Source organism: Geodermatophilus telluris (assembly GCF_900102745.1).
Classification (GTDB): Bacteria; Actinomycetota; Actinomycetes; order Mycobacteriales; family Geodermatophilaceae; genus Geodermatophilus; species Geodermatophilus telluris.
Genome location: NZ_FMZF01000002.1, coordinates 397,415 through 622,605 on the forward strand (window position 1 = coordinate 397,415; position 225,191 = coordinate 622,605).

At 76.3% G+C, this 225,191-nt stretch carries 220 protein-coding genes, 5 tRNA genes and 2 riboswitches (2 of these 227 running past the window's edge); of the genes, 134 read left to right on the top strand and 91 right to left on the bottom strand.

Annotation, left to right across the window (positions count from 1 at the left end; all coding sequences use genetic code 11):
* Together topA and BLQ97_RS07085 are read left to right on the top strand one after the other, a co-directional pair.
* Positions 1-1,725: the 3' portion of a type I DNA topoisomerase gene (gene topA / locus BLQ97_RS07080; protein WP_091364686.1), read on the top strand. The gene continues 1,152 nt to the left of window position 1, outside the view; the window shows 1,725 of its 2,877 coding nt (coding positions 1,153-2,877); its start codon lies beyond the left edge, outside the window; its stop codon occupies positions 1,723-1,725.
* Positions 1,726-1,733: 8 nt separating this feature from the next.
* The gene (locus BLQ97_RS07085; RefSeq protein ID WP_175471629.1) at positions 1,734-2,495 is read left to right on the top strand and encodes a class I SAM-dependent methyltransferase; all 762 of its coding nucleotides are present in this window, start codon (positions 1,734-1,736) and stop codon (positions 2,493-2,495) included.
* Here BLQ97_RS07085 and BLQ97_RS07090 read toward each other — a convergent pair.
* On the bottom strand, positions 2,482-3,276 hold the full coding sequence (locus tag BLQ97_RS07090) for a trans-aconitate 2-methyltransferase (protein ID WP_091364688.1): 795 nt from the start codon (positions 3,274-3,276) through the stop codon (positions 2,482-2,484). The genes BLQ97_RS07085 and BLQ97_RS07090 overlap by 14 nt on opposite strands.
* A 131-nt stretch (positions 3,277-3,407) precedes the next feature.
* Between BLQ97_RS07090 and tmk the strand changes: the two genes are divergently transcribed.
* The 7 genes from tmk to BLQ97_RS07125 all read left to right on the top strand — a co-directional run bounded on the left by tmk (position 3,408) and on the right by BLQ97_RS07125 (position 10,237).
* Positions 3,408-4,031 (top strand): dTMP kinase, encoded by a 624-nt coding sequence (gene tmk / locus BLQ97_RS07095; RefSeq protein ID WP_281181392.1) that lies wholly within the window; start codon positions 3,408-3,410, stop codon positions 4,029-4,031.
* Positions 4,028-5,203 (top strand): DNA polymerase III subunit delta', encoded by a 1,176-nt coding sequence (locus BLQ97_RS07100; RefSeq protein WP_091364690.1) that lies wholly within the window; start codon positions 4,028-4,030, stop codon positions 5,201-5,203. Before tmk ends, BLQ97_RS07100 begins: the two co-directional genes overlap by 4 nt.
* 46 nt (positions 5,204-5,249) lie before the next feature.
* A tRNA-Thr gene (locus BLQ97_RS07105) sits at positions 5,250-5,322 on the top strand.
* A gap of 95 nt (positions 5,323-5,417) precedes the next feature.
* Entirely contained in the window at positions 5,418-7,811 is a 2,394-nt protein-coding gene (locus BLQ97_RS07110) for an ATP-binding cassette domain-containing protein (RefSeq protein WP_091364692.1), read from the top strand.
* Positions 7,812-7,937: 126 nt separating this feature from the next.
* On the top strand, positions 7,938-8,585 hold the full coding sequence (locus tag BLQ97_RS07115) for a PilZ domain-containing protein (protein WP_091364694.1): 648 nt from the start codon (positions 7,938-7,940) through the stop codon (positions 8,583-8,585).
* 91 nt (positions 8,586-8,676) lie between these two features.
* Positions 8,677-9,441 carry a response regulator gene (locus BLQ97_RS07120; protein ID WP_091364696.1) on the top strand — a complete coding sequence of 255 codons (765 nt, stop codon included), beginning with the start codon at positions 8,677-8,679 and terminating at the stop codon, positions 9,439-9,441.
* A gap of 22 nt (positions 9,442-9,463) precedes the next feature.
* On the top strand, positions 9,464-10,237 hold the full coding sequence (locus BLQ97_RS07125) for an SAM-dependent methyltransferase (protein WP_091364698.1): 774 nt from the start codon (positions 9,464-9,466) through the stop codon (positions 10,235-10,237).
* A 96-nt stretch (positions 10,238-10,333) separates the two neighbouring features.
* Here BLQ97_RS07125 and BLQ97_RS07130 read toward each other — a convergent pair whose 3' ends face one another.
* A complete protein-coding gene (locus BLQ97_RS07130; protein ID WP_091364700.1) occupies positions 10,334-10,825 on the bottom strand; it encodes an inorganic diphosphatase in 492 nt (163 codons plus the stop codon).
* A 68-nt stretch (positions 10,826-10,893) separates the two neighbouring features.
* Between BLQ97_RS07130 and dacB the strand changes: the two genes are divergently transcribed.
* From dacB to BLQ97_RS07180, 10 genes are all read left to right on the top strand, one after another.
* Positions 10,894-12,312, top strand: a complete 1,419-nt coding sequence (gene dacB, locus BLQ97_RS07135; protein WP_091364702.1) for a D-alanyl-D-alanine carboxypeptidase/D-alanyl-D-alanine endopeptidase — start codon at positions 10,894-10,896, stop codon at positions 12,310-12,312.
* Positions 12,313-12,350: 38 nt separating this feature from the next.
* On the top strand, positions 12,351-13,436 hold the full coding sequence (locus tag BLQ97_RS07140) for a zinc-dependent metalloprotease (RefSeq protein WP_217637084.1): 1,086 nt from the start codon (positions 12,351-12,353) through the stop codon (positions 13,434-13,436).
* A gap of 13 nt (positions 13,437-13,449) precedes the next feature.
* Positions 13,450-14,478 (top strand): tRNA lysidine(34) synthetase TilS, encoded by a 1,029-nt coding sequence (gene tilS / locus BLQ97_RS07145; RefSeq protein WP_091364704.1) that lies wholly within the window; start codon positions 13,450-13,452, stop codon positions 14,476-14,478.
* The gene (hpt, locus tag BLQ97_RS07150) at positions 14,475-15,062 is read left to right on the top strand and encodes a hypoxanthine phosphoribosyltransferase (protein WP_175471630.1); all 588 of its coding nucleotides are present in this window, start codon (positions 14,475-14,477) and stop codon (positions 15,060-15,062) included. Before tilS ends, hpt begins: the two co-directional genes overlap by 4 nt.
* A 419-nt stretch (positions 15,063-15,481) precedes the next feature.
* On the top strand, positions 15,482-17,512 hold the full coding sequence (gene ftsH, locus BLQ97_RS07155) for an ATP-dependent zinc metalloprotease FtsH (RefSeq protein WP_091364706.1): 2,031 nt from the start codon (positions 15,482-15,484) through the stop codon (positions 17,510-17,512).
* Positions 17,509-18,126, top strand: a complete 618-nt coding sequence (gene folE / locus BLQ97_RS07160) for a GTP cyclohydrolase I FolE (RefSeq protein WP_091364708.1) — start codon at positions 17,509-17,511, stop codon at positions 18,124-18,126. The genes ftsH and folE overlap by 4 nt, the downstream gene beginning before the upstream one ends.
* On the top strand, positions 18,123-18,977 hold the full coding sequence (folP, locus tag BLQ97_RS07165; protein WP_217637085.1) for a dihydropteroate synthase: 855 nt from the start codon (positions 18,123-18,125) through the stop codon (positions 18,975-18,977). Before folE ends, folP begins: the two co-directional genes overlap by 4 nt.
* A complete protein-coding gene (gene folB / locus BLQ97_RS07170) occupies positions 18,970-19,356 on the top strand; it encodes a dihydroneopterin aldolase (protein ID WP_091364710.1) in 387 nt (128 codons plus the stop codon). Before folP ends, folB begins: the two co-directional genes overlap by 8 nt.
* Positions 19,353-19,856 carry a 2-amino-4-hydroxy-6-hydroxymethyldihydropteridine diphosphokinase gene (folK, locus tag BLQ97_RS07175; RefSeq protein ID WP_091364712.1) on the top strand — a complete coding sequence of 168 codons (504 nt, stop codon included), beginning with the start codon at positions 19,353-19,355 and terminating at the stop codon, positions 19,854-19,856. Before folB ends, folK begins: the two co-directional genes overlap by 4 nt.
* Positions 19,857-19,861: 5 nt before the next feature.
* Complete coding sequence (locus tag BLQ97_RS07180; protein ID WP_245691941.1) at positions 19,862-20,386, top strand: DUF3180 domain-containing protein; 525 nt, start codon at positions 19,862-19,864, stop codon at positions 20,384-20,386.
* Positions 20,387-20,408: 22 nt separating this feature from the next.
* Here the strand turns inward: BLQ97_RS07180 and BLQ97_RS07185 are convergent, their stop codons facing one another.
* The gene (locus BLQ97_RS07185) at positions 20,409-21,593 is read right to left on the bottom strand and encodes an ABC transporter ATP-binding protein (protein WP_217637086.1); all 1,185 of its coding nucleotides are present in this window, start codon (positions 21,591-21,593) and stop codon (positions 20,409-20,411) included.
* Positions 21,594-21,632: 39 nt separating this feature from the next.
* Here BLQ97_RS07185 and BLQ97_RS07190 point away from each other — a divergent pair, with 39 nt between their 5' ends.
* From BLQ97_RS07190 to BLQ97_RS07205, 4 genes are all read left to right on the top strand, one after another.
* Positions 21,633-22,328 carry an ABC transporter permease gene (locus BLQ97_RS07190; protein ID WP_217637087.1) on the top strand — a complete coding sequence of 232 codons (696 nt, stop codon included), beginning with the start codon at positions 21,633-21,635 and terminating at the stop codon, positions 22,326-22,328.
* Positions 22,325-23,062: an ABC transporter permease gene (locus BLQ97_RS07195; RefSeq protein WP_091364715.1), complete on the top strand. Its 738-nt coding sequence runs from the start codon at positions 22,325-22,327 to the stop codon at positions 23,060-23,062. Before BLQ97_RS07190 ends, BLQ97_RS07195 begins: the two co-directional genes overlap by 4 nt.
* Positions 23,063-23,221: 159 nt before the next feature.
* Positions 23,222-24,235 (top strand): glycine betaine ABC transporter substrate-binding protein, encoded by a 1,014-nt coding sequence (locus BLQ97_RS07200; protein WP_091364717.1) that lies wholly within the window; start codon positions 23,222-23,224, stop codon positions 24,233-24,235.
* A gap of 92 nt (positions 24,236-24,327) precedes the next feature.
* Entirely contained in the window at positions 24,328-25,404 is a 1,077-nt protein-coding gene (locus BLQ97_RS07205) for a DUF6779 domain-containing protein (RefSeq protein ID WP_175471631.1), read from the top strand.
* An 8-nt stretch (positions 25,405-25,412) separates the two neighbouring features.
* Here BLQ97_RS07205 and BLQ97_RS07210 read toward each other — a convergent pair whose 3' ends face one another.
* A complete protein-coding gene (locus tag BLQ97_RS07210; protein ID WP_091364721.1) occupies positions 25,413-26,159 on the bottom strand; it encodes an SDR family oxidoreductase in 747 nt (248 codons plus the stop codon).
* A gap of 294 nt (positions 26,160-26,453) precedes the next feature.
* Here BLQ97_RS07210 and BLQ97_RS07215 point away from each other — a divergent pair, with 294 nt between their 5' ends.
* The 10 genes from BLQ97_RS07215 to BLQ97_RS07260 all read left to right on the top strand — a co-directional run bounded on the left by BLQ97_RS07215 (position 26,454) and on the right by BLQ97_RS07260 (position 37,497).
* On the top strand, positions 26,454-27,398 hold the full coding sequence (locus tag BLQ97_RS07215; protein ID WP_091364723.1) for a Rossmann-like and DUF2520 domain-containing protein: 945 nt from the start codon (positions 26,454-26,456) through the stop codon (positions 27,396-27,398).
* Positions 27,395-28,249, top strand: a complete 855-nt coding sequence (panC, locus tag BLQ97_RS07220; RefSeq protein ID WP_091364725.1) for a pantoate--beta-alanine ligase — start codon at positions 27,395-27,397, stop codon at positions 28,247-28,249. The genes BLQ97_RS07215 and panC overlap by 4 nt, the downstream gene beginning before the upstream one ends.
* The gene (gene panD / locus BLQ97_RS07225; RefSeq protein ID WP_091364727.1) at positions 28,246-28,671 is read left to right on the top strand and encodes an aspartate 1-decarboxylase; all 426 of its coding nucleotides are present in this window, start codon (positions 28,246-28,248) and stop codon (positions 28,669-28,671) included. Before panC ends, panD begins: the two co-directional genes overlap by 4 nt.
* On the top strand, positions 28,668-30,344 hold the full coding sequence (locus BLQ97_RS07230) for an L-aspartate oxidase (RefSeq protein WP_091364729.1): 1,677 nt from the start codon (positions 28,668-28,670) through the stop codon (positions 30,342-30,344). Before panD ends, BLQ97_RS07230 begins: the two co-directional genes overlap by 4 nt.
* Positions 30,341-31,246 carry a carboxylating nicotinate-nucleotide diphosphorylase gene (gene nadC / locus BLQ97_RS07235; RefSeq protein WP_245691942.1) on the top strand — a complete coding sequence of 302 codons (906 nt, stop codon included), beginning with the start codon at positions 30,341-30,343 and terminating at the stop codon, positions 31,244-31,246. Before BLQ97_RS07230 ends, nadC begins: the two co-directional genes overlap by 4 nt.
* A gap of 3 nt (positions 31,247-31,249) precedes the next feature.
* A complete protein-coding gene (locus BLQ97_RS07240) occupies positions 31,250-32,044 on the top strand; it encodes a type III pantothenate kinase (RefSeq protein ID WP_091364731.1) in 795 nt (264 codons plus the stop codon).
* 49 nt (positions 32,045-32,093) lie between these two features.
* Positions 32,094-33,596: a lysine--tRNA ligase gene (gene lysS / locus BLQ97_RS07245; RefSeq protein WP_091364733.1), complete on the top strand. Its 1,503-nt coding sequence runs from the start codon at positions 32,094-32,096 to the stop codon at positions 33,594-33,596.
* A gap of 166 nt (positions 33,597-33,762) precedes the next feature.
* Positions 33,763-34,116: a histone-like nucleoid-structuring protein Lsr2 gene (locus BLQ97_RS07250; protein WP_091364735.1), complete on the top strand. Its 354-nt coding sequence runs from the start codon at positions 33,763-33,765 to the stop codon at positions 34,114-34,116.
* A 388-nt stretch (positions 34,117-34,504) separates the two neighbouring features.
* Entirely contained in the window at positions 34,505-37,051 is a 2,547-nt protein-coding gene (locus BLQ97_RS07255) for an ATP-dependent Clp protease ATP-binding subunit (protein ID WP_091364737.1), read from the top strand.
* Positions 37,052-37,296: 245 nt separating this feature from the next.
* Positions 37,297-37,497, top strand: coding sequence for a hypothetical protein (locus BLQ97_RS07260; RefSeq protein WP_091364739.1), 201 nt, complete (start codon positions 37,297-37,299; stop codon positions 37,495-37,497).
* Between the two features lie 13 nt (positions 37,498-37,510).
* On the opposite strand, the gene BLQ97_RS07265 is transcribed toward BLQ97_RS07260, so the two are convergent.
* On the bottom strand, positions 37,511-38,398 hold the full coding sequence (locus BLQ97_RS07265; RefSeq protein ID WP_091364741.1) for an HhH-GPD family protein: 888 nt from the start codon (positions 38,396-38,398) through the stop codon (positions 37,511-37,513).
* 77 nt (positions 38,399-38,475) lie between these two features.
* Between BLQ97_RS07265 and BLQ97_RS07270 the strand changes: the two genes are divergently transcribed.
* The gene (locus BLQ97_RS07270) at positions 38,476-39,153 is read left to right on the top strand and encodes a MucR family transcriptional regulator (protein ID WP_091364742.1); all 678 of its coding nucleotides are present in this window, start codon (positions 38,476-38,478) and stop codon (positions 39,151-39,153) included.
* A 64-nt stretch (positions 39,154-39,217) separates the two neighbouring features.
* Here the strand turns inward: BLQ97_RS07270 and disA are convergent, their stop codons facing one another.
* The 3 genes from disA to BLQ97_RS07285 form a co-directional block, all read right to left on the bottom strand.
* Positions 39,218-40,306 (bottom strand): DNA integrity scanning diadenylate cyclase DisA, encoded by a 1,089-nt coding sequence (gene disA / locus BLQ97_RS07275; RefSeq protein WP_091364744.1) that lies wholly within the window; start codon positions 40,304-40,306, stop codon positions 39,218-39,220.
* Between the two features lie 90 nt (positions 40,307-40,396).
* A complete protein-coding gene (gene radA, locus BLQ97_RS07280; protein WP_091364746.1) occupies positions 40,397-41,770 on the bottom strand; it encodes a DNA repair protein RadA in 1,374 nt (457 codons plus the stop codon).
* A gap of 57 nt (positions 41,771-41,827) precedes the next feature.
* Positions 41,828-42,520: a copper chaperone PCu(A)C domain-containing protein gene (locus BLQ97_RS07285; RefSeq protein WP_091364747.1), complete on the bottom strand. Its 693-nt coding sequence runs from the start codon at positions 42,518-42,520 to the stop codon at positions 41,828-41,830.
* A gap of 109 nt (positions 42,521-42,629) precedes the next feature.
* Here BLQ97_RS07285 and BLQ97_RS07290 point away from each other — a divergent pair, with 109 nt between their 5' ends.
* The 3 genes from BLQ97_RS07290 (at position 42,630) to BLQ97_RS07300 (ending at position 45,881) form a co-directional block, all read left to right on the top strand.
* A complete protein-coding gene (locus tag BLQ97_RS07290) occupies positions 42,630-44,198 on the top strand; it encodes a cryptochrome/photolyase family protein (protein WP_175471632.1) in 1,569 nt (522 codons plus the stop codon).
* 88 nt (positions 44,199-44,286) lie between these two features.
* Entirely contained in the window at positions 44,287-44,910 is a 624-nt protein-coding gene (locus BLQ97_RS07295; protein ID WP_091364751.1) for an RNA polymerase sigma factor, read from the top strand.
* Complete coding sequence (locus tag BLQ97_RS07300) at positions 44,907-45,881, top strand: hypothetical protein (RefSeq protein ID WP_091364752.1); 975 nt, start codon at positions 44,907-44,909, stop codon at positions 45,879-45,881. Before BLQ97_RS07295 ends, BLQ97_RS07300 begins: the two co-directional genes overlap by 4 nt.
* An 18-nt stretch (positions 45,882-45,899) precedes the next feature.
* On the opposite strand, the gene BLQ97_RS07305 is transcribed toward BLQ97_RS07300, so the two are convergent.
* Positions 45,900-46,745, bottom strand: coding sequence for a UbiA family prenyltransferase (locus BLQ97_RS07305; protein WP_091365748.1), 846 nt, complete (start codon positions 46,743-46,745; stop codon positions 45,900-45,902).
* A gap of 131 nt (positions 46,746-46,876) precedes the next feature.
* Here BLQ97_RS07305 and BLQ97_RS07310 point away from each other — a divergent pair, with 131 nt between their 5' ends.
* From BLQ97_RS07310 to rlmB, 5 genes are read left to right on the top strand one after another with little or no spacing between them, the layout of a single operon-like run.
* Positions 46,877-47,359: a CarD family transcriptional regulator gene (locus tag BLQ97_RS07310; protein WP_073418385.1), complete on the top strand. Its 483-nt coding sequence runs from the start codon at positions 46,877-46,879 to the stop codon at positions 47,357-47,359.
* 35 nt (positions 47,360-47,394) lie between these two features.
* Positions 47,395-48,057, top strand: a complete 663-nt coding sequence (gene ispD / locus BLQ97_RS07315; RefSeq protein ID WP_091364754.1) for a 2-C-methyl-D-erythritol 4-phosphate cytidylyltransferase — start codon at positions 47,395-47,397, stop codon at positions 48,055-48,057.
* On the top strand, positions 48,054-48,554 hold the full coding sequence (gene ispF / locus BLQ97_RS07320) for a 2-C-methyl-D-erythritol 2,4-cyclodiphosphate synthase (protein WP_091364757.1): 501 nt from the start codon (positions 48,054-48,056) through the stop codon (positions 48,552-48,554). Before ispD ends, ispF begins: the two co-directional genes overlap by 4 nt.
* Before the next feature lie 25 nt (positions 48,555-48,579).
* Entirely contained in the window at positions 48,580-49,980 is a 1,401-nt protein-coding gene (gene cysS / locus BLQ97_RS07325) for a cysteine--tRNA ligase (protein ID WP_091364758.1), read from the top strand.
* Positions 49,962-50,936 carry a 23S rRNA (guanosine(2251)-2'-O)-methyltransferase RlmB gene (gene rlmB, locus BLQ97_RS07330; RefSeq protein ID WP_245691943.1) on the top strand — a complete coding sequence of 325 codons (975 nt, stop codon included), beginning with the start codon at positions 49,962-49,964 and terminating at the stop codon, positions 50,934-50,936. The genes cysS and rlmB overlap by 19 nt, the downstream gene beginning before the upstream one ends.
* A gap of 14 nt (positions 50,937-50,950) precedes the next feature.
* Here rlmB and BLQ97_RS07335 read toward each other — a convergent pair whose 3' ends face one another.
* From BLQ97_RS07335 to BLQ97_RS07345, 3 genes are all read right to left on the bottom strand, one after another.
* Positions 50,951-52,228 carry a DUF445 domain-containing protein gene (locus BLQ97_RS07335; RefSeq protein WP_091364762.1) on the bottom strand — a complete coding sequence of 426 codons (1,278 nt, stop codon included), beginning with the start codon at positions 52,226-52,228 and terminating at the stop codon, positions 50,951-50,953.
* A 47-nt stretch (positions 52,229-52,275) separates the two neighbouring features.
* On the bottom strand, positions 52,276-53,535 hold the full coding sequence (locus BLQ97_RS07340; protein ID WP_091364764.1) for a S1C family serine protease: 1,260 nt from the start codon (positions 53,533-53,535) through the stop codon (positions 52,276-52,278).
* Positions 53,536-53,641: 106 nt separating this feature from the next.
* The gene (locus tag BLQ97_RS07345; protein ID WP_091364766.1) at positions 53,642-54,418 is read right to left on the bottom strand and encodes an ABC transporter permease; all 777 of its coding nucleotides are present in this window, start codon (positions 54,416-54,418) and stop codon (positions 53,642-53,644) included.
* Positions 54,419-54,570: 152 nt separating this feature from the next.
* Between BLQ97_RS07345 and BLQ97_RS07350 the strand changes: the two genes are divergently transcribed.
* The 3 genes from BLQ97_RS07350 (at position 54,571) to BLQ97_RS07360 (ending at position 56,803) form a co-directional block, all read left to right on the top strand.
* The gene (locus BLQ97_RS07350; protein ID WP_091364767.1) at positions 54,571-55,278 is read left to right on the top strand and encodes a hypothetical protein; all 708 of its coding nucleotides are present in this window, start codon (positions 54,571-54,573) and stop codon (positions 55,276-55,278) included.
* Between the two features lie 78 nt (positions 55,279-55,356).
* The gene (locus BLQ97_RS07355; protein WP_091364769.1) at positions 55,357-55,959 is read left to right on the top strand and encodes a DUF1326 domain-containing protein; all 603 of its coding nucleotides are present in this window, start codon (positions 55,357-55,359) and stop codon (positions 55,957-55,959) included.
* A gap of 4 nt (positions 55,960-55,963) precedes the next feature.
* A complete protein-coding gene (locus BLQ97_RS07360) occupies positions 55,964-56,803 on the top strand; it encodes a DUF2182 domain-containing protein (protein ID WP_091364771.1) in 840 nt (279 codons plus the stop codon).
* A 214-nt stretch (positions 56,804-57,017) separates the two neighbouring features.
* Here BLQ97_RS07360 and BLQ97_RS07365 read toward each other — a convergent pair whose 3' ends face one another.
* The 7 genes from BLQ97_RS07365 to BLQ97_RS07395 form a co-directional block, all read right to left on the bottom strand.
* A complete protein-coding gene (locus tag BLQ97_RS07365) occupies positions 57,018-57,299 on the bottom strand; it encodes a hypothetical protein (protein WP_139173502.1) in 282 nt (93 codons plus the stop codon).
* A gap of 263 nt (positions 57,300-57,562) precedes the next feature.
* Positions 57,563-58,687, bottom strand: a complete 1,125-nt coding sequence (locus BLQ97_RS07370; protein ID WP_091364774.1) for a hypothetical protein — start codon at positions 58,685-58,687, stop codon at positions 57,563-57,565.
* A 75-nt stretch (positions 58,688-58,762) separates the two neighbouring features.
* A complete protein-coding gene (locus BLQ97_RS07375) occupies positions 58,763-60,529 on the bottom strand; it encodes a hypothetical protein (RefSeq protein WP_091364775.1) in 1,767 nt (588 codons plus the stop codon).
* Between the two features lie 148 nt (positions 60,530-60,677).
* On the bottom strand, positions 60,678-60,989 hold the full coding sequence (locus BLQ97_RS07380; RefSeq protein ID WP_091364777.1) for a hypothetical protein: 312 nt from the start codon (positions 60,987-60,989) through the stop codon (positions 60,678-60,680).
* Between the two features lie 107 nt (positions 60,990-61,096).
* The gene (locus tag BLQ97_RS07385; RefSeq protein ID WP_091364778.1) at positions 61,097-61,462 is read right to left on the bottom strand and encodes a hypothetical protein; all 366 of its coding nucleotides are present in this window, start codon (positions 61,460-61,462) and stop codon (positions 61,097-61,099) included.
* 39 nt (positions 61,463-61,501) lie between these two features.
* A complete protein-coding gene (locus BLQ97_RS07390) occupies positions 61,502-62,971 on the bottom strand; it encodes a hypothetical protein (RefSeq protein ID WP_139173504.1) in 1,470 nt (489 codons plus the stop codon).
* On the bottom strand, positions 62,968-63,915 hold the full coding sequence (locus BLQ97_RS07395; RefSeq protein WP_175471633.1) for a tyrosine-type recombinase/integrase: 948 nt from the start codon (positions 63,913-63,915) through the stop codon (positions 62,968-62,970). The genes BLQ97_RS07390 and BLQ97_RS07395 overlap by 4 nt, the downstream gene beginning before the upstream one ends.
* A 149-nt stretch (positions 63,916-64,064) precedes the next feature.
* On the opposite strand from BLQ97_RS07395, the gene BLQ97_RS07400 reads away from it, so the two are divergent.
* Positions 64,065-64,637, top strand: a complete 573-nt coding sequence (locus tag BLQ97_RS07400) for a DUF6218 family protein (protein ID WP_139173506.1) — start codon at positions 64,065-64,067, stop codon at positions 64,635-64,637.
* Positions 64,634-65,647, top strand: a complete 1,014-nt coding sequence (locus BLQ97_RS07405; RefSeq protein WP_217637089.1) for an exonuclease domain-containing protein — start codon at positions 64,634-64,636, stop codon at positions 65,645-65,647. Before BLQ97_RS07400 ends, BLQ97_RS07405 begins: the two co-directional genes overlap by 4 nt.
* 61 nt (positions 65,648-65,708) lie before the next feature.
* Here the strand turns inward: BLQ97_RS07405 and BLQ97_RS07410 are convergent, their stop codons facing one another.
* Positions 65,709-66,671, bottom strand: a complete 963-nt coding sequence (locus BLQ97_RS07410) for a hypothetical protein (protein WP_091364784.1) — start codon at positions 66,669-66,671, stop codon at positions 65,709-65,711.
* Positions 66,668-66,910, bottom strand: a complete 243-nt coding sequence (locus BLQ97_RS07415; protein ID WP_091364785.1) for a hypothetical protein — start codon at positions 66,908-66,910, stop codon at positions 66,668-66,670. Before BLQ97_RS07415 ends, BLQ97_RS07410 begins: the two co-directional genes overlap by 4 nt.
* A 499-nt stretch (positions 66,911-67,409) precedes the next feature.
* Between BLQ97_RS07415 and BLQ97_RS07420 the strand changes: the two genes are divergently transcribed.
* Together BLQ97_RS07420 and BLQ97_RS07425 are read left to right on the top strand one after the other, a co-directional pair.
* Positions 67,410-68,138, top strand: a complete 729-nt coding sequence (locus tag BLQ97_RS07420) for a hypothetical protein (protein WP_139173508.1) — start codon at positions 67,410-67,412, stop codon at positions 68,136-68,138.
* 87 nt (positions 68,139-68,225) lie between these two features.
* A tRNA-Thr gene (locus BLQ97_RS07425) sits at positions 68,226-68,298 on the top strand.
* Between the two features lie 29 nt (positions 68,299-68,327).
* Here BLQ97_RS07425 and BLQ97_RS07430 read toward each other — a convergent pair.
* Entirely contained in the window at positions 68,328-68,756 is a 429-nt protein-coding gene (locus BLQ97_RS07430; RefSeq protein ID WP_091364788.1) for a DUF5313 family protein, read from the bottom strand.
* 110 nt (positions 68,757-68,866) lie between these two features.
* Here BLQ97_RS07430 and BLQ97_RS07435 point away from each other — a divergent pair, with 110 nt between their 5' ends.
* The 6 genes from BLQ97_RS07435 to BLQ97_RS07460 all read left to right on the top strand — a co-directional run bounded on the left by BLQ97_RS07435 (position 68,867) and on the right by BLQ97_RS07460 (position 76,291).
* The gene (locus BLQ97_RS07435; RefSeq protein WP_091364790.1) at positions 68,867-69,298 is read left to right on the top strand and encodes a CBS domain-containing protein; all 432 of its coding nucleotides are present in this window, start codon (positions 68,867-68,869) and stop codon (positions 69,296-69,298) included.
* 57 nt (positions 69,299-69,355) lie between these two features.
* Complete coding sequence (rarD, locus tag BLQ97_RS07440) at positions 69,356-70,270, top strand: EamA family transporter RarD (RefSeq protein WP_091364792.1); 915 nt, start codon at positions 69,356-69,358, stop codon at positions 70,268-70,270.
* 117 nt (positions 70,271-70,387) lie between these two features.
* Positions 70,388-70,714 carry a DUF3263 domain-containing protein gene (locus BLQ97_RS07445; protein ID WP_091364794.1) on the top strand — a complete coding sequence of 109 codons (327 nt, stop codon included), beginning with the start codon at positions 70,388-70,390 and terminating at the stop codon, positions 70,712-70,714.
* 11 nt (positions 70,715-70,725) lie between these two features.
* Entirely contained in the window at positions 70,726-72,381 is a 1,656-nt protein-coding gene (locus tag BLQ97_RS24170; RefSeq protein ID WP_139173510.1) for a LytR C-terminal domain-containing protein, read from the top strand.
* A gap of 68 nt (positions 72,382-72,449) precedes the next feature.
* A complete protein-coding gene (locus BLQ97_RS07455; protein WP_245691944.1) occupies positions 72,450-75,419 on the top strand; it encodes an alpha/beta fold hydrolase in 2,970 nt (989 codons plus the stop codon).
* A complete protein-coding gene (locus BLQ97_RS07460) occupies positions 75,419-76,291 on the top strand; it encodes an ABC transporter permease (protein WP_091364799.1) in 873 nt (290 codons plus the stop codon). Before BLQ97_RS07455 ends, BLQ97_RS07460 begins: the two co-directional genes overlap by 1 nt.
* On the opposite strand, the gene BLQ97_RS07465 is transcribed toward BLQ97_RS07460, so the two are convergent.
* Both BLQ97_RS07465 and BLQ97_RS07470 read right to left on the bottom strand, forming a co-directional pair.
* Positions 76,281-77,498, bottom strand: coding sequence for an FAD-dependent monooxygenase (locus BLQ97_RS07465; protein WP_091364801.1), 1,218 nt, complete (start codon positions 77,496-77,498; stop codon positions 76,281-76,283). The genes BLQ97_RS07460 and BLQ97_RS07465 overlap by 11 nt on opposite strands.
* Positions 77,499-77,570: 72 nt before the next feature.
* Positions 77,571-78,392 carry an HAD family hydrolase gene (locus tag BLQ97_RS07470; protein WP_091365750.1) on the bottom strand — a complete coding sequence of 274 codons (822 nt, stop codon included), beginning with the start codon at positions 78,390-78,392 and terminating at the stop codon, positions 77,571-77,573.
* Positions 78,393-78,466: 74 nt separating this feature from the next.
* Positions 78,467-78,591, top strand: a riboswitch (SAM riboswitch).
* A gap of 12 nt (positions 78,592-78,603) precedes the next feature.
* On the opposite strand from BLQ97_RS07470, the gene thrC reads away from it, so the two are divergent.
* From thrC to groL, 3 genes are all read left to right on the top strand, one after another.
* Entirely contained in the window at positions 78,604-79,920 is a 1,317-nt protein-coding gene (gene thrC / locus BLQ97_RS07475; protein ID WP_217637090.1) for a threonine synthase, read from the top strand.
* 212 nt (positions 79,921-80,132) lie between these two features.
* Positions 80,133-80,333, top strand: a complete 201-nt coding sequence (locus BLQ97_RS07480; protein ID WP_091364804.1) for a cold-shock protein — start codon at positions 80,133-80,135, stop codon at positions 80,331-80,333.
* A 301-nt stretch (positions 80,334-80,634) separates the two neighbouring features.
* The gene (groL, locus tag BLQ97_RS07485) at positions 80,635-82,263 is read left to right on the top strand and encodes a chaperonin GroEL (RefSeq protein WP_091364805.1); all 1,629 of its coding nucleotides are present in this window, start codon (positions 80,635-80,637) and stop codon (positions 82,261-82,263) included.
* Between the two features lie 234 nt (positions 82,264-82,497).
* Here groL and BLQ97_RS07490 read toward each other — a convergent pair whose 3' ends face one another.
* Complete coding sequence (locus BLQ97_RS07490; RefSeq protein ID WP_091364807.1) at positions 82,498-82,911, bottom strand: VOC family protein; 414 nt, start codon at positions 82,909-82,911, stop codon at positions 82,498-82,500.
* Between the two features lie 24 nt (positions 82,912-82,935).
* Here BLQ97_RS07490 and BLQ97_RS07495 point away from each other — a divergent pair, with 24 nt between their 5' ends.
* Positions 82,936-83,721, top strand: a complete 786-nt coding sequence (locus BLQ97_RS07495) for a DUF72 domain-containing protein (protein WP_091364809.1) — start codon at positions 82,936-82,938, stop codon at positions 83,719-83,721.
* A 2-nt stretch (positions 83,722-83,723) separates the two neighbouring features.
* On the opposite strand, the gene BLQ97_RS07500 is transcribed toward BLQ97_RS07495, so the two are convergent.
* Positions 83,724-84,482, bottom strand: a complete 759-nt coding sequence (locus BLQ97_RS07500; protein WP_091364810.1) for a hypothetical protein — start codon at positions 84,480-84,482, stop codon at positions 83,724-83,726.
* A 38-nt stretch (positions 84,483-84,520) separates the two neighbouring features.
* Positions 84,521-85,522 (bottom strand): Gfo/Idh/MocA family protein, encoded by a 1,002-nt coding sequence (locus tag BLQ97_RS07505; protein ID WP_091364812.1) that lies wholly within the window; start codon positions 85,520-85,522, stop codon positions 84,521-84,523.
* Positions 85,523-85,559: 37 nt separating this feature from the next.
* Here BLQ97_RS07505 and BLQ97_RS07510 point away from each other — a divergent pair, with 37 nt between their 5' ends.
* Positions 85,560-85,847: a DUF4031 domain-containing protein gene (locus BLQ97_RS07510; protein ID WP_091364814.1), complete on the top strand. Its 288-nt coding sequence runs from the start codon at positions 85,560-85,562 to the stop codon at positions 85,845-85,847.
* Here BLQ97_RS07510 and BLQ97_RS07515 read toward each other — a convergent pair.
* The 3 genes from BLQ97_RS07515 to BLQ97_RS07525 all read right to left on the bottom strand — a co-directional run bounded on the left by BLQ97_RS07515 (position 85,777) and on the right by BLQ97_RS07525 (position 89,285).
* Entirely contained in the window at positions 85,777-86,427 is a 651-nt protein-coding gene (locus BLQ97_RS07515; RefSeq protein ID WP_091364815.1) for an HD domain-containing protein, read from the bottom strand. The two genes, BLQ97_RS07510 and BLQ97_RS07515, sit on opposite strands and share 71 nt — an antisense overlap.
* Positions 86,424-87,695 carry an ArgE/DapE family deacylase gene (locus BLQ97_RS07520; RefSeq protein ID WP_091364817.1) on the bottom strand — a complete coding sequence of 424 codons (1,272 nt, stop codon included), beginning with the start codon at positions 87,693-87,695 and terminating at the stop codon, positions 86,424-86,426. The genes BLQ97_RS07515 and BLQ97_RS07520 overlap by 4 nt, the downstream gene beginning before the upstream one ends.
* 201 nt (positions 87,696-87,896) lie before the next feature.
* Positions 87,897-89,285, bottom strand: a complete 1,389-nt coding sequence (locus BLQ97_RS07525) for a glucose-6-phosphate dehydrogenase (protein ID WP_245691945.1) — start codon at positions 89,283-89,285, stop codon at positions 87,897-87,899.
* A gap of 92 nt (positions 89,286-89,377) precedes the next feature.
* Between BLQ97_RS07525 and BLQ97_RS07530 the strand changes: the two genes are divergently transcribed.
* The 3 genes from BLQ97_RS07530 to BLQ97_RS07535 all read left to right on the top strand — a co-directional run bounded on the left by BLQ97_RS07530 (position 89,378) and on the right by BLQ97_RS07535 (position 93,906).
* Positions 89,378-90,673 carry an MFS transporter gene (locus BLQ97_RS07530; protein WP_091364819.1) on the top strand — a complete coding sequence of 432 codons (1,296 nt, stop codon included), beginning with the start codon at positions 89,378-89,380 and terminating at the stop codon, positions 90,671-90,673.
* 129 nt (positions 90,674-90,802) lie between these two features.
* Positions 90,803-90,931 carry a hypothetical protein gene (locus tag BLQ97_RS24175; RefSeq protein WP_281181382.1) on the top strand — a complete coding sequence of 43 codons (129 nt, stop codon included), beginning with the start codon at positions 90,803-90,805 and terminating at the stop codon, positions 90,929-90,931.
* A gap of 44 nt (positions 90,932-90,975) precedes the next feature.
* Entirely contained in the window at positions 90,976-93,906 is a 2,931-nt protein-coding gene (locus BLQ97_RS07535; protein WP_091365752.1) for an ATP-binding protein, read from the top strand.
* 10 nt (positions 93,907-93,916) lie between these two features.
* Here the strand turns inward: BLQ97_RS07535 and BLQ97_RS07540 are convergent, their stop codons facing one another.
* The 5 genes from BLQ97_RS07540 to BLQ97_RS07565 form a co-directional block, all read right to left on the bottom strand.
* The gene (locus tag BLQ97_RS07540; RefSeq protein ID WP_139173512.1) at positions 93,917-94,162 is read right to left on the bottom strand and encodes a DUF6458 family protein; all 246 of its coding nucleotides are present in this window, start codon (positions 94,160-94,162) and stop codon (positions 93,917-93,919) included.
* A gap of 159 nt (positions 94,163-94,321) precedes the next feature.
* Positions 94,322-96,106: a DEAD/DEAH box helicase gene (locus tag BLQ97_RS07545; RefSeq protein WP_091365753.1), complete on the bottom strand. Its 1,785-nt coding sequence runs from the start codon at positions 96,104-96,106 to the stop codon at positions 94,322-94,324.
* A 602-nt stretch (positions 96,107-96,708) separates the two neighbouring features.
* Entirely contained in the window at positions 96,709-97,002 is a 294-nt protein-coding gene (locus BLQ97_RS07555) for a hypothetical protein (RefSeq protein WP_091364826.1), read from the bottom strand.
* A 100-nt stretch (positions 97,003-97,102) separates the two neighbouring features.
* Positions 97,103-97,912 carry a CPBP family glutamic-type intramembrane protease gene (locus tag BLQ97_RS07560; RefSeq protein WP_245691946.1) on the bottom strand — a complete coding sequence of 270 codons (810 nt, stop codon included), beginning with the start codon at positions 97,910-97,912 and terminating at the stop codon, positions 97,103-97,105.
* A gap of 91 nt (positions 97,913-98,003) precedes the next feature.
* Positions 98,004-98,345 (bottom strand): hypothetical protein, encoded by a 342-nt coding sequence (locus BLQ97_RS07565; protein WP_091364831.1) that lies wholly within the window; start codon positions 98,343-98,345, stop codon positions 98,004-98,006.
* A 103-nt stretch (positions 98,346-98,448) separates the two neighbouring features.
* Here BLQ97_RS07565 and BLQ97_RS24180 point away from each other — a divergent pair, with 103 nt between their 5' ends.
* Both BLQ97_RS24180 and BLQ97_RS07575 read left to right on the top strand, forming a co-directional pair.
* Entirely contained in the window at positions 98,449-100,737 is a 2,289-nt protein-coding gene (locus tag BLQ97_RS24180; protein ID WP_091364834.1) for an ATP-binding protein, read from the top strand.
* 155 nt (positions 100,738-100,892) lie between these two features.
* Positions 100,893-102,902, top strand: coding sequence for an HNH endonuclease signature motif containing protein (locus BLQ97_RS07575; protein ID WP_245691947.1), 2,010 nt, complete (start codon positions 100,893-100,895; stop codon positions 102,900-102,902).
* 24 nt (positions 102,903-102,926) lie between these two features.
* Here BLQ97_RS07575 and BLQ97_RS07580 read toward each other — a convergent pair whose 3' ends face one another.
* The 4 genes from BLQ97_RS07580 to BLQ97_RS07595 form a co-directional block, all read right to left on the bottom strand.
* Positions 102,927-103,241, bottom strand: coding sequence for a DMT family transporter (locus BLQ97_RS07580; RefSeq protein ID WP_091364839.1), 315 nt, complete (start codon positions 103,239-103,241; stop codon positions 102,927-102,929).
* Between the two features lie 11 nt (positions 103,242-103,252).
* A riboswitch (guanidine-III (ykkC-III) riboswitch) is annotated at positions 103,253-103,320 on the bottom strand.
* A 55-nt stretch (positions 103,321-103,375) separates the two neighbouring features.
* Positions 103,376-104,581, bottom strand: coding sequence for a DUF3592 domain-containing protein (locus BLQ97_RS07585; RefSeq protein WP_091364841.1), 1,206 nt, complete (start codon positions 104,579-104,581; stop codon positions 103,376-103,378).
* A 47-nt stretch (positions 104,582-104,628) separates the two neighbouring features.
* Entirely contained in the window at positions 104,629-106,314 is a 1,686-nt protein-coding gene (locus tag BLQ97_RS07590; protein WP_091364843.1) for a DNA repair helicase XPB, read from the bottom strand.
* A gap of 247 nt (positions 106,315-106,561) precedes the next feature.
* Positions 106,562-108,814: a helicase C-terminal domain-containing protein gene (locus BLQ97_RS07595; RefSeq protein ID WP_091364845.1), complete on the bottom strand. Its 2,253-nt coding sequence runs from the start codon at positions 108,812-108,814 to the stop codon at positions 106,562-106,564.
* Positions 108,815-108,885: 71 nt separating this feature from the next.
* On the opposite strand from BLQ97_RS07595, the gene BLQ97_RS07600 reads away from it, so the two are divergent.
* Both BLQ97_RS07600 and BLQ97_RS07605 read left to right on the top strand, forming a co-directional pair.
* On the top strand, positions 108,886-109,416 hold the full coding sequence (locus BLQ97_RS07600) for a hypothetical protein (RefSeq protein WP_091364847.1): 531 nt from the start codon (positions 108,886-108,888) through the stop codon (positions 109,414-109,416).
* A gap of 95 nt (positions 109,417-109,511) precedes the next feature.
* Positions 109,512-109,739 (top strand): hypothetical protein, encoded by a 228-nt coding sequence (locus tag BLQ97_RS07605; protein WP_091364849.1) that lies wholly within the window; start codon positions 109,512-109,514, stop codon positions 109,737-109,739.
* Positions 109,740-109,791: 52 nt separating this feature from the next.
* On the opposite strand, the gene BLQ97_RS07610 is transcribed toward BLQ97_RS07605, so the two are convergent.
* Positions 109,792-110,571, bottom strand: coding sequence for an endonuclease/exonuclease/phosphatase family protein (locus BLQ97_RS07610; RefSeq protein WP_245691949.1), 780 nt, complete (start codon positions 110,569-110,571; stop codon positions 109,792-109,794).
* A 29-nt stretch (positions 110,572-110,600) separates the two neighbouring features.
* On the opposite strand from BLQ97_RS07610, the gene BLQ97_RS07615 reads away from it, so the two are divergent.
* Together BLQ97_RS07615 and BLQ97_RS24395 are read left to right on the top strand one after the other, a co-directional pair.
* Complete coding sequence (locus tag BLQ97_RS07615; protein WP_091365755.1) at positions 110,601-111,164, top strand: nucleotidyltransferase family protein; 564 nt, start codon at positions 110,601-110,603, stop codon at positions 111,162-111,164.
* A gap of 160 nt (positions 111,165-111,324) precedes the next feature.
* Complete coding sequence (locus tag BLQ97_RS24395; RefSeq protein ID WP_091364851.1) at positions 111,325-111,720, top strand: cold-shock protein; 396 nt, start codon at positions 111,325-111,327, stop codon at positions 111,718-111,720.
* Positions 111,721-111,724: 4 nt separating this feature from the next.
* Here BLQ97_RS24395 and BLQ97_RS07625 read toward each other — a convergent pair whose 3' ends face one another.
* Both BLQ97_RS07625 and BLQ97_RS07630 read right to left on the bottom strand, forming a co-directional pair.
* Positions 111,725-112,231 carry a DUF2771 family protein gene (locus BLQ97_RS07625; RefSeq protein ID WP_091364853.1) on the bottom strand — a complete coding sequence of 169 codons (507 nt, stop codon included), beginning with the start codon at positions 112,229-112,231 and terminating at the stop codon, positions 111,725-111,727.
* A complete protein-coding gene (locus tag BLQ97_RS07630; protein WP_245691950.1) occupies positions 112,228-113,682 on the bottom strand; it encodes an MFS transporter in 1,455 nt (484 codons plus the stop codon). The genes BLQ97_RS07625 and BLQ97_RS07630 overlap by 4 nt, the downstream gene beginning before the upstream one ends.
* 170 nt (positions 113,683-113,852) lie before the next feature.
* Between BLQ97_RS07630 and BLQ97_RS07635 the strand changes: the two genes are divergently transcribed.
* Positions 113,853-114,653 (top strand): DUF3027 domain-containing protein, encoded by an 801-nt coding sequence (locus BLQ97_RS07635; RefSeq protein ID WP_091365756.1) that lies wholly within the window; start codon positions 113,853-113,855, stop codon positions 114,651-114,653.
* Here the strand turns inward: BLQ97_RS07635 and BLQ97_RS07640 are convergent, their stop codons facing one another.
* The gene (locus tag BLQ97_RS07640) at positions 114,654-114,875 is read right to left on the bottom strand and encodes a DUF2530 domain-containing protein (RefSeq protein ID WP_091364857.1); all 222 of its coding nucleotides are present in this window, start codon (positions 114,873-114,875) and stop codon (positions 114,654-114,656) included.
* Positions 114,876-114,982: 107 nt separating this feature from the next.
* Between BLQ97_RS07640 and BLQ97_RS07645 the strand changes: the two genes are divergently transcribed.
* From BLQ97_RS07645 to thpR, 5 genes are all read left to right on the top strand, one after another.
* On the top strand, positions 114,983-116,503 hold the full coding sequence (locus BLQ97_RS07645) for an NCS2 family permease (RefSeq protein WP_091364859.1): 1,521 nt from the start codon (positions 114,983-114,985) through the stop codon (positions 116,501-116,503).
* 32 nt (positions 116,504-116,535) lie between these two features.
* Complete coding sequence (locus tag BLQ97_RS07650; RefSeq protein ID WP_175471635.1) at positions 116,536-116,970, top strand: MarR family winged helix-turn-helix transcriptional regulator; 435 nt, start codon at positions 116,536-116,538, stop codon at positions 116,968-116,970.
* Complete coding sequence (locus tag BLQ97_RS07655; protein ID WP_091364861.1) at positions 116,967-118,241, top strand: MFS transporter; 1,275 nt, start codon at positions 116,967-116,969, stop codon at positions 118,239-118,241. Before BLQ97_RS07650 ends, BLQ97_RS07655 begins: the two co-directional genes overlap by 4 nt.
* A gap of 73 nt (positions 118,242-118,314) precedes the next feature.
* Positions 118,315-118,734, top strand: a complete 420-nt coding sequence (locus tag BLQ97_RS07660; RefSeq protein WP_091364863.1) for a hypothetical protein — start codon at positions 118,315-118,317, stop codon at positions 118,732-118,734.
* Between the two features lie 26 nt (positions 118,735-118,760).
* Positions 118,761-119,291: an RNA 2',3'-cyclic phosphodiesterase gene (gene thpR / locus BLQ97_RS07665; RefSeq protein WP_281181383.1), complete on the top strand. Its 531-nt coding sequence runs from the start codon at positions 118,761-118,763 to the stop codon at positions 119,289-119,291.
* A gap of 115 nt (positions 119,292-119,406) precedes the next feature.
* Here the strand turns inward: thpR and BLQ97_RS07670 are convergent, their stop codons facing one another.
* Positions 119,407-120,375, bottom strand: a complete 969-nt coding sequence (locus BLQ97_RS07670) for an aldo/keto reductase (RefSeq protein WP_091365758.1) — start codon at positions 120,373-120,375, stop codon at positions 119,407-119,409.
* Between the two features lie 28 nt (positions 120,376-120,403).
* On the opposite strand from BLQ97_RS07670, the gene BLQ97_RS07675 reads away from it, so the two are divergent.
* Complete coding sequence (locus tag BLQ97_RS07675; RefSeq protein ID WP_091364867.1) at positions 120,404-121,216, top strand: thioesterase family protein; 813 nt, start codon at positions 120,404-120,406, stop codon at positions 121,214-121,216.
* On the opposite strand, the gene BLQ97_RS07680 is transcribed toward BLQ97_RS07675, so the two are convergent.
* The 5 genes from BLQ97_RS07680 to BLQ97_RS07700 form a co-directional block, all read right to left on the bottom strand.
* Positions 121,213-121,764, bottom strand: a complete 552-nt coding sequence (locus tag BLQ97_RS07680) for a TetR/AcrR family transcriptional regulator (RefSeq protein ID WP_091364869.1) — start codon at positions 121,762-121,764, stop codon at positions 121,213-121,215. The two genes, BLQ97_RS07675 and BLQ97_RS07680, sit on opposite strands and share 4 nt — an antisense overlap.
* A gap of 53 nt (positions 121,765-121,817) precedes the next feature.
* The gene (locus BLQ97_RS07685; RefSeq protein WP_245691952.1) at positions 121,818-122,594 is read right to left on the bottom strand and encodes an ABC transporter permease; all 777 of its coding nucleotides are present in this window, start codon (positions 122,592-122,594) and stop codon (positions 121,818-121,820) included.
* A complete protein-coding gene (locus tag BLQ97_RS07690) occupies positions 122,591-123,316 on the bottom strand; it encodes an ABC transporter ATP-binding protein (protein WP_091364871.1) in 726 nt (241 codons plus the stop codon). The genes BLQ97_RS07685 and BLQ97_RS07690 overlap by 4 nt, the downstream gene beginning before the upstream one ends.
* Before the next feature lie 86 nt (positions 123,317-123,402).
* Positions 123,403-124,434, bottom strand: a complete 1,032-nt coding sequence (locus tag BLQ97_RS07695; RefSeq protein WP_091364873.1) for an ABC-2 transporter permease — start codon at positions 124,432-124,434, stop codon at positions 123,403-123,405.
* A complete protein-coding gene (locus BLQ97_RS07700; RefSeq protein ID WP_245691953.1) occupies positions 124,434-125,387 on the bottom strand; it encodes an NAD(P)/FAD-dependent oxidoreductase in 954 nt (317 codons plus the stop codon). Before BLQ97_RS07700 ends, BLQ97_RS07695 begins: the two co-directional genes overlap by 1 nt.
* A 284-nt stretch (positions 125,388-125,671) precedes the next feature.
* Here BLQ97_RS07700 and BLQ97_RS07705 point away from each other — a divergent pair, with 284 nt between their 5' ends.
* Complete coding sequence (locus tag BLQ97_RS07705; RefSeq protein ID WP_425402612.1) at positions 125,672-126,244, top strand: TrmH family RNA methyltransferase; 573 nt, start codon at positions 125,672-125,674, stop codon at positions 126,242-126,244.
* A gap of 19 nt (positions 126,245-126,263) precedes the next feature.
* On the opposite strand, the gene BLQ97_RS07710 is transcribed toward BLQ97_RS07705, so the two are convergent.
* Both BLQ97_RS07710 and sepH read right to left on the bottom strand, forming a co-directional pair.
* Positions 126,264-126,737, bottom strand: coding sequence for a YflT domain-containing protein (locus BLQ97_RS07710; RefSeq protein WP_091364879.1), 474 nt, complete (start codon positions 126,735-126,737; stop codon positions 126,264-126,266).
* A 107-nt stretch (positions 126,738-126,844) separates the two neighbouring features.
* On the bottom strand, positions 126,845-127,723 hold the full coding sequence (sepH, locus tag BLQ97_RS07715; protein WP_091364881.1) for a septation protein SepH: 879 nt from the start codon (positions 127,721-127,723) through the stop codon (positions 126,845-126,847).
* A gap of 192 nt (positions 127,724-127,915) precedes the next feature.
* Between sepH and BLQ97_RS07720 the strand changes: the two genes are divergently transcribed.
* Positions 127,916-129,166 (top strand): osmoprotectant NAGGN system M42 family peptidase, encoded by a 1,251-nt coding sequence (locus tag BLQ97_RS07720; protein WP_091364882.1) that lies wholly within the window; start codon positions 127,916-127,918, stop codon positions 129,164-129,166.
* A gap of 18 nt (positions 129,167-129,184) precedes the next feature.
* On the opposite strand, the gene serC is transcribed toward BLQ97_RS07720, so the two are convergent.
* Positions 129,185-130,300 (bottom strand): phosphoserine transaminase, encoded by a 1,116-nt coding sequence (gene serC / locus BLQ97_RS07725; RefSeq protein WP_091364884.1) that lies wholly within the window; start codon positions 130,298-130,300, stop codon positions 129,185-129,187.
* 88 nt (positions 130,301-130,388) lie between these two features.
* Positions 130,389-131,525, bottom strand: coding sequence for a citrate synthase 2 (locus BLQ97_RS07730; RefSeq protein ID WP_091364885.1), 1,137 nt, complete (start codon positions 131,523-131,525; stop codon positions 130,389-130,391).
* A 159-nt stretch (positions 131,526-131,684) separates the two neighbouring features.
* Between BLQ97_RS07730 and pdxH the strand changes: the two genes are divergently transcribed.
* Both pdxH and BLQ97_RS07740 read left to right on the top strand, forming a co-directional pair.
* Positions 131,685-132,332, top strand: a complete 648-nt coding sequence (pdxH, locus tag BLQ97_RS07735) for a pyridoxamine 5'-phosphate oxidase (RefSeq protein ID WP_091364887.1) — start codon at positions 131,685-131,687, stop codon at positions 132,330-132,332.
* On the top strand, positions 132,329-133,594 hold the full coding sequence (locus tag BLQ97_RS07740) for an MFS transporter (protein ID WP_245691954.1): 1,266 nt from the start codon (positions 132,329-132,331) through the stop codon (positions 133,592-133,594). Before pdxH ends, BLQ97_RS07740 begins: the two co-directional genes overlap by 4 nt.
* On the opposite strand, the gene BLQ97_RS07745 is transcribed toward BLQ97_RS07740, so the two are convergent.
* Complete coding sequence (locus tag BLQ97_RS07745; protein ID WP_091364889.1) at positions 133,587-134,021, bottom strand: organic hydroperoxide resistance protein; 435 nt, start codon at positions 134,019-134,021, stop codon at positions 133,587-133,589. The two genes, BLQ97_RS07740 and BLQ97_RS07745, sit on opposite strands and share 8 nt — an antisense overlap.
* An 11-nt stretch (positions 134,022-134,032) precedes the next feature.
* Entirely contained in the window at positions 134,033-134,710 is a 678-nt protein-coding gene (locus BLQ97_RS07750; RefSeq protein WP_091364891.1) for a UdgX family uracil-DNA binding protein, read from the bottom strand.
* A 157-nt stretch (positions 134,711-134,867) separates the two neighbouring features.
* Between BLQ97_RS07750 and BLQ97_RS07755 the strand changes: the two genes are divergently transcribed.
* From BLQ97_RS07755 to BLQ97_RS07765, 3 genes are all read left to right on the top strand, one after another.
* The gene (locus BLQ97_RS07755; protein ID WP_091364893.1) at positions 134,868-135,794 is read left to right on the top strand and encodes an ABC transporter ATP-binding protein; all 927 of its coding nucleotides are present in this window, start codon (positions 134,868-134,870) and stop codon (positions 135,792-135,794) included.
* 73 nt (positions 135,795-135,867) lie between these two features.
* On the top strand, positions 135,868-137,049 hold the full coding sequence (locus BLQ97_RS07760) for an ABC transporter permease (protein ID WP_139173514.1): 1,182 nt from the start codon (positions 135,868-135,870) through the stop codon (positions 137,047-137,049).
* Positions 137,050-137,146: 97 nt separating this feature from the next.
* The gene (locus BLQ97_RS07765) at positions 137,147-138,007 is read left to right on the top strand and encodes a tetratricopeptide repeat protein (protein WP_091365762.1); all 861 of its coding nucleotides are present in this window, start codon (positions 137,147-137,149) and stop codon (positions 138,005-138,007) included.
* A 60-nt stretch (positions 138,008-138,067) separates the two neighbouring features.
* Here BLQ97_RS07765 and BLQ97_RS07770 read toward each other — a convergent pair whose 3' ends face one another.
* On the bottom strand, positions 138,068-138,970 hold the full coding sequence (locus BLQ97_RS07770; protein ID WP_091364894.1) for an SMP-30/gluconolactonase/LRE family protein: 903 nt from the start codon (positions 138,968-138,970) through the stop codon (positions 138,068-138,070).
* A 56-nt stretch (positions 138,971-139,026) separates the two neighbouring features.
* On the opposite strand from BLQ97_RS07770, the gene ppc reads away from it, so the two are divergent.
* Entirely contained in the window at positions 139,027-141,834 is a 2,808-nt protein-coding gene (gene ppc / locus BLQ97_RS07775) for a phosphoenolpyruvate carboxylase (RefSeq protein ID WP_091364896.1), read from the top strand.
* Here the strand turns inward: ppc and BLQ97_RS07780 are convergent.
* Positions 141,797-142,753, bottom strand: a complete 957-nt coding sequence (locus tag BLQ97_RS07780; protein WP_091364897.1) for a glycosyltransferase — start codon at positions 142,751-142,753, stop codon at positions 141,797-141,799. The two genes, ppc and BLQ97_RS07780, sit on opposite strands and share 38 nt — an antisense overlap.
* A gap of 64 nt (positions 142,754-142,817) precedes the next feature.
* Here BLQ97_RS07780 and BLQ97_RS07785 point away from each other — a divergent pair, with 64 nt between their 5' ends.
* Complete coding sequence (locus BLQ97_RS07785; RefSeq protein WP_245691955.1) at positions 142,818-143,897, top strand: inositol monophosphatase family protein; 1,080 nt, start codon at positions 142,818-142,820, stop codon at positions 143,895-143,897.
* On the opposite strand, the gene BLQ97_RS07790 is transcribed toward BLQ97_RS07785, so the two are convergent.
* Complete coding sequence (locus BLQ97_RS07790) at positions 143,894-145,282, bottom strand: FAD-dependent oxidoreductase (protein ID WP_091364898.1); 1,389 nt, start codon at positions 145,280-145,282, stop codon at positions 143,894-143,896. The two genes, BLQ97_RS07785 and BLQ97_RS07790, sit on opposite strands and share 4 nt — an antisense overlap.
* An 82-nt stretch (positions 145,283-145,364) precedes the next feature.
* On the opposite strand from BLQ97_RS07790, the gene BLQ97_RS07795 reads away from it, so the two are divergent.
* Entirely contained in the window at positions 145,365-145,676 is a 312-nt protein-coding gene (locus tag BLQ97_RS07795; protein ID WP_217637092.1) for a putative quinol monooxygenase, read from the top strand.
* 80 nt (positions 145,677-145,756) lie between these two features.
* Here the strand turns inward: BLQ97_RS07795 and BLQ97_RS07800 are convergent, their stop codons facing one another.
* From BLQ97_RS07800 to BLQ97_RS07810, 3 genes are read right to left on the bottom strand one after another with little or no spacing between them, the layout of a single operon-like run.
* Positions 145,757-146,566, bottom strand: a complete 810-nt coding sequence (locus tag BLQ97_RS07800; RefSeq protein WP_091364901.1) for an Fpg/Nei family DNA glycosylase — start codon at positions 146,564-146,566, stop codon at positions 145,757-145,759.
* Complete coding sequence (locus BLQ97_RS07805) at positions 146,559-147,932, bottom strand: cryptochrome/photolyase family protein (protein WP_091365764.1); 1,374 nt, start codon at positions 147,930-147,932, stop codon at positions 146,559-146,561. The genes BLQ97_RS07800 and BLQ97_RS07805 overlap by 8 nt, the downstream gene beginning before the upstream one ends.
* 37 nt (positions 147,933-147,969) lie before the next feature.
* Entirely contained in the window at positions 147,970-148,290 is a 321-nt protein-coding gene (locus BLQ97_RS07810) for a GNAT family N-acetyltransferase (protein ID WP_091364903.1), read from the bottom strand.
* A gap of 242 nt (positions 148,291-148,532) precedes the next feature.
* On the opposite strand from BLQ97_RS07810, the gene BLQ97_RS07815 reads away from it, so the two are divergent.
* Positions 148,533-149,651 (top strand): NDMA-dependent alcohol dehydrogenase, encoded by a 1,119-nt coding sequence (locus BLQ97_RS07815; RefSeq protein ID WP_091364905.1) that lies wholly within the window; start codon positions 148,533-148,535, stop codon positions 149,649-149,651.
* Here BLQ97_RS07815 and BLQ97_RS07820 read toward each other — a convergent pair.
* Complete coding sequence (locus BLQ97_RS07820) at positions 149,597-150,541, bottom strand: EamA family transporter (RefSeq protein ID WP_091364907.1); 945 nt, start codon at positions 150,539-150,541, stop codon at positions 149,597-149,599. The genes BLQ97_RS07815 and BLQ97_RS07820 overlap by 55 nt on opposite strands.
* A gap of 88 nt (positions 150,542-150,629) precedes the next feature.
* Here BLQ97_RS07820 and BLQ97_RS07825 point away from each other — a divergent pair, with 88 nt between their 5' ends.
* The 5 genes from BLQ97_RS07825 (at position 150,630) to BLQ97_RS07845 (ending at position 153,793) form a co-directional block, all read left to right on the top strand.
* Positions 150,630-151,148: a MarR family winged helix-turn-helix transcriptional regulator gene (locus tag BLQ97_RS07825; RefSeq protein ID WP_217637093.1), complete on the top strand. Its 519-nt coding sequence runs from the start codon at positions 150,630-150,632 to the stop codon at positions 151,146-151,148.
* 7 nt (positions 151,149-151,155) lie between these two features.
* Complete coding sequence (map, locus tag BLQ97_RS07830; RefSeq protein WP_091364908.1) at positions 151,156-151,926, top strand: type I methionyl aminopeptidase; 771 nt, start codon at positions 151,156-151,158, stop codon at positions 151,924-151,926.
* Between the two features lie 107 nt (positions 151,927-152,033).
* Positions 152,034-152,465 (top strand): ester cyclase, encoded by a 432-nt coding sequence (locus BLQ97_RS07835; protein ID WP_091364910.1) that lies wholly within the window; start codon positions 152,034-152,036, stop codon positions 152,463-152,465.
* Between the two features lie 113 nt (positions 152,466-152,578).
* Positions 152,579-152,785, top strand: a complete 207-nt coding sequence (locus tag BLQ97_RS07840) for a hypothetical protein (RefSeq protein ID WP_091364912.1) — start codon at positions 152,579-152,581, stop codon at positions 152,783-152,785.
* Positions 152,786-152,818: 33 nt separating this feature from the next.
* The gene (locus BLQ97_RS07845) at positions 152,819-153,793 is read left to right on the top strand and encodes a helix-turn-helix transcriptional regulator (protein WP_091364914.1); all 975 of its coding nucleotides are present in this window, start codon (positions 152,819-152,821) and stop codon (positions 153,791-153,793) included.
* 331 nt (positions 153,794-154,124) lie between these two features.
* Here the strand turns inward: BLQ97_RS07845 and BLQ97_RS07850 are convergent, their stop codons facing one another.
* Positions 154,125-154,403, bottom strand: coding sequence for a hypothetical protein (locus BLQ97_RS07850; RefSeq protein WP_091364916.1), 279 nt, complete (start codon positions 154,401-154,403; stop codon positions 154,125-154,127).
* Positions 154,404-154,707: 304 nt separating this feature from the next.
* On the opposite strand from BLQ97_RS07850, the gene BLQ97_RS07855 reads away from it, so the two are divergent.
* Positions 154,708-155,031: a hypothetical protein gene (locus tag BLQ97_RS07855; RefSeq protein ID WP_091364918.1), complete on the top strand. Its 324-nt coding sequence runs from the start codon at positions 154,708-154,710 to the stop codon at positions 155,029-155,031.
* Positions 155,032-155,182: 151 nt separating this feature from the next.
* Positions 155,183-155,536 carry a site-specific integrase gene (locus tag BLQ97_RS07860; RefSeq protein WP_245691956.1) on the top strand — a complete coding sequence of 118 codons (354 nt, stop codon included), beginning with the start codon at positions 155,183-155,185 and terminating at the stop codon, positions 155,534-155,536.
* 30 nt (positions 155,537-155,566) lie between these two features.
* Here the strand turns inward: BLQ97_RS07860 and BLQ97_RS07865 are convergent.
* A tRNA-Arg gene (locus BLQ97_RS07865) sits at positions 155,567-155,642 on the bottom strand.
* A gap of 83 nt (positions 155,643-155,725) precedes the next feature.
* Here BLQ97_RS07865 and BLQ97_RS07870 point away from each other — a divergent pair.
* Positions 155,726-156,094, top strand: a complete 369-nt coding sequence (locus BLQ97_RS07870) for a hypothetical protein (protein ID WP_091364919.1) — start codon at positions 155,726-155,728, stop codon at positions 156,092-156,094.
* Here the strand turns inward: BLQ97_RS07870 and BLQ97_RS07875 are convergent.
* Positions 155,983-156,879 carry an alpha/beta fold hydrolase gene (locus BLQ97_RS07875; RefSeq protein ID WP_091364921.1) on the bottom strand — a complete coding sequence of 299 codons (897 nt, stop codon included), beginning with the start codon at positions 156,877-156,879 and terminating at the stop codon, positions 155,983-155,985. The two genes, BLQ97_RS07870 and BLQ97_RS07875, sit on opposite strands and share 112 nt — an antisense overlap.
* Positions 156,880-157,033: 154 nt before the next feature.
* On the opposite strand from BLQ97_RS07875, the gene BLQ97_RS07880 reads away from it, so the two are divergent.
* Genes BLQ97_RS07880 through BLQ97_RS07900 form a run of 5 tightly spaced genes read left to right on the top strand, consistent with a single transcriptional unit; the run spans position 157,034 to position 160,095 of the window.
* Positions 157,034-157,423: a DUF2695 domain-containing protein gene (locus BLQ97_RS07880; RefSeq protein ID WP_245691957.1), complete on the top strand. Its 390-nt coding sequence runs from the start codon at positions 157,034-157,036 to the stop codon at positions 157,421-157,423.
* Between the two features lie 19 nt (positions 157,424-157,442).
* Complete coding sequence (locus BLQ97_RS07885; protein ID WP_091365767.1) at positions 157,443-157,889, top strand: SRPBCC family protein; 447 nt, start codon at positions 157,443-157,445, stop codon at positions 157,887-157,889.
* A gap of 40 nt (positions 157,890-157,929) precedes the next feature.
* Complete coding sequence (locus BLQ97_RS07890; RefSeq protein ID WP_245691958.1) at positions 157,930-158,796, top strand: NAD-dependent protein deacetylase; 867 nt, start codon at positions 157,930-157,932, stop codon at positions 158,794-158,796.
* Positions 158,793-159,101: a biopolymer transporter Tol gene (locus tag BLQ97_RS07895; RefSeq protein ID WP_091364924.1), complete on the top strand. Its 309-nt coding sequence runs from the start codon at positions 158,793-158,795 to the stop codon at positions 159,099-159,101. The genes BLQ97_RS07890 and BLQ97_RS07895 overlap by 4 nt, the downstream gene beginning before the upstream one ends.
* Positions 159,102-159,132: 31 nt before the next feature.
* Entirely contained in the window at positions 159,133-160,095 is a 963-nt protein-coding gene (locus tag BLQ97_RS07900) for an MSMEG_6728 family protein (protein ID WP_091364926.1), read from the top strand.
* Here the strand turns inward: BLQ97_RS07900 and BLQ97_RS07905 are convergent.
* From BLQ97_RS07905 to BLQ97_RS07915, 3 genes are read right to left on the bottom strand one after another with little or no spacing between them, the layout of a single operon-like run.
* Positions 160,065-160,886 (bottom strand): phosphotransferase family protein, encoded by an 822-nt coding sequence (locus BLQ97_RS07905; protein WP_091364928.1) that lies wholly within the window; start codon positions 160,884-160,886, stop codon positions 160,065-160,067. The two genes, BLQ97_RS07900 and BLQ97_RS07905, sit on opposite strands and share 31 nt — an antisense overlap.
* On the bottom strand, positions 160,883-161,305 hold the full coding sequence (locus BLQ97_RS07910; RefSeq protein WP_217637094.1) for a PaaI family thioesterase: 423 nt from the start codon (positions 161,303-161,305) through the stop codon (positions 160,883-160,885). Before BLQ97_RS07910 ends, BLQ97_RS07905 begins: the two co-directional genes overlap by 4 nt.
* Positions 161,302-161,664: a VOC family protein gene (locus BLQ97_RS07915; RefSeq protein ID WP_175471636.1), complete on the bottom strand. Its 363-nt coding sequence runs from the start codon at positions 161,662-161,664 to the stop codon at positions 161,302-161,304. Before BLQ97_RS07915 ends, BLQ97_RS07910 begins: the two co-directional genes overlap by 4 nt.
* A 90-nt stretch (positions 161,665-161,754) precedes the next feature.
* On the opposite strand from BLQ97_RS07915, the gene BLQ97_RS07920 reads away from it, so the two are divergent.
* A complete protein-coding gene (locus BLQ97_RS07920) occupies positions 161,755-162,447 on the top strand; it encodes a YbaK/EbsC family protein (RefSeq protein ID WP_091364932.1) in 693 nt (230 codons plus the stop codon).
* Positions 162,448-162,489: 42 nt separating this feature from the next.
* Here BLQ97_RS07920 and mscL read toward each other — a convergent pair whose 3' ends face one another.
* From mscL to BLQ97_RS07935, 3 genes are all read right to left on the bottom strand, one after another.
* Positions 162,490-162,915 (bottom strand): large conductance mechanosensitive channel protein MscL, encoded by a 426-nt coding sequence (gene mscL, locus BLQ97_RS07925; protein ID WP_139173568.1) that lies wholly within the window; start codon positions 162,913-162,915, stop codon positions 162,490-162,492.
* 13 nt (positions 162,916-162,928) lie between these two features.
* Entirely contained in the window at positions 162,929-163,540 is a 612-nt protein-coding gene (gene cpaB, locus BLQ97_RS07930) for a Flp pilus assembly protein CpaB (RefSeq protein ID WP_091364935.1), read from the bottom strand.
* A gap of 85 nt (positions 163,541-163,625) precedes the next feature.
* Positions 163,626-163,964, bottom strand: coding sequence for an FmdB family zinc ribbon protein (locus BLQ97_RS07935; RefSeq protein ID WP_091364937.1), 339 nt, complete (start codon positions 163,962-163,964; stop codon positions 163,626-163,628).
* Positions 163,965-164,160: 196 nt separating this feature from the next.
* On the opposite strand from BLQ97_RS07935, the gene BLQ97_RS07940 reads away from it, so the two are divergent.
* Both BLQ97_RS07940 and BLQ97_RS07945 read left to right on the top strand, forming a co-directional pair.
* On the top strand, positions 164,161-164,655 hold the full coding sequence (locus tag BLQ97_RS07940; RefSeq protein WP_091364939.1) for a MarR family winged helix-turn-helix transcriptional regulator: 495 nt from the start codon (positions 164,161-164,163) through the stop codon (positions 164,653-164,655).
* Between the two features lie 41 nt (positions 164,656-164,696).
* Positions 164,697-165,098: a VOC family protein gene (locus BLQ97_RS07945; protein WP_175471637.1), complete on the top strand. Its 402-nt coding sequence runs from the start codon at positions 164,697-164,699 to the stop codon at positions 165,096-165,098.
* A 296-nt stretch (positions 165,099-165,394) separates the two neighbouring features.
* Here BLQ97_RS07945 and BLQ97_RS07950 read toward each other — a convergent pair whose 3' ends face one another.
* From BLQ97_RS07950 to BLQ97_RS07960, 3 genes are read right to left on the bottom strand one after another with little or no spacing between them, the layout of a single operon-like run.
* Positions 165,395-166,573: a CaiB/BaiF CoA transferase family protein gene (locus BLQ97_RS07950; RefSeq protein ID WP_091364941.1), complete on the bottom strand. Its 1,179-nt coding sequence runs from the start codon at positions 166,571-166,573 to the stop codon at positions 165,395-165,397.
* A gap of 19 nt (positions 166,574-166,592) precedes the next feature.
* Entirely contained in the window at positions 166,593-167,957 is a 1,365-nt protein-coding gene (locus BLQ97_RS07955) for an SLC13 family permease (protein WP_091364943.1), read from the bottom strand.
* A gap of 39 nt (positions 167,958-167,996) precedes the next feature.
* Positions 167,997-168,590: a 5-formyltetrahydrofolate cyclo-ligase gene (locus BLQ97_RS07960; protein WP_091364945.1), complete on the bottom strand. Its 594-nt coding sequence runs from the start codon at positions 168,588-168,590 to the stop codon at positions 167,997-167,999.
* A 119-nt stretch (positions 168,591-168,709) separates the two neighbouring features.
* On the opposite strand from BLQ97_RS07960, the gene galU reads away from it, so the two are divergent.
* The 12 genes from galU to BLQ97_RS08015 all read left to right on the top strand — a co-directional run bounded on the left by galU (position 168,710) and on the right by BLQ97_RS08015 (position 180,272).
* Positions 168,710-169,627 carry a UTP--glucose-1-phosphate uridylyltransferase GalU gene (gene galU, locus BLQ97_RS07965; protein ID WP_091364947.1) on the top strand — a complete coding sequence of 306 codons (918 nt, stop codon included), beginning with the start codon at positions 168,710-168,712 and terminating at the stop codon, positions 169,625-169,627.
* 31 nt (positions 169,628-169,658) lie between these two features.
* Positions 169,659-171,044: a molybdotransferase-like divisome protein Glp gene (gene glp, locus BLQ97_RS07970; protein ID WP_175471638.1), complete on the top strand. Its 1,386-nt coding sequence runs from the start codon at positions 169,659-169,661 to the stop codon at positions 171,042-171,044.
* Positions 171,045-171,117: 73 nt separating this feature from the next.
* Positions 171,118-171,672 carry a GNAT family N-acetyltransferase gene (locus BLQ97_RS07975; protein WP_281181393.1) on the top strand — a complete coding sequence of 185 codons (555 nt, stop codon included), beginning with the start codon at positions 171,118-171,120 and terminating at the stop codon, positions 171,670-171,672.
* A 177-nt stretch (positions 171,673-171,849) separates the two neighbouring features.
* Positions 171,850-172,527 carry a hypothetical protein gene (locus BLQ97_RS23255; protein WP_245691960.1) on the top strand — a complete coding sequence of 226 codons (678 nt, stop codon included), beginning with the start codon at positions 171,850-171,852 and terminating at the stop codon, positions 172,525-172,527.
* 122 nt (positions 172,528-172,649) lie between these two features.
* A tRNA-Ala gene (locus tag BLQ97_RS07985) sits at positions 172,650-172,723 on the top strand.
* Between the two features lie 199 nt (positions 172,724-172,922).
* Complete coding sequence (locus tag BLQ97_RS23260; protein WP_175471639.1) at positions 172,923-173,576, top strand: hypothetical protein; 654 nt, start codon at positions 172,923-172,925, stop codon at positions 173,574-173,576.
* Complete coding sequence (locus tag BLQ97_RS07990; RefSeq protein ID WP_175471640.1) at positions 173,573-174,181, top strand: signal peptidase I; 609 nt, start codon at positions 173,573-173,575, stop codon at positions 174,179-174,181. The genes BLQ97_RS23260 and BLQ97_RS07990 overlap by 4 nt, the downstream gene beginning before the upstream one ends.
* Positions 174,182-174,263: 82 nt before the next feature.
* Complete coding sequence (locus BLQ97_RS23265; RefSeq protein WP_091364952.1) at positions 174,264-175,283, top strand: hypothetical protein; 1,020 nt, start codon at positions 174,264-174,266, stop codon at positions 175,281-175,283.
* The gene (locus BLQ97_RS08000; RefSeq protein WP_091364953.1) at positions 175,280-176,941 is read left to right on the top strand and encodes a GGDEF domain-containing protein; all 1,662 of its coding nucleotides are present in this window, start codon (positions 175,280-175,282) and stop codon (positions 176,939-176,941) included. Before BLQ97_RS23265 ends, BLQ97_RS08000 begins: the two co-directional genes overlap by 4 nt.
* Positions 176,942-177,032: 91 nt before the next feature.
* Positions 177,033-178,067 (top strand): fibronectin type III domain-containing protein, encoded by a 1,035-nt coding sequence (locus BLQ97_RS08005; RefSeq protein WP_139173522.1) that lies wholly within the window; start codon positions 177,033-177,035, stop codon positions 178,065-178,067.
* Between the two features lie 132 nt (positions 178,068-178,199).
* Entirely contained in the window at positions 178,200-179,255 is a 1,056-nt protein-coding gene (locus BLQ97_RS08010) for a hypothetical protein (protein ID WP_091364956.1), read from the top strand.
* Between the two features lie 105 nt (positions 179,256-179,360).
* A complete protein-coding gene (locus BLQ97_RS08015) occupies positions 179,361-180,272 on the top strand; it encodes a polyphosphate kinase 2 family protein (protein ID WP_175471641.1) in 912 nt (303 codons plus the stop codon).
* 82 nt (positions 180,273-180,354) lie between these two features.
* Here BLQ97_RS08015 and BLQ97_RS08020 read toward each other — a convergent pair whose 3' ends face one another.
* A complete protein-coding gene (locus BLQ97_RS08020) occupies positions 180,355-181,164 on the bottom strand; it encodes an enoyl-CoA hydratase/isomerase family protein (protein ID WP_091364960.1) in 810 nt (269 codons plus the stop codon).
* An 88-nt stretch (positions 181,165-181,252) separates the two neighbouring features.
* Positions 181,253-182,782 carry a dolichyl-phosphate-mannose--protein mannosyltransferase gene (locus BLQ97_RS08025; protein WP_091364962.1) on the bottom strand — a complete coding sequence of 510 codons (1,530 nt, stop codon included), beginning with the start codon at positions 182,780-182,782 and terminating at the stop codon, positions 181,253-181,255.
* A gap of 54 nt (positions 182,783-182,836) precedes the next feature.
* Here BLQ97_RS08025 and rsmI point away from each other — a divergent pair, with 54 nt between their 5' ends.
* Positions 182,837-183,676 (top strand): 16S rRNA (cytidine(1402)-2'-O)-methyltransferase, encoded by an 840-nt coding sequence (gene rsmI, locus BLQ97_RS08030; RefSeq protein ID WP_091364963.1) that lies wholly within the window; start codon positions 182,837-182,839, stop codon positions 183,674-183,676.
* Positions 183,677-183,800: 124 nt separating this feature from the next.
* Positions 183,801-184,712: a hypothetical protein gene (locus tag BLQ97_RS08035; RefSeq protein ID WP_091365772.1), complete on the top strand. Its 912-nt coding sequence runs from the start codon at positions 183,801-183,803 to the stop codon at positions 184,710-184,712.
* Between the two features lie 36 nt (positions 184,713-184,748).
* Here BLQ97_RS08035 and corA read toward each other — a convergent pair whose 3' ends face one another.
* Positions 184,749-185,843 (bottom strand): magnesium/cobalt transporter CorA, encoded by a 1,095-nt coding sequence (gene corA / locus BLQ97_RS08040; protein ID WP_245691962.1) that lies wholly within the window; start codon positions 185,841-185,843, stop codon positions 184,749-184,751.
* A gap of 135 nt (positions 185,844-185,978) precedes the next feature.
* On the opposite strand from corA, the gene BLQ97_RS08045 reads away from it, so the two are divergent.
* The 8 genes from BLQ97_RS08045 to BLQ97_RS08080 all read left to right on the top strand — a co-directional run bounded on the left by BLQ97_RS08045 (position 185,979) and on the right by BLQ97_RS08080 (position 195,118).
* Entirely contained in the window at positions 185,979-187,496 is a 1,518-nt protein-coding gene (locus BLQ97_RS08045; RefSeq protein ID WP_091364965.1) for an amino acid permease, read from the top strand.
* Positions 187,497-187,595: 99 nt separating this feature from the next.
* Positions 187,596-188,210: a hypothetical protein gene (locus tag BLQ97_RS08050; protein WP_091364967.1), complete on the top strand. Its 615-nt coding sequence runs from the start codon at positions 187,596-187,598 to the stop codon at positions 188,208-188,210.
* Between the two features lie 42 nt (positions 188,211-188,252).
* Positions 188,253-190,049: a methionine--tRNA ligase gene (gene metG / locus BLQ97_RS08055; protein WP_091364969.1), complete on the top strand. Its 1,797-nt coding sequence runs from the start codon at positions 188,253-188,255 to the stop codon at positions 190,047-190,049.
* Positions 190,046-190,918 (top strand): TatD family hydrolase, encoded by an 873-nt coding sequence (locus BLQ97_RS08060; protein WP_091364971.1) that lies wholly within the window; start codon positions 190,046-190,048, stop codon positions 190,916-190,918. The genes metG and BLQ97_RS08060 overlap by 4 nt, the downstream gene beginning before the upstream one ends.
* Before the next feature lie 124 nt (positions 190,919-191,042).
* Positions 191,043-191,882, top strand: coding sequence for a hypothetical protein (locus BLQ97_RS08065; protein ID WP_091364972.1), 840 nt, complete (start codon positions 191,043-191,045; stop codon positions 191,880-191,882).
* Between the two features lie 308 nt (positions 191,883-192,190).
* Positions 192,191-193,288 (top strand): resuscitation-promoting factor, encoded by a 1,098-nt coding sequence (locus BLQ97_RS24185; RefSeq protein ID WP_091364974.1) that lies wholly within the window; start codon positions 192,191-192,193, stop codon positions 193,286-193,288.
* Positions 193,289-193,442: 154 nt separating this feature from the next.
* Positions 193,443-194,162, top strand: coding sequence for a 16S rRNA (adenine(1518)-N(6)/adenine(1519)-N(6))-dimethyltransferase RsmA (rsmA, locus tag BLQ97_RS08075; protein WP_245691964.1), 720 nt, complete (start codon positions 193,443-193,445; stop codon positions 194,160-194,162).
* On the top strand, positions 194,159-195,118 hold the full coding sequence (locus tag BLQ97_RS08080) for a 4-(cytidine 5'-diphospho)-2-C-methyl-D-erythritol kinase (RefSeq protein ID WP_091364978.1): 960 nt from the start codon (positions 194,159-194,161) through the stop codon (positions 195,116-195,118). Before rsmA ends, BLQ97_RS08080 begins: the two co-directional genes overlap by 4 nt.
* Here the strand turns inward: BLQ97_RS08080 and BLQ97_RS08085 are convergent.
* A complete protein-coding gene (locus BLQ97_RS08085) occupies positions 195,115-196,092 on the bottom strand; it encodes an acyl-CoA desaturase (protein WP_091364980.1) in 978 nt (325 codons plus the stop codon). The two genes, BLQ97_RS08080 and BLQ97_RS08085, sit on opposite strands and share 4 nt — an antisense overlap.
* Positions 196,093-196,283: 191 nt before the next feature.
* On the opposite strand from BLQ97_RS08085, the gene BLQ97_RS08090 reads away from it, so the two are divergent.
* The 6 genes from BLQ97_RS08090 to BLQ97_RS08115 all read left to right on the top strand — a co-directional run bounded on the left by BLQ97_RS08090 (position 196,284) and on the right by BLQ97_RS08115 (position 202,299).
* Positions 196,284-196,356 (top strand) — tRNA-Gln (locus BLQ97_RS08090).
* A 73-nt stretch (positions 196,357-196,429) separates the two neighbouring features.
* Positions 196,430-197,929 carry a bifunctional UDP-N-acetylglucosamine diphosphorylase/glucosamine-1-phosphate N-acetyltransferase GlmU gene (gene glmU, locus BLQ97_RS08095; RefSeq protein WP_091364983.1) on the top strand — a complete coding sequence of 500 codons (1,500 nt, stop codon included), beginning with the start codon at positions 196,430-196,432 and terminating at the stop codon, positions 197,927-197,929.
* A 4-nt stretch (positions 197,930-197,933) separates the two neighbouring features.
* Entirely contained in the window at positions 197,934-198,914 is a 981-nt protein-coding gene (locus BLQ97_RS08100) for a ribose-phosphate diphosphokinase (RefSeq protein ID WP_091364985.1), read from the top strand.
* A 328-nt stretch (positions 198,915-199,242) separates the two neighbouring features.
* The gene (locus BLQ97_RS08105; protein WP_091364988.1) at positions 199,243-199,947 is read left to right on the top strand and encodes a 50S ribosomal protein L25/general stress protein Ctc; all 705 of its coding nucleotides are present in this window, start codon (positions 199,243-199,245) and stop codon (positions 199,945-199,947) included.
* 98 nt (positions 199,948-200,045) lie between these two features.
* Positions 200,046-200,603, top strand: a complete 558-nt coding sequence (gene pth / locus BLQ97_RS08110; RefSeq protein WP_217637135.1) for an aminoacyl-tRNA hydrolase — start codon at positions 200,046-200,048, stop codon at positions 200,601-200,603.
* A gap of 184 nt (positions 200,604-200,787) precedes the next feature.
* Complete coding sequence (locus BLQ97_RS08115) at positions 200,788-202,299, top strand: sugar transferase (RefSeq protein ID WP_281181384.1); 1,512 nt, start codon at positions 200,788-200,790, stop codon at positions 202,297-202,299.
* A gap of 58 nt (positions 202,300-202,357) precedes the next feature.
* Here BLQ97_RS08115 and BLQ97_RS08120 read toward each other — a convergent pair whose 3' ends face one another.
* The 4 genes from BLQ97_RS08120 to BLQ97_RS08135 all read right to left on the bottom strand — a co-directional run bounded on the left by BLQ97_RS08120 (position 202,358) and on the right by BLQ97_RS08135 (position 209,472).
* Complete coding sequence (locus BLQ97_RS08120; RefSeq protein WP_091364991.1) at positions 202,358-202,864, bottom strand: SixA phosphatase family protein; 507 nt, start codon at positions 202,862-202,864, stop codon at positions 202,358-202,360.
* A 244-nt stretch (positions 202,865-203,108) separates the two neighbouring features.
* Positions 203,109-207,158 (bottom strand): PKD domain-containing protein, encoded by a 4,050-nt coding sequence (locus BLQ97_RS08125; protein ID WP_139173524.1) that lies wholly within the window; start codon positions 207,156-207,158, stop codon positions 203,109-203,111.
* A gap of 158 nt (positions 207,159-207,316) precedes the next feature.
* Positions 207,317-208,153: an SGNH/GDSL hydrolase family protein gene (locus BLQ97_RS08130; protein WP_091364996.1), complete on the bottom strand. Its 837-nt coding sequence runs from the start codon at positions 208,151-208,153 to the stop codon at positions 207,317-207,319.
* Positions 208,153-209,472, bottom strand: coding sequence for a UDP-glucose dehydrogenase family protein (locus tag BLQ97_RS08135; protein WP_091364997.1), 1,320 nt, complete (start codon positions 209,470-209,472; stop codon positions 208,153-208,155). Before BLQ97_RS08135 ends, BLQ97_RS08130 begins: the two co-directional genes overlap by 1 nt.
* 279 nt (positions 209,473-209,751) lie before the next feature.
* On the opposite strand from BLQ97_RS08135, the gene BLQ97_RS08140 reads away from it, so the two are divergent.
* Complete coding sequence (locus BLQ97_RS08140; protein ID WP_091364999.1) at positions 209,752-211,128, top strand: tyrosine-protein kinase domain-containing protein; 1,377 nt, start codon at positions 209,752-209,754, stop codon at positions 211,126-211,128.
* Positions 211,125-211,754 (top strand): arsenate reductase/protein-tyrosine-phosphatase family protein, encoded by a 630-nt coding sequence (locus tag BLQ97_RS08145; protein WP_091365001.1) that lies wholly within the window; start codon positions 211,125-211,127, stop codon positions 211,752-211,754. The genes BLQ97_RS08140 and BLQ97_RS08145 overlap by 4 nt, the downstream gene beginning before the upstream one ends.
* Positions 211,755-211,766: 12 nt before the next feature.
* Here the strand turns inward: BLQ97_RS08145 and BLQ97_RS08150 are convergent, their stop codons facing one another.
* The 9 genes from BLQ97_RS08150 to BLQ97_RS08190 all read right to left on the bottom strand — a co-directional run bounded on the left by BLQ97_RS08150 (position 211,767) and on the right by BLQ97_RS08190 (position 223,700).
* The gene (locus BLQ97_RS08150; RefSeq protein ID WP_091365002.1) at positions 211,767-214,742 is read right to left on the bottom strand and encodes an acetoacetate--CoA ligase; all 2,976 of its coding nucleotides are present in this window, start codon (positions 214,740-214,742) and stop codon (positions 211,767-211,769) included.
* A complete protein-coding gene (locus BLQ97_RS08155; RefSeq protein ID WP_091365004.1) occupies positions 214,739-215,461 on the bottom strand; it encodes a 4'-phosphopantetheinyl transferase family protein in 723 nt (240 codons plus the stop codon). Before BLQ97_RS08155 ends, BLQ97_RS08150 begins: the two co-directional genes overlap by 4 nt.
* Before the next feature lie 76 nt (positions 215,462-215,537).
* The gene (locus BLQ97_RS08160) at positions 215,538-217,088 is read right to left on the bottom strand and encodes an oligosaccharide flippase family protein (RefSeq protein ID WP_091365005.1); all 1,551 of its coding nucleotides are present in this window, start codon (positions 217,086-217,088) and stop codon (positions 215,538-215,540) included.
* Positions 217,085-218,986 (bottom strand): hypothetical protein, encoded by a 1,902-nt coding sequence (locus BLQ97_RS08165; RefSeq protein WP_091365007.1) that lies wholly within the window; start codon positions 218,984-218,986, stop codon positions 217,085-217,087. The genes BLQ97_RS08160 and BLQ97_RS08165 overlap by 4 nt, the downstream gene beginning before the upstream one ends.
* Positions 218,987-219,122: 136 nt before the next feature.
* Positions 219,123-220,103 (bottom strand): glycosyltransferase family 2 protein, encoded by a 981-nt coding sequence (locus tag BLQ97_RS08170; protein ID WP_091365008.1) that lies wholly within the window; start codon positions 220,101-220,103, stop codon positions 219,123-219,125.
* A complete protein-coding gene (locus tag BLQ97_RS08175; RefSeq protein ID WP_091365010.1) occupies positions 220,100-221,413 on the bottom strand; it encodes an O-antigen ligase family protein in 1,314 nt (437 codons plus the stop codon). Before BLQ97_RS08175 ends, BLQ97_RS08170 begins: the two co-directional genes overlap by 4 nt.
* Positions 221,410-222,159 carry a WecB/TagA/CpsF family glycosyltransferase gene (locus BLQ97_RS08180; RefSeq protein WP_091365011.1) on the bottom strand — a complete coding sequence of 250 codons (750 nt, stop codon included), beginning with the start codon at positions 222,157-222,159 and terminating at the stop codon, positions 221,410-221,412. Before BLQ97_RS08180 ends, BLQ97_RS08175 begins: the two co-directional genes overlap by 4 nt.
* A complete protein-coding gene (locus BLQ97_RS08185; protein ID WP_091365013.1) occupies positions 222,153-222,677 on the bottom strand; it encodes a serine O-acetyltransferase in 525 nt (174 codons plus the stop codon). The genes BLQ97_RS08180 and BLQ97_RS08185 overlap by 7 nt, the downstream gene beginning before the upstream one ends.
* Before the next feature lie 3 nt (positions 222,678-222,680).
* Positions 222,681-223,700: a glycosyltransferase family 4 protein gene (locus tag BLQ97_RS08190; RefSeq protein ID WP_091365014.1), complete on the bottom strand. Its 1,020-nt coding sequence runs from the start codon at positions 223,698-223,700 to the stop codon at positions 222,681-222,683.
* Positions 223,701-223,955: 255 nt separating this feature from the next.
* On the opposite strand from BLQ97_RS08190, the gene mfd reads away from it, so the two are divergent.
* A protein-coding gene (gene mfd / locus BLQ97_RS08195) for a transcription-repair coupling factor (RefSeq protein ID WP_091365016.1) crosses the window boundary here: on the top strand, positions 223,956-225,191 show its start. The gene runs 2,304 nt beyond the window's last position; only the first 1,236 of its 3,540 coding nucleotides appear in the window; the start codon lies at positions 223,956-223,958; its stop codon lies beyond the right edge, outside the window.

A 225,191-nucleotide genomic window follows, 5' to 3' on the forward strand; every position in this document is an offset into this window, starting at 1 on the left:
GACGCCTACGTCCCGGCCGAGGCCCGCCGCTACAGCAAGAAGGCCAAGGGCGCGCAGGAGGCGCACGAGGCCATCCGGCCCGCCGGTGACTCCTTCCGGACGCCGGGCCAGCTCGCCGGGCAGCTCGCCCGCGACGAGTTCCGGCTCTACGAGCTCGTCTGGCAGCGCACCGTCGCCTCGCAGATGGCCGACGCCGTCGGGCAGACCGTCAGCATCCGGCTGGCCGGGCGCAGCACCACCGACGAGCGGGTCGAGTTCACCGCGTCGGGCCGCACCATCACCTTCCCCGGCTTCCTGCGCGCCTACGTGGAGTCCCGCGACGAGGGGTCCGGCGGCGGCGAGGACGAGCACGGCAGCGACGACGCCGAGCGGCGGCTGCCCCGCGTCGAGCGCGGCCAGCAGCTCGACACGCAGCAGCTCGAGCCCAAGGGGCACACCACGAGCCCGCCGTCCCGCTACACCGAGCCGAGCCTGGTCGCCCGGCTCGAGGAGCTCGGCATCGGCCGCCCGTCGACCTACGCGTCGATCATGCAGACCATCCAGGACCGCGGGTACGTGTGGAAGAAGGGCTCCGCGCTGGTGCCCTCCTTCGTCGCCTTCGCGGTGGTCAACCTGCTCGAGCAGCACTTCGCCGCGCTCGTCGACTACGACTTCACCGCCTCGCTGGAGAACGAGCTCGACGAGATCGCCAGCGGGTCGCTGGGGCGGGTCGACTGGCTGACCGAGTTCTACTTCGGCGGCGAGGGCCGGCACGCCGGCGGCATCGCCGCCTCCGGGGGCCTCAAGACCGTCATCGGCCAGCAGCTGGAGGAGATCGACGCCCGCGGCGTCAACTCCATCCCCCTGCGCGCCACCGGGCCCCACGGCGAGCCGGTCGTGGTCCGGGTCGGCCGCTACGGCCCCTACCTGCAGGCCGGGGGCGAGGACGGCGCCCGGATCAGCATCCCCGAGGACCTCGCGCCCGACGAGCTGACCAGCGAGAAGGTCGCCGAGCTGCTCGCGGCGCCCTCGAGCGACCGCGAGCTGGGGACCGACCCCGACAGCGGCCACCCGGTCGTGGTCAAGGCCGGCCGCTACGGCCCCTACGTGACCACCGTGGTGCCCGACGGCAGCAAGGAGGCCCCGCGCACCGCCAGCCTGTTCCGGACCATGGCGCCGGAGACCGTCACCCTCGAGCAGGCGCTGCAGCTGCTCACGCTGCCGCGCACCGTCGGCACCGCGCCCGACGGGGAGGAGATCCAGGCGCTCAACGGCCGCTACGGGCCCTACCTGAAGAAGGGCAGCGACTCGCGGTCGCTGGAGAACGAGGAGCGGCTGTTCACCGTCACCCTCGACGAGGCGCTGGCCGTCTTCGCCCAGCCCAAGCAGCGGGGACGGCGGGCCGCCGCCGCGCCGCTCAAGGAGCTGGGGCCCGACCCGGTGAGCCAGGGCCAGATCACCGTCCGCGAGGGCCGCTTCGGCCCCTACGTGACCGACGGCGAGACCAACGCGAGCCTGCGCAAGGGCGACGAGGTGGAGACCATCTCCCTCGACCGCGCCGCCGAGCTGCTCGCCGACCGCCGCAGCCGCCCGGCCGCCACCAAGAAGAAGGCGGCCAGGAAGGCCACGAAGACGACGGCGGCCAAGAAGACCACCGCAGCGACGAAGACCACCGCGAAGAAGACCACCGCGAAGAAGACGACCGCGAAGAAGACCGCCGCGTCCGACGCGGTACCCGCGAGCTGACCCCTGCCGTGACCGGCTCGATCGACCCCGCCGCCTGGCAGCGGCGGCGGACGTCGTTCGGGTCGGTCGCGGCCGACTACGCCGCACTCCGGCCGGGCTACCCCGCCGACGCGGTGGCCTTCCTCCTCGGGGACCGGCCGCTGCGGGTGCTCGACCTCGGTGCCGGCACCGGCCTGCTCACCGACGCCCTGCTCGCCGCCGGGCACGAGGTGGTCGCCGTCGACCCGTCACCGGAGATGCTCGACCAGCTGCGCGCCCGCCACCCCGGCGTCCCGGCGCACGTGGGCGGCGCGGAGGACGTCCCGCTGGCCGACGGCAGCGTCGACGCCGTCGTCGCCGGGCAGGCCGCGCACTGGTTCGACCCGGACGCCGCCGCGCCCGAGCTGCGGCGGGTGCTGCGACCCGGCGGCGTGGTCGGGTTCGTCTGGAACGTCCGCGACGAGCGGGTGCCGTGGGTCGCCGCGCTCGGGGCCGCCCTCGCCGCCGAGGCCCGGGGGCACGAGGCCGACCAGGGCGTGGTCGAGGCGTTCGCCCGTGCCCTGCCGGCCGACGTCGAGACGACCGGGTCGGGCACCGTGCAGCGGGTGACGCCGGAGCAGGTCGTCGCCGGCATCGGCACCCGCAGCTACGTGGCCACGATGACCCCGGCCGCCCGCGCGGCCTTCCTCGGCGGCATCCGCGACCTGCTGGCCACCCACCCCGACACCCGGGGCCGCGACGTCCTCGAGCTGCCCCACCGCACCGACGCCCACCGGCTCACCCTGCGCTGAGCGGCGCCCGGCCCACCGCGAACACCCGGCGGAACGGCAGCACCGTCGTCCCGTCCGGGCGCGCCGGGTAGGCCGTCCGCAGCGCCGCGGCGTACCCGGCGGTCAGCGCGGCCGCGGCGTCGTCGTCGAGCAGCGCCAGCACGGGCCGCAGCACGGTGCTGCGCACCCAGCTCAGCACCGGGTCGGGGCCGCGCAGCACGTGCAGGTACGTCGTCTCCCACACGTCGGCCGCCAGGCCCGCGCCGGCCAGCACGTCGAGGTAGCCGGCCGGCTCGGGCACCGGGTCCGGCGGGGGAGCGGCGGCGGCCAGCCGCCCGGCCCAGGCCGGCGAGGTGCACAGGTCGGCCAGCAGCCGGTGCGTCGGCGCGGCGTGGTTGCCCGGCACCTGCACCGCCAGCCACCCGCCCGGCGCCAGCTCCGCGGCCCAGCGGGCCAGCAGCGCGGCGTGCCCGGGCACCCAGTGCAGGACCGCGTTGCTCACCAGGACGTCGACCGGTGCGGCCGGCCGCCAGTCCCGCACGTCGCCGAGCTCGAAGCCCACCCGGCCCGGGACGGCGTGCGCGGCCGCGGCGGCCAGCATCTCCGGAGAGGAGTCGACGCCGGTCACCCGCGCACCCGGCCACCGCGCGGCCAGCGACGCGGTCAGCGCACCCTCGCCGCAGCCCAGGTCGACGACGACCCGCGGCGCGTCGGCGTCCACCCGGGCGAGCAGGTCGGCGAAGGGCCGGGCCCGCTCCCCGGCGTGGCGCAGGTACAGCGCGGGATCCCAGGCGGCGTCCACGGGCCCCGACCGTAGCGCCCCGGGGACGTCGGACCCGGCCGGTACCGTGGACCGGCCACCGGGAGGCCCGGCGGCCGCACGCCCCGAGGAGCCCCGCGATCGACGCCCACCCGCGCCCGCCCGGCCGCGGCCTGTTCGTCGCCTTCGAGGGTGGCGAGGGCACCGGCAAGTCCACCCAGGCGCGGCTGCTGTTCGACTGGCTGGGGCTGCACGAGCTGCCCGCGCGGATCACCCACGAGCCCGGCGGCACCCCGCCGGGCGCCCGCATCCGCGCGCTGCTGCTCGACCCGGCCACCGGCGACCTCGCGCCCCGCGCCGAGGCGCTGCTCTACGCCGCCGACCGCGCCCACCACGTGCACGCCGTGGTGCGCCCGGCGCTGGAGGCCGGCGAGGTCGTGCTCACCGACCGCTACGTGGACAGCTCGCTGGCCTACCAGGGCGCCGGCCGCACCCTCGATCTCGACGAGGTGCGCCGGATCTCGGCCTGGGCCACCGGCGGTCTGCTGCCCCACCTGACCGTGCTGCTCGACCTGCCGCCCGAGGCGGGGCTCGCCCGCGCCCTCGGTCGCGCCGCCGCCGACCGCCTGGAGTCGGAGTCGCTGGAGTTCCACCAGCGGGTGCGCGCCACCTTCCGCGCGCTGGCCGCCGCCGACCCCGGCCGCTACCTGGTCCTCGACGCGGAGCGGCCGGCCGGGGAGATCGCCGCCGCCGTCCGCGAGCGGGTCGGCGCCCTGCTGCCCGGGCGGGTCGCGTGAGCGCCCCGGCCGGCGGCGTCTGGGGGCAGGTCATCGGCCAGCCCGGGGTGGTGGCCGAGCTGCGGGCCGCCGTCGCCGACCCCACGGCGATGACCCACGCGTGGCTGTTCACGGGCCCGCCGGGGTCGGGCCGGTCGGTGGCCGCCCGGGCCTTCGCCGCCGCGCTGCAGTGCCCCGACGGCGGCGACGGCACCTGCCACGCCTGCCGCACCGTGCTGGCCGGCACCCACGCCGACGTGCAGACCGTCGTCCCCGAGGGGCTGTCCATCGGCGTGGTGGAGGCCCGCGAGCTGGTCCGGCTGGCCGGGCGGGCCCCGTCGCAGGGCCGCTGGCAGGTCGTCGTCGTGGAGGACGCCGACCGGATGACCGAGCAGGCGGCCAACGCGGTGCTCAAGATGATCGAGGAACCGCCGCCGCGGACGGTGTTCCTGCTGTGCGCGCCCAGCCTGCACCCCGAGGACGTCCCGGTGACCATCCGCTCCCGCTGCCGGGTGGTCGGCCTGCGCACCCCGCCGGTCGACGCCGTCGCCGACGTGCTGGTGCGCCGCGACGGCGTCGACGCCGCCCTCGCGGCCTGGGCGGCCGGCGCGGCCGGCGGGCACGTCGGGCGGGCCCGGCACCTGGCCCGCGACGAGACCGCGCGGCTCGCCCGCAAGGCGGTGCTCGACGTCCCGCTGCGACTGGTCTCGCTCGCCGCCTGCCTCACCGCCGCCGACGACCTGGTCGGCGCGGCGAAGGAGGAGTCCGACCGTGCCGCCGCGGAGCTCGACGGCGCCGAGACCGAGGCGGTCAAGGCCAGCCTCGGCGTCGGCGCGCGCGGACCGGGCGTGGCCGCCGCCAGCCGCGGCGCCGGCGTGCTCAAGGACCTGGAGAAGCGGCAGAAGAGCCGGGCCACCCGCATCGGCCGCGACTCCCTCGACCGCGCGCTGGTCGACCTCGCCGGGCTCTACCGCGACGCCCTGGTGCTGCACGCCGCGCCCGGCGAGCAGCTGCCGCTCGACCACCCCGACCGGCGGGCCGACGCCGAGGAGCTGGCCCGCCGGATCGGTGCCGAGGGGGCGCTGCGCCGCATCGACGCCGTCCTGGCCTGCCGCACGGCGCTCGAGCAGAACGTCAAGCCGCAGGTGGCCGTCGAGGCGCTCACCGTGGCGCTGCGCCTCCCGGCGGGGTGAGAGCGGACCGACCCGGTCCGTGACGTAGGCTGTGCACCGCACGCCCGCCGCCTTAGCTCAGTCGGTAGAGCATCTCACTCGTAATGAGAAGGTCGTCGGTTCGATTCCGACAGGCGGCTCTCCTCCTGACCCGTCCGGGGAACACCGGACGTCGTCCCCATCCGGTAGACAGCGAGCGCGCCGACGACGACGGCGCCCACCGGACGGAGGCAGCATGAGCACCGCCACCAGCAGCGACCAGCGGTCGCCGGCCCCGCACGCCGCCGACAGCCACGACCTCATCCGGGTGCTCGGGGCGCGGCAGAACAACCTCAAGGACGTCAGCGTCGAGATCCCGAAGCGCCGGCTGACGGTGTTCACCGGCGTCTCGGGCTCGGGCAAGAGCTCCCTGGTGTTCGGCACCATCGCCGCGGAGTCGCAGCGGCTGATCAACGAGACCTACAGCGCCTTCGTCCAGGGCTTCATGCCGTCGCTGTCGCGGCCGGAGGTCGACCTGCTCGAGGGCCTGACGACGGCGATCATCGTCGACCAGGAGCGGATGGGCGCCAACCCGCGCTCCACCGTCGGCACCGCCACGGACGCCAACGCGATGCTGCGCATCCTGTTCAGCCGGCTCGGCACGCCGCACGTCGGACCGCCCACCGCGTTCTCCTTCAACGTGCCGACGCGCAAGGCCAGCGGGGTGATGAGCACCGAGAAGGCCGGCGGCCGGGTCGAGAAGGCCGTGGTGCGCGACGTCGTCTACCTCGGCGGGATGTGCCCGCGGTGCGAGGGCATGGGCTCGGTCTCCGACTTCGACCTCACGGCGCTCTACGACGCGACGAGGTCGCTCAACGAGGGCGGCCTGATGGTCCCCGGCTACAGCACGGAGGGCTGGTACGGCCGCCTGTTCCAAGGCATCGGCCTCGACCTGGACAAGCCGATCGGGCAGTACACGAAGCGGGAAATGGACGACCTGCTCTACAAGACGCCCACCAAGATCAAGGTGGAGGGCGTCAACCTGACCTACGAGGGCGTGATCCCCCGGGTCCAGAAGTCGATGCTGTCCAAGGACGTCGACTCGCTGCAGCCGCACGTCCGGCGCTTCGTCGAGCGCGTGATCACCTTCCAGACCTGCCCCGAGTGCGACGGCACGCGGCTCACCCCGGAGGCCCGGTCCTCCACGATCGACGGCAGGAGCATCGCCGACCTCTGCGCGCTGCAGATCAGCGACCTGGCCGACTGGGTGCGCACGCTGCGCGAGCCCTCCGTCGCCCCGCTGCTCACCGGCCTGCAGCACCTGCTCGACTCGTTCACCGGGATCGGGCTGGGCTACCTCTCCCTCGACCGGCCCGCCGGCACGCTGTCCGGGGGAGAGGCGCAGCGCACCAAGATGATCCGCCACCTCGGGTCGTCGCTCACCGACGTCACCTACGTCTTCGACGAGCCCACCATCGGCCTGCACCCGCACGACATCGAGCGGATGAACCGGCTGCTCCTGCAGCTGCGGGACAAGGGCAACACGGTGCTCGTCGTCGAGCACAAGCCCGAGACGATCGCGATCGCCGACCACGTCGTCGACCTCGGCCCGCTCGCCGGCACGGCCGGCGGCGAGATCGTCTACCAGGGCGGCCTCGAGGGGCTGCGGGCGAGCGGCACCCTCACCGGGCGCCACCTCGGCTACCGGGCGGCGCTCAAGCCCGAGGTGCGCACGCCGACCGGGCGGCTGGAGGTGCGCGGTGCGAGCACCCACAACCTCCGCGACGTCGACGTCGACGTCCCGCTCGGCGTCCTCTGCGTGGTCACCGGCGTCGCGGGCTCCGGCAAGAGCTCGCTGGTCCACGGCTCCGTCGCGCCGAGGGACGGCGTGGTGGTCGTCGACCAGGGCGCCATCCGCGGCTCGCGGCGGAGCAACCCGGCGACCTACACGGGCCTGCTCGAGCCGATCCGCAAGGCGTTCGCCAAGGCCAACGGCGTCAAGCCCGCCCTGTTCAGCTCCAACTCCGAGGGCGCGTGCCCGACCTGCAACGGGGCCGGCGTCATCTACACCGAGCTCGGGGTCATGGCGACGGTGGAGTCCCCGTGCGAGGAGTGCGAGGGCCGGCGCTTCCAAGCGTCGGTGCTCGAGTACCGGCTCGGCGGCCGCGACATCGCCGAGGTGCTGGCGATGTCGGTCGCCGAGGCCGAGGAGTTCTTCGGCGCGGGCGAGGCGCGGACGCCGGCGGCGCACGCGGTCCTCGACCGGCTCGCCGACGTCGGGCTGGGCTACCTGACGCTCGGCCAGCCGCTCACCACCCTCTCCGGCGGCGAGCGGCAGCGGCTGAAGCTGGCCACGCAGATGGCCGAGAAGGGCGACGTCTACGTCCTCGACGAGCCCACCACCGGCCTGCACCTCGCCGACGTGGCCAACCTGCTCGCGCTGCTGGACCGGCTCGTCGACGCCGGCCGGTCGGTGATCGTCATCGAGCACCACCAGGCGGTCATGGCGCACGCCGACTGGATCGTCGACCTCGGCCCGGGCGCCGGCCACGACGGCGGCCGGGTGGTCTTCGAGGGCACGCCGGCCGACCTGGTCGCCGCCCGCTCCACCCTCACCGGTGAGCACCTGGCGGCCTACGTCGGTCGCTGAGGGGCGCCCGTCCCCCGGACGGGGGATCCGCGGCCGGGTTCCGCTCACGTCGGGTGAGGCGGGTGCCGATGCCCTCCTCGACACCCCAGGGGGACGTCCCCCGGGCGAGCGAGCAGGAGGACGGGCATGGCGACGCCGGGACTGGACCACCCGGAGGAGCGGGCGGTCGTCGACGTGAAGGCCGAGAGCCGTGACGACGTGCTGCTCAGCTTCGTCGAGCAGGTGACGGGCGGCGAGATGGTGCTCAGCGTGGGCACCGACGCCGCGAAGCGCCGGGTGCGCCTCGACGTCGGCGAGCGGGTGGAGCTGATCTGGCGCGGGCCCGAGGAGCTGCGCTCGGTGCCGGCCGAGCTGGTCGAGGTCGTCGCGGGCGACGACCCCACCTGGCGGGTCAGGACGACCGGTCCCGCCTCGCGCGGGCAGCGCCGGGCGGCCGTGCGCGCCCCCCTGGCGGTGCCGCTGGAGCTGGAGCTCGGCAAGGGCGTCCTCGGCGGTGCCACCCTCGACCTCAGCGAGGGCGGCAGCCGCTGCCTGTTCGTCGAGCCGCCCGCGGGGACGCCGGCGATCGAGGTCGGCGCCGTCCTGGGGGTCACCCTCGACCTCGACGGCACGCGCCTGCGCTTCGACGCGGAGGTGATCCGTCGCCACGAGCGGGAGGACGGGCGCCCCGAGCTGTCGCTGCGCTTCCTCGGGCTCGGCGAGAAGCGGCAGGACGCCATCCGGCGCCGGGTCTTCGCCGAGCTGCGCGACCTGCGCTCCCGCGGCCTCATCTGACCCTCCCGGCTGCAGGAGCGGCCCCCGCCTGCCGATCCCCCCGGGGACGGGACGGCACGCCGCCGACCCGCGGGCGCACGAGGAGGACCGCGTGGCGAGGGTGCTGGTCGTCGAGGACGAGGACACCACCCGGCTGCTGCTCGAGGCCCGCCTGCGCTGGGCCGGCCACCGGGTGCGCGCCGTCGCCTCCGCGCCGGAGGCCCGCGCGGTGATCGAGCACGCCTTCACCCCGGAGGTCGTGGTCACCGACATGTTCATGCCCGGCGGCAGCGGCCTGGGCCTGGTCTCCGACCTGCGCGCCGACCCCGGCTCGGCCACCGTCCCGGTCGTCTTCCTCAGCGGCCGCGCGCTGCCCGGCGACGTCGCCGCCGGCCGGGCCCTGGGCGCGGCCTACCTGCAGAAGCCCTGCACCGCCGGGGAGCTGACCGCGGCCGTCGCCGAGGTGCTCGGCACCCCGGAGACGGCGCTGGAGGGCGTGGTGCGCCGGCGCGTCGGCGACCTCGGCGCCGTCGACAGCGACGAGGAGCGCGAGCTCGTCGCCACCCTGCTCGAGCTCTTCGTCGCGCAGGCCCCCACCGCCGTCGCCGCCGTCGAGTCGGCCGTCGCCGCCGGCGACGTCGCGCTCTTCGGCCAGGCCGCGCACCGGCTGCGCGGCGCCGCGGCCGAGCTCGGCGCCGAGCCGCTGGCCCGCGCCTGCGCCGACTGGGACGACGCCGCCGCCGCGGGCGACCTGCCCGACCCGGCGGAGGTCTCGGCCGTCCTGGCCCGCGAGGTGCCGGCCACCTGCGCGGTGTTCACCGCGCTGGCCGCCGAGCTGCGCCAGGGGCCCCCGGCGGACGGCGACCCCGAGGGCTGAGGGCGTCGGCGAGGATGCCGCCGTGGACAGAGCCCGGCTCAGCGCGATCGCCCACCGCTGGCACCCCGTCGCCGCCCCCGTCTCCGACGCGAGCCTGCACCGCCTCCTCGACCGGCTGGCCCCACCGCCGCAGGGCCGGGTGCTCGACCTCGGCTGCGGCTCCGGTGCGTGGCTGCTGCCGCTGGTGGCCGCCCACCCGGGCCTGACCGGTGTCGGCGTGGACACCTCCGGCCCCGCGCTGGACGCCGCCCGCGACCGCGCGGCGATGGCCGGCGTGCTGGGCCGGGTCGAGTTCGTGCAGGCCGACGCCGCGACCTGGCGGGCCGGGCCGTTCGACGTCGTCGTCTGCGTCGGTGCCACCCACGTCTTCGGCGGCCCGGCCGGCACCCTCGCCGCGCTGAAGGGGCACCTGCGCCCCGGCGGGCGGGTGCTGTTCGGCGACGGCTTCTGGGAGGCCGGCCCGAGCCCGGCGGCGCTGGCCGGGCTGGGCGCCGAGCCGGGGGAGCTGCCCGACCTGCCCGGGCTGCTGGCCGAGGCCGGCCGCGCGGGGCTGGAGCCCGGCTACGGCCACCTGAGCACCCGCGCGGAGTGGGACGAGTACGAGTGGTGCTGGACCGGGGCGCTCACCGACTGGGCGCTCGGTGAGGCGGCCGGCGCCGACCGGGAGGCCGCGCTGGAGGCCGCGCGCACCCACCGCCGGCAGTGGCTGGAGGGCTACCGCGGCGAGCTGGGGTTCCTGACCGTCGTCCTGCACGACACAGAGGGCTCCGTCGTCCTGCACGACACCGGCGGCTGACCGGCCCCGACACGACGGCGGCGGTGCACCCCCGGAGGGTGCACCGCCGTGCGTCGTCCGTCGTGCGCTCGCCGGGGGAGCAGGCCCCCGGGGTCGTCAGTGGCCGCCGCCCTCCGCGGCCCGCTTGATCGAGGCCTCGATCTCGGCCTGGGCCTCGGCGCGGCCCACCCAGTTGGCGCCCTCGACCGACTTGCCCGGCTCGAGGTCCTTGTAGGTCTCGAAGAAGTGCTGGATCTCCAGCCGGTCGAACTCCGAGACGTCGGTGATGTCCTGGAGGTGGGCCATGCGGGGGTCGGTGGCCGGGACCGTGAGGACCTTGTCGTCCCCACCCGCCTCGTCGGTCATCCGGAACATGCCGATGGCCCGGCAGGTGATCAGGCACCCGGGGAACGTCGGCTCCTCCAGGAGCACCAGGGCGTCGAGCGGGTCGCCGTCCAGGCCCAGGGTGTTCTCGATGTACCCGTAGTCGGCCGGGTACCGGGTGGAGGTGAACAGCATCCGGTCGAGCCGGATGCGTCCGGTGGCGTGGTCCAGCTCGTACTTGTTCCGCTGGCCCTTGGGGATCTCTACCGTCACGTCGAACTGCACGGCACGTAGTGTGGCCCACCGGTATCAGGTCCACCGGTGCAGGTCCGCCCGGGGGTCACTCCCTGGGGGTGGGAACGATCGCGCCGAGTGGGTCGACGTCGGTCAGGCCGAGCTACGGGCGGCTGCGCAGGCGGCTGCTGCTGACCGTGGTGGTGCTCGTGGTCGTCGCCGCGCTGGCGGTCGCCGGGCTGGTGTTCCTCCGCGGCGACGACGCCGTCCCGGACGCCGCCGGCCCGGCCGCGGTGCTGCCCGAGGTCGGTGCCCCCGGGCCGGTGCTCGCCGCGCTGTCCGACGCGGCGCCCGCGCCGGACCCCGACGCGCTCACCGCGCTGCTGACGCCGCTGCTGGCCGCCCCGGCGCTGGGCGGCGGCGTCTCGGCCGAGGTGGTCGACGTGGCCGACGGGCGGACGCTGTTCGCGCAGGGCGCCGACGACCCGGTCACCCCCGCCTCGACGGCCAAGCTGCTGACCGCCGCTGCCGCGCTGACCACCCTCGACCCCGAGGACACCCTGGAGACGCGGGTCGTCGCCGGGGCCGGCCCGGGCGAGGTGGTCCTCGTCGGCGGTGGTGACCCCACCCTGTCGACGACAGCACCCTCGCTCACCTACCCGGGCGCGCCCACCGTCGCCGACCTCGCCGCGCAGGTGCGCGCCGCGCTGCCCGCGGGGACGGCGGTGACCCGCGTCGTCGTCGACGGCTCGCTGTTCGAGGGCCCGCTGACGGCGGAGGGCTGGGGGCCGGAGGACGCGCCGTCGACCTACGCGGCGCCGGTCACCGCCACCGCCGTCGACGGCGCCCGGACCCGGCCCGGCGAGGACCCGCGCAGCGGCTCGCCCGGCACCGACGCCGGGCGCGCGCTGGCCGCCGCGCTGGGCGCCCCCGGCGCGACCGTCGAGCTCGGCGAGGCGCCCGACGGCGCGGCCGCGCTGGGCAGCGTCCGGTCGGCCCCGGTGGCCCGCCTGGTGGAGCAGGCGCTGTCGCAGTCGGACAACCTGCTGGCCGAGTCGCTGTCGCGGCACGTCGCGCTGGCCCGCGACCTGCCGGCGAGCTTCGACGGCGCGGCGCAGGCGGTCCCCGAGGCGCTGGAGGAGGCGGGCCTCGACGTCGCCGACGTGGAGCTGCACGACGGCAGCGGGCTGTCCCGGCTGGACCTGGTCACCCCGGCGGTGCTCACCGGGCTGGTCACCGGCGCCGCCGACGGCTCGCTCGAGGGCACCTCGGCGGTGCTGTCCGGCCTGGCGGTGGCCGGCTACGACGGCACGCTGGCCGACCGCGGCGACACCGACCCCGCGACCGCCCCCGGCGCCGTCCGCGCCAAGACCGGGACGCTGCTCGGCGTCCACGGCCTCGCCGGCACCGTCGTCACCGCCGACGGCCGGTTGCTGGCCTACGCGCTGGTGGCCAACGGCACCTCGGGCGGCGGTGGGCCCGAGGAGGCCGCGCTCGACGCCGCGGCCGCGGCGCTGGCCGCCTGCGGCTGCAGCTGAGGGCCTGGGCGCCCAGGCCCCCCGCGTACGGTGAGGCGATGAGCAGCAGCGCACTGGTCGACTGGGAGCTCGCCGGGCGCACCGCCCGCCGGCTGACCGGGCCCGGACCCGGGACCACCCGGGAGGAGGCCGCGGCCGTCGTCGCCGAGCTGCACCGGGCCTCCGCCACCGCGGTGGCGCACGTCGAGGGCCTCACCGGCCTGCGCCCGGTCGAGGGCGGGCCGGTCCCCGAGGTCGCCGTCGTCGACCGGCCGGGCTGGATCGACGCCAACACCGCCGGCATGGCCGCGCTGCTCGACCCGCTGGCCGGTGCCCTGCTCGAGCGCTCGGAGAGCCGCCCCGGGCCGCTGGCCACCGCGATCGGCTCGCGGGCCACCGGCGTGCAGGCCGGCGGGCTGCTGGCCTTCCTCTCCTCGCGGGTGCTCGGCCAGTACGAGGTCTTCGGCACCGGCGGCCGGCTGCTGCTCGTGGCGCCCAACATCGTCGACGCCGAGCGCCGGATGGGCGTCGACCCGTCGGACTTCCGGCTGTGGGTGTGCCTGCACGAGGTCACCCACCAGCTGCAGTTCACCGCCTTCCCGTGGCTGCAGGACCACCTCGAGGCGCAGATCACCGAGTTCGTGCAGGCCACCGACCTCTCCCCGGACGCGCTGCGCGACCGCATGGCCGACCTGGTCCGCGGCCTCGCCGACGCCGTCCGCGGCGGGGACGACGACGCCGGCTCCCAGGGCCTCATGGCGCTGGTCCGCGACCCCGCCCAGCGTGCCGTGCTCGACCGGGTCACCGCGGTGATGAGCCTGGTCGAGGGGCACGCCGAGTTCGTCATGGACGGCGTCGGCCCCGACGTGGTGCCCTCCGTGCGCACCCTGCGCAAGCGCTTCGCCCAGCGCCGCAAGGGCCGCAACCCGCTCGACCGGGTGCTGCGCCGCCTGCTGGGCCTGGAGCAGAAGATGAAGCAGTACGCCGACGGGCGGCACTTCGTCGGGGGCGTCGTCGACCGGGTCGGCATGGACGGCTTCAACCGGGTGTGGTCCGGTCCGGAGACGCTGCCCCTGGTCGAGGAGCTCACCGACCCCGCCCGCTGGGTCGAGCGGGTGCACGGCCGCCCGGCCGTGACCGCCTGACACCCGGACCCCGGTGAGCGGGCCGCCCCCGGCGGTCGCGGCCGTCCGCAGCGCCGTCCGCCCCGGCCTGCGCGCCTGCCCGCAGCCGGTGCTGGTGGCCGTCAGCGGGGGAGCCGACTCGCTCGCGCTGGCCGCCGCGGTCGGGTTCGAGGCGCCGCGCGCCGGGGTGCGGGCCGGCGCCGTCACCGTCGACCACGGCCTGCAGCCGGGCTCGGCCGCCCGCGCCGCCGCCACCGCCGAGCTCGCCCGCGGCCTGGGGCTCGACCCCGTGCTCGTGCTGACCGCCGACGTCCGGCCCGGCGGCGGCCCCGAGGGCGCGGCCCGCACCGCGCGCTACGCCGCGCTGGACGGCGCGGCGGCCGCCCACGGCGCCCGCGTGGCCCTCGGCCACACCCTCGACGACCAGGCCGAGACCGTGCTGCTGGGGCTGGGCCGCGGCTCGGGCCCGCGGTCGGTGGCGGGCATGGTGGCGCACCGCCCGCCCTACTGGCGGCCGCTGCTCGCCGTCCGGCGGGCGACCACCCGCGAGGTCTGCGCCGCGCTGGGCCTGCCGGTGTGGGACGACCCGTGGAACACCGACCCCGCCCACCGGCGCGCCCGGGTGCGGGCCGAGGTGCTGCCGCTGCTCGAGGACGTCCTCGGCGGGGGAGTGGCCGCGGCCCTGGCCCGGACGGCGGACCTCCTGCGCGAGGACCTCGACGCCCTGGACGCCCTGGCCGGGGCCGAGCGCGCCCGGCTGGCCGGCGACGGCGGGCTGCCCGCCGCGGAGCTCGCCGCCCTGCCGGCCGCGCTGCGCCGCCGGGTGCTGCGCGGCTGGCTGCGCGACGCCGGCGTCCCCGACCTCGCGGCGGTGCACCTCGCCGCCGTCGACGCGCTGCTGACCCGCTGGCGGGGGCAGGGGCCGGTGACCCTGCCGGGCGGTGCCGGGGCGCTCCGGACGTCTGGCAGGCTGGTGCTGCGGCCCGCCGGCTGCGAGGGCTCGACCGCCCGGCCGGCCGCCGACCCCCGCCCGGTCCCCCAGCCCGAGGAGCAGCACCCGTGAGCGAGACCGCCTCCGCCCCGCAGGGCGCGCTGGGCCCCGACCACGGCTACGGCCCCGACATCGACCACGTGCTGCTCTCCGAGGAGCAGATCCAGGCCAAGATCGCCGAGCTGGCCGCCGAGATCGCCCGCGACTACGCCGGCCGCGAGGTGCTGCTGGTCGGCGTCCTCAAGGGCGCGGTGCTGTTCATGAGTGACTTCGCCCGCGCCCTGCAGCTGCCGACCCAGATGGAGTTCATGGCCGTCTCCTCCTACGGCAGCTCCACCAGCTCCTCCGGCGTCGTCCGCATCCTCAAGGACCTCGACCGCGACATCTCCGACCGGCACGTGCTGGTGCTCGAGGACATCATCGACTCCGGACTGACGCTGTCCTGGCTGCTCAAGAACCTGGGCGGCCGGCGCCCGGCGTCGCTGGAGGTGTGCGCGCTGCTGCGCAAGCCCGACGCGATCAAGGTCGAGGTGCCGGTGCGCTACGTCGGCTTCGACATCCCCAACGAGTTCGTCGTCGGCTACGGCCTCGACTACGCCGAGCGCTACCGCGACCTGCCCTACATCGGGACGCTCAAGCCCGAGGTCTATGCGTGACACGGCGGTCCTCCGGACCGCACCGCGGCCAACTGCCGTCCCCCTGTTGCGCTGAGCCCATCCGCCGCACCCTTCGCGGAGCCCTCCGGGCCCCACTCGGGCACGGCCCTCGCGGGGCGGCTCCGGCCGGCACCCGCCACTGCGTGCCGTACCCCACCTGGTCCCGGCGCCTCCGTCGCGCCCGGTGAGGACCCTCCGGGCCCGTCCCCGGGCGCGACACGACCCCGGGGACCCGCGCGGGTGACGGCGGCGACCGTCCAGCTCGCGGACAGGGGCTGCACAGGCGTCCCGGTGTACCGTCGGGCGCAACGACGCTGGACCGCGCGAGGGTGTCCGCCCGGCTCGCGCGGCGCGTCACCCGGACGATCAGGAGGGTCGACGGGCCAGGCCGGAGCCCTCCGGTCGCCCGGCATCGGTGTATGGAACGCAAGAAGATCTTCCGCTCCGTGTGGTTCTGGGTCGTGCTCGTCGTCCTGGTGGCCCTCGGCCTGTCCTCGTTCCTGGGCGGTGGCTCGGACTACAAGACGGTCGACACCTCCGTCGCGCTGCAGCAGATCGAGGACGGCAACGTCTCGTCGGTCACGATCAACGACAAGGAACAGACCCTCGACCTCGACCTGGCCCAGCCGGTCGACGGTGAGGACAAGATCAGCGCGGCCTACCCGATCGGGGCCTCCGACGACGTCTTCGCGCTGGTCTCCGGGATCGGGAGCGACGGCAGCTCGAGCGGCGACGGCGTCGACTTCACCACCAACGTCACGCAGGACAGCGTCTTCGTCAGCGTCCTGATCAGCTTCCTGCCCTTCCTCATCCTCCTGCTGCTGCTGTTCTGGCTGTTCAACTCGATGCAGGGCGGCGGCCGGGGCGTCATGGCCTTCGGCAAGTCCAAGGCCAAGCAGATCACCAAGGACAGTCCCAAGACGACCTTCGCCGACGTCGCCGGCGCCGACGAGGCCATCGAGGAGCTGCAGGAGATCAAGGACTTCCTGCAGAACCCGGTCAAGTTCCAGGCCGTGGGCGCCAAGATCCCCAAGGGCGTGCTGCTGTTCGGCCCGCCCGGGACCGGCAAGACCCTGCTGGCCCGCGCGGTGGCCGGCGAGGCGGGCGTGCCGTTCTTCTCGATCTCCGGCTCGGACTTCGTCGAGATGTTCGTCGGTGTCGGCGCCAGCCGCGTGCGCGACCTGTTCGAGCAGGCCAAGAGCAACGCCCCGGCGATCATCTTCGTCGACGAGATCGACGCCGTCGGCCGCCACCGCGGTGCCGGCATGGGCGGCGGGCACGACGAGCGCGAGCAGACGCTCAACCAGATGCTCGTCGAGATGGACGGCTTCGACGTCAAGGGCGGCGTCATCATGATCGCCGCCACCAACCGGCCGGACATCCTCGACCCGGCGCTGCTGCGCCCGGGCCGCTTCGACCGGCAGATCGCCGTCGACCGGCCCGACCTCGAGGGCCGCAAGCAGATCCTCGGGGTGCACGCCAAGGGCAAGCCGCTCGCGCCCGACGTCGACCTCGAGACCGTCGCCCGGCGCACGCCCGGCTTCACCGGCGCGGACCTGGCCAACGTGCTCAACGAGGGCGCCCTGCTCACCGCGCGGAACAACGGCACGGTGATCACCGACGCCGTCCTCGAGGAGGCGATCGACCGCGTCATCGCCGGCCCCGAGCGCAAGACGCGGGCGATGAGCGAGAAGGAGAAGAAGGTCACCGCCTACCACGAGGGCGGCCACGCCCTGGTGGCGCACGCACTGCCCAACCTGGACCCGGTGCACAAGGTGACGATCCTGCCGCGCGGCCGCTCGCTGGGGCACACGCTCGTGCTGCCGACCGAGGACAAGTACACCCAGACCCGCTCGGAGATGATCGACACCCTCGCCTACGCCCTGGGCGGGCGGGCGGCCGAGGAGCTGGTGTTCCACGAGCCGACCACCGGTGCCGGCAACGACATCGAGAAGGCCACCTCGATGGCCCGCGCGATGGTCACCCAGTACGGCATGAGCGCCAAGCTGGGTGCGGTGAAGTACGGCAGCACCGACTCCGAGCCGTTCCTCGGCCGGGACATGGGCTCGCGGCCGGACTACTCCGAGGCCGTCGCCGCCGACATCGACAGCGAGGTGCGCGCACTCATCGAGGCCGCGCACGACGAGGCGTGGGAGATCCTCGTCGAGTACCGCGGCGTGCTCGACGCGCTCGTCCTCGAGCTGATGGAGAAGGAGACCCTCTCCAAGGAGGACATGGCCCGCATCTGCTCGCCGGTCACCAAGCGGCCCTCGCTGGCGCCCTACAACGGCTTCGGCAAGCGGACGCCGTCGGACCAGCCGCCGGTGCTCACCCCGGCCGAGGCCGCGGCCCAGGCCAACGGCAACGGGCACGCGAACGGCAACGGCGCGACCCTGGTCAAGGGCGGCAGCACCGCCGTGGGCGACGTCGGCGCACCCGCGCAGAGATGAGCGAGCTCCCGGAGGAGGCGGAGGACGAGGTCCGCGTCGACCTGTCCCGCGTGGACACGGCGCGGGCCGAGGCCGCGGTCCGCGAGCTGCTGCTCGCGGTGGGGGAGGACCCCGACCGCCCCGGGCTCCGGGACACCCCCGGGCGGGTGGCCCGCGCGTACGCCGAGACCTTCGCCGGGCTCTGGCAGGACCCCGCCGAGATCCTCGCGACCGTCTTCGACGAGGACCACGACGAGCTGGTGCTGGTCAAGGACATCCCGATGTACTCGACCTGCGAGCACCACCTGGTGCCCTTCCACGGCACCGCGCACGTCGGCTACATCCCCGGCGAGGACGGCCGGGTGACCGGGCTGTCGAAGATCGCCCGGCTGGTCGACGTCTACGCCCGGCGGCCGCAGGTGCAGGAGCGGATGACCCGGCAGATCGCCGACGCGGTGGACGAGAACCTCAAGCCGCGCGGCGTGCTCGTCGTCATCGAGGCCGAGCACCTGTGCATGGGCATGCGGGGCATCCGCAAGCCCGGCTCGACCACGGTCACCTCGGCGGTGCGCGGCATCTTCCGCGACAACGCCGCCACCCGCGCCGAGGCCATGGGCCTCGTGCTGGGCCGGTGACCACCACCGTCCTCCCGCGGCCGGGGCGCTGCGTGGTCATGGGCGTCCTGAACGTCACCCCCGACTCCTTCTCCGACGGCGGGTGCTTCGCCGACGCGCCGACCGCGATCGCGCACGGGCTGGCGATGCACGCCGCCGGGGCCGACTACGTCGACGTCGGGGGCGAGTCGACCCGCCCGGGCGCGGACCGCGTCGACGCCGACGAGGAGTGCCGCCGGGTGGTGCCGGTCGTCCGCGAGCTGGCGGCCGCCGGCGTGCGCACCAGCGTCGACACCACGCGGGCCGAGGTCGCCGAGGCCGCGCTCGCGGCCGGGGCGGTCCTGGTCAACGACGTCAGCGGCGGGCTGGCCGACAAGAACATGGCCGACCTGGTCGCCGAGACCGGCGTCCCCTGGGTGCTCATGCACTGGCGCGGGCACAGCCGCGAGATGCACGCCGCCGCCCGGTACGGCGACGTCGTCACCGAGGTGTGCGCCGAGCTCACCGCCCGCGTGGAGGACGTCGTCGCCGCCGGGGTCGACCCGCGGCAGTTGGTGCTCGACCCCGGGCTGGGCTTCGCCAAGCGCGCCGAGCACAACTGGGCGCTGCTCGGCGGCCTCGACCGGCTGATCGCCCTCGGGCTGCCCGTCCTGGTCGGCGCCTCCCGCAAGACCTTCCTCGGCCGGCTGCTCGCCGGGCCGGACGCCGAGCCGCGGCCGGCCGAGCAGCGCGACGCCGCCACCCTCGCCACCACGGTGCTCGCCGCCGAGGCCGGCGCCTGGGGCGTGCGGGTGCACGACGCCGCCTCCTCGGTGGACGCCGTGCGCACCGTCGAGGCCGTGCGCACCGCGCGCGGGGCCCGCCGTGGCTGACGCCCACCCGCCCCGCCACCCCGACCGGATCGCCGTCCGCGGGCTGACCGCGCACGCCCACCACGGGGTCTACGGCTTCGAGCGCGAGCAGGGGCAGACGTTCTCCGTCGACGCCGTCCTCGAGGTCGACACCGCACCGGCGGCCGCCACCGACGACCTCGCGCTGACGGTGAACTACGCCGACCTCGCCCAGCGGCTGCACGGCGTCCTCACCGGGGAGCCGGTCGACCTGCTGGAGACGCTGTGCCGGCGGCTGGCCGACGTCTGTCTGGCCGACCCGCTGGTGCAGGCCGTCGAGATCACGGTGCACAAGCCGCAGGCCGACCTCGGCGTCCCCTTCGACGACGTCACCGTCACCATCCGGCGCGAGCGGTCATGACGCGCGCCGTCCTCTCCCTCGGCGCCAACCTCGGCGACCGCGCCGGCGCGCTGCGCACCGCCGTCGAGGCGCTCCGGGCCGACGGCCTGGTGGCCCGCTCGGTGCTCTACGAGACCCCGCCGTGGGGCCCGGTCGAGCAGCCGCCCTACCTCAACGCGGTCGTGTTCGTCCGCGGCGACCGCGACGCCGCCGGGTGGCTGGCCCGGGCGCACGAGCTCGAGCAGGCCGCCGGGCGCACCCGCGAGGTGCGCTGGGGCGCCCGCACGCTCGACGTCGACGTGGTCACGGTCACCGGCGACGACGGCGTCCCGGTGCTCTCCGACGACCCGGCGCTCACCCTGCCGCACCCGCGGGCGCACGAGCGGGCGTTCGTGCTGGTCCCGTGGCTGTCGCTGGACCCGACCGCCGTGCTGCCCGGGCACGGCCGGGTGGCCGACCTGGTCGCCGCGCTGCCCGCCGAGGACGTCGCCGCGGTCGTGAGGTGGGAGCACCTGCAGTGAGGCCGGTGAACCGGCGGGACCTCCTCGTCGTCACGGCCGGGCTGGCGGTGGCCGCCTGGCTGGTCGTGCGCGCCACCTACGGCAGCCTCCCGCCGCTGCGCTGGTGGCTGCCCGTGCCGCTGGCCCTGCTCGCCGTCGCCGAGGCGCTCGGCGCCCGCACGCTCCGCGCCCGCCTGGCCGCCGAGCGCGCCGCCCGCCGCGGTGCCACCCACCCGCGGGAGGGCGGCGACCCCACGCCACCGCTGGTCCGCCCGGTCGAGCCGATGCTGGTGGCCCGGCTGGCGGTGCTCGCGCAGGCCAGCGCCTTCGTCGGCGCGGCCTTCGCCGGCGTGTGGGCCGGGGTGCTGCTGCACGTGGCACCCGCGGTGTCCCGGCTGGAGGCTGCGGCGGGCGACACGGTCACCGCGGTCGTCGGGGTGCTCTGCGCCGCCGCGCTGACCGCGGCGGCGCTGTGGCTGGAGTCGGTGTGCCGCGTGCCGCGCGACCCGTCGTCCTCCGAGCGGCTCCACGGCCAGGAGCCCTCCCCCTGACGCGCTGCGGCCCTCTCGTGGTCTAGCGCGCCGGCACCGCGGCACCCGCGGTCTCGGGCACCGTCCCGTCCACCGAGCGGCGCAGCGCCCGGTGCAGCGACTCGGGCGTGAGCACCCCGAGGAAGACCTCGCCGTCGAGCACCGCCACCCAGCCGGCCTCGTGCTGCAGCATCGTCGAGAACGCCGTCTTCAGGCTGGCCTCCACCGGCACCCACGCGTCCATGCGGTGCGACGCCGACCCGACGGTGCCCGGGCCCGCGGCCCGCTCGCCGGAGAGCCACCCGTGCAGCCGGCCGTCGTCGTCGAGGACCACCGCCCAGCGTGCGCCGGCCGCCTGCAGCGAGGCGCGCGCGTCGGCCAGCCCGTCGGCCGCGTGCACCACCGGCGGGCGCTCGAGGTCGTCGACGGAGATGCCGGTGACCGCCAGCCGCTTCAGGCCCCGGTCGGCGCCCACGAAGTCGGCCACGAACCCGTTCGCCGGCCGGCCGAGCAACTCCGCCGGCGGCGCGAACTGCTCCACCCGCCCACCGGAGCTCATCACCGCGATCCGGTCGCCGAGGCGCACGGCCTCCTCGATGTCGTGGGTGACGAACACGATCGTCTTGCGCACCGTCTCCTGCAGCCGCAGGAACTCCCCCTGCAGCCGCTCGCGCACCACCGGGTCGACGGCGGAGAACGGCTCGTCCATCAGCAGCACCGCCGGGTCCGCGGCCAGCGCCCGGGCCACCCCGGCGCGCTGCCGCTGGCCGCCGGAGAGCTGGCTGGGGTAGCGGTCGCCGTGGACGGCGGGGTCGAGGCCCACCGTGGCGAGCAGCTCGTCCACCCGGGCGCGGGTGCGGCGCCGGTCCCAGCCCAGCAGCCGCGGCACCGTGGCCACGTTCACCCGGACGGTCTGGTGCGGGAACAGGCCCACGTTCTGGATGACGTAGCCGATGCGGCGGCGCAGCCGGTCGGCGTCGACCCGGGTCACGTCCTCGCCGCCGAGCAGGATCCGCCCCGTCGACGGCTCGATGACCCGGTTGATCATCTTCATCGTGGTGGTCTTGCCGCAGCCCGAGGGGCCGACCAGGACCGACAGCTCGCCCGCCGCGAAGGTCAGGTCCAGGCGCTCGACACCGACCGTGCCGTCGGCGTAGGTCTTGCTGACCCCGTCGAGCCGGATCTCCTGTGCGGTGCCCTCCGCACCGCCGGCGGCAGTAGCGTCCACGGGGTGACCTCCCTGGGTGCGCGTCCTCTGCTGGACGCGGTGAGCGACCCCGCCGTGGGGCTGCTCGCGGTGGACGAGGCCCCGAACCCGTGGGTGGACCCGTCCTACGTGACCGACAACTGGGACTCCATCCTGGCCTACACCGGCGAGCACGTGCGCCTGACGGTGCTCGCGGTGGTCATCGGGGCGGTGATCGCCCTGCCGCTGGCCCTGCTGGCGCGGCGCAGCCGGTTCCTGTCCGCCCCGGTCCTGGGCCTGTCGACGGTCGTCTACACGATCCCGTCGCTGGCGATGTTCGCGCTGCTGGTGCCCTTCACCGGGCTGTCGTCGAACACGGTGCTCATCGGCCTGGTGGCGTACTCGCTGGTCATCCTGGTGCGCAACTTCCTCGCCGGGCTGCAGGGCGTGCCCGCCGACGTCCGCGAGGCGGCCCGGGGGATGGGGCTGTCCCCGGCCCAGGCCCTCTGGCGGGTGGACCTGCCGCTGGCGCTGCCGGCGTTCATGGCGGGGCTGCGGATCGCCACGGTGTCCACGGTCGCGCTGACCACCGTCGGCGTCCTGGTGGGCCACGGCGGGCTCGGCCAGCTGATCACCGGCGGGTTCGCGGCGAACTTCTACCGCGCCGAGATCGTCACCGGCGCCGTCGGCTGCGTGCTGCTGGCGCTGCTGGCCGACGTCCTGCTGGCCGGTGCCGAGCGGGCACTGACCCCCTGGGTCCGGGCGGTGCGGGCGTGAACGACTTCTCGCGGGCGCTCGTCTACCTCAACGACCCCTACAACTGGAGCCGCCCCAACGGCATCGCCGACCTGGCGCTGGAGCACCTGGTGATCTCCGCGGTGGCGGTGCTGGCCGCGGCGGTCCTCGCGCTGCCGGTCGGCGTCGCCCTGGGGACGGCGCGGCGCGGCGCCGGGCTGGTCGTCGTGCTGTCCAACGTCAGCCGGGCGGTGCCCACGCTGGCGCTGCTCACCCTGTTCGCGGTCAGCCCGATCGGCTTCGGCAACCGGGCCACCACCATCGCGCTGGCGGTCTTCGCGGTGCCGCCGATCCTCACCAACACCTTCGTCGGCTTCCGCGGCGTGGACCCCGAGGTCCGCGAGGCGGCCCGCGGGATGGGGATGAGCCGCGGCCAGGTGCTCGCCCGGGTCGAGCTGCCGCTGGCCCTCCCGCTGGTGACGACCGGCATCCGCACCGCCGCCGTGCAGGTGGTGGCCACGGCGGGGCTGGCCGCGCTGGTCGGCGGCGGCGGGCTGGGCCGGCTGATCAACCTCGGGTTCGGCCAGCAGGACTACGGCGTCATGATCGCCGGCGCGATCCTCGTGGCCGGCCTGGCGCTGCTGACCGAGGCGGTGCTCGCGCTGCTGTCCTGGGCGCTGACCCCCGGACCCCGCCGCCTGCCGTTCCTGCAGGTCAGGACCGCGAACGGGGGCAGTCCGGTTCCGGAACCGACGGCGAGCGGCGTCCCGCTGTGACGCGGGTCGCGCCGTGCGGCCGGGCTGGGTAACGACCCCGCAACACATCCGCGCCGGGATTGCCCCGCCGCCGACCGCGGGGGTTGCATGTCCGGCGCGGGGACCCCCGCCAGACACGCGTCGCGGCCGCCCGCCGCACGGGACACAGAAGGCGGACACATGCGTCAGCCACGCGCCCTCACCCCCCTCCTGCTGGCCGGGTTGCTGCTCACCGCCGCCTGTGGGGAGTCCGGCTCCTCCGGCACCGGCGGCGCCACCGGCACGAGCGGCTCGGCCGCGTCCGGTGACGCCTGTGCCCCGGTGGCCGGCGACCAGCTGGTCGTCCTCGAGGACGACCAGCAGCTGCAGAACGCCGACAACATCGTGCCGGCGGTCACCGCGGCCACCGCCGCGGCCAACCCGGCGCTCGTGCCGGCGCTGGACGCCGTCTCGGGCGCGCTGACCACCGACCAGCTCATCGAGATGAACGCCGCGGTGGACCTCGAGCGGCAGAGCGCCGAGGACGTCGCTGCCGCGTGGGTGCAGGACAGCGGTGTGACCGAGGGCCTCGAGCCGGGCAGCGGGCCGATCGTCGTGGGCGCGGGCAACTTCACCGAGTCGACCATCCTGGCCAACGTCTACGCCGGGGTCCTCGACGCGGCGGGCTTCGACGCCTCGGTGCGCGAGGTGGGCAACCGCGACCTGTACCTCCCGGCGCTGATCTCCGGCGCCGACCTGCAGGTCTTCCCGGAGTACCTGGCCACGGTGACCGAGGCGCTCAACGCCCAGGTCAACGGCGCCAACCCGACGCCGATCGCCAGCGGCGACGCGCAGGCGACCCGCGACGCGCTGCAGCCGCTGGCCGACCAGGTGGGGCTGACCTTCGGCACGCCGTCGGAGGCCGCCGACCAGAACGCCTTCGCCGTCACCCAGGAGTTCGCCGACTCCCTCGGCGTGACCACCCTGTCGGAGCTGGCCGACGCCTGCGGCGACGGCTCGCTGGTCCTCGGCGGTCCGGCCGAGTGCCCGACCCGGCCGTTCTGCCAGCCCGGTCTCGAGGAGACCTACGGCCTGAAGTTCGCCGAGTTCCGCGAGTTCGACGCCGGTGGCCCGGCGACCAAGGCCGCCATCCAGCAGGGCGAGGTCTCCATGGGCCTGGTCTTCAGCAGCGACGGCGCCCTCGCGCAGGGCTGAGGTCCCTCGCTCCGGCGCGCAGGACGGCTGCGCGCCGGAGCCGGAGGCTCGCTCACCGTTACCCTGAGCCGATGCGGGGAGGAGTGCAGACGGTGGCCCGACGACCTCCCGGCCCGGCCGGCGCGCCCGGGCTGCGCGCCGTCGGGCTGGCCCTCGGCGCCTGCCTGGCGCTCGCCGCCACGGTCGTGGTCTTCCTGACCGAGGACGCCCGGGTGCTGCGGGTCTCCGTCGTCGCCGTCGCCTGGGCCTGCCTGCTCGCCGCGGTGGCGGCCGGCCGCCGGCCGGCCCGCGACGCCGAGGTCCCCGACGTCCCCGACACGGCCGCTCTCGAGGCCGAGCTGCGCCGCGCCTACGACGCCGAGCTCGAGCGCGAGGTCGCCGCCCGCCAGCGCTACGAGCTGGAACTGGAGAACGAGGTCCGGCGCGAGGCCGAGCAGTCGATGCGCCGGGAGCTCGACGCGCTGCGGGCGGAGCTGGCCGGGCTGCGCGAGGGGCTGTCCGGCCTGGGCGCCCTGCGGGCGGAGGTCGGTGCGCTGGCGGGTCCCCTGGCCGAGCTCGGTGCGCTGCGCGCCGACCTGGCCGAGATCGGCGGCCTGCGCGCCGACGTCGGCCGGCTGCGCGCGGAGCTCACCGAGCAGCTCACCGGGGAGATGCGCGTCGAGCGGCTGGTCATGCACACCCAGTCGGTGCGGACGGCGGCCGGCCGCGAGCCCCTGGAGCCGGCCGCGACCTGGAGCGGCGAGCTCGACGCCGACTGGCCGGCACCCGCGGTGACCGTGGCCGCCCCGGCCGTGGCGCGCGAGCCCGAGCCGCCCGCCCGCCCGCTGCCGCTCCCGCCGCTGCCGGCGCGCCCGGAGCCGGCCGCGTCGCCGTCCGCACCGCCGTCCGCACCGCCTGCTGCGTGGCCGGCCGGGCGCGGACCGCTCGACCCCGCCGACGCCGCGCCGCGCCGCCGGCACACCGACCCGCTGGCCGCCTCCGCCCCGCCGCCCGCTGAGCAGCTGACCGTCGAGCGGCCCGCGCTGCACACCGCCGCGGCCGGCCACGCCGCGCCGTCCCCGGGAGTGCCGGGGGAGGAGCCCGACGCGACCGGGTCGGCGCGGCTGGCGCAGATCCTCGCCGAGAGCGGTGTCACCCCGGGCGGCCGCCGCCACCGCTACCGCGACTAGCGGTCCGCTCAGGCGGGACCGCGGGAGAGCGCGCCGCCGTCGAGCACCAGCGTCTGGCCGGTGACCCAGCCGGCGCCCAGCAGGTAGGCCGCGGCCTCGCCGACGTCCTCGGGCTCGCCGAGCCGGCCGGCCGGGTACGCGCGGGCGGCCTCCTCCTCCCGGCCCTCGTACAGCGCGCCGGCGAAGCGGGTCTTCACCACCGCCGGTGCCACCCCGTTGACGGTCACCCGGGGCCCGAGCTCCACGGCCAGCTGGGTGACCAGGTTGACCAGCGCCGCCTTGCTCACGCCGTAGCCGCCGATCATCGGCGAGGCCTTGAACCCGGCCACCGAGGCGACGACGAGCACCGAGCCGCCGTGCTCGGACATCCACGCCCGCCAGGCCTCCTGCACCAGCCCGAGGGTGCCCACGACGTTGGTGTCGAGGATCTTGCGGAAGGCGTCGAGGTCGAGGTCGACCATCGGCCCGTAGACCGGGTTGATCCCGACGTTGCCCACCAGGTGGTCGAGGCTGCCGAACCGCTCGACGGCCGTGCGCACCGCTTCGGCGCGGTGTGCGGCGTCCCCGGCGTGACCCGGCACGCCGACGGCCACCCCGGGGCCGCCGAGCGCGTCGACCGCCTCCTCGAGCGCCTCGGCCTTGCGGGCGGTGAGCACCACGCGCGCCCCGCGGTCGACCAGGCTGCGGGCGATCGCCAGGCCAATGCCGCGGCTGCCGCCGGTGACCAGTGCGGTGCGTCCCTCGAACGTGCCCACGCCACTCCTCCGTCCCGCCGGCTCCGCTGCCGGTCGCGCCGCCGCTCACCGTAGGACCGGTGCGGAACGGCGCCGTCCCCACCCCGTCGGGTGACCCACCCCACAGGGGCGATCCGTTGCAGCGCGGCGCGGGCGGTCCGACACTCGCCTTCGGCGCTGGTCCGCGTGGCACACCCGGCCGCAGCGGAGCGGCGCCCGCCCCACCCGCACCACCGGCACGACCCCACGGCCGCCGACGACGACGGCCGGACCCGAGTCCGGTACCCGCCAGGGACTGGAACGAGAGGTGCACCGATGCCTGCTGCCCGCAGGACCTCCCGCGCCGCCGGTGTCCCGCCGGCCCACCGCGCCCCCGCCCGCCTCCGCGTCGGCGTCGTCGGCGCCGGACGCGTCGGCGCCGTCCTGGGCGCCGCCCTCGCCACCGCCGGCCACAACGTGGTCGCCGCCTCCGGCCTGTCCGCCGCCTCCGCCGAGCGCGCCGACCGGCTGCTGCCGGGCGTCCCGCTGCTCCCCGCCGACGAGGTCGTCGCCGCTGCCGACCTGGTCGTGCTCGCCGTGCCCGACGACACCCTGCCCGGGCTGGTCGCCGGCCTGGCCGGCACCGGCACCTGGCGCGCCGGCCAGCTGGCCTTCCACACCTCCGGCGCGCACGGCCTGGCGGCCCTCGCCCCCGCCGAGCGCGCCGGCGTCCTGCCGCTGGCGCTGCACCCGGCGATGACCTTCACCGGCGCCCTCGAGGACGCCGACCGGCTGACCGGCGCCCCGTTCGGCGTCACCAGCCGCCCCGAGCACCGCGCCGTCGCCGAGACGCTGGTGCTGGAGATGGGCGGCGAGCCGTTCTTCGTGGCCGAGGACGACCGGCGGCTGTACCACGCCGCCCTGGTCACCGGCGCCAACCACCTGGTCACGCTGGTGGCCGAGGCCGCCGACCTGCTGCGCACCGCGGGCGTCGGCGACCCGTCCCGGGTGCTCACCCCGCTGCTGACCGCCGCGCTGGACAACGGCCTGCGCCGCGGCGACCGCGGGCTCACCGGACCGGTCAGCCGCGGGGACGTCGGCACGGTGGCCGACCACCTCGAGACGCTGACCGAGCGGGCCCCGGAGTCGGTGGCGGCCTACGTCGCGATGGCGCAGCGGACCACGGAGCGGGCGCTGGCCTCGGGCCGGCTCCGGCGGCAGGAGGGAGCGCCGCTGCTCGACCTGCTCTACGAGGCGGCCGACCCGGCCGGTTCCCGGTGAGCGCGCCCGCGGTCCCGGCGGTCGCGGCCACCACCGCCGAGCTGTCCCGGCTGCGCGCCGCGCTGCCCGGCCCGGTCGCCCTCGTGCCCACCATGGGCGCCCTGCACGAGGGGCACCGCGCGCTGGTCCGTGCCGCCCGGGAGCGCGCCGGCAGCGTCGTCGTCTCGGTGTTCGTCAACCCGACCCAGTTCGGTCCCGGCGAGGACCTCGACCGCTACCCGCGCACCTGGGACGCCGACCTCGCCGCGCTGACCGAGGAGGGCGCCGACGTCGTCTTCCACCCGCCGGTGGAGGAGGTCTACCCGCCGGGGGCGCTCGGCGTGACCGTCCACCCGGGCCCGCTGGGCGCGGTCCTCGAGGGCGCGGTGCGGCCCGGCCACTTCGCCGGCGTGCTCACCGTCGTCGCCAAGCTGTTCGGCCTGACCCGGCCCGACCTGGCGTACTTCGGCGAGAAGGACTACCAGCAGCTGACGCTGGTCCGCGCCATGGTGCGCGAGCTGGCGCTACCGCTGGAGGTCGTCGGCGTGCCGACCGTGCGCGAGGCCGACGGCCTGGCGCTGTCCTCGCGCAACCGCTACCTGTCGGCCGCGCAGCGGGCCACCGCGGCCGCGATCTCCCGCGCGCTGCGCGCCGGTGCCGACGCCGGCCCGCGGGGTGCCGACGCCGTCCTCGCCGCGGCCGGGGCGGTGCTGGCCACCGCGCCGGAGCTCGTCCCCGACTACCTCGCGCTCACCGACCCCGACCTCGGGCCCCCGCCGGCTGCCGGCCCCGCCCGGCTGCTCGTCGCCGCCCGCGCCGGCAGCACCCGGCTCCTCGACAACGCCCCCGTCACCCTGGGAGAGCCCCGATGATGCGCACGATGCTCAAGTCCAAGATCCACCGGGCGACGGTCACCCAGGCCGACCTGCACTACGTCGGCTCGGTCACGGTCGACGAGGACCTGCTCGACGCGGCCGACCTGCTCCCCGGCGAGCAGGTCGCGATCGTCGACGTCACCAACGGCGCGCGGCTGGAGACCTACGCGATCCCCGGCGAGCGCGGCAGCGGCGTCCTCGGCATCAACGGTGCCGCCGCCCACCTCGTGCACCCCGGCGACCTGGTCATCCTCATCAGCTACGGCGTCATGGACGAGACCGAGGCCGAGAGCCACGTCCCGAGGATCGTGCACGTCGACGGCGACAACCGCGTCGTCGAGCTGGGCGGGGACCCCTCGGCGCCCGTGCCCGGAGCGACCGGACACCGGCGCAGCGACCTCGGCGTCCCCGTCCGGTGACCCTGGCTCCTCCCGTCACCGGGCTGCCCGTGCGCCTGGCCGCCCCGGCGGCGGGCTGGGAGCTGGCCGCCGACGTCTGCGTCGTCGGCTCCGGCGTCGCGGGGCTGTGCGTCGCGCTGCACGCCCGGGCGGCCGGCCTGTCGGTCGCCGTCGTCACCAAGGTCCGGGTCGACGACGGCTCGACGCGCTGGGCGCAGGGCGGCATCGCGGCCGTCCTCGACCCGGCCGACACCCCGGAGGCCCACGCCCGCGACACCGAGGTGGCGGGCGCGGGCCTGTGCGAGCCCACCGCGGTGCGCGCGCTCGTGACCGAGGGCCCGGCGCGGCTGCACCAGCTCATCGGGTGGGGCGCCGGGTTCGACCGGGACGCCGCCGGGGCACTGCTGCTCACCCGCGAGGGCGGCCACTCCGCCGACCGGATCGTGCACGCCGGCGGCGACGCGACCGGGGCGGAGGTCATGCGCGCGCTGTGCGAGGCGGTGCACGCCGACCCCGGCGTCACCCTCGTCGAGCACGCGATGGTGCTCGACCTGCTCACCGACGCCGGCGGCCGGGCCGCCGGCGTCACGCTGCACGTGCTCGGCGAGGGGTCCGAGGACGGCGTGGGCGCCGTCCGGGCCCGCGCGGTCGTGCTGGCCACCGGCGGCATGGGCCAGGTCTACGCCGCGACGACGAACCCGGCGGTGTCCACGGGGGACGGCGTGGCGCTGGGCCTGCGCGCCGGGGCGGTGGCCACCGACCTGGAGTTCGTCCAGTTCCACCCGACGTCGCTGTACCTGGGTCCGGGCGCCCGCGGGCAGCAGCCGCTGGTCAGCGAGGCGCTGCGCGGCGAGGGCGCGGTGCTGCGCGACGGCGCGGGGGAGCGGTTCATGGTCGGGGCGCACCCGCTGGCCGAGCTCGCCCCGCGCGACGTCGTCGCCAAGGGGATCACCCGGGTGCAGCTGCGCGACGGCGTCGACCACGTCTGGCTCGACGCCCGCGGCGTGCCCGACCTCGAGCACCGCTTCCCGACCATCGTGGCCAGCTGCCGCGCCGCCGGCGTCGACCCGGTCACCGACCTGGTGCCGGTGACGCCGGCCGCCCACTACGCCTCCGGCGGCCTGGTCACCGACCTCGCCGGGCGCACCACCGTGCCCGGCCTCTACGCGTGCGGCGAGGTCGCCTGCACCGGCGTGCACGGGGCCAACCGGCTGGCGTCGAACTCGCTGCTGGAGGGGCTGGTGTTCGCCGCGCGCATCGGCGCGGAGCTGGCCCGTGGCCTGCCGCCGTCCGCGCCGGTCCGCGCGGCCGCGCCGGCGACGGCGGGGCTGCTCGACCCGGCCGGCCGGCGCACGGTCACCGACACCACGTCCGGGCGGGTCGCCGCGCTGCGCTCCGGCGCGGGCCTCACCGAGGCCGGCGGTGTGCTGGCCGGGCTCGCCGCCGGGCTGGCGGAGGGCCGCGGTGCCGACCCGGGCGTGGCGAGCTGGGAGGCCACCGACCTGCTCACCGTCGCGAGCGCGCTCACCGCCGCGGCGGCCGCCCGCGAGGAGACCCGCGGGTGCCACTGGCGGGAGGACCACCCCGGGACCGAGGAGGAGTGGCGGGTGCACCTCGACGTGCGGCTCGACGACGACGGCCGGCTGCGGCTGACCCGCCGCCCCGTGGGCGCCCCGGCGGTGCCGCCGTGGTGAGCGCCGACCCCCGGTCGCTGGAGGGCACCGGCCTGGCCGAGGCGTGGGTCGACGAGCTGGTCGAGCGCACGCTGGCCGAGGACCTCGCCGGCGGCCCCGTGCTGCCGGGCGCCCCCGACCTCGCCGTCGCCCTGGACGTCACCAGCGCCGCCACCGTGCCGCCGGCGCAGTACGGCACCGCCGACCTGGTCGCCCGCGCCGGCGGCGTGGTGGCCGGCCTGCCGGTGGCCGCCCGCGTGTTCACCCGCCTCGCCCCGGGCGCCACGCTGGTGGCCGGCGCCGCCGACGGCGACCGGGTGTCCCGCGGCGACGTGCTGCTCACCGTGCGCGGTCCGGTGCGGGCGCTGCTGGCCGCCGAGCGCAGCGCCCTCAACATCGCCAGCCGGGCGAGCGGCATCGCCACCGCCACCCGCGCCTGGGTCGACGCCGTCGAGGGCACCGGCGCGGTGGTGCTGGACACCCGCAAGACGACCCCAGGCCTGCGGCCGCTGGAGAAGTACGCGGTGCGCTGCGGCGGCGGGTCGAACAAGCGGATGGGCCTCTACGACGTCGCGATGGTCAAGGACAACCACGTCGCCGCCGCCGGGTCGGTGGCCGCGGCCGTCGCCGCCGTCCGCGAGCGGGCGCCGCGGGTGCCGGTGCAGGTGGAGGCCGACACCCCGGCCCAGGCGCTCGAGGCGGTCGAGGCCGGCGCGGACTTCCTGCTGCTGGACAACATGCCGCCGGCGACGCTGCGCGAGGTGGTGGCCCTGGTCGCCGGCCGGGCGGAGCTGGAGGCCACCGGCGGGCTCACCCTCGCCGTCGCCCGCGAGGTGGCCGCGACCGGCGTCGACTACCTGTCGGTCGGCGCGCTCACCCACTCCTCGCCCGTCCTCGACCTCGCCCTCGACCTGCGGGGCTGACCCGTGTTGCTCACCGTCGACGTCGGCAACAGCCAGACCGTGCTGGCCACCTTCGACGGCGCCCGGCGGATCGGCTGCTGGCGGGTGACCACGCACGCGCGGGCCACCTCCGACGAGCTGCGGATGCTCTGGCGCGGGCTGCTGCGCGACACCGAGGTCACCGGGGTGTCGGCCTGCTCGACGGTGCCGGCGCTGCTGCCGGCGCTGCGCCAGCTGCTGGACTCCCTCGAGGTGCCGGTCGTGCTCATCGGCCCGGGCGTGCGCACCGGCGTCCCGCTGCACGTGGACAACCCGCGCGAGGTCGGCGCCGACCGGGTGGTGACCGCGCTGGCGGCGCACGAGCTGTTCGGCCGCTGGCCCGACGGGCGCGGCCGGCCCGTGGTGGTCGTCGACTTCGGCACCTCGACCAACGTCGACGCCGTCGGCCCCGACGGGCAGTTCCTCGGCGGCGCCCTGGCGCCGGGCGTCGAGGTGAGCCTGGAGGCGCTGGCCAGCCGCGCCGCGCAGCTGCGCTCGGTGGAGCTCACCGTGCCGGCCCAGGCGATCGGCAAGAACACCGTCGCCGCGCTGCAGTCGGGGCTGGTGCTCGGCTTCGCCGGCCTGGTCGACGGGCTCGTCGCGCGCATCGCGGCGGAGCTGGTCGGCCAGTTCGGGGCCGCCCCGGTCGTCGTCGCCACCGGGGGGCTGGCGCCGCTGGTGGCCGACAGCTGCCGCTCGATCGGGGAGCGGGAGCCCGACCTCACCGTGCACGGGCTGCGGCTGGCCTTCGAGCGCCACCAGGCCGGCGGCCGCCGCTGACCGCCGTCCGGGCGAGGTGGCGCGGCCCACGGCCGTAGGCTCGGGCGCCGTGACCGACGAACCCCCCGGCCAGCCGGACGACGAGCTCCCCGAACAGCTGCGGGTCCGCCGCGGCAAGCTCGACCGGCTGCGGGAGGCCGGCGTCGACCCCTACCCGGTCACGGTCCCGCGGACGACGTCGCTGGCCGACGTCCGTGCGGCCCACCCCGACCTCGAGCCCGACACGCTGACCGGGGAGCGGGTCGGGGTCACCGGCCGCGTCATCTTCAGCCGCAACACCGGCAAGCTGTGCTTCGCGACGCTGCGCGAGGGCGACGCGGAGCTGCAGGTCATGCTCTCCCGCGACCGCGTGGGCGCCGACGCGCTGGACGCCTGGAAGGCCGACGTCGACCTCGGCGACCACGTCGTCGTCGAGGGCGAGGTCGGGACGTCGCGGCGCGGCGAGCTGTCGGTGTTCGCCGACTCCTGGCAGCTGGCCGCCAAGGCGCTGCGCCCGCTGCCGGTGGCGCACAAGCCGATGAGCGAGGAGCTGCGCGTCCGCCGCCGCTACGTCGACCTCATCGTCCGCGACGAGGCGCGGCGCACCGTGCGCCAGCGGGCCGCCGTCGTTGCCGCGCTGCGCGCCGGGCTGTCCGGCCGCGGCTTCCTCGAGGTCGAGACCCCGATGCTGCAGACCGTGCACGGGGGTGCGGCGGCCCGGCCGTTCCGCACGCACATGAACGCCTTCGACCTCGACCTGTACCTGCGCATCGCGCCGGAGCTGTTCCTCAAGCGGTGCATCGTCGGCGGCCTGGAGAAGGTCTTCGAGATCAACCGCAACTTCCGCAACGAGGGCGCCGACAGCTCGCACTCGCCGGAGTTCGCGATGCTGGAGTTCTACGAGGCGTGGGCCGACTACTCCGACGTCGCGCGCACCACCCGGGAACTGGTCCAGGAGTGCTGCGCGGCGCTCTTCGGCGACCACACCGCCCGCCACCACGACGGCACCGAGGTCGACCTGTCGGGGGAGTGGCCGCAGGTGCCGCTCCACACGCTGGTCTCCGACGCCGTCGGCGAGGAGGTCACCCCGGAGACGCCGGTCGAGCACCTGCGCGCCCTGGCCGATCGGCACGACGTCGGCGTCGACCCCGCGTGGCTGCCGGGCAAGGTCGTCGAGGAGCTGTTCGAGGCGCTGGTGCAGCACTCGCTGCAGGCCCCGACCTTCGTCGTCGACTACCCGGTCGACACCTCGCCGCTGACCCGCGCGCACCGCACGACGCCGGGCCTGGCCGAGAAGTGGGACCTCTACATCGGCGGCATCGAGCGGGGCACCGGCTACTCCGAGCTGGTCGACCCGGTGGTGCAGCGCGAGCGGTTCACCCAGCAGGCGGTGCTCGCCGCGGCCGGTGACCCGGAGGCGATGGTCCTCGACGAGGACTTCCTCGAGGCGCTCGAGTACGGCATGCCGCCCTGCGGCGGGGTCGGGATGGGCATCGACCGGCTGATGATGACGCTCACCGGCCTGGGAATCCGCGAGACGATCCTGTTCCCATTGGTGCGGCCGCTGTCCTGAAAGGGACCGTCCCGTATTCGCGGTGTTTTCTCCCCCTGAATGGGCGGGTCACGCCGCGTGATTGGTGCGGTCGGTCGATTGTGTGGTCGAATGACCGCAGAGTCCGGAGCAGGCGGACGACAATCGGATACCGGCGCCCTGCCGGAGAGTGCGAGGAACAGCGACAATGGCGCGCAAGGTGCAGGTCATCCTCAGCGACGACCTCGACGAGGACCTCCCCGCCGACGAGACGGTAAGCTTCTCCCTCGACGGCACGAACTACGAGATCGACCTGTCGGAGAAGAACGCCAGGGAACTGCGCGACTCGTTCTCGCGTTACGTCCAGGCCGCGCGCAAGGTCGGCCGCGGTGGCGGGCGCGCCTCGGGTGGCGGCCGTTCCCGGGCCACCGGCGGCGGTGGCCGGATGGACCGCGAGCAGGCCGGTGCGATCCGCGACTGGGCCCGGAAGAACGGCCACAACGTCAGCGACCGCGGCCGCATCCCGGCCAGCGTCGTCGACGCCTACGAGGCCGCTCACTAGAAGGACCTCCTCGCCCCCCACCCCTCGCTCCGTTCGGGGCGGGCCCCTGCGAGGAGGCCGTTCCAGCACGTCACCCGTGCGGGGCGGGCCCCTGCGAGGAGGCTGTTCCAGCACGTCACCGGTGGCCCGGCCCCTCGAGGGGCCGGGCCACCGGCGTCCCCGGGCAACGCGCCGTCCGCTGTCGGCGTAACGGGTCCGGAACACCGTCCGGGCACCATCGGTTGACCCAGACAGCCACCCACCGCACCGCCGGTCGCCACCGACGGGACGGCGTGGTCCGTGACTACAGTGGAAAGACCGGTGCCCCAGCGCGCCGACGGACGTCGGGTGCTCCTCCCCGCTCGTGGGGAGGACAGTGCCGGACCAGCCGGTCAGAGGAGATCAGCAGATGTTCGAACGGTTCACCGACCGAGCCCGTCGGGTGGTCGTCCTGGCCCAGGAAGAGGCCCGGATGCTCAACCACAACTACATCGGCACCGAGCACATCCTCCTGGGCCTGATCCACGAGGGTGAGGGTGTCGCGGCCAAGGCGCTCGAGTCCCTGGGCATCTCGCTCGAGGGCGTCCGCCAGCAGGTCGAGGAGATCATCGGCCAGGGCCAGCAGGCGCCCTCCGGCCACATCCCCTTCACCCCGCGGGCGAAGAAGGTGCTGGAGCTGTCGCTGCGCGAGGCGCTGCAGCTCGGCCACAACTACATCGGCACCGAGCACATCCTGCTCGGCCTCATCCGTGAGGGCGAGGGCGTCGCCGCCCAGGTCCTGGTGAAGCTGGGTGCCGACCTCAACCGCGTCCGCCAGCAGGTCATCCAGCTGCTCTCGGGCTACCAGGGCAAGGAGCCGGCCGCGGCCGGCGGCCCCTCCGAGGGCACCCCGTCGACGTCCCTGGTGCTCGACCAGTTCGGCCGCAACCTGACCCAGGCCGCGCGCGACTCCAAGCTCGACCCGGTCATCGGGCGGGCCAAGGAGATCGAGCGGGTCATGCAGGTCCTGTCGCGGCGGACCAAGAACAACCCCGTCCTCATCGGCGAGCCCGGCGTCGGCAAGACCGCCGTCGTCGAGGGCCTGGCCCAGGCGATCGTCAAGGGCGAGGTCCCCGAGACGCTGAAGGACAAGCAGCTCTACACCCTCGACCTCGGCGCCCTGGTCGCCGGGTCGCGCTACCGCGGTGACTTCGAGGAGCGCCTGAAGAAGGTCCTCAAGGAGATCCGCACCCGCGGCGACATCATCCTGTTCATCGACGAGATCCACACCCTCGTCGGGGCCGGTGCCGCCGAGGGCGCGATCGACGCCGCCAGCATCCTCAAGCCGATGCTGGCCCGCGGTGAGCTGCAGACCATCGGCGCCACCACGCTCGACGAGTACCGCAAGCACCTGGAGAAGGACGCCGCCCTCGAGCGCCGCTTCCAGCCCATCCAGGTCGGCGAGCCGACGCTGCAGCACACCATCGAGATCCTCAAGGGGCTGCGCGACCGGTACGAGGCGCACCACCGGATCAGCATCACCGACGGCGCCCTGGTCGCCGCCGCGACGCTGGCCGACCGCTACATCTCCGACCGCTTCCTGCCCGACAAGGCGATCGACCTGATCGACGAGGCCGGTGCCCGGATGCGGATCAAGCGGATGACCGCGCCGCCGGACCTGCGCGAGTTCGACGAGCGGATCGCGACCATCCGTCGCGAGAAGGAGTCGGCGATCGACGCGCAGGACTTCGAGAAGGCCGCGTCGCTGCGCGACAAGGAGAAGCAGCTCCTGGGCGAGAAGGCCGAGCGCGAGAAGGCGTGGAAGGCCGGCGACATGGACGTCGTCGCCGAGGTCGACGACGAGCAGATCGCCGAGGTGCTGGCCAACTGGACCGGCATCCCCGTCTTCAAGCTCACCGAGGAGGAGACGACCCGGCTGCTGCGCATGGAGGACGAGCTCCACAAGCGCATCATCGGCCAGGAAGAGGCCATCAAGAGCGTCTCGCAGGCGATCCGTCGCACGCGGGCCGGTCTGAAGGACCCGCGTCGCCCCGGCGGCTCGTTCATCTTCGCCGGCCCCTCGGGTGTCGGTAAGACCGAGCTCGCCAAGGCGCTCGCGCAGTTCCTCTTCGGTGAGGACGACGCCCTCATCCAGATCGACATGGGCGAGTTCCACGACCGGTTCACCGTGTCGCGGCTCGTCGGTGCCCCTCCCGGTTACGTCGGGTACGACGAGGGTGGCCAGCTCACCGAGAAGGTGCGGCGCAAGCCGTTCTCGGTGGTCCTCTTCGACGAGATCGAGAAGGCGCACGCGGACGTGTTCAACACGCTCCTGCAGGTGCTGGAGGACGGCCGGCTCACCGACGGTCAGGGCCGGATCGTGGACTTCAAGAACACGATCCTGATCCTCACGACCAACCTCGGGACGCGGGACATCTCCAAGGCCGTGGGTCTGGGCTTCCAGGTCGGCAACGACACCCAGTCGAACTACGAGCGGATGAAGCTCAAGGTCAACGAGGAGCTCAAGCAGCACTTCCGGCCGGAGTTCCTCAACCGCATCGACGACATCGTCGTGTTCCACCAGCTGACCGAGGACGAGATCATCGAGATCGTCGACCTCATGGTCGCCCGCGTGGAGGGCCAGCTGGCCAACAAGGACATGTCGCTGGAGATCACGCAGGACGCCAAGAAGCTGCTGGCGGCCCGCGGGTTCGACCCGGTGCTGGGTGCCCGGCCGCTGCGCCGGACCATCCAGCGCGAGATCGAGGACGCGCTGTCGGAGAAGATCCTCTACGGCGAGCTGACCGCCGGTCAGATCATCGTGGTGGACGTCGAGGGCGAGGGTCCGACCGCGACCTTCACCTTCCGCGGCGAGGCCAAGCCGATCGACCTGCCCGACACCCCGCCGGTCGCCCTCACCGTGGGCGACGACGAGGACGGCCAGAGCGGCCCGACCTCGCTCGAGAAGGGCCAGTGAGGGCCCGCCAGGTCCACTGAGGTCCAGCACAGGGGCCGTCTCCCGCGAGGGAGGCGGCCCCTGTGCCGTTCCAGGGACCCCGCGTGATGATCAGCAGAAGGACCTCCCTGCCCCCCACCACTCGCGAGCTCGCGGCGGGACCCTGCAGGGAGGCCACCTCACCACCGGGTGTCCGACCCGACCGCCCACCGTCGGGTGGGACGCGCTGCGGTGGGGGAGGACGCGTTCCCAGGGAGGAGGCGGTCGTGGCCCGCGGTGACCACCCGAGGCGGACGCCGGTCTACGGCGGCCTGCTGATCGCCGCCGCGATGGTCGGCGCCACGCTGGTCGTCGTCGAGGGCGCCGGCCTGCCGACCCCCGTCCGGGCCGTCCTGCTCGTCCTGGCCGGCCTGACCGCCCTCGCCGGCTGGCTGATGACCTTCCGCGACCTCACGCCGCGCCGCTGACCGGCCGGCGCCGTCAGGCGGGCAGCGCGAACCGGCCGTCCTCGGTCTGCTCGACCAGGCCGTCGGCCAGCAGGGAGTCCAGGCAGCGGGCGCGCTGAGCGGCGTCGTCCCACGCGTCGTCGAGGGCGGACGCCGCCACCGGGCCCTCGGCGGCACGCAGGACGTCGAGCAGCCGGCCGCGCACCTGGCGGTCGGTCCCGGCGAACCGCTGCACCCGCCGGGGTGGCCCGTCGGCGGCGGGGCACCCGGCCAGCCGCCAGGCGCAGCGCTCGCGGACGGGGCAGACCGCACAGCGCGGCGTCCGGGCCACGCACACCAGCGCCCCGAGCTCCATGGCCGCCACCGAGAAGCGCACCGCCCGGTCCCGGTCGGCCGGGGCCAGCGCCGCGACGTCGGTGAGGTCCGAGGCCCGGGCGGTGCCGGCCTCCGCGCGCCCGTGCACCAGCCGGGCCACCACCCGGCGCACGTTGGTGTCCACCACCGGCTGCGGCCGGCCGTGGCCGAAGCAGGACACGGCCCGCGCGGTGTAGGTGCCGACGCCGGGCAGCGCCTCCAGGGCCGCCACGTCGGCGGGCACGGCGCCCCCGTGCCGCTCCACGAGCGCCACGGCGGTCTCCCGCAGCCGCAGCGCCCGGCGCGGGTAGCCGAGCTTGCCCCAGGCGCGGATGACCTCCGCGGGCGAGGCCGCGACCAGGTCGGCCGGCGTGGGCCACCGGTCCACCCAGGCGCGCCAGACCGGCTCGACGCGGGCGACCGGGGTCTGCTGCAGCATCACCTCGCTGACCAGCACCGCCCACGGGTCCACCCCCGGCCGCCGCCACGGCAGGTCGCGCGCGGCGGTGTCGTACCAGTCGACGAGGGTGTCCCCGATCTCGGCGGTCGGCACGGCAGGGGCGTCCACGGGGGTCCAGTCTGCCCGGCCGGGACCGCGGCGTGCCGGGGAGGAGGGGTCACCGGCCGCCGACTACGGTCCTGTGCGTGCTGCACCCGGTCGGGCCCCTGCCCGCCGCCGTCTACTGGCGACGGCGGCTGCTGGTGCTGGTGCTGCTGCTCGCCGTCCTCGGCGGGGGCGGGTGGGTCGGCGTCGCCCTGCTCGGCGGCCGGGACGGCGACGCCGCGGCCGCCGAGGCGACGGCCACGAGCACCGCCGCGCAGCCTCCCGCGCTCGACCGGGTGGTCCCCTCGCTGGCCAGCGTGCAGACCCCCACCCCGACGCCCACCGCCGCCCCGTCACCGTCCGAGCCGTCACCGCCGGAGCAGGAGGCCGGTGCGCCGTGCAGCGACGACGTCCTCGCACTCGAGGTGCGCTCGCCGGGCTCGGTGCCGGCGGGCTCGCAGCCGGTCCTCGAGCTCGTCGTCACCAACACCGCGGCCGTGCCCTGCACCCGCGTGCTCGACCAGGAGCTGCAGGAGATCGTGCTGCTCGACGGGTCCGGCGCGCGGCTGTGGGGGAGCAACGACTGCTTCCCCGAGCAGAGCGACGACACCCGCACGCTCGCCCCGGGTGAGCAGGTGGTGTTCCCGCTGACCTGGGGCGGGCTGACCAGCGAGCCGACCTGCACCGCCGAGCGCGTGCCGGTGGGGCCGGGGCAGTACGTGCTGCGCGCCCGGCTGGACACCGAGACCAGCCCGGACGCCGCCCTCCAGGTCACCTGAGTGTGGCCCTCCTGCAGGGGCCCGCTGCGAGCTTGCGAGCGGTGGGGGGCAGGAGGGTCCTTTCTCAGCTGTAGCGGTCGAGGATCGAGGTCTCGGCCAGCCGGGACAGGCCCTCGCGGATCCCGCGGGCGCGCGCCTCGCCGACGCCCTCGACGGCGAGCAGGTCCTCGATGGTGGCGGCCAGCAGCTTCTGCAGGCCGCCGAAGTGGTCGACCAGCCGGTCGATGATCCCGGCCGGCAGGCGGGGCACGCGCGCCAGCAGCCGGTAGCCGCGGGGGCTGACGGGGGAGTCGAGGGCCTCGGCCGAGGTGGGCAGGCCGTAGCAGCGGGCGACCGCGGAGAGGTCGAGCAGCTCGGTGGCCGACAGCGCCCGCAGGTCGGTGAGCACCTGCTCGATGCTGCGGGGCCGCCGTCCGCCGCCGCCGGGGAGGTAGTCGCGCACCAGCAGCGCGCGGTCCTCCTCGACCCCGGCCAGCATCTCGTCGAGCTGCAGCGCCAGCAGCCGGCCGTCGGTGCCCAGCTCGACGACGAAGCCCTCGATCTCGTCGGCGATCCGGCGCACCATCTCCAGCCGCTGGCTGACGCTCATCGCGTCGCGGACGGTGACCAGGTCCTCGATCTCCAGCGCCGACAGCGTGCTGGCCACCTCGTCGAGGCGCAGCTTGTAGCGCTCCAGCGCCGCGAGGGCCTGGTTGGCGCGCGCCAGGATCGTCGTCGGGTGCTCGAGGGTGTAGCGCCGCCCGGCCACGTAGACGCTGATGATGTGCATGGACTGGCTGACCGAGATGACCGGGAAGCCGGTCTGCACGGCCACCCGCTCGGCGGTGCGGTGCCGGGTGCCCGACTCCTCGGTGGGGACCGTCGGGTCGGGCATCAGGTGCACGCCGGCGCGCACGATCCGCAGCCCGTCGGAGGACAGGATGACCGCGCCGTCCATCTTCGCCAGCTCGCGCAGCCGGGTGGCCGACAGCGCGACGTCGAGGGCGAACCCGCCGGTGCAGATCGACTCCACGACCCGGTCGTAGCCGAGCGCGATCAGGGCGCCCGTGCGACCGGCCAGGATGCGCTCCAGGCCGTCGCGCAGCGCCGTCCCGGGGGCGATGCGGCCGAGGAGCTCCCGGAGGGCGACCTCGGAGTCCACAGCGGGCGGCACGGGCGCTCCTGACGTCGACGTGGTGCGGCGGCCGAGTCTACGTGGCACGCCTGCCGGCCGGTCGCGAGCGGGGTGCGGCGGGCGGGCGGCTCACCCGGGGAACAGCGAGGACAGCGCCGCGCCGAGGTCGGGCACCTCCATCAGCCGGATGCCCTTGGGGGCGGGGCCGGCATCGGGCGGCACGAGCGCCAGCCGGTAGCCCTGCCGGGCGGCCTCGGCCAGCCGCCGCCCGGTGCCGCCGACCCGCCGGATCTCGCCGGACAGGCCGACCTCGCCGAGCGCGATCAGGCCCTCGGGCAGGGGCGTGTCCCGGGACGCGGACGCGATGGCCAGCGCCAGCGCCAGGTCGGCCGCGGGCTCGGCGATCTTCACCCCGCCGACGGAGGCGGCGAACACGTCGGCGTCGGCCAGCCGCACGCCGCCGCGCCGCTCGACGACGGCGTTGACCATCGCCACCCGCTGGGAGTCCAGCCCGCTGACCGCCCGCCGCGGGGAGCCGCCGCCGGCGCTGGTGGCCACCAGCGCCTGCACCTCGGCCAGCAGCGGCCGGCTGCCCTCCATGGTCACCGTGACGCAGCTGCCCGGGACCGCGGCGGTGCGCCGGGAGACGAACAGGTGCGAGGGGTCGGGGACGCCGACCACGCCGCCGTCGCCGATCTCGAAGCAGCCGATCTCGTCGGCGGGGCCGAACCGGTTCTTGGTGGCCCGCACCAGGCGCAGGGTCGAGTGCCGCTCGCCGTCGAAGGAGACGACGACGTCGACGAGGTGCTCCAGCGACCGGGGGCCGGCGATCGCGCCGTCCTTGGTCACGTGCCCGACCAGGATGGTGGTCATCCCGCGGGACTTGGCGACGGCGGTGAGCGCGGTGGCCACCGCCCGCACCTGGGTGGCCCCGCCGTCGGTGCCGTCGACGGCCGGGGAGCGGACGGTCTGCACGCTGTCGAGGACCAGCAGCGACGGGGCCACCTGCTCGACGTGGGCCAGCACCGCCGACAGCTCGGTCTCCGCGGCGAGGTAGAGCCGGTCGTGCAGGGCGCCGATCCGCTCGGCGCGCAGCCGCACCTGGGCCGCGGACTCCTCCCCGGAGACCACCAGCGTCGGGCCGTTGCCCTCGGCGACGCGGTGGGCGACCTCGAGCAGCAGCGTGGACTTGCCCACCCCCGGCTCGCCGGCGACCAGGACCACCGCGCCGGGCACCAGCCCGCCGCCGAGCACCCGGTCGAACTCGGGGATGCCGGTGGGGACGGCGCGCGCGCCGGTCAGCTCGACCTGGGCGATCGGCCGGGCGGGGGCGGTGACCGGGCCGGCCGCCACCGAGCGCAGCGCCGCGGCCGGCGGTCCGGCCTCCTGCAGCGTCCCCCAGGCCTGGCACTCGGGGCAGCGGCCGACCCACTTCGCCGAGGCGTAGCCGCACTCGGTGCAGCGGTGGGCGGGGCGGGCGGCCTTCACTCCGGACGGGGGCATGCCGCCACGGTAGGTGCGGCTACCGACACTCCCGGGGAGGACGCAGGGGGCCCCGCGTCACTCCGCCTCGGTGTTGGGCTCGTCCGACTCCTCCTCGGTGTCGAACTCGAAGGGCTCGCCGCGCTCGACCTCCTCCTCGGGGCCGGCCACGACCGCCTGCACGGTGATCTCGCCGGCCTGCTCGAAGGTGAAGGTCAGCGTCAGGTTCTGCCCGGGGGTGAGCGGCTCGGCGAGGTCCTGCAGGGTCACCGTCGCGCCGTCCTCCCGCCCGATGTAGAGGGCGGTGTCGGCGGGGACGTCCAGCGACAGCTGCGAGCTCGCCGTCGGGGAGGCGCTGGTCGGGGCGGCGGCGGTGGGCGGCGCGGCCGGGGTGGCGCCGGTCGAGCCCGGGGTGGGCGTCGCCGTGGGCTGGTCGCCGGCGGGGGAGGACGGGGAGGGCGTCGGGCCGGTGCCGGCCACCTGCAGGCCGCTGAAGCCCTCGCCCTCGATGTCGGTGAGGGTGTCGTCGGCGTTCGACGTGTTGACGACCGTGACGATCAGCTCGGCGTCGTCCCCCTCCTCGTACTGCCCCTCCTCGGGGTAGGCGATCAGCACCTGGCGCAGCAGGACGTCCTCGACCTGCGCCTGGGGGCCGACCTTGTCGCGGTCCTGCGTGCCGGTCTGGGAGACCTGCCCGGCGCTGCAGGCACCGAGGACGACCGGGGCGATCACGAGGGCACCCATCACGGCGGCGCTCTTCGCGCGGTTCACAGCGGTCGACCTCCAGCGGGGAACACGTGCCGGCCACCGTGGGGATCGGTGGCCCGAGTCGCGCCGAGCCTAACGGTCGACCCACCATGTCCGCCGGGAGGTGAGGCGGGTGGAGCGACCGGCGACGGGCGGTGCGGCGGCGGGGGAACGGGACCCGGCGCTGGCCGACTTCCCCGAGCGGTCGCCGGGCACCCGCCGCTGGCTGTTCGCCGACCAGCTCGGCCCGCACTTCCTCGACGCGCCCGACCAGCCGGTCCTGCTCGTCGAGTCGAAGGCCGTCTTCGCCCGCCGCCGGTTCCACCGGCAGAAGGCGCACCTCGTGCTCTCCGCGCTGCGCCACCGCGCCGCCGAGCTCGGCGACCGGGCCGACCTCCACCGGGTCACCACCTACGCCGAGGCGCTCGACCGGTACGACGAGCCGCTCAGCGTCTGCGCGCCCACCACCTGGAGCAGCCGCGACTACGTGCTGCAGCGCCCCGGCCTCGAGGTGCTCGCCGCGCGCGGCTTCGTCAGCAGCCAGGGCGAGTTCGCCCGGTGGGTCGAGGGCCGCGGCGGCCGCCGGCTGCTCATGGAGGACTTCTACCGCGACGCCCGCCGCCGGCTCGGCGTCCTCATGGACGGCGCCGAGCCGCTGGGCGGGCGGTGGAACTACGACCAGGAGAACCGCGAGCCCGCCCCCCGCGACGGCCGCTCACCGGCGCCGGAGCCGTGGTGGCCGGCCGAGGACGAGATCGACGAGCAGGTGCGCGCCGACCTCGACCGCTGGGAGGCCGACGGCGAGGTCTCCTTCGTCGGGGACGACGGCCCGCGGCTGTTCCCGGTCACCCGCGAGGAGGCGCTCACCCGGCTGCACGACTTCCTCACCCAGCGGCTGGGCGTCTTCGGCCCGCACGAGGACGCGATGCTCGCCGGCGAGCGCTGGCTGGCCCACTCGCTGCTGTCGCCGGCGATGAACCTCGGCCTGCTCGACCCGCTGGAGGTGGTGCACGCCGCCGAGGACGTCGCCCGGGCCCGCGCCGCCGACGGCGACCCGCTGCCGCTGAACTCCGTCGAGGGCTTCGTCCGGCAGGTCATGGGCTGGCGGGACTACATCTGGCACACCTACTGGCACTTCGGCCGGCACTACCGGCACGCCAACGCCCTGCGCGCGACCGAGCCGGTGCCCGGCTGGCTGGCCGACCTCGACGACGGCGCCGTCGACGCCGCGTGCCTGTCCGGCGTCCTCGGCGACCTGCGCCGCGACGGGTGGGTGCACCACATCCCGCGGCTGATGGTGCTCGGCAACTACGCGCTGCAGCGCGGGATCGACCCGCTGGCGATGACCGACTGGTTCCACCGCACGTTCGTCGACGGCTACGACTGGGTGATGGTCGCCAACGTCGTCGGCATGAGCCAGCACGCCGACGGCGGGGCGCTGGCCACCAAGCCCTACGCCGCCGGCGGCGCCTACATCGACCGGATGAGCGACTACTGCCGCGGCTGCTCCTACGACCCGCGGCAGCGCCTGGGCGAGGACGCCTGCCCCTACACGGCCGGCTACTGGGCCTTCCTGGAGCGCAACCGCGAGCGGCTGGCCGGCAACCTGCGGATGCGCCGTCCGCTGCAGGGCCTCGACCGGCTCAAGGACCTCCCGCTGGTCGTCGAGCAGGAGGTCGCCCGGGGCACCAGCCCGCCCTGACCGCCTCCCCGGACGGGGGACAGCGGTCCAGTTCCGTGCCGCACCTGCCGATGCCTGCTCCGCACAGGGGGAACGGCAGGAGGTGCGGATGGCGACGGGACCGGCGTTCGACGACGTCCTCGCGGCGGCCCAGGCGGGCGCGGCGTGGGCCTTCGAGGTGCTCTACCGCGACCTCTCCCCGGCGGTGACCGGCTACCTGCGGGTGCACGGCGCCGCGGACGCCGACGACCTGGCCAGCGAGACGTTCCTCGCGGTGTTCCGCGGCCTCGGCGGCTTCTCCGGCGACGAGGACGCGCTGCGCTCGTGGGTGTTCACCATCGCCCACCGGCGACTGGTCGACGAGTGGCGCCGGCGCAGCCGCCGCCCCCAGCTGGCCGACGACGGCGCCGACGCGCTGCCCGAGACGCCCGGCGGCGACGTCGAGGACGACGTCCTCGCCCGGCTGGGCACCGAGACCGTGCACCGGATGTGCGCCGACCTGCCCGCCGACCAGCGCTCGGTGCTGCTGCTGCGGGTGCTCGCCGACCTGACCGTGGAGCAGGTGGCGGCGGTGATGGACCGCTCGACCGGCTCGGTCAAGGCGCTGCAGCGGCGCGGGCTGCGGACACTGCGCGCCCGGCTCGAGCCGGCCGGTGCCCCCCGGACGGGTGAGACGGCTGTGGCGGGGCGCGCACCCTTCCCGGCCCGCCCGGCGATGACGGGAGCGAGATGACCACGCCAGCCGACGCCCGGACCGACGAGGAGGCCTTCGCGGCCTGCCTCGCCGGGCGGCCCGTGCCCACGGGCGCCGCGCACCTGACCGCGTTCACCGACGCGGTCCGGGCCGCGGCCACCGCGCCCGGGCGGCCCTCCGCCGCCCTGGCCGAGCTGCTGGCGACCGGTCTGCTCACCGACCAGTCGGAACCGTCCACGCGGACGACCGGGCAGCCCGCCCGGGCCTCACGGAAGAGACCCCGCATGATCCTCAGCACCCTCACCGCCAAGCTCGCCGCCGCCGGCATCGCCGCCAAGGCCGCCGCCGCGACCGGCGTCGTCGCCGTGGCCCTCACCGGCACCGTGACGACGATCGCCGCCACCGAGGAGCCCACGGCCCCGGTCGAGACCGTCGTCGACAGCCAGCCCGCCGACGGCGAGGGCACCGGCGAGGTCCCCGCCCCGGTGGTCACCACCCCCGAGGACGGCGAGCCCGCGCCGGCCGACCCCCAGCCCGCGCCGGTGGTCGTCGAGCCCGCGCCGGCCGACCCCGAGGCGCCGGCGCCGGTCGTCGGCGACCCGGCCGAGGTGCCCGGCGACGACACCGAGGAGCCGGAGCTCTCCGCGTCGGGCCTGACCGAGACCGAGTGGGCCGCCGGCCCGGCCGTGGGCCAGTCCTTCGGCTCGTGGGTCAGCGAGGGCGCGACCATGGGCTGGGCCACCGGAGAGCGCGTCAGCGCGGCCGCCCACAAGCGCAACGCCGACCGCCAGGCCGCCCGCGCCGGCGTGGCCCCGGCCCCGGCCCCCGCGCCGGCGCCCGCCCCGGCCCCCGTCCCGGTGGACGACACCGCGCCGGCCCCGGTCCAGCAGGCCGCTCCCGCCCCGGCCCCGGCCCCGGCGCCTGCCGCGACCGGCACCGGCGGTGGCCACGGCAACGGCGGTGGCAACGGCAACGCGGGCGGCAACGGCAACGGCAACGGCCGGAAGTGAGCCAGGGCGGGGCCGTGCTCAGGTGAGCGCGGCCCCGCCGGCCACCAGCAGCACCACGTCGAGCACCGTCAGCAGCAGCACCGCCGGGAAGGCCGCGCGGCGGAAGCGGGCCGTCCCGGCCAGCGCCGCGACCACGACGGCCGGCACGGCCAGCACCAGCCCGGCCCAGCCCCACCAGGCCGGAGGGCCGGCCGGCCCGAGCACCAGCACCAGGGACGCCGTCCCCAGCAGCAGCGCACCCAGCACCGCCGAGGCCCGGGCGCCCAGCCGGTGCGGCAGCCCGCGCACCCCGGTGGCGAGGTCGTCGTCGAGGTCGGGCGCCACGTTGGCCAGGTGCGCCGCCGCCCCCAGCGCCGCGCCGGCGACGGGCAGCCACCACGGCGCCACCGGCACCCCCGGCGCGGCGGCCACCACGCCGGCCGGGAGCGCGCCGAAGCCGGTCAGGTAGGGCAGGCCCGACGCCGCGGTCCGCTTGAGCCCGGCGTTGTAGGCCCACCCGCTGGCCACCAGGACCAGCAGCAGCAGCCCGGGCACCGCGCCCAGCAGCAGCGAGAGGACGACGGCCGCCGCGGCCGCCGCGAGCGCCGCCGTCCGCAGCACGGCAGGGGCCACGGCCCCCTGCACCACGGGCTTGTCGGTGCGGGCGACGGCCCGGTCGCGGTCGGCGTCGAGCCAGTCGTTGCTCCAGCCGATCGAGGCCTGACCTGCGAGGACGGCCACCCCGACGAGCGCCGCGCGCCCGGCGGGCAACCCCGCGGCGACGGCGAGCAGTGTCGCGACGACGGTCACCGCGGCCGCCGGCGGGGCGTGCGTGGCGAGCACGAGGGCCCGCACGAGGGAGACCCGCGAGGGGTGCGCACGCACACCGACCACGCCCCTGTCAACCCCTCCCGACGACTTCACCAGGCCTCTGACCTGCGCAAACGAGCAGACGGTCCTGTCCGGCCGTCAGTGTGCCGTGCTAACCTGGAGTCAGCGAAAGGGGTCACAATCACATGGGCTTCACTGTCGGCGAGACCGTCGTCTACCCGCACCACGGTGCCGCTCTGATCGAGGCGATCGAGACGCGGGTCATCAAGGGTGAAGAGAAGGCCTACCTCGTGCTGAAGGTCGCCCAGGGCGACCTGACCGTGCGCGTGCCGGCCGACAACGCAGAGATCGTCGGCGTCCGCGACGTCGTCGGTCAGGACGGGCTCAACCGCGTGTTCGAGGTCCTGCGGGCCCCGCACACCGAGGAGCCGACCAACTGGTCGCGCCGCTACAAGGCCAACCTCGAGAAGCTGGCCTCCGGCGACGTGAACAAGGTGGCCGAGGTCGTCCGCGACCTGTGGCGCCGCGACAAGGACCGTGGCCTCTCCGCCGGTGAGAAGCGGATGCTGTCCAAGGCCCGCCAGATCCTGGTCAGCGAGCTCGCGCTCGCCGAGGGCACCAACGAGGACAAGGCCGAGGTCCTGCTCGACGAGGTCCTCGCCAGCTGAACCCCGCACACCCTCTGCTCCACCCGGCCACTCCCGTGTCCGCTGTCGGCGTCGTCGCAGCGGCCGGGAGTGGTTCGCGTCTGGGGGCCGACCGGCCCAAGGCGCTCGTCGAGCTGGCCGGCCGGCCGCTGGTCGCCTGGGCGGTCGAGACGCTGCTCGCCGGCGGGGTCGACGAGGTCGTGGTGACCGTCCCCGCCGCCGAGCGCGCGGGCTTCGCCGCCGCGCTGCCCGGCCGGGTGCGACTGGTCGAGGGCGGCGCCACCCGCACCGCCTCGGTCCGCGCCGGCCTGGCCGCGGCCGGCCCGGGGGCCGACGTCGTCCTCGTGCACGACGCGGCCCGCCCGCTCACCCCGCCCGACGTCGTCGCCCGCGTCCTCGCCGCGCTCGCGGCCGGCGCGCCCGCCGTCGTCCCGGTGCTGCCCGTCGTCGACACCACCGTCGTCGTCGACGACGGCGGCCTGGTCACCGACGCCGTCCCGCGGGCGCGGCTGCGCCGGGTGCAGACGCCGCAGGGCTTCCACCGCGCCACCCTGGTCGCCGCCTACGCCGGCCTGGCCGAGGGCGTGGAGCTCACCGACGACGCCGCCGTGGTGCGCGCGGCCGGCGTCCCCGTGGCGACCGTCGAGGGCGACGAGCGCGCCGCGAAGGTGACCGTGCCGCACGACCTGCACCTGGCCGGGCTGCTGGTGGCCCGGTGACCGGGCTGCCGCGGGTCGGCCTGGGCGTCGACGTGCACCCGGTCGAGGCCGGCCGCCCGTGCTGGCTGGCCGGCCTGGAGTGGCCCGGCGCCGACGGCTGTGCCGGGCACTCCGACGGCGACGTGGTCGCGCACGCCCTCACCGACGCCGTCCTGTCGGCCGCCGGGCTCGGCGACATCGGCGGCCTGCTGGGCACCGACGACCCGCGCTGGGCCGGCGCCCGCGGGGTCGCCGTCCTCGAGCACGTGCGGGAGACCCTCGCGGCGGCCGGCTGGCGGGTCGGCAACGCCGCCGTGCAGCTGGTCGCGCCGGCGCCGAAGCTCGGCCCGCGCCGGGCGGAGGCGGAGGCCGCGCTGTCGGCCGCGCTGGGCGCCCCGGTGAGCGTCACCGCCACCACCACCGACGGGCTCGGCCTGGTCGGGCGGGGCGAGGGCCGGGCGGCCATCGCGACCGCGCTGGTCGTCGGGGCGGGGTCCGTGGACTCCGCGCCCCTCTGATGCAGCGCTCCGTAGACTCCGCGCAGTGAGCCTCCGCCTGTACGACACGGCCGCCCGCGCGGTCCGCGACTTCACGCCGCTGCGTGCGGGACAGGCCTCCGTGTACGTCTGCGGGCTCACCGTGCAGGGGCCGCCGCACGTGGGCCACGTGCGCGCCGCGCTGGTCTTCGACGTGCTGCGCAGCTGGCTGGAGCGGGGCCACGACCTCGACGTCACGCTGGTCCGCAACGTCACCGACATCGACGACAAGATCCTCGCCAGGGCCGCCGACGCCGGTGTCCCGTGGTGGGCCTGGGCCTACACCAACGAGCTGGCCTGCACCCGCGCCTACGACGTCCTCGGCGTCCGGCCGCCCACCTACGAGCCGCGCGCCACCGGCCACGTGCCCGACATGGTCGAGCTCGTCGAGCGGCTGGTGGAGCGCGGGCACGCCTACGCCGTCGACGGCGACGTCTACTTCGACGTCCGCTCGTTCCCGGAGTACGGGGCGCTGACCCGCCAGCGCCTGGAGGACCTCGAGCCGGCCGCCGACACCGACACCGACGAGCGCAAGCGCGACCCCCGCGACTTCGCGCTGTGGAAGGCGCACAAGCCCGGCGAGCCCGACACCGCCGCGTGGCCGACGCCGTGGGGCCGCGGTCGGCCGGGCTGGCACCTGGAGTGCTCGGCGATGGCGGAGCGCTACCTCGGACCGGACTTCGACGTCCACGGCGGCGGGCTGGACCTGCGCTTCCCCCACCACGAGAACGAGCAGGCGCAGTCGCGCGCGGCCGGCGACGGGTTCGCGCGGTACTGGCTGCACAACGGCTGGGTCACCCTCGGCGGCGAGAAGATGAGCAAGTCGCTGGGCAACACCGCGCTGGTCGACGAGGTGGTGCGTCGGGTGCGGCCGGTGGAGCTGCGCTACTACCTGGTCGCCCCGCACTACCGCTCGACCATCGAGTTCACCGACACCGCGCTGGCCGAGGCGGGCGCGGCGTACCGGCGGGTCGAGGCGTTCGTGCAGCGGGCCGCCGAGCGGGTGGGCGCCGAGCACCCGGCCGGGCTCCCGGAGGCCTTCCGCGCGGCCCTGGACGACGACCTGGGCACGCCGGCCGCCGTCGCCGTCGTGCACGACACCGTCCGGGTGGGCAACACCGCCCTGGCCGACGGCGACGACACCGCGACCGCCGCCGCGCTCGGTGCGGTCCGCGCGATGCTGGCCGTGCTCGGCCTGGACCCGCTCGACCCGCGGTGGGCCGGCGGCGGCGGGGACCGGCTGGCCGAGGTGACCGACGGGCTGGTCCGGCTGGCGCTCGACCAGCGGCAGGCCGCCCGCGCCCGCAAGGACTACGCGGCGGCCGACGCGCTGCGTGACCAGCTCACCGCCCTCGGCGTGCAGGTCGAGGACACCCCGCAGGGACCCCGATGGGAGCTGACCCGCTGATGGCCGGCAACAGCCAGCGCCGCGGCCGCACGAGCGGTGCCGGCAAGAAGGGCGCCACCGCCGGCACCGGTGGCAAGAACCGCCGGTCGCTCGCCGGCCGCGGGGCCACCCCGCCGGCCGAGATGCGCCCCGGCCACCCGGCGCAGCGCCGCGCGCAGGCCGACGCCCGCCGCCGGGCCGACCGCGACCGCAGCCGCCAGCGCGCCGAGGAGGCCCCGGAGCTGCTGCTGGGCCGCAACCCGGTGGTCGAGGCGCTGCGCGCGGAGATCCCGGCGACCGCGCTCTACGTCGTCACCGGCGACGGCGGGCGCACCGACGAGCGGATCACCGAGGCGGTGCAGCTGGCCGCCGACCGCGGACTGCCGCTGCTCGAGGTCGGGAAGGCCGAGTTCGACCGGATGTCGAACGGGGCGCTGCACCAGGGCATCGGCCTGCAGGTCCCGCCGTACTCCTACGCCCACCCCGACGACCTGCTCGACGTCGCCCGCGACTCCGGCCGGCCGCCGCTGGTGGTGGCCATGGACGGCGTCACCGACCCGCGCAACCTCGGCGCCGTCGTCCGCTCGGCGGCCGCGTTCGCCGCGCACGGGGTCGTCGTCCCGCAGCGCCGCGCCGTCGGCATGACCGCCTCGGCCTGGCGGACCAGCGCCGGCGCCGCCGCCCGCCTGCCGGTGGCCCGCGCGGTCAACCTCGCCCGCGCGCTGGCCTCCTACCAGGACGCGGGGCTCATGACCGTGGGCCTGGCCGGCGACGGCGACACCGACCTGCACGAGTTCGACGGCCTGGCCGACCCCGTCGCGCTGGTCGTCGGCGCGGAGGGGGCGGGGCTGTCGCGGCTGGTCCGCGAGCGCTGCGACGTCGTCCTGCGCATCCCGATCGCCCGCGACACCGAGTCGCTCAACGTCAGCGTCGCGGCCGGCATCGCCCTCTACGCCGTCGCCCAGGCCCGCCGGTAGCGGCCGCGCCGGGCTCAGCCGAGCAGCTGGGCGACGGTGTAGATGACCAGGCCGGCGAGGCCGCCGACGACGGTGCCGTTGATGCGGATGAACTGCAGGTCGCGGCCCACCTGCAGCTCGATGCGGCGGCTGGTCTCCTCGGTGTCCCAGCGGGCCACGGTGGCGCCGACGACGTCGGCCAGCTCGCCGGCGAAGCGGTCGACCAGGTAGCCGGCCACCCGCACCGACTGCCGCTGCACCCGCTCGCGCACCCGCGGGTCGGTCTGCAGCAGCCGCGCCGCGTCGCGGACCAGCCCGGCCACCCGCGCCCGGAGCTCGGAGTCGGGGTCGGCGGCAGCGGCGAGGAACGCGGTCTTGGCGTTGGTCCACAGCGACGAGGACCAGGTGCGCACCGCCGGGTGCTCGAGCAGCTCCTTCTTGAACGCCTCGACCCGCGCGGCGGTGTCGGGGTCGGTGCGCAGCGCGTGCACGTAGGCGCGCAGCCGGGCGTCGTAGACCCGGCGCAGCTCGTGGTGCCGGTCGGCGCCCACCTCGTCGAGGAAGGACCGCACCCCGGCGAAGACCCGGTCGAACACCCGGTCGTCGACCCAGTCGGGCACCCAGGAGGGGGAGGCGTCGCCGAGCTGGGCGCGGAAGACCACCCGGTTGTCCTCGAGGAAGCGGGCCAGGTAGCGCAGCGCCGCCGAGAGCACCTCCTGGTGCCGGTCGCCGTCGACGACCAGCTCCAGCACCCGGGCCAGCACCGGCGCGGCCGGCGTCTCGTGCAGCTTGCGGTCGACCAGCCCGGCGACGGCGTCCTGCACGTCGTCGTCGCGCAGCAGGTCGGTGACCCCGGCCAGCGCGACCGCGGCGTCGGCGGCCAGCCGCTCGGCCCGGCCGGGAGCGGCCAGGAAGCCCCCGAGCCGGCCGGGGACGTCGACGGTGGCCAGCTTGTCCTCGACGACGGCGCGGGTGAGGAAGTTCTCCTGCACGAAGGTGCCCAGGCTGGCGCCGATCTGGTCCTTCTTGCGCGGGATGATCGCCGTGTGCGGGATCGGGATCCGCAGCGGGTGCCGGAACAGCGCGGTGACGGCGAACCAGTCGGCCAGCGCGCCCACCATCGAGGCCTCGGCGGTGGCCCGCACGTATCCGACCCAGGCCCCCGCCTCGGATCCGGCCAGCACGCAGGCGAGGAACACCGCCGCGGCCACCAGGAACAGCCCGGTGGCCAGCCGCTTCATCCGCCGCAGGCCCTCGGCGCGCTCCGGGTCGTCCAGCGAGGAGGCCAGCGGAGCGCTCGGGGACGACGACACCCTCCCGAGCCTAGGAGGCCCGGGAGGGTGCCGTCGGGGCGCGGGAGTCAGCTGCCGCTGCTGCCGAGCGTGACCTCGACGGTCGTCGTCCGGCCGTCGCGCTGGACCGTCAGCGTCACCCGGTCACCGGGGGCGGCGTCGCGCACCGCGGCGGTCAGCTCGGTGGAGGTGGTCACCGCCCGGTCGCCGACGGCGGTCACGACGTCACCGGCCTGCAGCCCGGCGTCGGCCGCGGCGCCGCCCGGGTCCACCCGCACGATCTGCGCCCCGGTGCCGACCTCGCTTCCGGTGTCGCCGGCCGCGGTCTGCGCCTGCACCCCGAGGACCGCGTGGGTGGCCGAGCCGGTGGCGACGATCTCCTGCGCGATCCGCTGCGCGGTGTTGCTGGGGATGGCGAAGCCCACGCCGATGTTGCCGCTCTGCGTGTCCTGGCCCGGCGCACCCGAGGCCACCGAGGCGATGGCGGTGTTGATGCCGACCACCTCGCCGGCGGCGTTCACCAGCGCGCCGCCGGAGTTGCCCGGGTTGATCGCCGCGTCGGTCTGCAGCGCGTCGATGACCGTCGCGTCGTCCCGGGTGGAGCCGGTGGCCACCGCGCGGTTCGTCGCGCTGATGATCCCGTCGGTGACGGTGTCGGACAGGCCGAGCGGGGCGCCGATGGCCACCGCGAGGTCGCCGACCTGGACGTCGTCGGAGTCGGCGAAGGTGGCCGGGGTCAGCCCGTCGGCCCCCTGCAGCTTCACCACGGCGAGGTCGGAGGTCGGGTCGGTGCCGACGACGGTGGCGTCGTAGAGCGTGCCGTCGGAGGTGCGCACCTGGATGGTCGCGCCGTCGGTGCTGCCGTCGAGGGTGACCACGTGGTTGTTGGTGAGCACGTAGCCGTCCGCGGAGAGCACCACGCCCGAGCCGCTGCCGGAGCCCGAGCCGCCGGTGACGTACACGGTGACGACGCTGGGCGCGGCCGTGGCGGCGGCGGCGGTCACCGCGGTCGCCGTCTCGGGGTCCTTGACGACGACGCTCTGCGCGGTGGCGGCCGTCGGCGCCGCGCCGCCGCCGTCGGCGGTGAGCGCGACCACGCCGGCCCCGGCGCCGCCGCCGATCAGCGCCCCGGCCAGGAGGCCGGCGACGCCGAGCCGCAGCCGGCCGGTGCGACGGGGAGCGGGAGGGACGGGCGGCACCAGCGGCGGCGGCACCGTCGCGGTCGCGGTCCCGCCGGAGGGGTGCCAGGACCCGCCGGCCGGGGGCGGGGTCCACCCCGGGGTCGCGCCGGTCGGCTGCTGCGCCGGGTGCTGCTGTCCGTCGGTCACTGTCCTGCGCCTCCCTCACGGGCGGCCGTCCGCCGCCCTCGACGACCACGGTGGTCCCGGCGTCTGGCGGGGCGCTGGAGGGTGCCTGTGAGGTCGCTGGACGTCCTCACCGGGGCAGGTCGGCCAGCACCTGCCCGCGCGCGACCAGCTCGGTGACGATCCACACCGCGGCGACCTCGGCGGCCAGCAGCCCGACCAGCACCAGCAGCTGGGCCGCACCGGCCGCCAGCGGGCTGCCGCCGCCGAGGAGCACGCCCACGTAGGCGCCCGGCAGGGTGACCAGCCCCACGGTCCGCGTCTGGTCCAGCGGCGGCACCAGCGCGGTGGCGGCCGAGGCACGGGCCACCAGGAGGACGGCGTCGCGGGGGAGCAGCCCGAGCGCCAGGGCGGCCTCCACCTCGCCGCGGCGGCCGGCGAGCTCCTCGCGCAGTCGCCGTCCCGCCAGCGAGGTCGCCGTCATGGCGCCGCCGACGAGGATCCCGGCCACCGGGACGACGGCGACCCCGCGCAGCGGCACGGAGCCGCTGGCCAGCACCAGCGCCACCACGGGCGCGGCCCCACCGGCCACCGCCAGGCCCGCCGTCGCCACCCGCCGCGGGGCGCCCGGGGCGCGCAGCGGCAGGCCGCTCACCCGCCCGGCCGCGGTGACCGCCGCGACGGCGAGCATGAGCAGCACGAAGGCCGCCGACAGCCACAGCGACCCGACGACGGCCAGCAGCACCGCCGAGACCGCGGCCAGCTGCACGGTGGCCCGCAGCGCCGCCACCACGACCGGCCGCTCCTGGCCGAGCCCGGACAGCCGGCCGCCGGCCGCGGCCAGCGCGGTGAGCAGCACGAGGACGACGGCCAGCCGCGGCCCGAGGTCGACGACGGAGGTGCCCACGGGCCGCGATCATGCCGTCGGCGACCCGCGGGACGACGACACGCCCGGCCACGGTGTGCAACCGCGTGGTGGCTGGGTAGGGGGCGGTCCCGACCGCTCCTCCCGGAGCCGGCCGGGTCCCGTGCCCGGCCTGCCCCCCTGGAGGCTGTCCGATGTCCGACCGCGGCCTGCCCGTCCGCCTGCTCTCGGGCGTCGCCGCCCTCGCCCTGGCGGCCGTCGCGGTCGTCGGCGGCCTGGCCCTGCGGCCGCCCGGGCTGCTGGCCGTCGGGCTGGCCGCGGTCGTCACCGCCTGCCTGGCCGCCGGGGTGGCCCGCGAGTCCACCGACGGCGGTCCCGCGCCGCTGGAGGCCGCGTGGCGCACCGGGGCGGCCACCATCGGGGTCCTGCTCGTCCTCTCCGGCACCGCCGCGCTCGGCGGTGCCACGCTCACCGCGGCGGCCGCCGCGCTGCTCGTCGTCGCGGGGTTCGGCGTCTGGCTGCTGCGCGCCGGCCGGCCCGGCGCGCGCCGTCCCGGCCCGGTCGCGGTGCCGCCGCCGGTGACGCCGGCCGGGCCGCAGCGGCCGGGGACCGCCGGGTCAACGGGCCAGTCCGGTGCCCGGGTGCTGTCCTTGCCGCCGGTGGCGACGCTGTCGACGGTGGCGCTGGGCCGCGAGTGGCTGGGCACCACGGCGGCCCTCGCCGGCCGGCTGGACCCGGCGGCCCGCCAGGCCGTGGTCCGCCGTCGCCAGGAGACGCTCGACGAGCTCGAGCGCCGCGACCCCGAGGGCTTCGCCCGGTGGCTGGCCGAGGGGCCGCTGCCCGGCAGCGACCCGGCCGACTGGCTGCAGGAGGGCCCGGCCGCGGGCACCGGCGCGGCCTGAGCGCACGGCCGTCGCGGGGGCCGTTGACCGGCCCCACCGCACGGTCGGACACTGGCTCCCTCGCGGAGGGGGCCGGCCATGGCGTGGGACCTCAGGGGCAGTTACGCCGAGACGTGTTCGTGCGAGCTGATGTGCCCGTGCAACCTCTCGTTCGACCACGGCGCGACCTACGACTTCTGCCGCGCCACCCTGGCCTTCGCCGTCCGCCAGGGGCAGGTCGAGGGCACCGACGTCGGGGGCCGTCGCGTGGTGACGATCATCGACACCCCGAAGGTCATGACCGACGGCAACTGGCGGCTCGGCCTCTTCGTCGACGAGGACGCCACCGACGCGCAGTTCGACGCGCTGACGCGGGTCTTCGGCGGGCAGCTCGGCGGACCGATGGCCGCGCTCGCCCCGCTGGTCGGCGAGGTCGTGGGCGTCGAGCGGGCGGCGATCGACATCCGCGACGACGGGCTGCTGCACAGCGTCCGCGTCGGGGACGTCATCGACTTCGAGATCGAGGACATCGTGCCCTTCGGCGTCGAGGACGGCCGGCCGGTCCGCTTCGACGGGATGTTCCACCCGGCCGGGTCGGACCTGACCATGGCCGAGGCCCGGCGCTCGCGGATCGACGCCTTCGGCATCCGGTACGAGGGCAGGACGGGGCTGTCCACCGCCGAGTTCTCCTGGGCCGCCTGAGCCGATGAGCGCCCCGGCGCCCGAACGCGTCCCCGGGGGAGGGGGCCTCGCGCCGGCCCTCGCCGCCGTCCGCGCCCGGTCCGGGCTGGTGGCCGCGCTGTTCGTCCTCGCCGGCGTCGGCTGGTGGTGGACCGTGCGCCGGATGGAGGGCATGGACGGGGGCCCGTGGACCGCCCTGGGGACGCTGGGCTGGTTCCTCTCGGTCTGGGTCGTGATGACGGCCGCGATGATGTTCCCGTCGGTCGCGCCGACGGTCGCGCTGTACTCCCGGATGACCCGGCGGCGCTCGCCGCTGTCGCCCCCGCTGTTCGTCGCCGGCTACCTGCTCGCGTGGACGGCGGCGGGGCTGCTCGCCTTCGCGCTGCTGACGATCGTGACCCGGGCCGCCGGCGACGTGCTCGCCTGGGACCGCGCGGGCCGGTGGGTGGCCGGCGCGACCCTCCTCGTCGCGGCGGTCTACGAGCTGACCCCGCTCAAGGACGTCTGTCTCGGCCGGTGCCGCAGCCCGCTGGGGTACCTCCTCGGGTCGTGGCGCGAGGGCCGGTGGGGTGCCCTGCGGATGGGTGCGGGCCACGGCGCCTGGTGCGTGGGCTGCTGCTGGGCGCTGATGGCGGCCCTGTTCGCGCTGGGCGTCATGAGCGTCGTCTGGATGGCCGTCGTCGCCGCGCTCATCGCCGTGGAGAAGACGCTGCCGTGGCGGCGCGTGGCCACCTGGGGGACGACGGCCGTGCTCCTCACCCTGGGCCTGCTCGTGCTGACCGCGCCGCAGGCGGTCCCGGCCCTGACCGTCCCCGGTGCCGACGGGACGGGCGGGATGGAGCCGATGGGGGCCGCGCCGCCGTGACCCCCGGCGCCGCGGGAGTCGGCCCCGGCGGTGTCCCTAGACTCGTCCCGGGACGTGTTCCCGTGTCCCGCCGGCGTGGGGTATGGGAACAACTGCGTTCACCTGCGTCTTTTCGGGATCCGCTGGTGGTTGCCCTGTCCCGTTCGGGGACGCGAAGTAGCCGATCTCGGAATGCGGCTGGGCCTCTTCTGGAACGTCCCCGCCGCAGCCGGTCCTACTCCTCGACGGTGACCCCTTCCGCTGCCAGCCGTGCCCGGGCAGTCTGCGCGCGCTCCCGCGCTGTCTCCGCAAGACGCCGCTCGTTGGCCGCTCGCCGAGCCATTCCGGCGGACCTCACCTCGTCCAGCTCGCCAAGCGCTGCCTGCGCCAGCACGTCGGCCGTGGAGTCGTGGAAGACAGCCGCGCGCTCGTGCGCCGCGATGGCCTCCCATTCGCGCGCGACAGCACGGTCGAACGCACGCTGCTGGCGCTCGGCACCCTCGTCCAGGTCGCGCACGCACCCAGTGTGCCGGGTAAGCAGCAGGAACGAAGGCACCTCGGCCTCGAACTGTCACCGGCGACCGGCCCGCCTCCGTAGCCGGCCACCTGTTCCATGCGGGCGGGCGCCACGTCACCGCCGCCGGTGAGTTCGCAGTCCCAGACCCGCACACCGGGCGCGTGCCGCGCTTCAGGGACAGCGGCATGCCGCTTACCCGGGACCCGATCTCCCGGGACTCCACGGATGCCACGGGGACTTCCAGCATGCCGTGGGGCGGTCGATCAGCGGCAGCGCGGAGACCTGCGGTCGGCGGCACGGATCATCTGTCGGTGGAGTTCGAGGGGGTCGATGCCGGCGATAGCGGCGGCGTGGATGAGGCTGGCGAACTCGGTGACGTGGCGGGCGGCGGCCCACAGTCGCAGCGACCCGGCGGAGAAGCCGAGCTCGCGGTTGAGGTCCGCGATCTCGACGGCCTTGCCGATCTGCTGGTCGGCAGCGATCCGGGCACTGTCGCTGTCGAGGGCTTTGCCACCGGTGTAGATGACTGATTGGCCCGATGCGACGCGGGAGGCGTTGCCGGGCTTGTCCTTCGCCTTGCGCTCGGTCCGCCAGTCGGTCAGCGCCTCGGCGGCCCACGGGTCGAGCGCGACGGTGCGGGGGGCGATGCGGTGCAGCGTGGGGCCGGTGACGGCGAGCTGCCCGGGGAGGCTCATCTGCGGGGTCGCGTCCGTCTGGACGTGCGCCCAGAGGACTTGAGCGGCCTCGGCGGCGGTGGCCGAGGACGAGCAGATGGCGACGGCGGCGGCGGGCAGTTGCTGCGTCCGGGAGGTCACGGCCAGGCGGGTGGCGAGTCGCAGGATCAGCATCTCGTCGTGGGTGGCGGTCCTGATCGCGACCAGGTCGGCATCGGCCTTGCGGGTCCTGGTCTGCTGCGCGTTGCCGCGGCGGCGGCCGCGCTCGTCGGTGCGGATCTCACCGCGGACGGGGTCGATGCCCGCGGCCGGGCTGACGTCATCGAACAGACCGGCGTCGTAGAGCGCCAGGTAGGCGCCGTGGACGACGTTCTTGCGCAGCCGGCACACCTCTCCGGCAGCGCGGCCGGAGGCGTGGATGAACTCGGTGATGAGCTCGGTGGGCACGTCGTGCCAGGTGGTAGCGCCGGCGGCGGTCGCGGTGGTGCTGAACGCGACGAGGACGCCGAGCATGTTCGCGGTGGTGTCTGGGTCGGGGCTGACCTGCTGCCAGATGTCGGCGATGACGGGCAGGGTCGCGGTCAGGTCGCCGGTCATCTCGGCGGAGACGTCGACGGCCTGGTCGAGGTCCGCCAGGAACAGCGGGGCGATGGTCGGGTCGGTGCGACGCAGGATGCGGGTGTAGTCGTAGCGGTCGGTGGTGGGCTGCAGCACGAGGGGCTCCGGTCGGTGGTCGCGGTGTGAACGCGGTGCACCGTCCGGAGCCCCTGTGGCGTTGTCAGTCGCCGGTCAGGCGGCGAGCAGCTCCTCCTTGACTGAGGTCGAGTTGATGCTCGAGATGGTCGCGGGGAGGTCGGCCAGCTCGCGCGCGAGGTCGGCGGCGGCCGCGGGGTGCCGGTAGGCCAGGTGGGCCCAGGCCTCGGTGTTGTGCAGCAGGGCGGAGAAGACCAGGTCGAGCAGCTGCGCCTCGCGGCCCCAGCTGGCGTGCCGGTCCTTGACGTAGAACCGCTTCTCCAGCCAGCCGAAGAAGCTCTCGATCTGGTTGCGCTTACCGAAGGTCAGGCAGTACTTCTCGAACAGCGCCTCGGGGATGACGCGCACGTTGGCGATCATCGACCGCCAGGGCACCCGCCCGTCCTTGACCGGCTTGGTCCAGCGCAGCTCGAGGGTGACCGTGAAGTCGCCGCCGTGCGCGCAGCTGCCGGTGAGGGTGAGCAGCAGGTAGTACCTGCCGTCGGTGTCGCGCCGCCGCCCCACACCGGTCGGCGTGAGCATGCCGAGCTTGCGGACCCGGCTGCCGCGCGTAGCCGGGAGGTCGGTCTCGTAGACGGCGCCGTCGTCGGCGACCAGGTGGTGGTCGTGAGCCACGCCGTCGACCTCGTGGCAGACGGTGTCCAGCGGGGTGTCGTAGGTGAGCTTGGCCTGGTCCTTCTTGACCCCGTAGCGCCGGATGGTGGTGCCGGTGAGGTGCGCGTTGGCCGGGTCGGCCTGCGCCTCGCCCTTGTTCCGGGCGCGGGCGGACTGGGGGTTCACGACGTAGACGCCGAACTCGGAGACGAGGTCCTGGTACATGCCCGGCTTGCCGACTCCGTCGATCGTCAGCACCGGGAACACATGGCCGGCGCGGCTGTAGATGCCGCGCAGGACGCGCATGGCGACCGGGTCCTCGCCCTCGCCCGGGTCGCCGATGTCGAGGCCGAGGACGACACGGGTGTAGGTGTCGAGGCCCTTCGTGGTGGCGACGACGTTGTACAGACCGTGCTTGGCGCCGTGCTCCTTGCCGCGGGCGTCGGTCACGTCGTGGTGCACGCGGGGCCGGCCCTTCTTCGCGCGGCTGCCGGTCACCTGCAGGACGGGGTTCCCATCCGTGTCGCGGACGACCTCACCGTTGTCGTCGACGACCTGCTCCTGGCGCACGTCGGAGGGGGCGTTGAGGACGGTGCCGTCGATGGCGACGATGTCCCACACCGCAGGGTCGATGAGCTCCCGGGGCACGTCGCCGCCTTCGGCGGCGCGCACCGCCAGGGCCAGCGGGATGGAGATGTCGGTGAGCCGGCCGACGAGGTCCGGCAGCGGGCTGGTCTTCTTCTCGGGGAAGAAGCGGCGCTTGCGCCACTTGCGGTAGCTGTAGCTGCCACCGGGGATCTCGCCGTTGGGCAGGGCGTCGGGCAGCAGGACGCGGTGCTCGAACCAGAACTCCTTGCGGATCTCGGTCCACACCTGCGGCAGCTCCTGATCGAGCTGCTCGTTGCTGGCCAGTTCGCGCATCGCGCAGCCGTAGAACACCCAGTACAGGTCGGGCAGGGGCGTGGGACGGCCACCACGGGCCCGGGGCAGCGCGGCGGTGAACGCCGGCAGCAGGGGGCTCCGGATGAGGGTGCGGAACACGACGAGGTTGGCGGTGGCGCCGCCGCGGCCCTCCTTCTTCCGGCGCGGGCCGGCCAGGGGCAGGGCGATCAGCGCGGGCCGGTCGTCGATCAGGAACGGGGTCGCCGGGCTGTTGGCCGTGAACTGCGCCTGGTAGCCGCTGGCCGCGGGCTTGGTGGGGCGGTGCATCGGGTGGTCCTTCGGGGGACGTCGGGTTGGGACGTCCGGGGACCGTTCGAGCCGGACACCGCATCGGCAGTCGCCCGCAAGGTCGGGCGAGGCCAGATGGCGACGAGCCCCGGCGGGTGGCCGGGGCTCGTCGTGGTGGGGGTTGCGGTCAGGCCGCAGCGGGCGGTGCGGTGCTGCTCCGGGCCGCGGCGCGGCAGATCCCGCAGGCATCCGGCCGGGGGGTGTCGGTGGCGTGCAGCCGGCCGGCGTCGGAGCGGATCCAGTCCGGGTAGTGCTGCTGCCAGGTGACGGGGAAGCGGGCGCGCAGCAGTTCTTCGACCAGGTGGGTGGCGCGGGCCAGGACGTCGGCGCCGGGCAGGTCGTGGGCGAGGTGCTCGATCGCGGCGGCGGCGAGTTCCTCGCGGTGTTCCAGCAGCTGGCGGCGGAGCAGCCGGTGCGCGGGCTGGAGCGGTGTGGGCATGAGTACCTCCGTTGGGCGGCGCGGGGACCGGCGGATGTGCCGGGGGCGCGGAGCGGTCGTCCGCTCGGTCGGGCACCGTTGCGGCAGGGGATGGGACGGCAAGTGCGTCAGTCCCAGTCGTGCAGCGCGCCGGAGGTGGCCAGCCGGGCGAGCCGGCGGCCGGCCCGGTCGGCCTGGCTGCGGACCGCGGCCATCAACGCGCCGTACTCCCGGGCGCAGGGGATGCCGCGGGTCAGGTCACCGGCGCAGTCCGGGCAGGTGACGGGCGTGCCGTCGAGGGCCAACACCAGCAGCAGGTAGCGCACCCGGGCCTCGGCGGCCTCGACCACCGTGGTGGGCCGGCAGCCCAGTCCGGCGACCGCATCGGTGGCGTCGGGGTGCAGGCGGGCGGCGAGCAGGCGCACCGCGGCGGCGTCGGGGAGCCGGTGGAGCTGCTCGGTGGGGCGGGGGGTGTGGGCGCTGTTGGCGGGCATGGGCGGTCCTTCCGACGGGGTGGGCGTGGGACGGGGGGTTCAGGCGGCGAGCCGGAGGGGTGCCGCTGAGTTGGCCGCCGCTGCGGCGTGGTGCGCGGTGAGGGCGTTGGTGAGCAGCCCGAAGCACAGAAAGTCCAGGAGCTGCCGACGGCCGCCGAGGCTGGCCGCGCGGTCGACGAGCAACGTCCGCTTGAAGCCGGAGTTGTGGGACTCGCTGTCGCTGCGCAGCGGGAACAGGTTCTTGAAGTCGTCCTCGCCCTCGGCAATCAGCCGGACGGCGTCCGGGCGGCCGGTGTCGCCCTCGTGCTGCGGGTGCGGGGTGATCCAGGCGAGGAACTCACCCGCCGGGCAGGGGACGGTGTAGCCGGCGGTGAAGTGGTAGCGGCCGTTCTTGCGCCGCGGTCGCTTGACCTGCCTGCGCACCAGCCGGGCGAGCACCACCGGGGCGCCCTCAGCGTCCAGGCCGACCTCGCTGACCGCGCCGTCCACCGCGGCCAGGGTGTGCGTGCACGGCCCGCTCGCGGTGTCGTGCTCCCAGGTGCCGAGGGCGTACCAGCGGGGGTTGCCCTCGGCCGGGGTGGTGCGCCGGCGGCCGGGGGAGCGGGAGGTGGAGTGCACCTTGTTGATCACCACGACGCCGCAGGTCTCCATGACGTCGTTGATGTGCCGTCCCCGCCAGGCGCCGTCGTAGACGGCCGCCTGGATGCCGGAGCCGGCGACGTCGTGCACCCGCTTGAACAGCGCCACGGCGGTCTCGGCCTCGGCGCCGGGGCGGGGCACCCGGTCGACGGCGAGCACGATCCGCTGGTGCGGACCGTCGCCGCGCGCGTACAGCCCGACGAAGTTCTGCCCGTGGACCGGGCCGGTGTGGCCGTGGTGCTCGGCGCTGTCCGGGTCGTGCCGCTTGCGCGGGGCGTCGATCTCGTTGCCGGCGGCGTCGAGGTAGACGGTGCGGGTGCTGCCGTCCTCCTCCTTGACGCGCTTGGCCGCCGGCGGGCGGTAAAGGGGCGAGACGACCGTTCCATCTCCATAGACGACGCGGCTGCGGTGCGGGTGGCAGAGCGACCCGGGGCCGTCGGCGCGCAGCAGCCCGGCGTCCTGGGCCTGAGCGACGGCGAGCTCGGTGAACTCCTCGCACAGGTCCTCGAGCACCTCCGGAGCGGTGAACCGCCGATTGCGGGCGTATTTGTAGGCGTCCCAGCCCGGTGCCCGCCGGGGCGGCGCCGGGATCTCCAGGTCGGGCCGCTCGCGGCGCATCTGCTCGACGGTGTCGACGATGACCGACCACGAGTCCGCCTGAGCGAGCTCGATCTCCACCCGGGCGCCGGACCGGAAGACCCGCGCCAGGACCCCGTACGCGAGCAGCAGGTACGGCGGGAACTCGGCGGGCCGGCCGACCGGCCGCCGCTCCACCAGCGCCCCGAGCTGGTAGAGCGCGGGCAGCCGGAACACCGCCCGGACCTGCTCCATCGTGGTCAGCCCCGTGCTGCGGGCCCTGCGGCGGCTCATCGGGCGCCCCGCCAGTCCAGGCCGATGTGTGCGGCGGTGATGTCCAGGCTGCGGTGCCCGAGCACACGGGCCACCTGCTCGATCCGGGCGCCCCGGTCGTACAGGCACCGCCCGGCCCAGTGCCGCAGCGACGCGGGCCGCACGTCGGGCTCGGCCCCGAGCCCGGCCGCGGCAAGCACGTTGCGCAGCGCGTTGCAGGCCGAGGCCTGCGCCTTCGCTCCGCCCGGCGGTGCCGCTCCCGCGTAGCAGAGCAGCGTGTCGGTGGTCGCGCCGTTCTCCAGCAGGGTGGTGACCCGGCGGCGCAGCACGCGCTGGCCCCAGGCCGACAGCTCACCCCGGCGGGCGTCGAGGTCGCGGGTCCCGGGCAGCTGGACGGCGGTGGGTCGATCCAGGTCGTCGACGTCCCGGACGCGCAACATCGTGACCTCGCTGGACAGGGCGGTGGCCTCGCCCAGCGCCCACGCGACCGCCCGCATCTGCGACCTGGCCCCGGCACCCATCTGCGCACTCGCCCGGCACAGCCCCACCTCGTCGTCGGTGAGCGGCCGGGCGACCAGCGGGCCCCGCGGCGGCAGAACCAGGTCCAGCGTCGGGTCGGAGGTGTGCAGGCCGAGCGCCCGCAGCGTCCGGAACAGAGTGCGGAGCGCGGTCCGCCGCGCATGCCGGGTGGCCAGCTCCGGTGCCGCGCCCTGCCGGGTGCGTGCTTCCACGAACGCCGCGGCGTTCGCGGCGGTCACCTGGGTGAACGACCCGAGGCCCTGGGCGTGCAGCCGCCGCGCGAACGCCGCGGTGGTCTCGGTCAGCCGCGCGAGCGTCCCGTCGGTGTGCGTCCCGGCCCTGCGCCACTGCTCCAGCGCGAGCGCCAGTTCGTCATCCAGCGTGCCGGCCGGATCCGGAACAGCCTGATGGTGGCCGTTCGGGAGGCCGGTGATCCTGCGTGCCACAGATCGCCTCCGGACCGGGGCCCACACGTCCCCGGACGGCGCGCACCGTGCTGGCACCATTCCCGGCTGCATTCGCCGAGGAGGGCACTTCCCGCATTTCCTGTGACGGTCGAGATACGGTGCGTCACCGCATGTCCGGGGAGGAAATGGTGAACGCAGGCAGTTCCGTACTGGCGATCGTCGACGCGATGGACGGCGCTCCGGTCGTGTGGTGGGTGGACCTCGGCCCCCGCGTCGCCGGGATGTCCCGGCTGAGCGGCGCGTGGGTAGTCGACGGTGCCGATCGCGGGCAGACGCTGCAGGCGCTGACCGCGACCCGCGTCGCCCTGTTCACCGCCGACGGCGAGATGGCGCTGAAGGAGCACGAGGTCGCCACCGAACGGTTGCTCGACCCCGAGGCGACCCTGGCCGCGGTGATCGCCGTCCGCGACGAACTGCAGGCCGCCTACAAGGAGGCCGCCAAGACGAAGAAGAACCTGACCGCACCGCGGTGGCCGACTCTGCCCGAGCCGCTGGACATCGAGGCCGTGCATGTTCCAGGCGGGGATCCACGAACCGCGCGCGCCCTGGGCATCGGCCGGTGGCTCAACGACCTGTGCCGGGCCTGGGACGCGGTCGAGGACGAGCGGCTGAAGCGGAGCTACATGCGCGAGCTCGGCGGCCCGGCCGACCGGCCGCTGCCGGCCGTCATCCGGGATGCGTCGCGGAGGGCGGCGGCGTGACGGGGTTGCTGCCGGCGCCCCGGCCGCCGCTGGAGGGCGCGATCGGCTCGGTTGCCGGCGGACTGGACTTCGTGGCCATCGACGTCGAGACCGCCAACGCCCGGCGCGGCTCCATCTGCTCGATCGGCGCGGCTGTCGTCCGTGACGGCGTCGTGGTCTCCACCCACTCGTGGCTCACCCGACCCCCGGCGGGTCTGGACCACTTCGACGGCATCAACATCAGCCTGCACGGCATCACCCCGGGCATGGTCGCCGACCAGCCGTCCTTCGCCGATCGGCTCGACCAGCTGCTGGAGCTCTCCGGCGGGCTGCCGCTGGTCGCGCACAACGCCGCCTTCGACATCGCGGCGCTGCGTGAGGCCTGCGTCGCCGTCGACCGGGAGTGGCCGACCACCGACTACGCGTGCTCGCTGATCATGGCGCGGCGGGCGCTGGACCTGATCTCCTACCGGTTGCCGATGGTGGCCGCCGAGTGCGGCGTGGATCTCGCGGCGCACCACGAGGCGGGCTCGGACGCACTGGCGTGTGCGCACGTCGTCCTGGAGATCGCGCGCCGCCGGGGTGCCGACAACCTCGGTGCCCTGCTCGCGGGCCTGCAGGTGCTCACCGGACGCCTGGAGGCCGCGGCCTGGGCGGGATGCCGCGGCACGTCGACCTACGCGGGACCGCAGCTGCCCGACGTCGCGGCCGACGCCGATCCGGAGCACCCGCTGTACGGGCAGGTCATGGTCTTCACCGGCGCGCTGAGCATCCGCCGACAGGACGCCTGGGAAGCCGTCGCCCGCTGCGGCGCCGTCGTGGAGAAGGGTGTCAACAAGCGGACGACGATGCTCGTCGTCGGGGACGGCTTCACGGGCCACGACCCCGCGGACTTCTGGACCGGCAAGGCGGCGAAGGCCGTGCTCTGGCGAGAGAGGGGCCATCGCATCGAGGTCCTGACCGAGGGCGACCTGGTGGACCTCCTGGCTGAGACCCGCACCTCCGGCGTCCGGGACGCCGTCCTCGCCTGAGACCGGCAGATGTCTGTCACCGTCGCAGTGGCCATCATCGTGCGCTGCGGCCTCCGGACGATCAGAGGTCGGGATCGGCGAGATCCTCGCGGGTGATGATCACCGGCCGGGCCTTCCCCATCTTGCTGGCGCTGACGGTGGGAAGCGCACGAACCGCGATCAGGTGGACGCGGACGCCCCCGATGTCGACGAACGGGGGCCACTGCTTGCCCGTGCCGTCGGTCGGCAGTTCGAGGGTGCGGCCGCTCAGGTTGATCACGACGAGGTAGGCGGCTGACTTGCCGTAGTCCTGCGCGTAGTGGATGACCTGGTGGACGCCGGAGGCGATGCCGCGCTTGTCGTGGCTGCCCGCGTCGAACACCTTGACCTCGCAGACGAGCGGGTCGTCGGTATCCAGCTCGCCGATGACGTCGGAGAGACCGGAGGCGGACTTCGGCTGTGAGAACGGCATGTCTAGGCCCTGGTCGAACAGAAAGCGCCGGAGGTGATCGTCGTACACCTTCTCGCCCTGGCGCGTGTTCGCCGAGTAGCGCTCGTACAGGTCCTCTCGGTCGAACCATTCGACTCGGCGGACGTACCGCTCGAGGTAGTAGAGGACGCTGCTCTCGCTGCCGATCCGCTCACCCAGGTAGTCGAAGAGCGGCATGACGACCGCCTCGGTGACCTCACGGAGGATGGTGTTGATGTTGCGCTCACCGCTGATCATCGTCATCGGACGGTTGTGAGCCGGGGCTTCATCCTCGGCCACGAGCTTCAGCCACTCCCAGATCAGGCGGGCGCGTCCTCCCTCGGTTCTGGTCAACCAGACCAGGTTCTGGGCCTGCGCGCACGCCTGTTCCCAGTCGTCGACCGTGACGTCCGGCTCCGCGCCGGCGATGTCGGTGAGGATCGCGCGCAGCCCGGGCTGGTTCGAGATCCAGTCGCATACAAGGGCGGCTTCGTGCCCGTACGCGGTGTAGCTGGTCGTCATCAGTCGGCGAAGGCGGTCGCGGAGCGCCACCTGAAGGTCCTGCTGGTACCTCACCTGAACATCCCTCCGAGTTGACGCGTCAGGTCATCCACCGCGTTGTCGATGTCAGTGGCGGCGTTCTGCACTGATCCGTCGGCATCCGTGAGCCAGATCCGGCATCGACAGGCCGGGCAGAGGACGGCGCAGTGCGCGACGACCTCCACCAGCCGGATCCACACCGGGTACTCGCAGTTCGGGCACGGCGCCTCGATGTCGCTGTCGAGCAGTTCCGACCGCAAGCTGCCGCCCGTCATCTCGCCCCCCGCAGACGTTCTAACCCAGTCCCTTACCTGCCGTCGGACGCTAACCGCAGGGAGTGACATCAAGCACGTCGCACAGACCATTGACGTCCGTGCGGTAGCTCGAACCATCCCTGTCGGCTCGAGGAAGGCGAGCTGGACGGCTACCGCCCGCCGGGCTCCGCTCCAACGAAGTGAACAGTGATGAACCCAGCTGCGTCGACGCGACACCGACGTGCTGTTCGCACCGGTGCACCGGAGGAGGTGGTGTGCCGCATCGGTGACGAGGGAGCGCGGTGATCGTAGGGGCACTTCCCGGCCCAAGCGTGGGACGACGGCGGGTGCGCCGGTGGCATGGAGGAGGTGATGAGCAGCTACCGGGCACCAGACACTGGTCAGGCAGGCCAGCCGGCTTCGGGCGGTGGGGCCGGCCGCCGGGGGAAGCAGTCCTCGGAGGACGGCGCGGGTGTCATGCCAGGGTGGGGCCGTGTCCGGGCGAGCCGACCGTGTTCTGGTGAAGGTCAATCGGGCCGAGCAGCTCCTTGAGGAACTACGCCAGCTGATCGGGGTGTACGCCCACCAGCACTTCCAGCCCATCCCGGCGCGGCTGGTCGTACAGCCGGGAGGTGGCTATTTCCAGGTGGACGGTCCCATCCCGCTCTACGGCCACGGGCCGCACGCCGCCGTCATCGGCGACGTGGTGCACAACCTCCGCAGCTCGCTCGACCACCTGGCGTGGCAGCTCGTCGAGGCGAACGACGGCACCCCGAGTGACAAGCCGGGGGAGCAGACCGCGTTCCCCATCAGGGACGTGCGCAGAAAGGAGCTGCGCATCCACGGGGGTGTCGACCCTCGGGCGCTCAAGGTCATCGACGACCTGCAGCCCTACAACGTGCTCCCGGAGTCGCCGACCGACGCCGATCTGTGGCACCTGCACCGGCTGGACATCGTCGACAAGCACCACGGGCTGCTACTCGCCCCGGTGCGCCACGAGGCGGTGATGTGGGGGACCCCGGGGGTGTACGAGGGGCAGTTGGTCGTCGAGCGGTTCGTCGACGACGGCGCCGACTACCGCTTCGTGCCCGATCGCCCCACGGATACCGGCGCGCGGGCGGAGACGTCCCTGCTCGTGGCGCTGGGACCCGGGCTACCCGGAGAGCGCCTTCCGGTGGTCACGCGGCTACGGGAGCTGCTCGCACTGGTTCGCGACGACATCTGCACGCAGCTGTTCTCGTTCCTGTAGGGGGCACTGCTCTGCTGGCCCCGAAGAGCTGCGAAGATGTTCCCTGCGTAGTTCCTGTCTCCTTACCGGGACTTGTTCCCATGCTTCGCCGGCGTGGCGCAACTGGTAGCGCACCCGACTTGTAATCGGGCGGTTGGGGGTTCGAGTCCCCCCGTCGGCTCCCTCGCCGGACGTGGTCGGTCGAACCGGTCAGTCGAAGCTGCCCGCGCCGTCCACGCGGTAGGGGTGGCGCTGCTCGACGCGCGCGGTCCGGGCGCGCTCGGCGCGCTCCTCGCGCAGCCGGGCGGCGGTGCCGGCGGGGTAGCCGGCCTTGGCCACCCGGTGCTCGGTGGTCTCGACCATGAGGGCGAGCGAGTACATGAGGCCGACCAGCAGGCCGCCGAGCGCCGCCGTCAGCCGGTAGGCGGCACCCACCGGGACGAACATGCACGCCACCACCAGCGGCGTCAGCTGCACCACCGAGCGGGCCAGGTGCCGGCGGGCCCACCCGGGGCGGGTGGTGTCGGCCAGCACCCACGCCGACAGCCCGCGCGGGAGGCGGCCGCCGAAGGCGTAGCGCAGCCACTGCCACGGGTTCGGCCGGGCGGGGGCCGGGGAGGGTCGGTGCTGGGTGCGCACGCCTCGACGGTAGGCCCGTCCGGCCGCTCGCGCCGCCCCCCGGGACGCGGGCCGTTGTGCGCGTTCCCCGGCCGGGTGGAGACTGCCGCCGCCGAGGGAGGGAGGCGCCCGTGCAGATCGCCCACCTGCTCCGCCGGAAGGGTCCCGGCGTGGTCACCGTGGCACCCGCCGCGACGGTCCGGGAGGCGCTCGCGCTGCTGGCCGAGCACCGCATCGGGGCGCTGCTCGTGGCCGCCGAACCGGGTGCGGTCGACGGCGTCCTGTCCGAGCGCGACGTCGTCCGCGGGCTGCACGCCTCGGGCCCGGAGGTCCTCGACGGGCCGGTGTCGGCGCTGATGACCGCCGACGTGCACACCTGCCCGCCGACCTCCTCCGTGCACGACCTGGCCCGCACGATGACCGACCTCCGGGTCCGGCACGTGCCCGTCGTCGAGGACGGCCGGCTGCTGGGCATCGTCTCGATCGGCGACGTCGTCAAGGCCCGGCTCGACGAGCTCGAGGAGGAGCGCGCCCACCTCGTCGACTACATCCAGACCCCCTGAGACCGGTCCTGAGCCGGGCTCAGGACCGGCCCGCCGGCGGGGCGTACGGTGCGGCGCGTGGACGAGCGGCGCACCGGGACGGCGGCGGGGCTGGCCGCCTACGGGCTGTGGGGCCTGTTCCCGCTCTACTTCCCGCTGCTCGAGCCCGCCGGCGGGCTGGAGATCGTCGCCCACCGCGTGGTCTGGTCGCTGCTGTTCGTCGCGCTGCTGATCACCGCGCTGCGCCGCTGGTCGCTGGTGCGCGCCGCGGTCACCGACGTCCGGTCGCTGCTGGTGCTGGCCGGCGCGGCGGTGCTCATCGCGGCCAACTGGCTGGTGTTCGTCTACGGCGTCAACTCCGGCCACGTGGTCGAGACCTCGCTGGGCTACTTCATCAACCCCCTGGTGAGCGTGCTGCTCGGCGTGGTCGTGTTCGCCGAGCGGCTGCGCCCGCTGCAGTGGACGGCGGTGGGCCTGGCCGCCGTCGCCGTCGCCGTCCTCACCTGGGACTACGGCCGCCCGCCCTGGATCGCGCTGACGCTGGCAGCCACCTTCGGCGGCTACGGCCTGCTCAAGAAGCTGGTGCGGGTCGAGGCGGCGCCGGGGCTGCTGGTGGAGACGGCGCTGGTGCTGGTGCCGGCGCTGGTGGTCCTCGGGGTGCTCGAGGGCTCCGGGCAGGGGACGGCGGGGGAGGGGACCGGACACCTGCTGCTGCTGGCCAGCTCCGGCATCGCGACGGCGGTGCCGCTGCTGCTGTTCGCCGCCGCCGCCCGCCGGATCCCGCTGTCGACGGTGGGCCTGCTGCAGTACCTGACGCCCCTCATGCAGCTCGCCATCGGCGTGTTCGTCTACGGCGAGCCGATGCCCCCGGCGCGGCTCGCCGGGTTCGCCGTGGTGTGGGCCGCGCTGGCCGTCTTCACGCTCGACAGCCTGCGGGCGGCCCGCGCGGCCGGGCGCCGGGCGGCCGCCGAGCAGGTGCCCGCCGCCGCGTGAGGAGGTCGCCCGGTCACGGATCGCCGACGGCCGCGCGCGACACGGCGCGGAGTGTCGGCCCCCGGGCCTACCGTCGTGGGTGACGGCTTCCCCCCGATCGAAACGGACGTCCCGGCCATGACACCCGACCCCGCGGTCTCCCCGCCCGAGGGCACGGCGTCGAGCGAGGGCGCCGCGCAGCCCGCGGGCCTCACCCGGCGCGAGCACGAGATGCTGGCCTTCGAGCGGCAGTGGTGGCGCCACGCCGGCGCGAAGGAGACGGCCATCCGCGAGCAGTTCGGCGTCGCCCCGACGCGCTACTACCAGGTGCTCAACGCCCTGGTCGACCGGCCCGCGGCGCTGGCCGCCGACCCCCTCCTGGTGCGCCGGCTGCGGCGGCTGCGCACCGCCCGGCGCCAGCGGCGTTCGCCTCACCTCCTGGGCAAGGGCTCCCCGGCCATCTAGATTTGGTCACCGTGGGCAGGCACGCGGCGCCAGGTGGTGACCAACCGGACCGGCCGGCCGCCGTGGTGGCCGGTGGCCGGCGCCGCACCGACGGCCCGGCCGGCGGTGCCCGGCCGGGGGCTCCGGCGCCCGCCGCGCCGCGCGCCGACCAGGTCGAGCCGGGCGACCACCCGACCACCCCCGGCCGCAGCCGCGCCGACCGCCGGCGCGACGCCCTGCTCGGCGGCGACCCCGACCGGCGCCGCCCGCTCACCGGCCGGCCCGCCGGTGCCACCGCGGCACCGCGCCCGGTCGAGCCGCCGGCCGCCGCCCGCCCGGCCCGGCCCGAGGTCCGGCCGGTGCGCGCACCCGAGCCCCCGGTCGCCCGCGCGCGCCCGGTCGAGCCGGCGCCGCTGACCCGTCCCCGCCTCCCGGCCCCGCCCGCCGCCGCCCCGGCGCGGCCCGAGCCGGAGCCCCCGGCCCGCCCGGCCGCGCCCGAGACCACCGTCGCGCCGTTCCAGGCGGTGCCCACGCCCCAGGTCGACGACGCCGAGCCCGCCGCACCGGGCATCGACCCCTGGGACCAGCCCGCCCGGCCCCCGGCCCGCGGCCGGACCGCACCCGCCCGGCGCCCGGCCGCCGTCCGGGCGCGGGCGGCGGCCCCGCCGGCCGCGCCCGCCCGCCCGGCACCCGCCGCACCGGTCGCGCCCCCGCCGGTCGCGCCCCCGCCGGCAGCCCCGCCGTCGTCCCCGGCGCCCAACGGCGGTAACCCGGCCTACCGCGACTGGACCCGCCCCTCCGGCCCGGCCGCCGCCCGGGCGGCCGCGCCGCCCACCGAGGCCATCCCCGACCGGGACGTCGCCCGCTCCCGCACCGCCGAGCCGGCCCCGGCCACCGAGGCCATCCCCGACCGCGAGGTCGCCCGCGACCGCGCCGAGCCCGCCCCGGCCACGGAGGCGATCCCCGACCGCGGGCCCGGCGAGCGGCGCCGGGACGAGCCGGCGACCGGCCCGGACACCGGCGTCGTCGGCGGCCGCGCCGCCCTGCGCGCCGAGCGCCAGGCGCGGGAGGCCGAGCGGCAGGCGCTGGAGGCCGAGCGACGCAAGGCCGCGCGCCGGGCCGGCGTCTCGCGGGCCGCGCTGCGCGCCGCCGACGACCAGGGCGCCCCGCCGCGCCGCGGGCGCACCGCGGTGGGCCTGCTCGCCGTCGTCGTGGTGGCGCTCGTCGTGCTCGGCGTCTACAGCTTCGCCTCGCCGGCCGCCCAGGAGGCCGGGTCCACCGGGACCACGCCGACCACGACGGCGCCCTCGGTGGCGCCCACGTCCGGCCCGCTGCCGCCGCTGTCGGTGACGCCGCTGCCGCCGGTCGAGGAGGCGCCGGCCACCCCGGTGCGGGTGCCGGTGACCGTGCTCAACGCCACCCAGGTCGGCGGGCTGGCCGCCGACGTGGCCGGCTCCCTGGCCGGGCAGGGCTGGCCGACCGCCGGGGTGGGCGAGTACCAGGGCAGCGAGGTCGCCACGACCACCGTCTTCTTCAGCGAGGGCGACGAGGCGCAGCGCCAGTCGGCCGTGCAGCTCATGGACGCCTTCCCCCAGGTGACCGTCGGGCCCTCGCTGCGGTTCTTCGAGGTCCCCGGCGTGGCCGACCCGGGCCTGGTGGTCGTCGTCACCGGCGAGTGGCAGCCCTGACCCGATCCCCGCGGAACACCGGTGCGGCGCCGTCCGTTGGCCGCAGCGTGCGTCCCCACCGCGGGCCCGTGCGTCTCCGCCCGCGCTCCGGCGCCCGCGCGGCCCTCGGTGCCCTGACCGCCCTGCTGTCCGCCGGCACGGTGCTCGTCTCGCTGCCCGCTCCCGCCCTCGCGGCCGAGGACGTCGCCACGGAGGACGCGCGGGTGCCCTCGGGCTCCGGTGCCGACGCCGTCGAGCTGGACACCACGCTCTACCTGCCGGCCTCGGCGACCGGTGACGACCCGGCCCCGGCCGTCGTCCTCGCCCACGGCTTCGGCGGCAGCAAGCAGTCGGTGGCCGACGACGCCCGCGACCTCGCCGGCCGCGGCTACGTGGTGATGACCTACTCGGCGCGCGGCTTCGGCGCCAGCACCGGCCAGATCGGCCTGGACGACCCCCGCTACGAGGTCGCCGACCTCTCCACGCTCCTCGACGTGCTCGCCGAGCGCGACGACGTCCTGCGCGACGGTGACGGCGACCCGCGGGTGGGCGTGGCCGGCGCTTCCTACGGCGGCGCGCTGTCGCTGCTCGGGGCCGCCTACGACGACCGCGTCGACGCCATCGCCCCGCAGATCACCTGGAACTCGCTGACCGCGGCGCTCTTCCCCTCGCAGACCGGCAGCGCCGACGCCACGACGCCCGCCGCCACGCCCGCCACCACGCCCGCGGCCACCCCGCAGGACGCCGACGCCGGCGTCTACAAGCGGCTGTGGGCCGGGCTGTTCTTCGGCGTGGGCGCCGTGCCCGTCGACGGGCTGCTCGACCAGTTCGGGGGCGGCGGCACGGAGGCCACCACCGGGGACGGCGAGGGGGCCGGCGGGGATCCCGGCGGCGGCAGCGGCGGCGGGGCGGCGGCCGCCCCGGCGTCGGTGCCCGACCTGCCGGTCGACCCCTCGGCGCTCGACCCGGCCGCCGTGGAGCAGGCGCTCACCTGCGGCCGCTTCCGCGCCGACATCTGCGCCGCCTACCAGGACGCCGCGGCCACCGGCACGCTGACGCCGGAGATCGCCGCGGTCCTCGACCGCAGCAGCCCGGCCGGGGTGCTCGACCGGGTCACCGCGCCCACGCTGCTGGTGCAGGGCACCGAGGACTCGCTGTTCGGCCTCGGCCAGGCCGACGCCAACGCCCGCGGCATCGCCGCGAACGGCACCCCGGTGAAGGTCGTCTGGTACGCCGGTGGCCACGACTCGCAGGCCTCGGAGCGGGAGACCGCGGAGCTGCGCGACCTGGTGGCCGGCTGGTTCGACTGGCACCTGCGCGACGAAGGCGACCCCGCCCGCGGCGCGGACCCCGGCACCGGCTTCCGGTTCCCCGCGCCCACCGGCATCGGCAGCGGCCTGGGCACCGTGCAGGGCGGCAGCCAGAGCGTGGTCGCCGGCGCCTACCCCGGGCTGGACGGCGGGACGCCCGTCGAGCGGGCCGAGCTCGCCGTCGCCGGGCCGACCCAGCCGGTGGTCACCCCCGCCGGCGGCACCCCCGCCGCGATCACCACCGTCCCCGGCCTGGGCGCGCTCGCCTCGGCGCTGGCCGGCACCGCGGTGGAGATCCCCGGCCAGTTCGCCGCGTTCTCCACCGAGCCGCTCGGGGACGCGGTCGAGGTGGTCGGCGCGCCCACCGTCGACCTCGCCGTCGCCTCGCCCAGCGGCAGCGCCACGCTGTTCGCCAAGCTCTACGACGTCGGCCCGGACGGCGCGCAGACGCTGCCCGGCGGCCTGGTCGCGCCGCTCGCGCTCACCGGGCTGTCGGCGGACCCGACCGCGCCCACCGAGGTCACGGTCACGCTGCCGGGCATCGTGCACCGCTTCGAGGCCGGCCACACGATGCGCGTCGTCGTCTCCTCCACCGACCAGGCGTTCGCGCTGCCGGCCGAGTCCACCGTCTACTCCGTGGCGCCGGCGGGCGCGGACGACGGCGGCGCCGTGCTCGCCGTCCCCACCGTCGAGGGGCAGCCGCAGGCCGACGGCGGCACCTCCCGCTGGTGGTGGCTGCTGGCCGCCGTCGTGGCCCTCGGCCTGCTCGGCGCGCTGGCCGGGTGGCTGTGGGGCCGCCGCCGGCGCCGGGTGACCTCCGTCGTCGAGCCCGACGGCGAGGACGTGCCGCTGCGCTTCGACGGCGTCACCAAGGCCTACAAGGACGGCTTCGTCGCCGTGCGCGACCTGTCCTTCGAGGTGCGCCGCGGCCAGGTGCTCGGCCTGCTCGGCCCCAACGGCGCGGGCAAGACGACGTCGCTGCGCATGCTCATGGGCCTCATCCGCCCGACCGAGGGGCGGATCAGCGTCTTCGGCCACGCCGCCGGGCCCGGGGCGCCGGTGCTGTCGCGGCTGGGCTCCTTCGTCGAGGGCACCGGGCTCATGCCGCACCTGTCCGGCCGCGACAACCTGACGCTGTACTGGGCCGCCACCGGCCGCCCGGCGGCGGACGCGCACATGGCGGAGGCGATCGAGGTCGCCGGCCTCGGCGCGGCCATCGACCGCCCGGTGCGCCGCTACAGCCAGGGCATGCGCCAGCGGGTCGCCATCGCGCAGGCCATGCTCGGCCTGCCCGACCTGCTGGTGCTCGACGAGCCGACCAACGGGCTGGACCCGCCGCAGATCCACGCCATGCGCGAGGTGCTGCGCTCCTACGCCGCCACCGGCCGCACGGTCATCGTCTCCAGCCACCTGCTCAGCGAGATCGAGCAGACCTGCACCCACGTGGTGGTCATGGCCAAGGGGCAGAAGATCGCGCAGGGCACCGTCGAGGAGATCGTCGGCGCCGGTGGCGCGGTGCTGGTCGGCCTGTCCGACCCCGCCGACACCGACCGCGCGGCCGCGGTGCTGTCCGGGCTGCCCGGTGTCACCGTCGAGCGCACCGACGAGGGCCTGGTCGCCGACCTCGGCGACCGCACGACCCGCGCGGCGGCGCTGCAGGCCCTGGTGGCCGCCGACGTCGCCGTCGACCAGTTCACGCCGCGGCGCCGGCTCGAGGACGCCTTCCTGGCCCTGGTGGGGGAGAGCTGATGACCGCGACGGAGCACGTGCAGCCCACCGGCGCGGTGGCCGGCTACCGGCCCGAGCGGACGCTGCGGCTCGGGGTGGAGCTGCGCCGGCAGTTCAAGCGGCGGCGCACCATCGGCGTGTTCGCGCTGATGGTCGCCCTGCCGCTGGTGCTCATCGCCGCACTGCAGCTGGGCGCCAGCGAGGAGGCGCAGACCAACAGCCGGATCAACCTCGTCGACGTCGCCACCGCCAGCGGGCTGAACTTCACGCTGTTCGTGCTGTTCGCGACGACGAGCTTCTTCCTGGTCGTGGTCTACGCGCTGTTCTTCGGCGACACCGTGGCCAGCGAGGCCCAGTGGGGGTCGCTGCGCTACACGCTGGCCACGCCGGTGCCGCGCAGCCGGCTGCTGCGGCAGAAGTTCGCCGCCGCGCTGGTGCTCTCGGTGAGCGCGCTGCTCACCCTCGCCCTGGTCGCCGTCGTCGCCGGCGGGATCGCGTTCGGCTTCGCGGAGATCCGGACGCCGATCGGGGTGACCCTCCCGCAGGGCGAGGGCCTGCTGCGGCTGGCCGGGATGCTCGGCTACCTCGCCGTCCACCTGCTCGTCGTCGGCACCCTGGCCTTCTGGCTGTCCACCGTCACCGACGCGCCGCTGGCCGCCGTCGGCGGTGCCGTGTTCACGATGTTCGTCTTCGCCATCCTCGACCAGGTCGAGCAGCTCGGGTCGATCCGCGACTGGTTCCCCACCGCGGAGGAGTTCGCCTGGACCGACCTGCTGCAGACGCCGGTCGACTCCTCCGACCTCTTCCGCGGGGTGGTGCAGTCACTGGTCTACGCCGCCGTCTTCACCGCGCTGGGCTTCCGCCACTTCGCCCGCCGCGACGTCACGAGCTGACCGCCGGGCCGGGGGACGCCGGCAGCACGACCGCGTCGAGCATCCGCGCCGGCCCGCCACCGTAGGAGGTGAGCCGGCGCCGCAGCGGTCCCGGCAGCGACGCCAGCGACCGCAGGACCAGGGGCGTGAGCCGCGCCTGCGCCCGCGACCCCGGGACGAGGGTGCGCAGCACCGCGGGGCCGATCCGGCGGCTCTGCCGGACGGGCTCGGCCATGGCGCGCTCGTAGGCGGCCAGGCCCGCCGCGGGGTCGCGACCGGCCCCGGCGACGGCGGCGGCCAGCAGGTGGGCGCCGACCACCGCCAGGCTGGTGCCGCCGCCGACCGCCGGCCCGGGGCAGTACCCGGCGTCCCCGACCAGCGTCACCCGCCCCCGGGACCAGGTGTCCATGCGGACCTGGCTGATCGCGTCGAGGTAGAAGTCCTCCGCCTCCGGGAGGGCCCGCAGCAGCCGGGGCACCTCCCAGCCCAGGTCGCCGAACGCCTCCCGCACCAGCTCGCGCTGCCCGGCGAGGTCGCGGTGGTCGACCGGCAGCTCCCGGTCGGTGCGCAGCAGGAGGACGGCACGCGCCCGCGAGCCGTCGCCGACGCCGTAGAGGGCGACACTGCGGCCGACGTCGGCGAGGGCCAGCGCCCGCCCGCCCAGCTGCTCCCAGGGCAGCGAGAACACGGCGAGGTAGCCGCCGAGGAACAGCTCCGGCACCTCGCCGAACACCAGCCGCCGCACCCCGGAGTGCAGCCCGTCGGCGCCGACGACCAGGTCGACGACCCGCTGCGCCCCCGAGGCGAGGGTGACCTCCACCCCGCTTCCGGAGTCGGTCAGGGCGGTCACCTCGTCGCCGAGGACGTACTCCACGTCGTCCCGGGTCGCGGCGACGAGCAGGGACACCAGGTCGCCGCGCAGGACCTCGACGTGCCGGTCGGAGACCCCGGCGGACAGCGCCTCGACGTCGACCTCGACCGGGCGCCGCCCCGGACGGACCCAGGCCAGCGTCTCGGTCCGCGTCCGCGCGTCCCGCACGGCGTCGGCCAGGCCCATCCGGGCCACGACCTCCACGGCCGGGCCGAAGAGGTCGACGGCGTGCCCGCCGTCCCCGGCGCGCAGCGCGGGGCGGCGCTCCACCACCGTGGGGACCAGGCCCCGCCGGTGCAGCCACCAGGCGAGCGCGGGCCCGGCGACGCCGGCCCCCGAGACGAGCACCGTGGTCATGGCAGCACCACCGCCTCCCGGGGAGGTCCTACTCCGGACGCCGCCCGGGGCTCAAGGACCCCGGCGACGGCGCTACAGGCTGGCGCGGACCGCCTGGGCCCAGCCCTCGCCCATCGGCGCGTCGGTGACCGAGACGTTCGGGACGGCGGCCAGCAGTCCGGCCATGCCCTCGACGTCGGCGCCGTTGGCGGTGATCCACAGCCGGCCGACGGCGGGCGCCATCTCCAAGTCGCTGGCGCTGTCGCCGACCGCGACGGCGTCGGCGGGGTCGATGCCGCGCCGCTGGAGGTCCCAGGCGATCGCGACGCCCTTGTCGATGCCGCGCGGCATGAGGTGGTAGACCCGCGCCAGCTGCCCCTCGGGCGCCAGCCGCAGCCGGGCCGACGCCGGGATGGCGCCGTTGTCCTTCAGGGTGAGCCAGCCCAGGCCGCGCTCGGCCAGCCAGGCGTCGACGGCGAGCGGGTCGACGAACCCGCGCAGCAGCGCGTCGCCGTCGTGGGTGGCGTGCCACGGCGCGTGCCACTCCAGGCGGCCGGGGTTCGCCGCGCACAACGCCTCGACGACGCCGAGCTCGGCCATCACCGCCATCGGCGTCCGCCCGGCGTGGGCCTCGGGCAGCGCGCCGGTGAGCTGGTGGCGCGCCCGGCCGCCCTTCCAGGTGACCAGCGAGCCGAGCTCGGCGATCGCGCCGTCGGCGGCAAAGATCCGCCCGGCCTCGGTCACCTGGTCGGCGGTGCGGCCGCTGACGATCACCAGCGGGACGCCGGCGGTGTGCAGCTCGAGCAGGGCCGCGGCCGGCTCCGCCGTCGGCGTGCCCTCCGCGGTGTGCCAGAAGGACCCCCGCGGGCCGACCATCGTGCCGTCGAGGTCGGTGTAGACGATGCGCGCAGCCACACCGGTCAGCATGGCCGGTCGGCAGAGCCGGGCTCGGGGGCGGCTCCGGCGGCCGGGTAGAGTCGGCGGCGTTCCACTCATCCAGAGGGGCAGAGGGACACGGCCCGGTGAAGCCCCGGCAACCGCGCACGCGCCAGCGTGCGAGAGGTGCCAATTCCGTCCCGCGCGGCTCGACGGCCCGACGCGGGGAAGATGAGGAGGTAGTCGTCGCATGACCCTGACCGCTCCCGGTTCTCTCCAGACCGACTCCGCGGGTGCTCGCCCCGCCGCCGGTGGCCCGGTGCCGCCCAGCCCCGCCCGCGGCCTGGTCTGTCGCAACTGCGGCGCCACCTTCGGCCTCATCGCCGAGCACGCGTGCGCCGAGTGCTTCGGCCCGCTGGAGGTCGACTACGACCCCGAGCGCCTGCGCGCGGTCACCCGCGAGCAGATCGAGGCCGGCCCGCAGAACATCTGGCGCTACGCCGCGCTGCTGCCGGTGGGCCAGGACCCGGCCGACCGCGTCTCGCTCGACCCGGGCATGACCCCGCTGGTGCGGGCCGACCGGCTGGCCGCCGAGCTCGGGATCACCGGCGGGCTGTGGGTCAAGGACGACTCGGCCAACCCCACCCACTCGTTCAAGGACCGCGTGGTCAGCCTCGCCGCCACCGCGGCGAAGCGGCTCGGGTACAGCAAGATCGCCGCCGCCTCGACCGGCAACCTGGCCAACTCCGTCGCCGCGCACGCCGCCCGCGTCGGGCTGCCCTCCTACGTGTTCATCCCGGCCGACCTCGAGCCCGGCAAGGTCGTCCAGTCGGCGGTGTACGGGCAGACGCTGGTCGCCGTCGACGGGTCCTACGACGACGTCAACCGGCTGACCAGCGAGCTCGCCGAGACCGACGAGTTCGAGGACACCGCCTTCGTCAACCAGAACGTGCGGCCCTACTACGCCGAGGGCTCCAAGACGGTGGGCTACGAGATCGCCGAGCAGCTCGGCTGGCGGATCCCGGCCCAGGTGGTCATCCCGATGGCCTCCGGCTCGCTGCTGACCAAGGTGGACAAGGCCTGGCGGGAGCTGGCCGCCGCCGGCGTCGTCGAGGCCACCGAGTGGCGCGTGTTCGGCGCCCAGTCGGCCGGCTGCGACCCGATCGCCACCGCCTTCGACAACGGCTGGGACGTCGTGAAGCCGGTCAAGCCCACCGGGATCGCCAAGTCGCTGAACATCGGCAACCCCGCCGACGGCCCCTACGCCCTCGACGCCATCCGCCGCACCGGCGGCTCGGTCGGCCGGGTCGGCGACGAGCAGATCGTCCAGGGCATCCGCGACCTCGCCCGCACCACCGGCGTGTTCGCCGAGACCGCCGGCGGCGTGACCGTGGCGGTGCTCCGGCAGCTGGTCGAGGACGGCCGGCTGGACCCGACGAAGGAGACCGTCGTCCTCAACACCGGCGAGGGCCTCAAGACGCTCGACCCGCTGGAGCCGGTGGTCGGCCCCACGCACCGGGTGGAGCCCTCGCTGCGGTCGGCGCGGGCGGCCGGGCTCATCGGGTAGCGGCGCGGGCCCGGTCCCCGGCGCCCACCAGCGGGTGAGCGCACCCCCCGATCGGGCCAGGTGTCCTGCGTGCGGTGACTCCCCAGGCAGCGCTCCCTGCTGTACGTTTCCGCGCGGTTGTCAGTTCCACGTTCGTGTCCGACGGGCGGAAGAGCTGTACCCGGCCCCCGGACATCGGGGTCCGTCCGCACGCACGAAACGTGGGAGCACACGTGGCACAGGGCACCGTGAAGTGGTTCAACGCCGAGAAGGGCTTCGGCTTCATCGCCGTCGACGGCGGCCAGGACGTCTTCGTCCACTACTCGGCCATCCAGATGGACGGGTACAAGAGCCTCGACGAGGGCCAGCGGGTCACCTTCGAGGTCGTCCAGGGCGAGAAGGGCCCGCAGGCCGACGCGGTGCGCGCCGGCTGAGCCACGCCCGAGCCGTGCAGCGGCCCGGTCCCCGTCCCGGGGGCCGGGCCGCTGTCGCGTCCGGGGCCGCCCGGCCGGCGGACGCCCCGGCCGGGAACAGCCCGCCGGCACCCCCCGTTCTTGCACTCGGCAGGTGCGAGTGCCAGACTTCCGATTGGCACTCGACAGTGCCGAGTGCCAATCAGGTCGGAACGGTGAGGCACTGGAGCGCGGGCCACAAGGGAGCCCGCCGCGCCGGTGTCGTCCGTCGCGGGCGCCGGTCCCGGCCGTGCAGCGATCCATGCATGGAGGACATCACCACATGGCCAAGATGATCGCCTTCGAGGAAGAGGCGCGCCGCGGTCTCGAGCGGGGCATGAACACCCTCGCCGACGCCGTCAAGGTGACGCTCGGCCCCAAGGGCCGCAACGTCGTCCTCGAGAAGAAGTGGGGCGCTCCCACCATCACCAACGACGGTGTGAGCATCGCCAAGGAGATCGAGCTCGAGGACCCCTGGGAGAAGATCGGCGCGGAGCTGGTCAAGGAGGTCGCGAAGAAGACCGACGACGTCGCGGGTGACGGCACCACCACCGCCACCGTGCTGGCCCAGGCGCTCGTCCGCGAGGGTCTGCGCAACGTCGCCGCCGGCGCCAACCCGATGGCCCTGAAGAAGGGCATCGAGAAGGCCGTCGCCTCGGTCACCGAGTACCTGCTCTCGACCGCCAAGGACGTCGAGACCAAGGAGCAGATCGCCGCCACCGCGTCGATCTCCGCCGCCGACCCGGCCATCGGCGAGCTCATCGCCGAGGCGATGGACAAGGTCGGCAAGGAAGGCGTCATCACCGTCGAGGAGAGCAACACCTTCGGCCTCGAGCTCGAGCTCACCGAGGGCATGCGCTTCGACAAGGGCTACATCTCGCCCTACTTCGTCACCGACGCCGAGCGCATGGAGGCCGTCCTCGACGACCCGTACGTGCTCGTCGTCAACTCGAAGATCAGCTCGGTCAAGGACCTGCTCCCGCTGCTGGAGAAGGTCATGCAGTCGGGCAAGCCGCTGGCCATCATCGCCGAGGACGTCGAGGGCGAGGCCCTCGCGACCCTGGTCGTGAACAAGATCCGCGGCACCTTCAAGTCGCTGGCCGTCAAGGCCCCCGGCTTCGGCGACCGCCGCAAGGCCATGCTGACCGACATCGCCATCCTCACCGGTGGCCAGGTCATCAGCGAGGAGGTCGGCCTCAAGCTGGAGAACGCCGGCGTCGAGCTGCTCGGCCGCGCCCGCAAGGTCGTCGTCACCAAGGACGAGACGACGATCGTCGAGGGCGCCGGTGACAGCGACCAGATCGCCGGGCGGGTCAACCAGATCCGCGCCGAGATCGAGAAGTCGGACTCCGACTACGACCGCGAGAAGCTGCAGGAGCGCCTGGCCAAGCTGGCCGGTGGCGTCGCCGTCATCAAGGCCGGTGCCGCGACCGAGGTCGAGCTCAAGGAGCGCAAGCACCGCATCGAGGACGCGGTGCGCAACGCCAAGGCCGCCGTCGAGGAGGGCATCGTCGCCGGTGGTGGCGTCGCCCTGGCGCAGGCCACCGCGGTCGCGTTCGAGAAGCTCGACGTCGAGGGTGACGAGGCCACCGGTGCCAACATCGTGCGTGTCGCGCTCGAGGCGCCGCTGAAGCAGATCGCCGTCAACGCCGGCCTCGAGGGCGGCGTCGTGGCGGAGAAGGTGCGCAACTCCGAGGTGGGCCACGGCCTCAACGCCGCCACCGGCGAGTACGTGGACCTGGTCTCGGCCGGCATCATCGACCCGGCCAAGGTCACCCGCTCGGCGCTGCAGAACGCCGCTTCCATCGCGGCGCTCTTCCTCACCACCGAGGCCGTCATCGCCGACAAGCCGGAGAAGGCCGCCCCGGCCATGCCCGGTGGCGACGGCGGCATGGGCGGCATGGACTTCTGACGAAGGACCACGTCGCTCCCCACGACGCGCTCCGCGCGCCGCGGGTCCCGGCGACGTAGCCGTTCCATCGCGTCACCTGCACCACCAGCACTGCCCGGCAGGGGCGGTCCGCTTTCGCGGGCCGCCCCTGTCGGCGTCTGCGCGGCCGGTGTCCGTGTCGAGAACGCGTGATCTCGGCGTCAGCGGAGCCCGGAGGCGTCGAGATCGCGCGATCTCGACGGAGGGACGAGCGCGTCAGTCCCGCGGAGGCGGGAAGCAGCAGAACTCGTTGCCCTCCGGATCGGCCAGCACGTCCCAGCCGATCTCGCCGGCGTCCTCGTCCGCCTCGTGGCCCGGGCGCTCGTCGGACGCCCGCACCGCCGCCGCCCCGGCGGCCTGCAGCGCCGCGGAGTCGCCGACGACGTCGAGGTGCACGCGGTTCTTCACCACCTTCTCCTCGGGCACCGGGTTGAGCCAGATCAGCGGCCCGGCGCCGGACGGGTCGACGATCGGCACCGGCCACTCCCGTGGCCGCGTCCAGCCCGGCTCGGGTGGCGCCACCTCGTCCCGGCGGACGTAGCCCATGGCGGCGCACCACCAGTCGGCCAGGGCCTGGTGGTCGCGGGCGTCGATGCAGAGGTCCTTGAAGCGGGCGGGTGCGTCAGCCATGGGGGCGCAGGGTAGGCCGACGGCGTGGCCGTGGTGATCGGGACGTCGGGGTGGCAGTACCGCGACTGGCGCGGCCGCTTCTACCCGCAGCGGCTGCCGCAGCGCCTGTGGCTGGAGCACCACGCGCAGCACTTCGCCACCGTGGAGAGCAACGCCGCCTTCTACCGGCTACCCGAGCGCGACACCTTCGCCGCCTGGCGCGAGCGCACCCCGCCCGACTACCGCTGGGCGGTCAAGGCCAGCCGCTTCCTCACCCATGTCAAGCGGCTGCGCGAGCCCGAGGAGCCGGTGGCCCGCCTGCTGCGGCACGCCGAGGGGCTGGGGGACCGCCTCGACGTCGTCCTGCTGCAGTTGCCTCCGACGCTCAAGGCCGACGCCGGGCTGCTGCGCGACTGCCTGGCCTGCTTCCCGCCGGGCGTCCGGGTGGCCGTGGAGCCGCGGCACGAGACGTGGTGGACCGACGAGGTGCGCGCCCTGCTCGAGCGCTACGGGGCTGCGCTGTGCTGGGCCGACCGCGCCGAGCGGCCGGTGACGCCGCTGTGGCGCACCACCGGCTGGGGTTACCTGCGGCTGCACACCGGCGCCGAGGGCTGGGGGTACCCGCCGGCGGTGCTGGAGGAGTGGGCGCAGCGGCTGGCGGCCACCTGGGCCGACGGCGAGGACGTGTTCGTCTACCTCAACAACGACCCCGGCGGGGCCGCCGTCGTCGACGCGGTGGCGCTGGCCGGCGCCGTGCACCGCGCGGGCCGCTCGCCCACCCGGGTGCCCACCTCCGAGCAGGCCAGCGGCCTGGCCTGGACGGCGGCCTGAGCTCAGTCGTCTCCCCCGCCGTGGCCCGACGAGCCGGACCCGCCGTGCCCGGAGCCGCTGGAGTCGTCGTCGGAGTCGTCCTCGTCGGAGTCGTCGAGGTCGCCGGCGGAGTCGGCACCGGAGTCGTCGGCCTCGTCGGCGTCGTGGGAGCCCGTGACCGGGGCCGGGGCGGACGGGGTGGCGTCGTCCTCGGCGTGGTCCCGGCCGCTGCCCGAGCCCGAGCCGCTGCCCGAGCCGGAGCCCGAGTCGGCCGACCCCGGGCCGGAGTTCGCCGAGCCGGGACCGGAGTTCGACGAGATCGGGCGCGGGCCGGAGGTCGTCGGCCGCGCCGACGTCGGGACCGCGGTCGGGCCGGCGGTCGGCCCGCCGGGCACCTCGGCGCGGTCCTCGTCGGAGTCGTCGGAGTCGTCCGAGTCGTCCGAGTCGTCCGGGGAGTCGGGCGAGTCGGGCGCGTCGCTGTCGTCTGCGGCGTCGGAGGTCGGCGCGGCCGGCGTCGGGAGGACCGCCGTCGGGTCGGCGCCGGGGGTGTCGTCGGAGGGCCCCGCGACGTCGGCCCGGTCGGCGGAGTCGGGCAGGTCGAAGGGCGTCACGGTCTCCAGGACGCCGGCGACCCCGTCCTGGACCGGGCCCGGGAGCACCCCGGTGGCGCCCGCGCCGGTGACCCCGACGACGGCGATGCCCACCCCCGCCGCGGCCTGGGCCACGGTGGAGGCGGACGTAATCTTGGCGAGGACGGCGGTCAGTCCCGGCAGCAGCGGCATGCGGGTGTGATCGGCACCTCACCCGGGAACTTGAACCGTCAAACAGCCAGCGCGGCAGGATCCTCCCGATGGGCGACGCCGAGCTGCTCGGCGGCCTGCCCGAGCACCCGCTCGACGGCGAGCGTGTCGGCCAGCGGCATCGTCGCGCTCTCGGTGCGCCCCTCCTGCAGGCAGCGGGTGACCTCGGCCAGCTCGTGGGAGTAGCCGACCCCCGACGCCGGCCGGGTGATCGTCTCGGGCTCCGCGCCGGTGCGGTGCAGCACGATCGTGTCGGGGTGGTGGAAGCGGGGGAGGACGTCGATCCACCCCTCCGTGCCGAACACCCGCGCCTGGCCCGGCGTCGGGTAGCGCAGCGAGGTGGTCAGCGTCGCGCAGCGGCCGTCGTCCCAGCCCAGCAGCAGGCCGGCCTCGGCGTCCACGCCGGTGGGGTAGGTGGAGCCCGCGGCGGTGACCGTGTCGGGCGCCCCGAGCAGCATCTGCGCGAAGGACACCACGTAGACGCCGAGGTCGAGCAGCGCCCCGCCGCCGAGCTCGAGGGCGAACAGCCGGTCGGCGGGGTCGTAGACCCGGTCGACGCCGAGGTCGGCCTGCACCGACCGCACCTCGCCGATCGCGCCGTCGGCCACCAGCTCCCGCAGCGCCACCACGGCCGGCTGGAAGCGGGTCCACATCGCCTCCATGACGAAGACGCCGGCGTCGCGGGCGGCGGCCACGACCTCCTCGGCGCCGGGCGTCGTCGCGGTGAAGGCCTTCTCCACCAGCAGGGGCTTGCCGGCCTCGATCGCGGCGAGGGCGACGGCGTGGTGCTGGGCGTGCGGGGTGGCGAGGTAGAGCACGTCGACGTCGGGGTCGGCGAGGATGTCGGCGTAGGAGCCGTGGGACCGCTCCAGCCCGTGCTGCCCGGCGAAGGCCGCGGCGCGCTCGGCCGACCGCGAGGCCACCGCCACCGGACGGGCGTCGGGGACGTGCGCGAAGTCCCCCACCACGTTCTGCGCGATGCGCCCCGGCCCGACGACGCCCCAGCGGATCTCCCTGCTCACCCCGACGACGCTAGCCGGGGCGCGGCAGACTGACCCGGTGACCGTCCTGATCGACTCCCCGGTGTGGCCCTGGCGGGGACGGCGGTGGTCGCACCTGGTCAGCGACGTCTCCTACGAGGAGCTGCACGCCTTCGTCGCCGCCGAGCTCGGCATCCCGCGCCGGGCCTTCCAGGGCGACCACTACGACGTCCCCGAGGAGCTCTACCCCGTCGCCGTCGCCGCCGGGGCGCAGCCGGTGGGCGCCCGCGAGCTGCTCAGCCGGCTGCTGGCGGCGGGGTTGCGGGTCCGGAAGCGCGCGAGCGCAGCAGGGCCAGCTCCGCGCTGAGGTTGGCGCGCGCCCGCGGTTCCCAGCCGGCGGCCACGCCCGGCAGCCGGTAGAGCGCCGGCAGTGCCAGCAGCGACTGCAGGACGGCGATCCGCCCGGCGGTGAACTCCGCGTCGGAGAGGTGCCCGTACTCCTCGCGCACCGCCGACGCGTACGCGGCGTAGGCCTCGGGCGGGCCGGCCAGCACGGCCAGGTCGGCGTCGCAGAGCACCGCGCCGTTCGCGTCGCCGGGGGCCGGGTCGTGGCCCGCGGTGAGCAGCACCAGCCGGGCCACCTCGTCGAGCCGGTCGCCGGGTACCAGCCCGCGCAGCCCGGCACGCGCCCGCTCGGCGCTGACCTGCTCGTTGTCGCCGCGGCGCGGGTCGTACACGGCGTCGTGGTACCAGGCGGCCAGCGCGACCGCGGCCGGGTCGGCGGCGTCGACGCCCAGCTCGGCCACCAGGCCGAGCACGGCCGCCAGGTGGTGCAGGTCGTGGTAGCGGCGGTGCGGCTCACTCCAGGCGGCGACCAGCGCCGCCCACTCGGTGCGCGCGGTGGGGGAGTCCTGCGTCAGCGCCGCGAAGTCCTCGTAGCCGATCACGCGACCCCGCAGCGGCGGAGGGTGAGCAGCGCCAGCGCGCGGGCGACCGCGGTCACCTCGGCGACCGGCACCCGCTCGGCCGGCCCGTGCGCGAGGTGCAGGTCGCCGGGGCCCAGGTGCAGGGCCGGGACGCCGGCGGCGGCGTAGAGCCGCAGGTCGGTGCCGGCCGTCACCGCGCGCTCGGGGGGCGGCGGTCCGCCGGCGTCGACGACGGCGCCCCGCACCTGGCCGAGGAGCTCGTGGCCGGGCGGCAGCTCGTCGCTGGCGAAGGCGCCGCCGGTCCAGGCCACCCGCACCGGGTGCCCGGCCAGCCACGGGTGCCCGGCGCAGAGGGCGGCGACCCGGGCCTCGAACGCGGCGCGGGCGGCCTCGACCGGCTCGCCCAGCCGCACGCCGTAGCGGCCCTCGGCCACCAGCCGGTCGGGCACGCTGGAGGCCCAGTCGCCGGCGTGCACGGTGCCGATCGACAGGCCGAACGGGAACCGCTCGCCGGCGAAGCGCGGGTCGGCGTCGCGCTGCCGCTCGGCCTCGAAGGCGCGCAGGTCGGCGTGCACCTCGGCGAACAGCTCCACGGCGCTGACGCCGCGGTCGCGCATGGCGGCGTGCGCGGCGTGCCCGGTCACCTCCAGCCGGAAGGTGAGCGCGCCGGCCGCGGCCGTGACGACGGCGCCGTCGGTGGGCTCGGGGATGACGCACGCGTCGCCGCGGTGGCCCCGGGCCAGCGTCGCCCACGCGCCCAGGCCGCCGTCCTCCTCGCCGACGACGCTGTGCAGCGCCACCGGCCGGCGCAGCCGCACGCCCGCCGCGCGCACCGCCGCGAGGGCGGCCAGGGCGGAGACCAGGCCGCCCTTCATGTCGCAGGCGCCGCGGCCGTGCACGGCCCCGCCGGCCAGCCGCGGGGTGAACGGGTCGCCGGGCCACCGCGCCCGGTCCCCGGTGGGGACGACGTCGGAGTGCCCGCACAGCACCAGCGCCGGGTCGCCGTCCTCCGCGCCGGGCAGCGTGCCGACGACGCCCCACGCCTCGTCGCGCTCCACCTCCTGGCCCGGCGCGTCCGGGGCGGTCGCGGCCGCGGTGAGGTCGACCGCCCACCGGTCGACGTCGCAGCCGAGCACCTCGAGCTCCCCGGCCACCAGGGCCTGCACCTCGCTCTCGGCCGCGGTGCCGCCGACCGAGGGCACCGCCACCAGCCGGCAGAGCAGGTCGACCGCCGCGGCCTCGTCGACGGCGTCGAGGACGGCGGCCTCGGCGGGGGTCGGGGCGGCCACGGCTGGCGAGTCTGACACCTCCCCGCCGGCGTGTGTCAGCGCGGGCGGGAGGGGTACCGTCGGATCTGTCCGGACCGGGCGATCTGTGTCCCCGGGTGCCAATTGGATACCGCCTCCACGGACTACCGCCCCGGCCTCGGCCGGGGGCCTGGAGCCGTGTTGTGCAACTCGCCGCGAGGCGACCAGAGCCCGGTCCGGACCTCAGCTCCCCAGCGCCCACCCGCACGGGTCGGCCAGCGCCGCCGCCTCGGCGGGACCCCACGATCCCGGCGCGTACGGGCGCAGCTCCGGCGGGTCGTCGAGCACCGGCCGCACGGCCCGCCAGGCCTGCGCCAGACCCGCGCCGGTGGTGAACAGCGACCGGTCGCCCACCAGCACGTCGTGGATCAGCGAGGCGTAGGCCGGCAGCGGCTCCCCGCCGGGGACCGACGCGAGGTCCAGCGCGGCCTGCGCCACCGCCAGCTCCAGGTCCGGTCCGGGCCGTTTGGCCACCAGTCCCAGGTCGAGCGCGCCGGCACCCGCCAGCGACAGCGAGACGGTGTTCCCGCCGCCGGGCACGACGCCGACCGGCCCGTCGGGGCGGCGCAGCACCAGCGTCACCGTCTGGTGGCCCTCGGCCATCCGCTTGCCCGTGCGCAGCAGGAACGGCACGCCGTGCCAGCGGTCGGTGTCGACCCACAGCCGCGCGGCGACGAAGGTGTCGGTGCTGCTGTCGTCGGCGACGTGGTCGAGGTCGCGGTAGCCCTCGAACTGGCCGAGGACGACGTCCTCGCGGGCCAGCGGCCGGAACGCGGCCAGGACCGCCTCGCGCGCCTCCTGCAGGTCGGCCGCGCGCAGCGACACGGGTGGCTCCATGGCGACCTCGGCGGCGACCTGGAACAGGTGGGTGACCAGCATGTCGAGGACGGCGCCGGTGGCGTCGTAGAACTGCGCGCGGTCGGCGACGTCGAGGGTCTCCGGGACGTCGACCTGCACCTGCGCGACGTGCTCGCGGTCCCAGATCGAGGAGAACAGGCCGTTGGCGAAGCGCAGCACGTGCAGGTCCTGGGTGCCCTCCTTGCCGAGGAAGTGGTCGATGCGGAAGACCTGGTCCTCGTCCAGGACCGAGTGCACCAGCTCGTCGAGCTCGCGGAACCCGTCGGGGGAGGTGCCGTAGGGCTTCTCGTAGACCACGCGCGCCCCCTCGGTCAGGCCGTGGGTGTGCAGCGCCCGGGTGATGCCCTCGAAGGCCTCGGGTGGGACGGCGAGGTAGTGCACGAGCTGGGTGCCCTCCCCGAGCTCCTCCCGGGCCTGCGCGACGACGTCGACCAGCCGGCCGGGGTCCTCGGGCGTGTGGCCGCCGCCGGCGAAGCGCAGCCGCTCCCGCAGCCCGGCCGAGGGCTCGCCGTCGCCGTGCTCGGCGAGCGCGTCGCCGACCAGCTGCCGGAAGTCGTCGTCGGAGCGCTCGCCCCGGCCGCTGCCGACCAGCCGCCAGTCGCGGGGCAGCAGACCGCGGCGGTCGAGCTGGTCGAAGGCCGGCAGCACCATCCGGGCGGCCAGGTCGCCGGTGGCGCCGAAGAGGACGAACACGGTCGGGGGCAGCTCGGGCACGGTGGGCTCCTCTCGTCGTCCCCAGCCTGGTCCCCCCGGCGATCCGCCGCTCGACGCGCCGGACGTGTCCGCGGTCACTAGCGTGTCGCGGCATGGCACGCACAGCGGCGACGGAGCAGGCGGGCGGGCAGCACCGGCTACCGGTGCGGACCCTGGTGTCGGCGAGCATCGGCAACGCCGTCGAGTGGTTCGACTGGACGGTGTACGCCACCTTCCTCGTCTACTTCGCGGGGCAGTTCTTCCCGTCGGACAACGAGGCGCTCGCGCTGATCGGGACGACGTCGACCTACGCGCTGGCGTTCTTCTTCCGGCCGCTGGGCGGCATCGTCATCGGCCGCTTCGCCGACCTGCGCGGCCGCAAGGCCGGCATGCTGCTGACCATCCTGCTGATGGCCGGCGGCTCGCTGGTGATCGCGATCCTGCCCACCTACGAGCAGGTCGGCTGGTTCGCGCCGGTCCTGCTGCTGCTCGCGCGCATCGCCCAGGGGCTCAGCCTCGGCGGTGAGGTGTCCGGCGCCTCGGCCTACCTGGCCGAGATCGCCCCGCCCGAACGCCGCGGCCGCTACTCGGCGTTCTTCTACATCTCCACCGGCTCGTCGCTGCTGCTGGCCTCGCTGCTGGGTGTGCTGCTCACCGCCGTGCTCGACCAGCAGCAGCTGGAGTCCTACGGCTGGCGCATCGCCTTCGCCATCGGCGGCCTGCTCGGCCTCGTCGGCCTCTGGCTGCGGCGCTCGCTGACCGAGAGCGAGAGCTTCGAGGAGAACGCCGAGAAGGCGCGGGCCACCACGCACCCGCTGCTGCGCACCATCAAGGAGCACCCGAGGTCGGTGCTGCAGCTGTGCGCGATCACGCTGCTCAACACGCTGTCGTACTACACCTTCTTCAGCGCCCTGACGCCGTTCGCGATCAACTACCGCGACGCCGACGGCAACGACGTCTTCATCGCGCTGTCGGTCGGCACCGCGCTGTTCATCGCGCTCTGCTACCCCTACGGCGCGCTGTCGGACCGGGTCGGCCGCAAACCGGTGCTGCTGGCCTGGGCGGCGGCGACCGCGGTGCTGGTGGTCCCGCTGTCGTTCCTGGTCCGCGACGACCTGTTCTCGCTGATCATCGTGTTCTGCGTGGGCCTGGGCCTCTACGCCGCGATGGCCTCGCTGGCACCGGCGATCATGAGCGAGCTGTTCCCGACGGAGCTGCGGGCCACCGGAATCGGCGCCTGGTACAACCTCACCGTCGCGACCTTCGGCGGCACGGCGCCGCTGGTCATCACCGCGCTGTCCAACCGCGACATGCCGATGGTCTTCTTCTGGTACGTCGCCGGTGGCGCGGTGGTCGCCTTCCTCGCCATCCTCACCCTCCGCGAGACCAAGGGCACCGAGCTGCGCTGAGGCGCCGTCTGAGGGGACCTCAGACGGCGGCGGCCGGGCAGGACCGCCCGGCCGCCCGATGCCCGGGCCGGGGCCTCAGGCCGACCGTGGTCGTCGTCCACCACCGGACGACGACGCGAGGAGACGGTCGTGACCACGTACTACCCCAACCCCGGACTCGAGGCGGAGCTGGCCTACCGGCGCGAGCTGCTGCAGGAGCTCGGGCGCGGCACCCGCACCCGGCGCACGTGGCGGTCGCGGCGGTCGCACCGGGCGTGACGGCGGCGACGGTCCCGTCGGCGCCCCGTGCCACGATCGGCGGCGTGCCGCGGTGGGACGAGCGGCCCCTGGTGGGCCGGGACGGGGAGCTCGCCACCCTCGTGGCCGCCGTCGACCGGGCCGCGGCCGGCCGGGGTGCGGCGGTGCTCGTGGCCGGCGACGCCGGCGTCGGGAAGTCCCGGCTGCTCGACGAGCTCGCCGCCCGCGCCGCCGGCCGCGGCCTGCGGGTGCTCACCGGCCACTGCGTCGACCTCGGGGACGTCGGCCTGCCCTACCTGCCCTTCGTCGACCTGCTGCGGCCGGTCGCCGCCGACCTCGGCAAGGGCGCGGCCGGTCTGTTCGCCGCCCGCGCCCGGGCCGCGGGGGAACCCGACGTCCCCGACCTCGGCAGTCCGCCGGCGCTGCGCCCACCGGTCGACGACGGCCGGCTGCAGCTGTTCGAGGCCACCGCCGCCGCCCTGAGCGGGCTGGCCGCCGAGCAGCCGCTGCTGGTCGTGCTGGAGGACCTGCACTGGGCCGACCGGTCCAGCCGCGACCTGCTGCGCTACCTGCTCGCCCGGCTGGCCGACGAGCCGGTCGCCGTGGTGGCCTCCTACCGCTCCGACGACCTGCACCGGCGGCACCCGCTGCGCCCGCTGCTGGCCGAGCTGGTGCGGCTGCCCGGCGTCGAGCGGCTCGACCTCGGCCCGCTGCCCGACGCCGCCGTGGAGGAGCTCGTCCGCGGCCTGGCCGGCGGGGTGCCCGACCGGACGGTGGAGGACGTCGTGGCCCGCGCCGAGGGCAACGCCTTCTACGCCGAGGAGCTGCTCGCCGCGGGGCTGGCCGGCGAGACGCTGCCGCTCGCCCTCACCGACGTGCTGCTGGCCCGGGTGGAGCAGCTCGGCCCGGCCGCCCAGCAGGTGCTGCGGGTGGCGGCGGTGGCCGGGCGGCGGGTGCGCCACGAGCTGGTGGCCGCCGTCGGCGGGCCGGCCCCGGCCGAGCTGGAGCGGGCGCTGGCCGAGGCGGTGCACTCCCACCTGCTCGTCGTCTCGCCCGACGGCGCCTACCGGTTCCGGCACGCGCTGCTGCGGGAGGCCGTGCTGGCCGACCTGCTGCCCGGTGAGCGGGTGCGGCTGCACGCCGCCGTCGCCGCGCACCTGGCCGCCGTCCCGGGCGCCGGCACCGCCGCCGAGCGGGCCCACCACCTGCAGGAGAGCAACGACCTCGCCGGCGCCCTGACCGCCTCGCTGGAGGCGGCCGACGAGGCGCGGCGGGTGGGTGCCCCCGCCGAGCAGCTGCAGCACCTGGAGCGCGCGCTGGCGCTGTGGCCGGCGGTGCCCGACGCCGCGGAGCGCGCCGGCCGCTCGCAGGCGGTGCTGCTGCTCGACACCGCGGCCGCCGCCCGCCGCGGCGGCGAGCTGCACCGCGCGGTCGCGCTGCTGCGGGCCGCGCAAGACGTGCTCGGCCCCGACGGCGACCGGGAGCTGCGGGCCCGCGTCCACTACACGCTCGCCCAGGCGCTGGCCCGCGTGGAGGACCAGGAGTCCGCGCTGCGGGAGACCACCGCGGCGATGGCCCTGGTGCCGGCTGCGCCGCCGTCGCCGGTGCGCACCTGGGCGGCGGCCACGCACGCGCGCGCCTGCTTCGAGGTGGGCCGCCGGGAGGAGGCCGCGGCCGCCGCGGAGGAGGCGCTGGCCGCCGCCGACGCGCTGGGCCTGGACAGCGCCTGGGCCGACGTCGCCGTCTCCCTGGCCCGCTCGCGCGGGGGCGCGGGGCTGACCGCCCGGCTGGAGGAGGCGCTGGCCCGCGCCCGCCGGTCGGGCGACCCCGACGTGGAGATGCGGGTGCTGTTCAACCTGGCGATCGTCGCCCACGAGGACGGCGCGTCGGAGGAGACGCTGCGCTGGAGCGACGCGGGGCTGGCGCGGGCGCGGGAGCTCGGCGTCGAGTGGTCGTTCTACGCCGCGGAGCTGCGGCACCTCGGCGTCCTGTCGCGGTACGTGCTCGGCGACTGGGACGGCAGCCTCGCGCTGGCCGACCAGCTGGCCCGGGTGCCGGAGATGGCCGCGCACGTGCGGGCCGACGGCCTGCTGGTGCAGGTCGGTCGCGGCGACCCGGCCGCGGCGGCCCGCGCCGCCTGGGCGCGCGGCCTGGTGCGGCGGCTGGGCGCGCACGCGCTGCTGCTGGTGGCCACGGCGGGGGCGGAGCTCGAGCTGGCCGGGTGGGCGCCCGACCCGGCGGCCGCGCTCGCCACCGGCCGGGCCGCCGCCACCCGGCTCGAGGAGCTGTGGGGTGCCGAGCGCATCGTCGTCCTCCGGCTGGCCGCGACGGCGCTGGCGCCGGTGGCCGACGCCGCCGCGACGGCGCGGCTGACCGGCGACGCGGCGGCCGAGCGCGGGTGGGTCGCCGGCGGGGAGGAGCTGGTGCGGCTGGCGCGCGCGGCGGTCGCCGACCACGAGCGCGTGGCGGGGGAGTACGGCGTCGAGGCGGCGGCCTGGGTCGCGCGCCTGGAGGCGGAGGCCGCGCGGCTGGCCGGCCGGGCGGCACCGGAGCTGTGGTCGGCGGCGGTGGCGGCGTTCGGCTACGGGCACGTCTACGAGCAGGCGCGCAGCCGGTGGCGGCTGGCCGAGGCGCTGGTGGCCGCCGGTGACCGTGATGCCGCTCTGGAGCCGCTGGCCGCGGCCGCCGCGACCGCCCGGGAGCTGGGGGCCGCGCCGCTGCTGGCCGCGGTGACCGCGCTGGCCCGGCGGGCGCGGCTGGACCTGCCCGGTGCCGGCCGGGTGGCCCCCGCCGCGGCGGTGTTCACGCCGCGCGAGGCCGAGGTGCTCGCGCTGCTCGCCCGCGGCCGCACCAACCGGCAGATCGGCGGCGAGCTCTACATCAGCGAGAAGACCGCCAGCGTGCACGTGAGCAACATCCTGGCCAAGCTCGGCGCCGGTTCCCGCACCGAGGCCGTCGCGCTCGCGGCCGCCCGCGGCCTCCTGCCCGCCTCCTGAGGGTCGCGGGTCAGTACGTCTCGTCGGTGGTCGTCCGCCGAGCCGGCGCACCCGGGACGCGGGGGTCGTAGGCGTCGGTGCGGGTGACCCGGCGGCGCGGGCCCCACACGGCCACCTCGAGCACGATGCCCAGGGCGCCGGCGGCCATCAGGATCCAGCCGACCACCTGCAGGTCGATGCCACTGACGTCCAGGCTCAGGGCGAAGGTCAGGACGGCGCCCAGCGCGAGCAGCACGATGGCGGTTCCGAGACGCATGCCGGTTCCCCTCCTCGCGGCGGGACCGTTCCCGGGCCCGTCCCGGGGTCCGCTCGCCGCGGCGCCCGGGTGCCCCTGCGTCCGGGCGGCGAACCGGCTGGTGCCCGGAGATGACCCGAACGGGTGTCCTGTGCACTCCCGCGGAGGTGCACACCGTCCTCAGAGCATGGTGCGGAGGCGTTCCCGGCGGGCGCGCAGCACCTCGACCGACGCCGAGGCCGACGGCGGGCCGGGCACCGACTTGCGCAGCTCGGTGTGCACCACCCCGTGCGGCCGCGAGGTCTTCGCCGCGACGCGGGCGACCAGCCGGTTGACCTCCCGGCGCAGCTCGGCGGCGTCGCGCCAGGAGCGGCCGGCGTCGTCCTCGTCGGGGTGGTCCTCGACGACCGGCAGCTCGCCGGTGTCGTCGTCGTGCACCCGCTGGGCGATCCGCAGCCGCAGCTCGTCGTCGCGGCGGGCCAGCAACGACGCCGTCTGCTCGGCGGTCAGCAGGCCCGGGATGCCGAGGAAGTCCTCGTCCTCGGGCGCCACGGCGACGCCGCCGTCGGAGCCGGTGTGCGCCGTCCCGCCGTGCAGCACGTGCGCGAAGCGGGCGTCGGCCTCCAGCGCCTCCCACTGCTTGAGGCCCACCGGCTCGCGCTCCTTCGGCGGCAGCGGGTCGAGGTCGAGCGCCTCGGGGTCGGCCGCCTTGGGCGGCGGCATGACGTGGTTGCGCTCCTTCTCCATCGACGCGGCCAGCCCGAGCAGCGGCCGCACGGCGGGGAGGAACACGGTGGCGGTCTCGTGCGACGCCCGCGAGCGGACGACGCGGCCGACGGCCTGGGCGAAGAACAGCGGCGTCCGGTAGGAGGTCATCCAGGCGAGCACGGCGGCCCGCGGGACGTCGACGCCCTCGGAGATCATCCGCACGCAGACGGCGATCCGCGCCGACCCGGTGGCGAAGCGCTCGATCTTCTTCGACGCCTTGGGGTCGTCGGACAGGATGAGCTCGGGCGCCTTGCCGGTCACCCGGCGGACGATCTTGGCGTAGGCGCGGGCGTCGTCCTGGTCGCTGGCGAGGATCAGCCCGGCGGCGTCGGGCATGCCGCCGTGCTCGCGCAGGTGGGTGATCCGGTCGTCCATCGCGGCGACGACGTGCGGCACCCACTGCCCCTTGGGGTCCAGCGCGGTGCGCCAGGCCGCCATCTCCACCGAGCGGGTGCCGGCCTCCGACAGCGACGCGGCGACCACCTCGCCGGCGGAGTTCCGCCAGCGCGCGGTGCCGGTGTAGGCGGCGAAGACGACGGGGCGGACGACGCTGTCGGCCAGCGCCTCCTTGTAGCCGTAGGTGTAGTCGGCGCGGCTGACCAGCCCGGCGCCCTCGGACGAGTCGCCCTCGAAGCCGTCCTCCTCGTAGCGCACGAAGGGGATCCGCTCGTCGGGCTTGGTCCGGAACGGCGTCCCGGTCAGGCACAGCCGGCGGGCGGCGAAGCCGTAGGCCTCCTCGATGGCCTCGCCCCACGACAGGCCGTCGCCGGCGTGGTGCACCTCGTCGAGGATCACCAGCGTCTTGACGGCGGTGGCGCGGGCGGCGTGCAGCATCGGCTTGCCGGCCACCTGCGCGTAGGTGGTCACGTAGCCCTGGGTGCCGGCGCGCACCGGGCCGACGGCGTTGGTCAGGCCGGGGTCGAGCACGATGCCCACCCGGTCGGCGGCGTCGGCCCACTGCAGCCGCAGGTGGTCGGTGGGGCAGACGACGACCACGCGGGCCACCTCGCGCCGCTGCAGCAGCCGCGCGGCCAGCGTCAGGGCGAAGGTCGTCTTGCCCGCGCCCGGGGTCGCGGTGACGAGGAAGTCCTTCGGGGACGCGTCCTCGTAGCGCTCGAGGGCGGCCTGCTGCCACGCCCGGAGCGGTCGGCTGGTCGTCTGCGGGGCGACCGCCCCGGCCCGTGCTGCACTCGCCATCTCGCGGCCCATCCTGCCTGGCGCGGGCCGGACACGCCCGACCGGCCACCTCCCGCGCGCCTCGCGGACGGCGTCGTATACGGCAGCTCCTACACTGCGCTGACCTGCGGAAACGGGGACAGCGTGACTCGCCTCACAGTGCGGCCGGACCGGTCCGTCCCGCCTCCTGGACCCCACCCGTCCCCGGGCAGACTGGACCCGTGGCGGGGGGCGCGGTGCTGCGCTGGCTCACCCGGCCGGACGACGTCGGCGTCCCGCTGGCCGCGGCACTGGCCGCCTGCTGGCGCGAGGTGTCCGACGCCGGCGGCGCCGTCGGCTTCCCCTTCCCGCCGGTGGACCCCGCCGAGGTCGCAGCGGCGGTCGCGGCGACGACGCTGCGGCTCGACCCGCGGCTGTGCCGGCTCCTGACGGCCACCGTGGACGGCGAGCTGGCCGGCTGGCTGCTGCTCACCGGCAACGCCGCTCCGCTGACCGCGCACTGGGCCTCGCTGTCCCGGGTGCAGACCGCACCGGCCCACCGCGGCACCGGTAGCCCGGCGCGCTGCGGCTGGCCGACGACGACCTCCGCGACGAGGTCCTCCTGCAGCTGGACCTGCGGCCGGTCAGCCCCCGCCCCTGAGCAGGCGCAGGTGCGGGCCGGTCGGCTCGTCCTCGCGGAGGTCGGGGACCTCGGGCAGCCGCGCCGCCCGGCGGACCCGGTTCTCCGGGACGTCGAGCACGCGGGCCAGGTGCGAGGCCAGGCGCGGGCTGATGAAGGCCCGGCCGGGGCTGCGGGTGAGCCGGTCGAGGACCTCCGGGGCGACCGCCCCGCGGGCGCGCAGCGCGGCCTCGTGCACGCTCAGCCCGAGCTCCCACAGCCGGCGCCGGACGAGGTCCTGCAACTCGGTCGAGTCCACCTGCCGACGATAGGCCGGACGGCGGCCTCGGGGCAGCCCCGGCGACGGTCGGGCCGACGGCGCGCACGCGGTCCCGCGCGCGCCCCGCCGGCCTCCGGGCTCATCCCCGGGCGGGGGCCTCCGCCCGGCCGCCTGCCGCCCGACGGCGGGCGAGGAGCACCGCCGCCACCGCGGCGACCAGCGCGACGGCCGCCACCGCCGGGAGCACGGGCTGCCCGCCGGAGAGCAGCTCGTCGACGACGTCACCCTCGCCGCTGCTGGCGTTGAAGGTGGCGTGCAGGACCGCGACGGCCAGCACGCTCCCCGCCGTCAGCCGCAGGAACAGGCCCACCACCAGCCGGACCAGCACGGCGGCCAGGAAGAGGTAGGCGACCGCGCCGAGCAGCCCGGACGCCGTCAGCTCGGTGGCGAGCAGCATCGGCAGGTGGATGCCCGCGAACGCGACCGCGGTGAGCACTGCGGCGGCCACCAGCCCGTGCCGGTGCTCGAGGCGGGTCTGCACGAACCCCGCCCACACCGTCTCCTCCCACAGGTTGATGACGACGACCGCGATCACCAGGTCGACGAGGGCGCCGCCCAGCAGAGAGGGCAGCTCCGCGGCCGTGACCGACCGGCCGAGGGCCGCCCCGACCGCGAGGGTGGTGACGGGGAGGGCGAGCAGGACCGCGACCCACTGGCCGACGCCGAAGCGCCACCGGACCGCGCGGGCGAGCAGCGCGCGCACCCCGGCCCGCCCGTCGGCGACGGACGTCACCGCGACCACCGTCGGCAGCATCACCAGCAGGGTCAGTGCGAGGACGAAGGGCTCGTCGGGCAGCGGGCCGCCGGGGACGATGCCGTGGAAGGCCAGGGCCGGCACCGCCAGCAGTGCCCAGCCCACCGGCAGGGTGACGGCGAGGAGTGCGGTCACCGGGTGGCGCCCGACCCAGGCGCGCAGGCCCCGCGGGCCTGCCGCGGTCCGGGGAGGAGGCGGAGCCGGGGTGTGCTCGATGGCGGACATGTCAGGACCTGCCTCTGTCGCGAGCGGGTGGGGTCCGGTCCGGCAGCGGCCGGACCGGGTGGACGCCGGCGAGCCCGAGGGCGGCGGTGTCGCGGGCCAGGACCACCGCCGTGCCGTCCGCGGCCTCGACCAGGCACAGGCAGCGCCGGTCGGCCGGGACGTGCCAGCCGCCGCACCACCGGATCGGCGTCCCGGTGGCCGCCAGCCGGCGGACGGCGAGGCGGAGGGCGGCGGACATGCCCTCCTCGTCCCGCCCGTCGGGTGAGCTGCCGCGGAGCTCCACCAGGAACAGTCCCCGCTCCCGGGCGGGGGGCGGGTGCTCCGGCGAGCGGCCTGCGTCCACCCGGCCACCGTGTCCCGCGGGCTCGCCGGGCACATCGGGAGGACCCCGGAGGGAGGTACGGATCCCGGCCCGGGACCGTACGGAGTCGCTACGGTCGGGCGGCATGGCGAGGCCAGGCACCCCGGACGGTCTCCTCCGGCTGCCGGCCGAGCGCAGCTCCTTCGTCGGGCGCCGGGCCGAGCTGGCGGAGGTCCGCCGGCTGCTGTCCGCCGCCCGGCTGGGCACGCTGGTGGGGCCCGGCGGCGTCGGCAAGACCCGGCTGGCCCTCCGCGCCGCCGCGGACCTGCGGCGCTCCTTCCCCGGCGGCGTGGCGCTCGCCGACCTCGCCCCGGTGTCGGACCCCTCGTCGGTCGTGGAGCGGGTCGCCGCCGCGCTGGACGTGCGCGACGTGTCGGCCTCCTGGCTGCCCGCCCGCGTCGCCGAGGTGGTCGGGGACCGGCAGGTGCTGCTCGTCGTCGACAACTGCGAGCAGGTGCGCGACGCCACGGCTGTCCTCGTCGACACGCTGCTGGCGGCCTGCCCGCGGCTGTCCGTGCTGGCCACCAGCCGGGTCCCGCTGGACGTCGACGGCGAGGCGCTGCTGGCGGTGCCGCCGCTGCCCGTCCCGCCGCCCGGGGCCCCGTCCACCCCGGACGACGCGGTGCACCTGCTCGTGCAGCGGGCGACGGCGGCGGTGCCCGGGCTGGCGCTGACCCCGAGCGACGCGCAGGTGCTCGCCGACGTGTGCCGGCGGCTGGACGGGCTGCCGCTGGCCGTCGAGCTCGCCGCCGTGCGGCTGCGCACGCTGAGCCCCGCCGAGCTGGCCGCCCGTCTCGACGACCGCTTCGCGCTGCTCGCCCGGTCCGGGACGGCGGCCGCCGAGCGGCACCGCACGCTGCGGGCGACCGTGCAGTGGAGCGCCGACCTGCTCGCGCCGGCCGAGCGGGTCCTCTGGCGGCGGGCGTCGGTCTTCGCCGCCGGGTTCGACCTGGCCGCCGCGGAGGTGGTGTGCGCCGACGAGGCGCTCCCCGCGTCCGCGGTGCTCGCCGCGCTCGACCGCCTCGCCGAGGCCTCGCTGCTGGTGGGCAGCCGCGCCGGGGGCGGGCGGCGGTTCCGGATGCTGGAGACGGTGCGGGCCTACGGCCGGGAGCTGCTCGCGGCGTCCGGGGAGGAGGCCGCCGTGCGGCGGCGGCACCGCGACTGGTGCGCCGGCGTCGTCTCCGCGGCCGCCGCGGAGCTCGCGGGACCGGCCCAGGTCGCCGCGCTCGACGCCGTCGACGCCGTCCACGCGGAGGTGGGCGAGGCACTGCAGGGGGCGCTCGGCGCCCCCGGCGAGGAGGAGGTCGGCCTCGCCCTCGCGGCCGACCTGTGGCTCTACTGGGCGGCCCGGGGTCACCTGGGGGAGGGGCGCCGGCACCTGGCCGCGCTGCTCGCCGCCTGCCCGCGGCCGACGGCCGTCCGGGCGCGTGGCCTGCTGGCGGCGGGTTACGTGGAGCTCACGGCCACGGACCCCGACGCCGCCGTCCCGCTGCTCGAGCAGGCGCGGGAGCTGGGCGCGGTCACCGGGCCGGCGCGGGTCCCGGCGCTGGCCACCCAGTTCCTCGGGCAGGCGGCGCTCTTCCGCGGTGACCTGGGGGCCGCCGACCGGCTCCTGCGCGAGGCGGCTGCGGTCCTGGGGACGGCCGACCCCCGCCACGAGGCCTTCTGCCGGGCCGACGTCGGGGTGACGGCGTTGCTGGCGGGGGACCTGTCCGCGGCCGCCGAGGCGTTCGAGCGCGCCCTCGCACTGGGCGCCGACCCGTGGACGCGCTCGCACGCGCTGTGGGGGCTCGGTCTCGTGCGGCTGGCGGCCGGCACGCCGCACGAGGCGGCGGGACTGGAGCACGCCGCGCTGCAGCTCATGCGGGACGTCGACGACCGCAGCGGGACGGCACTGTGCGTCGAGGCGCTGGCGTGGGTGGCCGCCGCCGAGCAGGACTGGGAGAGAGTGGCGCGGCTGGCCGGTGCCGCGGACGGGGTCTGGCGCTCGATCCCGGCGGCCCTGCCCGCGCCCCTGGGTGGGCGGCGGGAGGAGTGCGCCCGGGCGGCCCGGCGCGCGCTGGGGGAGCGGCGGTGGGCGGCCCTGCACGGCGAGGGGGCGGACCTGTCGCGGGCGGCGGCGGTCGCGCTGGCCCTCGGCGACCGCGCGCCGGTGCCCCCGCCGCGCACCGAGGCCGACCCGCTCACCCCCCGGCAGCGGGAGGTGGCCGCGCTGGTGGCGCAGGGGATGACCGACCGGGAGATCGCCTCGCACCTGGTGATCTCGCCGCGCACCGCCGAGTCGCACGTCGAGCAGATCCTGGCGCGCCTCGGGTTCCACTCGCGGGCGGAGATCGCCGCGTGGACGGCTGCCCGGGGTTCAGCCGGGCACTGACCAGCCGTACGGCGGCCCCGACCGTGTGCCGTCGTGCCGTCGTGCCGTCGTGCCGTCGTGCCGTCGCCATGACGCCGTCCACGTTGAGCTTTGCTTCGACGAACCCCCTGCTCAGCGACTTGTGCAGTGATCGTCTCGAACGTATGATCGAACACGTGGACGACGTGTTGACCGCTCCGGTGCCCTCGGCGCCACCGGTCGGCCTGTCGTCCGGTGCTCTGGGTGCGGTGCAGGCCGCCGACCGGGAGATCGCCCGCCAGACCGCGCTGCGTGCCCGGGCGGTGGCGGAGTTCGCCGCGTCTCGGCCGGCGTCGGCCGACCGGCCGCCGGGCGCGCCGGGGGCGATGGCGGCCGAGCGGTGGGCCGGGCGGGCCGGGGTGCTGCGGCCGGTGAGCGAGTGGGCGGCGCAGGAGTTGGCGGTGGCGCTGGCGCTGTCCGAGCCGGCCGCCGAGGCGCTGCTGGAACGCTCGCTGACGCTGGTGCACCGGCTGCCGGCGGTGCTGGCCGCGCTGGAGGCCGGGGTGCTGCACCCGGGGCACCTGTGGCCGCTGCTGGAGCACCTCGCCCCGGTCGCCGACGACGCGCTGCGCGCCGCACTGGAGGGCGAGCTGCTGGCGTGGGTGGCGGGGCGGGCGGTGAGCACCCCGGCTCAGCTGGGCGCCAAGGCGCGCCGGCTGGTGCTGGCCCGCGACGCCCGGGCCGCGGCCGACCGCCTGGTCCGGGCGGTGCGCCGGCGCGGGATCGAGGTGCGCCCCGATCGGGTGGCGGGGATGAGCGTGGTGACCGCGCTGCTGAGCACGCCGGAGGCCCGCGCCCTGCTCGCGGCACTCGGCGCCTACGCCGACGCGCTGCCCACCGATCCTGCCGATGGCCGGAGCCGGGGGCAGCGGATGGCCGACTGCCTGCTGGACCTGGTGCTGCGCCCCGGGGAGAGCGGTCGGGCGCCGGTGCAGGTGACGCTGACCGTGGTCGCGCCGGTCGGGGCGCTGCTCGGCGGGGACGCCGCCTGCGAGATCGACGGGCAGGTCGTGCCGGCCGAGGTGGTGCGCGCTCTGCTGGCCGCCCTCGCCGGGATACCGGTCGCCGTCGCCGAACCGGATGCGGGCGCCGCGGCGCCGGACGCCACCGGCACTGACCTCCACAGTGAGCCCGACACCGACCGCCACACCGACACCGAGACCGACGCCGAGACCGACGCCGAGACCGAGCCGCACACCGGCGGGCGCGTCGACCGCGGGGCGACCGCTCACCTCGCCGCGCAGCTGGGCTGGCAGGCCCGCGAGCAGCAGGAGCTGGAGCGCTGGTGGGCCGAGTGCGAGCGGCGGGTGCTGACCGGCGAGCACGAGCCCGGCCCCGATCCGGTGCCCGGCGAGGAACTCCTGCGCTGGCTCACCGAACACGGCCCTCCACCGAAGTCCGGTGAGGACCTCGGGGAGGGGCCGGCACCCGATCTAGACGCACCGCCCTCGGCGGCGCCGCCCTCCGATCCCGGCGAGGGATGGTGGGCGCGCGCCGACCGCGCCGTCGATGACGCCTCCGCCGCACTGCTGGCCGCCCAGCAGGCGATCGGGCACGCCCGCCGCCTGGTCGCCACCGCCGACCACGCCGACACCACCGACGAGACCACCCGGGCGCACGGCCCCGCCGGACGGGCCGGGGTCGCCCGCGACGCGCTCACCGCGCTGCACGCCGCCACCGACGAGCACCGCGACGCCCTCGCCGCGCTGCTGCAGCGCACCGCCGGTGGCGGACTGGCCGACCGGCCCCGCCTCGCGCTCACCGACGCCCTCACCGGCGCCCTGCTCGCCCTCACCGACCTGCCCGCACTGCGCCGCGCCGACCGCGCCGGCACCGGCCTGCACCGCCCGCCGGCCACCGACGGCTACCGGCCCGCCGCCGCCCTGGACCGGTACGTGCGCGCCCGCGACCGCCGCTGCCGCTTCCCCGGCTGCCGCCACCGCGTCCCCCCCGGCGGCGAACTCGACCACACCCGCCCCTGGCCGGACGGCGAGACCTCGGCGGCCAACCTGGCCGGCTTCTGCACCCGCCACCACCGCGGCAAGCACCAGGCCCCCGGCTGGCACCACGACCTCGCACCCGACGGCACCCTCACCGTCACCACACCCACCGGGCTCACCGCCACCACCACACCCCCGCCCTACTGAGCGGGCGGGCGCCGGACCAGCGGGTCAGTGGGTGAGCTTGAGCCCGATGACGCAGCCGATGATCCCGAGCAGCAGGAAGATGCGGACCGCCGAGACCGGCTCGTCGCCCGACCACATGGCGTAGCCCGCGGTCAGCGCGGCACCGATGCCCACCCAGACGGCGTAGGCGGTGCCCACCGGCAGGCTGCGCATCGCGTAGGCGAGCCCCAGCATGCTGGCGACGATCGCGACCAGGAACACCACCGTCGGCGCCACGCGCGAGAAGCCCTCGGTGCGGCCGAGGGCGGTCGCCCACACGGCCTCGAGGACACCGGAGAACACGAGCACGATCCAGGACACGAGGACTCCCGTGGTCGCCGTCTTGTCGCTGTCCGGGTACGGCGCCGCTCGTCCGGGGGCCCCTCGACCGGGTCCCGTCCCCACCATGGCACACGGGAGCCGGCCGGGGCGGTGAGGTCGGCCACCGCCCGCTCCTAGGCCCGGCGCCGCCGAGCGAGCACGAGCGGGTGGCCCCCGTCGCGGGAGAACACCGCCGCCCGACCTCCGGTCACCCACCACACGGGCTGGTCGCCGGCGAGGGTTGCCGGACCACCGTCCGGGAGGTCGGGGTCGGGGTCGGGAGGCTCACCCGGTTCGGTATCGGGTGTCGGCCACCAGGGCCCGCGAGTCGACCGCCAGACCGTGCCGTCAGGGGTGCGGAACAGCAGCGCGCCCCGCCCCGCCGTCACGTGGACGCGGACCGGCTGCCAGGAGCCCCGGCTGAGCAGGCGGTCGGCGCGCCACACTCCGCTGAGCGTCCAGACCGCCAGCGCCGGTGCGAACAGGACGCCGACGACGGCGACCACCGCCGGCCACGTGGTCCACGGCGGCTCGTACACCACGTCGTCGATCGTCAGGCGCGACGGGTCCGCGGGGTCGTACCAGACCACGACCGGGTCCCCGGCCTCGTACCCGTCGGCGTGGGCGCCCAGGTCGACCGGCCGCACCACGTCCTCTCCCGCGAGGTCGAACTCGACCAGGGCGCCGCCGTGACTGCTCCTGGAGTCCGGCTCCACCTGGACCACGGTCCCCTCGGCCCGCGCGCCGGCCAGTCGCAGTTCGCCGTCGGCCCTCGTCATCACGCCGATCAGGCCCAGGAAGACGATGGCGCAGACGACCCCCAGCGCGGTCGACGCCCACACGCTCCGGAACGCGCGCCGGAGTGCCGTCTCCGTCCGGTCGAGCGTCCGGGCCGGTGCCGCCGGCACCCCGGGAGGTACGAGCGGACCGACGGGCGGCCCCGCCACGCGCAGACGTGCCCGGCGGCGCGCCACCAGCCAGAGCCTGAGCCCGCCGGCGACCACGAGTGGCCCGGCGACGGCCGTCCACCCCGGGGCGAGCCACGCCGGGGTGGTCACCGCGGCTTCGGGGGCCGTCCAGTCGACGAGGACCGGCAGCGCGCTGCCGGGCGGCTCGCCGAAGCAGTCCGAGGCGACGCGGTGCGCCGTCCCGGCCGGGTCGGACCACGAGACCGTGCACGACCAGCCGTCGTGGTCGCGCTCCACGGTCGCCGTGGCGAGGTGGCTCGACAGCACCGCGAAGAGGAGGGGAGCCGACCACAGCCCCGCCAGTGCGAGGCAGCCGATCGCCCACCAGGTCCGGCCGGGCGGTCGGGGCGGGGGAGCGGTCGACGGCAGCACGGTGGGACATCGGCGCTGGAGCGCCGGTCCTGGAGCCGTGCGGTGGCTCAGTCGGCGGGCTCGTCCACCCAGTCGGGGCCGTTGACCTCACCGGGGCCGGCCAGGTCGGCGGCGTCGACGATCGTGTACGCGTAGCCCTGCTCGGCGAGGAAGCGCTGCCGGTGGGCGGCGTACTCGGCGTCGAGGGTGTCGCGGCTGACCACCGTGTAGAAGTGCGCCTGCCGTCCGTCGGCCTTGGGCCGCAGCACCCGGCCGAGCCGCTGCGCCTCCTCCTGCCGCGAGCCGAACGTCCCCGACACCTGGACGGCGACGGCCGCCTCGGGCAGGTCGATCGAGAAGTTGGCCACCTTGGAGACGACCAGGGTGTCGACCTCACCGCGCCGGAAGGCGTCGAAGAGCTTCTCCCGCTCGCGGTTGGTGGTCGAGCCCTGGATCACCGGCGCGTCCAGCGCCTGCCCGAGCTCCTCGAGCTGGTCGAGGTAGGCGCCGATGACCAGCTTCTGCTCGCCGGGGTGCCGCTCGAGCACCCGGCGGATGACCGGCAGCTTCGACGACGCCGTCGCCGCGATCCGGTACCGCTCCTCGGGCTCGGCGACCGCGTAGGTCATCCGCTCCTCGTCGTCGAGCGCCACCCGCACCTCAGTGCACTCGGCCGGTGCGATGTAGCCCTGGGACTCGATGTCCTTCCACGGCGCGTCGTAGCGCTTGGGGCCGATGAGGGAGAAGACGTCGTCCTCGCGGCCGTCCTCGCGCACCAGCGTCGCGGTCAGGCCCAGCCGGCGGCGCGACTGCAGGTCGGCGGTGAGCCGGAAGATCGGCGCGGGCAGCAGGTGCACCTCGTCGTAGACGATCAGGCCCCAGTCCTGCGCGTCGAACAGGTCCAGGTGCCGGTACTCGCCCTTCCGGCGCGTGGTCATCACCTGGTAGGTCGCGATGGTGACCGGGCGGATCTCCTTGCGCTCGCCCGAGTACTCGCCGATCTCCTCCTCGGTCAGCGACGTGCGCGCGATCAGCTCGCGCTTCCACTGCCGCCCCGAGACGGTGTTGGTCACCAGGATCAGCGTGGTCGCCTTGGCCTCGGCCATCGCCGCCGCGCCCACCAGCGTCTTGCCCGCACCGCAGGGCAGGACGACGACGCCCGAGCCGCCGGCCCAGAAGCCCTCGACGGCCTCCTGCTGGTAGTCGCGCAGGTGCCAGCCGTCCTGGGCCAACTCGATCGGGTGCGCCTGGCCGTCGACGTAGCCGGCGAGGTCCTCGGCCGGCCAGCCCACCTTGAGCAGCGCCTGCTTGAGCCGGCCGCGCTCGGAGGGGTGGACGACGACGGTGTCGGGGTCGATACGGGCGCCCAGCATCGGCGCCACCCGCTTGGAGCGGATGACCTCCTCGAGCACCGCGCGGTCGGTGCTGCTGAGCACCAGCCCGTGCACCGGGTTGTTGACCAGCGTCAGCCGGCCGAAGCGGTCCATGGTGTCGGCGACGTCGACCAGCAGCGCGTGCGGCACGGGGTAGCGCGAGTAGCGCACCAGCGCGTCGACGACCTGCTCGGCGTCGTGCCCGGCGGCGCGCGCGTTCCACAGCGCCAGCGGGGTCACCCGGTAGGTGTGCACATGCTCGGGGGAGCGCTCGAGCTCGGCGAACGGCGCGATGGCCGCCCGGCAGTCCCGCGCCTGCGGGTGGTCGACCTCGAGCAGCAGGGTCTTGTCCGACTGGACGATGAGGGGTCCGTCGTTCACGGGGATGGTGTCTCTCTCCGTCGCTGGGAGGTGCGGGGGCGCACGCGTGCACCCGGTCCACCGACGGTAACGCCGGGCGGGGACAGGTCCTTCCGCCCCGGCGGGAGCGCCGCGCACCGCCCGCCTCGGCACCATGAGGTCGTGACCGACGACACCGAGCGCGCGCGGCTCGCCGAGGGCTACCGCGCGTTCAGCGCGGAGTCCGCGACCGAGACGCCGCAGTGCTCGGCTGATCCCGGGCTCCGGCTCAGCCGGCGGCGTCCTCCTCGTCGGCCAGCGCCACCGAGGTGATCCGGTGCACCGCGAACGTGCGGTTCTCCTGGCGGCGCTCGTCCCAGCCCTGCAGGAAGCCGCCGGCGAGCGACACCGGCTGCACCACCCGCTGGCTGCCGCTGCCCTGCGCGTCGACGTAGCCCAGCCACACCGGCACGCCCTCGCGGATCGCGCGGGATAGCAGCTCCAGCGTGCCCGCGGTGGTCACCCCGGGCACCTGGCGCACCGGCGCGGCCGGGCGGGCGGCCAGCGCGGCGTCGCCGGCGCGGATCTCGCGGACCGTCGCCTCGGCCTCGGCGGGCGTGAGCGGCCGCCCGGCCGGCGACGGCGGCGGGCCGGGACGGCGGCCGGCGGCGCGCGGCCGCGCGGGCGGCCGGGTGAGCACCGCCCCGCCGGGCGACTCGCCGGCCGGGGCGTACCCCGCCGACCGCAGCACGGTGAGCACCTCGTCGGCGCCCAGCCCGCTGACCAGCACCCCCGGCGCCAGCCGGCGCAGCTCCGCGGACGCCGTCCGCCGGTCGCCGAGCACCTGGGAGAGCAGGCCGTGGTCGTCGGAGCGGACGTAGCTCTCGATCGAGCCCACCCGCAGCCGGCCGTGCTGGCGGGCGACGTCGTCGACGAGGTAGTCCAGCGCCTGCGGCACCGGCGTCCGCGAGGCGCGGGCGAAGAGGTCGTGCAGGTCGGTGGCCGACCAGCCGGCGTCCAGCGCGCGGCGCACCGAGGACTCCGACACCCGGAACACCGTCGCGCCGCCCGAGGACTCCACGTCGGCCACCACCGAGAGCGTGTCGGCCAGGCCGGCCACCAGCGGACCGGGCGCGACCAGCGTCAGGTCGGGCTGGGCGAGCACGTGGTCGACCGGCTCGGGCAGCAGCCCGGCCATCCCGTCGGCCGCGCCCTCCTCGCCGCGCGCGAGCAGGCCGCGCCCGCCCGAGGACAGCACCCCGCCGACGAGGACGCCGATCCGCCCGGCCTCGGCGAGCATGTCGGGCACCGGCGCCAGCCGGTCACCGCGCCGCGGCGTGCGCCACCGCAGCAGCGTGACCAGGTCGTCGGCCGCCAGGCCCCGGCCGGGCGGGGAGTCGGCCAGCACGGCCAGCGCGGAGCGCCGGATCGCCGGGGCGGTGTGCCGCACGAGGTCGGGGGAGAGCGCGTTGACCGCCTTGCCGGCGACGTCGCGCTGCCCCACCAGTGAGGGCAGCCGGGTGCTGTCCAGCCAGCCGGCGGCCAGCGTGGCCCACCGATCGGGCAGCGGCTGCTCGCGCCACAGGTCGTAGCCGCGGGTGGGCAGCCACTCGTCGCGGTGCGGGCCGCCGACGTCGAGCAGGCCGGCGGCGAAGGCCAGCTCCAGCAACCAGCCGGCGTCGTCCTCGGACACCGACAGCGACCGCGCCAGCCGCTTGCGGTCCCGGACGGCGACCCCGCCGCTGCGCAGCAGCCCGGCCGGCTCCTCCTCCAGCACCGCGAGCAGCTCGCCCACCCGGCCCACCGCCTCCAGCGCCGCGCCGGCGGCCTGCCGGTCGACGACGGCCGGGTCGCGCTCGACGGTGGCGGGCTCGGGCCGCAGCCGCGGCGGTCCGTAGGGCAGGTCGCCGCGCAGCAGCAGCCCGATCTCGCGCGGCAGCTCCACGTTGAGCGCGTCCACCCGGGCCAGCAGGCCGGCCTGCAGCAGCCGGCGCGCGGGGGAGGCGGCGCCGCCGCCGGTCTCGGGCAGGTGCCCCACCGGCCGGTCACCGGCCAGCCGCTCGAGGACCTCCCGCTCGGCCGGCGCGAGCGCGCCGACGGCGGCCGGCAGGTCGGCCGGCAGGGTCACCCGCAGGTCGGCGGCGCGCCGGCCCAGCCCGGCCGGGTGGCGGACGGCGCGGCGCACCTGGTCGGGGGCGTGCAGCACGTCCTCGCCCCACAGCAGCGCCCGGGTGGTCAGCCGCTCGACCGCCGCGTCGAGGACGTCCTCGGGCAGGCCCGGCAGCTCGCCGGCGAGCTCGGCGACCTCGACGCCGTCGGCAGGGGAGAGCAGGACGACGTCGAGCACCTGCAGGGTGGCCGCGTCGAGCTCGTCGAGCGCCCGGTCCACCGACACCGGCACGGCCAGCCGCCCGGCCAGCGCGACGACGTCGGAGGGCGCGGGCCGGGCCACGTCGGGGCGCGCCGCGAGCAGCGCCGCGAGCTGGGCGTCGCTGCGGGTGCGCAGCCACGCGGCCAGCGTGGCGGGGCGGTCGGCAGGCATCCGGTCAACGCTACGTCGGCCCCGGCCCGCGTGCCGCCGCGGTCCCCGGTCCGCCTGCCAGCATGGGAGGCGTGCACCCGGCCGCCGACGACCCGCACACCCGGACCGCGCTCGAGGGCTACCGGGCCGGCGCGCTGCGGTGGCTGGCCGGCGGGGTCATGGCCGTCGTGCTCGCGGTCCTGCTCGGGGCGGCCGCCGTCGGCGTCGCCGAGGACCGCGGCCGCCCGCTGCCGCTGGCCGGCACGGTCGTCGTCGTGCTGGTCGTCGGCGGCGTCGTCGCCGCGGGCGCCGGGCTCGGCGCGCTGCTGCGCGCGCTGCGCTGGCGCCGCGCGCTGGCCGCCGTCCCGTGGCAGCGGGGCCTGCTGCGCATCGCCGGCCCGGCGATCGTCGCCTTCGAGCCCGAGGGCTACGACGAGTGGGACCCCGACGACGAGCCGGTCCGGCTGCGGCTGGTGAGCACCTCGGTGTGGCGCACCCGCCAGGTGCAGGGGCTCGACGGCGGGGAGGTCCGCGCGGCACCGGTCGGGTCGCACCGGTGGGTGCTCACCGCCGAGGGCCTGCCCACCCTCTACGGCGCGCGCACCGCCCGCCGTCCCCGCTGACGCCGTGTCGCACGGGGCCTGGTGCGGGTAGGACGCCGGGCACGGGAAGATGGCACCCGACGCGCACCCCGGGTGCGCCCGAGCACGGAGGCGACATGGCCAAGCGCAAGGAGAAGCACGCCCACCTGGTGGAGCCCACCTGGGGCCAGTCGGAGGGTGCCGGCCCGCCGGTCACCGAGCTGCTCGGTGAGGTGGCCGGCCCGCTGTCGCCCTTCGGCGAGGACCACAGCTTCCCGTTGCCGGCCGACCGCATCCGCTACGCGCACCCCACTGACAAGCCCAACCGGGCCGGGGTCCAGCTCCCCGAGAACCGGCGCCGCTGAGCGCCCCCGCGCCGCCGTCCGGCCGTGGACGGCGGCGCGGGGCCCGGTCCGCTCAGGCGGGACCGCAGGGGACGACGAGCGCCCGGTGGTCCGACAGCGGCAGCCGCACCGCCTCGGCCTCGCCGGTGGCCACGACCTGCCCGCGGGCCAGCACGTGGTCGAGTTGCCGGGTGGGCTCGCCGGCCGGGAAGGTCGCCCCCGAGGCCAGCGACCGCAGCCCGCTGACCCGCTGTGCCTGGCGCGGTTCCATGTTGAGGTCGCCGAGCACCACCAGCGGCTCGCGGGTGCCGGTCAGCGAGCGCACCAGCCGGCGCAGCTGCACGGAGTTCCACCCCGGCACGAACGACAGGTGCGTGCACGCCACGGTGAACTGCCCGTCGGGGGCGTCGAGCACCGCGGCGACGGCGACCCGCGGCTCGTCGCCGACCAGCTTCGGCGCCCGGGCGCCGCGGAACCACACCGGGACCCGCCCGCGCAGCGCCGGCAGCCGCACCACCCGCCAGCTGACCACCGGGAAGCGCGACAGCAGCGCGATGCCGTAGCTGGCCGACCCCGGCTGCTCGTCGCCGGTCGCCGCCATCCACGTGCCGCCGGGGGTCCCCGCCAGCGCGGCGACGAACTGCGAGTCGACCGCGCCCATCGCCTCGGCGGCCACCGCGGTGAGGTCGGCGTTGCTCGAGCGCGGCTGGTCGCGGTCGACCTCCTGCAGCCCCAGGACGTCGGCGTCCAGCGTCTTCACCGCCGCGGCGAGCCGGTCGACGTCGACCCGGTCGTCCTCCGGAGAGCGCCCGTGCAGGATGTTGAAGGTCGCGATGCGCACGACGAGTGCCATGCCCGGGGTCGGGTAGCTGCACGCGCGTGATGCCCGACGACCGCGACGAGATCCGCGACCTGCTCAAGCGCACCGCCGTGGCCCTCAAGGAGGGCGGTGTCCCGTTCGCCCTGTGCGGCGGCTACGCCGCCTGGGTGCGCGGGGCGCCCGAGCCCGACCACGACGCCGACTTCCTCGTCCCCGCCGCGGAGTCCGAGCGCGCCGTCAAGGTCCTGCACGACGCCGGGCTGACGGTCGAGGACCCCGCCGAGGACTGGCTGACCAAGGTCGTGCAGGGCAACTCGTTCGTCGACGTCCTGTGGCGCACCTGCGGCCACCCGGTGGAGAGCGACCTCATCGACCGGGCCGAGGACAAGCCGGTGCTGTCGGTGCACATGCCCGTGCTGGCGGCCACCGACATCCTGACCACCAAGCTGATGGCGCTCGACGAGCACTACTGCGACTTCTCCCGGCTGCTGCCGGTGGCGCGGGCGCTGCGCGAGCAGGTCGACTGGGACACCGTGCGCCGCGAGGTGGCCGAGAACGACTTCGCCGTCGTCTTCCTCGACCTGCTCGGCCGCCTCGGCGTCGTCGAGTCGCTCGCCCGCGACTGACCCCCAAGGGGGGGGCGGGCACGGGACCGGTCCTCCCGGAAACCCCTCCGCCGGGGTGACGGCGATGACTAACCTGGGGCGCGACAGCGGCCGACGGGTGCCGCACCCGTCCCCCGGCCGCGCGCCGGGGCCGCCCACGGACGACGACTGAGGGATCAACGTGCCCACCGGCAAGGTCAAGTGGTTCAACCCCGAGAAGGGCTTCGGTTTCCTGGCCCGCGAGGACGGTCCCGACGTCTTCGTGCACAAGGACGCCCTGCCGTCGGGCACCACCGAGCTCAAGCCGGGCCAGCGGGTCGAGTTCGGCATCGTCGCCGGTCGCCGCGGTGACCAGGCGCTGCAGGTCCGCGTGCTCGACCCGCTGCCGTCGGTGGCGGCCAAGGTCGCCGAGCGGCACCGCAAGAAGCCCGACGAGCTCGTCCCGATCATCGAGGACCTCATCCGGCTGCTCGACGACGTCTCCACCTCGCTGCGGCGCGGCCGGCACCCCGACCGCGCCGAGTCGCGCAAGGTCGCGGCGGTGCTGCGGGCGGTCGCCGGCGACCTGGAGGCCTAGGAGGTCAGCCGGCGGGGCTGGCGGGGGCCGACGTCGGCGTCGGCTCGGTGCCGAGGTCGCCACCGGCCCGCAGGAAGCCGATCGGCCACGAGCCGGTGAGCAGGCACTCGCCGTGCCGGTCCTCGACGACGACGAGGTAGAACGCGGTCGGCACGACGTCGGAGCTGTTGATCCCGTCGAACGTCGTCGTCCCCGGTTCGACGTCGACCTCGCCGATCCGCTCCTCGAGGCGCTCGTCGAAGACCTGCACGCCCCAGCCGTTGCGCGCGACCTCCTCGGGCACGGTCAGCGCGATCGGGGTGTCGGGGGAGACCTCGACGACGGGCGGGGTCACCTGGTAGCGCTGCCCCTGGCCCTCGGCGCAGTACTGGGTGGGGCGGGCGGTGACCTCCTGCGGCCCGGCGGTCACCGTCACCTCCGGCGGTGGCGCCGACGCGTCGTCCCCGCACCCGGCCAGGGCGGCCGCCAGCACCCCGGCCAGCAGCGCGCCGGTGGTCCTCGTCGTCCTCACCGGCGGCGGACCTCCGGCACGGTCGGTGCGTCCGGGACGGTCGGGGCGTCCGGCACGGGGACGGGCACGGTCGGGGCGGCCGGGTCCACCGGCACCCAGGCGCGGCGGCGCGGCGTCCACAGCACCAGGCCGACGGCGAGCACCAGCAGCGCCGCGGCGACGGTGAAGCCCAGCCAGCCGATCGGCGGCAGCGCGATGCCGATGGCGCCGCCGAGCACCCAGGCCAGCTGCAGCACCGTCTCCGAGCGGGCGAAGGCCGAGGCGCGCAGCCCCTCGGGCACCTCGCGCTGGATGATCGCGTCGAGCGCCGACTTGCCCAGCGCGTTGGCCACCGCGGCCACGCCGGCCACCGCGGCCGCCGTCGCGAGGCCGAAGAACACCGCCGCCAGCACGGTGACCGCGGCGGCCGCCCCGGCCGACCAGACGACGACCCGGTCGGGGTCGGCGGCGTGCAGCCGCGAGCCGATGCCGGTGCCCAGCACGCTGCCCGCACCGGCCGCCCCGGCGATCGCGCCCAGGGCCAGGGTCGCCTCCCACCCGGTGACGGTGGCCTGCACGAGGAACGCGGAGAAGATGGTGAGGAACCCGCCGAGGCCGCGCAGCGCCGCGTTCGCCCGCAGCGCCAGCACCACGTGCGGGTTGACCGGCCGCCGCCGGCGGCCCGGCTGCGGCAGCGGACCGGTGCTCAGGACGTCGGCCGGCTGCTCGCCCGTGGGGACGTCGACGTGCCGGGGCAGCCGCACCGCCCACACACCGGCGACGACGAAGACGGCGGCCGTGGCCCACAGCAGCCCGCGGAAGCCGGCCGCCCAGGCGACCCCGGCGCCGAGGCCGCCGAAGACCCCCGCGGTGACCAGCCCGAAGACCGACAGCCGCGCGTTGGCCGACGTCAGCGACATGGCCCGGGGCAGCACCCGCGGGACGACGGCGGCGCGCAGCACGTTGTGCGCCTTGGACAGCACCAGCACGCCGAGGGCCGCCGGGTAGAGCCACAGGTCGGCGAAGTGCGCGGCCATCACCAGCGCCAGGGCGGCGCGGCCGAACGACGCCGCGCCCAGCGCCCAGCGGCGGCCGCGCTGCAGCCGGTCGAGCAGCGGGCCGATCACCGGCGCCACGATCGCGAACGGCGCCATGGTGACCAGCAGGTAGAGCGCGACGTTGCCGCGCTGGGCGTCGGTGGTGGCGGCGAAGAACAGGGTACCGGCCAGCGAGACGGCGATCATCGCGTCGCCGGCCATGTGCAGGGCGTTGACCCACAGCAGGTGGGTCAGGCCGCTCTCCGCGGCGCCGTCGGCACGGCTCGCCGCCCGGACGCGGGCGACCGTGGCGCCGGTCAGCTCGCGGGTGCGCGCCACCGCGACCCGGGTGACGGTCACCCTCGGCTGCGGCGGGGGAGGGGCGGCGCCGGGCTGCGCGGGGACCGTCGGCAGGTCGAGCGGGGTGGTGTCCACGCGGTCGGTCGCGTCCGGGCCCGGCGGCACGGGGACCGGTCCCCGGCGCAGGAGTCCCCGGCGGGACCCGGGCGGACGCGAGGACGGCACGCCCCCATCGTGCCGCACCTGCCTGGACGCGGGCTGTGCCCGCGGTCCCGGCCGCCGCGGGCATCGGCGACAATGGCCGCGTGCACCCCGACTCCGCCGACGGCGACGTGCTGCCCGCCGCGGTCGACCTCGCCCGCGCCGCGGCCGAGGAGACCGCGGGTGACCCCACCCTGGTCGGCGAGCACCTCGGCGCCACCGCCGAGCCGCTCGGTGCCCCCGGCGAGGGCGTGCCCGCCGGGGCGCTCGGCCAGGTGCTCACCCACTCCTTCGCCAGCCGGCAGCCTGGCTACGTCGGCTGGTACTGGGCGGTCACCCTCGCCCGCGTCCCGGGCACCGACGAGGTGACCGTCGACGAGGTCGTGCTGCTGCCCGGGGACGCCGCGCTGCTGGCCCCCGCCTGGGTGCCCTGGCACGAGCGGCTGCGGCCCGGCGACCTCTCCGTCGGCGACGTGCTGCCGGCCACCGAGGACGACCCGCGGCTGGTGCCCGCCTACACCGCCGACGACGACGCCGCGGCCGACCCGGAGGCGCAGGCCCTGGCCACCGAGCTCGGGCTGGGCCGCGAGCGGGTGATGTCGGCGGAGGGCCGCGCCGCCGCGGCCGCGCGCTGGCTGGCCGGCGACCACGGGCCGCGGTCGGCCATGGCCCGGCAGGCGCCGGGCCCGTGCGGCACCTGCGGCTTCTTCCTGCCGCTGGCCGGGTCGCTCCGCGGCCTGCTCGGCGCCTGCGGCAACGAGTACTCCCCGGCCGACGGCCGCGTCGTCGCCGTCGACTACGGCTGCGGCGCACACAGCCAGGCCACCCTGGCCACCGGCGAGCCGGCCGAGGTCGTGACGTCGGCCCGCTACGACACCGCGGACTTCGACGTCCTGTCCGACTAGCTAGTCCCTGCGACCCAGTTGGCCCTGGGCCCGCATGATGCCCAGGCCCACACCGGGCAGCAGGATCCCCGCGACGCAGGTCCAGGTCCACACCCGGTCCACCCGGTCGCCGAGCAGCAGCAGGACGACCAGCGCGAGTGCCCACAGCGCGGTGCCGGCCAGGACCACGCGGACGGTGTCGACGCGCAGCGGAGGCGGGGCCTGCTTGAGCGGGGCGGGCACGGGCCGACCCTAGGCGCTCCCGTCGCGCGACCGGCACGGGGCCGACACGCGCGTGTGGCACGCTGTCGCCGCTCGTCGCCCGGTAGCCGCAGTCCGCAGGAGCCCCCATGCCCGAGAAGTCCCGTCCCTCCGGCGGTGCGCGCGCCGCCGCCCGCGCCGGCGACACGCCCGCCGACGTGGCGGCCGCGCCGGCGCCGCGGCGCAGCGAGGGACCGCGGGTGCGGCCGCGCAACGGCCTGGACCGCTACTTCTCGATCAGCGCCCGCCGCAGCACCGTCGGCCGCGAGGTGCGCGGTGGCCTGACCACCTTCTTCACGATGGCCTACATCGTGGTGCTCAACCCGATCATCCTGTCGACCGCCGACGTCACCGGGGAGACGCTGCCCTTCGCCGGCGTCGCCGCCGTCACCGCCCTGGTGGCCGGGGCGCTGACCGTCCTCATGGGCGTGGTCGGCCGCTACCCCTTCGCGCTGGCCACCGGGCTCGGCATCAACGCGATCGTCGCGGTCTTCGCCGCCACCCAGCTGTCCTGGCCGGAGATCATGGGCCTGGTCGTGCTCGAGGGCCTGCTCATCACCGTGCTGGTGCTCACCGGGTTCCGGCGCGCGGTGTTCGAGGCCATCCCGCCGCAGCTGAAGACGGCGATCGCGGTCGGCATCGGCTTCTTCCTCACCATCATCGGGCTGGCCGACGCCGGGGTCATCCGCCCGGGCGCGCCGCTGATCAGCTTCGGCGTCAACGGCCAGCTCGCCGGGTGGCCGCTGCTGGTCTTCGTCATCGGGCTGCTGCTGACCGCCGTCCTCGTCGTCCGGAAGGTGCGCGGCGCGCTGCTCATCGGCATCGTCGCCTCGACCCTGCTGGCGATCGTCGTCGAGGAGATCGCCGACGTCGGCGTCCGCGCGCCCGACGGGTCCAACCCGCGCGGCTGGGCGCTGCAGCTGCCCCGCTGGCCCGACGAGGTGGTCAGCGCCCCCGACCTGTCGATCATGGGGCAGTTCTCGCTGTTCGGCGGGTTCGAGCGGATCGGCGTGGTCGCCGCGCTGCTCATCGTGTTCTCGATCATGATCGCCGACTTCTTCGACACGGTCGGCACGGTCACCGCCGTGGGCGCCGAGGGCGGCCTGCTCGACGAGAAGCGCAACCTCCCCGGCTCGCAGCCGGTGCTGCTGGTCGACTCGGTGGCCGCCGCCGCGGGTGGCGCGGCCAGCATCTCGTCCAACACCACCTACGTGGAGAGCGCCGCCGGCGTGGCCGACGGCGCCCGCACCGGGCTGGCCAGCGTGGTCACCGGCGTGCTGTTCCTGCTCGCGATGTTCTTCACCCCGCTGGTGCAGATCGTGCCGTCCGAGGCCGCCGCGCCGGCGCTGGTGGTCGTGGGCGCGCTCATGATCAGCCAGATCCGCACGCTGGAGTGGGACGACATGTCGCTGGTCATCCCGGCCTTCCTGACCATCGCGCTGATGCCGTTCACCTACTCGATCACCAACGGCATCGGCGCCGGGGTGGTCAGCTGGGTCCTGCTGCGGACGGCGGTCGGCCGGTGGCGCGACGTGCACCCGCTGATGTGGGTCATCGCCGTCGCCTTCGTCGTCTACTTCGCGCTGGAGCCGCTCCAGCAACTGTTCTGAGGACGGCTAACGGTCCGGGTACGCTGACCGCCGTGACCCGGTCGACGCTGGACACCGCGGCACTGGCCCACGACCTCCGGCTGGCGGTCATGCGGTTCTCCCGGCGGCTGCGCAACCAGCGGGTCGACACCTCGGTCACCCTCACCCACCTCGCGGCGCTGTCCACCCTCAAGCGGCACGGGGCGATGAGCCCCGGCGAGCTGGCCGCGCACGAGCGGGTGCAGCCGCCGTCGATGACCCGCGTCGTCGTCGCGCTCGAGGCGATGGGGCTGGTCACCCGCAGCCCGCACCCGACCGACGGCCGGCAGGTGGTCATCGAGCTCACCCCCGCCGCCGAGGACCTGCTCGGCGAGGAGGCCCGGGCCCGCGAGGCGTGGCTGTCCAGCCAGCTGCAGCGGCTCACCCCCGAGCAGCGCGCCACCCTCCGCGAGGCCGCGCTGATCATGGAGGAGCTCGCCGGTGGGTGACGTCCACGGCCGCTGACACCACCCCGGCCGCGACCGCGCCCCCGGCCGGTGGCCGGGGCCCCTTCCGGTCGCTGCGGGTGCACAACTTCCGGCTCTACGCCTCCGCCAACCTGGTCAGCCTCACCGGCACGTGGATGCAGCGCATCGGCCAGGACTGGCTGGTGCTGCAGCTCTCCGGCGACAACGGCGTCGCCCTGGGCCTGACCACCGCGCTGCAGTTCGGCCCCACGCTCGTGCTCGGCATGTACGGCGGGGTGCTGGCCGACCGCTACGACAAGCGCCGCGTCCTCGTCGTCACCCAGGCGCTCATGGGACTGCTGGCGGTCGTGCTCGGCGTCCTGGTGGCCACCGGGACGGTGGCGATCTGGCACGTGTTCGTGCTGGCGGCGGCGCTGGGCTCGGTCTCGGCGATCGACGCCCCGGTGCGCCAGGCGTTCGTCTCGGAGATGGTCGGCGGCGACCTGCTGCCCAACGCCGTGGGGCTCAACTCGACGATCTTCAACGGTGCCCGGCTGGTCGGGCCGTCGCTGGCCGGGCTGCTCATCGGCGCCTCGGGCGGGGACACCGCGCCCGCGTTCCTCGTCAACGCCGCCAGCTTCGCGTTCACCATCGGCGCGCTGCTGCTCATGCGGCCCGGGGAGCTCGACCGCAGCCCCCCGGTGGCCCGCGGCCGCGGCCAGCTGCGCGCGGGTCTGGCCTACACCTGGGCGCACCCCGACCTGGTGCTGGCGATGGTGCTCGCCTTCGTCATCGGCACCTTCGGCTTCAACTACCAGGTGACCATCGCGCTCATGGCCCGCGAGGTCTTCGACCTGGGCGCGGAGGCCTTCGGGCTGCTGTCGACGACGTTCGCGATCGGCTCGCTCACCGGCGCGTTCCTCTCCACCCGGCGCAGCACGCGGCCGAGCCAGCGCTTCCTCGTCGGCTCGGCGGTGGTCTTCGGCCTGCTGACCGTCGCCTGCGGGCTGGCGCCCGGCTACACCGCCTTCGCCGTCCTGCTGGTGCCCGCGGGCGCGTCCGCACTGCTGTTCAGCGTGGCCAACAACAGCTTCGTGCAGCTGGGCACCGACCCCCAGGTGCGCGGGCGGGTGATGGCGCTGTACTTCACCTGCTTCATGGGCGGCACCCCGCTGGGCGCGCCGCTGATCGGCTGGGTGTCGGAGCACCTGGGCGCCCCCTGGGGGTTCGTCCTCGGCGGGCTGGTCGTCGTGCTGGCCGGCGTCGCCGCCGGCCTGGTGCTGGCCCGCCGGCGGCGCACCGCCCGGGCCTGACCGGGGCGCCTGGCGGACGGCGGCGCACCGTCGTACCGTCACGGCCACCGTCCCCATGGCTCGACGGAGCGCCATGACCGAGGCACTGCTGCAACTGCTCGCGATCACCGGCATGCTCGTGGGCAGCTTCGCCGCGATGGGCGTGGCCTTCCGGCTGTTCTCCGGCCAGCTGCAGATGGACCTGCGCGCGCGCCGCACGGTCCGGCGGCGGGCCCGGGGGCTCGACCCTCCGCCCGAGCCCGTGCACCGCCCGGTCGAGCAGGTCGCCGCCGACCTGCGCCGGCTCGCCGCCCAGCTCGACCGGGTCCCGGCAGGGTCCCCGGCGGTGCGCCGGCGCGGCTTCCAGGCCGCCTACGACGACGTCCTCACCGAGGCGGCCGGCCAGCTCGCCGTCCCGCACGGCCTGGCCACCCTGCCGCCCGGCCCGGCGCGCGACGTCGAGCGGCTGCGGCTGGAGACCGCGCTGGCCGGGGCCGGCCTGGTGCTGCGCTGAGCGAGCCGGCGGCGCTGCGGCTGTTCGTGTCGGTGGCGCCGCCCGCCGGGGCGCGCGCCGACCTCGCCGCCGCCCTGGCGCCGCTGCGCGACGTCCCCGGCGCGCCCCGGTGGGGCGACCCCGCCCGCTGGCACCTGACGCTGCTGTTCCTGGGCGCCGTCCCGCCGGCGCTGCTGCCCGGGCTGACCGCGGCGGTGGGGGAGGCGGTCGCCCGGACGCCGCCGGTGGTGCTGCGGCTGGCCGGCGCCGGGCGGTTCGGCCCACCGCGGCGGCCGCAGGTGTGCTGGGCCGGGCTCGACGGCGACGTCGCCGTCCTCACCGCGCTGGCCGGCCGGCTCGCCGACGCCGCCCGGTCGCTGGGCCTGCCGGTGGAGGACCGGCCGTTCCGGCCCCACGTCACGCTCGGCCGCTGGCCGCCCCGCCGGCCGGCCGACGGCGACCTGCCCGACCGGCTGGCCGGCTACCGGGGGCCGGCGTGGCCGCTGCGCGAGGTGGCCCTGGTGCGCAGCACCGCCGGCCGGCACGAGCCGCTCACCGTCTGGCACCTCACGGAGTGAGTCGCGCCGAGGAGCGGGGGCCGGAGGCCTCCGCGATCGAGGAGCGGGACGGGCTCCGCGCAGGCCGGGGACCGCACGTGGCTGCGGTGCGATCCGGAGGATCGCGATGTCATCGCTACCACGCGTACTCCTCGGGCGCGGTGCGGTAGCCGGGGAAGACCTCGTCGAGCCGGTCGAGCTGCGCCTGCTCCAGCCGCACGTCCAGCGCCGACAGCGACCCCTCGAACTGCTCCAGGGTGCGCGGCCCGACGATCGGCGCGGTCACGCCGTCCTGGTGCAGCAGCCAGGCGAGGGCGACGTCGGCCGGCGCCAGGCCCCAGTCGCGGCAGGAGTCCTCGTAGGCCTGCAGCGCCGGGCGGTGCTGCTCGATCCGCGCCCGGTTGCGTTCCAGGTGGCGCCGGTCGCCCTCCTGGTCGCCGAGGACGCCGGCGAGCAGGCCCTGCGCCAGCGGGCTCCACGGGATCACCCCGATGCCGTACCGCCGCGCCGCGGGCAGCACCTCGAGCTCCACGTGCCGGGTGAGCAGGTTGTAGTGCGACTGCTCGCTCACCAGGCCCAGGGAGCCGCGGCGGGCGGCGGCCTCGTTGGCCGCGACCAGGTGCCAGGCGGCGTGGTTGGAGGACCCGACGTAGACCACCTTGCCCTGCGCGACCAGCGTCTCGCAGGCCTGCCAGACCTCGTCCCACGGGGTGGCGAGGTCGACGTGGTGGAACTGGTAGAGGTCGATCCAGTCGGTCTGCAGGCGGCGCAGCGACGCGTCGGCCGAGCGCACCAGGTTGCGGGCGGACAGGAACGTGTCGTTGGGCCAGTCGCTCATCGACCCGTACACCTTGGTGGCCAGGACGGTGCGCTCCCGGCGGCCGCCGCCCTGGGCGAACCAGGTGCCGAGCACCTCCTCGGTGCGGCCCTTGCCGGCCTCGAAGCCGTAGACGTTGGCGGTGTCGAAGAAGTTGACGCCCGCCTCGTGCGCCCGGTCCATGACCGCGTGCGCGTCGCCCTCCTCGGTCTTCCAGCCGAAGTTCATGGTGCCCAGGCAGAGGCGGGAGACCGACAGGCCGCTGCGTCCGAGGTGCGTGTACTCCACGTCGAGGGAGCCTGGCACCCTGGCCGCCGTGCCGCAGACCGAGACCGGACCGTCCGCCTTCGACCGCGCCACCGCGGTCACCCGCACCGAGGGCGGCGGCCTGCGGGCCCGCCTGGACCCCGGCTGGGACGTGGGCAACGGCGTCCTCAACGGCGGCTACCTGCTCGCCGTCGTCGCGCGGGCGGCGCTGGCCGACAGCCCGCACCCGCACCCGGTGGCGCTCTCGGCGAGCTACCTGCGCGCCACCCCGGGCGGGCCGGCCGACCTGGCGGTCACGCCGGGCCCGGCGGGGCGGACGCTGGCGCACTCGACGGTGCTGCTCAGCGGTGCCGCCGGTCCGTCGCTGTCGGTCCAGGTGACGACGGCGACGCTGGGCGCCGGCCCGACCGAGCACAGCGTCAACCCCGCGCCGGAGCTGCCCGCTCCGGACGGGTGCGTGGCCACCCGCACCGCCGAGGGCGGCCCGGCCGTGGGGCTGGCCCGGCAGCTCGACACCCGCCTGGACCCGGCGACGGCGGGGTGGGTGGTCGGCCGGCCCTCCGACCAGCGGGTGCTGCGGGCCTGGATCCGGCTGGCCGACGGCCGCGCCCCCGACCCGCTGGCGCTGCTGCTGTTCGCCGACGCCCTGCCGCCCACCGCGTTCGCCGTCGGGAAGCCGGGCTGGGCGCCCACGGTGCAGCTGCAGGTGCTGGTGCGGGCGCTGCCGGCGCCGGGCTGGTGCCTGCTCGAGTCGCGCTCCACCGAGGTGACCGGCGGCTGGTCCGACGAGGAGTGCCGCATCTGGGACGCCACCGGCCGGCTCGTGGCCCAGGCCCGCCAGCTCGCCCGGGTGGCGCGCTAGCCGGGGAGGACCACCTCGCCGGTGAGGTAGCGCTGCACGGTGGGGGCGACCGCCGCGACCAGCTGCTCCGGGGGTGCCGACGCCAGCGGCTCCACGCGCAGCACGTAGCGGATCATCACCACCCCGATCAGCTGCGAGGCGACCAGTGCCCCGCGCGCCTCGGCCTCGGCCGGCGGCAGGTCCAGGGTGCCCACCACGCGGCGCAGCACCCGCGCGACGAGGAACTCACGCAGCAGCCGCGCCGTCCACTCGCTGCCCAGGGCCGAGCGCACGAGGGCCAGGCCCGCCGGGCGGGCCGGGCCGTCCCACACCCGCAGCAGCATCCGCACGATGTTCTCGCCGAGCCGGTCCGGGCCCTCGGCGAGGATCTCGGGGAGCACCTGCGCCGGGTCGACGGGTGCCTCCACCGCGGCCAGGAAGAGCTTGTCCTTGGTGCCGAAGTAGTGGTGCACCAGGGCGGGGTCGACGCCCGCCGCGGTGGCGATCGCCCGGATCGAGGCCCCGTCGTACCCGCGCTCGGCGAACGCCGCGCGGGCGGCGGAGAGCACCGCCGCCCGCGTGCCGGGGTTGCCGGGGCGCCGCCCGGTCCGCCGTGCCGTCGTCAGCTGGTCCTCCTCCGCAGGGTCGCCGCCGCCAGGGCGAGGGCGAGCACGGCGGCGCCGGCCACGATGCCGACGTCGGTCCACATCGTGCCGGTCTCCGCGGCCGAGCGCCCGACCTCCTGCAGGGCCTCCACGGCGTAGGTCAGCGGCAGCACGTCGCTGATCGCCTGCAGCCAGCCGGCCATCTGCTCGCGCGGCACCAGCAGCCCGCAGAGGAAGAACTGGGGCAGCACGATCACCGGCATGAACTGCACCGCCTGGAACTCGCTGCGGGCGAACGCGCTGGCCAGCAGCCCCAGGGCCACGCCGAGGACGGCGTTGGCGACGGCGATGAGGACGACCAGCCACACGGAGCCGGCGATGTCGAGGTCGTAGAGGGTGGTGGCCACCGTGACCGTGACGACCGCCTGCGCCGCCGCGGCCAGGCCGAAGGCGGCGCCGTAGCCGAGCAGCAGGTCCAGCCGGGACAGCGGGGTGGTCAGCAACCGCTCGAGCGTGCCCGAGGTGCGTTCCCGCAGCATCGCGATGCTGGTGACCAGGAACATCACCACGAACGGGAAGATCCCCAGCATCGTCAGCCCGACCCGGTCGAACGTGCTCGGCTGCCCCGGCAGGGACGGCACGTCCTTCCACAGCAGGTACAGCAGCCCGAGCAGCAGGCTGGGCAGCAGCACCATCATCGCGATGGTGCGGTGGTCGTGGCGCAGCTGCCGCAGCACCCGGGCGGTGGTGGCGCCGGTGAGCCGGGGGCTCAGCACGGTGGTCACGGTGCTCACGCCGCCACCTCCTGCTGCTGGGCCCGCACCAGGCGGAGGAAGGACTCCTCGAGGTCGTCGGTGCCCGACTCGGCGCGCAGCTGCGCGGGGGTGGAGTCGGCCAGCAGCCGGCCCTCCCGCAGCAGCAGCAGCCGGTCGCAGCGGCCGGCCTCGTCCATGACGTGGCTGGAGACGACCAGCGTGGTGCCGGCCGCGGCCAGCGCGTGGAAGCGCTCCCACAGCTCCACCCGGAGCACCGGGTCCAGGCCCACCGTCGGCTCGTCGAGGACGAGCAGCTCGGGCTCGCCCACCAGCGCGCAGGCCAGCGAGGCCCGGCCGCGCTGGCCGCCGGAGAGGTCGGCGACCAGCTGCCCGGCGGCGTCGGTCAGGCCCACGGCCGCCAGGGCGTCGTCGGCCGCCCGGGTGCCGCGGCCGTACAGCGCGGCGAAGTGGCGGGCGTTCTCCCGCACGGTGAGGTCGGGGTAGACGCTCGGCGCCTGGGTCACGTAGCCCACGCGCGAGCGCAGCCCGGGGCTGCCCGCCGGCTCGCCGAGCACGGTGACCGTGCCCGAGCGGACCTGCTGCACGCCCACCAGCGCGCGCATCAGGGTCGTCTTCCCGCTGCCGCTGGGGCCGAGCAGGCCGGTGACCCGGCCCGCCGGCACGGCGCAGGACAACCCGGGGATCACCCGGCGGTGCCCCCGGTCGACGACCAGGTCGGTGACGGTGACGGCGTCGGTCATGGCGGCCTCCCGAGGACGAGAACTCAACGCCTGATGAACTCAACGGTAGATGAGTTGTCAACGGGGTCGTTGGTCCCTGCCTGCGGTCAGCCGTGGCGGCGGGCGACGGCGTCGAGGGCGGCGATGACGAGGAAGGGCAGCGCCGCCCACAGCGCCAGGACGACGACGGCGCGCGGCACGCCGCCGCCGGCGAAGTAGACCGCGTCGCGCAGCCCCTGGACGGCCACGCCCGAGGGCAGCACCGAGGCCAGCGGGGCCGCCCACCCCGGCAGGTACTCCGCGGGGTCGCTGCCGGTGCTGGTGGCCGCGCCGAGGATGAGCAGCACCGCGGTGGCCGCGAAGGTGCCCACGCCGCCGAGCAGCCGCAGGGTCAGCGCGGCGAAGGCGCCGGAGGCGAGCGCCAGCAGGGCCACCAGGCCGCCGACGGTCCACGCCGACCCCGGCACCGCGTCGAAGACCGCCACGCTCAGCAGGGCCCCGGTGGCACCGGCCGCGGCCGCGAACAGCCCCGAGCTGGCCAGCCGCAGCCGCAGCGCGAGCTGCGGCGCCACCTGGTAGCTGGTGATCCCGAACAGGAAGCCGCCGAGCACGACAGCGAAGGCCGTGTGGTCCAGCGCCCGCCCGCGGCTGTCCTGCGCGGTCAGCGGCACCACGTCGGTGACCGCCAGCTGCTGCCCGGCCTGCCGGGCGACCGGGGCGAAGGCGCCGGTGAGCGTCTCGGTCACCCCCTGGCCGTGGGCGCCGGCGGTGAGCAGCTGCGGTGCCGGGCCGTCGAGCACCAGGGCGCCGCGGACCTCGTCGCGGCGCACCGCCTGCTCGGCCGCGGCGGCGTCGGGCAGCGCCACCAGGCGCAGCGCGCCGGGCTGGGTCTGCGAGAGCTGGGCGCGGACCCGGTCGACCTGGTCGGCGGTGCCCACGACGCCGACCGGCAGGTCGCGGGGCGTCGCGGTGGTGGAGATCGACAGCTGGACGACCAGGTAGAGGCAGCCCACCAGCACCGCGACCAGGGCGGGCAGGACGATGCCGCGCAGCCCCGCCTTGGCCGGCGAGCCGTCGGAGCGCTCCCGCTCGGCCGTCTGGTCGGCCGGGCCGGGAGGAGGCGCGAGCCCGCCCGGCATCAGCGGCTCTGCTCGGCGCCGAGCGCGGTGCCGAGCAGGTGGCCGGAGGTCCAGGCGCTCTCCACCTTCGACGGCGCCCGCCAGCCGTCGCCGCACGCGCCGATGCCGTCGACGCGGCCGAAGGGCTCCTCCCGGGGGTCGGCGGGCCGGGCGAAGGTCCAGCGGTGCACGTGCGTCCAGGCCGGTGCCGCGTCGATGCCGAGCACCCGCCGCACGGCCGCGGCGACCGCGGGCGCGGCGGCGTCGGGGTCGGCCAGGTGCGCCGCGGCGGTGTCGCCGGTGGTGTGCGCCACCAGGACCGGTGCGCCGTCGCCGCGCCGGTCGCCGTCGTCGGCCACCCACTCGAGCACCGGGTCGTCGTGCACGAAGGCGCCGTGCAGGTCGGCCGGCCAGCGCCGCTCGTCCCAGCCGAGCGCGACGGCGAGGCTGGGCTGCCACTCGCGCTCGCCGAGCAGCCGGTCGGCGAGGTCGTCGGGCAGCAGCCGGCGGGCCTGCGGGTCGGGCAGGGCCAGCACGACGGCGGGCACGTCCTCGCCGTCCACCCGCGGACCGGCCTCGACCCGGGAGACCGCGCGCTCCTGGACGACGTCGAGGCCCTCGGCCAGGTCGGCCACCAGCGACCGCAGCCCGCCGGGAGCGGCGTAGCGCACCGGGCCGCTGGTGGTGCGCTCGACGCCGTCCGGGCCGGCGACGGCGAAGGTGTCGGTCCAGGGCCGGGCCAGTCCGCGGGAGACCCAGTCGGCGACCACCGCGGTGAAGGGGGAGTCGTCGGCGGCGGTCAGGTAGGAGGCGCCGAGGTCGGTGACCCGGCCGGACAGGGTGCGGGAGGCCATCCGTCCCCCGGGGCGGCGACCGCGGTCGAGGACCCGCACGGGGACGCCGGCCGCGGTGAGCGCGCGGGCGCAGGCCACGCCCGCGATGCCGGCACCGACGACGACGGTCGAGTTGGACACCACTGGATCCTGCGGGCAGGGCGCCGCCGGCGCTCGGGGAGGATCGGGTCGTGCCCGCCCCGATCCCCGTCACCGACGTCACCGACGAGCGGGTCGCGGACTTCCGCGACCTGCACGCCGGCGACCGGCCGGCCGGGCGGCCGCGGGGGAGCGGTCCGGTGGTCGTGGAGGGCGTGCCGGCGGTGCAGCGGCTGCTCGCCTCGCCCTACCGGGTGCGCGCGGTGCTCGGCGTCCCCGGGCGGCTGGCGCAGCTCGACCTGCCCGAGGGCGTGCCGGCGTACGAGATGGACAGGTGGGCGCTGTCGGAGCTCATCGGCTTCCGGCTCACCCGCGGGGTGCTGGCCTCCGCCGACCGCCGCCCGCCGGCCGGCGTGGACGCGCTGCTGGCCGGGCCCGACCCGGCCACGCCGCGGCGGCTGGCGGTGCTGGAGGCGCTCAACGACGCCGAGAACCTCGGCTCGATCGCCCGCTCGGCGGTGGCCCTCGGCGTCGACGGCCTGCTGCTCGACCCCCGCTGCGCCGACCCGCTCTACCGGCGGGCGGTGCGGGTGTCGATGGGTCACGTGCTGGCACTGCCGTTCGCCGTCCTGGCCGACTGGCCCGGCGGGCTCGACCTGCTGCACGACGCCGGCTACCTCACCGTCGCGCTCACCCCGGCCGCCGACGCCGTCGACCTCGCCGACGTCGACCCCCGCGCGCACCCGCGGACGGCGGTGCTGCTGGGCGCCGAGGGGCCCGGCCTCACGCCGGAGGCCCAGGCGGCGGCCCGGGTGCGCGCCCGGATCCCCATGCGGGCCGGTGTCGACTCCCTGGGCGTCGCGGCCGCCGCCGCGGTCGCCTTCGCGACGCTGCGCTAGTCGCGGCGGGGCCGTCGCGTCAGTGGCGCAGGGACCAGCGGGCGAGGATGGCGCGGGCCTGCTCGGCCTGCGGCGGAGCGCACACCACCTCGTACCGGCTGGCGACGACCTGCGAGACGCTGGTGAAGTCGCGCTGGCCCCGGGTGGCCGCGTAGCCCATGGCACCGAACAATGCGCCGAAGAGCAGGCCGATCAGCAGGCCGGTCAGCACCGAGCTGATCCAGCTGGTGCCGCTGGGCGCGAAGATGCCGAGCAGCAGGCCGACGAACAGACCCCACCAGGCGCCGCTGGCCGCGCCGGCGCCGATCGCCCGGCCCCAGGTCAGCCGGCCGGTCACCCGCTCGACCATCCGCAGGTCCGACCCGATGATCGTCACGTTCTCGACCGGGAACTTCTCGTCGGACAGGTGGTCCACCGCGGCCTGCGCCTGCTGGTAGCTGTCGAACGTCCCCACCTGGACGCCGCCCAGCGGCATCGACACCGACATCGGCATGTCTCGCTCCACTCCCGCGCGTGCTCGTGCGTTCGCAGGAGGGGTACCCGCGCCACCCGGTGGGACACGTCCGGTCGGTCACACCCGCGGCGGTCGGTGGTGGCGGCTCAGTGGTTGCGGCGGACCCCGAAGACGATGTCCTCCCAGGCCGGGACGCGGGCGCGGGGGTCCTCGTCCTCGGTCTCGCCGGGGCGCAGCACGACGGTGTCGTGCTCGGAGACGTCCTCGTCGGGCGGGGGCGTGGCGCGCCGGGCGGTGGCCGGCTCGGCGGGCGGGCCACCGCGCTCGGGGGTCGGCGCGCGCTCGGCGACGGCGCGGTCGGGGGCCGCGGCCCGGTCCGGGACGGCGGCGCTGCGGTGCAGCGGCAGACCCGGGCGCTCGGCCGGGACGCCGGGGACGACGCGCACCAGGCGGGTGCCCTCGGCGAAGTCGCGGGTGGCGGCGTCGAGCGGGCTGACCGTGCGGGCCGGCAGGTCGTAGACCCAGGCGGTGGTGCCCTCCTTGGCGCCGGCCTGCCAGGCGGCGCTGACCACCCACGTGCCGTCCTCGGCCCGGGCGGCGTCCCAGCGGACGGCGTCGAGGTCGGCGCCGAGCAGCCGCAGCCGCTCGGCGAGGAACTGCTGCAGGGCGACGCCGGGCGTCCCCTCCGACAGCCGCACCCGGGCCTCGCGCGCCTGCTCGGCGATCCGCGAGCGCTCCTGCAGCACCGGGTGGGCGAAGCGCATGATCCGCTCGACCCGGGTGCCCGAGGCCGCGGCCACCTGCTCCGGCGTCTCGCCGGCGCGGATGCGCTGCTGGATCACCCGGGGCGACAGCGCGCTGTCGACCTCGATCTGGCCCAGCCGCCGGGTGTCACCGCGGGCGGCCGCGCGCAGCCGGTCGTCGACCGGCAGGGCGAAGCGCTCCTCCTCGCCGTCGGCCGTCTCGAGGGCGAGCAGCACGCTGCGGCCGTCGTCGGACAGGCCCACGAGGCGCAGGGTGCGCACGGCGACCTCCTCGGACGGGCTCGCGACGGCGGGCGGGACGGGACCGGCCCGGGGGACACCGGACCACGCGCGAGGCTATCCGCGCGCACCGGGGGCGCGCTGCACGCCGCGCCGGGTAGTGGGCGGAAGGGGCGCGCAGGGCGGCGCCGGGTGCTGCGGGGACGGCGGCGGCCGCTCCTAGACTCGGCGTCCATGCTGACCGGTCCCCGGGACGACGGCCTCGTCCGCGACGACAGCCTCGACGACGTCGAGCCCAACGAGCGCTTCCTGCCCTCCCCGGTCGACGCGGGCCAGAAGCGCCTGCCCATCGACATGGACTACGTCCAGCGCGTGATGGTCGAGCTGCTCACCATCCCCAGCCCCTCGGGCCGCACCGACCACGTCATGCAGCTCATCGGCGGGGAGCTGCGCGACCTGGGGCTGGACTTCGAGGTGACCCGCCGCGGCGCGCTGATCGCCGAGCTGCCCAGCCGCTCGCCCGGCGCCGACCGGACCGTGGTCGTGCACGCCGACACGATCGGCTGCATGGTCAGCCAGCTCAAGGACAACGGCCGGCTGGCGATCGTCCCGGTGGGCACGCACAGCGCCCGCTTCGCCGAGGGCGCGCGGGTGACGATCTTCAGCGACGACGTCTCCGGCGACTACTGGCACACCGGCACGATCCTGCCGATCAAGGCCAGCGGGCACCGCTACGGCGACGAGGTCGACGAGCAGGGCGTGGGCTGGGACTTCGTGGAGGTCCGCGTCGACGAGGTGGTGCACAGCCGGGCCGACCTCGAGCGCCGCGGCATCCAGGTGGGCGACTTCGTCGCCATCGACGCGCAGCCGGTGATCACCGGCAGCGGGTTCGTCAACTCGCGGCACCTCGACGACAAGGCCGGCATCGCCGCCGCGCTGGGTGCGTTCAAGGCGATCGTCGACTCCGGCATCGAGGTGCCGGTGACCGCCCACCTGCTGGTCACCATCGCCGAGGAGGTGGGCCTGGGGGCCAGCCACGGCCTCGACGCCGACGTCGCCGAGCTGGTCTCCATCGACACCTCGGTGGTCGCGCCGGGCCAGGCGTCCTCCGAGCAGTGCGTCAACATCGCGATGCAGGACTCGACCGGGCCCTTCGACTACCACCTGACCCGGCACCTGATCGACCTGTGCCGGGTGCACGAGGTGCCGCACCGCCGCGACGTCTACAAGTACTACCGCTCGGACGCGGCCTCCGCGCTCGAGGCCGGCGCCAACACCCGCGCCGCGCTCATCGGGTTCGGCATCGACGGCAGCCACGGCAACGAGCGCACCCACCTCGACGGCATCCGCAGCACCGCCGAGCTGGTCGCGCTCTACCTGCAGACCGACCTCACCTTCCGCAGCTGGGACCGCCGTCCCACCGGCGACCTCAGCGACTTCCCGAGCACCGCCGTCCAGCCCGCCGACGGCGAGCAGGCGCGTTGAGCGAGCGGGCCCGCCCGCTCACATGCGCTCGACGACGAAGTCGACGCAGGCGGTCAGCGCGCTGACGTCGTCGGGGTCGACGGCGGGGAACGTGCCCACCCGCAGCTGGTTGCGGCCGAGCTTGCGGTAGGGCTCGACGTCGACGACGCCGTGGGCGCGCAGCGTGCTCGCCAGGGCCGCGGCGTCGACCGACGGGTCGAAGTCGATCGTCCCGACGACGAGGCTGCGCTGGTCGCGGTCGGCCACGAACGGCGTCGCGAAGGGGGACTTCTCCGCCCAGCCGTAGAGCCGGTGCGCGGACTCCTGGCTGCGCGCCACCGCTCCCGACAGCCCGCCGAGGCCCAGCATCCAGCGCACCTGGTCGGCGAGCAGGAACAGCGTGGCGACGGCCGGGGTGTTGTAGGTCTGGTCCTTGGTGGAGTTGTCGACGGCGACCGACAGGTCGAGGAAGCCGGGGATCCACCGCCCGGAGGCCTTGATCTCGGCGACCCGCTCCAGCGCGGCGGGGCTCATCAGCGCGATCCACAGGCCGCCGTCGGAGGCGAAGGACTTCTGCGGTGCGAAGTAGTACGCGTCGGCCTGCGCGACGTCGACCGGCAGCCCGCCGGCGCCGCTGGTGGCGTCGATGAGCACCAGCGCGTCGTCGTCGGCGTGCCGGGGGCGGACGACGGGCGCCATGACGCCGGTCGAGGTCTCGTTGTGCGCCCAGGCGTAGGCGTCGACGCCGGCCTGCCCGTGGGGCAGCGCGAGCGAGCCCGGCTCGGCCCGCGCCACGACCGGCTCCTCGAGGAAGGGCACCTCGGCCACGCCGGAGGCGAACTTGGCGGAGAACTCGCCGTAGGTGCCGTGGGCGCTGCGCCGCCGGATCAGGCCGAACGCCGCGGCGTCCCAGAAGGCCGTGCTGCCGCCGTTGCCGAGCACCACCTCGTAGCCGTCGGGCAGGTCGAAGAGCTCGGCGAGGCCCTCGCGCACCTGCCGCACCAGCCCCTTGACCGGTGCCTGGCGGTGCGAGGTGCCCATGACCGCGGCGCCGTCGGCGGCCAGGGCCCGCAGCGCCTCGGGGCGCACCTTCGACGGGCCGCACCCGAACCGGCCGTCGGCGGGCAGCAGGTCGGCGGGGATCTGGATGGTCATGTGCGGGGTGCCTTCCGGTGCGGGGGGCGGACGGCGACGGCCCGGGTCCGCGGTGGCGGGCCCGGGCCGTCGGGCCTGGTGAGGTGGTTCAGGCGGGGCTGGGGGCGGCCTCGTCGATGGCCTTGACGGTGATGGTGTCGAAGCCGTCGACCTCCTCGGGCCGGCGCGGGCCGGGACCGATGTAGCGCGCCGACGGGCGCACGAGGCGGCCGGTCTCCTTCTGCTCGAGGATGTGCGCGCACCAGCCGGCGGTGCGGGCGCAGGTGAACATCGAGGTGAACATGTGGCTCGGGACCTCGGCGAAGTCGAGGACGATGGCCGCCCAGAACTCGACGTTGGTCTCGATCGGCCGGTCGGGACGCCGCTCGCGCAGCTCCTTGAGCGCGGCGTTCTCCAGCGCCAGCGCGGCGTCGAAGCGCGGCGCACCGAGCTCCTTGGCGGCCTTGCGCAGCACCCGGGCGCGCGGGTCCTCGGCGCGGTAGACGCGGTGGCCGAAGCCCATGAGCCGGTCGCCGCGGTCGAGCAGGTCCTTGACGTACTTCTCCGCGTTCCCCTCCTGCTCCACGCCGTCGAGCATGTGCAGCACCCGGGAGGGCGCGCCGCCGTGCAGCGGGCCGGACATGGCCCCGATGGCGCCGGACATGGCCGCGGCGACGTCGGCGCCGGTGGAGGCGATGACGCGGGCGGTGAACGTCGAGGCGTTCATGCCGTGCTCGGCGGCCGACGTCCAGTAGGCGTCGACGGCGGCGACGTGGCGGGGGTCGGGCTCGCCGCGCCAGCGGACCATGAACCGCTCGACGATCGTCTTGGCCTCGTCGATCCGGCTCTGCGGCACGGCCGGGACACCGATGCCGCGGGCGGACTGGGCGACGTAGGACAGCGCCATGACCGCGGCCCGGGCGAGCTGGTCGCGGGCCTCCTCGTCGGAGATGTCCAGCAGCGGGCGGTAACCCCAGAACGGCGCCAGCATGGCCAGCGCGGCCTGCACGTCGACCCGCACGTCACCGCTGTGCACCGGGATGGGGAAGGGCTCGGCCGGCGGCAGGCCGGGACCGAACTTGCCGTCGACCAGCAGCGCCCAGACGTTGCCGAAGGTGATCTTGCCGACCAGGTCCTCGATGTCGACCCCGCGGTAGCGCAGGGCGCCGCCGTCCTTGTCGGGCTCGGCGATCGTGGTCTCGAAGGCGATGACGCCCTCGAGGCCGGGTACGAAGTCGTCGGCCATCTCGCATGCTCCTCTGCGCGCGATCCTCGTGCGCACGGGCCACGGCGCACGACTGCAGGGCGACCCTAGGCGGTGCGCCCGGGAACCAGACAGGCGGGGCTGCCACCCAGCGGAACGCCTCCCGGAGCCGGCCCGGGACGGCGGTGTCAGCATGGTCGGGTGCCCGACCTCTCCCGCATGCGCAGGGACTACGACCGCCCGGGCCTGCGCGAGGAGGACCTCGCGCCGACCTGGCTGGAGCAGTTCGACCGCTGGTTCCGCGACGTCGTCGCCGCCGACCTGCCCGACCCCAACGCCGTCGTGGTCGCCACCGCGGACGCCGACGGCGCACCCGACGCCCGCATCGTGCTGGTGAAGGGGTACGACGAGGCGGGGTTCGTCTTCGGCACCAGCTACGCCTCGACCAAGGGGGCGCAGCTGGCGGCCAACCCGCGGGCGGCGCTGGTCTTCCCGTGGCACGCGCTGCAGCGCCAGGTGCGGGTGACCGGCCGGGTCGAGCGCATCGGCGACGGCGCCTCCGACGACCTGTGGGACCCCCGCCCGCGCGAGGCCCAGCTCGCCGCCGTCGCCTCGGTCCAGTCGACCGTCGTCGACTCGCGGGAGGAGCTCACCGAGCGGGTGCGGCTGCTCGACGAGGGGACGACGACGGAGAAGGTGCCCCGGCCGCCGACCTGGGGCGGCTACCGGGTGGTGCCCGAGAGCATCGAGTTCTGGCAGGGCGGCCCGGGGCGGCTGCACGACCGGCTCCGGTTCGTCCGCGACGACGAGGAGGGCGGCGGCTGGGTGCTGCAGCGGCTGGCCCCGTGAGGAAGGCCCCCGCTGCCTCCCGCGGCTGGGCCATCGACACCAGCCCGCTGCGCAACCCGGCGTACCGGCGGCTGTTCTGGGGCCTGACCGCGACGATGGTCGGTCAGCAGATGACGCTGGTCGCCGTCCCGTTCCAGGTCTACGCGCTCACCCGCGACTCGCTGCTGGTCGGCGTCACCTCCGTCGTGACGCTCGTCCCGCTGGTCGTCTTCGGCCTGCTCGGCGGCGCGATCGCCGACGCGATGGACCGGCGCCGGCTCATGGTGGTCACCGGCGTGGGGTCGGCGGTGACCAGCGCGCTGCTGGCCGTGCAGGCGCTGCTGCCGGGGGGCGGCGACCTGGCGCTGCTGTGGCTGCTGGCGGCCGCCGTCTCCGGGTTCACCGCGGTCAACCAGCCCGCGCGCAGCGCCGTCATCCCCGCGCTCGTGGGCACCGAGGGGGTCCCGGCGGCCAACGCGCTGGCCATGACCGTCCGGCAGGCCGGGGTGATCGTGGGGCCGCTGCTGGCCGGCGTGCTCATCGGCGCCGGCGACCTGTTCCTCGCCTACGCCGTCGACGCGGTCACCCTCGCCTTCGCCGTGCTGATGATCCGCGGCCTGCCGCCGCTGCCGCCGGGTGGGCGGACCGGGCCGCTGCGGCTGGGGGCGGCGCTGCGCGGGGTGGGGGAGGGGTTCGCCTTCCTGCGCACCCAGCCGGTGCTGCTGATGACCTTCGTCGTCGACGTGGTCGCGATGCTGTTCGCCTGGCCGCAGGCGGTCTTCCCCGAGCTCGCCGAGGGCCGCTACGCCGGCTCGCCCAACAGCCTGGGCTGGCTCTACGCCGGCATCTCCATCGGCGCGCTGCTCATGGGGCTGACCTCGGGCTGGGTGTCGCGGGTCGACCGGCAGGGCGCGGTGGTGCTCGCCGCGATCGCGGTCTGGGGCGTGGCGATCATCGGTTTCGGGCTGGCGCCGAGCCTGTGGGTGGCCGTCGCCTGCCTGGCGGTGGCCGGCGCCGGGGACATGGTCAGCGCCGTGCTGCGCTCCTCCATGCTGCAGACCGCCGCGCCCGACGAGATGCGCGGGCGGATGCAGGGGGTGTTCCTCGTCGTCGTCGCCGGGGGCCCGCGGCTGGGCGACCTGCGCGCGGGCGCGGTGGCCAGCGCGGTCGGCGTCAGCGCGGCGATGGTCTCCGGCGGCGTGGTGATCGTCGTGGCGATGGTGGTCGTGGCACTGGTGGTGCCCTCGTTCCTGCGCTTCCGGGCGTCGCGCGCCCTCAGCTGACGGGCGCGACGTGCAGCCCGACCTCGACGTTGCCCCTCGTGGCGCGGGAGTAGGGGCAGACGGTGTGCGTGCGCTCCATCAGCGCCCGCGCCTGCTCCGCGTCGAGCTGCGGCAGGTGGCCGGTGAGGTCGACGGCCAGGCCGAAGTCGCCGGGCTCGCCGCGCAGGAAGTGCACCTGCGCGGTGACCGACGAGCCGTCCAGGGCCTCCGGGGACAGCCCGAGCGGCCTGAGCGAGAAGCGCATGGCGCTGTGGAAGCAGGCCGCGAACCCGGCGGCGAACAGCTGCTCGGGGTTGGTGCCCGGGCCGCCGTCGCCGCCCATCTCGGCGGGGCGGGACAGCTGGACGTCCAGTCGGCCGTCGGAGGAGGCGACCTCCCCGGTGCGGGCGCCGGTGGCGGTGGCCTCGGCGGTGTACAGGCGGTCCACGTCGTCCCCTCTCAGGCCAGGGCGCCGGCGACCACGCGCAGGTCGGCGACCAGCGCGTCGTAGGCCTTCGGGCGGTCCTCGTCGGGCACCCGCAGCACCGCGGAGGGGTGCGCGGTGGCGAGCATCCAGGTCTGCGCCGGCTCGTCCTCCTCCGGCTCGTCGACGCCGCTCTCGGCGCGGGCGACGCCGGGCGGCGTCCACGGCATGAGCTTCCCGCGCTCCTTGGTGATCCGGAACGACGGCGAGATGAGCGCCTTGGCCGCCGTCGCCCCCAGGCAGACGACCACCTCGGGCTTGAGCACCTCGAACTCCGCCTCCAGCCACGGTCGGCAGGCGCGGATGTGCTCGGCGCCGGGCGACTGGTGGATCCGCCGCTTGGGCGTCGGGGTGAACCGGAAGTGCTTGACGGCGTTGGTCACGTAGGCGTCGCGGCGCTCGATGCCGGCGTCGGCCAGCGCGCGGTCGAGCAGCCGGCCGGCCGGGCCGACGAACGGCTCGCCCTTGCGGTCCTCCTGGTCGCCGGGCTGCTCGCCGACGAACACGATCCGCGCCGTCTCCGGGCCCTCGCCGAACACCGTCTGGGTGGCCGGCTCCCACAGCTCGCAGGCCCGGCAGCCGGCCGCGGCGGCGCGCAGCCCCTCGAGCCCGACGCCCGACGGCGGGCTGGCGGGGGAGTTCTCCTGGCTCATGGACCGATGACACCCCAGGTCGGCCGGGCGCGCGAGGCGGGAGCCGCACCGTCGACGGCACACGTCTCGTTCCGGTCCCGAATCGGCTCGCATCCTGTCGGCCGGGCCGCCCGCGTCGATAGCGTGGCCGCGCACGGGGGGACGGGACGGAGGACGAGTGCTCGAGTTCGACGGGCTCCACAAGAGCTACGGCGACCACCACGTGCTGGAGGGTGTCGGCTTCGCCGTCGCCCCCGGCTCGATGTTCGGCTTCTGCGGCGCGAACGGCGCCGGGAAGACGACCACGATGCGGATCGCGATGGGCCTGGCCCGGCCCGACGCCGGGCAGGTGCGCTGGCGCGGGCGGCCGCTGGACGAGGAGGGCCGCCGCCGCATGGGCTACATGCCGGAGGAGCGGGGGCTGTACCCGAAGATGCGCGTCGGCGAGCAGCTGACCTGGTTCGCCCGGCTGCACGGCCTCGACGCCGCCGCGGCCGCCCGCGCGGCCGAGGAGTGGTCCGACCGCCTGGGCCTCGGCGAGCGCCGCCGCTCCCGGGTGGAGGAGCTGTCGCTGGGCAACCAGCAGCGCGTCCAGCTCGCCGCCGCGCTGGTCAGCCGCCCCGAGGTGCTCATCCTCGACGAGCCGTTCTCCGGCCTCGACCCCGTCGGCGTCGACGCGCTGGCCGACGCGCTGCTCGACCAGTGCCGCGCCGGGGTGCCGGTGGTCTTCTCCAGCCACCAGCTCGACCTCGTCGAGCGGCTGTGCGACGCCGTCGGCATCCTCGCCCGCGGCCGCATGGTGGCCACGGGCACGGTCGACGACCTGCGCCGCCGCGGGTCGGGCGGCCTGCTGCGCGTGGTCGCACCCGACGCCGGCCCCGGCTGGGCGGCCGCCCTGCCCGGCGTGCGCGTCGTCTCCGAGCGGACCGGCGACACGCTGCTGGAGCTCGCCGACGGCGCCGACGACCAGGCGGTGCTGGCCGCCGCGCTGCGCACCGGCCGGGTCAGCCACTTCGCCCGGCGGGAGGCCACCCTGGTCGAGCTGTTCCGCGAGGCGGTCGCCGACCCCGCGCAGCGGACCGACCGCGAGGAGGTGGCGGCGTGAGCGAGCTCGCGAGCTCACGAGTGGACGGAGCAGCGCCGGTCACGCGGCCGACGAGCGCCAGCGAGGAGGACGCGTGAGCGCGCCGCTGTCGAGCGGGCAGCTGGTCCGCCTGGTCGCCGCCCGGGAGGTCTCCACCCGGCTGCGCGACAAGACCTTCCTCATCAGCTCCGCGGTGATGCTGTTGATCATCCTCGGCGTCCTGGTCTTCCAGGTCGTGCTCAACTCCAGCAGCGACGAGAGCCGCATCGGCGTGGTCGGCGACCCCGGCGCCGTCGGCCCGGCGCTGGAGGCGCAGGGCGAGGCGCTCGGCCTCGAGGTCACGGTCGTCTCCCTGGACGACGACGCCGCGGCCCGCACCGCCGTCGAGGACGAGGACGTCGACGCCGCCGTGCTCGACCCCACCGGCCGCGCCCCGGAGCTGCTGGTCCGCGAGTCCGACGCCACCGTCGAGGGTGTGGTGTCCGGCGCCGTCGGCGCGGTGGCGCTGCAGCGGGTGCTCGCCGAGGCCGGCGTCGACCCCGGCGGCCTGCCGCAGGTGACCGTGACCGCGCTCGACGAGTCCTCCGCGGCGGACGGGCAGCGCACCGTCGTGGCGATCGTCGGTGTGGTGCTGCTCTACAGCCTGATCATCCTGTTCGGCCAGTTCGTCGCGCAGGGCGTGGTGGAGGAGAAGTCGAGCCGGGTGGTGGAGCTGCTGCTGGCCACGATGCGGCCCTGGCAGCTGCTCGCCGGCAAGATCCTCGGTCTCGGCGCCCTCGGCCTGGCGCAGATCACGCTCATCGCCGTCATCGGGGTCGGCGGGGCGCTGGCCCTCGACGTCGTCGACGTCCCGGGCGACCTGGTCGGCACCGTGGGCTGGGTGCTGTTCTGGTACGTCCTCGGCTACGCCCTGTTCGCCTCGCTGTTCGCCGTCGCGGCCTCGTTGGTGAGCCGGCAGGAGGACCTCGCCAGCGTCATCACCCCCACCTCGCTGGTGCTCTTCGTCGGCTTCTTCGTCGCCATCCAGGCGGCCACGAACCCCTCGGGGACGCTGGCCGTGGTGACGTCGTTCGTGCCGGGGCTCTCGCCGATGGTCATGCCGGTGCGGCAGGCGGCCGGCGAGGTGGCCCTCTGGGAGGTGGGTGTCGCCGTCGTCCTCATGGTGGTCGCCACCGTCCTGGTGGTCCGGCTGGGCGGGCGGGTCTACTCCGGCGCGCTGCTGCGGACGAGCGGCCGGACGAAGGTGCGGGAGGCGCTGCGGGCCGGGCGGGCCTGAGCGGGGGACACCCGCGCGGAGCAGCGCCGGACACGTTGGGGTGACCTCACCCCGACGGAGGGCGTGCGTGCAGGTCAGGGCCGACATCATCGGCGCCATGACGGAGGACCTGGACGCGCGCCTCTGGCGGCTGCAGGCCTCCGAGGACGCCGACGAGCTCATCGACCTCGGCTGCGACCTCGCCGACGTCGGCCGGCAGACCGACGCCGAGTGGTGCTTCCGCCGGGCCGCCGCGCTCGGCGACGCCACCGGCTACTACGACCTGGGCAACAGCCTGGCCGCGCAGCAGCGCTGGGCCGAGGCCGCCCACGCCTACGAGGTCGCGCTGGCCGGCGGCGAGCCCGACGCGTGGCGCAACCTCGGGCTGGTGCTCGAGCAGCTCGGTGACCTGGCCGGCGCCATGGCCGCCTACCGGGGCGCCGCCGAGGTCGGCGACACCGAGGGCGGGCTGCAGCTGGCGTTCCTGCTGCGCGAGCAGGGGGAGCGGGAGGAGGCGCTGGAGGTCGCCGAGCAGCTCGCCGCCGCCGGGGACGAGGAGGCCGACGCCGTGGCGGCCTGCTGGCGGTGGTGCGCCACCCTCGACCCGGCGCTGGAGCCGCGGCTGCGGGCCGGTGCCGCGCACTTCCCGGCCGCCCGCGCCGACCTCGCCGCGCTGCTGCTGCAGACCGGCCGGGAGGAGGAGGCCCGCGCGGTGCTCGAGCGCGGCGCCAAGCTCGGCGAGCAGGTGGCCTGGCTGCCGCTGGGCAACCTCTACCGCGAGCAGCTCGGCGACGACGAGGCCGCCGAGGAGGCCTACCGGGCCGGCATCCAGGCCGGCGACGTCTACTGCCACCACAACCTGGGCGTGCTGCTCGCCGACCGCGGCGACCTCACCGGCGCCGCGGAGGAGTTCGAGCGGGGCGCGGAGGCCGGCGACCAGCTCGCCGCCGCCGCGCTGCGGCTGCTCCAGGAGAGCTGAAGGACCCCGCCGCCCCTCACCACTCGCAGGCTCGCGGCGGGCCCCTGCGGCGGGGCCGGGTCAGGTCGCCGGGCGGACGCCGGTCAGCGGGCCGCGGTAGGGGTTGGCCGGCGGGCCGGAGACGCCCGGCCGCACGGTGAACAGCCGCCCGGCGTCGGGCTCGTCCTCCCCGCCCCCGCGCGCGGTGCTGACGACGAGCAGGTCGCCGGCGAAGGCGCAGCTCGACGTGTGCGCCACCGGCACCTCGACGACGGCGAGCAGCTCACCCTCCGGTGACCAGCGGCGCACCTGCCCGCCGCCCCACATCGCCGTCCAGAGGCAGCCCTCGTCGTCGACGGTGAGCCCGTCGGCGACGCCGTCGGGGCCGCCGGTCTCCAGCAGCACCCGGCCGTCGGTGAACGCGCCGCTGCCGGGGTCGTAGGCGAAGGCGTGCACCAGCCCCGGGCCGGAGTCGGCGAGGTAGACGGTGCGCTCGTCGGGCGACCAGCCGATGCCGTTGGAGACGGTGAGCCCGTCGAGCACCGTGGTCACCGTGCCGTCGGTGTCGAGGCGGTAGAGCGTGCCGGCACCGGGGCGCTGGTCGAAGGCCATGGTGCCGGCGAGGAAGCGGCCCGCCCGGTCGCAGGCGCCGTCGTTCATCCGGGTGCCGCCGTCGGCCTCGCTGCCGCCCTCGCCGGGCAGGTCCACCAGCACACGGGCGGTGCCGTCCGCGGCGAGGTGGGTGAACCCGCCGCCCGCGCCGGCCAGCCAGCCGCCGGCCGCGGCCGGGACGACGACGCCCACGGTGTCACCGGCGCGCACGGCCGCGGTCTCGGTGAGCCGGTCGCCGTCGAGGGCGGCCCGCCGGACCAGGCCGGCGCCGATGTCGACCCACAACAGCTCGGCGCGCCCGGCGTCCCAGGTGGGGCCCTCCCCGTGGTCGGCGGGGTCGGGGGCGGCGGGCGCGGCGCGCAGGGTCAGCACCCGGAGGGCTGTGCCCGTGTCACCCGCACGTCACACGGGCGGTCGATACTGCCGCCGTGTCCGAAGCCACCGTCGACGTCGCCGACCTGCGCCTGCCCGGCCGCGACCCCGAGGGGGACGGCCGTGCCGACGACGCCCCGCTGCGCGAGGACATCCGCCTGCTGGGCCGGGTGCTCGGGGAGGTCATCGCCGAGCAGAGCGGGCCCGACGTGCTGGAGCTGGTCGAGGCCACCCGCCTGCAGGCCTTCGCCGTCCGCCGGTCGGAGGCCGACCGCGCCGGGCTGGCCGCGCGGCTGGGCGACCTCGACGTGCGGGCCACCAACCACGTCATCCGCGCGTTCAGCCACTTCTCGCTGCTGGCCAACCTCGCCGAGGACCTGCACCACGAGCGCCGCCGCCGGCACCACCGCCGCGCCGGGTCGCCACCCCAGCCGGGCAGCCTGGCGGCCAGCTTCGCGCTGCTCGACCGGGCCGGCCTCGACCCCGACGACGTGGCCCGCGAGCTGGCCGGGGCGCTGGTCGTCCCGGTGGTCACCGCGCACCCGACCGAGGTGCGGCGCCGGACCGTCTCGCAGGTGCAGCAGCAGGTCAGCGACCTGATCCGCGAGCGCGACCGGTCGGCGCCGGGCGAGGTCGACGAGGCCGCGTGGGACGCCGCGCTGCACCGGTCGGTGCTCACGCTCTGGCAGACGGCGCTGCTGCGGCTGTCGCGGCTGCGGCTGGTCGACGAGATCGACGAGGCGCTGCGCTACTACGACCTGTCCCTGTTCCGGGTGGTGCCGGAGATCAACGCCGAGTTCCGCCGGTCCCTGCGCGAGCGGTGGCCGGCCGGCGGCCTGCCCACCGGGCCGGTGCTGCAGCCAGGCTCGTGGATCGGGGGCGACCGCGACGGCAACCCGTTCGTCACCGCCGAGGCCGTCCGCCGGGCGAGCAGCCGGCAGGCGGAGACCGCGCTGGGCCACCACCTCGCCGAGCTGACCGAGCTCTACCGCGAGCTGTCCATGTCCGACCGGCTGGTCACCCCGACCCCGCCGCTGCGCGCGCTGGCCGACGCCTCCCGCGACGACTCCCCGTTCCGCGGCGACGAGCCCTACCGCCGGGCGCTGCTCGGGGTGCACGCGCGGCTGGCGGCCACCGCCCGGCGGGTCGTCGGGCACGTGCCGGGCACCCCGCCGCACGCCGAGCTCGAGCCCTACGACGGCCCCGGCGAGCTGCTCGCCGACCTCGCCGTCGTCGACGCCTCACTGCGCAGCCACGGTGCCGACGCGCTGGCCGACGACCGGCTGGCCCGCCTGCGCGACGCCGTCGACGTCTTCGGCTTCCACCTCGCCGGGCTCGACCTGCGGCAGAACTCCGCCGTCCACGAGGAGGTCGTCGGGGAGCTGCTGGCCTGGGCCGGCGTCTGCGCCGACTACGCCGCCCTCGACGAGGCGGCCCGCGTGGAGCTGCTGGCCGGGGAGCTGCGGGTGCGCCGGCCGCTGGTCCGGCCGGGCGCGGAGCTCTCCGAGCTGGCCCGCGGGGAGCTCGACGTGCTGGCGGCCGCCGCCGGGCAGGTGGCGCTGCTCGGCCCGCGGGCGGTGCCGAACTACGTGATCAGCATGTGCGGGTCGGTGAGCGACGTGCTGGAGGTCGCCGTCCTGCTCAAGGAGGTCGGCCTGCTCGACCCCGACGGCGCGGACGGGCCGGCCTGCCCGGTGGGCATCTCGCCGCTGTTCGAGACGATCGCCGACCTGCAGGCGGCCGGGGCCACGATGACCGCCGTGCTGGCGCAGCCGGTGTGCCGCGCGCTGGTGGCCGACCGCGGCGACGTCCAGGAGGTCATGCTCGGCTACTCCGACAGCAACAAGGACGGCGGCTACCTGGCCGCCAACTGGGCGCTGTACCGGGCCGAGCTCGCGCTGGTCGAGGTGGCGCGGCGGGAGGGCGTGCGGCTGCGGCTGTTCCACGGTCGCGGCGGCACCGTCGGCCGCGGCGGCGGGCCCAGCTACGAGGCGATCCGCGCCCAGCCGCCCGGCGCGGTCGCGGGCTCGCTGCGGGTCACCGAGCAGGGCGAGGTGATCGCCGCCAAGTACGGCGAGCCCGGCCTGGCCCGCCGCAACCTCGAGGCGCTGGTCGCCGCCACGCTGGAGGCCACGCTGCTCGACGTCGAGGGCCTCGGCGACGATGCGGAGGAGGCCTACGCGCTGCTCGACGACCTCGCCGGCCGGGCGCAGGCCGCCTACCGGGAGCTGGTGCACGAGACCCCCGGCTTCGTGGAGTGGTTCCGCGCCGCGACGCCGATCCGCGAGCTGGCCGAGCTCAACATCGGCAGCCGGCCGCCGTCGCGCAAGGCCGGTGACCGGATCGCCGACCTGCGCGCCATCCCCTGGGTGTTCAGCTGGTCGCAGTCGCGGATCATGCTGCCCGGCTGGTACGGCACCGGCACGGCGCTGGAGTCGTGGATCGGCGACGACCCGGCCCGCCTGGCGCGGCTGCGGGAGCTGCACGGTCGCTGGCCGTTCCTGCGCACGGTGCTGTCGAACATGGGCATGGTGCTGGCCAAGACCGACCTGGGCCTGGCCGCCCGCTACGCCGGGCTGGTGCCCGACCCGGAGCTGCGGGCGCGGGTGTTCGACCGGATCCGCGAGGAGCACGAGCGCACCTGCCGGGTGCTGCTGGCGGTCACCGGCGACGAGCACCTGCTGGCCGACAACCCCGCGCTGGCCCGCTCGATCCGCAACCGGTTCCCCTACCTGGAGCCGCTGCACCACCTGCAGGTGGAGATGCTGCGGCGCCGCCGGACCGGCGACGACGACGAGCTGGTGCGCCGCAACATCCAGCTGACCATCAACGGGATCGCGACGGCGCTGCGGAACTCGGGCTGAGCTGCGTCACCGGCAGGCGGTTGCGGTCCAGCCAGGTGGCCAGGCGGGCGCCGTCCCACGGGCGGCGCCGGCGGGCGGCCGCGGCGAGCAGCCCGCGCGGCAGCTCCAGGGCGGCCAGGGCGATGCCGGCCGCGCCGGGCAGGTCGCCGTCGCGCAGGTGTGCGGCGACCGCGCGCACCCGGCCGGCGAGGAGGGACGGCATCGCCCGCAGTGGCCGGTCGGCGTGCTGGACCCGCAGCACCTGCACCGTGCGCGCGTAGTGCCACTCGCGCAGGAACACCCCGCGCGCGGTGCGGCCCTCCTTGCCGTGCCGGAAGCGGACGTCGGGCACGCGCAGCAGCAGGTGCCCGGCGGCCCGCAGCCGGCGGGAGGCGTCACGGTCCTCGTTGTAGAAGAAGTAGAGCGGGTCGAAGCCGCCGGCGGCCAGGAACTCCGCCCGCCGCACGAGCAGCGCGGTGCCGCCGAGCTCCGCGGCCTCGAACGGCGGGCCGGGCGGGTCGTCGTCCTCCCCGGGGCCGTGCACGGCGGGGGCCGCCCACACCGCCCGCGGCTCGGCGTCGAGGACCTCGGCCAGCCGGTGCAGCACCCGGGGCTCGGGCTCGCCGTCGGAGTTGACCAGGAGGGCGTAGCGGCCGGTGCACGCGGACAGCGCCAGGTCCATGGCGCGGGCGAAGCCGAGGTTGCGCGGCGCGCTCAGCACCTGCTTCTCCGCGTCGGGGTAGCGGGTGGCCAGCTCGGCGCGGGCGGCGGCCGAGGTGGCCGGCGCGGCGGCGTTCTCCACCAGCAGCACCCGGCCGCGCCAGCCCGGGCCGGTCACCGCCGCGAGCGCGGCGTGGTGGCGGGCGAGCAGGGCGGGCGGCTCGCGGTGGACGAGGAGGACGACGTCGACGTCGTCGAGGCCGGCGCGGGGTTCGGGCACCGCGGCGCCCTACCCCGTCCGGTGGCCTACCTTGCGGGGGAGGACGGCGGGGAGGCGGGGGACCGTGGGCGAGACGGGTGCGATGCGGGTCGCCGCGTCCGGGGAGGACCTGCAGGCCGCCGTCGAGCTGCTCGGTGTGAGCCCGGCGGCGCTGGCGCCCGAACTGCTCGACCCCGGCGCGCGGCTGCTCGTCGGCGACGGCGCCGCGGCCCACCTGCGGCGCCGCTGGACCGACGAGGGCACCACCGAGGCGGTCGTGCTGCACCGCTCCACGCACGTCACCGGCCGCGACGGGCTGCTCGCCGTCGCCTCCGCCTGGGGCTGCTCGCAGGTGCGCGACGCCGGCACCGGCCGCGTCGTCGCGGTGGCGCCGCCGCCGGCCGGCGCGCCCCTGGCCGAGCGCTTCGCCCACCTCGCCGCGCTGGCCGCGACCCGGGTGGAGGTGGCCGTCGCGCTGGCCCGCGACAGCGGCCGCGACCGGGTCAAGGCCGACGGGAGCTGGTCGTTGGCCGCCGACGAGGCCGCGCACGCCGCCGCCGCCGAGTGCCTGGCCCCCCTCGGCGTCCCGGTGCTGTCGGAGGAGCGCGTCGACCGCGACGTGCCCGACGCCGAGCCGTGGGTGGTGCTCGACCCGCTCGACGGCACCGGCAACTTCCGTGCCGGCCTGCCGCCGTGGGCGTTCTCGGCGGCGCTGGTGCAGCACGGCCGCCCGGTGGCCGGGCTGGTGGTCGACCTGTCGTCGGGACGGCGGTGGGCGGGGACCGCGGGTGCCGGCGCCTGGCGCGACGGCGTCCCGGCCCGCGTGCGGCCGGGGACCACGCTGGTCGCCCCGACCGCGCCGACCGGGCGCGGGGTGCTCGTGCCGTCGACGGCCCGGCGGGTGCGGGTCACCGGCTGCACCGCCGTCGACGTCTGCCTGGTCGCCGACGGGTCGGCCGGCGCCTGGCACAACCTCGACCGCGGTGGCACCCACGTGCACGACGTCGCCGGCGGCCTGGCCGTGCTGGCCGGCGCCGGCGGGGTGGCGCTCACCGACGACGGCGCGCCGCTGCGGCTGGTGCCCGACACCGAGGTGCTCATCCGGTTCGCCGCGGCGGCCACCGCCGACGGTGCCCGCGAGCTGATCGCCGCGGTCCCGCGCTAGCGGCCGGCGGCCGCCCGGACCGCGGCCAGCAGCGACTCGCGCTCGTGCAGCGTGGTGCGCGCCCGGCCGCGGGTGGCGCCCAGGGCCACCTCGGCGTCGTCGATGGCCCGCCAGTCGTCCAGCAGCACCGGCTCGGCGCCGCGGGCGCGCAGCGTCTGCACCAGGTCGTCGCGGTCGCCGTGCGGGGCGATGACACCGGCCTCGGCGTCGGCGAGCAGCGACGCCACGGTCTCCCGGGCGTCGTGCTTGTTCGTGCCGACGACGCCGGTGGGCCCGCGCTTGATCCACCCGGCCACGTACTCCCCGGTCGACGGGACGCCGTTGCGCAGCACCCGACCGTCCTCGTTGGGCACCGTGCCGCTGCGCTGGTCGACCGGCAGCCCGGGCAGGCCCTGCCCGCGGTAGCCGACCGAACGGACGACGAGGTCGGTGGGCAGCACCTCGTACTCGCCGGTGCCGACGGCGCGGCCCTCGGCGTCGACCGTCGTCCGCTCCACCTCCAGGCCGGTGACCCGCTCCTCGCCGAGCAGTCGCACCGGGCGCCGGAAGAAGCGCAGCTGCACACGGGCGCGGCCGGGCTCGGCGCGGTGCGTCGCGTAGCCGCGCAGCACGTCGACGTTGCGGGCCACCAGCCGGTCGGGGGGCGGCGGCTCGTCCTCCCCGGGCAGGTCGGCCGGGTCGACCAGCACGGTGGCCTCGGCCAGCTCGCCGAGCTCGTCGAGCTCCTTGGTGGTGAACGACGCCTGCGCCGGGCCGCGCCGGCCGAGCACGGTCACCTCCTCGACCCGCTTCCCGGCGAGCGCGTCGAGGACGTGCTGGGGCATGTCGGTGGGCTCGAGCTCCTCCGGGGTGCGGGCCAGCACCCGGGCGACGTCGAGGGCCACGTTGCCGACGCCGACGACGACCGCCCGCCGCACCCCGGCCAGCGCGGCCTCGACGCGGGCCCGGTCGGCGTCGGGGTGGCCGCAGTACCAGGCGACGAGGTCGGTGGCCGCCAGGCTGCCGGGCAGGTCCTCGCCGTCGATCGACAGCGGCCGGTCCAGCGCCGCGCCGTAGGTGTAGACGACGGCGTCGACGTGCGCCCGCAGCTCCTCGAGGGTGATGTCGGTGCCCACCTCGACGTTGCCCACGAAGCGCACGCCGGGGTCGTCGAGGGCCCGGTGCAACGTCTCCCGGATGGCCCGCATCTTGAGGTGGTCGGGGGCGATGCCGTGCCGGACGAGGCCGAAGGGGGTGGGCAGCCGGTCGAGCAGGTCGACGGTCACCGGCACCGGGGAGCGGCGGGTGAGCGCCTCGGCGGTGTAGATGCCGGCCGGGCCGGCGCCGACGACGGCGATCCGCAGTGGCCGGCCGCCGTCCGGTGCGGGAGCGCTGTCGTCGGGCACGACTGGGATCCTGGCCCGGCGGGGTAGGGGTGCGCCAGCGCACCACCCGCACTCCCGACCACCGCAGCAGAGGGGACCGCCCGTGTCCGTCGTCGTCATCGCCACCATCAGCCCGCAACCCGAGCACGCCGAGGAGGTCCGGCAGGCGGTGCTCGACACGGTGCCGCGGGTGCACGAGGAGCCCGGCTGCGAGCGCTACTCGCTGCACCAGGGCCGCGACGGCGCGCTGGTGATGGTGGAGAAGTGGGAGAGCCCCGAGGCGCTGGCCACCCACGGCAAGGCCGAGGCGCTGGCCGCGCTGTCGGGCCGGCTGGAGGGCAAGCTCACCGGGGCCCCGACGGTCACCGTGCTCGACGCGCTGCCCGCCGGCGACCCGGGCAAGGGCGCGCTCTAGCGCCGCTCCCCGTCGAGATCACGGGATCTCGCACGTCACGGGCCGCCCCGGCGTGCGAGATCCCGTGATCTCGGCAGTCGTCAGACCGCCTGGCAGACGGGGCACCAGTGCAGGTTGCGGCCGACCATCTCCTCGGTGCGCACCTCGGTGCCGCAGATCCGGCAGGGCAGGCCGGTGCGCCGGTAGACGTAGTGCGCGTCCTCGCGGCGCACCGCGCCGGAGCGGCGGGACCGGTCGGCCGGGTGCGTGGTGACGATCCGGCCCATCCGGACGCCGGCGCGCATGAGCACCACCAGGTCGTCCCACAGCGCCTGCCACTCGGCCGCACCCACCTCGCGGCCGGGCCGGAACGGCGAGATCCGGTGCCGGAAGAGGATCTCGGCGCGGTAGACGTTGCCCACGCCGGCCAGCACCGACTGGTCCATCAGCAGCGCGCCGACCGCCGTCCGGCTGCGGCTCACCCGCGCGTGGGCCAGCGGGCCGCCGCGGCGGGTGCGCAGCGGGTCGGGGCCGAGCCGGTCGAGGATCGCGTCGACCTCGGGCTGGGTCAGCACGTCGCAGGCGGTGGCCCCGCGCAGGTCGGTCCACACGCCCTCGCCCTTCGGCCCGTCGGCGACCCACCGCATGCGCAGGGCGCCGCGCGGGGTCGGCGGGTCGCCCACGCCGGTCGTGTACGTGCCGTAGAGGCCCAGGTGCACGTGCAGCACGTGGCCGCCGAAGTCGGCGAACAGGTGCTTGCCGTAGCTGGTCACCTCCTCGAGCACCCGGCCGTCGAGCAGCGCGGCACCCGCGGCGAAGCGGCCCTGCGGGCTGGTCACGTGCACCGGCCGGCCGGCGAACAGCCCGGTCTGCTCCTGCGCCAGCCGGTACAGGGTGTGGCCCTCAGGCACCCCGCACCTCCTGGTAGCGGGCCAGTGCCACCTGGCGCTCCTCGGCGTGGTCGACGACCGGCGCGGGATAGCCCCCCGGCGGGCCGCCGGGCAGCAGCCAGGGCTCGTGCACGTACCGGTCGGGGACGTCGCGCAGCTCGGGCACCCAGCGCCGCACGTAGACGCCGTCGGGGTCGAACTGCTGGCCCTGCCGGGTCGGGTTGAACACCCGGTAGTACGGCGAGGGGTCGGTGCCGGTGCCGGCCACCCACTGCCAGCCGTGGTGGTTGCTGGCCAGGTCGCCGTCGACGAGGTGGTCGAGGAAGTAGCGGGCGCCGCGCCGCCAGTCGATGTGCAGGTCCTTGCACAGGAACGAGGCCACGACCATCCGCACCCGGTTGTGCACGTAGGCCTCGCCGTGCAGCTGCCGCATGCCGGCGTCCACGATCGGGTAGCCGGTGCGGCCCTCGGCCCAGGCGGCGAAGTGCTCGTCGGCGGCCAGGCCGGTGTCGTAGCGCATGGCCCGCATCTGCGGGTTGAACGGCTCGCGTGCCGTCTCAGGGCGGTGCCACAGCACGTCGGCGTAGAAGTCTCGCCAGACGAGCTCGCCGACGAACTTGTCCACCGCATCGGCGTGGTCCCCGCCCAGCGCCTGCGCCTCCGCCAGCAGCGTGCGCGGGTGCACGGTGCCGTACTTCAGGTGCGCCGAGAGCCGGCTGGTGGCGTCGGTGCCGGGGGTGTTGCGGCCGGTGGCGTAGCCCAGCAGTCGCTGGTCGCGGAACTGCGCCCACACGTCGCGGCCGGCCCGCTCGCCCGCGGCGGGCAGCACGGTGTCGCCGAGGTCCTGGGCGGGCGGCAGGTCGCCGGCGGGCAGCCCGTCGGCCCACCGGACGCCGGCGGGCCGCTCGGCGGGGGAGTGCACGCCCCGGGCCCGCCAGGCCCGGGCGAAGGGCGAGTAGACCCGGAACGGCGTCCCGTCGTCCTTGAGCAGCCGGCCCGGGGTGACGCCGTAGGGCGAGCCGGTGCGCACGAACGGCACCTCGCCGAGCGCCCGCTCGACGGCGGCGTCGCGCTCCCGGCCGTAGACGCCGGCGTCGAACGAGACGTGCACGCTCCCCGCCCCGGTCTCGCGGACCAGGTCGGGCAGCACGCGCACGGGGTCACCGGAGCGGACGACGAGCGCGCCGCCGGTCTGCTCGCGCAGGTCGGCCAGGCAGTTCCGGAGGAACTCCCGGCGCGGCGGCCCGGAGGGCTCCCACAGCCGCGGGTCGACGACGAAGACCGGCAGCACCGCGCCCCCGTCGCCGGCGGCCTCGACGGCGGCCACCAGCGCCGGGTGGTCGCTGAGCCGGAGGTCGCGGCGGAACCAGAGGAGGGCGGTCGGCACCAGCGCCACGGTAGGTGCGCGGGCGCGGCCCTGCAGGTCAGCGGTCGGCGGTGGCCAGGCCGAAGTGCGGCTTGTCGTCGTCGGCGACCAGGTCCAGCGTCTCGGGGTGCTGCTGGATGTAGTGGCGCACGAAGGAGCAGTAGGGGAGGACGGTCAGGCCGCGCTCGCGGGCCGCGTCGAGGACCCCGCTCACGAGGGCCTTGCCGATGCCCCGACCGCCCATGCCCGGGTCGACCTCGGTGTGCGGCAGGGCCATGGTGCCGTTCTCGACGTGGTAGCTCGCCAGGCCGACGACACGGTCGCCGACCCGGATCTCGAAGCGCCCCCGTTCGGGGACGTCGACCACCGTGGTCTCCATCGTTGCGTTCCCACCTCCGCAGGTCCCCCGGCGCCGTTGCCGCGGGTACGACGTGTTCCTGAGACGGTAACGCCTCGCAGCCCCGGGGGTTTCCCACGCGCCGGGGATGTCACCCGGAGGTCGTGGTCGCCCAGGGACCTGCGGAGGGCCCTCCGGACCATCCTCGTGGCGGGCGACGCGACCGGTCGGCGTCGATACGGTGCGGTTCCGTTCACCTCACCGCGAGCCGCCAGGGAGCCCACGTGAAGACCCGGAGCGCAGTCCTGCACGCCCAGCCCGGCGAGTACGAGGTCACCGAGGTCGAGCTCGACGGCCCCCGGCGGGGCGAGCTGCTGGTGCGGATGGCCGCGGTCGGGCTCTGCCACACCGACGACCACGTCGCGGTGGGCGACAGCCCCGCCTCCCGGCTGCCCGTCGCCGGCGGCCACGAGGGGGCCGGCGTGGTCGTGGGCGTCGGCCCCGAGACCCCCGGCTGGGCCGAGGGCGACCACGTGGTGCTCAGCTTCACCGCGGTCTGCGGGGAGTGCCGGATGTGCTCCACCGGGCGGCAGAACCTCTGCGACCTCGGCGGCCGGCTCTTCGGCGGAGGGCGGATCGACGACCCGACCAGCTTCCGGATGACCTACGAGGGGCGGCCGGTGGTGCAGGCCCACGGGATCTCGGCGCTGAGCGAGCACACCGTCGTCGACGTCCGGTCCGTGGTCCGCATCGACCCGGACGTGCCGCTGGACAAGGCCGCGCTGGTCAGCTGCGGCGTCGCCACCGGGTGGGGGTCGGTCACCCACATGTCCGACGCGCGGGCCGGCGACGTCGTCATCGTCATGGGGGTCGGCGGCGTCGGGATCAACAGCGTCCAGGCCGCCCGGGCCATCGGCGCCCGCGCGGTCATCGGCGTGGACCCGGTGGACTTCAAGCGGGAGTGCGCCGAGAAGCTGGGGGCCACGCACACGGCCGCCACCATGGAGGAGGCGAGCGCGATCGCCCGGTCGCTCACCGACGGGCAGGGCGCCGACGCGACGATCGTGACCGTCGGCGTCGTGGACGGCGGCCACGTGGCCGAGGCGGTGGCCTCGGTGCGCAAGGCCGGCACGGTCGTGCTCACCGGGACCGGCGGGATGCGGCAGTCGGGGATCCCGATCAACAACACCATGTTCACCGTCTTCCAGAAGCGGCTCCAGGGCGCGCTGTTCGGCGGCTGCAACCCGCGGTGGGACATCCCGCACCTGCTGACCCAGTACGCCGCCGGCACGCTGCGGCTCGACGAGCTCGTCACCCGGACGTACACGCTCGACGAGGTCGCCCAGGGCTACCGCGACATGCGCGCGGGCCACAACATCCGGGGCATGGTGCGCTTCGACTGAGGGCCGGCCGGGCGCTGGGCGAGGACGACCGTGCCCAGCGCCAGGGCCGTGCCGGCCAGCTGCAGCGGCACGAGGGACTCGCCGAGCAGCAGCCAGCCGGCGGCCGCGGCCACCACGGGGGAGAGCAGCCCGAGGAAGGTGACCCGGCCGGTGGGCAGCAGCCCGACGCCGCGCAGCCAGAGCGCGTAGGCCAGGGCGGTGTTGACCGTGGCCAGGTAGAGCAGGCCACCGGCCTGGCCGGCGGTCGGCGTCGCCGGCAGGCCCTCGAGGGCCAGGGCGAGCGGGAGCAGCGCGAGGCCGCCGGCGGCCAGCTGCCAGCCGGTGAACGCCAGCACCGGGACCGGCCGGCCCCACCGCTTGGTGAGGACGACGCCGGTGCCCATGCAGGCGGTGCCGGCCAGCCCGGCGAGCAGCCCGATTGGGTCCAGCGCGACCGGACCGGTGACGACGATGAGCGCCACCCCGGCCACCCCGAGCAGGCCCAGCAGCAGGGTCCGGCCGCGCAGCCGCTCGCCGAGCAGCGGCACGGCGAGCACCGCCACGAGCAGCGGCTGGGCCGCGCCCAGCACGGCCGCGATCCCGCCGGGCAGCCGGTAGGCGGCGACGAAGAGCAGCGCGAAGAACGCCCCGATGTTCAGGACACCGAGCACGGCCGCCTTCGCCCACCAGGCACCGTGCGGCAGGCGCCGGCCGACGGCGACGAGGAGCAGCCCGGCGGGCAGGGCCCGGACGGTGGCGGCCAGCAGCGGGCGGTCCGGCGGCAGCCACTCGGTGGTGACCACGTAGGTGGTGCCCCACGTCACGGGCGCGACGGCGGTGGCGAGCGTCAGCAGGCCCAGCCGGCGGCGGGCCGGCGCGACGGCGCCCGGGGCGGGGAGCGTGGCGGTCATGCCGTCATCGTTCGCCCCCAAGTATCTCGATGTCAAGATACTTGGCAGCGTGCATCTCGCCGCCGTTCGGTGTGGCAGGCTGGGGCGCGTGATCGGGCGGGACGGCGTCGACGAGATCCGCGAGCAGTGGGCCGGGGAGCGGCCCGACCTCGACACGGAGGCCATGGCGGTGTTCGGGCGGATCTACCGCGCGGCGCGGCTGGCCGGGGACGTGCAGGAGCGCTGCTACGCCCGCTTCGGCATCACGCGGGCGGACTTCGACGTTCTCGCGACCCTGCGCCGCGCGGCCGGGCCCGAGGGCCTCTCGCCGGGCCGGCTGACCGCGGCGCTCATGCTGAGCACCGGCGGGACGACCAGTCGGCTCGACCGGCTGGAGCGGGCCGGCCACCTCGTCCGCGTGCCCGACCCGGCCGACCGGCGGGCGCTGCTGGTGCGGCTGACCGACAGCGGCCGGGCGCTGATCGACGAGGCGGTCACCGCCGGGCTGGCCGAGCAGCAGCGGCTGCTCAGCGACCTGTCCCCGGCCCGCCTGCGCCGGGTGGACGACGACCTGCGCGACCTGCTCGCCTCGGTGGAGCGGCACGCGACCGAGAGCCGGGAGGACTGAGGCGACCGTGATCGAACTGCGCACCGCGGGGGAGCTCGACGCCATGCGCGCGGCCGGGGCGGTGGTGGCCGACATGCTGGCCGCCGTCCGGGCCGCGGCCGCGCCGGGCGTGCGGCTCACCCAGCTCGACGAGGTGGCCCGCGACGTGCTGGCCGCGGCCGGGGCGACGTCCCCGTTCCTCGGCTACGCCCCGCTGCCGACCACCCCGCCGTTCCCGGGCGTGGTGTGCCTGTCGGTCAACGACGTGGCGCTGCACGGCATCCCCACCCCGCAGGTGCTCGAGGACGGCGACCTGCTCAGCGTGGACGCCGGCGCCACGCTCGACGGCTGGGTCGGCGACTCGGCGACCACCTTCCCGGTGGGTGCGCCGCGGTCGGAGGACCTGCGGCTGGTCGACACCGCGCAGCGGGCGCTGGAGGCGGGCATCGCCGCGGCCGTCGTCGGCAACCGGGTCGGCGACGTGTCCGCCGCGATCGGGGCGGTCGGCCGGGCCGGAGGTTGCGGGATCAACACCGACCAGGGCGGGCACGGCGTCGGCCGGTCGATGCACGAGCCGCCGAGCGTGCCCAACGAGGGGCGCGCCGGGCGGGGGGTGCCGCTGCGCGCCGGGCTGGTGATCGCGATCGAGCCGTGGTTCCTCGCCGGCGGCTCCGACGACTACCGGGTCGACGCCGACGGGTGGACGCTGCGCAGCGCCGACGGCAGCCGCGCCGCGCACGTGGAGCACACGGTCGCCGTCACCGAGGACGGCCCGCGCGTGCTGACCGCGCCGCGCTGACCGCCCGGCCGCCGGAGCGGGCCGGGTCCTCCGACCGCAGACGCGTCCCGCTCGGAGCCCTACGGTCCCCCCGTCCGACGTGGCCACACTGCGTGAGGGGGACGGCGATGACGGACGACACCCGCACCGTCGTGGAGGCGTACCTGGGGGCGCTGCTCCACGGTGCCGAGTTCGAGCGGTTCCTCGCCTCCGACGTCGTCTGGACGACCACGGAGACCGGACAGGAGACCCGTGGGCGGCGGGCGGTCCGGGACCTGATCGTCGGCCTGCACACCCAGGTCTTCGACGCCCGCCCGGAGCTCGTGGCCCTGGTCTGTGGTGGGGGGACCGCGATGGTCGAGGCGGTCTTCGATGCGACGCACACCGGGGACTTCGCCGGTGTGCCGGCGAGCGGAGCCCACGTCCGCATCCCGTACGCGGTGGCCTACGACGTGGGCGACGGGGTCGTCACCGCGCTCCGGGCGTACGTCCCCATGGCGGCGCTCCGCGCCGGACTCGCGGGAGCCGGCCGGCCGGCGGACGCGGTGCCGGCCTCCTGAGCACCGGGACCCCGGGTGGGGACTCGAACAGATCGAGGCCTCGATCGCGGCCGGGGGTCACATCGCGCACGGATCCGTCGTGATGGGCCATCCGGGCCGAGCATCATGGCCCTGTGGTCGCGCAGGGGGTGGAGGCGCTCCAGGTGGTCCTGAGCAGCCTGCGGACTGAGATCGGGGTGCCGGTTCTCGTCGCGCAGCACCCCGGGGCGAGTTCGTGGCGGCTGGACGAGGTGCTGGCTCGCACCTCGCGGCCCGACCGGTCCGCCGCCACCCACCGCGCCACGTACGGCGTCCTGCCGAGCCACACCCCGCGCACCTGAGCGCCGGGGCACGAGCCAGTGGAGGAACGCGTCATGGCCACGGGGACCCCCATCCCAGCGCGGCGCTTCCGGTACACCACGGCCGACCGGATGGAGGCCAGCGACTTCCTCGACCGCGCCTACGGGGCGCGGCTGCGGCTGGGCGGCTTCCCTGACACCGGCCCGCTGGTGACCCTCGACCAGGTACAGGCCGGAGCGCTCACCCTCGTCGACTTCCGGCTGGCGTCCGATCTCGTCTTCGAGGCCACGGGCCAGGACGACGTCATGATCAACACCGTCCTCGACGGGAGCATGGTCTACGACAGCGGCAAGGCCGGCCACGGCTTCCGGCCCGGAGACGTCGGCATCGGCAACCACCCCCACATGAAGGACCTGGTGGCCCGGTCCCACGCCCTGCACCTGCACACCGTCGGCCTGCCGGCCTCCCTGCTCACCGAGGTGGCCGGCCGCGACCCCGCGGAGGACGGCTCGTCGTGGGAGCTGCTGTCCCTGCGGCCCGTCGACGGCGGCGACGGACGGTGGCGCCGGACCACCCGGTTCGTCGACGACCTGCTCGCCGAGCCCGAGACCGCCGCGTCGCCGCTGCTGCTCGGGCCGGCCGCGCGGCTGCTCGCGGCCACCGCCCTGACGATCTTCCCGAACACCGCCGTGGCCGACCCCGCGGCCGCCGACAGCCTCGACGCCCACCCCGGCACGCTGCGGCGCGCGACCGAGTTCATCGACTCGCACCCCGACCTCGACATCGGCGTCGCCGACATCGCCCGCGCCGCCTCCGTCACCCCGCGCGCGGTGCAGCTGGCCTTCCGCCGGCACCTGGACACCACGCCGACCGCCTACCTGCGCCAGGTGCGGCTGGCCCAGGCGCACCGGCAGCTACGCGACGCCACCTCCGGCGACGGGGTCACCGTGACCGCCGTCGCCGCCCGGTGGGGGTTCACCCCCAGCCGGTTCACCGAGCACTACCGCGCCGCCTACGGCGTGCTGCCCAGCCACACCCTGCGCACCTGACCCGCCCTGTGCGGCCAGCAGCCGGCGGCTCCAGGCCCCGGCGCAGCTGCTCCACCCGCTGCCGGCCGTCGCGGGCCTCGACGACGCGCGGGGCCGCGGAGCGCCGGGCCGACTGGGCCGCCGCGGCGCGACGCGCCGCCACCTCGGCCCGGTCCCTGGGCGCCGCGCGCGGGGACCCCGCCTGCGCTCAGGGGCGCCCCGCCTGTTCGAGACGACCGACCGCGCGCGACCACCCGCCATCAGCGGACGGGCCGGCCGGGGGCGGCGCCGATCGACCGGTCACAGGGCCGCACATCGTGGAGGTGTCGGTTCGCCTGGCGGGACCTGCCGGTCAGTGCCTGGCGGAACCGGGCGCGGCAGCGCGCGTCCACATCTGCAGCGCCAGGCGGCGGTGGTCGTCGGCTCGCGCGCGCGCCCACGCCGCCCGGTCCTCGTTCGGCGCGGGCGAGTCGGCGATGCCGACGGCGGCGTCCGCGGCGGCAGCCATGTCGTCATAGCTCAACGCCACGGCCGCGAAAGTCGTGGCGGCCGCCCGGATCGCCTCGGCGGCCTGCTGGACGGCAGCGGCGTGCCGCTGAGCGAGCAGCGATCGCTCCGGCGCCACCGTCATGACCCGATCGTGAGCGGGGGACGAACGGTCGGCTAGCACCGCAAGCGAAGGCTGGGACGTGCGGATTCGCCCCCGCGCGAAGCGGCGCCGGCCATCGTGGTCCTGCGGCGAGTGACAGGCGGTGACAGCTCGCCCTGGGGCAGCTGGGCTCCCGGTCCCTCCTCCGGAGGTACGCAGCGAGCGTCCCCAGGAATCCGTCAGTTCAGGGGCGCCGATCTCGGCCGCATCGAGTCGATCTCCGTCGCCGCTCAGCGACGCACCGGAACAGCGTGCAGAGGCGGCTGGACGGCGGGACGCTGGCGGTATGGCATCGAAGGACCGGCCCGCTGGTGCGGACGGCCTGGGGAAGGACGACGTGGCTCGCAAGGCATGGCGGCAGCGCCACCTCGCCGCGGAGCTGGACGAGCGGCGAAAGCAGGTCGGCGAATCGCTCGCTGCGACCGCCGGCGACATCGCCGCAACCGAGGGGAGGATCGCGAAGACGCTCGACGCGGTGGCGAGAAACCGGCCGGACAGGGCTGCTCACCTCCATGAGCTGGCCGAACACGCGCGCGCGCAGGAGCACATCGAGACGTCGAACGCGGAGCGGCGTCACGAACGTGCCCGGTCCGACTGCCCGGAGCAGTAGCGCCGCTGCAAGTGCCACGAGCGAAGAGAGCTGAGACGCCAGGTTCTTCGTCCCGGTCCTCGGCTGGACCGGGCTCCGCTGGGGAGAGACGGCCGCCCTCCGCGTCCGGCGGGTCGACCTCCTCCGCGGCCGCATCGAGGTGGCCGAGTCGGTGACCGAGGTCGAGGGGAGCTCGATCTTCGGGCCCCCAGTCCCACGTGCGCCGCTGCGGGTCGGCAACTCCCGGCGCGACCGGTTCGACCGCGCGGCCGGCGCCGTGGGGCCGGCCGGCCTCGTGCCGCTCGAGCTGCGGCACACCGCGGCCTCCCTCGCCATCGCCTCCGGCGCCTCCATCAGGGGCGTCCAGTCGACGCTCGGGGACGCATCGGCGGCGATGACTCTCGACCGCTGGGGCCACCTCGTCGGCGACGAGCTGGACGCCGTCGCGGAGCGGATGGACGCCGCTCGTGCGGACTGGATGCGGACCGAGGGCTCCGGCGGGAGCGACCGCCGGTCAGCGGGCTGAGCGGATCAGTGTGCTGACCAGCGGCTTCGCTGGTGCCCCCGGCAGGATTCGAACCTGCGACACACGGTTTAGGAAACCGATGCTCTATCCCCTGAGCTACGGGGGCTCACCGGCCGCCGGCCGGGTGGGGACTGCCGCACGAGGTTAGCGGGACTGCCCCCGGCGCCTCCGGCTGGCTACCGTCGGTCCATGGTGGTCCTGCTGGCCGAGCTGCTGGTCCTCCTGCTCCTGGCCGGCCTGCTGCTCTACGGGCTGGGCGTGTGGTCGGCGCGCCCCGCGCTGCCCGCGGGCACCCGGCCGCCCGTGCGCCGCCGCCCGCGGCGGTCCGGCGCCGTCCTGGCCCGGTGGGCGCCGGCGCACGACGAGGTCGACGGGCGGACGCGGGTGCTGCTGCGCCGCTCGTACCCCGGCCCCGACGGGCTGCCGGTCGTGCTGGAGGACCGGGTCTACACGGCCTTCGCGTCGGACGACCCGGCCTGGGAGGCGCGCTTCACCGAGGCGATGTCGGCCGCGCGGTTCCGCTGCTCGTTCCTGAACGCCGAGGACTCCGCGGACTGAGCGGCCTCGGCGGCCGTCTCCTCCACCAGCCGCACGATCGTCCGCGGCCGGTCCGACTGCGGTGCGTGCCCGGCCCACAGCAGCGGCACGAACCGGGACCCGGGGACCAGCGGCAGGTAGCGCACCGTCTGGCCCGAGGAGATCCAGTCGGCCACGCCCTGCACGAGGGTGACCGGGCAGTCGATGCGGTCCAGGCCGCGCGGGACGTCGAGCAGCAGCCCCCACAGCAGCGTGCGCCACCAGTCGCGGGCGTCGGCGAACCCCTCGCGGGCGCCGATCGCCTCCTCGGGGGAGGTGGACCACGGACGGGCCTTGAGCGGCGCCAGCAGCGCCGCTCGGCCCAGCGCCGAGCGGGACAGCGGCCCGACCAGCTGCGCGCCGGTGCGCATGACCACGCGGGCCAGCGCCATGCCGGTCCCCTGCACGACCCGCTCCGGCGGCACGTTGAGCCCAGACGGCGCGATCGCCACCACCGACCGGGCCCGGCCGCGGCGTGCCAGCTCGATCGCCACCCGGGCGCCCAGCGAGTTGCCGAGCACGTGCACCCGGCCGATGCCCTCGTCGTCCAGCGTGCGCTCCACGGCGTCGGTGACCGCGGCGACGGTGGGCCGCTGTGCCAGGGCCGGCGACCGGCCCACCCCGGGGAGGTCGACGTCGACGACGTCGAAGCGCTCGGTCAGCGCGGGGAGGACGGCGGCGAAGTCGCGGCGCGAGCTGCCCCAGCCGTGCAGCAGCAGGAGGGGCTCGCCGGAGCCGGCTCGGGTGCGGGAGAGCGTCGGGGTCACCCATCCGGTCTACCCAGGGGGCGGTCCGGGCTCCCGGTGAGACCTGTCACGTCCCCGCGCTCGGCTGTGGACGGCGGACCGCGGTGTGGACGGCGGACCGGACGGCGTCGGCGGCTCGCCCGAGCCTGGCCTCCCACCGATCGAGGAGGCACCCGTGGAGATCAGCACACCCGAGGAGATGGAGCAGCACCTCGCCGCCGTGGGGGTGGCGCTCACCGCGCCGGAGCCGGCCGAGGGCGTGCTCTGCTACGCCGAGCGCATGCTCACCGGCTTCGGCTGCGACGGCACACTGCGCTGGGCCCGGCGGTGGCGCGACCTCCGGGTGCCCCGGGCCACCGGCCAAGAGCGGCGGCTGGGGTCGCGCGGCGGGCACTGCGACTGCGAGGTCTTCCTCAACGGCTGGACGCTGCGCGAGGACCTCTGGGTCGACGACGAGGACGGCGCCCCCACCTGGCCGGCCGAGCGCCCGCCGTGCGCGGGAGTCGGCCCGCGCTCGTCGCAGCCCTGCGGCAACGGGCGGCCCTGGCGCCGCGACCGCTGGTGACGAGGGCAGGATGGAGGCCATGGGACAGGTCGTGGCCACCGCCGAACGCGTCGTCGCAGCCCCGGCGGACCGGGTGCGCGCCGGCCTCGCCGACTACCTGGGCACCCGCTCGCGCGTGCTGCCCGAGCAGTTCAGCGAGTACCGGGTGGAGGCCGGCGGCACGGGCGCGGGCACCCGCGTGCACTGGCGGTTCGCCGCGACCTCCAAGCGGGTCCGCGAGCAGGAGGTCGAGGTCAGCGAGCCCGACGGGACGCTCGTCGAGCGCGACACCCGCTCCTCGATGGTCACGACCTGGACCGTCGTCCCGACCGGCGCTGACCGCAGCACCGTGCGGGTGCGCACCACCTGGGACGGCGCCGGCGGCGTCGGCGGGTTCTTCGAGCGGACCTTCGCCCCCGGGGGGCTGCGCCGGGTCTACGACGACCTGCTCGGCCGGCTGGAGCGGGAGCTGGCCACCGCCGCCTGAGGTCGCGGCGCGGGTGGCCGCGGCGGGGGACCATGGGCCGGTGAGCGCCGCCCTCCCCGCCGTCGAGCCGCCCCGGACCGCGGTCCCCGGTCTCGACGAGCTGGCCGACCTGGTCGCCGACGGCGACGTCCTCGTCCTGTCCGGCGCCGGGCTGTCCACCGACTCCGGCATCCCCGACTACCGGGGCGCCTCCGGCTCGCTGCGCCGGCACACGCCGATGACCTGGCAGACCTTCCGCCGCGACCCGCGCGGCCGGCACCGCTACTGGGCGCGCAGCTACGTGGGCTGGCCGCAGATGGCCGCCGCCCGGCCCAACGCCGGTCACTCCGCCGTCGCCCGGCTGCAGCGGGCCGGGCTGCTCGGCGGCGTGGTGACCCAGAACGTCGACGGGCTGCACCAGGCCGCCGGCGCCCGCGACGTCGTGGAACTGCACGGCGGGCTGGACCGCACCGTCTGCCTGGCCTGCGGCGACGTCGCCGGTCGCGCCGGGCTGCACCGCCGGCTGCGGGCTGCCAACCCCGGGTTCGGCCCGCGCGTGGACGAGGTGAACCCCGACGGCGACGCCGAGCTGCCCGACGAGGTGCTCGACGGCTTCGTGATGGTCGACTGCACCGCGTGCGGCGGCGGCCCGCTCAAGCCCGACGTCGTCTTCTTCGGCGAGACGGTGCCGCGCGACCGGGTGGACGCCTGCTTCCGGCTGCTCGAGGACTCCGGCAGCCTGCTGGTCCTCGGCTCCTCCCTCACGGTCATGAGCGGCTACCGCTTCGTGCTGCGCGCCGCGGAACTCGGCATCCCGGTCGGCGTGGTGAACCTGGGCCCCACCCGCGGCGACGCCAAGGTCGACGTCAAGGTGGACGCCCCGCTGGGCGCGGTGCTGCCCGAGCTCGCCCGCCGCTGCGGCGCGTGACCCGCCGGGAGGTCGAGCACACCGACGACGGCCGCTGGCTGGTCGTCGACGGGCGGCGGTGGCGGGCGGCCGACCCGTCGCTGCCCGACGACGTCCGCGCCCGGCTGCTCTCGCACCTGGGCAGGGCCCGCTCGGCGGTGCGCACGGGCGCCGACCCGGCCGCCGTCCGGGCCGCCCGCGACCGGGTGCAGCTGGCCAAGACCGGCCTCGGCGAGCGCGGGCCGGCGTGGTGGGAGCAGGACGACGAGGCCCGTCACGCCCGCTGGGAGGCGGCGCTGGCCGCGCTCGACGCGACCGGCGGTTGACGCCTCCCCGGGACGGGCAGGAAGACCCGCGATGCAGACCTTCCTGCCGGTGGCCGACTTCGCGGAGAGCGCGCGGCTGCTCGACTCGCCGCGCCTGGGCAAGCAGCGGGTGGAGACGCTGCAGGTGCTGCGCGCCCTCGAGCTGCCCGACTACGGCTGGACCTCGCACCCGGTCGTGCACATGTGGCGCGGGCGGACGGCGGCGCTGGTCGTCTACGGCCTGGCCATGGTGCGCGTGTGGCGCGAGCGCGGGTTCGCCGACAGCACGCACACGCTGATCGCCGAGTTCGCGCCCGACGTCGAGGGCGCCACCCAGGACGAGCTCGCCCGCGCCGGCCTGCTGCCCTCGTGGGTGGGCGACGAGGCGGTGCACCGCTCGCACCGGTCGAACCTGCTGGCCAAGGACCCGGACTTCTACCGGCCGCTGTTCCAGCCGCTGTTCGGCGCCGAGCCCGACGACCTGCCCTACCTGTGGCCGGGCGCCGACGAGGTACCGCCCGCCCCCGAGCCCGAGGGGACCCGGGTGTGGGTCGTGCGGCCGCGGGCGCACAACGAGCTGGGCGCGTGTCTGGCCGCCGGCGTCGTCGGGCTGGGCACCCAGTCGGGGGTCGACGTGGACGCCACCGGGCTCTCGCCGGCGGAGCTGCGGGCCCTGGCCAGGGAGCTCTCCGGACGGCGGCCGAGCAAGGACCTGCGGCAGCTGTCGACCTTCCTCGACGAGATCCGCCCCGGTGACCCGGTGGCGCTGCCGATCGAGCACGGCGCCGGGCTGCTGGTGGGGGAGGTCCTCGGCGACTACCTGTTCCAGGGCCGCGAGCTGCTGCCGCACCGCCGGCCGGCCCGCTGGGACCGCGTGGTGCCCCGCGCCGCGGCCCGCCCGCCGGCCACCCTGCAGGACCCGCGGGCGCTGTTCTCCGTCGTCCTGGACCCCGACGTCCTGCCACCGGCGCTCGCCGGCACCACCTACCGGGAGCCCGCCCTGCCGCTGGTGTAGCCGGCGCGCACCACGGTGGTCCACGCCTCCCGGTGCAGTCGCCGCAGCTCCAGCCACGGCGCGAGCTCGGCGTCGGCCGGGCCGCCCATCGCGTCCAGCGCGGCCCGGCCGTCGAGCCGGGAGGTCAGGCGCAGGCAGGCGAGGTCCCACGCGACCGGGCCGGCGCAGGTGTCCTCGAGGTCGGTCCACCGCCACCCGTCCGGTGTGGCCAGCAGGTTGCCGGGGTGCGCGTCGCCGTGCAGCACCTGGCCGGGGCCGCCCGCCAACCGGGGCCGCAGCCGCGCGACCCGCTGCGCCACCTGCGCGCGGACGGCGGCCGGCACGCCCCACTCGCCGGCGTGCTCGGAGAAGGCGGCGAGGTCGTCGAGCGGGGTGTCCAGCGGCGTGCCCGTGGTGCGGACGTCGCGCAGCGCGGCATGCAGGTCCGCGAGCGCGGCGGCCACCTCGGCCGGCCCCGGGGCCCGCGGCAGCACCTCGACGTGCCGCCAGAAGGTCAGCACCAGGCCGCCGTGCTCGTGCGGTCCGGGCGGCAGCAGGTCGCTCGGCGCGACCACCGCGGCGCCGGCCGCCGTCAGCGCCGCGCCGAGGGCGACCTCGCGACCGGCCGGTCGACGGGGGTCGCGGCGCAGCAGCGGGGTCAGCGTGGCGACCCGCGCGACCACCGGGGCCGGCGCGAGGTGCACCACGGCGTTGACGCCGTCGTGCAGCACCCGCGGCTCGCGCACCCGGACGCCGTGCGTGGCGGCCACCGCGGAGGCGGTGGCCGCCGCGCGGTCGGCGCGGGTGCTCACCCCTCCGGCAGCGGCACGTTCTGCAGCCGGACCTGGCCGCGGGCGACGAGCTTGCCGTCCTCGGCGCGGGTCAGCTGCACCAGCCACAGCTGCAGGGTGCGTCCCTGCTGCACCGGCTCGGCGAGCACGTGCAGCCGGCCGGCGGTCACCGGCCGCAGGAAGTCGGTGCTGTTGTTGACCCCGACGGCGAACTGGCCGCGGTCGGCGACCGCGACGCTCGCGCCGATCGAGGCCGCCGACTCGATGACCGCGCAGTAGACGCCGCCGTGCACGACGCCCCACGGCGTGTGCTGGTCGGGGCCCAGCTCGACGGTCCCGGTCACCCGGGTGCCGGTCATCTCGTCGGGCTCGAAGCCGGTGGCGGCGACGAAGGCGCTGCTCGACGCGCGGTCCACCCGGGGCAGCTCCGGCCCGCTCACGCGGCGTCCCACACCAGGCAGAACGGGTGGCCCACCGGGTCGGCGTAGACGCGGAAGTCCCCGCCGCCGCCCGGCAGCTTCCGCGCCCCGAGCGCCAGCGCCCGCGGCTCGGCCTCGTCGACGTCGGCCACGTAGACGTCGAGGTGGAACTGCTGCGGCCGGGCGGGGTCGGGCCAGTCCGGGGGCACCAGGTCCGGGGCCTGCTGGAAGGCCAGCCGGTACCCGCGGCCGGTGACCACGACCCAGTCGTCGCCCGGCCCGCCCCTGCTCACCTCCATCCCGAGCAGGTCGGCGTAGAAGGTGGCGAGCGCGTGCGCGTCGGGCGCGTCGATCACGACGGAGTGGAGCTGACCGATCATGGTCCCCATCCTGCTGGCTGCCGGGGCCGCGCACCCGCCGGGGACCGGCCGTCCTCCGCCGGGATCCGGCCGGGAGGCAGGATCGGACCCGTGACCGCACCCCCTCCGCCCGTGCTCGGCTCGCTGACCTGGGTCCCCGCCGCCGACCGGCCCGACCTGCTCGGGGAGCCCGTGGTCGCGGCGCTGCCCGCGCTGCCCGGGCCGGTCTGGGTCGCCCCGGTCGACGACGACCTGGCCGACACCGCCGCCTTCACCGAGGCCTACGGGGTGCCGCTCGAGGCGTCGGCCAACTGCGTGGTCGTCGCCGCGCGGCGCGCCGGGCAGACGACGCTGGCCGCCTGCGTCGTGCTGGCCACCACCCGCGCCGACGTCAACGGCCTGGTCCGGCGGCACCTGGGCGCGCGCAAGGCGTCCTTCGCCCCGCAGGACGTGGCCGTCGCCGAGACGGGGATGGCCTACGGCGGCATCACGCCGGTCGGCCTGCCGGGGTCGTGGCCGGTGCTGGTCGACGCGGCGGTGGCCGCCGCCGACCTCGTCGTCGTCGGCTCGGGCACGCGCGGCGCCAAGCTCGCCCTGCCGGGCGCGGCGCTGGCCGGGCTGGCGGCCGCGGAGGTGGTCGAGGGGCTCGGGCTGCCGGTGCAGGAGGCCCCGGCACCGGCGCCGGTCGCCGCGGCGGAGCGGGCGCCCGACGACCGCGACGTGGGCTGGGGCGAGCGGCCCGACGAGCGCGAGGACGACCGGCGCTACCTGGAGGACCGGCCCCCGCACTGGGGCAGCGACTGACCACGGCGGACCGGCTGCGACCGGCCGGCTGCGACGGACCGGCTACAGCGCCGTCGTCCCCGGGCCGCCCGGCGTCCCGCCCGGCGGGGTGGCCTGCTGCGCCCGCAGCAGGTCGCGGATCTCGGCGAGCAGCTCGACCTGGGTGGGCGCCACCGGCCCGGGCTCCTCACCCCGCGCCCGCCGCTCGGCGATGGTGCGCAGCGGCAGCACGACCACGAAGTAGACGACCGCGGCGGTCAGCACGAAGGTGATCACCTGGCTGACGAACGCGCCGTAGGTGAAGTCCTGGCCGTCCACCGTGAACCGGCCGCCCACCTCGCCGCCACCGGTGACCAGCCCGATCAGCGGGGTGAGGAACGAGTCGGCGAAGGCGTCGACGACCGCGGTGAACGCCGCCCCGATGACCACCGCGACGGCCAGCTCGACCACGTTGCCGCGCAGCAGGAAGTCCTTGAATCCCCTCAGCACGGCGCCCATCACCTCACGGCGGCCCGGGCAGGCTCAACGTGAGCGTGGCGGTGGTGGCGGCAGCGGCGAGTGTGGCGGCGGTGGCCTCGTCGACGGCGAGCACGAGCAGCCCGCCGTCGTCGCCCTGCGGGGCGGCGAGCACGAGCGCGGCCCGGGCGACCACCTCCGCCCGCGGCGCGCCCGGGGCGGTGGCCAGCACGTCGACGCGGTCGCCGGCGCCGGCCAGCCCGGCGACGGCGAGGTCGGCCAGGCGGACCGGCGCGGCCACCTGTCCGTCGGGGAGCAGCGCGGTCAGGCCGGGGCCGAGCAGGCGGACGTCGGTGACCGGCTCCCCGGCCCGCACCGGTGCGGCGAGCACCCGCCCGGCGAGCGCGGCGGGGTCGGTCGCCGACCCGGCGGGGACGGCGCCGGCCGGCAGCTCGGTGGTGGCCAGCTCCGCCGTCGTCAGGACCGCGCCGGCGGGCAGGTCGCCGGCGGCGGTGACCACCGGGGTCCCCGGTGGCGGCGCCGCGGCGGGCGCGGGTGGCGGCCGCAGGGCGAGCACGAGCGCCCCGGCGACGAGGGCCGCGGCGAGGCAGCGGCGCAGCAGCAGGACGGGGGAGCGGGGTCGGCGCAGGCGCGGCACGGACCCAGGCTGGCCGGGACGCACCCTCCGGCGGTGCCCCGCCGGAGGGCTGTGGACGGCGCTCCGGGCTGTGGACGCGCTCCCGTCAGGAGGCGGCGGCCTTCGACCCGCTGGAGGTGGACGACGAGCCGCTCGACGAGGTGGCGGCCGCCTCCTTCTTCGGCGTCGCCGTCGTCGAGGACGAGGAGTCCGACGACGAGGTCGAGGACGACGAGCCCGCCGACTCCGAGGAGGAGGCCTTCGACCGGCTGTCGGTGCGGTAGAAACCCGAGCCCTTGAACACGACGCCGACCGAGCCGTAGACCTTGCGCACCGGGGTGCCGCAGGTCGGGCACTCGGCGACGGGGGCGTCGGTGAAGGACTGCACGACCTCGAACTCGTGCTTGCCCTCGGGGTTGGTGCAGGCGTACTGGTACGTGGGCACGGCGGCTCTCCTGGTCGTGCAGGGGCGGGCGGGTCCGGCACCCGCCACGGGGCTGGCACTCGGGACCCTCGACTGCCAATGATGCGCCACGCGGCCCGCGCCGTCCACGTCCGGTGACCCGTTCGCGGTCCGCGTCGTCGCCGACCGGCGTCCCGGGAGGCGGAACGGGTCCGTACGCGCCGGTAACCTGCCGCGCGTGACGCAGCCCTGGCTCGACGAGACGCAGCAGCGCGCGTGGCGGGCGTGGCTGACCGCCGCGGAGCTCCTGCCGCGCGAGCTCGACGCCCAGCTCCAGCGCGACGCCGGGCTCACCCACGCCGCCTACACCGTGCTGGCGATGCTCTCGGAGGCGCCGGGGCGCAGCCGGCGGATGAGCGACCTCGCCCGGCGGGCCAACCAGTCGCAGAGCCGGCTGTCGCACACCGTCGCCCGGCTCGAGGCCCGCGGCTGGGTGCGCCGTGAGCGCTCCGCCGACGACGGCCGGGGCAACGTCGCGGTCCTCACCGACGCGGGCTGGGACGTCGTCCGGTCGGTCGCGCCGGGGCACGTCGCCGCGGTGCGGGCCGCGCTGTTCGACCCGCTGACGGAGCAGCAGACGCGGGCGCTGTGCGAGGTGCTCGAGGCCGTCGTCCAGGGCCTGGACCCCGACGCCAGCCGTCGGGTGGCGCACGGCAGCGACGTCGTCCGCTGACCCCCTTCCCGAGGAGGTGGGGCGCGACTAGGTTGCGCCCCGTGGGAGCGCGACTGGCCGCCTACCTGAGCTACCGCGACGCCCCGGCCGCCCTGCGCTGGCTGGAGGCCGTGGGCTTCACCGTCGTCCGGCGGTCCGACGCCGAGGACGGCACGGTGGCCCACTCCGAGGTCCGCTGCGACGACGTCGTCCTCATGGTCGCGAGCTACGACGCCGACTACACCCGGCCCCCGCTGGTCGGGCAGTCCACGGGCTCGGGGCTCTACCTGGTGCTCGACGACGCGGGCGACGTCGACGACCGCTTCGCCCGCGGGGTGGCCGCCGGCGGCACCGCCGTCCTCGCCCCGCAGGACACCGAGTGGGGCACCCGCCGCGCCCGCCTGCTCGACCCCGAGGGCCAGGAGTGGAGCTTCGGGACCTACGCGCCCGGCAGCACCTGGTAGCCCGCCGTGCCCGACGCCGAGCAGGTGTCCTGCCCCGAGCGGGCGGCCTGGGCGGGGCCGGCTGGAGCAGCACGCGGCGACCTCGGGCGGGGTGCGGCTGGTGTTCGACGAGGGCCCGGGGGCGGGTGACGACGGTCGTCGCCGAGGCCGCTGAGGAGCGCCGCGCCAACCGGTGGCGCCAGTCGTCGGGCAGCCGCTGACCCCGTCCTCCCTCACCGCAGCGCGTCCGACCCGACCGTGGGACGTCGGGTAGGACGCTCGATGATCAGGTCACCTGATCATCGCCCGGCGCGGCGTCACGAGGTCAGCCAGGCCCGGACCGCCTCGTCCGAGCCGCCGAGCACCGGCGGGGCGCCGTGGTCGCGGCGGGTGGTCTCGGTCTCGCCGTCGGGACCCGGGGCGAAGAAGCGCAGCGGCGGGCCGGGCAGCTGCAACCGGCCGAGCGTGGCGTGGTCGACGTCGACCAGCAGGCCCTGCGACCGGGTCTGCTCCCAGCCGTAGACCTCGTCGATCGTGCGCACCTTGCCCGCGGGGACGCCGGCCGCGGCCAGCCGGGCGAGCAGGGTCTCCGGCTCGATGCCGGCGAACACGTCCTCGAGCAGCGCGATCACCCGCTGCCGGTTGCCCACCCGCTCGCCGTTGGTGGCCAGGCCCTCGGCCTCCGGGTCCAGCCCGAACTCGGCGCACAGCCGCCGCCACAGCCCCTCCGACCCGCAGGACAGCTGCACGCTGCCGTCCTTGCAGCGGAACAGCCCGTAGGGCGCGATCGAGGGGTGGTGGTTGCCCTGCGCGCGGCCGACCTGCCCGCCGACTGTCCACGCCGTCCCCTGGAAGGCGTGCACGCCGACGATCGCGGCCAGCAGCGAGGTGCGCACCACCTGCCCGCGACCGGTGCGCTCCCGCTCGTGCAGCGCGGCGAGCACGCCGTAGGCGCCGTACATGCCGGCCAGCAGGTCGCCGATCGGCACGCCGACCCGCTGCGGGTCGTCCGGGCCCGGGCCGGTCAGCGACATCAGCCCGGCCTCGCCCTGCGCGATCTGGTCGTAGCCGGCCCGGGTGCCCTCGGGGCCGTCGTGGCCGAAGCCGCTGATGGAGAGGGTGACCAGCCGCGGGTTGAGCTCGGCGAGCACGTCGGTGCCGAAGCCGAGGCGGGCCAGCGTGCCGGGGCGGAAGTTCTCCAGCAGCACGTCGGCGCGGCGCACCAGTTCGCGCAGCAGCTCCTTGTCGCCCTCGTCCTTCAGGTCGAGGGTCACCGACTCCTTGTTGCGGTTGGCCGACAGGAAGTACGTCGACTCGCGGTCGCCTTCGTCGGGCTGCACGAACGGCGGGCCCCAGCCGCGGGTGTCGTCCCCGCTGCCGGGGTTCTCCACCTTGATCACCCGGGCGCCCAGGTCGCCGAGCATCATCGCCGCGTGCGGGCCGGCCAGCGCGCGGGTCAGGTCGACGACGAGCACGCCGTCCAGCGGTCCGGTCACGACAGCCCTCCGGGGGTCTCTAGAGCCAGCCGGGGACGACGAAGACCAGCCAGGCCAGGAACGGCCCGACGACCACGACGATCCCGGAGTAGGCGAGGATCTGCTTGTAGAAGCGGTCCCGGTCGACGTCCTGCGCGTTGGCCAGCACCAGCGCGCCGTTGGTCGAGAACGGGCTCACGTCGACGATCGTGGAGGCGACCGACAGCGCCACCACCACGCCCACCGCGCCGATCGAGCCCTCCTGCAGGAAGGGCACGGCCAGCGCGATGGCGACGCCGATGATCGCCGTCGACGACGCGAAGGCCGACACCACCCCGCCGATGTAGGCCAGCAGCAGCGCGATGAGCAGCGGCACGCCGAGGCCGATGACGGCCTCGCCGACGTAGTCGATCGTGCCGGCCTCCTGCAGCACGAACACGAAGGTCAGCACGCCGGCGATGAGCAGCACCGTCGACCAGCTGATCTGGCTGACCGCGCCCTTGTGCCGGGCGGCGGCGAACAGCGCCAGCACCGTGGCCACGGTGATCGACACGAAGCCGATGTCGAGGTCGAAGACCAGCGCGAGGACCGCGACGGCGGCCAGCCCGACGAGGGTGAGCACCTGGTCGAGGGTCACCCGCGGGGACGGCTGCGCCGCGGCGTCGTCACCGACGTCGTCGCCGTCCCCGCCGCCCACCGCGGGCCCGGGCGGGGCGCCGTGGCCGCGCACGGGGGTGGTCACGGCGCGCTCGGCGTCCGCGTGCCCGGCCCCGGCCGGCACGGTCGCGCTCACCCGGCGGCCGATCAGCTGCCGCCCGCCGAGGACGAGGAAGAGCACCAGCGCGATGGCCAGGTTGAACAGCAGGCTGCCCAGGAAGACGGCGAGCTCGTTGCCGGGCAGGCCCTCCTGGTCGACGATCTCGTTGACCGTGACGCCGTAGACGCTGATCGGCGAGAAGCCGCCGCCCTGCGCGCCGTGGATGACCATCATGCCCATGAGCAGCGGGTTGATCCCGTACCGCCCGGCGAAGCCCAGCGCGATCGGGGCGATGATCGCCACCGCGGCGGGGGAGAGCGCGCCGATGGCGGTGAGCAGCGCGGTCACCGCGAACATGACCCACGGGATCGCGGCCACGTACCCGCCGACCAGGCGCACCGCGCCGCGCACCAGCAGGTCGACGGTGCCGTTGTTCTGCGCGATGGCGAACAGGTAGGTGACGCCGATCAGCGTCACCACCAGCTCGGCGGGGAAGCCGGCCAGGATGTCGTCGGTGCTCAGCCCGACCGACAGCGTGCCCACCAGGAACGCCGCCACGAACGCCAGCGCGCCCATGTTGATCGGCAGGAACGTGGCGATCGCGAAGATCGCCACGAGCGCCAGGATGGTGACGATCTCCGGTGACACACGGCCTCCCTGCCCTGCCCGACGGGTCGGCCCACCGTGTCACCTACCGGCGGGTACGGCCTCCCAGCCCCCTGCCGGGGTGACCACGGCGCTCACCGGACGGTCGTGGTCGAGCGCCGGCAGCCGGTCGACGAGCTCGTCGTCGAAGACCAGCGCGACCACGACGGCGTCGTGCCGCACGTGCCGCAGCGCCCGGTCGTAGTAGCCGCCGCCGCGGCCCAGCCGCGTGCCCGTCCGGTCGACGGCGAGCGCGGGGACGACGACGACCTCGGCGGCGCCGATCGCCGTCGGTCCCAGGCGCGGCCCGACCGGCTCGAGCAGCCCGAAGCGGCCCGGCGCCAGCCGGCCGGTGTCGACCGCCCAGTGCAGCTGCGCGTCGCCGTCGGGGACCACCGGCAGCAGCACCCGCGCGCCCAGCTGGGTGAACGCGGCCGGGAGGCGCCCGTGGCCCGGCTCGGTCTCGTCGGGCACGAAGGCCGCCAGCGTCCGCACCCGCGCCAGCTGCCGCAGCAACGCGGTGGTGACGGCGGCCGCGGCCGTCGCCCGGTCGGTGGGGGAGCGGTCCCGGCGCTGGGCGCGGAACCGGTCGCGCAGCGCCGCCTTGACCGGTTCTGCGTCCTGCGGGGCGGTCACCGCAGCAGGCTAGAGCCCGCCGCGGACCGCCCGGCGCGTCGGCCGCGCCTCCCCGCTGCCGCGCGCGCCGTCCCCGGCCGCCCGGCGGTCCGGCGCCGCCCGGTGGCTAGGCTCCGGGTGTGCAGAGCTCGCGGACCCGCCCGGCGCGCAAGGCCGTCATCCCCGTCGCCGGGATGGGCACCCGGTTCCTCCCCGCCACCAAGGCGGTGCCCAAGGAGCTGCTGCCGGTCGTCGACCGCCCGGCCCTGCAGTACATCGTCGAGGAGGCCGCGCGGGCGGGCCTGGCCGAGGTCCTCATGGTCACCGGGCGCAACAAGGCCGCGATCGAGGACTACTTCGACCGCACGCCCGAGCTCGAGGCGGCCCTGGAGAAGAAGGGCGACGCCGCCCGGCTGGCCGCCGTCGCCGAGTCCACCGACGTGGCGCAGGTGCACTTCGTCCGGCAGGGCGAGGCCCGCGGCCTGGGCCACGCCGTGCTGCAGGCGGCCGCCTTCGTCGGCGACGAGCCCTTCGCGGTGCTGCTCGGCGACGACCTGATCGACGCGCGCGACCACCTGCTCGAGCAGATGCTCGCGGTGCAGGCCGAGCACGGCGGCTCGGTGATCGCGCTGCTCGACGTCGGCGCCGAGAACATCGACAAGTACGGCGCGGTCGCCATCGAGGAGGACGTCCAGGAGGGCGTCGTCACCATCACCGGCCTGGTGGAGAAGCCGCCGGTCGACGAGGCGCCGAGCAGCCTGGCGATCATCGGCCGCTACGTCCTCTCGCCCGAGGTGTTCGCGGTGCTGCGGGAGACCGCGCCCGGCCGCGGCGGGGAGATCCAGCTGACCGACGCGCTGGCCACCCTGGTCGAGCGTGGCGAGCCGCTGCACGGCGTGGTCTTCGACGGCCGCCGGTACGACACCGGGGACAAGCTCGACTACCTCAAGGCGGTGGTCCGGCTGGCCGCCGAGCGGGAGGACCTCGGCCCGGCGCTGCGCTCCTGGCTGACCGAGTTCGTGGCCGACCTGCCCGCCGAGGGCGCGTCGCAGGCCTGACCCGGCCCCCGCAGGGGGGACCATCGAGGCGATGAGCGAGTACAGCCCGGGCGGGGCCCCGGCGGCACCCCGGGACACGACGGCGCTGGACCTGCGCAGCGGCGCGACCGTCGACCCGCCCGCCGTGCACGCGACCGCGCAGATCGACCGCGGGCAGGTCCCCCCGCCGCGCCCGGCGCCCGAGCCGGAGCCGGAGCTGCGGTCGGTGGAGGCGCACCTCGACGAGATCCTGGCCGCCGTCCCGCAGCCGGAGCCGATCGAGCTCGCCGTCCTCGACGCGCAGGGCCTGCTCTGCGCCGAGGAGGTGGTCAGCGCCCGCGCCCTGCCGGCCTTCGACCAGGCCGCCCTCGACGGCTACGCCGTCCGCGCGGAGGACGTCGTCGCCGCCGCGCCCGACGCGCCGGTCGAGCTCGCCGTGGTGGGGGAGACCGTCGCCGGGGCGGCCGGCCTGACGTCGCTGGCCCCGGGGCTGGCGCAGAAGGTCTCCGCCGGGGCGATGCTGCCCGCCGGCGCCGACGTCGTCGTCCCGGCCGTGTGGACCGACGGCGGCGTCGTGCGGGTGCAGGTGCACGCCGGCCCGGCCGCGGGCAGCTACGTGCGCCGGGCCGGCGACGACGTCTCGCCCGGCACCGCCGCCGTCCACGTCGGGACGCCGATCGGCCCGGCGCAGATCAGCCTGCTGGCCGCCGTCGGCCGCGACCGGGTGCAGGTGCGCCCGCGGCCGCGGGTCGCCGTCCTGTCGGCGGGCAGCGAGCTGGTCGACATCACCACCCAGCCGGCGCCGGGCCAGGTGGTCGACGTCAACACCTACGCGCTGGCCGCCGCCGCCCGCGACGCCGGGGCCTCCGCGTACCGCTGGGGGATCCTGCCCACCGAGCGCCGCCGGCTGACCGAGGTGCTGGAGAGCCAGCTGCTGCGCAGCGACCTGGTGCTCATCGCCGGCACGCACGCCGCCGAGGGCGACCTCGTGCAGGAGGTGCTCGCCGAGCTGGGCCCGATGCGCTTCCGTCAGGTGACGATGCACCCCGGCGCGGTGCAGGGCTTCGGCCGGCTGGGCCGCGACGAGGTGCCGGTGATCTGCGTGCCGGGCGAGCCGGTGGCGGCGCTGGTCTCCTTCGAGGTCTTCGTGCGTCCGGCGATCCGCTCGATGCTCGGGAAGCGGCAGCTGTTCCGGCGCACGGTGCAGGCGATCTCGGCCGAGCGGCTGGTCTCGCCGCTGGGCTACCGGCAGTACCTGCACGGCCAGGTCATGCGCCACCCCGACGGCGGCTACGTCGTCGAGCCGCTCGGGGACGGCGAGGAGGCGCTGCTGGCCCGGATGGCCCGCGCCAACTGCCTGATCGTCCTGGACGAGGACGTCACCGAGGTCGCCGAGGGCGGGCTGGTGACCGTCATGCCGCTGCTGCTGGGCGGCTGAGCTGGACCTCGACCCGCTGCAGCACCCCGGCTGGCCCGCCCGCCTGGCGTACGGGCCGGTCGAGCTGCACCCGCTGCGCCGCGGTGACGCCGCGGAGTGGAGCCGGCTGCGGCTGGCCAACGAGAGCTGGCTGCGGCCGTGGGAGCCCTCGGCCGGGGTGGCGTGGTCGGTGCGGCACACGCCCGCGGCCTACCGGGCGATGCGCCGCTCGGTGGCCCGGCGCGCCCGCAGCGGGGGCTCGCTGCCCTTCGCCGTCCGGGTGGAGGGGCGGCTGGCCGGGCAGGTGACCGTGGACAACGTGGTGCGCGGCGCGCTGCGCTCGGGGTCGCTGGGCTACTGGATCGACCGCGGCGTGGCCGGCCGGGGGATGGCCTCGCTGGCGGTGGCGCTGGTGTGCGACCACGCCTTCGGCCCGGCCGGGCTGCACCGGCTGCAGGCCGACATCCGGCCGGAGAACCAGCCCAGCCAGCGGCTGGTCGAGCGGCTCGGCTTCCGCCGCGAGGGCCTGCTGCGCCGCTACCTCGACATCGACGGCGACTGGCGCGACCACCTGTCCTACGCGCTGCTGGCGGAGGACCTCCCGGGCGGCGTGCTGGGCCACTGGCTGTCCTCGGCGTCCCGCACCTAGCACGCTGACCGAGCGTGTCCGGATGACTCCGTGTCGACACGCCGCCCGCGTCGCCCCTTCCGTCCCACAACACTCCCGCGACACGCCCGCGCGCCTCCCTCTCCCGGGTGGGGCGCGTGCATAACCTGCCGCGGCAAGTGACTCGTGTGACGGGTGGTGTTCTCGATGGGGTCAGGCGTGCTGCTCGCCGCTCTGGTCGTGCTGTGGTTCGTGGTGCTGGTGCCCATGGTGGTGACCCGCGACACGTCCTCGACCCGTGCGGAGGTCGCCGAGGGCCGGACGCTGCAGCGCCGGCGGGCCGGTGACCCGGTCCGCTCCGCGGCGACCGAGCGGGTCTCGGTCGACCGCGAGACGCTGCGCCGCACCGGCGAGCTGCGGGTCGACGTGCACGCCGTCCGCCGGCGCACGCTGGCCGGGCTGGTGACGCTGACGGCGCTGGCGCTGGCCGGTGCGCTGCTCGTCTCGCCGTGGCTGTGGCTGCTGCAGGGGCTGCTCGACGTCGCCCTGGTCGGCTACCTCGTGGTGCTGCGCGCCGCCGTCCGCCGCGAGCAGGCCGCCGCCCGCCGCGCCGCCCGCGCCGCCGCCCGCGTGCGCCCCGCCGCCCGGCCGGCCCCGCGGCCGGTCGCCGAGCCGCTGCGCGCCGAGCCCGTGGTGGAGGAGGTGCACCACACCGTCGGCCTGCCGCACCCGAGCCTGCCGCTCGCCCCGGTGCACCCGCTGCGCCCCGGTCGCGTCGTCGCCGCCCGGACGCCGGCGCCGGCCGGCTGGCAGGACAGCGCCGTCGTGGGCCTCGACGACGACGACATCGGTTTCGCCGACGTCGACCTCTACCAGCCCCGCGTCGTCAACGGCTGACAGAAGGACCCCCCTGCCCCCCGCCCCTCGCAGGCTCGCGGCGGGACCCTGCAGGGGGGCCACCGACCGGCGCCGCCCCCGTCGCGGCGCCGGGACGGGCGGGCGGTAAGCTCGTCCGCGTCGGGGCTGTAGCGCAGTCCGGTAGCGCACCTCGTTCGCATCGAGGGGGTCAGGGGTTCGAATCCCCTCAGCTCCACCCGTCCCGACCCAGGCCGGGCCCACCAGGGCCCGGCCTGGGTCGTCTCCGGGGCCGTGTGGCCGTGGCCCCCTCACCCCTCCCTCACCCGGTCGGGTGACCCCTCTCGCCGTCGCCCTCAGTGGTCGTCCCCGCGCGCCGATGCCTGCTGTGTCCAGCACGCAGACCCCCCTGCGTCACTCCACGTGAAGGAGGCATCGTGCGCGTCTCCCTGCGCCGCGGTCGCCGATCCGTGCTGGCCGGCGCGGTCCCCGTGGGTCTGGTGCTGAGCATGGCGCTCACCTGGAGCTCGACCCACGCGGCCTTCTCGGCCAGCACCAACAACCCGGGCAACTCCTGGCAGACCGGCAGCGTCGTGCTGGCCGACAACGACAGCAACACGGCGCTGTTCCAGAGCACCGTGGAGGTCGGCCTCGTCCCCGGGGCCGCGAAGTCCCGCTGCATCCGGCTCGACTACACCGGCGACGTCACCGCCGACATCCGGATGTACGTCGGCCTGCCCACTGGCGGTGTGACCACCCTCGACACCTTCCTGGTCATGAGCGTGGAGCGCGGGCAGAACGTCAGCGCGTCGACCGCGGTGGCCCCCGACTGCAGCACCGGGTTCACCCAGAACGCCACCCGGACGTTCCTGTTCAACACCGCCCAGGCCAACGACCCCGCCGCCGACCAGGCGGCCACGCTCGCCGCGCTGCGCAGCCGTGCCGACTACGGCACCGGGCTGTCGCTGGGCGCCCCGGTCGCCCCGGGGACGTCGCTGACCCTGCGCGTCTCCTACTCGGTGATGGACAACAACAACGCGCAGCGGACCCGCTCCGACGCCACCATCACGTGGGAAGCGCGCAACACGTGAGCACGCCCGCCGCTCCCTCGTGGGCGTCCCGGGCCGCGGCCACCGGCCGGATCGCGGTGGCGGTCGTCCTGGTGGCCGTCGCCGGCCTGGGCGTCCTCGCCCTGGCCCCCCGGCTCGTCGGCTTCGAGGGCCACGTGGTCGTCTCCGGCTCGATGGCCCCGCGGCTCGCCGAGGGCGACGTGGTGCTGACCCGCCCGGTCGCCGTGGCCGACCTCGAGCCGGGGCAGATCCTGCTGTTCCCCGACCCCTCGGGTGCCGACCGGCTGGTGGTGCACCGGCTGGTGTCGTTCGACGACAGCGGCGCCCTGGTCACCCGCGGCGACGCCAACCAGAGCAACGACACCACGCACGTGCCGGCGGCCAGCGTCATCGGCCAGGTGCAGCTGCGGGTGCCCTACGTCGGCCTCCCCGCGTACTGGCGGGCCGAGGGCCGGTGGGGCTCCATCGGGGTGACCGCCGTCCTGCTCGCCGCGGCCGCCGTCGTCGTGGCCGGCCGCTCCGGCGACGCCCGGGGCCGCACCACCGCCGACCGCGGGTCCGCGCCGCGGGGTCGCACCACCGCCGACCGGCTCTCCGCCGCCGCGACGGTGCGCCCCGCCGTCTGACCCGTCGGCCGCCCCGCTCAACAACCACGCCGCGGAGCCGATGAGACCAGGAGGCCCGTACCGCGCCGGGGAGGAGGACAGCGTGCGCCGAGCACCCCAGGGCACGCCCCGGCGCGCCGCCGCCTGGCTCGTCGGTGCCGCCCTGTTCGCCGCCCTCGCCGCCGAGGGGCTGCCGGTGGCGACCACCCCCGCCGCCGCCGGCACGAGCGCGGTCAGCCTGGTCGACGACCGCGGCGGTGCCGCGCTGTTCACCTCCACCGGCCTGACCCCGGGGCGCACCGAGAGCGCCTGCGTGGCCCTGGCGGTCACCGGTTCGGCCGAGTCGCTCGGCGAGGTCGAGCTCAGCGCCACCGGGACCGGCGGCGACCTCGCCCCGTACCTGCGGGTCGGCATCGAGGCCGGCACCCTGGCCGACCCGTCCCGGTGCGCCACGTTCAGCGGCGTGCCTGTCTGGAGCGGGACGCTCGCCCAGCTGCCCACCGACGCCACCGCCGGCATCCCCACGGGCTGGCGACCGGACTCGGCGTCCCGGGCGGTCTTCCGGCTCACCGTGTCCGTCCCCGACGACCCCCGGGCGCAGGGCCGCCGCGCGGCGGCCACCTTCGTCTGGGCGCTCGACGTCGAGCCCCACCCGCCGGCGCCGGCGCCCACCTCCTCGCCGGTCGCGGCCCGCACCCCGGAGCCGTCGCCGACCCCCACGCCGACCCCGACCCCCACACCGGAGCCGACGCCGGAGGTGCTCCCCGCACCCACTCCCGAGCCGACGCCCACGCCGGAGGTCCCGAGCCCGACGCCGCTCCCGTCGGACGAGCCGCCGCCGACCAGCGACGTCGTCGAGGCCGAGCCGCTGGAGGCCCCGCCGGCGACGGTCGCCGAGGCGGTCGCGCAGGCGGTCGCCCAGGTGGCCGCCGCGGTGGGGGAGACCGCGGTCGCCGTCGCCCAGGACGGCCAGTTCCCGCTCGGGCTGGTGGGCGTGGTGGTCGGCTTCCTCTTCGTCCAGGGCCGGCTCGACCGGCGGGACCCCAAGCTGACGCTCGCCCGGGTCAGCACCGACGTGCACGACTTCCAGGACTTCCCCCGAACGCCGAGGACCACGACATGAGCTCCGACCCGGGCGCCGCCTCCTCGTCCGCACCCCAGGACCTCGACCTCCTGCCGCTGGCCGACCGGCTGCGGTGGCTGCTGGCCGTCCGCACCGGCCTGGTCGTCGCGCTGCCCCTCGCGGCCTGGCCGCTCACCCGGACGGCGCAGACGCTGCCCCTGGAGTACCTCGTGCTCCCCGGGGTGGCCCTGCTGGCGTTCGGGCTGCTGCTGCAGAGGCTGTCGGGCCGGGGGCGCCGGTGGGCCGTCCTGGCGATCACCGTGCCGCTCATCCTCGACGCGGTCCACCTCGGGTGGGCGCTCTACGTCACCGGGGGCATCGGCAGCCCCGTCGTCTACGTGATCGTCCTGCACGTGCTGGCCGTCTCGCTGCTCGGCTCGTTCCGCAGCGGCCTGAAGCTGGCCCTGTGGCACTCGCTCGTCGTCATGTGCGTGCTCGAGGGCATCACCACCGGCTCGCTGCCCGCGCGTGGCGTCGAGGGCTTCGACACGATCACCTACAGCGTCTTCCTGACCGTGGTGTGGGTGACCGCGGTGACCACCGCCGTCCTCGGCGCGGTCAGCGAGCGCGAGCTGCGCCGTCGCCGCTACGACGAGGAGGCGCTGCGCCGGCTCGCGGCCGCGCTGCACGAGGCGGAGAGCACCACCGCGGTCGCCGAGGCGCTGCTCGACTTCACCGTCGACGCGGCCGACGCCGCCGTCGCCGCGGTGCACTGCCACGTGCCCGCCGGCAACGCCGGCCCGGCCGTCGACCTGGCGCTGCGCCGGCGCGGCGACGACGAGGTCGAGGTGCTGCGGGAGGTCGGCGCGCCCACCGAGGGCTCCCTGCTCGACGAGGTCGGCCGGCGCGGCAGCACCTTCCTCGCCGCGATGACCGCCCCCGACCCGTGGGTCGACGAGGTGCTCGACGGCGCCCGCCGCGTCGTGGCCATCCCGTTCGGCCTCGACGGCCAGGGCAGCGGCGTGCTCACCTTCACCGACGACGCCCGCACCGGGTCGCGCATCCAGCAGCGCCGGGTGGGCGTCGCCGAGCAGGCCGTGGCCCACGCCGCCACCGCCTTCGCCCGCGTGGCGCTGCTCGAGCACCTGCAGCGCAGCGCGCTCACCGACGGCCTCACCGGGGTGTCCAACCGCCGGGCGTTCGACGCCGCGCTGGACCGGGAGCTGTCGCTGGCCGCCCGCACCGACGCGCCGCTGGCGGTGCTGATCTTCGACCTCGACCACTTCAAGAAGCTCAACGACACCTTCGGCCACCAGGCCGGCGACGACGTCCTGCGCGGCGTCGGCGCGGCGCTGCGGACCAGCGCGCGACTCGGCGACGTCGTCGCCCGCTACGGCGGTGAGGAGTTCGCCGTGGTCATGCCCGGGGCCCAGGCCGACGACGCGATCGCCTTCGCGCGGCGCATCCGCACGGTGCTGGCCGGCGTGGAGGCGCCGCGCACGATCACCGCCAGCGTCGGCATCGCCTGCCACCGCGGGCCCGGGGTCGCGGCCGCCGACCTGCTCGGCGCCGCGGACACGGCCCTCTACGCGTCGAAGGCCGGCGGACGCGACCAGGCCCGCATGGCCGGCGTCGAGGGACCGGTCAGCGGGGTGGAGGTCGACGACCCGGTCGTGCCGGTGCAGTACCCGTGGCAGGAGCCGGCCGCGGCGCACTGACCGCGACGGCGCGGACCCTCAAGCCGGGACCGCGACCGGCCGATGCCAGGGCGGAGGCCCCCGGGACGGGGCCCGGACGGGGAGGGGGGCGATGAGACGGTCCCGGCGACTGGCCGCGGTGGCCTGTGCCCTCGCCGTCCTCGCGCTGACGGTGTGCCTGCCCGGCGCCTCCGCGCGGTTCAGCTCGCTCACCGGGAACCCGGCCGGCGCCTGGACCACCGACGGCGTCACGGCACCCACCGGGTTCTCGGCCGCCACGACGTGCGCCCCCGCCCCGGCGATCACCCTCCGCGCGGCCACCTCGGCCACCGCCCAGGGCTCGCTGACCCTGCCGGCGCCCGCGGGCACGCAGGCCGGTGACGTCCTGGTCGCCCAGGTCGGGCGCGGCACCAGCGCCACGTCCTCGACCCCGCCGGCCGGCTGGACGCACGTCCGCACCGACTCCTACGCCGGCGGGCTGGCCTCCGAGGTGTACTGGAAGGTGGCCGGACCCGGGGAGGGCAGCGCGACGTTCGCCCTAGCCCCCGGCAGCACCGTCACCATGGCCGGGGGCATGGCCGCCTACACCGGCGTGAGCACCAGCGACCCGGTCGACACCTCGGCCGGCACCTCGAGCAACGGCACCACGGTCACCACCCCCGCGGTGACCACCGCGACCGCCGGCACCCTGCTGGTACACCTGACCACCAGCGCCCGCGACGCGTACCCGGCCCCGACCGGCACCACCGAGCGGTGGCGGCAGGTCGCGGTCACGGGCACCGGCGGCGTGAGCGGCGGGGACGAGCAGTTCGCCGGGCCCGGGACGACGCTCGCGAGGACGTCGTCGGCGCCCAGCGGCGTGGCGGCCTCGTGGGTCGGGCAGACCGTCGCGCTGCGGCGGGCGCCCGGCACCCCGTCGGCGGCGCTCACCTGGACGGCCAGCCCGAGCACCTGGGCGACCGGCTACCGCCTGGAGCGCAGCTCGGGCGGCACGGCTCAGCCGCCGCGCGACGTCACCCCCATCGGTGCGACGTCGGCCACCGAGGGGCCGCTGGTCAACGGCACCGCGTACACCTTCCGGCTGTGGGCCTACCGCGGCACCTGGACCTCCACCTCGCGGACGGCCTCGCTGACCCCCGCCTGCTGAGGCCCGCCCGTCGCGCGACGTCCTCCCTCCGGGGGAGGAGTCGCGCAGCCGGCGGCTCAAGCCGGCCCGGCCCGCCGCCGATGCACCCCGCGATGCGCCCGCGCACACGCGGGGCCGGGACGGAGGACGGCGATGACCCGGTCGAGGCGTCCGCGGCGGCTGCCCCGCCGCGCGCTGGCCGCCGTCGCCTGCGCCGTGGCCCTCCTCGCCCTCACGGCCGGGCAGCCCGGTGCGGCCGCGCGGTTCACGTCGGTCACCGGCAACCCGGCCGGCGCCTGGGCCACCGACGGCGTCGCGGCGCCGACCGGCTTCTCGGCGGCCCCCACGTGCGTGACGACGGCCATCACCTTCCGGGCCGCGACGACCGCCACCGGCACCGGGACGCTCACCCTGACGGTGCCTCCCGGCACGGTGCCCGGCGACCTGCTGCTGGTCCACATCGCCCACGCCTGGACCGGCGCACCCTTCTCGGTGCCCGCCGGGTGGACCTCCGTCCGCGCCGACAACAGCGCCAACACGATCGTGTCCACCCTCTACTGGAAGAAGGCGGTCACCGGGGAGCCGAGCGCGACGTTCGGCTTCCCCGTGGGGAACACGGCCACGATGGCCGGCGCCATGGCCGCCTACACCGGGGCGGACACCACCGCTCCCGTGGACGCCCACGACGGCGTCGTCAGCACGGGTCCGACCGCGTCCACCCCGGCCGTGACCACCGCCACCGCGGGCACCCTGGTGCTGCGGTTCGTCAGCAACGCGCACGAGTCCTACCCGGCGCCGGCCGCCACGACCCAGCGCTGGCGCGTCGGCACGGTGCCGGGGCTGGGCGGGTACAGCGCGGGCGACGAGCAGGTCGCCGGCGCCGGCCCGGTGGCCTCCCGGTCCTCGGCATCGCCCAGCGGCACCTCGGCCGCGAGCGTGGCGCAGACCCTCGCCCTGCGGCGGGCCCCCGGCACCCCGGCGGCGGCGCTCACCTGGACGGCCAGCCCCAGCACGTGGGCGACCGGCTACCGGCTGGAGCGCAGCTCGGGCGGCACGACCCAGCCGCTCCGCTCGATCACCCCCATCGGCACGACGTCGGCCACCGAGGGGCCGCTGGTCACCGGCACCGCGTACACGTTCCGGCTGTGGGCCTACCGCGGCACCTGGACCTCCACCCCGGTGACCGCCTCGGTGACCGCCGCCTGCTGACCCGCGGGTCGGGAGGGATCGACAGCACGGCGCCGCCCACTTCGTCAACCCACGCGGTGGCGACCTCCCCGCCGCGGGCCCGCGAGCGGCCTACCGTTCGTGCCCGTGGCACCAGGGGAGCGTCCGGTCGCCCTCCTGCGGGAGGCGCTGGCCGTCGAGGTGCTGCTCGACGGCACCTGGCACCCGGCCGAGCTGCTCGGCTGGCGGCACGACGCCCCCGACTCCGCCCGGCTGCGGGTCCGCCTCGACCGGGACGGCGGCCCGCGGGTGCTGTGGGTGCCGCCGGCGCTGGTGCGGCTGCCCGTGCCCGGCGCCGTCCCGGCCCCCCGGCGGTCGGCCCCCGCGCTGCCGGCGCCGCACCGGGCCGCGCACCCGCCGGTCCGCCGGTCGGCCCCCGCCGCACCCTCCGACGCGCCGGTCGCCCCGCCCGCCGCCGGTGCGTCCGCCGGAGGGACGTCCGCCGCCGAGCTCCGGCTGCAGGTCGAGCTGCTCAAGCTGCAGGCGTGGGTGCGCGAGGAGCGCCGCCGCGTGGTCGTCGTCCTGGACGGCGGCCGGGACGCCGGCCAGGCGGGGATCGCCGCCGCGCTCGTCGAGCACCTCGACCCGCGGTGGGCCCGGGTGGTGACCGGCGCGGCCGACCGCGCCGCGCTGCTGCCCTCGCCGTGCGGCATCCTGGTCGCCGACCGCTGCTGGTGCGGCCCGGCCCCGGTGGCGGTGGACGAGCTGGTCGCGCGCGAGCGGGCGCTGCTGGACGGCGGCGTGCAGCTGGTCAAGCTGTGGTGCTCGGTGCGCCGTCCCGACGCCGACCCGGTCGCCGAGGCCGCCCTGGTCGGCGCCACCTCCACGCCCGGCGCGCCGTGGACGGTGCTGGCCGCCGACGACGAGCCGCGCGCCCGGCTGGCGGCGCTGCGGCACGTGCTGGCGGCGCTGGACTACCGCGGCCGCAGCGACGACGCCCTCGGCCGGCCCGACCCGCTCGTGGTGGCCGCGGTGCCGCCGCTCGCCGTCCGCGCGTGACCGACGTCGCCGCCGCCGTCCGCGCCGCCGTCCTCGTCGCCGTGGCCGCCGGTGACCGGTCGGCGCTGCGCGACGGGCAGGTCTAGCGCTGGACCTGCGGCTGACCCGCGCCGCGGAAGTCGGGTCGGCGCTTCTCGACGAACGCGCGCACGCCCTCGCGGCCCTCCGGGTCGGCGGCCGACTCGGCGATCAGCCGCGCCTCGTCGTCGAGCTGCTCCTCCAGGGTGCGGATCGCCGCCCGCCGGACCAGCCCGCGGGTGCGCACCATCGCGCGCACCGGGCCCTGGGCCACCCGGTGGGCCAGCGCGACGGCGGTGTCGCGCAGGTCCTCGTCCTCGACCAGCCGCGCGACCAGCCCGAACTGGTGGGCCTCGGCGGCGGTCAGCGCGCCGTCGGTGAGCATCAGCTCCAGCGCGCGCGGCGCGCCCAGCGCCCGGGTGAGCGCCCAGGAGCTGCCGCCGTCGGGGGAGAAGCCGAGCCCGCCGTAGGCGGGGCGGAACTTCGTCGAGCGGGCGCAGACCACGACGTCGCAGGCCCCCACCAGCCCGACGGCCGCGCCGGCCACCGCGCCCTGCACGCCGGCGACCACCGGCACCGGGCTGTAGAGCAGCCGCCGGACCACCTCGTGCCAGTCGTGCGCCAGGCGGCCGACGAAGGCGCCCGGGTCCTCGGCGCCGGCGAAGGAGCGCACGTCGCCGCCCACGCAGAACCGCTCGCCGTTGCCGAGCAGCAGCACCGTCCGGGTCTCCTCCGGGCGGGCCTCCAGCGCGGCGGTCAGCTGCTCGGCCATGGCCGGGTCGAGCGCGTTGCCGGCCTCGGGCCGGTCCAGCGTGATCGTCCAGACGTCCCCGTCGAGGGCGGTGAGGACACGCGGGCGGTCGGTGGTGGTCATCAGTGGTCCTCCCGGAGCCGGTTGCGACCACCGTAGGGCGCAGGCCCGGACGCGCACTCCGCGACCACCCGGCCGGGCAGCCGGGGGGTCAGAACCAGGACGGGAACCACATGCGCAGCAGCCACTCGGCGTGCGGGAGCGGCCGCCCGGCCAGCACGGGATAGAAGAACGCGAACGTGCCGGCGACGACGGCCACGTAGCCGCTCACCGCGGCCAGGCCCACGGTGCGCCGCCCCGGCGCCGCCCCGGGCCGGCCGAGGACGTCCTGCAGCACCAGCGTCACGGCGAGCACGAAGAACGGCAGCACCGGTGCGGTGTAGAAGGCGAACATGGTGCGCTCGGGGTTGAGGAACCAGGTGCCCCACCCGGCGGCGACCGCGACCGCGACGAGCACCGACGCGGGGTCGCGCCGGGCGACGATCCGCCAGAGCAGCCAGACCAGCGCCGGCGCGAAGGCCAGCCAGAGGGTCGGCGTCCCGACCATGAGGATGTAGCGGATCACCTGCGCGCCGGACTCGTCGGTCAGCCCCTGCGGGTTCCACAGCAGGATCGGCCGGCCGTTGACCAGCCAGGTCCAGGGGCCCGACTCCCACGGGTGCGGCGTCGACAGGCCGTTGTGGAAGCCCCACCACTCGACGTGCATGTGCCACCACGAGCGCAGCGCGTCGGGGACCCACGGCACGGCCGTCTCCGGGTTGCGCTGCGCCCACCAGCGGCCCTGCGCCGTCTCGCCCAGGAACCACCCGGTGAAGCTGGCCAGGTAGGTGAGCACCGGCACGGCCGCGAGCGCCCAGGTCGCGCCGGGCAGGCCGCGGCGCAGCGCCGTCGCCGTCGGCCGGGGGACGCCTGCCGCCCGCCAGGCGGCGCGGTCCCAGAACAGCGACAGCACGGCGAAGAAGGCGAGGAAGTACAGCCCGCTCCACTTCACCGAGCAGGCGCAGCCGAAGAGGAACCCGGCGGCGATCCGCCAGCCGCGGGGCCCGAGGCGGAAGCCCGTGGCCGGCACCGGCAGGGACGCGCGGACGCGGGCCCGCACCCGGTCGCGGTCCACGACCAGGCAGGCGACCGCACCCAGCACGAGGACCTGCAGGAACACGTCGAGCAGGCCGATGCGCGACACGGTGAACTGGAAGCCGTCGAGGGCCAGGAGCAGCCCGGCGACCACGCCCAGCAGCGTCGAGCCGGTCAGCCGCCGCGCCAGCCGCACGAGGACGACGACGCTGACCGCCCCCGCCACCGCGGACGGGAACCGCCAGCCGAACGAGTCGTAGCCGAACAGCCCCTCGCCGGCGGCGATGAACCACTTCCCGAGCGGCGGGTGGACGATGAAGGTGTAGCCGCGGTTGTACTCGTGGCCCCAGGTGAGCAGGTCGTGCGCCTCGGGCGGGTAGTAGGCCTCGTCGAACAGCAGCGTGTCGGGGTAGCCGATGCCGACCAGCCGGCTGACCAGGGTGAGCACGCCGAGCACCCCCGCGAGCACCCAGGACAGCAGCCGGTCGCCGGGCAGCGGTGGGGTGCGGTCGACGCGGGGCCGGGGGAGCGGCAGGCGGCGGGGCGCGCGCGGCGGCGGGCCCGGCGGGTCCCCGGCGTCCGTGCGCTCGGGAGCCAGGACCGCCATGCGCCTCAGGGTAGGTGCGCCGCCGGGGCGGGCCGGCGTGACAGGCTCGGGGGCGTGACCGGACGGCTGGTGCTCGGTGGTGCCCCGCTGGGGCAGCCCGGCGACGTCGGCCCGCGGCTGCGCCGGGTCATGGCCGAGGCCGACGTCCTGGCCGTCGAGGACACCCGGCGGCTGCACCGGCTGGCCACCGACCTCGAGGTGACGCTCACCGGCCGGGTGGTGACCTTCCACGAGTCGGTGGAGCGCTCCCGGCTGCCCGGGCTGCTCACCGCGCTCGACCAGGGCCAGACCGTCCTGCTGCTCACCGACGCCGGCATGCCCTCGGTCTCCGACCCCGGCTACACGCTGGTGCGGGCGGCGATCGAGGCCGGGGCCGAGGTGACGTCGGTGCCCGGCCCGTCGGCGGTGACCACGGCGCTCGCCGTCTCCGGGCTGCCGGTGGACCGCTTCTGCTTCGAGGGCTTCCTGTCGCGCAAGGCCGGGGAGCGGCGGTCGCGGCTGGCCGGGCTGGCCGGCGAGCGCCGCACGATGGTCTTCTTCGAGTCGCCGCACCGGCTGGCCGACGCGCTGGGCGACTGCGCCGCCGCGTTCGGCTCCTCGCGCGAGGCGGCGGTGTGCCGCGAGCTGACCAAGACGCACGAGGAGGTCCGGCGGGGGCCGCTGGCCGAGCTCGCCGCGTGGGCCGCCGAGGGCGTGCGCGGGGAGATCACGCTCGTCGTGGCGGGGGCGTCGCCGGAGCCGGTGTCGCTCGAGCCGGCCGAGCTGGCCGCGCTGGTGGCGGGGGAGGAGGCCGCGGGCGCGACGCGCAAGGACGCCATCCGCGCCGTCGTCACCCGCACCGGCCTGCCCCGCCGCACCGTCTACGACGCCGTCGTCGCCACCAAGGACGCCTGAGCGCCGGCACGACGCCGTGCGCCCACCGGGGCCATCGGCCCGGGCGGTGCCCCGACAGGTGCACGGTCGTGCCGACCTGTGGACGGCGTCAGCGGGGAGACCCTGCGTGCGGCACGGTGCCGCGGTGTCCCGACCCCCGTCGCAGCCGTCGCGCCTGACCACCGGCCCGTTCCGGGGCACCACCGCGGTCGCCCGCGGGTTGCTCACCGCCGACCAGCTCCGCAGCAGCGCGTGGCGGCGGCTGTTCCGTGACGTCTACCTGCACCGGGACGTCCCGGTCACCCACGAGCTGCGGGCGGTGGCCGCGGCGGGGCTGCTGCTCCCCGGTGCGGTCGTCTCGGGGCGGAGCGCGGCGGTCCTCTGGGGGGTCGAGCTGGCCGGGGCCGGCGACGACGTCGAGCTGACGGTCCCGCCGGGGCGCCACCCGGTACGGGTCGGCGGGCTGCGCGTGCGGCGGGCGTCGCTGGCCCGGGACGACGTGGAACGCCGACGGGGCGCCCTCGCGACCACGCCGGAGGCCACCGCCCTCGACCTGGCGCGGCGGCTGGGGGCGGACGACGCGGTGGTGGCGGTCGACCGGGTGCTGGCCTCCCGCCTCGTCGACCTCGAGGACCTCCGCGTCCGGGCGGTGCGGTGCACGGGCCGCGGGAGCGCCCGGGCGCGCGCCGTCTGCGCACTGGCGGACGGGCGGTCGGAGTCCCCGCAGGAGACCCGGCTGCGGCTCCTCCTGCTCCGGGCGGGGCTGCCCGCGCCCGTCCCGCAGTTCACCGTCCGGGCCGGCGGCCGCTTCGTGGCCCGCGTCGACCTCGCCTGGCCCGCGCTGCGCGTGGCCGTCGAGTACGACGGTCGCTGGCACGCCGAGGCGGGCCGGTTCGCGCGCGACCGCCGGCGGCTCAACCGGTTGCAGGAGGCGGGCTGGCGGGTGGTCTTCGTGACCGCCGAGGACCTGTTCCGGCCGCTCGAGCTGACCGCGCGCGTCGACCGGGCGCTCGCGGACGCCAGAGTGCGCTCGTCGGGCCCACCGACCGGCGGGTGACCCCGACGAGCGCACGGTCGGCGTGCTCGGCAGGGCTCAGAGCCAGCCGTTGCGCTTGAAGCCGCGGTAGAGCAGCAGGCAGGCCAGCAGGATGACCAGCAGCACCAGCGGGTAGCCGAACCGCCAGCGCAGCTCGGGCATGAACTCGAAGTTCATCCCGTAGATGCCGGCGATCGCGGTGGGGACGGCGACGATGCCGGCCCACGCCGAGATCTTGCGCATGTCCTCGTTGTCGGCCATCGAGGTGCGCGCCAGCGAGGCCTGCAGGATCGACGACAGCAGCTCGTCGAGGGCGCCCACCTGGTCGCGCACCCGGATGGCGTGGTCGAGCACGTCGCGGAAGTAGGAGCGCATCGCCTCGGGGACGACGTCGACGGCCCGCTCCGAGAGCTTCTGCAGCGGCACCTCGAGCGGTCCCACCGCCCGCCGCAGCGACATCAGCTCCCGCTTGAGCTGGTAGAGCCGGCCGATGTCGTCGGTGCGCTGCGGGCTGAACACCGACGCCTCGAGCTCGTCGACGTCGTCCTGCACCTGCTCGACGACGTCGACGAAGGTGTCGACGACGAGGTCGGCCACCGCGTAGAGCACCGCCGCCGGCCCGTGGCAGAGCAGGTCGCGCTCCTCCTCCAGCCGCCGCCGCAGGTCGGTCAGGTCGTTGTGGTCGCCGTGCCGCACGGTGATCACGTGGTGGGCGCCGACGAACACCATGACCTCGCCGGTGCCGACCACCTCACTGGTGGCGGTCAGCTCCTCGTGCTCCACGTACCGCGCGGTCTTGAGCACCATGAACAGGTCGGCGTCGTAGCGCTCGAGCTTGGGCCGCTGGTGGGCGTAGACGGCGTCCTCGACGGCGAGCGGGTGCAGCCGGTAGCGGCCGGCGATGGCGTCGAGCTCGGCCTCGGTCGGCTCGAAGAGGCCCAGCCAGACGAACCCGCCGCGCTCGACGGCGACGTCGAGCGCCTCCATGGGGTCCACCAGCGGCTCGCGCCGGCCCTCCACGTAGACCGCGCAGTCGACCACCGCGCCGGTGTCCGGCGCCCGGCCCCGCGGTGCCCGGGGTGCCCCGGCCGGTCGCGGACGGGGACTGGGCACGTAGGGCCCCGCCGCCCCCTCGGTCCCCAGGTCGCCCACCGTCGGCCTCCTCCCGTCCCCGCCGGGCGGCGGGCGAGGGAAGCGTAGGCGTGCGGCGCCCGACGCCCCGTGCCACGCTGCCTGCTGGGGGGCCGGCCGCCACCGAGCCGGCGTCGCACGCACGAGGAGGACGCCGTGGCCGCAGGGACCCGCCGGATCAAGTCCGTCGAGGACTCCATCCGCGACACAGAGGAACCCGAGCACCGGCTCAGGAAGAACCTCTCCGGCCTCGACCTCGCCGTCTTCGGCGTCGGGGTGATCATCGGGACGGGCATCTTCGTGCTCACCGGCGAGGTCGCCAAGACCACCGCCGGGCCCGCGGTGGCGATCTCCTTCGTCATCGCCGGCGTCGTCTGCGGCCTGGCGGCGGTCTGCTACGCGGAGTTCGCCTCCACCGTCCCGGTGGCCGGGTCGGCGTACACGTTCTCCTACGCCACGCTGGGCGAGCTGGTCGCCTGGATCATCGGCTGGGACCTCGTCCTCGAGCTGGCGCTGGGGGCCGCGACGGTCTCCGTCGGCTGGTCGGGCTACCTCAACCAGCTGCTCGGCGACCTCGGCATCCCGCTGCCGACGTCGATCGCGGGGGAGACCGCGACGGTCAACATCCCGGCGATCTTCATCGCGCTGGTGATGACCGGGGTGCTCGTCCTCGGCATCAAGCTGTCGTCGCGGGTGACCAGCGTGATCGTGGCCATCAAGGTCGTCATCGTCCTGCTGGTGATCGTCCTCGGCCTCTTCTACCTGACGGCGGACAACTACACGCCCTTCGTCCCGCCCGCGGAGCCGGCGGCCGAGGGCGAGGGTGGCTGGCACGCCCCGCTCATCCAGCTGCTCGGGTTCACCCAGGGCACCTTCGGCTGGGGCGGCGTGATCGCCGGCGCCTCGATCGTGTTCTTCGCCTTCATCGGCTTCGACATCGTCGCGACGGCGGCCGAGGAGACCAAGGACCCGCGCAAGGACCTGCCGCGCGGCATCATCGGCTCGCTGGTGGTCTGCACGCTGCTCTACGTCGCGGTCTCGCTGGTCGTCGTCGGCATGCAGCCCTACTCGGAGCTGTCCACGGAGGCGCCGCTGGCGGAGGCCTTCAGCAGCGTCGGGCTGTCGTTCGTCTCCAGCGTCATCTCGCTCGGCGCCCTGGCCGGGCTGACCTCGGTGGTCATGATCCTCATGCTCGGCCAGTCCCGCGTGCTGTTCGCGATGAGCCGCGACCACCTGCTGCCGCCCGGCATGGCCGCCGTCCACCCGCGGTACGGCACGCCCTACAAGATCACCATCGGCACCGGCGTGTTCGTGGCCGTGCTGGCCGGCTTCCTGCCCCTGGGGACGCTGGCCGAGCTGGTCAACATCGGCACGCTGTTCGCCTTCGTGCTGGTGTCCCTCGCCGTCATCGTGCTGCGCCGGACCCGGCCCGACCTGCACCGGGCCTTCCGCGTGCCGCTGGTGCCCTTCCTGCCGATCGTCTCGGCGCTGGCCTGCTTCTACCTGATGCTCAACCTGCCGGCCGACACCTGGGTGCGGTTCGTCATCTGGATGGCGATCGGGTTCGGCATCTACTTCCTGTACGGCCGACGGCGCAGCCGGCTGGCCGGCGCGGAGGGCGTGGCCGCGGCCGAGCGGGCGGTCGCCGACCGGGCGGCCCGCGAGCGGCGGTGAGCCACCCGGAGGGGTGAGGCGGGCTCCGGCGCACCTCCGGAGCCCCCGCCCGCGCGACGACCTGACCGGTGACCGACGTCCCCGGCCAGGAGCAGACCCGTGGCGACCAGCGTCCTCGACGCCCCCCTCCCGACGACCCCCGCCGTCGCGACCCGGCGGCCGCCGGCGGTGCTCGCGCTCGCCGCGGTCTGCGGCGTGGAGTCGCTGGCCCTGCTGGCGGCCGGGCTGACCGGTCTCGACGGGCTGCTCACCGCGACCCCGGCGCCGCCGGCGCCCGTGGTGGTCGCCGTCCTCGGGGGGCTGGCCGGCTGGATCGTCGCCTGTGCGGGCAGCGCGCTCACCGTCCTCGAGGGGCCGGGGTGGCGGATGGCGGCGGTCGTCGCCGGTGCCGAGGTCGGGCTGCTCGTCGCGCTGGTCGCCGTCGGCCAGTCCACCGCGCTGCTGGACCGGCTGCCCGCCACCGTGCCGCTGCCCGCCGCCGCGCTGCTCGCCCTCGCCGTCCCCGTGGGCAAGCTGCTGCTCACCTCGGCGCCCTCGGTGCTCACCTGGGCCCGGACCGCCCCGCCGCGGCAGCGGGAGCCCGAGCCGGTGGCCCACCCGCGGCTGCGCGTGCTCACCCTGGCGGTCATCGGCCTGGCGCTGTGCGCCCTCGCCGTCACCACCCCCGTGGCCGGCGAGCCGCCCGTCCCGGCCACCGCCGTCGCCGGCGGCTGACGGCCGGTCAACCGGCTGGACGCCGCCACCTAGGCTCGGGGCGTGAGTGATCGGCACATCCTGACCGCCGTCGCGTGGCCCTACGCCAACGGCCCGCGGCACATCGGCCACGTCTCCGGCTTCGGTGTCCCCTCCGACGTCTTCAGCCGCTACCAGCGGATGGCCGGCAACCGGGTCCTGATGGTCAGCGGCACCGACGAGCACGGGACGCCGATCACCGTCGCCGCCGACGCCGAGGGGGTGTCCCCGCGCGAGATCGCCGACCGCAACAACCGGCTGATCGTCGACGACCTGCAGGCCCTCGGCCTGTCCTACGACCTGTTCACCCGCACCACCACGGTCAACCACGCGCAGGTCAGCCAGGAGATCTTCCTCGGCCTGCTGAAGAACGGGTACGTCTTCCCGCAGACGACGCTCGGCGCGATCAGCCCCTCCACCGGCCGCACGCTGCCCGACCGCTACATCGAGGGCACCTGCCCGATCTGCGGCTACGACGGCGCCCGCGGCGACCAGTGCGACAACTGCGGCAACCAGCTCGACCCCACCGACCTGATCAACCCGGTCAGCCGGATCAACGGCGAGACGCCGCGCTTCGTCGAGAGCGAGCACTACTTCCTCGACCTGCCGGCCTTCACCCGCTCCCTCGGCGACTGGCTGGACAGCCGCCGGGGCTGGCGGCCCAACGTGCTCAACTTCGCCAAGAACCTGCTCACCGACCTCAAGCCGCGCAGCTACACCCGCGACATCGACTGGGGCGTGCCCATCCCGCTCGACGGCTGGCGGGACCGCCCCGACAAGCGCATCTACGTCTGGTTCGACGCCGTCGTCGGCTACCTGTCGGCGTCCATCGAGTGGGCCCGCCGGTCGGGCGACGACGACGCCTGGCGCCAGTGGTGGCAGGCGCCGGACGCCGACGCCTACTACTTCATGGGCAAGGACAACATCGTCTTCCACGCCGAGATCTGGCCCGCCCAGCTGCAGGGCTACAACGGCGAGGGTGACAAGGGGGGCAGCCCCGGCTCGCTGGGCCGGCTGGCGCTGCCCACCGAGGTCGTCTCCAGCGAGTTCCTCACCATGGAGGGCCGCAAGTTCTCCTCGTCGCGGCAGGTGGTCATCTACGTCCGCGACTTCCTCGCCCGCTACGACCCCGACGCGCTGCGCTACTTCGTCGCCGTCGCGGGCCCCGAGACCCAGGACACCGACTTCACCTGGGCGGAGTTCCTCCGGCGCAACAACGACGAGCTCGTCGCCGGCTGGGGCAACCTGGTCAACCGCACGGTGTCGATGGCGGCGAAGAACGTCGGCGCCGTCCCGACGCCGGGGGAGCTGACCGACGCCGACCGCGCGCTGCTGGCCTCGACGTCGTCGGCGTTCGGCCCGGTCGGCGACCTGCTCGCCCGCAACCGGCAGAAGGCGGCGGCCACCGAGGCGATGCGGGTCGTCGGCGAGGCGAACAAGTACCTGTCCGACCAGGCGCCGTGGAAGCTCAAGGAGGACCCGGCCCGCCGGGACACCGTGCTGCACACCGCGCTGCAGGCGGTCAGCGACTGCAACGCGCTGCTCACGCCGTTCCTGCCGCACTCGGCGCAGAAGGTGCACGAGCTGCTCGGCGGCACCGGCGTGTGGTCGCCGGCGCCGCGCGTGGAGGAGGTCACCGACCTCGACGACGGCTCGCCCTACCCGGTCATCACCGGCGACTACGGCGACGCGCAGGCGGTGTGGGCCTCCCGCCCGCTGCCGTCGGGCACGCCGCTGTCCCCGCCCACCCCGGTGTTCCGCAAGCTCGACGAGTCGATCGTCGCCGACGAGCTGGCCCGGCTGGAGGGCGGCGGGAAGTGAGTCGCTCCGCCTCGTCCCGCGCCAACCGGCGGGGCGAGCCGCCGCCGTCGCCGGAGCCGCTGCCCGCGCCGGCCCTGGACAGCCACACCCACCTCGACATCGTGCTCAACGGGTTCCGCACCGACGAGCCCGCCGACGACACCGCGGTGGACGCGGAGATCGCCGCCGCGACCGCCGTCGGCGTCCCGCGGCTGGTGCAGGTCGGCGTCGACGTCGCCTCCTCGCGGTGGTCGGCCGCGCTGGCGGAGCGGCACCCGCAGGTGCTGGCCGCCGTCGCCGTCCACCCCAACGAGGCCGGCGGGGGCGCCGCCGACGACGACGCGCTGGCCGAGATCGACCGGCTGGCCGCGCTGCCGCGGGTGCGCGCCGTGGGGGAGACCGGCCTGGACCGGTTCCGCACCGGCCCCGAGGGCTGGGCGGCGCAGGAGGCATCCTTCCGGGCGCACGTCCGGATCGCGAAGGAGCACGGGGTCGCGCTGGTCGTCCACGACCGCGACGCGCACGAGGAGGTGCTGCGGGTCGTCGACGACGAGGGCGCCCCGGAGCACGTCGTGATGCACTGCTTCTCCGGCGACGCCGCCTTCGCGACGGCGTGCGTCGAGCGCGGCTTCGTGCTGTCCTTCGCCGGCACGCTGACCTTCGGCAACGCCGGCGACCTCCGCGCGGCCGCCGCGGCCACCCCGGTCGACCAGCTGCTCGTCGAGACCGACGCGCCGTTCCTCACCCCCGTGCCGCACCGCGGCCGGCCGAACGCCTCGCGGCTGGTGCCGCACACCGTCCGGGCGCTCGCCGAGGTCACCGGGGTGGAGCTCGGGCAGCTCTGCGACGCGCTCACCAGGAACGCCGAGCGCGTGTTCGGGGAGTGGTGAGGGACCCGGTGCCCCCCACCACCCGCACGCTCGCGCCGGGCCCCTGCACGGGGCCGACCGATCGGACCTCGCGGGCAGCCGTCCACCCGACCGGCTGAGCCCGGAGGCGGGGCACACTGGGGACGTGGGTCGCCTCATCGCCGTCGTGCTCTTCATCGCCGTCCTGGTGCCCGGCGTGCTGCTCGCGCGGGCCTGGGCGCTGGCTGCCGGCCGGCGCGCGGTCGCCTCGGCCGCGGTGGAGTTCGCGACCCCCACGCCCGAGGGCCTGGCCACGCTGCAGCGGCAGGCGCAGCACGGCCGCCGGGTGCGCCGGCTCGGCCTGCTGCTCGGCCTCGTCGCGATCGGGGCGAGCATCGTCGTGTTCGCCGAGGCGTCGGTCTTCCTCTGGCTGCCGGCCCTGGTCATCGGGCTGCTCGCCGGCGTCGTGCTGGCCGAGGCCACCCGGCCACGCCCCCGCTGGCGGCTGTCCACCCCGCCGCGCCGGCCGCGGCGGGGGGAGCAGATCTCGCCGTGGCTGCTGTGGACGACGCGGGCGGTCGTCGTCGCCGAGGTCGCCGTCGCGGGCCTGCTGTGGCACCGCGGCGACCTGCCCGACTCGGTCGGCTGGGTGGCGGTCGTGGTGCCGCTCGCCACGTGGCTGCTCGCCGAGGTGGCCCTGCTGCGCGCGCTGCTGCGCCCGCTGGCCGGCGAGGGTGCCGACGTGCCGGTCGACGAGGCGCTGCGCACCTGGACGGCCCACCTGGTCGCCGCCGCCACCAGCGTCCTGGCCCTCCTCCCGCTCGGGGCGCTGCTGCTGGCCGCGGGCATCGACCTCGGCGACCGGGTGACCGAGAACGTCGACCTGCTGCCGGTCGCCCTCGTCGCGGGGGGCTTCGCGAGCCTGGCCGCGGGCCTCGCCGTCGCGGTCTTCCTCGTCACCTGGCTGCGCCCCGTGCGCACCAGCGAGCGGGCGCTCGCCGGCTGACACCGGCTCCGGAGGCCGGGCACACACCGTGACCTCGATCACCGGCTGACCTCACCGAGCGCACCCGTCACACCCGTCCCACGCGGCGCGTCCGTCGCTGACCGTGTCGGCGCGGCTCCGTGTCGACCTGTCGGCTCCCTGGTTTGCTCTGCGTGCACCGTTGCACCACGCACCGCACTCGTTATGGTGCCGTGACCGACAGCCGGGGTGGGACCGACCCGGGCGGCGTCCGGCGGCCCGGGTACCCCCTGGCGTCGCCTGCTGCCCGGAGGGGGACCGCGCCCGGTCCCCCGACCCGTGGAAGAGCCGTGCCCAGACCGCTGAAGCTGCCCCTCCTCGCCCTGGTCCTGCTCGGACTGGTGGGCGGCTCCCTCGCCTGGTACGCCGCGCAGAAGTCGGTGACCCTGACCGTCGACGGGCAGGTCCGCGAGGTCAGCACGTACGCCGACACCGTCGGGGAGGTGCTCGAGGCCGAGGGGCTGCAGACGCGGTCGCACGACGTGGTCCTCCCCGACGCCGACGCCGCGGTCGGCGACGGCGACACCGTCGTGCTCAACCGCGCCCGCCCGCTGCAGCTCACCGTCGACGGCGTCTCCAGCACGGTCTACGTGACGGCGCTGTCGGTGGACGAGGCGCTCGAGCAGCTCGGCTACCGCGGCGAGGGCCTGGTGCTCTCGGCCAGCCGCAGCGACCGGCTCCCGCTCGACGGCATGGCGCTGTCGATCTCCCGGCCCAAGGACGTCGCGCTCGTCGTCGACGGCGTCACCCGCGTCGTGACCACGACCGCCCCCACGGCCGGCGACCTGCTCGCCGAGCAGGGCGTCGTCCTCGGCGAGCAGGACCGCACCAGCCTCTACCCGACGCAGCCGCTGCTGGGCGGGATGCGGCTGCAGGTCTTCCGCGTGCAGGTCTCCGAGGTCGCCCAGACCAGCCCGGTCGCGCACGCCACCGTCGAGAATCCCGACCCGGAGGCTTACGAGGGCGAGCGGACGGTCACCCAGGAGGGCGTGGACGGCGAGCAGACCACCACCTTCCGGATCACCGTCGTCGACGGCGTCGAGACCGCCCGCGAGCAGCTGGGCACCGCGGTCACCGTCGCGCCGGTCGACGAGCTGGTCAGCGTGGGCACCAAGGAGCGCCCCGTGGCCGCCGTCCCGGCGTCGACCAGCGGGCTGGACTGGAACGCGCTGGCCCGCTGCGAGGCCGGCGGCAACTGGGCGATCAACACCGGCAACGGCTACTACGGCGGCCTGCAGTTCAACCAGAGCACCTGGCTGGCCAACGGCGGCGGGCAGTACGCCCCGCTGCCGCACCAGGCCTCCCGCGACCAGCAGATCGCCGTCGGCGAGCGGCTGTACGCCGCCCGCGGCGCCTCCCCGTGGCCGTCCTGCGGGCGACTCCTCTGAGACCGCCACGTCCGAGCCGCTGAACACCCCCGAGCACGCCGACGGGCTGCTGGGCCCGGCCGCGATCCGCGACCTGGCCCGGCAGCTCGACCTGCGCCCGACGAAGTCCCTCGGCCAGAACTTCCTGCACGACGCCAACACCATCCGGCGGATCGTGCGCACCGCCGAGCTGCGCCCCGACGACGTCGTGCTGGAGGTCGGCCCCGGCCTGGGCTCGCTGACCCTGGGCCTGCTGCCCGCCGCCACGGCCGTCACCGCCGTCGAGATCGACCCGCGGCTGGCCGAGCTGCTGCCCCGCACCGTCGCCGAGCGGCGACCGGACCTGGCCGGGCGGCTGACCGTCGTCGAGGCCGACGCGCTCCGGCTGAGCGGGCTGCCCGGCCGCCCTCCGACGGCGCTCGTGGCCAACCTGCCGTACAACGTGGCGGTGCCCGTCCTGCTGCACCTGCTCGAGCTGCTGCCCTCGCTGCGCCGGGCGCTGGTCCTCGTCCAGGCCGAGGTCGCCGAGCGGCTGGCCGCCCCGCCGGGCAGCCCGGCCTACGGCGTCCCGTCGGTCAAGGCCGCCTGGTACGGCCGCGCCCACCGCGCCGGCAACGTCGGTCGCCGCGTCTTCTGGCCCGAGCCCAACGTCGACTCCGGGCTGGTCGCCCTCGACCGGACCGACCCGCCACCGGGGGACCGCGCCGCCACCTTCGCCGTCGTCGACGCCGCCTTCGCCACGCGCCGCAAGGGTCTGCGGGCCGCGCTGGCCCGCTGGGCCGGCAGCCCCGCCGCGGCCGAGGCGCGGCTGCGCGCGGCCGGCATCGACCCGTCCACGCGCGGCGAGCAGCTGTCGGTGGCCGACTTCGCGCGGCTGGCCGCGACCGCCCCGTGAGCTGGTCCTCGCCCGGCGGCCCCGGGCACACCCGCGGGGACGGCACGGTCACCGCGCACGCCCCCGCCAAGGTCAACGTCTCGCTCGCCGTCGGGCCGCTGCGTCCCGACGGCTTCCACGGGCTGCAGACGGTCTACCTGGCCGTCTCGCTGCTGGACACGGTCACCGTGCGCCGCGGCGAGGGTCTCTCGGTCACCGTCACCGGCGAGGGCGCCGGCGGTCCCGACCCGGTGCCCACCGACCGGCGCAACCTCGTCTGGCAGGCCGCCGAGCTGCTGGCCGAGCAGGCGGGCGTGGCCGCCGAGGCCGCCATCGCGGTGGACAAGGCGATCCCCGCAGCGGCCGGGCTGGCCGGCGGCAGTGCCGACGCCGCGGCCGCCCTGGTCGCCCTCGACGCGCTGTGGGGCACCCGCGCCACCCGGGGCGACCTGACCGCCCTGGCCGCGCGGCTGGGCAGCGACGTGCCCTTCGGCCTGGCCGGCGGGGTGGCCCTGGGCAGCGGCCGCGGGGAGCAGCTCACGCCGGTGCTGGCCCGGCGGCAGTGGCACTGGGTGCTCGGCGTCGCCGAGGGGGGCCTGTCCACGCCCGCGGTCTACGCCGAGCTCGACCGGCTGCGCGCGGCGGGCCGGGCACCCGAGGGCGAGGGCACGCCGTCACCGGAGCCGGTGCTGGCCGCGCTGCGCAGTGGGCCGCCGCGGGCGCTGGCCGCGGCGCTGGGCAACGACCTGCAGGCCGCGGCCGTCTCGCTGCGGCCCGCGCTGCGGCGGGCGCTGCGCGCGGCCACCGACGCCGGGGCGCTCGCGTCGCTGGTCAGCGGCTCCGGGCCCACGGTCGCCGCGCTCGCCCAGGACGAGGACGCCGCCGTCCGGCTGGCCGCGGTCCTGGCGGGGGAGGGCGTGTTCCGCACCGTCCGCGTCGTCCACGGCCCCGTCCCCGGCGCCCGCCTCGTGGGCTAGGCGGCGGCGGGCTGCCGGCGCTTGGCGGCCAGGCGGACCGGGTCGGGCCACTTCACCGAGTGCGCCCAGCCCAGCTTCTCGAACACCCAGATCACCCGGGCGCTGATGTCGATCTGCCCGCGCAGCACGCCGTGCCGCGCGCAGGTCGGGTCGGCGTGGTGCAGGTTGTGCCAGGATTCGCCGCCGCTGAGGACGGCCAGCGGCCAGAAGTTGGTGGCCCGGTCGCGCGAGGCGAACGGCCGGCTGCCGACGACGTGGCAGATCGAGTTGATCGACCAGGTGACGTGGTGCAGCAGCGCGGTGCGCACCAGGCCGGCCCAGAAGAACGCCGTCCAGGCGCCGGCCCAGCTGCCGGTCACCAGGCCGCCGATCGCGGTGGGCAGCGCCAGGCTGAGGAAGGCCCACACGATGAACAGCCGGCTGGTGACGCGCAGGGCGCCGTCCTTGAGCAGGTCGGGGGCGTAGCGCTCGGCGTTGGTCTGCCGGCGGTCGAACAGCCAGCCCAGGTGGGCGTGGAACATCCCCTTCAGCAGCGCGCGGGCGTCGTCGCCGTAGCGCCACGGCGAGTGCGGGTCGCCGTCGCGGTCGGAGAAGGCGTGGTGCCGCCGGTGGTCGGCCACCCACTGCACCACCGGGCCCTGGATGGCCATGCAGCCCACGACCGCCAGCGCGATCCGCAGCGGCCGGGTGGCCTTGAACGACCCGTGGGTGAAGTACCGGTGGTAGCCGACGGTGACGCCGAGCAGCGGCACGAAGTAGAAGGCGACGAGCAGGCCGACGTCGAGCCAGGACAGGCCCCAGCCCCACACGGCCGGCACGACGGCGGCCAGCGCGAGGAACGGGACGAGGACGAAGACGTAGAGCGTGAGCTGCTCGAGGTGGCCCTTCTCCTTGCCCAGCGCGTTGGCCGGCAGGCCGCGGTCGGGGTCGGCGGGGCGGAAGGCCGTGGGTCGGGTGGCGGTGGGGGCGGACACGTGGCCTCCAGGGGTCGTCCGTCGCGATGCCGCTCCGGCGCGACGGCCGGTGGCTACGGGGCCGTAACCTACGTCACCCGGGACGGCGCCGCCGGTCCAGGCCCCGGGTGCCCCGGCACCGGCTCCCGCGCCCGCTCCCGGCCCGCCCCCTAGGCTCGTCGGGGTGGTGCCGCACCGGGGCGGTGCCGCGGTGGGGGATGGGGTAATCGGCAGCCCGCCGGCCTTTGGAGCCGGGAAGTCTCGGTTCGAGTCCGAGTCCCCCAGCAGCGCCGGGGCCGCGGAGGCGCCGGTGCCGGGTCGCCGCGGCCGGCGGTCCGCCCACCGTCAGAGGAGATCCGTGAGCCCGCAGCAGGCAGTCGCCGCCGTCGTCGTCCTCGCCGCCGGGCAGGGGACCCGGATGCGCTCGGCCACGCCGAAGGTCCTGCACGAGGTCGGCGGCCGCAGCATGCTCGGCCACGTGCTGGCCGCGACCGCGCCGCTGGGTGCCGGGGAGACGCTCGTGGTGGTCGGCGCCGGCCGGGAGGCGGTGGCCGGGCACCTGGCCGCCGTCGCGCCCGGCGCCCGGCCGGTCGTCCAGGACGAGCAGCGCGGCTCCGGTCACGCCGCCGCGGTGGCGCTGGCCGCCGTCCCCGACCTGGGCGGGCCGGTCCTGGTGGTCAACGGCGACGCCCCGCTGCTGCGCGAGCGGACCGTCACCGACCTGGTCGAGGCGCACCGGGCGGCCGGCGCGGCGCTCACCGTGCTCACCGCCCGGGTCGCGGACCCGACCGGCCTGGGCCGGATCGTGCGCGACGGCACCGGCGCGGTCACCGGCATCGTCGAGGAGCGCGACGCCACCCCGGAGCAGCGGGCGATCACCGAGGTCAACGCCGGCGTCTACCTCGGTGACGCCGCCGCGCTGCGCGGTGCGCTGGCCCGCATCGGCCAGGACAACGACCAGGGCGAGGTCTACCTCACCGACGCCGTCGGCCTGCTCGTCGGCGACGGCGAGACGGTGGCCGGCACCCCGGCCGAGGACCCCGACGACGTCCTGGGCTGCAACGACCGCGTGGAGCTCGCCGCCCGCCGGCGCACCCTCAACGACCGCGTCCTCGACGACCTGATGCGCGCCGGCGTCACCGTCGTGGACCCGGCCACCACCTGGGTCGACGTCACCGCGACGGTCGCCGCCGACGCGCTGCTCGAGCCCGGCGTGCAGCTCCGGGGGACGACGTCGGTCGCCACCGGGGCCGTCGTCGGGCCCGACACCACGCTGGTCGACACCACGGTGGGGGAGGGGGCCAGCGTCGTCCGCTCGCACGTGCTCGGCTCGAGCATCGGCCCGGGCGCCTCCGTCGGCCCGTTCAGCTACCTGCGGCCGGGTTCCGACCTCGGCCCCGGCTCGAAGGTCGGCGCGTTCGTGGAGACCAAGAACGCCCGGGTCGGCGAGGGCTCCAAGGTGCCGCACCTGTCCTACGTCGGCGACGCCACCATCGGCCGCGGGGCGAACGTCGGCGCGGCCACGGTGTTCGTCAACTACGACGGCGTGGCCAAGCACCACACGACGATCGGCGACCACGTGCGGATCGGCTCGGACACCATGCTCGTGGCCCCGGTCACCGTGGGCGACGGCGCCTACACCGCGGCCGGGTCGGTGATCACCCACGACGTCCCGCCGGGGGCCATGGGTGTGGCGCGGGCCGCACAGCGCAATGTGGCAGGCTGGGTGCGCCGCCGCCGGCCGGGCTCTGCCGCCGCGCGGGCCGCCGAGGCGGCCACCGGACCGGGCTCCGGCGCCGAGGGCGACGACGCGGGCGGCCAGGGCCCGTCGGACACCACGACCAGTAGGGGCAGTTGAGCCGATGAGCGCCATCCGGCAGACCACCAGCAAGAGCCTGATGCTCTTCTCCGGCCGGGCCTTCCCCGAGCTGACCGCCGAGATCGCCGGGCACCTGGGGGTCACGCCGACGCCGACGGCCTCCTACGAGTTCGCCAACGGCGAGCTCTTCGTCCGGTTCGAGGAGTCCGTCCGCGGCTGCGACGCCTTCATCGTCCAGAGCCACACGGCGCCGATCAACACCTGGCTGATGGAGCAGCTGCTCATGGTCGACGCCGCCAAGCGCGCCTCGGCCAAGCGCATCACCGTCGTCGTCCCGTTCTTCCCCTACGCCCGGCAGGACAAGAAGCACCGCGGCCGCGAGCCCATCTCCGCCCGCCTGGTCGCCGACATGTTCAAGACGGCCGGCGCCGACCGGTTGATGACCGTCGACCTGCACACCGCGCAGATCCAGGGCTTCTTCGACGGCCCGGTCGACCACCTCTTCGCCCTCGACCTGCTCGTCGACCACGTCAAGGACCGCTGGGGCGACCGCGACATCACCGTGGTCTCGCCGGACTCCGGCCGGGTGCGCGTGTCGGAGCGCTGGTCGGACAAGCTCGGCGGCGTCCCGCTGGCCTTCATCCACAAGACCCGCGACCCGCTCAAGCCCAACGAGGTCGTCGCCAACCGCGTCGTCGGCGAGGTCGAGGGCCGGGTGTGCATCCTGGTCGACGACATGATCGACACCGGCGGCACGATCGTGAAGGCCGCCGAGACGCTGTTCGACGCGGGTGCCGCCGACGTCATCGTCTGCGCCACCCACGGCGTGCTCTCCGGTGCGGCGGTCGACCGGCTCAAGAACAGCCGGGTCAGCGAGGTCATCGTGACCAACACGCTGCCCATCGAGCCGGAACGCCAGTTCGACAAGCTCACCGTCCTGTCGATCGCGCCGCTGCTCGCCCGGGCCATCAAGGAGGTCTTCGAGGACGGCAGCGTGACGTCGCTCTTCGGCGGCGCGTCGTGACACTGTCGCCCTCCGGGCTCCGACCGCGGCCAGGTGCCGTGCCCCTGGTGCGCTGAGCCCCACCCGTCCGACGTCGGGGGACCCTCCGGGCTCCCGCTCCGCCGGACCCGCTTCGCGGAGTGCCTGGCCCGTCCCGCCTCGGGGGACCCTCCGGGCCCCCGCTCGACGGGACCGCTGCGCGTCTCCCGCGGCTCACCGCGTATCCTCGGTACTGCCCGGCGAGGGAGCGGTCCGCCCGACTCCGTGATCGACGTGCGTGTGCTCCTCCCGAGGTGTGCCGCGCGCGGCCGCCGGCCCACCGGCCGATCCACCTGAGGAGCACACCACCGTGGCTGACTTCCGCCTCGTCGCCGAGGCCCGCACCGAGTTCGGCAAGGGCAGCGCCCGCCGGACCCGCCGCGCGGGCCGCATCCCCGCCGTCCTCTACGGGCACGGCCAGGACGTCGTCCACCTGTCGCTGCCGGCGCTGGAGTTCGCCGCCGTGCTGCGCAACGGCGGGACCAACGCCCTCATCACCGTCGTCCTCGACGGCCAGGAGCAGCTCGCGCTCACCAAGTCGGTGCAGCGCGACCCGCTGACCCGCGTGCACGAGCACGTCGACCTGCTCGTCGTCCGCCGCGGTGAGCGCGTGACCGTCGACGTCCCCGTCGTCGTCGTGGGCGAGGCCGCCGCCGAGACCCTGGTCAGCGTCGAGCTGAACACCGTCTCGGTCGAGGCGCCGGCCACCTCGATCCCCGAGTCGGTCGAGGTCGACGTCACCGGCCGCGAGGCCGGCAACGGCGTCACCGCCGCCGAGCTGTCCCTGACCGGTGGCGCCACCGTGCTCACCGACCCCGAGGCGCTGGTCGTCAACGTCATGGCCGCCCCGACCGCCGAGCAGCTCGACGCCGAGCTCGCCGAGGCCGAGGCCGAGGCCGGCATCGAGCGCGAGGAGTCCGCGCCCGCCGAGGAGGGCGTCGGCGAGGGCGACGTCGTCCCCGAGCCGCTGGCGCAGGGCAGCGGCGAGTCGGTCGAGTCGACCGAGAACAGCTGAGGTCCCCGCTGACCGAGAGCACGACCCGCAGGGGCGCCGGCACCGCCGGCGCCCCTGCGGCGTCCGCTCCCTCCGAGGGGCCCTTCCTCGTCGTCGGCCTGGGCAACCCCGGCCCGGGCTACGCGGGCAACCGGCACAACGTCGGCGCCGTGGTCCTCGACGAGCTCGCCGCCCGGATCGGCACGCGGCTGTCCCCGGGCAAGGGCAAGCGGGCCCGGACGCTGGTCGGCGAGGGCCGGCTGGCCGGCCGCCGCGTCGTCCTGGCCCGGCCGACGACGTACATGAACGAGTCCGGCGGCCCCGTCCGCGGCCTGCTCGACTACCACTCGATCCCCGCCACCGACCTCGTCGTCGTCCACGACGAGCTCGACATCCCCTTCGCCGCGGTCCGGCTCAAGCGCGGCGGCGGCGAGGGCGGGCACAACGGCCTGCGCTCGATCAGCCGGGCCACCGGCACCCGGGACTACCTGCGGGTGCGCGTCGGCATCGGCCGCCCGCCCGGCCGCCAGGACCCGGCCGACTTCGTGCTCAAGGACTTCTCCGCGACCGAGCGCAAGGAGCTCGACCTGCTCGTCGCCGAGGCCGCCGACGCCGCCGAGGAGCTCGTGGCCCTCGGTCTCGAGGCGGCGCAGAACGCGGTGCACCCCCGCAGCTGACCGGGGGACCCCGGCGTCACCTTCGGGTGAACCGTCACTCTCCGCATTGACCCTTCCATGACGCTCTGTGAGTGTTCTTGCTGCGTCGTGGGGGGACACGGCTCGCGGAGGACGCGAGCGCCGTGCACGGTCCGTAGCAGGCCCTCCTCCCGTGCACGCAGCGTGACGAGCGTGAGGGGGAGACGTGCTGCTGGACCACCTGGGTGCCGGACGGGGGACCGCGACCGCGGCGGTCGTGCCGGTGCCGCGCCTCGTGCCGGACGCCGTGGCCGTGGCGCCCGCGGCCGCCCGACCGGCCGGCGCGCGCCGCTGGGCCGGCCGCTACGCCGCGGCCCTGGTCGCCGGCGAGGTCGCCGCCGCGGCCACCGCCTCCGCCGCCGTGCTCCTGGCCCACTCCGCCGAGCTGACCGCCGGGTCGCCGCTGCTCTGGGCCGCCGGCGCCCTCCCGCTGTCGTGGCCGCTGCTGCTCCTGGGCACCGGCGCGCACGACGAGCGGGTCTTCGGCACCGGCAGCGAGGAGTACCGCCGCGTCGCCCGCGCCGGCTTCCTGCTGCTGGCGCTGGCCAGCCTCGTCTCCTACGTCGGCCAGCTCGAGCTCAGCCGCGCGCTGGTCCTCGTCGCCGTCCCCGCCCTCACCGCGGTCACCCTGCTCGTCCGCCTGGGCGCCCGGTGGCAGCTGCGCCGGCTGCGCGCGCGGGGGCGCTGCACGAAGCGGGTCGTCGTCGTCGGGCGGGGCGGGGCCGTGGCCGAGCTGGTCACCCGCCTGCGCCGCGAGCGCGCCGCCGGGCTGGAGGTCGTCGCCGCCTGCGTGACGCCGGAGAGCCGCGCGCGGGTGGCCGACGCGCTCGGGGTGCCGGTCGGCGGGCTCGACGACGTCGCCGAGACCGCAGCCCGGCTCGGCGCCGACACCATCGCGGTCACCTCCGCCAGCGAGACGGCCGCGGAGTACCTGCGCCGGCTGTCCTGGCAGCTCGAGGGCACCGGGGTCGAGCTGCTCGTGGCCCCCGGGCTGATCGAGGTGGCCGGGCCCCGGCTGCACATCCGCCCGTTCGAGGGCCTGCCGCTGCTCTCCGTCGAGCAGCCCCGCTTCGAGGGGTGGCAGCGGGTGGTCAAGGGGGGCCTGGACCGGGTCGCCGCGGCGCTCGCGATCGTCCTCGTCGCCCCCGTGCTGCTGGCCATCGCCGCGGCCGTCAAGCTGACCAGCCCCGGGCCGCTGCTCTACCGCCAGGAGCGGGTCGGCGTGAACGGCCGGTCGTTCACGATGTACAAGTTCCGCAGCATGGTCGTCGACGCCGACCGGCAGGTCGACGCGCTGCGGACGCAGAACATCTCCGACGGGCTGCTGTTCAAGGTGCGCGCCGACCCCCGGGTGACCCCCGTCGGCCGGCTGCTGCGGCGGCTCTCCCTCGACGAGCTGCCCCAGCTGCTCAACGTGCTGGGCGGCACCATGTCGCTGGTCGGGCCGCGGCCGCCGCTGCCGAGCGAGGTCGCCCGCTACGACAGCTCGGTGCACCGCCGGCTGCTGGTCAAGCCCGGCCTGACCGGCCTCTGGCAGGTGTCCGGCCGCAGCGACCTGCCCTGGGAGGAGGCCGTGCGCCTGGACCTCCGCTACGTCGAGAACTGGTCGCTGACCATGGACCTGCTCATCCTGGTCCGGACCGTGCGTGCCGTCCTCGGCCGCTCCGGGGCCTACTGACCCCACCTCGAGCTCGCCCGGCTCCCGCACCGACCCGTCGGTGCGGGAGCCGCTGCGTTCAGCCGACGGGGAGGGCGACCTCACCGAGCGTGGCCCCACCCGGCCCGAGCGCCGACCAGGGGGTGGCGAGCAGGAGCACCGCCACCCCGCCGGCCGGGAACCCGGCGCGGACGTCGCTGCGGGCGGCCGGGTCGCCCCGGCCGTCGTCGAGGGTGGCCGCCAGCTCCCCGACCGACGGGGCGTGCCCGACGACGGCGAGCGTCCGCACGTCCTCGGGGACCTCCCCGAGCACCGCGAGCAGCGCCGGCACGGTGTTGTCCCAGACGCGCTCGTCGACGACCGGCCGCGGGTCCGGTCCCAGCGCCGTGGCCGCCCGCTCCCAGGTCTGCACCGCCCGCCGGGCGGGGGAGAGGACCACCCGGTCGGGCTCCAGCCCGGACCGCGCCAGCCAGGCCCCGATCCCCGCGGCCTGCTGGGCGCCCCGGTCGGTCAGCGGCCGCTCGGCGTCGACCGGGCCGGCGGCCGCCTGCGCGTGGCGGACGAGGACGAGTCGGTGCGGCTGCACCGGTCGAGTCTGGCACCGCCCGCCGCAGCGCACCGGGGGCCGGGCCACCGACCGCCGGCTCGGCCCCGTCGACGTCACGCGCCCGCGACGGGACGACCAGCAGCCTGCGAGGCCCCGGACCCCGCAGCCCGCGAGGCCCCGGACCTGCGACCTGGACCCCGGGACCCCGGGGTCCGGGGACGCACGACGGGTCCGGCTCCGCGGCGACGGACGCCGCGGAGCCGGACCCGTGCCGGTCAGGCGGTCAGGCGGCCGGGCGCAGGGCCACCAGCCACCCGCCGACGGCGGTCGCCTTGGGCAGCCGCCAGGTGACGCTGCCGCTGGGCCCCGCGCCGGTCGTGGCGCGGGCGGCCAGCTCGGCGGCCTGGGCGCCGCTGCTCTCCCCGAGCTCGGTCCACCCGCTCGGCGGCTCGATGCCGGCCGCCGAGCTGTCCAGGCCGATGCCCCCGACGAGCAGGGCGCCCGGGGTGACGGTGCTGACCCCGGGGAGGGTCAGGCCGGTCGCGGTGAAGGTGCGGTCCACCGCGGTCACCGGCGCGGTGTCGAGCGGCGTGGTCCGGTCGACCCCGCGGAAGCTGCCCACGACCGCGCCCCACTTCTGCGCGGCCGACAGCCGCCAGGTGTAGGACGCCGGCTCCGCGGCGGCGCTGGCCACCACGTGCGAGTAGACGAAGACCCGCGCACCGCCGCCGATCGAGACCGGCGCCGAGAGCACCGGGGTCCAGCCGGCCGGCGCGCTGCTGACCGTCGGGCCGCCGTCCGCGGTCACCTGCACGAGGAGGACGTCGCCGTCGGCGATCCCCGCCGGGCGGGGCACCGTCACGTCCGGCACGGCGGTCAGCGACACCGCCGTCACCGCGGGGCCGGGGGTCACGGGCCCGCCGGCCGGCGGCGGGGTGCCCGGCTCGGTCACGGTGACCGTGGCGGTGGCCGGGGCGCTGGTCCCGGTCGCGTTCGTGGCGGTGAGGCGGACCGTGTACGTGCCCGGCGCGGTGTAGGTGTGCGCCGGGTTCCGGGTGGTCGCGGTGGTGCCGTCGCCGAGGTCCCACGCCCAGGAGGTGGGGCTCCCGGTGGAGGTGTCGGTGAACTGCACCGCCAGCGGTGCCGGGCCACCGGTCACCGAGGTGGTGAACGACGCGGTCGGGGCCACCGGGCCCGGCGGCGGTGTGGCCGGGCCGGACGCCGGCCGCAGCGCGCGCAGCCAGCCGCCGGAGGCGGTGCCCTTGCCCAGGGTCCACGTCGCCGGGCCGGTCGCGCCGGGTGCGGCCGTGGTGCGGTGCGCCAGCTCGGCGACCTGGGCGCCGGAGCTCTCCCAGGCCTCGGTCATCCCGGCCGGCGGCGTCACCGCGGTCGCCGAGCTGTCCAGCCCGATGCCGCCGACGAGCAGCGCACCGGCCGTCGTCGTGGTCACGCCGGGCACGGTGAGCGCGGCCGAGGTGTACCCGGTCTGCACGGCGGTGCTCGCCGGCGAGTCGAACGGGGTGGTGGTGTCCACGCCGCGGAACGCGGTCATCCCGGCGTTCCACTTCTGGGCGGCGGAGAGCTGCCACGTCCAGGACGCCGGCTCGGCGGCCGGGTCGCCCACGACGTGCGCGTAGGCGAACAGGCGGGCGCCGCTGTGCACCGCGACCGGCGCGGTCAGCACCGGCGTCCACCCGGCCGGGACGGTGGCCACCGACGGGGCCCCGTTCGCGGTCACCTGGGCGACGAGCACGTCACCGGCGGCGACGCCCGCGGGGCGGGGGACGGTCACCGCGGTCCCGGCGGTGGCGCCGGTCGCGGTCGTGGACGCGCCCACCGAGATGCCCGCGGGCGGCGGCGGGGGCGGCGCCGTGACGGTCACCGTCGCGGTGGCCGGGGCGCTCTCGCCGACGGCGTTGGTGGCGGTGAGGCGGACCGTGTACGTGCCCGGCGCGGTGTAGGTGTGCGCCACCTCCCGGGTCGTGGCGGTGGTGCCGTCCCCGAGATCCCACGCCCAGGACGTCGGCCCGCCGGTGGAGGTGTCGGTGAACTGCACCGCCAGCGGCGCCGGGCCCTCGGTCACCGAGGTGCTGAAGGACGCCGTCGGCGGCGCGGGCACCGGGCGCAGCGCGCGGACCCAGCCGCCCGCGGCGGTCGCCCGGCCCAGGGTCCAGGTCAGGTCGCCGGTCGGGCCGGCCGCGGCGGTCTGCCGGGTGGCCAGCTCCGACACCTGGCCGCCCGTGCTCTCCCAGGCCTCGGTCCACGCCGCGGGCGGGGTGACGCCGGCGGTGAGGTTGTCCAGGCCGAGGCCGCCGACGAGCAGCGCGCCGTCGGTGACGGTGGTCAGGCCGGGGACGGTGAGCCGGGTCGCCGCGTAGGTGGTGTCGACCGCGGTGCTCAGCGGGGTGTCGAAGGGGGTCTCGGGGTCGGCGCCGGTGAAGGCGGTCATGCCGCCGCCCCACCGCTGTGCCGCCGACAGCGTCCAGGTCGCGGTGGCCGGCTCGGTGGCCGGGTCCCCGACGACCCGGTGGTAGGCGAACACCCGGGCGCCGCTGCCGAGGGCCAGCGGCCGGGTCAGCAGGGGGGTCCAGCCGGTGGGGACGGCCGCCATCGTGGGCGCGGCGTCGGCGGTGATCTGCGCGACCAGCACGGTCCCGGCGGTCAGCCCCGCGGGCAGCGGGAGGGTGACCTCCGCGGCGGCCGTCGTCGCGGCCGCGGTGGTCGACGCGCCCGCCGTGACGACGCCGCTGGCGGTCGCCGCGGCGGTCACCGTGACGGTGGCGGTGGCCGGGGTGCTCGAGCCCGTCGCGTTGGTGGCGACGAGGGTGACCGTGTACGTGCCCGGCGCGGTGTAGGTGTGTGCCGGGTTGCGGGTGGTCGCGGTGGTCCCGTCACCGAGGTCCCACGCCCACGAGGTCGGCGTCCCGGTGGAGGTGTCGGTGAACTGCACCGGCAGCGGGGCCGACCCGGACGTCGTGGAGGTGGTGAACGACGCGACGGGGGCCACCGGCGCCGCCGGCACGGCGGCGAGGTCGGCGTGCCAGTAGCGCTGGGTGGCCTTCTGGCTGGCCAGGACGACGATGCCGCTGGCCGCGGTGACGCTCTGCTTGGTGCCGGTGACGTCGTTCATGTTGGCCGAGGCGACGTCGCGGATCACCGGGGTGCCGCGCCCCGCGGCGAAGACCGGGTCGGCCATCGGCGCGGTCTTGTCGTAGATGGTGCCGGGCGCGCCGGCGAAGGGGCACCCGCCGCTGGTGGGCGCCGTGGCCAGGACGTGGACGGTCTGGTGCTCCTCGTCCAGGATCAGCAGCGGCCGGGTGTGGCAGTCGGCCAGCGTGCCGACCGTCGTCGCCGACCACGCACCGGTGCCCGGCTTGAAGCTCAGCAGCCGGATCTGCGGGTCGGTGGGCGCGGCCGTCGGGTCCCCGTCGAGGCTGGTCTTGACCACCGCGAACACCCGGCCGGAGGTGTCGGCCTGCACCGCCTTGATGTTCAGGTGGTCGTCGGCCTGCCGGTTCCCGCGGATGGCGGCACTGCCCCGCCACGAGGTGCGGGAGGTGCCGTCGTCGTGGACCGCCCAGTACACGGTGCCGTCGAGCTGGTTGCTCCACAGCAGCCCGATGCGGTTGCGGCCGAAGGCCACCACGCTGGAGACGTCGTCCTGCGACACGGCCGACCCGGCCACCGGGACGACGAACGGCGTCCCCCAGCTGCTGTCGCTGCCGGTGGTGGAGTTGACGTACACCGAGCTCGTGTAGCCGCCGCCCGCGGCCGCGCTGACCTGCGTCCAGGTGGCCCACAGGGTGCCGGTGGAGTCCTTGTCGATGGTGAGGGACTCGCTGGAGTACTGGGTGATGGCCACGGGGAAGCCGGCGTCGAGCCGGTAGCCGCGGTCGGCCGACCAGCTGTAGCGGTAGAGCCGGGCCGGGCTGTTGCCCAGGGACGGGGTGGCGCTGGTGTCGCTGGAGAGGCTCACCACGTGCGAGGCGACGTAGAGCCGCGTGCCGTCCCACAGCACGTCGGCCAGCGTGTTCGGCCGGTCGTCGACCTGCACGCCGGTGTCGACCCACTGCTGGGTCGCCCGGTCCAGCCGGAAGAGGTGCCAGGTCCCCGACTCCGTGTGGAACATGTTCGCCCACCACGAGCCCTGCGCGAACCAGAGCTTGCTCTGCGGCTTGTCGGACGTCGGCACGTAGGAGGCGCCGGCGTACGAGGGCCCCGGGTACCCGACGTCCCCCGTCGCCGCGCTCGCCCGGTCGGGACCGACGACCAGGCCGCCGACCGCCAGGAGGGCGGCGAGGACGACCACGACCAGACTGCGGACTGCGCGCACGAGTGTTGCTCCCCCGTCGTTGCACCGACCCGTGGGCGGCGCTCGGACGGCGTCCCGCTCCACGGATGATCTCGATCGACGCTAGGTGACCGAGAGTGAGCGTCGCGTCCCCCCGCGAGGTGACACCCGCGCGGGGCGGGCCCGCCGGCCCGGCCCGCTCAGAGGTCGAGGACCGCCAGCATCGCCTCGGCGATGGCGGCGTGTCCCGCGTCGTTGGGGTGGAACTGGTCGCGGACCGCCCCGCTGGCCAGCACCGACCCCTCGGGCCCGCGCAGCGTCTCGTCGACGTAGAGCGGGCTGAGCGGGACCACGACGCCGCCGTGATCGGCGCAGACCGGCCGCAGCTCGCGGTCGAGGGGGGTGGCGAGCTCCGGGCCGTTCCACACGCCGTCACACAGCAGCGTGGCGTCGGGGGCCAGCGCGCGGACGCCGTCGAGCAGCGCCGCGTAGTCCGCGCCGAACTCGGCCGCGGTGAGGGCGACCGAGTCGTTGGCGCCGACCTCGACGACCACCAGGTCGAACGGCCCGGACACCCCGGGCAGGTCCTCCGCCGCCTCGGCCGCGCTCCAGCCGGGGCCGCCGACGGTGGCGGTCTCGACCGGCCCGCCGGCCGACAGCGCGGCGGTGACGCGGGCCCGGTAGGTCAGGCTCTCGTCGCTGGCGAAGGAGCCCCACATCAGCGAGTCGCCGATGAACAGCACCCGCAGGGCCCGGTCGGCCGGCCGCGGCACCGGGACGGCCGCCCGGGTGGACGGGGCCGGCCCGGTGGCGGCGGGTTCGGTGGCGGCGGGCCCGGTGGCGGTGGACCCGGTGCCGGTCGGCTCGGCGGCACCGGCCGCGGGGACCGTGTCCTGCCGCAGGGCCGAGGGGCCGACGACGGCGAGGCCGGCCAGGCACAGCGCCATGGCGGCGAGGGCCCAGGCCGGCGGCCGCTCCCACCGCCCGCCCCGGGAGCGGTGGGTCCGGCCGTCGGGGGAGGCGTGCCGGGCGCGCATCAGTCGGTCCGGCGGCCGAGGGCCCGGTAGGTCCAGCCGGCGGCGGTCCAGGCCTCGCGGTCGAGGGCGTTGCGCCCGTCGAGCACCCGCTTCTGGCGCACCACGGTCCCGAAAGCGGCCGGGTCGAGCTCGCGGTACTGGCGCCACTCGGTGAGCACCAGCACCGCATCCGCGCCGGCGGCGGCCTCCTCCGGGGTGGGCGCGTAGTCCAGCTGCGGCCACAGCCGGCGGGCGTTGTCCACCGCCGCCGGGTCGGTCACCCGCACCACCGCGCCCTGCAGCTGCAGCTGGGCGGCGACGTTGAGCGCCGGGGAGTCGCGGATGTCGTCGCTGTCGGGCTTGAACGCCGCGCCGAGGACGGCGACGTGCTTGCCGAGCAGCGATCCGTCGAGCACCTCGCGGGCCAGCTCCACCATCCGGATGCGCCGGCGCATGTTGATGTTGTCCACCTCGCGCAGGAACGTCAGCGCCTGATCGGCCCCGAGCTCGCCGGCGCGGGCCATGAAGGCGCGGATGTCCTTGGGCAGGCAGCCGCCGCCGAAGCCGAGGCCGGCGTTGAGGAACTTCCGCCCGATGCGGTCGTCGTAGCCGATGGCGTCGGCGAGCTGCTTGACGTCGGCGCCGGTGGCCTCGCACAGCTCGGCCATCGCGTTGATGAAGGAGATCTTGGTGGCCAGGAAGGAGTTGGCGGCGGTCTTGACCATCTCGGCGGTGGCGAAGTCGGTGGTCACCTTCGGGGTCCCCCGCGCCACGATGGGGGCGTACACCGCATCGAGGAGGCGCTCGGCGGTCGCGCCGTCGTCCCCGGCGGGCAGGCCGTACACCAGCCGGTCGGGCTCGAGGGTGTCGTGGACGGCGAAGCCCTCGCGGAGGAACTCCGGGTTCCACGCCAGCAGCGCCCCGGGCACCTTCTCGCCGACCAGCTCCGCCAGCCGCGCCGCGGTGCCCACCGGCACCGTGGACTTGCCCACCACCAGGTCGCCGGGGGCCAGGACGCCCAGCAGCGACTCCACGGCCTCCTGCACGTAGCGCAGGTCGGCGGCGTACTCCCCGCGCTTCTGCGGGGTGCCCACGCACACGAAGTGCACCTGCGCGCCGGCGGCCTCGGTCACGTCGGTGGAGAACCGCAGCCGCCCGGTGGCCAGCGTGCGGGCCAGCAGCTCCTCGAAGCCCGGCTCGTAGAACGGCGCGCGCGCCTCGTTCAGCGCCGCGGTCTTCGGCCCGTCGACGTCGATGCCGACCACCTCGTGCCCCAGCTCGGCCATCGACGCGGCGTGCACCGCCCCGAGGTAGCCACACCCGACCACCGAGATCCTCATCGACACGGACTCCCCCTGAACGACCCGGTCCGCCGACCGAGCGGCCGGCGGCGCACCCGGCGGACGCCGGGCGGCGAGCCGGGATCGTGACACCCCGGGGAGCCCCCAGGAAGGCGGCGGGAGGGGGAGGCGGGCGTGGGGCCCCCGGAAACAACCCCTAGGGGGGAGGCCTCCGGGAGGAGCGGGTCCGGCCGGTGCGGCCGCACCTATCGTCCGTCGGGCGCGGCTCGGGCCGCGGGCCGTCCGGCCACATCCGACTCGGGGGAACGAGGACGCACGATGAACTTCGGTGAGCTGCTCCGGGCGCTGCGGCGAGGGTGGTGGATGCCGGTGCTGGGCCTCCTCCTCGGAGGGGTGGCCGCCGTGGCCGTCACCGCGGGCACCACGCCCGTCTACACCTCGCACACGCAGCTGTTCGTGGCCACGACCGACTCGACGTCCACCGCCGAGGCGTTCCAGGGCAACCAGTTCGCGGAGAAGCGCATCGCCTCCTACGCCGAGCTGCTGACCAGCCAGGAGCTGGCCGCCCGGGTGGTCGCCGAGCTCGACCTGGCCGAGACCCCGGCCCAGCTGGCCGCCCGCGTCGAGGCGGCGCCGGTGTCCGGCACGGTGGTCCTCGACGTCAGCGTCACCGACCCCTCGCCCGGCCAGGCGCAGCGGATCGCCCGCACGGTCGCCGACGAGTTCATCGCGGCGGTGGCGGAGCTGGAGACCCCGGCCGGCTCCCTGACGTCGCCGGTGCGGGTCACCGTCTTCGGCGCCGCGGACCTGCCCCGCTCGCCCAGCGCGCCGCAGCCGGTGCTCGACCTCGCCGTCGGCCTGGTCGTCGGCCTGGCCCTGGGCGCGGCCACCGCGGTCGTCCGGGCCCGGCTGGACCGCTCGCTCAAGGACCCCGACGAGGTGACCGAGCTGGCCGGCGCGCCGGTCATCGGCGTCGTCCTCCGCGACGACGAGCTGCAGCAGCGGCACCGGGTGGACCTGCAGGGCTCGAGCCGCTCGGCCGAGGCCTACCGGCACCTGCAGACCAACCTGCAGTTCCTCGACGTCGACACGCCCCCGCGGGTGCTCGTGGTCTCCAGCGCCATGCCGTCGGAGGGGAAGACGACGGTCGCGGTCAACCTCGCGCTCGCCCTGGCCGACGCCGGGCAGCGGGTGGTGCTCATCGAGGCCGACCTGCGCCGGCCGCGGGTGACGAGCTACCTCGGCCTGGTCACCGGGGTGGGCCTGACCAACGTCCTGACCGGGCGGGCGCACGTCGAGGACGTGGCCCAGCCCGTCGGTGAGGACGGCGGCCTCGTCGTCGTCGGCGCCGGCCCGACGGCGCCCAACCCGGCCCAGCTGCTCGCCTCCGGCGCCATGCGCGCCCTGCTCGAGCACCTCCGGGAGACCCACGACTACGTCGTCCTCGACGCCCCGCCGATGCTGCCCGTCGCCGACGCGACCGGCCTGGCCGTCCTCGCCGACGGCGTCCTGCTCTCCGTGCGGCACGGCAGCACGACGCGGGAGCAGCTGCAGCGGACCCGCGCCACGCTCGACCGCGTGGGCGCCCGGACGGTCGGCACCGTCCTGAACATCGTCCCGGTGCGGGACGACGTCAGCGCGGCCTACGGCTACAGCGCCGAGTACGGCGCCGCGCCGGCGACCGCCGCGCGGTGACCGGCCCCCGGCCCGTGGGTGCCGCGGAGCCGGCCCCCGCGGCCGCGTTCCGGCTGCTGTTCGTCTGCACGGGCAACATCTGCCGGTCCGCGGCCGCGGAGCGGCTGGCCCGGCGGCGGCTCGAGGAGCTCCTCGGGCCGGCCGCCTCCGGCGTCCAGGTGCACAGCGCGGGGACGCGGGCGGTGGTCGGCGCCGCGGTCCACCCGCACACCGCCGCGGCCGTGCGCGCGCTCGGCGGGGACGTCGAGGGGTTCACCGCCCGCCGGCTGCGCGCGCCGTTGGTCGCCGCGGCGGACCTGGTGCTGACGATGACGCGCGAGCACCGGCAGTCCGTGCTCGCCCTCGAGCCGCGGGCGCTGTCCCGGACCTTCACCCTCCGCGAGGCGGCCGACCTGGCGCGGCTGGCCGAGGGGTCCCCGGAGCTCCCCGGGACGCCCGGCGGCGACCCGCGCGAGCTCGTGGGCCGGCTGGCCGCGGCCCGTCGCCTGCGGGCCGGTGGTGCGGGGGACGACGTCGACGACCCGATCAGCGGGCCCCCGGAGGCGCACACCCGTGCCGTCGAGGACGTCGCGGGGGCCCTGGCACCGGTCCTCGACCACGTCCTGCGCTGCCCGGCGGTGCGCTGACGCCGGCTCCCGTCAGGCGGCCGAGCGCCGCAGGGCCGCGGAGAAGCGGGCGGCCAGCTCCGGGGTGTGCTCGGCGGCCAGCAGGTCGTCGTGCGCGCCGGGGACGTCGACGACGGTCAGGTCCGGTGCGACCCGCCGCCACGCGTACAGGTGGTTCAGGACGACGGGCGGTCGCCGGCGGGCCCGGAAGTAGCTCACCGGCCCCGGGTGGCGGCTCCAGCGGTGCGCGTGGAACAGCTCCTCGCCGCGGGCCAGCTCCCGGTCCGGGGCCGTCGCGGGCGCCGGGGAGGCGGCGCGGCGACGGCGGAGCAGCCGGTCGGCGACCCGCCGGCGGAACTGGCCGGCCGTGACCTCCCCCATGCCCGGCAGGGTGTGCGCCAGCCTCCCGGCCAGGTGGTAGAGCCGCCGGGCGCCGTCCGACAGCTGGCTGCTCGGCGGGAGCGTGTCGAGCAGGCCGAGGAAGGTGACCTCGCGGCCGCGGGCGGTCAGCAAGCCCGCCATCTCGAAGGCCACCAGCCCGCCGAAGGAGTAGCCCGCCAGCCGCACCGGACCGTCGGGGACCAGCGCGGTGAGCGTCTCCACGTGCCGGCGGGCGAGGTCGGCCAGGGACAGCGTGCCGACCGCGTGCCCGGTGCCGGGGTGCGCGGTCAGGCCGTACACCGGGGCGTCGGTCTCCAGCGCCTGGACCAGCGACCGGTAGAGGTCGGTGTCGCCGTGGACCCCGTGCACGAAGACCAGCGGCGGGACGCCGGCGGCCCCCTCGCGGAGGCGCTCGACCGCGTCGGCCGGTGCGGGGTCGGCGGCCAGCGCCGCCCGCAGCCCCCGGACGGTGGGGTCGGCGAGGAAGTCGTCCATGCCGATCGGCCGGCCCAGCTCCCCGCGCAGCCGGCGCAGCAGCGTCATCGACTGCCGCGACGTGCCGCCGGCGTCGAAGAAGTGCGTCCCCTCGTCCACCGGGGCGTGCAGCACCTCGGCGAACGCCCGCGCGACGCCGTCGGGAATGTCGTCCACGGCCTCGCGGCGGGCCGCGTCGGCCCGCGCCGCCTGCTGCGCCGCCGTGGCGATCCCGGCCAGGCTGGCCGGGTTCCGCAGCGCGGCCAGGTTGCGCACCGGGACGCCGTCGAGCGTGTCCCGGGCCGCGCGCTCGGACTTCTTGCCGTTGTGCGTCACCGGCAGGTCCTCGACCTGCAGCACCAGCGAGGGCACGTGCGCCGCGGAGCCCTGCCGCCGCAGGACGGCGCGGACCCGCTGCGCCAGGTCGTCGTCCAGCGTCGTGCCCGGGGTCAGGACGACGAGCAGGACGAGCCGGGCCGCGCCGGGGCGGGTCGGGTCCTGCTGCTCCAGCGCCATCGCGTCGGCGACCTCGGGCAGCCGGCGCACGATGGTGTAGATCTCCGACGGCCCGATCCGGATGCCGTCGATGTTGAGCACCCCGTCGGAGCGGCCGTGCACCCGCGCCGAGCCGTCGGCGGCGATCTCGATGCGGTCCCCGTGGGTCCACACGCCCGGGTGGTCGGCGAAGTAGGCCTCGTGGAAGCGCCGGCCGTCGGGGTCGGCGAGGAAGCCGACCGGCCGCGACGGGAACGGACGGCGGCAGACGAGCTCGCCGACCTCCCCGAGCACCGGGACGCCGGCGTCGTCGAGCGCGGCCACGTCCAGGCCGAGGCTCAGCGCCTGCGAGCGCCCCCGCTGCACCGGCAGCTCCGGGTGGCCGAGGACGAAGCAGCCGACGATGTCCGTGCCGCCGGAGACCGACTGCAGGGGCACGTCGCCCACGGCGTCGGCCAGCCAGTCGAACTGCCAGTCGTGCAGGACCGCGCCGGTCGACAGGACCGCCCGGAGCGCCCGCAGGTCCACCGCGTCGCGGGGGCGGTAGCCCTCGTCCTGGCACAGCTGCAGGTACGCGGGGCTGGTGCCGAAGACGGTGACGCCGTGCTCGGCGACCAGCCGCCACAGCGTCTCCGGCCCGTCGACCGGGCCGTCGTAGAGGACGACGTGCGCGCCCACGGCCAGCGCGGAGAGCTGCCAGTTCCACATCATCCAGGCGGTGGTGGTGTGGAAGTACAGGACGTCCCCGCGCCGCAGGTCGCCGTGCAGGCGGTGCTCCTTGACGTGCTCGAGCAGCGAGCCGCCCGCGCCGTGGACCATCGCCTTCGGCGGGCCGGTGGTGCCGGAGGAGAACATCACCCACAGCGGGTGGTCGAACGGCAGTCGCGGCCAGTCCTCCGGCGCGGCGCCGTCCGGCACCGCGGCGACCAGCTCGGCCAGGCGGGCGACCGGCACGCCGCCGACGGCAGCGAGCGGCTCGTCGTCCAGCACCAGCACCTGCCGCACCTCGGGCAGGCCGGCGACCAGCGCGGCCACCCCGTCGCCGTCGGCGCCGGCGCCGGTGCCGGTGCGGTCGACGAGCAGGACCGCCGGGCGGACCTGCCCGAAGCGGCCTAGCAGCGTGCCCGGTCCCATGTCCGGGGTCGCCGAGGACAGCGTCGCGCCGATCGCGGCCACCGCGAGGGCGGCGACGACCGTGCCCGCGTGGTTGGGGGCGACGCTCGCCACGGTGTCGCTGGGCCCGACGCCCGCGGTGCGCAGCGCGGCGGCGGTGCGCGCGACGGCGCTGCGCAGCTCGCCCCGGGTGAGGTGCTCGGCCGGGCGGGTGGCGTGCACGGAGGTCAGGGCCGGCGCGTCGTCGTCGCCCAGCGGGCAGAGGACGTTCTCGGCGTAGTTCAGCCGGACGCCGGGGAAGAACCGGGCGGTCTCGACGTCGTCGCCGGTGCAGACCGGCTCGCTCGTGCCCTCCCACAGCAGACCCGACCAGTGCAGGAGGGCCTGCCAGAACTCGCGGGAGGACGACACCGAGAACTCGTGCAGCGCCGTGGCGCCGCGCAGCTCGCGGCCGGCCAGCTGCTCGCACACCGCGCGGAAGGACGCCAGCTGCGGCTCGCCCGGCGCGGCGCGCCCCACCCCGGGCGCCGTGGTCGACCGGGTCACCACGGGCTCCTCTCCTCGATGACCGGGACGACGGGCCGGCCGGTGGCCAGGCTGGCCAGGTGGCCGTCGGGCACCGGCACGGCCACCAGCTCCCACGCGCCGGCCCGGCCCGCGTCCCCGCCGGGGGTGGGCACGGTCGCCGGGTCCCGGCGCAGCCCCACGCCCTCCGCCTTGAGCACGGCCTCCTTCTGGGTCCACCGGCGGGTCAGCGCGCCGGCCCGCTCCGCCGGGGGCAGCGCGGCGACGGCGGCCACCTCGGCGGGCGCGAGCCAGCCCTCGGCGGCGGCGTCGCGCCAGTCCTGCTCCCGCTGGGGCTCGACGTCCACGCCGACCCGGGTCCCGTGCGCGACGGCGACCAGCGCCAGTCCGTCGCCGGTCGAGCAGGAGACGTCCAGGCCGGATCCGGCGGCGGCGCCGGCGAGGACGGGGCGGCCGTCGCGCCGGTCCAGCGGGACCTCGCCGGGCGCCGTCGCGAGGAGCTCCCCGAGGACCTCCCGCAGCACCGCCCGCACGAGCACCCGACGACGGCGGACCGCCGGGGTGCCGCGCTCGGCACGCGCCCGCTCGGCGGAGCTCAGCAGCGCGGCGGCCCGCGGGACGTCCCAGCGGCCGTCGGTCAGGTCGAGCAGCCACACGTCACAGGTGACCCGGCGGCTGCTCCGGCCACGGTCCCGGACCGCGGGCGGGGTCGTCGCGGTCCGCTGGGTGAGGAGGGGCATCGGTCCCCGAACGTAGGCCCTGACCGGCCGGGCGGCCACCCTCCCCCCCGGTTCCCGGGGACCCGTGCGGGGGACGTCACACGCCCGGACGGGTGCGCGGGGGTCGGCCCGGCGGTGCCGGGCGGGACCGTGCGGCGGCCAGGACCGACAGCTCGTCGCGGAACAGCCGCCGGGAGGCGAGCAGGGCCGCACCGGCCGCCAGCAGGCCGCTCACCACGGTGCCGAGGACGACGACCGCGTCGGGCGTGGACGGGCGCAGCAGCGCGGCCGCGGGCCAGGCGGCCGCGGCGGTGGCGACGGCGACCGGCAGCGACCGCGCGTAGCTGCGCAGCACCCGCCCGACCAGGCCGGGGCTGATCCGCGCCGAGAAGACCAGCATCGTGGCGAAGTGCGCGACGATCGCGACGGACGCCCCGACGGCGACCCCGGGAACACCCCACGCGCTGCCGACCGCGCAGCCGACCGTGACCTCGGCCGCGTACAGCCACTGGCGCCACGCACCCCCGAGGACCGCGCCGGTGGCCCGGGTGAGGGAACCGCTGATCTTGTAGGCGGTGCGCGGCAGGAGCACCACGGCGAAGACCTGCAGCGGCAGGACCACCGACGTCCAGCCCGGGCCCAGCAGGACCGCGACCACCTCGGGGGCGAGGACGAGGAGCAGCACGCTGACCGGGAGGGTGAGCAGGGCCACCAACGACCCGGCCAGGACGTAGGCCCGGGCGAGCCGGTCGCGGTCGTCCTGGATCCGCGACAGGGCCGGGAAGAGCACCTTGTCCGCGACGGTCCCGATGAGGTTCGCGGGCTGGACCAGCAGCTGGTAGGCGCGCGAGTAGGCGCCGAGGGCGGCGGGGCCGAGCGTGGAGGTGACCACGAGGTTGTCCCCGTTGAGGCCGACCCAGTTGCCCAGCTGGGCCAGCGAGTAGGCCGACCCGAACCCCAGGACCCGGCGCGCCGACCGGACCGCCACCGGCCAGGACGGCGGTCGCACCGGGTGGCGGACCAGCGCGTACGCCCCCACGGCCGTCACCAGCGCCTGGACCACCTGCCCCCACACCAGCGCCGCCGCACCCGCTCCGGCGGAGGCCAGGGCGACGGTCGTGCCGAGGTACCCGACGCCGTAGGCGCCCAGCTCGACCAGCACGAGGGCGCGGAAGCGCAGCTGCCGCTGCAGCAGGCCCAGGGACACCGAGCCCAGTCCGCCGAGGACCAGGACGACCGACAGCAGCCGCAGGAACCAGGAGTCGGCCGGCAGGCCGACGAGGGGGCCGATGACGGGGGCGGCCAGGAACAGCGCCGCGGCCAGCAGCACGCCCAGCCCGGCGGCCACGGAGAAGGCGGTGGCCACGTCCTCGTCGCGCAGCTGCCGCGACTGCACGAGGGCCGGGCCGATGCCCAGCTGCCCGAGCACCACGGCCAGGCCCATCACCACGGTGGCCGCCACCGCGGTGCCGAACTCCTCGGCGGTCAGCAGCCGCGACAGGACGACGATCGAGACGAGCTGCAGCAGCGCCTGCCCGAGCGCGCCGACCATCGACCAGGACAGCCCCCGGACGGCCGAGCGGGCCAGGGACCGGTCGGGCCCCGGAGCGGCGGGCGCGGCCGGGTCGGCGGTGTCCGGGGGGCTCACCCGCGCAGCGACGCGACGCCGACGACGGCGCCGCGGGCGGCCCGCCGGGCCGCGCGCAGCACCCGCGGGCGGCTGCGCTTGACCGCCGTCCGCAGGGTGAGCAGCAGCCACGCCAGGGCCATCCCCGGCTCGGCGAGCGGCGCGACGGCCCACGCCGGCCGGGTCAGCAGCAGCCGCCGCGGCACCCCGGTGACCCGGGGGGAGAACACGGTGAGGACGGCGCCGGCGGAGGAACTGACGCCCAGCGGCGTGTCGACGTCCGGCGACCGGTCGTCCCGTCCGCGGACGGTCGGCGAGTCGAGCAGCGCGGGCCGCTCGCCCGGGAACGCCTGCAGGAACTCCCAGTCGATGACCTTCAGGCCCTCGACCGCGTCGCTCACCAGGTTCAGCGGCGTGAGGTCGAGCAGGAAGCCGCCGCGCTCGTGCACGGTCCGGGCGAGCCGGGCCAGCGCGCGGCTGGTCGCCGGCGTGAGCTGGGCGTGCGGGCCGTCGGGGAGGGGACGCCGGACGTGCGCCCGGGTGTCGGTGTAGCGCGGCGACAGCAGCCAGGTGTCGCCGGCCTCCAGCAGGGCGGGCACCTCGGGGAGGTCGGCGAGCTCGGTGCGGGCCCGCAGCTCCCGCTCCAGGAACCGGCGGGCGCCGGGGTGGAATACCTTGCAGACGCACTTCCCGAACTCGGGGTGGTCGACGACCGCGGTCACCGCGCGGCGCCGCCCGCTGGGCAGCAGCTCCACGACCGGGTACGGGAAGGCCGTCGCGGCGCGCAGTTCGGCGATCCGCGCGCGCAGCCCGGCCACGAGAGCGGGGTCGTCGAGGGCGTCGAGGTAGTCCAGCGCCTGCCGGGCGTTGTCCGAGCTGTGCAGCGGGTTGAACCGCGCCCCCGCCGGCCGCCCGGCCAGCAGCCGGCGGCGGACGGCGAGCTTCGAGGCGGTCACCCGCTCCGGCGAGGAGGTCGCCCCCTCGACGACGGCGGCGAGGTCGAACGCGACGACGTAGGCGGCCGGCCCGCCGCCGCTGACGGCGAAGGGACCGGCGCCCCAGTTGCCGCCCCGCACCCGGGCGCGGACCCGCGCCGCCTGCGCGGGGTCGAGCGGCACGGTGGCCAGGGGCTCCCAGCCCTCGCGGACCAGCTCCGCGCGCACCCGGTCGAGCAGCCCGGCCGCCTGCTCCCGCACCACGAAGACGGCGAGCCCGGGGAGGTCGGCGTCGGCGGGTCCGAACTCGCGCTCCAGGGCGTCGCGCAGCCACGGGTTGGCCTCGGCGAGCTTCTCCAGGGTGTCCAGCGGCGGGCGCAGCCCGCTCGCCGCCAGGTGCGCGTCGAGGTCGGCCAGGGTGAGCCGGACCGACAGCCCGGCGTCGGCGGCCAGACCGCCGAGCACCGCGACGTAGTCGTGCTCGGGAGAACCGGTCGCGGGGGACCCGCCGGGCTCGGCGGGCAGCCCCGACCGCAGCCCCTTGTGGTAGGCGACGTGGTAGGCCATCGAGTCGAAGTGGTCGGCCGGGGAGGGCACCCGGTAGCGCCCCCGCCACAGGACGGCGCGGTCGAGCACGCGGGCGGCCAGCGCGGGGGAGAGGTACGGGATCCCGCGGAAGTCCGAGCCCGGGAGCCCGGTCTCGGAGTAGACGTCGAACGCCTGCCGCGCCGGCGCCACCCGGTGCGACGCCAGCAGCGACCGCAGCCGCGGCAGGTCCTCGTCGGCCACCAGGACGTCGACGTCCTCCCCGGGCTCGACGTCCGGCAGCGTCTCGAACCAGCGGAGGACGGCGTAGCGCACCCCCTGGCGGTTGAGCTCGTCGAAGAACTGCTCGAGCGAGAGCCCGGCCCGCAGGTGCCGGCGGGTCGCCTCGCGCGGGGCCAGCAGGCCCAGTCCCACCCCGGTCAGCACGCGTCCGTCCATCCCACTTCCCCCGTGTCCCGCCGACGGCACCGGTCCGCCGGCCCGTCCCGCCCGACGGCGCGCCGGTGCCCGCGCCGTCCTCTGTCCTGGATCCTCCCGGTCCCCGGGCCGTCCGTCGGGACGGCCGGGGGCGCCCTCACCCCTCGGAGGCAGCCACCGCGGGGCGGGCGACCGGCGGCCGGCCGGCTGCCGCGGCCCGGTGCAGGGCGCCACGCGCCCCGCGGGCCGCCGCCCGGACGGTGCGCTGCACCGAGGGCAGGGCCAGGAGGCCCAGCAGCCCGGGCAGCACGACGCCGGGGACGACGTCGCCCGCGGGGAGGTAGGACGACGATGGGCGCCCGTAGTCCCGGTGCCGGGACAGGCCGCGCCACCACAGCACCGCCAGCCGGACCCGGGTCGCCGCCGTGCGGACCGGGCCGGGCAGCCCGGCGAGCGCGGCGTCCGCGTGGGCGACCAGCAGGTCCCGCTCGGCCTGCACCGCGGCGACCACGTTGCCGGTGATCGTCCCGCCGTGGACCGCCCGTGCCGTCACCGGCACGGTGCGGTTCCACAGCCGGCCGCCCGCCTCCGGCTCGCCGGCGAGGACCAGCCAGAAGGCGTAGTCGACCAGCCGCCGCACCGCGGGGAACCCCCCGACGCGGACCGCCGGCTCGCGGCGGACCAGCGTCGAGGAGCTGACGAAGGGGTTGCGCTGCCACAGCCCGCGCAGGTCGACCGGGCGGGCCGGGTCCAGCCGCGGGGCGTCCGGCGCGGCCGAGGTGTCGGGGACCTCGCCGAAGCCGAGCACCCAGGCGTCCGGCTGCGCCGCCACCGCCCCGGCGAACAGCCCCGCGGCGCCCGGCAGCAGCCGGTCGTCGCTGTCGAGGACCAGCACCCACGGTGCCCGGGCCCGCTCCAGCAGCGCCTGGCGGGCGGCACCCACCCCGCGGTTCTCGGCCGCGTCGACCACCTCGGCGCCGGCCGCGCGGGCCCGCTCCACGGTCGCGTCGGTGCTGCCGTCGGAGTGGACGAGGACGCGCAGCGGGGCCGGCTCCTGGGCGAGGGCGGAGGCGACGGCCGCGGCGATGGAGTCCTCGGCCTGGTAGGCCGGGACGAGGACCTCGTAGCTCAGCGTCATGCGGGTGCTCCCTGCAGGTGTGGCGTTGTGGTGGGGGCCGCCGTCCCGGCCTCGCCGGACCCCGGCGCCGCCGCGGTGCCCGCGTCCCGGGCCGGCAGCAGCTCGGACAGCAGCACCAGCAGCACGGTCAGGCACGAGGGGTAGAGCAGCACCGGGTCGGAGACGCTCGCGACGACGGCGTAGGCCAGCAGCACCTGGGCGGTCCGCGAGCCCCGCGCCGCCCCGAGCAGGACGGCGAGCCCGACGGCGGCCACGACGGTGCCGACGCGGCCCACCTCCAGCCACAGCTGGACGTAGGTGCTGTGCGCGCCGAGCTCGTCGCCCATGACCGACACCGTCTGGCCCCAGCCGATCCCCAGGAGCTCGTGCCCGCGGGTGGCCTCCAGCGCGTCCTGCCACTGCCCGAGCCGCCAGCCCGAGGCGTTCTGCCCGGACAGCCCCCCGGTCCGGGAGATGCTCTCCAGCCGGGTCAGCACGGTGGTCCCGACGAACGGCAGCGCCACGACCGCGGGCACCAGCAGGCCGAGGAAGCGCCGGGCGCGCAGCCACACCGCCGGCAGCAGCAGGACCAGGAACACGAGCAGGGCGGCACGGCTGCCGGTGAGGAGCAGCGCCGTCAGCAGGACCGCGGTGGAGGCGACCCGCAGGGCGGTGAACCGCCGGGCGTAGACCTGGTACAGCAGGACGAGGCAGATCGTGTAGGCGGCGAAGTTCGGGTGCCCGAACAGGCCGCCGAAGCGCAGGCCCACCCCCTCCGCGGTGCCGAACGCGGCGGGGTAGCCGGTCAGCGGCTGGGCGAGGAGCACCAGCGCGCCCACGGTCACCGCGACCTCGACCCACGCGACGGTGCGGGAGCGGGCGGCCGGGGTCGAGTTGACCAGGACGAGCGCCAGCACGGCCAGGGACAGGAAGCGGACGGTGCCCTGCAGGCCGGCGCCCCCGTTGGCCGCCGCGGCCAGGGTGACGGCGAGTGCGAGGGCGACCGGCCAGGCGGCCAGCGGCGTCCCCGACCGGCGGCGCGCCAGGAGCCAGGCGGCGCCCACGGCGGCGCCGTAGAGGACCGCGACGTTGTCGGCGGTCACCGGGCCGGCCGCGTAGCCCGACAGGTACAGCGGACCGCCGACCATGGCGGCCAGGGCCGTCTCGCGCGGCCAGCGCACCGACGCGGCGAGGACGGCGAGGCCGAGGACCGCCGCGACGGTGGCCAGGGGCGCCAGGAGGAGGCCGGCGACGGCGGCCACGACGGCGGTGCCCGGGACCAGGGGCCACAGCGCGGACGCGAGCCGGGCGGGCCCCGGGTCGGCGCTCACGTGCCGGCCCGGGCGGCGAGTGCCAGCAGGAGCAGCGCGCGCGGGCTCTCGACGAGGTAGCGCCGGCCGAGCCGGCGGGGCTGGTGGACCAGCCGGTAGGCCCACTCGAGGCCGACCCGGCCCACCCAGCCGGGGGCCGCCGGCATGTCGCCGGTGGCCATCTCCACCGCGCCGCCCACCCCCACGACGAGGCCCCGGGGGAGGAGCTCGGCGAGCGCCTGGCCCAGCGGCTCCCCGCGCGGCGCGCCGAGGGCGACGAGGACGACGTCGCAGTCGCGCGCGGCGACCTCCCGCGCGACCGCCGCCACGTCCCAGGTGCGGGCGTCCCCGTGGTGGCTCCAGGCCAGGGTCACGTCGTTGCGGGCGAGCTGCTCGGCGAACGCGGCCGCCACCTCCGCCCGCGTGCCGAGCAGGGCGACCCGCCGCCCGGCCAGCGTGGGGTCCTGGAGCAGCGCGTCGACGATCTCGCGCCCGGTGACCCGGGCGCAGTCGCGGCCGCCGCGCCGGGCGAGCCAGGCGAGGGGCCACCCGTCGGCGGAGACCAGGTCGGCGGCCATCGCGGCCTCCGCGGCGCGCGGGGAGGTCGCGATGAGGTGCACGTGCTGGAGGTTGACCGTCTGCACGCGGACGGGCCGGGTCCGCCAGGGCGTGGCGAAGACCTCGTCCAGGCAGCCGACCAGCCGGCCGTCCTGGGCGCACGAGCGCCAGAACCCGGCCACGCGGCCGGCGGGTGTCGACGTCAGCACGGGGTTCCTCCTCGGGTGGACAGGACGCGGGCGGGGTTGCCGGCCACGGAGGCGGCGGGGGGGACGTCGTGCAGGACGACGCTCCCGGCCCCGACGAGCGCCCCCTCGCCGACGCGGATCGCGCCCAGCAGGACCGTGTGCGGGCCGACGTCGACGTGGGCGGCGAGCACCGGGCAGTCCTCGTCGGTGCGGCGGGCGCCCAGGGTGGTGCTGTGCCGGAGGGTCACCGACCCGCCGATCCGGGTGGCCCGGTTGACCACCAGGCCCATGCCGTGGTGGATCGCCAGGCCGGGGCCCACGGCGGTCGAGACGGGCAGGTCGATGCCGAACAGGCGCAGCGCGACCAGGCGGTAGAGCAGCATCAGCGGCGCGGCCGGCAGGCGGCGGAGCCGGCCGCCGTCGCCGCGGGCCCGCTGGGCGAGGCGGAAGAGCAGCAGCACCAGCTGGATGCCGGGCCGGCCACGGTTGGCCGACCAGTCCTGGAAGGGGCCGGGGCGGTTCCCGGGAGCGGTCGGCACGCCTCAGGCCGCCCGGTAGGAGGTGGCCAGCGCCCGGCTCACGGCCTCGACGCTGCAGTGCTCCTGCGCCCAGGCCAGGCCGCGCGCGCCCCAGGCGGCGCAGGTCAGCGGGTCGGCGAGCAGGTCGCCGAGCCGGGCGGCGAGCCCGGCCGGGTCCCCGTCGACGAGGGCGACGCCCTGCTCCTCGCCGAGCTGGTCGATCTCCCCGACGGGGGTGGTGACCACGGGGACCCCGAGGGCCAGGCTCTCCAGGACGAACATCGGCAGCGCCTCGTCGCGCGAGGGCAGGCAGGCCACGCGCGCGGAGCGGAGGACGCCGAGCAGCTCGGCGCGGCTGAGCGCGCCGGCGTAGGACATCCCCTCCGGCAGGTCGGTCACGGGGAGGTCCCCGGGGGGCCCGCACAGCAGGCAGGTCGCCCGCGGGTGGCGGCGGCGCACCTCCGGCCAGGCGGCGACGAGCCGGTCGACGCCCTTGCGGTGCCCGACCACGCCGCCGAAGACGACGTCGGCGGTGTGCGGCGGGGCCGGCGCGGTGCGCAGCTCGTCGAGGTCGACCGGGTTGAGCACCGGCCGCACCGGGGTGTCCGGGCACAGCGCGGCGACGCGGGCGCCCGCGTGGGGCCCGAGCGGGAACACCAGACGGCAGGCGTCCAGGACCCGCCGCACCAGCCGCGGGTGCCGCTCGGAGAACTCGCCGAAGCGGGCGCCGTGCAGTGTGGCCGCCGTCCGGATGCCCAGGGCGCGGGCGACGAGCAGTACCGCGCCCTCGCGGACGAACGACCCGCCCTCGCTGAGGTGGGCGTGCACCCAGTCGGGCCGCCGGTCCCGCGAGCGGAGCAGCCGGGCGAGCACGCCCAGCGTGGCGGTGAGCCCGTGGTCCCGGGAGGACGGCGTCCAGGTGGCGGCCGTGGTGGCCCGCACCCCGGGGTCGGGCGAGCGGGTGAGCAGGGTGATCACCGTCGCCATCCCGCCCGCGGTCCCCGCGTCGGGCCCGACGTGCACGACGTGCAGCTCCTCGCTCACGCAACCCCCCGTTGTCCCGAAGCCGTCGGAAGGAGGTTGCGAGCCGTTCAGCGCCCTGTCACCGCACGACTACCCCAAGGAGTGAGATCGGCGAGGAGGACCACACGGTCGGGGAGGGGCTGCGGGCGATGGCCCACGCGGGGTGACGGTGGTCTCGCGGCCGGGCGGGTGTCGGCGCCGCGGACTAGCCTGGAGGACCGGCCCCCCGTGCACCCGGCGCGACGTGTGTGGCCCCCGGCCTCAGGAGACGGTCCCGTGACCCTGCGCGGCGTGCTCGACGTCGTCCTCACCGATCCCGGCGTGGCCCGCGTGGTGGCCGCCGCCGGGTCCGCCGAGCTCGCCGTCCCCGCGCCGCCACCGGTGCAGCCGCTGGTGGCCGCCGCGCTGGCCGCCGAGGCCCCGGGCGCGGGCGTGCCCGTCCTGCTGGTCACCGCCGGCGAGCGCGACGCCGACGTCGCCGCCGACCTGCTGCGCTGCTTCCTGCCCGGCCGCCGGGTGGAGACCTTCCCGGCGTGGGAGACGCTGCCGCACGAGCGGCTGTCCCCGCGCGCGGACACGGTGGGCCGCCGGCTGGCCGTGTTGCGCGACCTCACGCACCCCGGCGAGGACGGCGGCATCGACGTCCTGGTGGCGCCGGTCCGCAGCGTGCTGCAGCCGCTGGCTCCGGGCCTGGGCGACCTGGTGCCGGTCGAGCTGCGGCCCGGGGACACCGCCGAGCTCGACGACGTCGCCCGCGCCCTGGCCGACGCCGCATACACCCGCGTCGAGCTGGTGGAGAAGCGCGGTGAGTTCGCCGTCCGCGGTGGCCTGCTCGACGTCTTCCCGCCCACCGAGCCGCACCCGGTCCGGGTGGAGTTCTGGGGCGACGAGGTCGACGAGCTGCGCTACTTCTCCGCGGCCGACCAGCGCTCCCTCGACGAGCGGCCCGAGCGGCTGTGGGCCCCGCCGTGCCGCGAGCTGCTGCTCACCGACCGGGTGCGGGAGCGGGCCGCTGCGCTCGCCGTCGAGCACCCCGGGCTGCTCGAGGTGCTCGGCAAGCTGGCCGAGGGCATCGCCGTCGAGGGCATGGAGTCGCTGACCCCGGCGCTGGTGGAGGGCGACCTGCAGCTGCTCACCGACCTGCTGCCGGCCGGCACCCACGTGCTGGTCGCCGACCCCGAGCGGGTCCGCAGCCGGGCCGCCGACCTGGTGCGCACCGCCGAGGAGTTCCTCGCCGCCTCCTGGGCCACCGCCGCGGAGGCGGGGGAGGCGCCGCTGGACCTGGGCGCGTCCTCGTTCCGCGACCTCGCCGACGTCGAGGCCGCCGCCCGCGGCCGCGGGCTGCCTTGGTGGACCACCGGCGCGTTCACCCTGGCACCGGACGACGAGGGGTCGGTGGCGCTGGACGCCGTGCCCGTCGAGCGGTTCTCCGGCGACCTCGACCGCGCGGTCGAGGCGCTGCGCGGCTGGACCCGTGACGGCTGGCGGGTCGTGGTGACCTTCGCCGGCCCC

What these genes read in the sequence shown, in the direction of transcription:
- BLQ97_RS07595 (WP_091364845.1), bottom strand. Translation starts at nt 108,814, where the DNA reads ATGCCTGCCGACCGCCCCGCCACGCTGGCCGCGTGGCTGCGCACCCGC.
- BLQ97_RS07690 (WP_091364871.1), bottom strand. Translation starts at nt 123,316, where the DNA reads ATGACCGACGCCGTCACCGTCACCGACCTGGTCGTCGACCGGGGGCAC.
- BLQ97_RS07140 (WP_217637084.1), top strand. Translation starts at nt 12,351, where the DNA reads ATGAGCAGCAGCGCACTGGTCGACTGGGAGCTCGCCGGGCGCACCGCC.
- BLQ97_RS07375 (WP_091364775.1), bottom strand. Translation starts at nt 60,529, where the DNA reads ATGCACCGCCCCACCAAGCCCGCGGCCAGCGGCTACCAGGCGCAGTTC.
- BLQ97_RS07835 (WP_091364910.1), top strand. Translation starts at nt 152,034, where the DNA reads ATGACGGACGACACCCGCACCGTCGTGGAGGCGTACCTGGGGGCGCTG.
- BLQ97_RS07820 (WP_091364907.1), bottom strand. Translation starts at nt 150,541, where the DNA reads ATGACCGCCACGCTCCCCGCCCCGGGCGCCGTCGCGCCGGCCCGCCGC.
- BLQ97_RS07765 (WP_091365762.1), top strand. Translation starts at nt 137,147, where the DNA reads ATGACGGAGGACCTGGACGCGCGCCTCTGGCGGCTGCAGGCCTCCGAG.
- panD (WP_091364727.1), top strand. Translation starts at nt 28,246, where the DNA reads ATGATGCGCACGATGCTCAAGTCCAAGATCCACCGGGCGACGGTCACC.
- folK (WP_091364712.1), top strand. Translation starts at nt 19,353, where the DNA reads ATGACGCGCGCCGTCCTCTCCCTCGGCGCCAACCTCGGCGACCGCGCC.
- BLQ97_RS07540 (WP_139173512.1), bottom strand. Translation starts at nt 94,162, where the DNA reads ATGCGTCTCGGAACCGCCATCGTGCTGCTCGCGCTGGGCGCCGTCCTG.
- BLQ97_RS07200 (WP_091364717.1), top strand. Translation starts at nt 23,222, where the DNA reads ATGCGTCAGCCACGCGCCCTCACCCCCCTCCTGCTGGCCGGGTTGCTG.
- BLQ97_RS07845 (WP_091364914.1), top strand. Translation starts at nt 152,819, where the DNA reads ATGGCCACGGGGACCCCCATCCCAGCGCGGCGCTTCCGGTACACCACG.
- BLQ97_RS07110 (WP_091364692.1), top strand. Translation starts at nt 5,418, where the DNA reads ATGAGCACCGCCACCAGCAGCGACCAGCGGTCGCCGGCCCCGCACGCC.
- BLQ97_RS07720 (WP_091364882.1), top strand. Translation starts at nt 127,916, where the DNA reads ATGCTGACCGGTCCCCGGGACGACGGCCTCGTCCGCGACGACAGCCTC.
- BLQ97_RS07660 (WP_091364863.1), top strand. Translation starts at nt 118,315, where the DNA reads ATGACCGAGGCACTGCTGCAACTGCTCGCGATCACCGGCATGCTCGTG.
- BLQ97_RS07250 (WP_091364735.1), top strand. Translation starts at nt 33,763, where the DNA reads ATGGCGCGCAAGGTGCAGGTCATCCTCAGCGACGACCTCGACGAGGAC.
- BLQ97_RS07310 (WP_073418385.1), top strand. Translation starts at nt 46,877, where the DNA reads ATGGGCTTCACTGTCGGCGAGACCGTCGTCTACCCGCACCACGGTGCC.
- BLQ97_RS07355 (WP_091364769.1), top strand. Translation starts at nt 55,357, where the DNA reads ATGGCGTGGGACCTCAGGGGCAGTTACGCCGAGACGTGTTCGTGCGAG.
- BLQ97_RS08000 (WP_091364953.1), top strand. Translation starts at nt 175,280, where the DNA reads ATGAGCTCCGACCCGGGCGCCGCCTCCTCGTCCGCACCCCAGGACCTC.
- thrC (WP_217637090.1), top strand. Translation starts at nt 78,604, where the DNA reads ATGACCCTGACCGCTCCCGGTTCTCTCCAGACCGACTCCGCGGGTGCT.
- BLQ97_RS07855 (WP_091364918.1), top strand. Translation starts at nt 154,708, where the DNA reads ATGGCATCGAAGGACCGGCCCGCTGGTGCGGACGGCCTGGGGAAGGAC.
- BLQ97_RS08025 (WP_091364962.1), bottom strand. Translation starts at nt 182,782, where the DNA reads ATGGCGGTCCTGGCTCCCGAGCGCACGGACGCCGGGGACCCGCCGGGC.
- BLQ97_RS08140 (WP_091364999.1), top strand. Translation starts at nt 209,752, where the DNA reads ATGAACTTCGGTGAGCTGCTCCGGGCGCTGCGGCGAGGGTGGTGGATG.
- BLQ97_RS08020 (WP_091364960.1), bottom strand. Translation starts at nt 181,164, where the DNA reads ATGACCACCACCGACCGCCCGCGTGTCCTCACCGCCCTCGACGGGGAC.
- folE (WP_091364708.1), top strand. Translation starts at nt 17,509, where the DNA reads ATGAGCGAGCTCCCGGAGGAGGCGGAGGACGAGGTCCGCGTCGACCTG.
- BLQ97_RS07415 (WP_091364785.1), bottom strand. Translation starts at nt 66,910, where the DNA reads ATGACGGGCGGCAGCTTGCGGTCGGAACTGCTCGACAGCGACATCGAG.
- BLQ97_RS07610 (WP_245691949.1), bottom strand. Translation starts at nt 110,571, where the DNA reads ATGGCACTCGTCGTGCGCATCGCGACCTTCAACATCCTGCACGGGCGC.
- BLQ97_RS08170 (WP_091365008.1), bottom strand. Translation starts at nt 220,103, where the DNA reads ATGACGCTGAGCTACGAGGTCCTCGTCCCGGCCTACCAGGCCGAGGAC.
- BLQ97_RS07645 (WP_091364859.1), top strand. Translation starts at nt 114,983, where the DNA reads ATGCCCGAGAAGTCCCGTCCCTCCGGCGGTGCGCGCGCCGCCGCCCGC.
- BLQ97_RS07380 (WP_091364777.1), bottom strand. Translation starts at nt 60,989, where the DNA reads ATGCCCACACCGCTCCAGCCCGCGCACCGGCTGCTCCGCCGCCAGCTG.
- BLQ97_RS08130 (WP_091364996.1), bottom strand. Translation starts at nt 208,153, where the DNA reads ATGCGCGCCCGGCACGCCTCCCCCGACGGCCGGACCCACCGCTCCCGG.
- BLQ97_RS07730 (WP_091364885.1), bottom strand. Translation starts at nt 131,525, where the DNA reads ATGGCCGACGACTTCGTACCCGGCCTCGAGGGCGTCATCGCCTTCGAG.
- BLQ97_RS07360 (WP_091364771.1), top strand. Translation starts at nt 55,964, where the DNA reads ATGAGCGCCCCGGCGCCCGAACGCGTCCCCGGGGGAGGGGGCCTCGCG.
- BLQ97_RS07870 (WP_091364919.1), top strand. Translation starts at nt 155,726, where the DNA reads ATGGTGGTCCTGCTGGCCGAGCTGCTGGTCCTCCTGCTCCTGGCCGGC.
- BLQ97_RS07530 (WP_091364819.1), top strand. Translation starts at nt 89,378, where the DNA reads ATGGCACGCACAGCGGCGACGGAGCAGGCGGGCGGGCAGCACCGGCTA.
- BLQ97_RS07350 (WP_091364767.1), top strand. Translation starts at nt 54,571, where the DNA reads ATGTCCGACCGCGGCCTGCCCGTCCGCCTGCTCTCGGGCGTCGCCGCC.
- BLQ97_RS07710 (WP_091364879.1), bottom strand. Translation starts at nt 126,737, where the DNA reads ATGCCGATGTCGGTGTCGATGCCGCTGGGCGGCGTCCAGGTGGGGACG.
- BLQ97_RS07465 (WP_091364801.1), bottom strand. Translation starts at nt 77,498, where the DNA reads ATGACCACGGTGCTCGTCTCGGGGGCCGGCGTCGCCGGGCCCGCGCTC.
- BLQ97_RS08100 (WP_091364985.1), top strand. Translation starts at nt 197,934, where the DNA reads ATGAGCGCCATCCGGCAGACCACCAGCAAGAGCCTGATGCTCTTCTCC.
- BLQ97_RS07695 (WP_091364873.1), bottom strand. Translation starts at nt 124,434, where the DNA reads ATGCCGGGCGGGCTCGCGCCTCCTCCCGGCCCGGCCGACCAGACGGCC.
- BLQ97_RS08005 (WP_139173522.1), top strand. Translation starts at nt 177,033, where the DNA reads ATGAGACGGTCCCGGCGACTGGCCGCGGTGGCCTGTGCCCTCGCCGTC.
- BLQ97_RS07460 (WP_091364799.1), top strand. Translation starts at nt 75,419, where the DNA reads ATGACCGCGACGGAGCACGTGCAGCCCACCGGCGCGGTGGCCGGCTAC.
- BLQ97_RS07850 (WP_091364916.1), bottom strand. Translation starts at nt 154,403, where the DNA reads ATGACGGTGGCGCCGGAGCGATCGCTGCTCGCTCAGCGGCACGCCGCT.
- BLQ97_RS07900 (WP_091364926.1), top strand. Translation starts at nt 159,133, where the DNA reads ATGCAGACCTTCCTGCCGGTGGCCGACTTCGCGGAGAGCGCGCGGCTG.
- BLQ97_RS07500 (WP_091364810.1), bottom strand. Translation starts at nt 84,482, where the DNA reads ATGCCGCTGCTGCCGGGACTGACCGCCGTCCTCGCCAAGATTACGTCC.
- BLQ97_RS07115 (WP_091364694.1), top strand. Translation starts at nt 7,938, where the DNA reads ATGGCGACGCCGGGACTGGACCACCCGGAGGAGCGGGCGGTCGTCGAC.
- groL (WP_091364805.1), top strand. Translation starts at nt 80,635, where the DNA reads ATGGCCAAGATGATCGCCTTCGAGGAAGAGGCGCGCCGCGGTCTCGAG.
- BLQ97_RS24180 (WP_091364834.1), top strand. Translation starts at nt 98,449, where the DNA reads ATGGCGAGGCCAGGCACCCCGGACGGTCTCCTCCGGCTGCCGGCCGAG.
- BLQ97_RS07300 (WP_091364752.1), top strand. Translation starts at nt 44,907, where the DNA reads ATGACCACGCCAGCCGACGCCCGGACCGACGAGGAGGCCTTCGCGGCC.
- BLQ97_RS08135 (WP_091364997.1), bottom strand. Translation starts at nt 209,472, where the DNA reads ATGAGGATCTCGGTGGTCGGGTGTGGCTACCTCGGGGCGGTGCACGCC.
- BLQ97_RS07885 (WP_091365767.1), top strand. Translation starts at nt 157,443, where the DNA reads ATGGGACAGGTCGTGGCCACCGCCGAACGCGTCGTCGCAGCCCCGGCG.
- BLQ97_RS07295 (WP_091364751.1), top strand. Translation starts at nt 44,287, where the DNA reads ATGGCGACGGGACCGGCGTTCGACGACGTCCTCGCGGCGGCCCAGGCG.
- BLQ97_RS07810 (WP_091364903.1), bottom strand. Translation starts at nt 148,290, where the DNA reads ATGGAGACCACGGTGGTCGACGTCCCCGAACGGGGGCGCTTCGAGATC.
- BLQ97_RS07545 (WP_091365753.1), bottom strand. Translation starts at nt 96,106, where the DNA reads ATGGCGAGTGCAGCACGGGCCGGGGCGGTCGCCCCGCAGACGACCAGC.
- ftsH (WP_091364706.1), top strand. Translation starts at nt 15,482, where the DNA reads ATGGAACGCAAGAAGATCTTCCGCTCCGTGTGGTTCTGGGTCGTGCTC.
- BLQ97_RS07390 (WP_139173504.1), bottom strand. Translation starts at nt 62,971, where the DNA reads ATGAGCCGCCGCAGGGCCCGCAGCACGGGGCTGACCACGATGGAGCAG.
- BLQ97_RS07215 (WP_091364723.1), top strand. Translation starts at nt 26,454, where the DNA reads ATGCCTGCTGCCCGCAGGACCTCCCGCGCCGCCGGTGTCCCGCCGGCC.
- BLQ97_RS07385 (WP_091364778.1), bottom strand. Translation starts at nt 61,462, where the DNA reads ATGCCCGCCAACAGCGCCCACACCCCCCGCCCCACCGAGCAGCTCCAC.
- BLQ97_RS07615 (WP_091365755.1), top strand. Translation starts at nt 110,601, where the DNA reads ATGCCCGACGACCGCGACGAGATCCGCGACCTGCTCAAGCGCACCGCC.
- BLQ97_RS08155 (WP_091365004.1), bottom strand. Translation starts at nt 215,461, where the DNA reads ATGCCCCTCCTCACCCAGCGGACCGCGACGACCCCGCCCGCGGTCCGG.
- BLQ97_RS07750 (WP_091364891.1), bottom strand. Translation starts at nt 134,710, where the DNA reads ATGAGCCAGGAGAACTCCCCCGCCAGCCCGCCGTCGGGCGTCGGGCTC.
- BLQ97_RS08165 (WP_091365007.1), bottom strand. Translation starts at nt 218,986, where the DNA reads ATGGACGGACGCGTGCTGACCGGGGTGGGACTGGGCCTGCTGGCCCCG.
- radA (WP_091364746.1), bottom strand. Translation starts at nt 41,770, where the DNA reads ATGCCCCCGTCCGGAGTGAAGGCCGCCCGCCCCGCCCACCGCTGCACC.
- BLQ97_RS07255 (WP_091364737.1), top strand. Translation starts at nt 34,505, where the DNA reads ATGTTCGAACGGTTCACCGACCGAGCCCGTCGGGTGGTCGTCCTGGCC.
- BLQ97_RS07605 (WP_091364849.1), top strand. Translation starts at nt 109,512, where the DNA reads ATGGCCAAGCGCAAGGAGAAGCACGCCCACCTGGTGGAGCCCACCTGG.
- serC (WP_091364884.1), bottom strand. Translation starts at nt 130,300, where the DNA reads ATGACCATCCAGATCCCCGCCGACCTGCTGCCCGCCGACGGCCGGTTC.
- glp (WP_175471638.1), top strand. Translation starts at nt 169,659, where the DNA reads ATGAGCGAGTACAGCCCGGGCGGGGCCCCGGCGGCACCCCGGGACACG.
- BLQ97_RS07490 (WP_091364807.1), bottom strand. Translation starts at nt 82,911, where the DNA reads ATGGCTGACGCACCCGCCCGCTTCAAGGACCTCTGCATCGACGCCCGC.
- BLQ97_RS07915 (WP_175471636.1), bottom strand. Translation starts at nt 161,664, where the DNA reads ATGATCGGTCAGCTCCACTCCGTCGTGATCGACGCGCCCGACGCGCAC.
- rlmB (WP_245691943.1), top strand. Translation starts at nt 49,962, where the DNA reads ATGGGAGCTGACCCGCTGATGGCCGGCAACAGCCAGCGCCGCGGCCGC.
- BLQ97_RS08010 (WP_091364956.1), top strand. Translation starts at nt 178,200, where the DNA reads ATGACCCGGTCGAGGCGTCCGCGGCGGCTGCCCCGCCGCGCGCTGGCC.
- BLQ97_RS07445 (WP_091364794.1), top strand. Translation starts at nt 70,388, where the DNA reads ATGACACCCGACCCCGCGGTCTCCCCGCCCGAGGGCACGGCGTCGAGC.
- BLQ97_RS07705 (WP_425402612.1), top strand. Translation starts at nt 125,672, where the DNA reads ATGGACAGGTGGGCGCTGTCGGAGCTCATCGGCTTCCGGCTCACCCGC.